Annotated in this window: 197 protein-coding genes and 1 pseudogene (2 of these 198 cut by a window edge); 94 read left to right on the top strand and 104 right to left on the bottom strand. The window is 71.0% G+C overall.

All coding sequences use genetic code 11. From position 1 onward, the window contains the following. Positions 1-785, top strand: partial view of a molybdopterin-dependent oxidoreductase gene (locus IE325_RS04565; RefSeq protein WP_190068328.1) — the 3' portion only. Its footprint begins 442 nt before the window's first position; only the last 785 of its 1227 coding nucleotides appear in the window; its start codon lies off the left edge, out of view; its stop codon occupies positions 783-785. Next, positions 785-1270, top strand: a complete 486-nt coding sequence (locus tag IE325_RS04560; protein ID WP_190068327.1) for a hypothetical protein — start codon at positions 785-787, stop codon at positions 1268-1270. Before IE325_RS04565 ends, IE325_RS04560 begins: the two co-directional genes overlap by 1 nt. A gap of 3 nt (positions 1271-1273) precedes the next feature. On the opposite strand, the gene IE325_RS04555 is transcribed toward IE325_RS04560, so the two are convergent. Then, complete coding sequence (locus IE325_RS04555; protein WP_190068326.1) at positions 1274-3709, bottom strand: FlgD immunoglobulin-like domain containing protein; 2436 nt, start codon at positions 3707-3709, stop codon at positions 1274-1276. A 304-nt stretch (positions 3710-4013) separates the two neighbouring features. Between IE325_RS04555 and IE325_RS04550 the strand changes: the two genes are divergently transcribed. Beyond that, positions 4014-4445 carry a hypothetical protein gene (locus IE325_RS04550; RefSeq protein WP_190068325.1) on the top strand — a complete coding sequence of 144 codons (432 nt, stop codon included), beginning with the start codon at positions 4014-4016 and terminating at the stop codon, positions 4443-4445. Next, positions 4442-5275: a hypothetical protein gene (locus IE325_RS04545; RefSeq protein WP_190068324.1), complete on the top strand. Its 834-nt coding sequence runs from the start codon at positions 4442-4444 to the stop codon at positions 5273-5275. Before IE325_RS04550 ends, IE325_RS04545 begins: the two co-directional genes overlap by 4 nt. Before the next feature lie 3 nt (positions 5276-5278). Here the strand turns inward: IE325_RS04545 and IE325_RS04540 are convergent, their stop codons facing one another. The 3 genes from IE325_RS04540 to IE325_RS04530 are packed head-to-tail and all read right to left on the bottom strand — an operon-like array spanning position 5279 to position 8020. Then, on the bottom strand, positions 5279-6019 hold the full coding sequence (locus IE325_RS04540; protein ID WP_190068323.1) for an FAD:protein FMN transferase: 741 nt from the start codon (positions 6017-6019) through the stop codon (positions 5279-5281). Between the two features lie 2 nt (positions 6020-6021). Further along, entirely contained in the window at positions 6022-6705 is a 684-nt protein-coding gene (locus tag IE325_RS04535) for an FMN-binding protein (RefSeq protein WP_190068322.1), read from the bottom strand. A 28-nt stretch (positions 6706-6733) separates the two neighbouring features. Next, complete coding sequence (locus IE325_RS04530; RefSeq protein ID WP_190068520.1) at positions 6734-8020, bottom strand: ferredoxin reductase family protein; 1287 nt, start codon at positions 8018-8020, stop codon at positions 6734-6736. A 206-nt stretch (positions 8021-8226) separates the two neighbouring features. On the opposite strand from IE325_RS04530, the gene IE325_RS04525 reads away from it, so the two are divergent. Genes IE325_RS04525 through IE325_RS04515 form a run of 3 tightly spaced genes read left to right on the top strand, consistent with a single transcriptional unit; the run spans position 8227 to position 11425 of the window. Further along, positions 8227-8919: a response regulator transcription factor gene (locus tag IE325_RS04525; RefSeq protein ID WP_190068321.1), complete on the top strand. Its 693-nt coding sequence runs from the start codon at positions 8227-8229 to the stop codon at positions 8917-8919. Then, positions 8916-10370 (top strand): sensor histidine kinase, encoded by a 1455-nt coding sequence (locus tag IE325_RS04520; RefSeq protein ID WP_190068320.1) that lies wholly within the window; start codon positions 8916-8918, stop codon positions 10368-10370. Before IE325_RS04525 ends, IE325_RS04520 begins: the two co-directional genes overlap by 4 nt. 53 nt (positions 10371-10423) lie before the next feature. Then, positions 10424-11425 carry an NAD-dependent epimerase/dehydratase family protein gene (locus IE325_RS04515; protein WP_190068319.1) on the top strand — a complete coding sequence of 334 codons (1002 nt, stop codon included), beginning with the start codon at positions 10424-10426 and terminating at the stop codon, positions 11423-11425. A 30-nt stretch (positions 11426-11455) separates the two neighbouring features. Here IE325_RS04515 and IE325_RS04510 read toward each other — a convergent pair whose 3' ends face one another. Both IE325_RS04510 and IE325_RS04505 read right to left on the bottom strand, forming a co-directional pair. Next, the gene (locus tag IE325_RS04510; RefSeq protein ID WP_190068318.1) at positions 11456-12568 is read right to left on the bottom strand and encodes a sensor histidine kinase; all 1113 of its coding nucleotides are present in this window, start codon (positions 12566-12568) and stop codon (positions 11456-11458) included. 2 nt (positions 12569-12570) lie between these two features. Next, positions 12571-13296: a response regulator gene (locus IE325_RS04505; protein WP_190068317.1), complete on the bottom strand. Its 726-nt coding sequence runs from the start codon at positions 13294-13296 to the stop codon at positions 12571-12573. A 112-nt stretch (positions 13297-13408) separates the two neighbouring features. Here IE325_RS04505 and IE325_RS04500 point away from each other — a divergent pair, with 112 nt between their 5' ends. From IE325_RS04500 to IE325_RS04475, 6 genes are all read left to right on the top strand, one after another. Then, positions 13409-14149 carry a glycosyltransferase family 2 protein gene (locus tag IE325_RS04500; protein ID WP_373315082.1) on the top strand — a complete coding sequence of 247 codons (741 nt, stop codon included), beginning with the start codon at positions 13409-13411 and terminating at the stop codon, positions 14147-14149. Between the two features lie 5 nt (positions 14150-14154). Further along, entirely contained in the window at positions 14155-14775 is a 621-nt protein-coding gene (locus tag IE325_RS04495; RefSeq protein WP_190068519.1) for a TIGR04282 family arsenosugar biosynthesis glycosyltransferase, read from the top strand. Next, positions 14664-15524, top strand: coding sequence for a methyltransferase domain-containing protein (locus tag IE325_RS04490; protein ID WP_190068315.1), 861 nt, complete (start codon positions 14664-14666; stop codon positions 15522-15524). Before IE325_RS04495 ends, IE325_RS04490 begins: the two co-directional genes overlap by 112 nt. Before the next feature lie 75 nt (positions 15525-15599). Beyond that, on the top strand, positions 15600-16760 hold the full coding sequence (locus tag IE325_RS04485; protein WP_190068314.1) for an ABC transporter ATP-binding protein: 1161 nt from the start codon (positions 15600-15602) through the stop codon (positions 16758-16760). Continuing rightward, positions 16757-17476 (top strand): ABC transporter permease, encoded by a 720-nt coding sequence (locus IE325_RS04480; RefSeq protein ID WP_190068313.1) that lies wholly within the window; start codon positions 16757-16759, stop codon positions 17474-17476. Before IE325_RS04485 ends, IE325_RS04480 begins: the two co-directional genes overlap by 4 nt. Beyond that, positions 17473-18141, top strand: a complete 669-nt coding sequence (locus IE325_RS04475; RefSeq protein WP_190068312.1) for an ABC transporter permease — start codon at positions 17473-17475, stop codon at positions 18139-18141. The genes IE325_RS04480 and IE325_RS04475 overlap by 4 nt, the downstream gene beginning before the upstream one ends. 134 nt (positions 18142-18275) lie before the next feature. Here the strand turns inward: IE325_RS04475 and IE325_RS04470 are convergent, their stop codons facing one another. The 4 genes from IE325_RS04470 to IE325_RS04455 are packed head-to-tail and all read right to left on the bottom strand — an operon-like array spanning position 18276 to position 22095. Beyond that, positions 18276-18803 (bottom strand): GTP-binding protein, encoded by a 528-nt coding sequence (locus IE325_RS04470; RefSeq protein ID WP_229911667.1) that lies wholly within the window; start codon positions 18801-18803, stop codon positions 18276-18278. Positions 18804-18837: 34 nt separating this feature from the next. Further along, the gene (locus tag IE325_RS04465) at positions 18838-19251 is read right to left on the bottom strand and encodes a DUF742 domain-containing protein (RefSeq protein ID WP_190068310.1); all 414 of its coding nucleotides are present in this window, start codon (positions 19249-19251) and stop codon (positions 18838-18840) included. A gap of 19 nt (positions 19252-19270) precedes the next feature. Continuing rightward, positions 19271-19747 carry a roadblock/LC7 domain-containing protein gene (locus IE325_RS04460; RefSeq protein ID WP_190068309.1) on the bottom strand — a complete coding sequence of 159 codons (477 nt, stop codon included), beginning with the start codon at positions 19745-19747 and terminating at the stop codon, positions 19271-19273. Next, a complete protein-coding gene (locus IE325_RS04455) occupies positions 19744-22095 on the bottom strand; it encodes a sensor histidine kinase (RefSeq protein ID WP_190068308.1) in 2352 nt (783 codons plus the stop codon). Before IE325_RS04455 ends, IE325_RS04460 begins: the two co-directional genes overlap by 4 nt. Positions 22096-22353: 258 nt before the next feature. Here IE325_RS04455 and IE325_RS04450 point away from each other — a divergent pair, with 258 nt between their 5' ends. Beyond that, the gene (locus IE325_RS04450; protein WP_190068307.1) at positions 22354-23310 is read left to right on the top strand and encodes an ABC transporter substrate-binding protein; all 957 of its coding nucleotides are present in this window, start codon (positions 22354-22356) and stop codon (positions 23308-23310) included. A 58-nt stretch (positions 23311-23368) separates the two neighbouring features. On the opposite strand, the gene IE325_RS04445 is transcribed toward IE325_RS04450, so the two are convergent. The 9 genes from IE325_RS04445 to IE325_RS04405 all read right to left on the bottom strand — a co-directional run bounded on the left by IE325_RS04445 (position 23369) and on the right by IE325_RS04405 (position 31898). Beyond that, positions 23369-24748: a glycoside hydrolase family 43 protein gene (locus IE325_RS04445; protein ID WP_190068306.1), complete on the bottom strand. Its 1380-nt coding sequence runs from the start codon at positions 24746-24748 to the stop codon at positions 23369-23371. Between the two features lie 122 nt (positions 24749-24870). Beyond that, a complete protein-coding gene (locus IE325_RS04440) occupies positions 24871-25458 on the bottom strand; it encodes a GTP-binding protein (RefSeq protein ID WP_190068305.1) in 588 nt (195 codons plus the stop codon). Continuing rightward, positions 25445-25825: a DUF742 domain-containing protein gene (locus IE325_RS04435; protein WP_190068304.1), complete on the bottom strand. Its 381-nt coding sequence runs from the start codon at positions 25823-25825 to the stop codon at positions 25445-25447. Before IE325_RS04435 ends, IE325_RS04440 begins: the two co-directional genes overlap by 14 nt. Further along, on the bottom strand, positions 25806-26225 hold the full coding sequence (locus IE325_RS04430) for a roadblock/LC7 domain-containing protein (protein WP_147997842.1): 420 nt from the start codon (positions 26223-26225) through the stop codon (positions 25806-25808). Before IE325_RS04430 ends, IE325_RS04435 begins: the two co-directional genes overlap by 20 nt. An 11-nt stretch (positions 26226-26236) precedes the next feature. After that, positions 26237-28549, bottom strand: a complete 2313-nt coding sequence (locus IE325_RS04425) for a sensor histidine kinase (protein ID WP_190068303.1) — start codon at positions 28547-28549, stop codon at positions 26237-26239. A 197-nt stretch (positions 28550-28746) separates the two neighbouring features. Continuing rightward, complete coding sequence (locus IE325_RS04420; RefSeq protein ID WP_190068302.1) at positions 28747-29742, bottom strand: substrate-binding domain-containing protein; 996 nt, start codon at positions 29740-29742, stop codon at positions 28747-28749. A gap of 242 nt (positions 29743-29984) precedes the next feature. Then, positions 29985-30785, bottom strand: a complete 801-nt coding sequence (locus tag IE325_RS04415) for an SAM-dependent methyltransferase (protein WP_190068301.1) — start codon at positions 30783-30785, stop codon at positions 29985-29987. Between the two features lie 34 nt (positions 30786-30819). After that, the gene (locus IE325_RS04410; protein WP_190068300.1) at positions 30820-31239 is read right to left on the bottom strand and encodes a DUF6114 domain-containing protein; all 420 of its coding nucleotides are present in this window, start codon (positions 31237-31239) and stop codon (positions 30820-30822) included. After that, a complete protein-coding gene (locus IE325_RS04405) occupies positions 31239-31898 on the bottom strand; it encodes a DUF6230 family protein (RefSeq protein WP_190068299.1) in 660 nt (219 codons plus the stop codon). The genes IE325_RS04410 and IE325_RS04405 overlap by 1 nt, the downstream gene beginning before the upstream one ends. 563 nt (positions 31899-32461) lie before the next feature. Between IE325_RS04405 and IE325_RS04400 the strand changes: the two genes are divergently transcribed. Beyond that, positions 32462-33115 (top strand): Tat pathway signal sequence domain protein, encoded by a 654-nt coding sequence (locus tag IE325_RS04400; RefSeq protein ID WP_190068298.1) that lies wholly within the window; start codon positions 32462-32464, stop codon positions 33113-33115. Positions 33116-33133: 18 nt separating this feature from the next. On the opposite strand, the gene IE325_RS04395 is transcribed toward IE325_RS04400, so the two are convergent. After that, on the bottom strand, positions 33134-34066 hold the full coding sequence (locus IE325_RS04395) for a lytic polysaccharide monooxygenase auxiliary activity family 9 protein (RefSeq protein WP_190068297.1): 933 nt from the start codon (positions 34064-34066) through the stop codon (positions 33134-33136). Positions 34067-34443: 377 nt separating this feature from the next. On the opposite strand from IE325_RS04395, the gene IE325_RS04390 reads away from it, so the two are divergent. Beyond that, positions 34444-36252, top strand: a complete 1809-nt coding sequence (locus IE325_RS04390; RefSeq protein WP_190068296.1) for a S8 family peptidase — start codon at positions 34444-34446, stop codon at positions 36250-36252. Positions 36253-36393: 141 nt separating this feature from the next. Here IE325_RS04390 and IE325_RS04385 read toward each other — a convergent pair whose 3' ends face one another. Then, positions 36394-37071 carry a ScbR family autoregulator-binding transcription factor gene (locus IE325_RS04385; RefSeq protein ID WP_190068295.1) on the bottom strand — a complete coding sequence of 226 codons (678 nt, stop codon included), beginning with the start codon at positions 37069-37071 and terminating at the stop codon, positions 36394-36396. A 194-nt stretch (positions 37072-37265) separates the two neighbouring features. Between IE325_RS04385 and IE325_RS04380 the strand changes: the two genes are divergently transcribed. The 3 genes from IE325_RS04380 to IE325_RS04370 all read left to right on the top strand — a co-directional run bounded on the left by IE325_RS04380 (position 37266) and on the right by IE325_RS04370 (position 40156). Further along, positions 37266-38216 (top strand): ScbA/BarX family gamma-butyrolactone biosynthesis protein, encoded by a 951-nt coding sequence (locus IE325_RS04380; RefSeq protein ID WP_190068294.1) that lies wholly within the window; start codon positions 37266-37268, stop codon positions 38214-38216. A gap of 73 nt (positions 38217-38289) precedes the next feature. After that, positions 38290-38937 carry a ScbR family autoregulator-binding transcription factor gene (locus IE325_RS04375; RefSeq protein WP_190068293.1) on the top strand — a complete coding sequence of 216 codons (648 nt, stop codon included), beginning with the start codon at positions 38290-38292 and terminating at the stop codon, positions 38935-38937. A gap of 31 nt (positions 38938-38968) precedes the next feature. After that, the gene (locus IE325_RS04370; protein WP_190068292.1) at positions 38969-40156 is read left to right on the top strand and encodes a damage-control phosphatase ARMT1 family protein; all 1188 of its coding nucleotides are present in this window, start codon (positions 38969-38971) and stop codon (positions 40154-40156) included. 33 nt (positions 40157-40189) lie between these two features. Here IE325_RS04370 and IE325_RS04365 read toward each other — a convergent pair whose 3' ends face one another. Further along, on the bottom strand, positions 40190-41488 hold the full coding sequence (locus IE325_RS04365; RefSeq protein WP_190068291.1) for a cytochrome P450: 1299 nt from the start codon (positions 41486-41488) through the stop codon (positions 40190-40192). A 156-nt stretch (positions 41489-41644) separates the two neighbouring features. Here IE325_RS04365 and IE325_RS04360 point away from each other — a divergent pair, with 156 nt between their 5' ends. The 4 genes from IE325_RS04360 to IE325_RS04345 all read left to right on the top strand — a co-directional run bounded on the left by IE325_RS04360 (position 41645) and on the right by IE325_RS04345 (position 44995). Beyond that, on the top strand, positions 41645-42553 hold the full coding sequence (locus tag IE325_RS04360) for an ABC transporter substrate-binding protein (protein ID WP_229911639.1): 909 nt from the start codon (positions 41645-41647) through the stop codon (positions 42551-42553). A gap of 1 nt (position 42554) precedes the next feature. Then, entirely contained in the window at positions 42555-43334 is a 780-nt protein-coding gene (locus IE325_RS04355; protein WP_190068289.1) for an ABC transporter permease, read from the top strand. Positions 43335-43428: 94 nt separating this feature from the next. Next, positions 43429-44208, top strand: coding sequence for an ABC transporter permease (locus tag IE325_RS04350; protein WP_229911666.1), 780 nt, complete (start codon positions 43429-43431; stop codon positions 44206-44208). A 37-nt stretch (positions 44209-44245) separates the two neighbouring features. Further along, the gene (locus IE325_RS04345; RefSeq protein WP_190068287.1) at positions 44246-44995 is read left to right on the top strand and encodes an ABC transporter ATP-binding protein; all 750 of its coding nucleotides are present in this window, start codon (positions 44246-44248) and stop codon (positions 44993-44995) included. A gap of 138 nt (positions 44996-45133) precedes the next feature. Here IE325_RS04345 and IE325_RS04340 read toward each other — a convergent pair whose 3' ends face one another. Continuing rightward, a complete protein-coding gene (locus IE325_RS04340) occupies positions 45134-46375 on the bottom strand; it encodes an endonuclease/exonuclease/phosphatase family protein (protein WP_190068286.1) in 1242 nt (413 codons plus the stop codon). A gap of 181 nt (positions 46376-46556) precedes the next feature. On the opposite strand from IE325_RS04340, the gene cyc2 reads away from it, so the two are divergent. Beyond that, entirely contained in the window at positions 46557-48716 is a 2160-nt protein-coding gene (gene cyc2 / locus IE325_RS04335) for a germacradienol/geosmin synthase Cyc2 (RefSeq protein WP_190068285.1), read from the top strand. A gap of 21 nt (positions 48717-48737) precedes the next feature. Here the strand turns inward: cyc2 and IE325_RS04330 are convergent, their stop codons facing one another. Further along, positions 48738-50216, bottom strand: a complete 1479-nt coding sequence (locus IE325_RS04330) for a hypothetical protein (protein ID WP_190068284.1) — start codon at positions 50214-50216, stop codon at positions 48738-48740. A gap of 164 nt (positions 50217-50380) precedes the next feature. Here IE325_RS04330 and phsA point away from each other — a divergent pair, with 164 nt between their 5' ends. From phsA to IE325_RS04305, 5 genes are all read left to right on the top strand, one after another. Then, on the top strand, positions 50381-52261 hold the full coding sequence (gene phsA, locus IE325_RS04325) for an O-aminophenol oxidase PhsA (protein WP_190068283.1): 1881 nt from the start codon (positions 50381-50383) through the stop codon (positions 52259-52261). Between the two features lie 109 nt (positions 52262-52370). After that, on the top strand, positions 52371-52949 hold the full coding sequence (locus tag IE325_RS04320; protein ID WP_190068282.1) for a PDZ domain-containing protein: 579 nt from the start codon (positions 52371-52373) through the stop codon (positions 52947-52949). Between the two features lie 107 nt (positions 52950-53056). Then, positions 53057-53677 (top strand): LysE family translocator, encoded by a 621-nt coding sequence (locus IE325_RS04315; protein WP_190068281.1) that lies wholly within the window; start codon positions 53057-53059, stop codon positions 53675-53677. Between the two features lie 107 nt (positions 53678-53784). Then, positions 53785-54912, top strand: coding sequence for an aminopeptidase P family protein (locus tag IE325_RS04310; protein WP_190068280.1), 1128 nt, complete (start codon positions 53785-53787; stop codon positions 54910-54912). Positions 54913-54973: 61 nt separating this feature from the next. Further along, positions 54974-55900 (top strand): phosphotransferase family protein, encoded by a 927-nt coding sequence (locus tag IE325_RS04305; protein WP_190068279.1) that lies wholly within the window; start codon positions 54974-54976, stop codon positions 55898-55900. A gap of 51 nt (positions 55901-55951) precedes the next feature. On the opposite strand, the gene treZ is transcribed toward IE325_RS04305, so the two are convergent. Further along, complete coding sequence (treZ, locus tag IE325_RS04300) at positions 55952-57697, bottom strand: malto-oligosyltrehalose trehalohydrolase (protein WP_190068278.1); 1746 nt, start codon at positions 57695-57697, stop codon at positions 55952-55954. A 132-nt stretch (positions 57698-57829) separates the two neighbouring features. Between treZ and IE325_RS04295 the strand changes: the two genes are divergently transcribed. The 3 genes from IE325_RS04295 to IE325_RS04285 all read left to right on the top strand — a co-directional run bounded on the left by IE325_RS04295 (position 57830) and on the right by IE325_RS04285 (position 60301). Further along, positions 57830-58381 (top strand): FHA domain-containing protein, encoded by a 552-nt coding sequence (locus tag IE325_RS04295; protein ID WP_190068277.1) that lies wholly within the window; start codon positions 57830-57832, stop codon positions 58379-58381. 139 nt (positions 58382-58520) lie between these two features. Continuing rightward, positions 58521-59891: a M14 family zinc carboxypeptidase gene (locus IE325_RS04290; protein WP_190068276.1), complete on the top strand. Its 1371-nt coding sequence runs from the start codon at positions 58521-58523 to the stop codon at positions 59889-59891. After that, entirely contained in the window at positions 59888-60301 is a 414-nt protein-coding gene (locus IE325_RS04285; RefSeq protein ID WP_190068275.1) for an SSI family serine proteinase inhibitor, read from the top strand. Before IE325_RS04290 ends, IE325_RS04285 begins: the two co-directional genes overlap by 4 nt. 219 nt (positions 60302-60520) lie before the next feature. Here the strand turns inward: IE325_RS04285 and IE325_RS04280 are convergent, their stop codons facing one another. Together IE325_RS04280 and treY are read right to left on the bottom strand one after the other, a co-directional pair. Further along, positions 60521-61771, bottom strand: coding sequence for a M14 family zinc carboxypeptidase (locus tag IE325_RS04280; protein WP_190068274.1), 1251 nt, complete (start codon positions 61769-61771; stop codon positions 60521-60523). A gap of 329 nt (positions 61772-62100) precedes the next feature. Next, positions 62101-64473: a malto-oligosyltrehalose synthase gene (treY, locus tag IE325_RS04275; protein ID WP_190068273.1), complete on the bottom strand. Its 2373-nt coding sequence runs from the start codon at positions 64471-64473 to the stop codon at positions 62101-62103. Between the two features lie 81 nt (positions 64474-64554). On the opposite strand from treY, the gene IE325_RS04270 reads away from it, so the two are divergent. Further along, positions 64555-66231 carry an MFS transporter gene (locus IE325_RS04270; RefSeq protein ID WP_190068272.1) on the top strand — a complete coding sequence of 559 codons (1677 nt, stop codon included), beginning with the start codon at positions 64555-64557 and terminating at the stop codon, positions 66229-66231. Here the strand turns inward: IE325_RS04270 and glgX are convergent. Next, positions 66228-68345 (bottom strand): glycogen debranching protein GlgX, encoded by a 2118-nt coding sequence (glgX, locus tag IE325_RS04265; protein WP_190068271.1) that lies wholly within the window; start codon positions 68343-68345, stop codon positions 66228-66230. The genes IE325_RS04270 and glgX overlap by 4 nt on opposite strands. 181 nt (positions 68346-68526) lie before the next feature. Here glgX and IE325_RS04260 point away from each other — a divergent pair, with 181 nt between their 5' ends. The 4 genes from IE325_RS04260 to IE325_RS04245 all read left to right on the top strand — a co-directional run bounded on the left by IE325_RS04260 (position 68527) and on the right by IE325_RS04245 (position 72940). Beyond that, positions 68527-69342: a Tat pathway signal sequence domain protein gene (locus IE325_RS04260; RefSeq protein WP_190068270.1), complete on the top strand. Its 816-nt coding sequence runs from the start codon at positions 68527-68529 to the stop codon at positions 69340-69342. An 85-nt stretch (positions 69343-69427) separates the two neighbouring features. Then, entirely contained in the window at positions 69428-70744 is a 1317-nt protein-coding gene (locus tag IE325_RS04255) for a copper amine oxidase (protein WP_190068269.1), read from the top strand. A gap of 102 nt (positions 70745-70846) precedes the next feature. After that, positions 70847-72088, top strand: a complete 1242-nt coding sequence (locus IE325_RS04250; RefSeq protein WP_190068518.1) for a DUF5919 domain-containing protein — start codon at positions 70847-70849, stop codon at positions 72086-72088. Between the two features lie 120 nt (positions 72089-72208). After that, complete coding sequence (locus IE325_RS04245) at positions 72209-72940, top strand: 3'-5' exonuclease (protein ID WP_190068268.1); 732 nt, start codon at positions 72209-72211, stop codon at positions 72938-72940. A 48-nt stretch (positions 72941-72988) separates the two neighbouring features. Here the strand turns inward: IE325_RS04245 and IE325_RS04240 are convergent, their stop codons facing one another. Continuing rightward, complete coding sequence (locus tag IE325_RS04240; RefSeq protein WP_190068267.1) at positions 72989-73501, bottom strand: YbaK/EbsC family protein; 513 nt, start codon at positions 73499-73501, stop codon at positions 72989-72991. Next, positions 73456-74439 (bottom strand): DMT family transporter, encoded by a 984-nt coding sequence (locus IE325_RS04235; RefSeq protein ID WP_190068266.1) that lies wholly within the window; start codon positions 74437-74439, stop codon positions 73456-73458. The genes IE325_RS04240 and IE325_RS04235 overlap by 46 nt, the downstream gene beginning before the upstream one ends. A gap of 94 nt (positions 74440-74533) precedes the next feature. Between IE325_RS04235 and IE325_RS04230 the strand changes: the two genes are divergently transcribed. Next, on the top strand, positions 74534-75448 hold the full coding sequence (locus IE325_RS04230; RefSeq protein ID WP_190068265.1) for a LysR family transcriptional regulator: 915 nt from the start codon (positions 74534-74536) through the stop codon (positions 75446-75448). A gap of 110 nt (positions 75449-75558) precedes the next feature. Continuing rightward, positions 75559-76188, top strand: coding sequence for a TIGR03086 family metal-binding protein (locus tag IE325_RS04225; RefSeq protein WP_229911638.1), 630 nt, complete (start codon positions 75559-75561; stop codon positions 76186-76188). A gap of 52 nt (positions 76189-76240) precedes the next feature. On the opposite strand, the gene IE325_RS04220 is transcribed toward IE325_RS04225, so the two are convergent. Then, positions 76241-77107: a phosphotransferase enzyme family protein gene (locus IE325_RS04220; protein WP_190068264.1), complete on the bottom strand. Its 867-nt coding sequence runs from the start codon at positions 77105-77107 to the stop codon at positions 76241-76243. 111 nt (positions 77108-77218) lie between these two features. Between IE325_RS04220 and IE325_RS04215 the strand changes: the two genes are divergently transcribed. The 5 genes and pseudogenes from IE325_RS04215 to IE325_RS04195 all read left to right on the top strand — a co-directional run bounded on the left by IE325_RS04215 (position 77219) and on the right by IE325_RS04195 (position 82536). Then, a complete protein-coding gene (locus tag IE325_RS04215) occupies positions 77219-78145 on the top strand; it encodes a carbohydrate ABC transporter permease (protein ID WP_190068516.1) in 927 nt (308 codons plus the stop codon). Further along, the gene (locus tag IE325_RS04210; protein WP_190068263.1) at positions 78142-78975 is read left to right on the top strand and encodes a carbohydrate ABC transporter permease; all 834 of its coding nucleotides are present in this window, start codon (positions 78142-78144) and stop codon (positions 78973-78975) included. The genes IE325_RS04215 and IE325_RS04210 overlap by 4 nt, the downstream gene beginning before the upstream one ends. Beyond that, positions 78975-80252, top strand: coding sequence for an ABC transporter substrate-binding protein (locus tag IE325_RS04205; protein WP_190068262.1), 1278 nt, complete (start codon positions 78975-78977; stop codon positions 80250-80252). The genes IE325_RS04210 and IE325_RS04205 overlap by 1 nt, the downstream gene beginning before the upstream one ends. Positions 80253-80518: 266 nt before the next feature. After that, positions 80519-81298, top strand: coding sequence for an ErmE/ErmH/ErmO/ErmR family 23S rRNA (adenine(2058)-N(6))-methyltransferase (gene erm, locus IE325_RS04200; RefSeq protein WP_190068261.1), 780 nt, complete (start codon positions 80519-80521; stop codon positions 81296-81298). Between the two features lie 7 nt (positions 81299-81305). Then, positions 81306-82536: pseudogene (locus IE325_RS04195) on the top strand (glycosyltransferase). Positions 82537-82593: 57 nt separating this feature from the next. Here the strand turns inward: IE325_RS04195 and IE325_RS04190 are convergent. Then, complete coding sequence (locus tag IE325_RS04190) at positions 82594-84867, bottom strand: MMPL family transporter (protein ID WP_190068259.1); 2274 nt, start codon at positions 84865-84867, stop codon at positions 82594-82596. A 327-nt stretch (positions 84868-85194) separates the two neighbouring features. Between IE325_RS04190 and IE325_RS04185 the strand changes: the two genes are divergently transcribed. The 4 genes from IE325_RS04185 to IE325_RS04170 all read left to right on the top strand — a co-directional run bounded on the left by IE325_RS04185 (position 85195) and on the right by IE325_RS04170 (position 87521). Then, a complete protein-coding gene (locus tag IE325_RS04185) occupies positions 85195-85743 on the top strand; it encodes a DUF1697 domain-containing protein (RefSeq protein WP_190068258.1) in 549 nt (182 codons plus the stop codon). Beyond that, the gene (locus IE325_RS04180) at positions 85736-86113 is read left to right on the top strand and encodes a nuclear transport factor 2 family protein (protein ID WP_190068257.1); all 378 of its coding nucleotides are present in this window, start codon (positions 85736-85738) and stop codon (positions 86111-86113) included. Before IE325_RS04185 ends, IE325_RS04180 begins: the two co-directional genes overlap by 8 nt. 2 nt (positions 86114-86115) lie before the next feature. Then, complete coding sequence (locus IE325_RS04175; protein WP_190068256.1) at positions 86116-87126, top strand: ketopantoate reductase family protein; 1011 nt, start codon at positions 86116-86118, stop codon at positions 87124-87126. A 104-nt stretch (positions 87127-87230) separates the two neighbouring features. Continuing rightward, the gene (locus tag IE325_RS04170; protein ID WP_190068255.1) at positions 87231-87521 is read left to right on the top strand and encodes a hypothetical protein; all 291 of its coding nucleotides are present in this window, start codon (positions 87231-87233) and stop codon (positions 87519-87521) included. Here IE325_RS04170 and IE325_RS04165 read toward each other — a convergent pair whose 3' ends face one another. The 15 genes from IE325_RS04165 to IE325_RS04095 form a co-directional block, all read right to left on the bottom strand. Then, complete coding sequence (locus IE325_RS04165; protein WP_190068254.1) at positions 87522-88256, bottom strand: sirohydrochlorin chelatase; 735 nt, start codon at positions 88254-88256, stop codon at positions 87522-87524. Positions 88257-88260: 4 nt separating this feature from the next. Further along, positions 88261-89151, bottom strand: a complete 891-nt coding sequence (locus tag IE325_RS04160) for an ABC transporter permease (RefSeq protein WP_190068253.1) — start codon at positions 89149-89151, stop codon at positions 88261-88263. After that, the gene (locus IE325_RS04155; protein WP_190068252.1) at positions 89138-89926 is read right to left on the bottom strand and encodes an ABC transporter ATP-binding protein; all 789 of its coding nucleotides are present in this window, start codon (positions 89924-89926) and stop codon (positions 89138-89140) included. The genes IE325_RS04160 and IE325_RS04155 overlap by 14 nt, the downstream gene beginning before the upstream one ends. Before the next feature lie 34 nt (positions 89927-89960). Next, entirely contained in the window at positions 89961-91061 is a 1101-nt protein-coding gene (locus IE325_RS04150; protein ID WP_190068251.1) for an aliphatic sulfonate ABC transporter substrate-binding protein, read from the bottom strand. 187 nt (positions 91062-91248) lie between these two features. After that, complete coding sequence (locus IE325_RS04140) at positions 91249-92577, bottom strand: sulfate adenylyltransferase subunit 1 (protein WP_190068249.1); 1329 nt, start codon at positions 92575-92577, stop codon at positions 91249-91251. A gap of 2 nt (positions 92578-92579) precedes the next feature. After that, entirely contained in the window at positions 92580-93518 is a 939-nt protein-coding gene (cysD, locus tag IE325_RS04135) for a sulfate adenylyltransferase subunit CysD (RefSeq protein ID WP_190068248.1), read from the bottom strand. Continuing rightward, positions 93515-94051, bottom strand: coding sequence for an adenylyl-sulfate kinase (gene cysC, locus IE325_RS04130; RefSeq protein WP_229911664.1), 537 nt, complete (start codon positions 94049-94051; stop codon positions 93515-93517). The genes cysD and cysC overlap by 4 nt, the downstream gene beginning before the upstream one ends. Before the next feature lie 23 nt (positions 94052-94074). After that, entirely contained in the window at positions 94075-94785 is a 711-nt protein-coding gene (locus tag IE325_RS04125; RefSeq protein ID WP_190068246.1) for a phosphoadenylyl-sulfate reductase, read from the bottom strand. Beyond that, complete coding sequence (locus tag IE325_RS04120) at positions 94782-94961, bottom strand: hypothetical protein (protein ID WP_059195517.1); 180 nt, start codon at positions 94959-94961, stop codon at positions 94782-94784. Before IE325_RS04120 ends, IE325_RS04125 begins: the two co-directional genes overlap by 4 nt. Beyond that, positions 94958-96655: a nitrite/sulfite reductase gene (locus IE325_RS04115; protein ID WP_190068245.1), complete on the bottom strand. Its 1698-nt coding sequence runs from the start codon at positions 96653-96655 to the stop codon at positions 94958-94960. Before IE325_RS04115 ends, IE325_RS04120 begins: the two co-directional genes overlap by 4 nt. Positions 96656-96784: 129 nt before the next feature. Then, the gene (locus tag IE325_RS46970) at positions 96785-96868 is read right to left on the bottom strand and encodes a putative leader peptide (protein ID WP_349817346.1); all 84 of its coding nucleotides are present in this window, start codon (positions 96866-96868) and stop codon (positions 96785-96787) included. A gap of 126 nt (positions 96869-96994) precedes the next feature. Further along, positions 96995-97567, bottom strand: a complete 573-nt coding sequence (locus IE325_RS04110; protein ID WP_190068244.1) for a GNAT family N-acetyltransferase — start codon at positions 97565-97567, stop codon at positions 96995-96997. A 44-nt stretch (positions 97568-97611) separates the two neighbouring features. After that, a complete protein-coding gene (locus IE325_RS04105; RefSeq protein WP_190068243.1) occupies positions 97612-98883 on the bottom strand; it encodes a hypothetical protein in 1272 nt (423 codons plus the stop codon). A 154-nt stretch (positions 98884-99037) separates the two neighbouring features. Beyond that, positions 99038-100327, bottom strand: a complete 1290-nt coding sequence (locus IE325_RS04100) for a GAF domain-containing protein (RefSeq protein WP_190068242.1) — start codon at positions 100325-100327, stop codon at positions 99038-99040. A gap of 245 nt (positions 100328-100572) precedes the next feature. Beyond that, on the bottom strand, positions 100573-102207 hold the full coding sequence (locus IE325_RS04095) for an acyl-CoA dehydrogenase family protein (RefSeq protein ID WP_190068241.1): 1635 nt from the start codon (positions 102205-102207) through the stop codon (positions 100573-100575). A gap of 65 nt (positions 102208-102272) precedes the next feature. Here IE325_RS04095 and IE325_RS04090 point away from each other — a divergent pair, with 65 nt between their 5' ends. Further along, complete coding sequence (locus IE325_RS04090; protein ID WP_190068240.1) at positions 102273-103415, top strand: YihY/virulence factor BrkB family protein; 1143 nt, start codon at positions 102273-102275, stop codon at positions 103413-103415. Here IE325_RS04090 and IE325_RS04085 read toward each other — a convergent pair. Then, a complete protein-coding gene (locus IE325_RS04085; RefSeq protein WP_190068239.1) occupies positions 103412-104257 on the bottom strand; it encodes an NmrA family NAD(P)-binding protein in 846 nt (281 codons plus the stop codon). The genes IE325_RS04090 and IE325_RS04085 overlap by 4 nt on opposite strands. An 80-nt stretch (positions 104258-104337) precedes the next feature. Here IE325_RS04085 and IE325_RS04080 point away from each other — a divergent pair, with 80 nt between their 5' ends. From IE325_RS04080 to IE325_RS04070, 3 genes are all read left to right on the top strand, one after another. After that, positions 104338-105282: an AraC family transcriptional regulator gene (locus IE325_RS04080; protein ID WP_190068238.1), complete on the top strand. Its 945-nt coding sequence runs from the start codon at positions 104338-104340 to the stop codon at positions 105280-105282. Positions 105283-105464: 182 nt separating this feature from the next. Beyond that, positions 105465-106205 (top strand): dienelactone hydrolase family protein, encoded by a 741-nt coding sequence (locus tag IE325_RS04075; RefSeq protein WP_190068237.1) that lies wholly within the window; start codon positions 105465-105467, stop codon positions 106203-106205. 33 nt (positions 106206-106238) lie between these two features. After that, positions 106239-106916: a helix-turn-helix domain-containing protein gene (locus tag IE325_RS04070; protein ID WP_190068236.1), complete on the top strand. Its 678-nt coding sequence runs from the start codon at positions 106239-106241 to the stop codon at positions 106914-106916. Here IE325_RS04070 and IE325_RS04065 read toward each other — a convergent pair. The 3 genes from IE325_RS04065 to IE325_RS04055 form a co-directional block, all read right to left on the bottom strand. Then, on the bottom strand, positions 106899-107300 hold the full coding sequence (locus IE325_RS04065) for a VOC family protein (RefSeq protein WP_190068235.1): 402 nt from the start codon (positions 107298-107300) through the stop codon (positions 106899-106901). The genes IE325_RS04070 and IE325_RS04065 overlap by 18 nt on opposite strands. A gap of 51 nt (positions 107301-107351) precedes the next feature. Continuing rightward, a complete protein-coding gene (locus tag IE325_RS04060; RefSeq protein WP_190068234.1) occupies positions 107352-107984 on the bottom strand; it encodes a VOC family protein in 633 nt (210 codons plus the stop codon). A gap of 66 nt (positions 107985-108050) precedes the next feature. Continuing rightward, a complete protein-coding gene (locus tag IE325_RS04055) occupies positions 108051-109073 on the bottom strand; it encodes a DUF5954 family protein (protein WP_190068233.1) in 1023 nt (340 codons plus the stop codon). A 148-nt stretch (positions 109074-109221) separates the two neighbouring features. Between IE325_RS04055 and IE325_RS04050 the strand changes: the two genes are divergently transcribed. Next, on the top strand, positions 109222-109869 hold the full coding sequence (locus tag IE325_RS04050) for a ThuA domain-containing protein (protein WP_190068232.1): 648 nt from the start codon (positions 109222-109224) through the stop codon (positions 109867-109869). On the opposite strand, the gene IE325_RS04045 is transcribed toward IE325_RS04050, so the two are convergent. The 6 genes from IE325_RS04045 to IE325_RS04020 form a co-directional block, all read right to left on the bottom strand. Then, positions 109866-110996, bottom strand: a complete 1131-nt coding sequence (locus tag IE325_RS04045; protein WP_190068231.1) for a ferritin-like domain-containing protein — start codon at positions 110994-110996, stop codon at positions 109866-109868. The two genes, IE325_RS04050 and IE325_RS04045, sit on opposite strands and share 4 nt — an antisense overlap. Before the next feature lie 173 nt (positions 110997-111169). Beyond that, a complete protein-coding gene (locus IE325_RS04040; RefSeq protein WP_190068230.1) occupies positions 111170-112213 on the bottom strand; it encodes a LacI family DNA-binding transcriptional regulator in 1044 nt (347 codons plus the stop codon). 163 nt (positions 112214-112376) lie between these two features. Further along, the gene (locus IE325_RS04035; RefSeq protein WP_190068229.1) at positions 112377-113978 is read right to left on the bottom strand and encodes a glycoside hydrolase family 43 protein; all 1602 of its coding nucleotides are present in this window, start codon (positions 113976-113978) and stop codon (positions 112377-112379) included. Further along, a complete protein-coding gene (locus tag IE325_RS04030) occupies positions 113975-114904 on the bottom strand; it encodes a carbohydrate ABC transporter permease (RefSeq protein ID WP_190068228.1) in 930 nt (309 codons plus the stop codon). Before IE325_RS04030 ends, IE325_RS04035 begins: the two co-directional genes overlap by 4 nt. Continuing rightward, on the bottom strand, positions 114904-115788 hold the full coding sequence (locus tag IE325_RS04025; protein ID WP_190068227.1) for a carbohydrate ABC transporter permease: 885 nt from the start codon (positions 115786-115788) through the stop codon (positions 114904-114906). The genes IE325_RS04030 and IE325_RS04025 overlap by 1 nt, the downstream gene beginning before the upstream one ends. A gap of 10 nt (positions 115789-115798) precedes the next feature. Continuing rightward, entirely contained in the window at positions 115799-117136 is a 1338-nt protein-coding gene (locus tag IE325_RS04020; RefSeq protein ID WP_190068226.1) for an ABC transporter substrate-binding protein, read from the bottom strand. A gap of 638 nt (positions 117137-117774) precedes the next feature. Here IE325_RS04020 and IE325_RS04015 point away from each other — a divergent pair. Then, positions 117775-118107 carry a hypothetical protein gene (locus IE325_RS04015; RefSeq protein WP_190068225.1) on the top strand — a complete coding sequence of 111 codons (333 nt, stop codon included), beginning with the start codon at positions 117775-117777 and terminating at the stop codon, positions 118105-118107. 48 nt (positions 118108-118155) lie between these two features. Here IE325_RS04015 and IE325_RS04010 read toward each other — a convergent pair whose 3' ends face one another. Continuing rightward, positions 118156-119433 (bottom strand): WD40 repeat domain-containing protein, encoded by a 1278-nt coding sequence (locus IE325_RS04010; protein ID WP_229911636.1) that lies wholly within the window; start codon positions 119431-119433, stop codon positions 118156-118158. Between the two features lie 252 nt (positions 119434-119685). On the opposite strand from IE325_RS04010, the gene IE325_RS04005 reads away from it, so the two are divergent. Beyond that, the gene (locus IE325_RS04005; protein ID WP_229911635.1) at positions 119686-120144 is read left to right on the top strand and encodes a hypothetical protein; all 459 of its coding nucleotides are present in this window, start codon (positions 119686-119688) and stop codon (positions 120142-120144) included. Positions 120145-120234: 90 nt separating this feature from the next. Here IE325_RS04005 and IE325_RS04000 read toward each other — a convergent pair whose 3' ends face one another. Continuing rightward, on the bottom strand, positions 120235-121323 hold the full coding sequence (locus tag IE325_RS04000) for a LacI family DNA-binding transcriptional regulator (RefSeq protein WP_190068224.1): 1089 nt from the start codon (positions 121321-121323) through the stop codon (positions 120235-120237). A 367-nt stretch (positions 121324-121690) separates the two neighbouring features. Continuing rightward, positions 121691-122704, bottom strand: coding sequence for a hydroxyacid dehydrogenase (locus IE325_RS03995; RefSeq protein ID WP_190068223.1), 1014 nt, complete (start codon positions 122702-122704; stop codon positions 121691-121693). A 408-nt stretch (positions 122705-123112) separates the two neighbouring features. On the opposite strand from IE325_RS03995, the gene IE325_RS03990 reads away from it, so the two are divergent. From IE325_RS03990 to IE325_RS03955, 8 genes are all read left to right on the top strand, one after another. Further along, complete coding sequence (locus IE325_RS03990; protein WP_190068222.1) at positions 123113-124462, top strand: extracellular solute-binding protein; 1350 nt, start codon at positions 123113-123115, stop codon at positions 124460-124462. Further along, entirely contained in the window at positions 124459-125466 is a 1008-nt protein-coding gene (locus tag IE325_RS03985; protein WP_190068221.1) for a carbohydrate ABC transporter permease, read from the top strand. The genes IE325_RS03990 and IE325_RS03985 overlap by 4 nt, the downstream gene beginning before the upstream one ends. Continuing rightward, the gene (locus tag IE325_RS03980; RefSeq protein ID WP_373315079.1) at positions 125463-126338 is read left to right on the top strand and encodes a carbohydrate ABC transporter permease; all 876 of its coding nucleotides are present in this window, start codon (positions 125463-125465) and stop codon (positions 126336-126338) included. The genes IE325_RS03985 and IE325_RS03980 overlap by 4 nt, the downstream gene beginning before the upstream one ends. Positions 126339-126376: 38 nt before the next feature. Next, positions 126377-127903 carry a glycosyl hydrolase family 28 protein gene (locus tag IE325_RS03975; protein ID WP_190068220.1) on the top strand — a complete coding sequence of 509 codons (1527 nt, stop codon included), beginning with the start codon at positions 126377-126379 and terminating at the stop codon, positions 127901-127903. Further along, positions 127900-131232 carry an alginate lyase family protein gene (locus IE325_RS03970; RefSeq protein WP_190068219.1) on the top strand — a complete coding sequence of 1111 codons (3333 nt, stop codon included), beginning with the start codon at positions 127900-127902 and terminating at the stop codon, positions 131230-131232. Before IE325_RS03975 ends, IE325_RS03970 begins: the two co-directional genes overlap by 4 nt. Positions 131233-131259: 27 nt before the next feature. Next, positions 131260-132507 carry an alginate lyase family protein gene (locus tag IE325_RS03965; protein WP_190068218.1) on the top strand — a complete coding sequence of 416 codons (1248 nt, stop codon included), beginning with the start codon at positions 131260-131262 and terminating at the stop codon, positions 132505-132507. Positions 132508-132617: 110 nt separating this feature from the next. After that, positions 132618-134183, top strand: coding sequence for a carboxylesterase/lipase family protein (locus tag IE325_RS03960; RefSeq protein ID WP_190068217.1), 1566 nt, complete (start codon positions 132618-132620; stop codon positions 134181-134183). A 54-nt stretch (positions 134184-134237) separates the two neighbouring features. Continuing rightward, a complete protein-coding gene (locus IE325_RS03955) occupies positions 134238-134774 on the top strand; it encodes a hypothetical protein (protein WP_190068216.1) in 537 nt (178 codons plus the stop codon). A 4-nt stretch (positions 134775-134778) separates the two neighbouring features. On the opposite strand, the gene IE325_RS03950 is transcribed toward IE325_RS03955, so the two are convergent. The 5 genes from IE325_RS03950 to IE325_RS03930 form a co-directional block, all read right to left on the bottom strand. Further along, complete coding sequence (locus IE325_RS03950; protein ID WP_190068215.1) at positions 134779-135831, bottom strand: LacI family DNA-binding transcriptional regulator; 1053 nt, start codon at positions 135829-135831, stop codon at positions 134779-134781. A 130-nt stretch (positions 135832-135961) separates the two neighbouring features. Next, entirely contained in the window at positions 135962-136885 is a 924-nt protein-coding gene (gene mmuM, locus IE325_RS03945) for a homocysteine S-methyltransferase (protein ID WP_190068214.1), read from the bottom strand. A 37-nt stretch (positions 136886-136922) separates the two neighbouring features. Further along, positions 136923-137360: a hypothetical protein gene (locus IE325_RS03940; protein ID WP_190068213.1), complete on the bottom strand. Its 438-nt coding sequence runs from the start codon at positions 137358-137360 to the stop codon at positions 136923-136925. A 109-nt stretch (positions 137361-137469) separates the two neighbouring features. Next, positions 137470-138012, bottom strand: a complete 543-nt coding sequence (locus tag IE325_RS03935) for a hypothetical protein (RefSeq protein WP_190068212.1) — start codon at positions 138010-138012, stop codon at positions 137470-137472. 191 nt (positions 138013-138203) lie between these two features. After that, positions 138204-140306 carry an autotransporter gene (locus IE325_RS03930; RefSeq protein ID WP_190068211.1) on the bottom strand — a complete coding sequence of 701 codons (2103 nt, stop codon included), beginning with the start codon at positions 140304-140306 and terminating at the stop codon, positions 138204-138206. A gap of 208 nt (positions 140307-140514) precedes the next feature. On the opposite strand from IE325_RS03930, the gene IE325_RS03925 reads away from it, so the two are divergent. Continuing rightward, a complete protein-coding gene (locus IE325_RS03925; RefSeq protein ID WP_190068210.1) occupies positions 140515-141594 on the top strand; it encodes a glycoside hydrolase family 43 protein in 1080 nt (359 codons plus the stop codon). 1 nt (position 141595) lies between these two features. Further along, a complete protein-coding gene (locus tag IE325_RS03920) occupies positions 141596-143008 on the top strand; it encodes an RICIN domain-containing protein (protein WP_190068209.1) in 1413 nt (470 codons plus the stop codon). A gap of 7 nt (positions 143009-143015) precedes the next feature. Here the strand turns inward: IE325_RS03920 and IE325_RS03915 are convergent, their stop codons facing one another. Next, complete coding sequence (locus IE325_RS03915; protein ID WP_190068208.1) at positions 143016-144680, bottom strand: rhamnogalacturonan lyase B N-terminal domain-containing protein; 1665 nt, start codon at positions 144678-144680, stop codon at positions 143016-143018. 158 nt (positions 144681-144838) lie between these two features. Between IE325_RS03915 and IE325_RS03910 the strand changes: the two genes are divergently transcribed. Beyond that, positions 144839-145858 carry a rhamnogalacturonan acetylesterase gene (locus IE325_RS03910; RefSeq protein WP_190068207.1) on the top strand — a complete coding sequence of 340 codons (1020 nt, stop codon included), beginning with the start codon at positions 144839-144841 and terminating at the stop codon, positions 145856-145858. Positions 145859-145928: 70 nt separating this feature from the next. Further along, positions 145929-147614, top strand: coding sequence for a DUF2264 domain-containing protein (locus IE325_RS03905; protein WP_190068206.1), 1686 nt, complete (start codon positions 145929-145931; stop codon positions 147612-147614). Here IE325_RS03905 and IE325_RS03900 read toward each other — a convergent pair. Both IE325_RS03900 and IE325_RS03895 read right to left on the bottom strand, forming a co-directional pair. Next, positions 147604-148257: a hypothetical protein gene (locus IE325_RS03900; RefSeq protein ID WP_190068205.1), complete on the bottom strand. Its 654-nt coding sequence runs from the start codon at positions 148255-148257 to the stop codon at positions 147604-147606. The genes IE325_RS03905 and IE325_RS03900 overlap by 11 nt on opposite strands. A gap of 63 nt (positions 148258-148320) precedes the next feature. Beyond that, positions 148321-149736 (bottom strand): hypothetical protein, encoded by a 1416-nt coding sequence (locus tag IE325_RS03895; protein ID WP_190068204.1) that lies wholly within the window; start codon positions 149734-149736, stop codon positions 148321-148323. A gap of 150 nt (positions 149737-149886) precedes the next feature. On the opposite strand from IE325_RS03895, the gene IE325_RS03890 reads away from it, so the two are divergent. Then, the gene (locus IE325_RS03890) at positions 149887-150666 is read left to right on the top strand and encodes an isocitrate lyase/PEP mutase family protein (RefSeq protein ID WP_190068203.1); all 780 of its coding nucleotides are present in this window, start codon (positions 149887-149889) and stop codon (positions 150664-150666) included. Positions 150667-150739: 73 nt separating this feature from the next. Next, a complete protein-coding gene (locus IE325_RS03885) occupies positions 150740-151165 on the top strand; it encodes an NUDIX hydrolase (RefSeq protein ID WP_373315078.1) in 426 nt (141 codons plus the stop codon). On the opposite strand, the gene IE325_RS03880 is transcribed toward IE325_RS03885, so the two are convergent. The 3 genes from IE325_RS03880 to IE325_RS03870 form a co-directional block, all read right to left on the bottom strand. Further along, positions 151152-151874 carry a cupin domain-containing protein gene (locus IE325_RS03880; RefSeq protein WP_190068512.1) on the bottom strand — a complete coding sequence of 241 codons (723 nt, stop codon included), beginning with the start codon at positions 151872-151874 and terminating at the stop codon, positions 151152-151154. The two genes, IE325_RS03885 and IE325_RS03880, sit on opposite strands and share 14 nt — an antisense overlap. A gap of 37 nt (positions 151875-151911) precedes the next feature. Then, on the bottom strand, positions 151912-153243 hold the full coding sequence (locus IE325_RS03875) for a prenyltransferase/squalene oxidase repeat-containing protein (protein ID WP_229911634.1): 1332 nt from the start codon (positions 153241-153243) through the stop codon (positions 151912-151914). Positions 153244-153391: 148 nt separating this feature from the next. Beyond that, a complete protein-coding gene (locus tag IE325_RS03870; RefSeq protein ID WP_190068201.1) occupies positions 153392-153994 on the bottom strand; it encodes a TetR-like C-terminal domain-containing protein in 603 nt (200 codons plus the stop codon). An 85-nt stretch (positions 153995-154079) separates the two neighbouring features. Between IE325_RS03870 and IE325_RS03865 the strand changes: the two genes are divergently transcribed. Next, positions 154080-155015, top strand: coding sequence for an aminoglycoside phosphotransferase family protein (locus tag IE325_RS03865; RefSeq protein WP_190068200.1), 936 nt, complete (start codon positions 154080-154082; stop codon positions 155013-155015). Here the strand turns inward: IE325_RS03865 and IE325_RS03860 are convergent. Then, the gene (locus IE325_RS03860) at positions 154997-156316 is read right to left on the bottom strand and encodes a jacalin-like lectin (protein WP_190068199.1); all 1320 of its coding nucleotides are present in this window, start codon (positions 156314-156316) and stop codon (positions 154997-154999) included. The two genes, IE325_RS03865 and IE325_RS03860, sit on opposite strands and share 19 nt — an antisense overlap. A 257-nt stretch (positions 156317-156573) precedes the next feature. On the opposite strand from IE325_RS03860, the gene IE325_RS03855 reads away from it, so the two are divergent. The 5 genes from IE325_RS03855 (at position 156574) to IE325_RS03835 (ending at position 162070) form a co-directional block, all read left to right on the top strand. Then, complete coding sequence (locus IE325_RS03855) at positions 156574-158286, top strand: PHP domain-containing protein (RefSeq protein ID WP_190068198.1); 1713 nt, start codon at positions 156574-156576, stop codon at positions 158284-158286. Next, complete coding sequence (locus tag IE325_RS03850) at positions 158283-158795, top strand: hypothetical protein (protein WP_190068197.1); 513 nt, start codon at positions 158283-158285, stop codon at positions 158793-158795. Before IE325_RS03855 ends, IE325_RS03850 begins: the two co-directional genes overlap by 4 nt. A 64-nt stretch (positions 158796-158859) precedes the next feature. Continuing rightward, entirely contained in the window at positions 158860-159465 is a 606-nt protein-coding gene (locus IE325_RS03845) for an ArsR/SmtB family transcription factor (RefSeq protein WP_190068196.1), read from the top strand. Next, the gene (locus tag IE325_RS03840; protein WP_190068195.1) at positions 159462-160763 is read left to right on the top strand and encodes an MFS transporter; all 1302 of its coding nucleotides are present in this window, start codon (positions 159462-159464) and stop codon (positions 160761-160763) included. Before IE325_RS03845 ends, IE325_RS03840 begins: the two co-directional genes overlap by 4 nt. A 32-nt stretch (positions 160764-160795) precedes the next feature. Next, positions 160796-162070 carry an MFS transporter gene (locus tag IE325_RS03835; RefSeq protein WP_190068194.1) on the top strand — a complete coding sequence of 425 codons (1275 nt, stop codon included), beginning with the start codon at positions 160796-160798 and terminating at the stop codon, positions 162068-162070. Positions 162071-162077: 7 nt separating this feature from the next. On the opposite strand, the gene IE325_RS03830 is transcribed toward IE325_RS03835, so the two are convergent. The 9 genes from IE325_RS03830 to IE325_RS03790 form a co-directional block, all read right to left on the bottom strand. Next, a complete protein-coding gene (locus tag IE325_RS03830; RefSeq protein ID WP_190068193.1) occupies positions 162078-162878 on the bottom strand; it encodes an ABC transporter permease in 801 nt (266 codons plus the stop codon). Between the two features lies 1 nt (position 162879). Then, positions 162880-163683, bottom strand: a complete 804-nt coding sequence (locus tag IE325_RS03825) for an ABC transporter permease (protein ID WP_190068192.1) — start codon at positions 163681-163683, stop codon at positions 162880-162882. Position 163684: 1 nt separating this feature from the next. Continuing rightward, positions 163685-164680: an ABC transporter ATP-binding protein gene (locus IE325_RS03820; RefSeq protein WP_190068191.1), complete on the bottom strand. Its 996-nt coding sequence runs from the start codon at positions 164678-164680 to the stop codon at positions 163685-163687. Between the two features lie 77 nt (positions 164681-164757). Next, a complete protein-coding gene (locus IE325_RS03815; protein WP_190068190.1) occupies positions 164758-167631 on the bottom strand; it encodes a glycoside hydrolase family 2 TIM barrel-domain containing protein in 2874 nt (957 codons plus the stop codon). A gap of 27 nt (positions 167632-167658) precedes the next feature. Next, entirely contained in the window at positions 167659-168555 is an 897-nt protein-coding gene (locus IE325_RS03810; protein ID WP_229911633.1) for a carbohydrate ABC transporter permease, read from the bottom strand. Further along, on the bottom strand, positions 168552-169514 hold the full coding sequence (locus tag IE325_RS03805; RefSeq protein WP_190068189.1) for a carbohydrate ABC transporter permease: 963 nt from the start codon (positions 169512-169514) through the stop codon (positions 168552-168554). The genes IE325_RS03810 and IE325_RS03805 overlap by 4 nt, the downstream gene beginning before the upstream one ends. A gap of 20 nt (positions 169515-169534) precedes the next feature. Continuing rightward, positions 169535-170791, bottom strand: a complete 1257-nt coding sequence (locus IE325_RS03800; RefSeq protein WP_190068188.1) for an ABC transporter substrate-binding protein — start codon at positions 170789-170791, stop codon at positions 169535-169537. 174 nt (positions 170792-170965) lie between these two features. Then, the gene (locus IE325_RS03795; protein ID WP_190068187.1) at positions 170966-172213 is read right to left on the bottom strand and encodes an ROK family transcriptional regulator; all 1248 of its coding nucleotides are present in this window, start codon (positions 172211-172213) and stop codon (positions 170966-170968) included. Between the two features lie 142 nt (positions 172214-172355). Further along, on the bottom strand, positions 172356-173609 hold the full coding sequence (locus IE325_RS03790; RefSeq protein ID WP_190068186.1) for an FAD-binding protein: 1254 nt from the start codon (positions 173607-173609) through the stop codon (positions 172356-172358). Positions 173610-173971: 362 nt separating this feature from the next. Here IE325_RS03790 and IE325_RS03785 point away from each other — a divergent pair, with 362 nt between their 5' ends. Both IE325_RS03785 and IE325_RS03780 read left to right on the top strand, forming a co-directional pair. Continuing rightward, positions 173972-175291 carry a radical SAM protein gene (locus IE325_RS03785; RefSeq protein WP_190068185.1) on the top strand — a complete coding sequence of 440 codons (1320 nt, stop codon included), beginning with the start codon at positions 173972-173974 and terminating at the stop codon, positions 175289-175291. A 236-nt stretch (positions 175292-175527) separates the two neighbouring features. After that, positions 175528-177012, top strand: coding sequence for a cellulose-binding domain-containing protein (locus IE325_RS03780; RefSeq protein ID WP_190068184.1), 1485 nt, complete (start codon positions 175528-175530; stop codon positions 177010-177012). Between the two features lie 12 nt (positions 177013-177024). Here IE325_RS03780 and IE325_RS03775 read toward each other — a convergent pair whose 3' ends face one another. Beyond that, positions 177025-178929, bottom strand: a complete 1905-nt coding sequence (locus IE325_RS03775) for a CHAT domain-containing protein (protein ID WP_190068183.1) — start codon at positions 178927-178929, stop codon at positions 177025-177027. Between the two features lie 92 nt (positions 178930-179021). Between IE325_RS03775 and IE325_RS03770 the strand changes: the two genes are divergently transcribed. The 4 genes from IE325_RS03770 to IE325_RS03755 all read left to right on the top strand — a co-directional run bounded on the left by IE325_RS03770 (position 179022) and on the right by IE325_RS03755 (position 183019). After that, positions 179022-179681 (top strand): hypothetical protein, encoded by a 660-nt coding sequence (locus IE325_RS03770; protein ID WP_190068182.1) that lies wholly within the window; start codon positions 179022-179024, stop codon positions 179679-179681. 266 nt (positions 179682-179947) lie between these two features. After that, positions 179948-181039 carry a ribosome small subunit-dependent GTPase A gene (gene rsgA, locus IE325_RS03765; protein WP_190068181.1) on the top strand — a complete coding sequence of 364 codons (1092 nt, stop codon included), beginning with the start codon at positions 179948-179950 and terminating at the stop codon, positions 181037-181039. 81 nt (positions 181040-181120) lie between these two features. Next, positions 181121-182518, top strand: coding sequence for a DNA-3-methyladenine glycosylase 2 family protein (locus tag IE325_RS03760; protein WP_190068509.1), 1398 nt, complete (start codon positions 181121-181123; stop codon positions 182516-182518). A 3-nt stretch (positions 182519-182521) separates the two neighbouring features. Next, positions 182522-183019: a methylated-DNA--[protein]-cysteine S-methyltransferase gene (locus IE325_RS03755; protein ID WP_190068180.1), complete on the top strand. Its 498-nt coding sequence runs from the start codon at positions 182522-182524 to the stop codon at positions 183017-183019. Here the strand turns inward: IE325_RS03755 and IE325_RS03750 are convergent. From IE325_RS03750 to IE325_RS03740, 3 genes are all read right to left on the bottom strand, one after another. Next, positions 182993-185335: a glycosyl hydrolase family 95 catalytic domain-containing protein gene (locus tag IE325_RS03750; RefSeq protein ID WP_190068179.1), complete on the bottom strand. Its 2343-nt coding sequence runs from the start codon at positions 185333-185335 to the stop codon at positions 182993-182995. The two genes, IE325_RS03755 and IE325_RS03750, sit on opposite strands and share 27 nt — an antisense overlap. 106 nt (positions 185336-185441) lie before the next feature. Continuing rightward, positions 185442-185924 carry a DUF456 domain-containing protein gene (locus IE325_RS03745; RefSeq protein WP_190068178.1) on the bottom strand — a complete coding sequence of 161 codons (483 nt, stop codon included), beginning with the start codon at positions 185922-185924 and terminating at the stop codon, positions 185442-185444. Between the two features lie 56 nt (positions 185925-185980). Then, positions 185981-186970 carry a helix-turn-helix transcriptional regulator gene (locus IE325_RS03740; RefSeq protein WP_190068177.1) on the bottom strand — a complete coding sequence of 330 codons (990 nt, stop codon included), beginning with the start codon at positions 186968-186970 and terminating at the stop codon, positions 185981-185983. 218 nt (positions 186971-187188) lie between these two features. Between IE325_RS03740 and IE325_RS03735 the strand changes: the two genes are divergently transcribed. Together IE325_RS03735 and IE325_RS03730 are read left to right on the top strand one after the other, a co-directional pair. Beyond that, a complete protein-coding gene (locus IE325_RS03735) occupies positions 187189-190875 on the top strand; it encodes a S8 family serine peptidase (protein WP_190068176.1) in 3687 nt (1228 codons plus the stop codon). Between the two features lie 221 nt (positions 190876-191096). Further along, positions 191097-192362, top strand: coding sequence for a protein phosphatase 2C domain-containing protein (locus IE325_RS03730; RefSeq protein WP_190068175.1), 1266 nt, complete (start codon positions 191097-191099; stop codon positions 192360-192362). Between the two features lie 9 nt (positions 192363-192371). On the opposite strand, the gene IE325_RS03725 is transcribed toward IE325_RS03730, so the two are convergent. Continuing rightward, complete coding sequence (locus tag IE325_RS03725) at positions 192372-193640, bottom strand: helix-turn-helix domain-containing protein (RefSeq protein WP_190068174.1); 1269 nt, start codon at positions 193638-193640, stop codon at positions 192372-192374. A 238-nt stretch (positions 193641-193878) separates the two neighbouring features. Here IE325_RS03725 and IE325_RS03720 point away from each other — a divergent pair, with 238 nt between their 5' ends. Then, positions 193879-194496: a hypothetical protein gene (locus IE325_RS03720; protein WP_190068173.1), complete on the top strand. Its 618-nt coding sequence runs from the start codon at positions 193879-193881 to the stop codon at positions 194494-194496. Positions 194497-195146: 650 nt separating this feature from the next. After that, on the top strand, positions 195147-195569 hold the full coding sequence (locus tag IE325_RS03715) for an ATP-binding protein (RefSeq protein WP_190068508.1): 423 nt from the start codon (positions 195147-195149) through the stop codon (positions 195567-195569). Positions 195570-195652: 83 nt separating this feature from the next. Here the strand turns inward: IE325_RS03715 and IE325_RS03710 are convergent, their stop codons facing one another. Together IE325_RS03710 and IE325_RS03705 are read right to left on the bottom strand one after the other, a co-directional pair. Continuing rightward, on the bottom strand, positions 195653-196702 hold the full coding sequence (locus IE325_RS03710) for a DUF2637 domain-containing protein (RefSeq protein ID WP_190068172.1): 1050 nt from the start codon (positions 196700-196702) through the stop codon (positions 195653-195655). Positions 196703-197006: 304 nt separating this feature from the next. After that, positions 197007-197864, bottom strand: a complete 858-nt coding sequence (locus tag IE325_RS03705; protein ID WP_190068171.1) for a (2Fe-2S)-binding protein — start codon at positions 197862-197864, stop codon at positions 197007-197009. Positions 197865-198018: 154 nt separating this feature from the next. On the opposite strand from IE325_RS03705, the gene IE325_RS03700 reads away from it, so the two are divergent. Further along, positions 198019-198870, top strand: a complete 852-nt coding sequence (locus IE325_RS03700; protein WP_229911632.1) for a GntR family transcriptional regulator — start codon at positions 198019-198021, stop codon at positions 198868-198870. A gap of 183 nt (positions 198871-199053) precedes the next feature. On the opposite strand, the gene IE325_RS03695 is transcribed toward IE325_RS03700, so the two are convergent. Next, positions 199054-199830: a hypothetical protein gene (locus IE325_RS03695; protein ID WP_190068170.1), complete on the bottom strand. Its 777-nt coding sequence runs from the start codon at positions 199828-199830 to the stop codon at positions 199054-199056. 153 nt (positions 199831-199983) lie between these two features. Further along, a complete protein-coding gene (locus IE325_RS03690; RefSeq protein WP_190068169.1) occupies positions 199984-201660 on the bottom strand; it encodes a PucR family transcriptional regulator in 1677 nt (558 codons plus the stop codon). A 375-nt stretch (positions 201661-202035) separates the two neighbouring features. On the opposite strand from IE325_RS03690, the gene IE325_RS03685 reads away from it, so the two are divergent. From IE325_RS03685 to IE325_RS03665, 5 genes are all read left to right on the top strand, one after another. After that, the gene (locus IE325_RS03685) at positions 202036-202926 is read left to right on the top strand and encodes an FAD binding domain-containing protein (protein WP_190068168.1); all 891 of its coding nucleotides are present in this window, start codon (positions 202036-202038) and stop codon (positions 202924-202926) included. Then, positions 202926-203510: a (2Fe-2S)-binding protein gene (locus IE325_RS03680; protein ID WP_190068167.1), complete on the top strand. Its 585-nt coding sequence runs from the start codon at positions 202926-202928 to the stop codon at positions 203508-203510. Before IE325_RS03685 ends, IE325_RS03680 begins: the two co-directional genes overlap by 1 nt. Positions 203511-203515: 5 nt before the next feature. Then, the gene (locus tag IE325_RS03675; RefSeq protein ID WP_190068166.1) at positions 203516-205900 is read left to right on the top strand and encodes a xanthine dehydrogenase family protein molybdopterin-binding subunit; all 2385 of its coding nucleotides are present in this window, start codon (positions 203516-203518) and stop codon (positions 205898-205900) included. A 243-nt stretch (positions 205901-206143) separates the two neighbouring features. Continuing rightward, complete coding sequence (locus IE325_RS03670; RefSeq protein ID WP_190068165.1) at positions 206144-207601, top strand: NCS2 family permease; 1458 nt, start codon at positions 206144-206146, stop codon at positions 207599-207601. A 51-nt stretch (positions 207602-207652) separates the two neighbouring features. Next, on the top strand, positions 207653-208810 hold the full coding sequence (locus tag IE325_RS03665; protein ID WP_190068164.1) for an XdhC family protein: 1158 nt from the start codon (positions 207653-207655) through the stop codon (positions 208808-208810). On the opposite strand, the gene IE325_RS03660 is transcribed toward IE325_RS03665, so the two are convergent. The 3 genes from IE325_RS03660 to IE325_RS03650 all read right to left on the bottom strand — a co-directional run bounded on the left by IE325_RS03660 (position 208756) and on the right by IE325_RS03650 (position 211099). Further along, positions 208756-210072 carry a lanthionine synthetase LanC family protein gene (locus IE325_RS03660; protein ID WP_434095391.1) on the bottom strand — a complete coding sequence of 439 codons (1317 nt, stop codon included), beginning with the start codon at positions 210070-210072 and terminating at the stop codon, positions 208756-208758. The two genes, IE325_RS03665 and IE325_RS03660, sit on opposite strands and share 55 nt — an antisense overlap. A gap of 28 nt (positions 210073-210100) precedes the next feature. Continuing rightward, positions 210101-210583, bottom strand: coding sequence for a hypothetical protein (locus IE325_RS03655; protein WP_190068163.1), 483 nt, complete (start codon positions 210581-210583; stop codon positions 210101-210103). A gap of 72 nt (positions 210584-210655) precedes the next feature. After that, positions 210656-211099, bottom strand: a complete 444-nt coding sequence (locus IE325_RS03650) for an SRPBCC family protein (RefSeq protein ID WP_190068162.1) — start codon at positions 211097-211099, stop codon at positions 210656-210658. Between the two features lie 207 nt (positions 211100-211306). On the opposite strand from IE325_RS03650, the gene IE325_RS03645 reads away from it, so the two are divergent. Further along, entirely contained in the window at positions 211307-212317 is a 1011-nt protein-coding gene (locus IE325_RS03645; protein ID WP_190068161.1) for a DUF2278 family protein, read from the top strand. 134 nt (positions 212318-212451) lie between these two features. Here the strand turns inward: IE325_RS03645 and IE325_RS03640 are convergent, their stop codons facing one another. From IE325_RS03640 to IE325_RS03630, 3 genes are all read right to left on the bottom strand, one after another. Further along, complete coding sequence (locus IE325_RS03640; RefSeq protein WP_229911631.1) at positions 212452-213237, bottom strand: polysaccharide deacetylase family protein; 786 nt, start codon at positions 213235-213237, stop codon at positions 212452-212454. A gap of 66 nt (positions 213238-213303) precedes the next feature. Continuing rightward, complete coding sequence (locus tag IE325_RS03635; RefSeq protein ID WP_190068505.1) at positions 213304-214725, bottom strand: family 43 glycosylhydrolase; 1422 nt, start codon at positions 214723-214725, stop codon at positions 213304-213306. 47 nt (positions 214726-214772) lie between these two features. Beyond that, on the bottom strand, positions 214773-216281 hold the full coding sequence (locus IE325_RS03630; RefSeq protein ID WP_229911630.1) for a family 43 glycosylhydrolase: 1509 nt from the start codon (positions 216279-216281) through the stop codon (positions 214773-214775). 252 nt (positions 216282-216533) lie between these two features. Here IE325_RS03630 and lgoX point away from each other — a divergent pair, with 252 nt between their 5' ends. Further along, positions 216534-218528, top strand: coding sequence for an L-glutamate oxidase LgoX (gene lgoX, locus IE325_RS03625; RefSeq protein WP_190068159.1), 1995 nt, complete (start codon positions 216534-216536; stop codon positions 218526-218528). Between the two features lie 4 nt (positions 218529-218532). On the opposite strand, the gene IE325_RS03620 is transcribed toward lgoX, so the two are convergent. From IE325_RS03620 to IE325_RS03595, 6 genes are all read right to left on the bottom strand, one after another. Next, the gene (locus tag IE325_RS03620; RefSeq protein ID WP_190068158.1) at positions 218533-219381 is read right to left on the bottom strand and encodes an ABC transporter ATP-binding protein; all 849 of its coding nucleotides are present in this window, start codon (positions 219379-219381) and stop codon (positions 218533-218535) included. After that, positions 219378-220379, bottom strand: a complete 1002-nt coding sequence (locus IE325_RS03615; protein WP_190068157.1) for an ABC transporter ATP-binding protein — start codon at positions 220377-220379, stop codon at positions 219378-219380. Before IE325_RS03615 ends, IE325_RS03620 begins: the two co-directional genes overlap by 4 nt. Before the next feature lie 6 nt (positions 220380-220385). Next, positions 220386-221231 (bottom strand): ABC transporter permease, encoded by an 846-nt coding sequence (locus IE325_RS03610; protein WP_190068156.1) that lies wholly within the window; start codon positions 221229-221231, stop codon positions 220386-220388. Next, the gene (locus IE325_RS03605) at positions 221228-222181 is read right to left on the bottom strand and encodes an ABC transporter permease (protein ID WP_190068155.1); all 954 of its coding nucleotides are present in this window, start codon (positions 222179-222181) and stop codon (positions 221228-221230) included. The genes IE325_RS03610 and IE325_RS03605 overlap by 4 nt, the downstream gene beginning before the upstream one ends. 6 nt (positions 222182-222187) lie before the next feature. Continuing rightward, the gene (locus IE325_RS03600; protein WP_190068154.1) at positions 222188-223813 is read right to left on the bottom strand and encodes an ABC transporter substrate-binding protein; all 1626 of its coding nucleotides are present in this window, start codon (positions 223811-223813) and stop codon (positions 222188-222190) included. 71 nt (positions 223814-223884) lie between these two features. Continuing rightward, positions 223885-225021 carry a C45 family autoproteolytic acyltransferase/hydrolase gene (locus tag IE325_RS03595; RefSeq protein WP_190068153.1) on the bottom strand — a complete coding sequence of 379 codons (1137 nt, stop codon included), beginning with the start codon at positions 225019-225021 and terminating at the stop codon, positions 223885-223887. Positions 225022-225133: 112 nt separating this feature from the next. On the opposite strand from IE325_RS03595, the gene IE325_RS03590 reads away from it, so the two are divergent. Beyond that, positions 225134-226048, top strand: coding sequence for a MurR/RpiR family transcriptional regulator (locus IE325_RS03590; protein WP_190068152.1), 915 nt, complete (start codon positions 225134-225136; stop codon positions 226046-226048). Positions 226049-226125: 77 nt separating this feature from the next. Here the strand turns inward: IE325_RS03590 and IE325_RS03585 are convergent, their stop codons facing one another. Together IE325_RS03585 and IE325_RS03580 are read right to left on the bottom strand one after the other, a co-directional pair. Next, positions 226126-228810, bottom strand: coding sequence for a SpoIIE family protein phosphatase (locus tag IE325_RS03585; protein WP_190068151.1), 2685 nt, complete (start codon positions 228808-228810; stop codon positions 226126-226128). Between the two features lie 60 nt (positions 228811-228870). Next, positions 228871-229011, bottom strand: the 3' portion of a protein-coding gene (locus tag IE325_RS03580; protein ID WP_190068150.1) for a helix-turn-helix domain-containing protein. 603 nt of this gene lie beyond the right edge of the window; the window shows 141 of its 744 coding nt (coding positions 604-744); its start codon lies off the right edge, out of view — the gene reads right to left on this strand; it ends in the stop codon at positions 228871-228873.

Here is a 229011-nt window from a genome sequence, read left to right as displayed (position 1 = left end):
TCTTCCCCGGCTCCTTCTACACCCTGCACTTCTACGGGGCGTGGGTGTTCATCGCCGCGTTCATCGCGCACGCGGTGCTGAAGATGCCGATGGCCTGGCGCAATCTGCGTCAACTGCGGGAAGAGAAGAACGACTTGGTCCCGCCGGACCCCGCCGAGCCGACCGTCTCCCGACGCGGCGCCCTGTGGTTCGTGGGCGGCGGCTCGCTCCTGCTGTTCGCCACGACCGTCGGGCAGAACTTCGACGGCCCCCTGCGCCGCACCGCCCTCCTCGCCCCGCACGGCGGCGCCGAACCGGGCAGCGGGCCCGGCGGCTTCCAGATCAACAAGACGGCCGCGTACGCCGGGATCCGCGCGGCCGAGACGGACGAGGAGGCGTGGCGACTGGTGGTCGAGGGCCGGAACGGCCGTACGGTCCGCCTCAGCCGCACCGACCTGCTCGCCATGCCGCTGCACAGCGCCGCGCTGCCCATCGCCTGCGTGGAGGGCTGGTCGACGTCCGACCAGTGGTGGCGAGGGGTACGGCTGCGGGACCTGGCCGCGCTGGTCGGCTATGACGGGGACCCGCCCGACGTCCTCGTGGAGTCCCTCCAACGACGCGGCGCCTTCCGCCGTGCCGCCCTGCGCGCCAACCAGGTCGCCGACTCCCACTCCCTGCTCGCCCTGTTCGTCAACGGCGAGGACCTCACCCCCGACCACGGCTACCCGGCGCGGATCATCGTGCCCGCCGCGCCCGGTGTGCTGAACACCAAGTGGGTGGCGCGGATGACGTTCGGAGACCTGTGATGCGACGACGACCCTGGTTGATCCCCGTAGGCAGTCCGCTCCAGATCCTGCTCCTCCTCTGCTCGTTCGCGCTCGCCGGGTATGCGGGTGTGCGGCTGCTGGAGGGGGACTGGTTCCAGATCGCGCTGTGGTTCGTGGGCGCGGCGATCGTGCACGACCTCGTCCTGGTGCCGGTGTACGGGGCGGCGGATCGGGCGCTCGTACGAGGCTGCCGTCCGCATGTCTCGTACGTCCGCGTCCCCGCCGCCCTGTCCCTGCTCCTCCTGCTGGTCTGGTACCCCCTGATCACCGGCCGCGTCGCGGACCGCTACTCCAGTGGCACCGGCCTGTCCACGGACGGCTTCCTGGCCCGCTGGCTGCTGATCACGGCCGTGCTCTTCGGGGGCTCGGCCGTGGTGTTCCTGGTCGGCCGACGGCGATCCGGGGGTGGGTCGCCGGGCACTCCGGCGCCGCGTACGCGCTCAGTCGATGGGCGAGACCTGTGACGTTCAGTGAACATGGCTGCCGCTGAACGCCACCGTTCCCGTGACCGTGAGATCGGCCCCGCTGCCGTCCGCCGGTGTGCCGGTGAGCTCCCAGGTGTAGGTGCCGTCGTTGACGTACCGGCCGTCGTCGGTGCGGCCGTCCCAGGTGAGCGAGACGGCGGCGGCGTACTCCTCGGCCGAGCCCTCGAACACCGTGCGCCCGGTCTTGTTGCGGACCGTCATCTGGGCGTCGACGACGGGTTTGGACAGCTGCCAGTGCGCGTCCCACACGGCGTCGGTGGCGGAGCCGAGGTCCACTGACCCATCGACCCGCGACTCGATCCCGGCCACCGGGGAGGTGGCGACGCCCGAGTCGACGACGGTGATCTGGGCGCTCTTCTCCTTGGCGTAGGCGACCGCGCCGCCGAAGCGGTCGGCCTCGACGATCGGGTACGCGTACTGGGAGGTGAAGGCCTCGATGGTGCGTGGAGCGTCGCCGATCGGGGTCAGGTCGAGCCTGCCGCGGTCCCCGTCGTACGCCACCACATAGCCGTCGCCGAGGGTGCCGCGCGGCGCCCAGGACGACTGCCGGGTCTGGGTGTTGTAGACGCCGTGTCCGGAGCTGACCGACCCCGAGGGGTAGCAGTCCCAGTACACCCAGGGCCCGGAGGTCTGGAGCTGCTGCGGCAGACAGCCGTTGTCGGTGATCGGGTCCGTGGCCGTCGTCGCACCGGTCTTGAGGTCGACGGCCTGGAGCGTGCCGTCGTCCGAGTCGCTGGGCATCCAGAGCGTGGTGCCCCACACCGCGAGCCCGCCCTGGCCCTGGCGGACCCGGACCACCTTCGGCCCGCCGGACGCGTCGAGGTCGACGACGTACTGACGGTCCTCCAGGCCGCGTCCGCTGTCGCCGAACACCACGTAGCGGCCGGAGGCCGAGCGCACGGCCGAGACGTGGTCGGAGCCGGTCGGCATCTTCTCCCCGCTCTGCGGGTCCACGGCGGGTACGACGGTCCTCGTGCCGTCCACCGCCAGCACCACGAGCACCTGGGCGCCGTCCGCGTCGGTCGTGGCGACGACGGTACGGCCGTCACCGGTGCCGACCGGCTGCCGGGAGTCGTACACGCGCTGTGCCGCCTCGCCGGTGGTCCGCGCGTCCGGCCGTGCGAGCAGCGACCGGTCGCCGACTGACGGGGTGGCACCGAGGGTGATCCGCCGGTGGAACAGCGCGGGCAGGTACGTGGTGTCGGACTCGGCCGTCACCAGGTGCCCGGCCGTGAGCGACAGCCGCGTGAGCCTGCCCTCCTTGGGGGCCACCTCGCGCACCGTACGCAGCACCGGCGCCCCGTCATCGCCTACGGAGACCCGGCGCACCGCCCAGTCCCCGGATGAGGCGCCGCCGGTGACGGCCACGCCGCCGCCCGGGACCTGCGCCATCCGCCGACCGGCGTGCTCCAGCAGCGTCCTGGGCTCGCCCCCGGCGATCGGCAGGGCGGTGAGCGGGGCGCCCTCGCGGACCAGGAAGTCACCTGCCCCCGGCGTCAATTGACGCGTCGTCAGCAGCCAGTCGCCGACGAGTCCGAGCTGCGGGGTGCCCGCGTCGTCCGGGCCGAGTTCGAGCCTGGTCTCCGCCGCCTCCGGGGTGGCGCGAGGCAGTACGCGGGCCGTGGTGTTGCCGCCGTCGGGCGAGTACCAGGCGACGTACGCGTCGGAGAACTCGACCTGGGCGTTTGCGCCGGTGGCGCCCTGGAACACCGGGGTGACCTCGGCCGTCGCCAGGTCCAGCAGGCCGACACCGCGGGTGCCGTCCGGGTGCGCGTACCAGATCGCCACCGAACGGTCGTCGCCGCCGAGCGTCATGCCGTCCTCCGCGACCCAGCCGTTCAGCCCGGTGACGAGGGTGTCGGTGAGCTGCCCGTCCGCCATGCGCAGCACATGCAGGACATTCTTGTCGCCGTTCGCGTCCCGGGTGGCGGTGAGTACGGCCGAGCCGAAGACACCGCGGTAGAAGTGGCCGTCGGGCAGCGTGTACTGGGTGGTCGTGCCGGACTTCATGTCCATGAGCCGCACCCGGTTCGGGAAGTCGTAGATCGCCACGACGTCCCCGCTGGTGACGGAGACATGGCTGCCGCCCCCTCCGTCGATCGAGTTGATGTCGTCGGACGGGGACGAGGCGGGCAGGTCGACCGGGGCACCGCCGTCCGGTGTCCAGCGGTAGTAGCCCAGCGCGCTCTGGTCCTTGACCTCCGCGCGCTCCACGACGCCGCCGGGCCCCGCGCCGTACACGGGGTTCGCGACCGGCTGGAAGCGGTCCGGGGCGGGGACGGTCAGCGAGGGGGTCTCGGCATGCGCATCGGACAGGAGAAAGGGCAGGGTTCCGCCGGCGGCCGCGAGGGCCAGCCCTGCGGCAAGGCCGCCGCGTACGAGTGGTCGTCTTCGGTTCGGCTTGTGGCGTGCGGCCACGGAGCACCTCCAACAGGCATGGCGAGGAAGGCCGTTCGACGCGGACGCGCGGGGGTCGACGCGGAACGGCCCGGCAAAAGGCGCCGCAAGCTAGCACGGCGGACGGACGGGAATCGACCTGCCGTGCGAATGGCTCGGGAGGGGGCAAAACGGACGCGTGTCCGTCGACGTCCGAAGATCCAAAAGGTTGTACGCCCGAGGCGACTTGTCCGTGTGTGAATCGACACGCCTCACACCCGTGATGTTCCTGACGCGGCATCCGCTTGATCGTTCGTAGGGGACGGAAACGAAGGGGTGGGGTCCCATGAGCCGTACGGACGAGCGTGTCCCGTGTGCCAGTGAGATGCGGTCGTGCGCCGCGCAATTCGTCGCGCGCGTCACCGCCCGCAACCGACTGCCGCTGGACTACTCCGTGGCCAGCCTGCGGGTCGTGGACTTCTTGATCGACGGACTGCGCAAGGGCGGGGCGGAGGGCGAGCGGGTGCGGGATCCGCTGTTCGGGCTCGGCGCCTACGTCGGTGAGGTGCTCGTGCGGCGCGCGGGCGCGATATGGGTGGACTTCGACTCCGCCCAGCGCGAGTACTTCGGCCAGCCGGTCGGCGTACGGATGCCGGACGGCCGGGTCTGGAACCCGCTCGGCAAGGTCCGCAACCGCTTCGAACTCGGCGGCCCCGGGGAATCCCTCCAGACCTTCTATCTGACCCTGCACGGTCGGGCGAGGAGAGCCGTCGCGTGAGAAGGACCCATGCCGTGCAGGTGCTGCTCCTCGCCGCCGCGTTGACCGGCTGTGCGGACTCCACGGACCAGGGGAAGCCCGCCGGGTCCGCACAGCCCACCACCGCTTCCCCCGTGCCCCGCACCGCCGCCGACTTCCTCGCCCGCGCCGAGGAGGCGATGGCCGGGCGGAAGGGCTGGACGTTCACCGTGCGGGGCCGCGAGGGCCTGGTCCTCCAAGGCCAGGAGAACGCCGCGACCTACACGGCCACCGTCCGCCGCACCACCGGCGAGGCATGGGCCCTGCACTCCACCGGCGCCACCGTCAGCAAGGGCGTGCGCAAGCCCGAGGAGATCTACGTCGCCGAGGGCACGGCCTACGTTAAGAAGGGCACGGCCGGCTGGGAGCACGGGCCCCTCAGCGACCCCGAGTTCGCGAACAAGGTGGAAGACCCCCTCGCCGCGCTGGACGCCTTCCGGGCATACGGCAACGAGGTCACCGTCAGCACGGCGGAAGGCCACGTCGAACTCCGTCTCCGCATCCCCTCCGCCCGACTGTCCGACAGCCGGCACGAACCCGCCCTCGCGAAGGCGGCCCGCGAATTCCGGCCGACCTTGGACCAGCTGCGCGACGCGGGAATCGGCGCGAGCGAGCGCGACATCATGCTGAACCGGCTGGAGGAGGTCCTGGTCCTGGACGCCACCACCTTCCGCGTCACCTCCCACCGCTTCACCTTCGGCTTCCTCATCCCCTACCAGGGGCAACGCATCACCTACAGCCAGGAGGTCAGCGAGGAGAACCGAGGCGTGTTCGAGGGGACCATCGCTCCGCCGGCCGGTGTCACGGGCTGACGGTCACGCCGCCCGCGCCTCCGCCGAAGCCACCGGAAAGCCCTCCGTACGGAACACCCGTCGCCCGGTGTCCACCGCGAACACCTCGCAGCCCTCCCGTGCCGCCGCCCAGTCCACGCCCTCCGCGCCCATCGCGAACGCGGCGGTCGCCACCGTGTCCGCGACGGTCAGGGAGGACGCCACGACGCTCAACGAGAGCAGGCCCGTCGCCGGGCGCCCCGTGCGGCCGTCGATGATGTGGTCGCCGCGCTCGTAGCGGGCGGACGTCGCGATCGCGCCGTCCGTCAGCTCCGCCACGGTGCACAGCTTGTCGGCATGCTCGGGATGCCGTACCCCCACCCGCCAGGGCCCGCCGCCCGCGACCACGTCACCACCGGCGTTGAGGACGAAGCGCACCGCGCCCGCCGCCCGCAGCAGCTCCGCCGCGCGCTGCACGGACCAGCCCTTCACCACCGCGCAGGGATCCAGCCCGCGCCCGGGCAGCCGTACGTCGAAGGCGCCGCCGGTGGCGACCCGGTACTCCTCGCACAGGTCGAGCACTTCGGCGAGGTCCGCGCTGACCGCGTGCCGCGCGATCTCACCCCGGTCCAGCCGGCAGACCTCGCTGTCCGCCTTGAACGGGCTGAACCGGGCGTCGACCTCACGCAGCCACGCGAACACGGCGTCCGCCACGTCCGCGCCCACGTGCTCGTCGTCGACCCGGAGCGAGACCGGGAACCCCATGACATGCTCGACCCGGTGCATGATCAGCCCTTCGCGTCGATGGCGGCCTGCAACGATTCCCGGTAGCCGTCGCTGGTGATCGTCGCGCCCGACACCGTGTCGATGTCCGCGCTCTGGGCCTCCAGGGTCTCGGCGATCAGCTGCGGGACCGCCGCCGTGGTCTGGGGGTGGTTCGGCTGCTGGAGCATCTTCACGGCCGAGATCTTGTCGCTCTCGAAGGTCACCTGGACCTGCACGGGGCCCTTGTCGGTGTTCACCGTCGGGCCGTCGACCGTCTGGGAGGCGGCCCCCGAGGGGGAAGCAGCGGCTGACTTCGCGTTCTCGTCGATCGCCGCCTGCAACGATTCCCGGTAGCCGTCGCTCGTGATCGTGGCGCCGGACACCGTGTCGATGTCCGCGCTCTGGGCCTCCAGGGTTTCCGAGATCAGCTTCGGTACGGCCGCCGTGGTCTGGGGGTGGTTCGGCTGCTGCAGCATCCGTACCGATGCGATCTTGGTGCCCTGGAAGGTCACCTCGACCTGCACGGGGCCCTTCTCCGTCTGCAGGGTCGAGCCCTTCACGACCGTCCCGCTCGAACCGGATGACGCCGAGGGCGTCGAAGCCGGTGCCGCCGTCTCCGCGGCCGCGGTGCCGAGGGACGGCTCGTAGAGCCAGACCGGGACCAGGCCCGCCACGCTCAGGACCAGGACGGGTATTGCACGCTTCACGATGTCTTCCTTGTCGTTGGCAGCCGGCTCAGCCGGCCAGGCTGAAGCGCTCGAAGTGGACCTGCTCCTTGGGCACGCCCAGCTCACGCAGGTTGCCGATCACCGCGTTCATCATCGGCGGCGGGCCGCAGAGGAAGACATCGCGGTCGGTGATGTCCGGCACCAGCCGGGACAGCTCCGCCGGGGCCAGCTTGTCCGGGACGACCGGGCCGGACACCAGGTGCAGCTCGGCGCCCTTCATCTGCGCGAGCTCGGCCAGTTCGCCGTACAGGACCGCGTCCTGGTCCGAGGCGACCCGGTAGATCACGACCGCGTGGCCGTGCAGTTCTTCCAGCAGGGCGCGGATCGGGGTGACGCCGACGCCACCCGCGATGAGCACCGCCTCGGGCCGTGTGCGGTGCATCGCGGTGAACGCGCCGTAGGGGCCCTCGGCGAAGACGCGCGTGCCGACCTTCATATGGCGGAGGGCCGCCGAGCCTTCGCCGGCCGCCTTGGCCGTCAGCCGCAGCTGGGTGCCGTCGGGCGCCGCCGACAGGGAGAACGGGTTGGCCTGCCACCAGCGGTCCTTCGTCAGGAACCGCCACAGGAAGAACTGGCCGGCGCGTGCGGGCAGCTTGTCCAGGTCACGGCCGGTGATGTAGATCGAGACGACGTTGTGGGACTCGGGGACCACCGCCGAGACCCGGAACTGGTGGCGCCAGTTCCGCCAGAGGGGGAGGACCAGCCGGCCGACGAACACCGAGCCGAGCGCGACGCCCCATACGCCGTACCAGTACGCCGTGGCCGCCGACGACGACGTGAAGGACGTACCCACCGCGACCTGGTGCGTGAACGCCAGGACCACCGCGACGTAGGTGTACAGGTGGATGAAGTGCCAGGTCTCGTACGCCAGCCTGCGCCGGGCGAAGCGGGCCGACACCACGCCGATCACGATGATGATGCCGAATGCCACCACCGCGCGCAGCACGCCCTCGACCGTCTCGGCGAGGTCGATGATCTGGTTCACCGGGTCGAGCGACGACGACTGGGCGTAGCCGAAGGTGATGAAGACGGCGTGGGCGAGCAGGGCCCACAGGACGCTGAAGCCGGTCCAGCGGTGCCAGGACGTCAGCCGGTCCATGCCGATCCGGCGGTCCAGCCAGGGCAGCCGGGCCACCAGCACCAGCTGGAAGGCCATCAGCAGGGCGCCGGTCAGGCCGGTGAGGCGGCCGAGCACGATGAGCGCGTTCGAGGCGAAGCCGGCGGCGGAGAAGAAGTAGAGCACCGCGGCCACGTTCGCGGCCAGCACGGCGTACAGACCCGTGCGGGCGACCACCCTGGGGCGTATCGCCGTGGGGGGCGCTGGGGGCGATTGGACGGTCGTCGTCACGTGCGACAGCTCCTTGATCTCGTCTGTGGATATCGAGCTTGACCGGCCGGAGCTGTCGGAAAGCTGTCGTAGATCTATCAGCTGGTTATCGAAGTGGCCGCGGGGCCTCACCCGGCCCCGAGGTTCCGCACCCCGTGCCGCACTATGAACGGGTGGAGAAAGTACGCCTGCTGGTCGTGGACGACGACCCGCCCATCGCCGACCTCGTCGCGACGGTCGCCCGCTACGAGGGCTGGGAGGCGGCCACCGCGAACTCCGGCGAGGAGGCGCTGCGGCTGGCCGCCGAGTTCCACCCGGACATCGTGGTGCTGGATCTGATGCTGCCCGATGTGGACGGCTTCGGCGTCCTGGACCGGCTGCGCGCCGCCGGGACGATGGTGCCCGTGGTGTTCCTCACCGCCCGGGACGGCGTCGCCGACCGGGTGGCCGGGCTGACCCGCGGCGGCGACGACTACCTGGTCAAACCGTTCGCCGTGGAGGAGCTGATGGCCCGGCTGCGCACCGTGCTGCGGCGCAGCGCGGGACCAGGCTTCCAGCGTTCCGTCCTTCGGGTGGCCGACCTGATGATGGACGAGGACACCCGCGAGGTCCGCCGCGGCGAGAAACTGCTCACGCTCACGCCGACCGAGTACGAGGTGCTGCGCTATCTGATGCGCAAGTCACCGACCGTGCTCACCAAGGCGCAGATCCTCGACCATGTGTGGGAGTACGGCTTCGGGGGCCGCTCGAACGTCGTCGAGCTGGTCGTCAGCAGGCTGCGCCGCAAGCTCGACGACACCGGCTCTCCGCTGATCCACACCGTGCGCGGTTTCGGGTACGTCATCCGGCAGGCGGCCGCCGAGTGATCCGGCGGCTGCGGCGGGCGTACCGCGGGATGCGGCTCGGGACCCGGCTGGCGCTGGGCCTCGGGGTGCTGTCGCTGGTGGTGTTCGCGGTCGTCGGCACGGCCCTGACGACGTATATGCGCGACTATCTGTCGGCCCAGCTGGACACCACGCTGGCGCAGGGCCAGGTCGCCCAGTCCAAGTCCATAGCGGACTACGGCACCCTCTCCGGCAAGAAGTACTACAGCTGGTACTACGCCGTGTACGACGTGGCGGACGGCAAGCCGACGCTGCGCAGGCCGGAGGACCCCGGCGACCTCCCCGAGGACGTCGACGACTTCACCTCCCTGGCCCTGGCGCAGACCACCGCGCACACGGAACTGCTGCGCACCGAGCAGCTGCGGGGCCAGGGCGAGTACCGGCTGCGTGCCTGCGAGGTCGAGCCGGGTGTGGTGCTGGTCAGCGCCGCGCCCATGGCGGACATCGAGGACACCGTCGGCCAGCTGATCACCATCCAGGCCGTCACCTTCGGGCTCGCGCTGCTGGCCCTCGTGGTGCTCGGGCGGGGCATGCTGCGACGGGGCCTCAAGCCGCTCAGCGACATGGCGCACACCGCTCGCGACATCACCTCGCACGATCTGACGGACTCGGACCGGCTGCCGGTGCGGCACGACGCGCGCGGCGGCGGGCCCGAGGTGGAGGAGCTGCGCACCGCGTTCAACACGATGCTGGAGCACATCGACGACTCCCTCGCGGTGCGCGCGGAGGCGGAACAGCGCCTGCGCCGCTTCGTGGCGGACGCCTCGCACGAGCTGCGGACGCCGCTGATGTCGGTGCGCGGCTATGCCGATCTGTTCCAGTACGCCGCCGCCAACGCCCCGGAGGAGCGGGACCGGCACCTGGCCCGCCTCCGTGCCGAGGCCGCCCGGATGGGCTTCCTCCTCGACGACCTGCTGCTGCTCGCCCGTCTCGACGCCGCCGAGGTCGAGACACCGCTGCGGCTGGCGGAGGCCGACCTGGTGGAACTGGTCGAGCAGGCCGCGGACGCCTTCCGGGTCACCCACGGCGACCACCCCCTGACGGTGGCCCCCGGGCCCAGCGCCCTCAGCCTCCGCCTGGATCCCCAGCGCGTACGCCAGGTCCTGGACAACCTCCTCACCAACGCGGCGATGCACACACCGCCCGGCACCCCGGTCTCCGTGGCGGTGTCGCTGGCGAACGACACGGCCCAGGTCCGGATCGCCGACGCCGGCCCCGGCATCCCGCCCGCCGACCGGGAGCGCGTCTTCGACCGCTTCTACCGCGTCGACAAGGCCCGCAGCCGCGACCGCGGCGGCAGCGGCCTCGGCCTGGCGGTCGCCCAGTCCCTGATCCGGGCCCACGGCGGCCGGATCGACCTGACCAGCGAGCCGGGCGCGACCGTCTTCACCGTGACGGTCCCGCTGGCCGTCGGAGCCCTTACGAACCCATGACGTGCCGGGCCGTGAGCAGCCGGAACACCCCCTCGCGGCCCTAGCGTGAGCGCATGCGCGTACTGGTCACCGGCGGTGCCGGTTTCATCGGATCCCACGTCGTCGAGGCGCTCACCGCCCACGGGCACGAACCCGTGGTGTACGACATCCGTACCGACCCCGGCTCGGACGTACGGGACCCCGAAGCCGTCCGCCGTGCCCTGACCGGCGTCGACGCCGTGTGCCACCAGGCCGCGATGGTCGGGCTCGGCACCGGATTCACCGACGCCGCGGAGTACGTCTCCCGCAACGACCTCGGTACGGCCGTGCTGCTCACCGCCATGGCCGACGCGGGCGTACGGCGGCTGGTGCTGGCCGGGTCGATGGTGGTCTACGGCGAGGGCCGCTACGAGTGCGAGCGGCACGGCGTCGTACGGCCCGGCCCGCGCGCCGTCGCCGATCTGGAGGCGGGCCGGTTCGAGCCGCCCTGCCCGGTGTGCGGCGCCGATCTCGCGCCGGGACTGGTCACGGAGGACGCCCCGGCCGACCCGCGCAATGTGTACGCGACGACCAAGCTCGCCCAGGAACACCTCGCGGCGGCGTGGGCGCGGGCGACGGGCGGCACCGCGGTGTCGCTGCGCTACCACAACGTGTACGGCCCCGGCATGCCCCGCGACACCCCCTACGCCGGGGTCGCCTCCTTCTTCCGCTCCGCCCTCGCCCGCGGTGAGGCGCCGCGGGTCTTCGAGGACGGGCGCCAGCGGCGGGACTTCGTCCACGTACGGGATGTCGCCGCCGCCAATGTGGCGGCGCTGGAGGCGAGTCCGGCGGCCGGCGCGCTCACCGCGTACAACACCGGCAGCGGCGACCCGCACACCGTCGGCGAGATGGCCCACGCGCTCGCGGCGGCGTACGGCGGGCCCGAACCGGTCGTGACGGGGCAGTACCGACTCGGCGACGTACGGCACATCACGGCGGACTCGGCGCGGCTGCGCACGGAGCTGGGCTGGAAGGCGGAGGTGGGCTTCGAGGCGGGAATGCGGGAGTTCGCCGAAGCCGGGATGCGTACGGCGTAGCCTTCCCGGACCGGTGGTGCTGCCCGTCAATCAGGAAGCGGCGGCGGGCAGCACCACCTCGAAGCGACAGCCGCCGGGGACGTTGCGCACCGTGGCCCGTCCCTCGTGCGCCTCCACGATGCCCCGCACGATGGCCAGCCCCAGCCCGGCGCCCGCCGGGGGCGTACGGGCATGCGTACCGCGCCACCCCGTGTCGAAGACACGCGGCAGATCCTCCTCCGGGATGCCGCCGCAGCCGTCCGTCACGGACAGCACCACGCCCTCCGGCGAACGCTCGGCGGCGATGGCGACCGTGCCGTCGGCAGGCGTACGCCGGATGGCGTTGACCAGCAGATTGCCCAGCACGCGGCTCATCTCCTTGCCGTCCACCTCCACCGGCACGCCCTCGACCCGCGCCCCGACCAGCCGGACGCCGTGCTCACGGGCCAGCGCGTCCGCGCCCGACAGGGCGTCGCCGACGAGGTCGTACAGGGACATCCGGGCGAGCGAGAGCCGGAGGGTGCCGGCGTGTATGCGGGAGAGCTCGAACAGGTCGCCGACCATGCCGTTGAGGCGCTCGACCTCCATCCGGATCTGCCTGAGATAGCGGTCGGGTTCGGCGGCCACTCCGTCCTCCAGGGCCTCCGCCATCGCGCGCAGCCCGGCCAGCGGGGTGCGCAGATCGTGCGAGATCCAGGCGACGAGCTCGCGCCGGGAGGTCTCCAGGGCGCGTTCCCGCTCACGGGACTCGGCGAGTTTCGCGCTCGTCGCCTCCAACTCGCGGCTCAGCGCGGCGAGTTCCGCGATGGCCGGACCATCGGGCGAGGTGAAGCCGCCGTCGTCGCCGAAGGTGCGGGCGGCCAGCGCGAGGGCGCGGCTGCGGGCGACGACCCAGCGGCCCAGCAGCAGGGCGGTGGCCAGGGAGACCACGGCGGCCATCGCGACGACGGTCGTGACGACGCTCAGATCGTGCCCGGACAGGAACATCGCCTCGGCGACCGCGAGGGTGCCCGCGAGCATCGCGGTGACACCGACGCCCGCGACCACGGCGAGGTGGGTGATCAGCGAGCGGCGCCGGATCAGCAGGAGCACGCACGCGCCGAGCGCACCGGCCGCGGCGGCGCCGAGGAAGGCGAACAGGGCGATGAGGAGGGTGTCTCGCACGGTCACACCTCCGCGGTCGCGGCGCCGGCCGCGTCGAAGCGGTAGCCGACGCCCCACACGGTCTGGATCAGCCGCGGCCTGGCCGGATCGTCCTCCACCTTGCCGCGCAGCCGCCGCACATGGACGGTCACGGTCGACAGATCACCGAAGTCCCAGCCCCACACCTCGCGCATCAGGTCCTCACGGCTGAAGACCCGGCCCGGGTGGCGCAGGAGGAAGGTGAGGAGGTCGAACTCCCGGATGGTGAGGGCGAGTTCGGTGTCCCCCTTGAGGGCGCGGCGGGCCGCCGGATCGACCGAGAGCCCGGCCGCGCGGAGGGCGCCCGACGGCTGGCCGGGGCGGGAGCGGCGCAGCACCGACTGGACGCGCAGCACGAGTTCGCGCGGACTGAAGGGCTTGGTGACGTAGTCGTCGGCGCCGACCTCCAGGCCGAGGATGCGGTCGTCCTCGTCGCCGCGCGCGGTGAGCATGATGACCGGCACGGGCGCGTCACCGCGGATCCGGCGGCACACCTCCAGGCCGTCCATGCCGGGCAGCATCAGGTCGAGCACGACGAGGTCGGGCCGGTGCGCGGCGGCCCGCGCGAGGGCCTCGGGGCCGTCCCCGGCACGATCGACGACGTACCCGGCGCGGTCCAGATAGCCGGAGACGACCTCGGCGACCGTGGGGTCGTCGTCGACGACGAGAACCCGGGCGCCGGCCTGCGGATACGACTGTTGCTGCTCCATGACGCCAGCCTCGCACCTCGCGCGCGCGGGTGCGGCCGCCGGGCGACGACGTCCTTGTTTCGTAAGGAGCGGCGGTCCGATATGTCTGTTTCTCGCTCGTAGGGTGAGAACCGTGACGACCCCATCCACAGGTACGAACGCACCGCTCACGGCGTCCGTCGACGTCGTGCTCCCCTGTCTCGACGAGGCCGAGGCACTGCCCTGGGTGCTTGAGCGCGTCCCGCCCGGCTGGCGGGCACTCGTGGTCGACAACGGCTCCACGGACGGCTCGGCCGATGTCGCCCGGGCGCTGGGGGCGACCGTCGTCCATGAGGAGCGGCGCGGCTTCGGCGCCGCCTGCCATACGGGGCTGACCGCCGCGACGGCCGACATCGTCTGCTTCTGCGACTGCGACGCCACGCTCGACCCGGGTGACCTGGTGCCCTTCGTGCGGCGTATCGCCGCGGGCGAGGCCGACCTGGTCCTCGGCCGACGCCGGCCCGGCACCCGCGCCGCATGGCCGCTGCACGCCCGCGCCGGCAACCTCGCCGTCACCCGCCTCCTCCGCCACCGCACCGGCCTGCGCCTGCACGACCTGGGCCCGCTGCGCGCCGCCCGCCGCGCACCCCTGCTGGCCCTCGGCCTGACGGACCGACGCAGCGGCTACCCGCTCCAGATGGTCGTCCGCGCCGCCGACGCGGGCTGGCGGATCGCCGAGCACGATGTGCCGTACCTCCCGCGCACCGGCGCGTCGAAGGTGACGGGCACCTGGCGGGGGACCTGGCAGGCGGTACGGGACATGAGCCGGGTGCTGGCGGCGGACGGCGCCGACACCGAGCCCGCAGTCGCCGGGCGGAAGGAGCCCCGCCCGTGACCTCGATGACCTCACCGACCACGCTCCTCGTCATCGCCAAGGAGCCCCGACCGGGCCGGGTGAAGACCAGACTGACCCCGCCCTTCACTCCCGAGGAGGCCGCCGCGCTCGCCGAGGCGTCCCTCGCGGACACGCTGGACGCCGTCGCGCGGACCCCGGCGCGGCGCCGTGTACTTGCGCTGGAGGGGACCCCCGGCCCTTGGCTCCCGGCCGGCTTCGACGTCGTACCGCAGTGCGCGGGCGGCCTCGACGAACGGCTCGCCGACGCGTTCGCGCACTGCGACGGCCCGACCCTGCTCATCGGGATGGACACCCCGCAGGTCACACCGGAGCTGCTCACGGTGGACTGGGCCGGGTGCGACGCGTACTTCGGCCCGGCCGAGGACGGAGGCTTCTGGGCACTCGGCCTGACCGAACCCGACCCGGCGCGACTGCGGGGCGTCCCCATGTCGACCCCGCACACGGGCACCGCCCAGCGCGCCCGCCTCACCGACCTCCGCGTCCGGGACCTGCCATGCCTGCGGGACGTCGACACGGCCCACGACGCCGACGTGGTCGCGGCTTTGGCCCCGGACGGGCGCTTCGCGAAGGTGCTGGCGCGTTTCGCCGGGACGGCTCAGCGGTGAGCGGGCTGCGGGAGGGGACGGTGGCGCGGATCGGGCGTCAGGCGGGGCCGGCCGAGGGCGATCGCACCTGGTCCGCCGACCCCTACTCCCACGCCCTCCGCACCGGCCAGGGCCCTCTGTTCCTGCGGCGGGCCGATGGCTGGCTGTTGCCGTTGGACGTGGAGCGGTGGTGTGCGGAGGCCGACGGGGTGGATCTGGAGGTGCTGCGGCGGTGCGAGGGGGCGGTGCTCGATGTCGGCTGTGGGCCGGGGCGGCTGGTGGCGGCGCTGGGGCGGCAGGGGCGGCGGGTGCTCGGCGTCGATGTGAGCGCGGTGGCCGTGGACCGTACGCGGCGGCTCGGGGGACCGGCGCTGCGGCGCTCCGTGTTCGAACGGCTGCCCGGCGAGGGCCGTTGGGGCACCGTGCTGCTGATCGACGGCAATGTCGGCATCGGTGGTGATGTGGCCGCCCTGCTCGACCGGATGGCTCAACTCCTCGCTCCCGGTGGCCTGTTGGTCGTCGAGACCGTGCCGGAGCTGGACCTCGACGAACGGGTCCGGGTTCATGTCACCGATGCCCGCGGCGCCACCGGCGTCACCTTCCCGTGGGCCCGCCTCGGCACCCCCGCCCTGCTCCGGTACGCCGAACGCGCCGGCTGGTGTGCCGTCGAGCAGTGGACGGCCGGCGGACGTTCCTTCACCGCGCTGCGCCTCCAGTCGCCGTCGGACGCGTCACACACCGGAAGGAGCCCCGCAACACAGTCCGTCTAGACTCGGGCGTCAACGGCCCGGAGCCCGTGGTCGAAAGCGGGCGAATTCTGCCAGACCCGAAGGGTATTCGGCGTTTTGATACGGATAGATTCAGTCACCAAGCGCTACCCGGACGGCACGGTGGCGGTCGACCGGCTCTCGTTGGAGATACCCGACCGTTCGATCACCGTTCTGGTGGGGCCGTCGGGCTGTGGGAAGACGACCACGCTGCGGATGATCAACCGGATGGTCGAACCCAGCGAGGGAACGATCCTCCTCGACGGTGTGGACATCCAGCAGCAGCCGGTCAACACCCTGCGCCGGTCCATGGGATACGTCATCCAGAACGCCGGTCTCTTCCAGCACCGCACGATCCTCGACAACATCGCCACCGTGCCCCGCATGCTGGGCTGGGGCAAGGAGAAGTCGCGGGCCCGGGCGAGGGAGCTGATGGAGCGGGTCGGCCTCGACGGGGCCCTCGCCAAGCGGTACCCGTACCAGCTCTCCGGCGGCCAGCAGCAGCGCGTCGGCGTGGCGCGGGCGCTCGCGGCGGATCCGCCGGTGCTGCTGATGGACGAGCCGTTCTCGGCCGTCGACCCCGTGGTACGCAAGGGGCTGCAGGACGAACTCCTGCGCATCCAGGAGGAGTTGGGCAAGACCATCGTCTTCGTCACCCATGACATCGACGAGGCCGTCAAGCTCGGCACGATGGTCGCGGTGATGCGCACCGGCGGCCACCTCGCCCAGTTCGCCCCGCCCGCCGAACTGCTCTCCCACCCCGCCGACGCGTTCGTGGAGGACTTCCTCGGCGCCGACCGCGGCATCCGGCGGCTGTCGTTCTTCCCCGCGGCCGGACTGGAGCTGCTGACCGCGCCGGTCGTGCCGATCGACGCCACCGCCGAGCAGATCGCCGCCCACGACACGACCGACGCCCCCTACCTCCTCGTCACGGATCCCGACGGAAAGCCCCTCGGCTGGAGCGAGCCGCAGGACCTGACCGCCGGGGACATCAAGGCGGAGGAACTCCTGCCGTGCGGGCGGCCCTTCGTCCCCGGCACCGACTCACTGCGCGCCGCGCTGGACTGCGCCGTGCTCTCGCCGACCGGCTGGGCCGTGGCGGTGGACGCGGACGGCGGCCGGGTCACCGGGGTCGTCTCCCAGCAGACCATCGCCGAGGCCATCCGCGGCGCACACGCCGAGGGCCGTGAGGACGACGGGCGACCTGAAGGCCCCGCGGACATGAAGGTCGCCGGATGAACTGGGACCGCTTCTTCGACATCCCCAGCGACCTCCAGCACAGCTGGTTCGGACTGATCGGGCTGCATCTGCGCGAGGCCCTGCTGCCGGTGCTGGCCGGACTGGTGATCTCGCTGCCGCTGGCCCAGCTGTGTGTGCGGTTCCGCTGGCTGTACCCGCCGGTGCTGTGGGTGACGACCGTGCTGTACGCCGTCCCCTCGCTGGCCTTCTTCGTCCTGCTCATCGACTACACCGGCCAGACCGAGCTCACGGTGATGATCCCGCTCACCGTGTACAGCCTCGTCGTCCTGGTCCCGGCGATCGTCGACGGGGTGCGCACGGTGCCGCAGGAGACCCTCGCCGCCGCCAAGGCCATGGGCTTCGGACCGGTACGCCGCTACGTCCAGGTGCAGTTGCCGATCGCCGTGCCCGCGATCATCGCCGGACTGCGGGTGGCGACCGTCTCCAGCATCAGCCTCGTCAGCGTCGGCGCCCTCATCGGCAACCAGGGCGCCCTCGGCAACATGATCAACGACGCGAACATCTACAACCGGCCCGAGCTCGCCCTGAACGCCGTGCTCACCATGGCCGTCCTGGCGATCCTCGCCGACGGCGCCCTCGTCGCCGTACGCCTACTGCTGACGCCCTGGATGCCACGCCGGACGAGCCGTCGCACGACGCGGAAGGCCGACCGGCCGGATCCGGCCGCCGCAGCCCTGGAGGACGCAGTCCGGTGAACCTCTTCCACTTCATCAGCGACTTCTTCAGCAACGGCGCCCACTGGCAGGGCTACGACGGCATCCCCACGCGCGTGGGCGAGCACATCCAGTACACCGTCCAGGCACTCGGCATCGCCGCCCTGATCGCGCTGCCGGTCGGCCTGGTCACCGGCCACTACGGGCGCGGCGGCAACGCCCTCGCCTTCATCGCCGTCGCCGGCCGGGCCCTGCCGACCTTCGGCCTGCTGGTGCTGATGACCCTGCTGGTGGGCTTCGGCATGGTCAACGTCATGACGCCCCTGGTGATCCTGGCCGTCCCGCCGATCCTCGTCACCACCTACGAGGCGATGCAGTCCGTCGACCCCTCACCGGTGGACGCCGCCCGTGGCATGGGCATGGGCGAGTTCGGAGTCCTCTTCCAGGTGGAGGTCCCGGCGGCGCTCCCCCTGATCCTCAGCGGCCTGCGCTCCGCGGCCATCCAGATCGTCTCGACGGCCACCATCGCCGCGTACGTCGCCCTGGGCGGGCTGGGTCGGTACATCGTGGATGGGCTCTACCAGCGCAACTACGAGAAGGTGGTGGGCGGCGCGACGCTGGTCGCCGGGCTGGCCCTGGTGACCCTGGCGATCTTCTGGGCGGCGGGACGGTTCGCGGTGTCGCCGGGGGTGCGAAGGCGGGCCTGAGCGGGCCAGAGGGATCCAGCTGCGGCCGGGCAACGCCCCCAGGGGCGCGGGACTGTGTCTATATGCGGCTCCGCCGCGTGGGCGCGACCAGCCACGACGGCGCCGCGGCCGAGGACTCGCCCCCTGCACCGCCGTCAGGCGCTCGTGCGGGCCAGCGCCAGTTCCAGTACGACCAGCAGCGCGTCCCGTACCGAGCCGCGCTCGCGGGCGTCGAAGACCACGACCGGGACGCCCTCGGTGACATCGAGTGCCCAGCGGATCTCCTCCAGGGTGTGCTCGACGTGGCCGTCGAAGGCGTTGGCGGCCACCGCGAAGGGGATGCCCTTGTGCTCGAAGTAGTCGACGGCGGCGTAGCAGTCGTCCAGGCGGCGGGTGTCGACGATGACCAGCCCGCCGACCGCGCCCTCGACTATGTCGTCCCACATGAACCCGAACCGCTCCTGGCCGGGCGTGCCGAACAGATACAGCTTCAGCGTCGGGTCGATGGTGAGGCAGCCGAAGTCCATGGCCACGGTCGTCGTGGTCTTGCGCGGGGTGTGCGTGAGGTCGTCCACGCCCGCCGCGACCTCCGTGATGGCGGCCTCGGTGGTCAGCGGCTCGATCTCGGATATCGAGCCGACGGCGGTGGTCTTGCCCACGCCGAAGCCGCCCGAGATCACCATCTTGACCGGCAACGGCGGTCGTACGGTGGCCGGTTCAGTCGCTGTCACTCGGTACCCCTCGTGCGTCGGGGATGGCGCGCAGGCCGTCGATGACCCTGCGCAGGACGGATGCGTCTTGGACGACGCCGGAGTCGGGCACATGCACCGTCAGCTGCCCCGCCGCGCGCAGGTCCTCGGCGAGGACCCGCACCACGTTCAGATGCAGCCGCAGCCGGGCCGCGATCTCCGCGAGGGACTGCGGCAGCCGGCACACGGCGACGATGTCGTGCTGCTCGAAGGTCAGCCGGTCCAGCGCGTCGAGTCCCTCGGGCGTGGCCACCACCTGGGTCTCCACCGGCAGCCAATGGCCGTCGGCGCCGTCGTCCGCCACCCGGCCGGCCGTGAGCAGGAACGGCCGCACGGCGGAGGCGAAGCCGGCCGGGTCCGGTGCTGGGGTGCCGTCCGCCATGGCGTCGTCCGTTCCCGGGTCAGCGACCCGACGCCGCGCCGACGCTGTTCTTCAGCTCCAGCACGAGCTGCGGGCTGAGAGCGGCACCGGCGCGATTGGCGAACACGGTCATCTCGTAGGCGATGTTGCCCAGCTTGGCCTCCTTGTCGGTGACCACGCCGAGCACGGCGCCGCTGCCGATCGCGGAGACCAGGACATGGCCGCCCTCCAAGTCGATGATGACCTTGTTCAGTCCGCCGAGGCCGTAGTTGCCGGAGGCCCCGGCGGCGAGGCTCGTGATGCCGGAGACGATCGCGGCGAGCCGCTCGGAGTCGGCCGGCTCACGCAGCTCGGACACGGCGATGAGCAGACCGTCGGACGAGACGGCGATGGCGTCCACGACGCCGGCCGTCTCCTTCGCGAAGCGGTTCAGCAGCCAGGTGAAGTCGGCTGCGGCGGCCTTCAGTTCGGCCGGCGTCGCGCTGTCCGCCGGGGTGTCACCTGTCGACGTACTCACTGCTGCGCTCCTTCCGAGTGGGGGGTTGGGGACGGTACGGCGGACCGGTCCTGGTCGTCGCCGCTTCGGGTGTCTTGGTGTGCTTGCTCCACGGCCGCCTCGAACTCGTCCAGCGCGGCCCGCACCGCCTCCGCGTCCTGAGTCCGCGGGCTCCGCCGCGAGGAATCCTGCCGCTCGGAAGCATCCGTACGCAGGGTCGCACCGCGGACGCGACGCCGCAGGGGGCGGCCGCTGGGGGCCGACGGCTCCCCGTCCGGCACGGACGCGGACGCGTGTTGCGAGACCCGCCGGGGAAGCTGCCGTACGGCATCCCCCTCCACGGCGCGCGACGGCACCGGGCCGGTCACCGCACCCCGCTCCGCCACCGCCGCCAGGGCCGCCGTTGCCATGGACCCCGTCGTGCTCCCCGTCAGCAGCAGCGCCGACGGCACCGTCACCTCCGCCGTCACCCCACCACCCGGCGTCCGCGACAGCGCCACCGTGATCTCCCAGCGGCGCGCCAGCGTGCCGACCACGAACAGGCCCAGCACCTTCGTCGGTACGACGTCGAGTCGTTCGCGGCGGATGAGGCGGGCGTTCTCCTCGTCGAGGCGTTCGGGGCTCATGCCCAGGCCGTGGTCGGAGACGACGATCACCGCGTCGTCGTCCGAGGCGGACACCGCGACCTCCACCGGGGTGCCGTCCGGCGAGAACGACACCGCGTTCTCGAGGAGTTCGGCCACCATCAGGGTCAGGTCGGCGATGACCTCCGGCTCCACCATCGCCTCGGTCCGCGCGCGCAGCTCCACACGCCGGTAGCCCTCGATCTGGCCGAGCGCGGCGCGTACGACGTTGGTGAGGGAGGTGGGCCCGGCGTCGAGGTTGGTCTCGTGGATGCCGGCGAGCAGCATCAGGCTGTCGGCGTTGCGGCGCAGCCGGACCGCGATGTGGTCGATGGAGTAGAGGCGTTCCAGGAGGGCGGGGTCGGTCTCGCCGCGCTCCACCGCGTCGATCAGGCTCAGCTGGCGCGTCGTCAGGTTGCTGACCCTTCGGCCCACGTTGCCGAACATCTCCGCCACGTTGCGCCGGCTCAGCACCTGCCGTTCCAGCAGGGCCGCCGCGGTCGTCTGCACCTGGTTGAACGCCTCGGCGAGTTCGCCGATCTCGTCGCGCGCCGTCACCGGCATCTCACGCAGCCGCGGCGGACCGTCGTCCTCGGCGTCGTCGTCGGCGACCCGTGCCAGCTCCCGCTCGGCGACATCGGCGACCTGTCGCGCGGCACCAGTGAGGGCCTGCACGGGACGTACCACCGAGCGGTGCACCAGCATGGCGAGGACCAGCCAGACGGCGAAGCCGAGCAGCGCGAGCCCCAGCAGGAGGGCCGCGCGCCATGCCGCCGTGTCGGAGGCGCTGTCCGCCTGGTCGGCGATCTGGTGGATGAGCGAAGTGGTGATCGCCAGCCGGGTCCTGGCCTGGTCGCGGTAGGCGCCGTAGGAGTCGAGGGCCGTCGCGAGCGAGGTGCGGATCTCGGCCGGCGAGTCGGCCTGGACCGAGCCGGGGTCGATCTGGAGGTCGGCGTACTGGCGGCTGATGACACTCTGCGCCGCGGTGTACTTGATGCCGGAGAGCTGGGCGGCCTGCGCCTCGGTCGCGAACCGGGCGAAGCGTTCGGACTGGTGCGTGTACTCCTCGTAGGAGCCGATCGCGCCGATGAACTCGATGAGCGCGTTGGAGTCACCGGTCGACGCGGAGAAGACGCCGGTCTCGAAGGAGCTGTGGGCGGCGCCCGCGCGCAGCAGCGAGTCGAGGAGGCTGCCGGTGAAGGTGGTCGCCAGGTCGGGGTTGCGGTCCAGGGCCAGGCCGTCGATCAGGCCCTGCGCGGCGTGGGTGTAGGCGGGGTCGATGTTGCTGGCCGGCAGATAGCCCTGCTCGACGGTGTCCCGCAGGCTGCTCAGGCCCTCGATGCCCTTGAGGGCCTGCGCCTCGGTCTCCGGCAGCCGGTCCTCGAAGGCGTCCCGCACCCGCTGGACCTGGACGTTCACCATGGACTGTGCGGTGCGGTAGGCGGCCGACGAGGGCTCGCCGCCCACGGTGGCCTCGTGCCGTACGGACAGCAGGATCGCCTGCTGGTGCTCGGCGGCCAGCCGGTCGACGAGGGTGGCGACCTCGGCGCTCTCCCGGACCAACTGCGCGGCGTCGGCCGCGTTGCGCGACTGCGTGGTCTGGTCGGCGATGAGATAGGCGAGCAGGACCGCGACCACGGCCAGCGGCACCCGGACCAGGAGGTTGAGCTTGCGCCGGAAGGGCCAGCGGTCGGCGAAGCCGCGCAGGCGACGCGGGCGGGGCGCGCCCCCCTTGTTCGTGGACACCGAGTCGCCTCCACGTGACCGCTGTTGTCCGAATACGGATGTGTTCTGTCCGGGGGACAGTACCGCCCGTTGAACGCCGTGACCGGAACTGTACGTCAAGAATGCGTTACGGCACGTCTGCACCCCAACCGTCCATTTTTTGAGGCCAATCGGTGACCTGAGTGGTCTTGACTGACCGAGAACGGGCTGGATTGGATCAGTGAAAGGGCTCTCCCAGCTCTCCAGCTCTCCCAAACCCCTGAATCCGGAACGGGAACCGTGACTTCCACCGCTTCACGCAGCAGGTCCCTCAGGAACCATCCCGGCGCGGCCGCTGTCGCGCTCGCCGCCACGGCGGCGCTGCTGGCGGGATGTTCCTCCTCCGACGACAAGTCCGACCCGCTGGCCGGGGACGGGGCGAGCGGCGACACCGTGGTCGTCGGCTCCAACAACTTCGCCGAGTCCATCCTGCTCGCCGACATCTACGGCGAGGCCCTCAAGGCCAAGGGCGTCAAGGTCACCTACAAGCCGAACATCGGCAGCCGTGAGACGACCTACGGTCTGCTCAAGAACGGCTCCATCACCGTGCTGCCGGAGTACAACGGCTCGCTGCTCGCCTACCTCGACTCCAAGGCGGAGCAGAAGTCGGCCGACGCCGTGAACGAGGCCGTGAAGGGCAAGCTGGACGCCAAGCTGACCCTGCTGGAGTCCTCGCCGGCCGAGAACAAGGACTCCGTGAGCATCAACGCGGAGACGGCGAAGAAGTACAAGCTCACCGCCGACTCCGGCCTCGACGACATCAAGGACGCAGCCCCCGACCTGGTGATCGGCGGCTCGCCCGAGTTCCAGACCCGGCACCAGGGCCTGAAGGGCCTGGAGTCCGAGTACGGCCTGGAGTTCAAGTCGTTCAAGGCGCTGGACGCGGGCGGTCCGCTGACCCAGGCGGCGCTGACGAAGAACACCGTGCAGGCCGCGGACATCTTCACCACCGACCCGACCATCACCAAGGAGGGCTTCGTCGTCCTGAAGGACCCGAAGAACCTCTTCGGCTTCGCCAATGTGACCCCTCTGGTCTACAAGAGCGGCCTGGACCAGAAGGGCGTCGACGCGCTCAACGCGGTCTCGGCCAAGCTGGACACCAAGACGCTCCTCGACCTGGACTCCCAGGTCCAGCTGGAGAACAAGGACCCGCTCGACGTGGCCAAGGCCTGGCTGAAGTCGGCCGGCCTGGACTGACGGCACGCACCTCGCGCGGGGTTGTGACGGGACGCCCGTCACAACCCCGCCGTGCTGCTCAGTAACCGACCTGGAAGGTGGCGTCCTGGCGCTCGGTGGCCGTCGAGACGGGGTCGATGCGCAGGGCGTAGTCGGAGTGCCGTATGTAGCGCGTCGGGTTGTTGTACGAGCGGAACGACGCCCAGGAGGCGTCCGCGAGCCCGGCCGTACGGTAGAAGGTGGCGTCCCCGGCGAACGTCGACGTGCCGTCGTTCTCGTCCAGGCGCAGGGCGTAGTTGTAGTGGCGCAGATAGCGGGTCGGGTAGTTGACCGACTGCAGCGAGACGCCGGAGGAGTCGGCGAGCCCCGGCACCAGCTTCCACTGCGAGTCGGGGAACGGGTCGAATGGGTACTCGTCGATCCGACCGGCGAACCCGCTGTGCCGCACGTAGCGGGCCGGGTAGTTGTACGACTTGAGCCGGTTCCAGGCGGGGGCGCCCCACTTGGCGATCAGGTTGTTGTACTCGGCCGAGGTGATCGGGTGGATGCCGCAGTGCTTGGAGTTGAGCGGCTGGGTGTAGAGCTTCTGGTCCAGGGCCGTCCAGGTGCCGGAGGCCAGGTCGGTCGTCTGCCAGACGTAGAAGACGCCGTTGGGGGTGTAGGTGTCGCCCCAGAGGTAATAGTTGTTGCCGGTCAGGGACTTGACCACCGTCGGCGCCTCGGTGCCGCCGTGGTTCACGGCCGTGCTGAACGGGGTGAAGCTGCCCGGGTTCAGGCTGGTCGAGCGGGCGCCGACCAGGGTGCCGTTCCGCTTGAAGTAGAGGTAGTTGACGCCGTTCACGCCTACGGTGAGGTTGCCGTCGATGACGTCGTAGCCGGGGTCGAAGAAGACCTGGGGGCTGGTCGTCGTACGGAAGTCGGTGGTGTAGCTGACCATGATGACGTTGTGGCCGCTGCTGTTCACCGACGAGTAGAGGATGCCGTACTGACGGCGTGAGGCGTCCCAGAAGGCCTCCGGCGCCCAGCTGTGCGTGCCCGTCATGTCGTGCAGCTTCAGCAGCCGGTAGCCGGTGAAGGTGCGCAGGTCCGTGGAGTCCCAGACGTGGATGTTGACGCTGGTGCGGGTCCAGTCCGTGCCGCTCAGGTCGGTCGCGAGGACGACGAACGTGCCGTCCTGCTTGCGCAGCAGGAACGGGTCGCGCAGGCCGCGGGCGCCGAGGGTGGGGGTGGCGACGGGGGCGTTCTGGTTGAGGGGCGTCCAGCGCAGGCCGTCGGTGCTGACGGCGAGGTGGAGGTTGTAGTTCGCCTCCAGCATGGTGTTGGACTCGGTGAAGTAGACCATCGCGTAGGCCGAGTCGGCGGCGTGCGCGGTGCCCGCGCCGAGGGCGAGGGCACCGGTCGTGGCGAGCGGGACGGTGGCGGCCATGCCGAGGAAGGATCTGCGGGAGGGGTTGGTCATGCGGCTCTCCTGAGGGAGGGGGGTGGTCGATATCTCGAACGTAGTTCGATTAATCGACCAGAAAGTAGGAGAGTGCGGGTGGCGCGTCAATCACATGGTCACGCTTGGCGGATTCCCGCCACTCAACCCGCCTTACGGGCCTGCGCGATCAGCTGGTCGATCAGGGCGATCAGCACGTCCTTGCACGACTCGCGCTCCCGCGCGTCGCACAACAGCACCTGTACGCCCTCGGGCAGGGCGAGCGAGTCCCGTATCTCCTCGGCGGGGTAGGGGTGTTCGCCGAAGAAGCCGTTGACGCCGACGACGAACGGGATCTCCCGGCGCTCGAAGAAGTCGATCGCCGCGAAACTGGACTCCGGGCGGCGGACGTCCACCAGGACGACGGCACCGAGCGCGCCGATCGCCAGGTCGTTCCACATGAACCAGAACCGCTGTTGTCCGGGCGTACCGAACAGATACAGCACCAGCTCCCGGCTGATGGTGATCCGGCCGAAGTCCAACGCCACGGTCGTGGCGCGCTTCTGCTCGATGCCGTCGAGGTCGTCGATGCCCAGACCCGCGGCGGTCAGGGGCTCCTCGGTGCGCAGCGGGGCGATCTCGCTGACCGATCCGACCATGGTGGTCTTGCCGACGCCGAAGCCGCCGGCTATGAGGATCTTGACCGTGTCGGGCGGCGCGACCGCCTCCACGGTGATGTCAGAGCCGGCCAAGGCCGTCCCTCACTTTCTGCAACAGGTCCAGGTCCGGGGTGCGGGGGGTGACGGGGTGCGGCGGGTGGACGGTGATCAGGCCCGCCTCCAGCAGATCGCAGAGCATGATGGCGACGACGCTGACCGGCAGATCGAGATGGGCCGCCAGCTCCGCCACCGCGATCGGCCGGGCGCAGCGCCGCAGGATCCGTGTCTGCTCGGGCTGCGGACGGGGCGCCCGCTCCGGCGGCGGATCCACCGCCGTCACCGTCGTGATCAGCGTGAAGTCGGTACGGCTGGGCTTGGTCCGGCCGCCGGTCAGAGTGAAGGGACGTACCAGCCTGCCCGCCGTATCGTCTCCGCCCACCTCACGCGCCAGGGCCGACATGGGCCCGCGGTGCCGCCGACAGGTGCTCGCCGATCTTCTTCACCAGCATGTTCATCTGGTACGCCACCACGCCGACGTCCGCGCCCTGATTGGTGAGGACGACCAGGTGGGCGCCGGGCCCGGCGGAGGTGAGGATCAGATAGCTGTTGGCCATCTCGATCAGCGCCTGGCGCACCGGCCCGCCTCTGAAGTCCATGCTGACGCCCTTGCTGAGACTCATCAGACCCGAGGCGGTCGCCGCCAGCCGCTCGGCGTCGTCGCGCAGGAACCCGGTGGACTTGCTCACCACCAGACCGTCCTCGGAGAGCACGACGGCATGGTTGACGTCGGCGACCCGCTCCACGAGTCCCGTGAGCAACTGGTCGAGCTGGGTGTCCGTGGCTGGGGTGGGGCGTGTCATGGCGGTGTCCTTCATGAGCGGTCGGCGGGCGGGGTGGAGGACGTGGGGACGGCGGGAGCGGTGGCGGGAGTGGGGTCCGGGTCGGGCTCGTCGTCGGCGCTCTCGTCGCGGGCCTGGAGCGTGCCGCGCTGGAAGCAGGCGAGGGAGGAGGCGGCCTGCTCGGCGGTGAAGTCGGTGAAGTCCTCGGCGTGGCCGTTCTCCTCGGCGGGAGCGCTCTCCTCGCGCAGCTCGGCGGCCAGGCTGGTCTGCGGCACCCGGCGCGGCAGCGGCGAGAGACCGTCCCGGCGTGCGGCGGGCACGGGGGCGGTCGCGGTACGGGCCGCAGTGACGGGACGGGACTCCCGTACCGGCTCCTCCGGTTCGGCGGCACCCGCGTGCTCCACCTCGTCAGGGTCCCGTACGGGCACGTCCCGCACCACCACGTCGTGCGGGATCAGCACGATCGCCGTCGTGCCGCCGTACGGCGAGGAGCGCAGCGTGACCGTGATGCCGTGCCGGGCGGCGAGCTGGGCGATCACGAACATGCCGAGCCTGAGGTCGTCCGCGAGCGCCACCACATCGAACTGCGGGGGCTCGGCCAACTGGGCGTTGAACGAGGCGTAGTCCTCCTCGGACATCCCGAGACCGCGGTCCTCGACCTCCACGGCGAGGCCCTTGGCCACCAGCGCGGCCCGCACCCCGACCGGCGCCGGGGCGGGCGAGTACAACGTGGCGTTCTCGATCAGCTCGGCCAGCAGATGGATGACGTCGGCCACCGCGGGCGGCGCGAGATGCACCTCCTCGTCGGTGTGCACCTCCACTCGCCGGTATTCGGCGACCTCGCCGACCGCGCTGCGCAGGATGTCGATCAGCGCGACCGGCTCGCTCCAGGTACGGCCGGGGCGCTCGCCGCTGATGATGACGAGGTTCTCCTCGTAGCGGCGCAACTGGCTGGCGGTGGAGTCCAGTTCGTACAGGCCCTTGAGGACCTCGGGGTCCTGGTGCGCGCGCTCCAGCGCGTCCAGCTTGGTGAGCTGGAGGTTGACCAGGTTCTGGCTCTGCCGGGCGATGCCCAGGATGATCTTCTGGAAGCCGCGCCGGGTGTCGGCGAGTTCGACGGCGGTGTGCACGGCGGTGCGCTGCGCGGTGTTGAACGCCTGGGCCACCTGCCCGAGTTCATCGCGGCCGTAGTCCAATGGCGGCGTCGCCAGCTCCACGTCGACCGTCTCGCCCCGCTCCAGCCGGGCCACCACATCGGGCAGCCGCTCCTGGGCGAGGCCGAGGGTGGCCTCCCGCAGACCGTGCAGCCGCCGGGACAGCGAGCGGGTGATCCGCCACGACATCCCGACGCACAGCAGCAGCGCGAGCAGCCCGCCCGCGCTCAGCGACGCGGCCTTGATCAGCAGATCACGCGCCTCGTCACCACTGCGCTGCAGCAGCCCGGTCGTCTGCTGCCGGATCAGCCCCTCGTATTCGTCGGAGACCTTGACCAGCGCGGTCCGCCACTCCTTCTGTGCGTCCGGTACGGCGATGTCCCCCTCGGCACGCGCCGCGAGCACCCGGTCCTCGACCCTCTCCAGGGTCAGCCACTCGGGGCTGAGCAGGATCCGCTCGGTCTCCGCCTTGGCGCTCCCGGTGAGCGAGGGGAGGATCTGGTCCTCGACGAGCCAGCGGCGGGTGTTCACCAGCTCCGCGAACTCGGTCCACGACTTCGCGTCCATCTTCCGCGACGGCGAGGCCAGCGTCAGCAGCGCGTCCTCCCGCGACACCAGCTCCGCCGCGTGCTCCAGCGAGACGAGCGGACCGGCCTGCGAGGTGAGATCGCCGTCGTCGACCTGGGAGAGCTCCTGGAAGGCGTGGATCTGGTCGTCGATGATCGACGTGTACTGCCCGAGCGCCTGTGCGGCGGGGATGTCGGTGGGGTTGTCCACCTGGCCCCGGTAGTACTCCAGGCTGCCCACGGACGCGACGACCGAGTACAGCCGGTCCTTGATCCGGGCCGGTGCCTGCTGGATCTCGTCCGACTGCGCGAGCAGTTTGCCGACCGCCTTGTCGGTGGTGCCGCGCTGCGCGTCCAGCGCGCCGCGTGCGGCGTCCGCACGCGTGGCGAGCCATACGGCGGAGAGGCTGCGCTCCCGCTGGAGCGCGAGCGTGGCCTCGGTGCCCATGGCGCCGGTCGACTTGCTCAGTCCGGTCTGCGACCGCAGCCCCAGGCCCTCCGAGAACATCTGGATCGTCGTCACGCTCCAGACGGCGGCGAGCGTGACGCTGGGCACCAGCGCCAGCAGGATCAGGGAGAGACGGATGGAGCCGAGGCGGCGCCGGGGACCTGTCCGTGGAGACATTGTCGTCCTAGGGCGATCAGCGGAGGGCGGGCGGGGGCAGCACGGAGGCGGTGGGGGAGGGGGACGGGGGGACGAGCGCCAGGGGTGACAGCGTGTCCGGCACGTCACAGGGGGTGCGCAGGATGTTATCCGTACAAGTGAGCGTACGCGTCATGCGTGACCGATTCTTTGGCGACACCGTCGGGGGAACTGTCCGGTCAGCGGGTTCCGTTGGCGGCGAACTTCGCGACCGAGGCGACGTTCGCCTTCGTGACGAAGGCCGGCCCGGTGAGCACCGGTGCCTCGCCGCCGCCGAGGGTGTTGCCGTTGGTGCGGTGGAGCCAGAGCGAGTCCACCGCGAGATAGCCCTGGAGATAGGGCTGTTGATCCACCGCGAACTGCACGTCCCCGTCCTGGACCGCCTTGACCAGATCCTTATTGAGGTCGAACGTCGCGATGTGGGCCTTGGAGCGGGACTGGTCGACCGACTTCACCGCGGCAAGCCCGAACTGGGCACCGTTGGTGACGACTTCGTCGATGTCCGGGTTCTGCGACAGCCGGGCCTCGATGGTCGCCGTCACCGCGTCCATGTCGGTGCCGTCCACGTAGAGGTTCTCCGTCTCACCGCCGAACGCCTTCTTCACGCCCGCGCAGCGCGCCTCCAGGGCGACATTGCCGCGCTCGTGGATCACGCACAGCGCGTGTCCGGCCCCGAGGTCGTCCAGCTTGTCGCCGACGGCACGGCCGGCGACGCTCTCGTCCTGGCCGAAGTACTCGATGAGCCCCGCGGGCTTCCAGTCGTCTATACCTGAGTTGAGACCGACCACGGGTATACCGGCCGCGCGGGCCTCGGCGACGGGCCCCGCCATCGCCGTCGGCTTGGCCAGGGTCACCGCGATGCCGTCGACCTTCTGCCGGATCGCGTCCCGCATCAGCCCGGCCTGGCCCGCCGGGTCGTCGTCGGCGGCATAGGTGAGGTCGATGTCGTCCTTGGCGGCCGCCACCTGGGCGCCCTTCTGCACCAGCTCCCAGAAGGCGTCGCCCTCGCCGCCGTGGGTGATCAGGGCGACCTTCAGCCGTGCGCCGCCCGCCGTGGCCGCGCCGGACGCGTCGTCCGTCCCGCCGACGGCGGAGCAGCCGGCCAGCAGCAGACAGACGGCGGCGGTGAGGGCCGCGACGCTCGTGTGGGCGGGGGAGGGGGGTGGAGTCTTCATGAGGGTGCGGCACCTCGCTGTGCGGCCGAGCCGGAGGAACGTACGAGCGTACGGCCGGCTCCTCACTGGGAGTTCGCCGACCTGGTGAACTCTCGCTGTGGCGGAGCCAATCGCGTGTGACCTTCGGTAGTCAAGTGTGCAACCACACCGCGTGAGTCGATGCTGCCACATCGTGATGAACCGCTGGCGGGAGGGCGAACCGGAATGCGGCCCGCCCATATTGCTTGCGTCCGCAAACCGGGTCAACTCGACTTGCGCGCGACCGCCCCGTACATCGCGATGTCCTCGTCCCGGACCACCTCGGTGCCCGTGCCGTCCGGACGCCACTTGTGCACCTGGACGATGCCCGGCTCGACAAGGTCCAGACCGGTGAAGAATTCCGCCGCCTCGGCGTGTGTACGGAGCCGCATCGGCATCCCCCGCGCCGCGTACTCCCGGGCCACCCGCCCGACCTCGTCCGGCGCGAACTCGGCGGTGCCGATGGACATGGCGAGGTAACTGCCCTCCGGCAGCGGTTCCAGCAGCCGCCGCACGATCCCCACCGCGTCGTCCTCGTCCAGCATGAAGTGCACGATCGCGATCACGGCGAGCGCGACGGGCCGGTCCGGATCGAGGGTCTCGCGGAAGGCCGGGGCGTCGAGAATGCCGGCCGGTTCGCGCATGTCGGCCTCGATGTACGCGGTCCTCCCCTCGGGGGTGCCGGACATCAACCCCCGTGACAGATCCAGCACAAGGGGATCGTTGTCGACGTACACGACCCGGGACTCGGGTGCGACGGCCTGGGCGATCTCATGGATGTTCGGCGAGGTGGGTATCCCCGACCCGACGTCCAGGAACTGCCGTATCCCCGCCTCCTGGGCGAGATACCGCACGGCCCGGTTCATGAAGTCCCGGTTGGCCCGCATGTGGACGGGCAGCGCGGGCCATTCCCGCACCATGGCGTCACCGGCTTCACGATCGGCCGGGTAGTGGTCCTTGCCGCCGATGATGTAGTCGTAGATGCGGGCGGAGTGGGCGTGTTCGGTGTCGATGCCTTCGGACAAGGGGGCCTCCTGGGGCTGGGGCGAGGCGTCCAACCTAGGGGAGTGGCGGCGCCAGCGCGGCTTCCTTCCTCCGCTGCCGCCGACTGCGCCGAGGCTCCTGATCCGGCAGCCATCCGAACGCCAGACAGCTCCCGACCACACCCAGCAGCAAGCCCAGGAAGAACCCACCGAGGTTGGACGTGACCCAGGTCCCCAGGGTCACCAGCACCCCGGTGATCGAGTAGAAGAGCCGTTGAGCCGGGTTGAAGAGGGTCAGCAACCCCAGCAACACCATCAGCCCGGGCAGCAGATACCCCGCCACCCCCTGCATACCGACATGCAGAACGACCTTCAGCGACGCCTTCATCGTGAGCAGGATCCACCCGCCGCCCAGGGCGAGCAGCAGCCCGCCCCAGAACGGCCGGTCGGCCCTCCAACGACGGAAGGCCGACCGGAAACCCGAGGGCCCGCTCATCAGCAGCCCTTGCTGCTGAAGCTGAGCTTCAGACCGGGAAGTTTGAACACCGCGGCGGTCGTCGCGTAGTTGGTCTGCCGCAGGTCCTTGATGAACACATGGTCCGCCTGCTGGCTGAAGACCCCGATCGGCCCCTTCACTCCGGCCTTGGTCAGGGTGCTCGCGTCGTTGCCGATCTCGATGTTCTTGAACGCCGCGTCACCCGACAGCTCGGTCGAGTCGGTGGTCAGATCGGTCGCGGTGACCTTGTCCTTTCCTTCGCCGGCTTTGATGAGCAGATTCGTGCCGCCGAGGTCGACGCTCTGGCACAGCTTCGTGAGCTTGGCCTTCTTGATCGCGGAGGTGACGACCAGGACCTGGCCGCCGGTGTCCCCCGCGTTGGGGCTGCCCGGCGCCATCTCGTCGAGGCCGCCGAACTGCTCGAAGCCCTCGCCGTCGAGCTCGGTCGCGGTGACGGTGAAGGGCATGCCGGAGATGGCGAACTGAACGCCCAGCGCGCCTTCGGCGGTGAGGACGGCGAGAGTGGCGGCGACCAGGGTGGCCGGCACCGCCATCACGGCGGCACGGCGGGCCCGGACCCGCCCACGTCTCACGGAATCGCTTTCCGGGTTCTCAGGGGTGTTGTCTGCGGACGAGTTGACGTCCGAGGACGAGGCCATAACTGCTCCCAGGTGCATGAAAAGTGCGGGTAGGGCATCAGTGGCACGTTGTCCTGGCGCGGACAGCGCCCGCTTCGCACGTCTCCTCGCAACTCCCGGCGGATGCAAGGGCTTTCTCGTACTCCGCAGTAGCCAAGCCGGGAAGTTACCGGTGGTTACACTCCAGGGTCAAGGGAGTTGTGTGAAAAGGGTGTTGGTTGTGCCTCACCTGTGGGTCGGGCTCCTCCGAGGCCCTCGAAAGAAACCTCTCGACAACATCAACTCCCTTTCTACTCCTTGACGTTGACTGACCCACAGGTCTACAACTCTCCCTGGCTCCCCCCTTGGATCCGTGGCGCCGGATCCGCCGCCGCGTGGCCTCTGCCCGCGTTCCCGGACCTGATGTCCTTCACATTTCCTTTTCCTGGGATCTCCTCCCTGGGGTCCCTCCACCCGCCGTCACGGTCGCTTCCCCCCTCGGTCCGTGTCGGCCGCCCCTGTCGTTGCCGGTCCGTGCCGTACGGAGAAGGCGGCACGGACCGGCAACGGCGCACTCCCCGCAACGAAAGACGAGGTACACCCCCATGCGCACCCGCACCCTCCTCACCCTCGCCGGCACCGTCGCCGCCCTCACCCTCCCGCTGGCCGGCCCCGCATCGGCGGCCGACGGCGCCGTCCTGACCACCGGCTCCGTCGGCGGTACGGCGGTCGCGGCCGGCGAGGTGCTCACCGCACCGCTGGCGAGCGGCACCGCTGCCACGTTCTACTCCAGCGCCACCGGCACGAGCGGCATCTCCTGCACGTCGTCCCAGTTCACGGCCTCCGTGACGGACAACCCCGGTGCGCCCGGCACCGCGACGGAGTCGGTCTCCGCGCACACCTTCGACGCCGCCAGCTGCACCACCAACGTGGTCGGCGTGCTCGGCGTCACCAGCATCACGGTCAACAACCTGCCGTACAGCGCCGCCGTGGCCTCGGACGGCACCGTGACCGTCACCCCGGCCGCGGGCTCCACCATCCAGACCACGGTCGTCCTGCGCACCCTGCTCGGCAGCATCAACTGCGTCTACCAGGCCCCCAGCCTGACCGGCACGGCGAGCAACGACGACAACACGATCAACTTCAACAGGGCGGCGTTCGCCAAGGTCTCCGGCTCCTCCCTCTGCTTCGCCAACGGCTACTTCACCGCCAAGTACGCCCCGGTGACCGCGAGCGGCGCGGCGGTCTACGTCAACTGACCCCCACCGCGCCGGAGTTCACCTCCTGCGCAAGCGCAGCGCCAGGGCGGCGCCCCCGGTGAGCACCAGCACCGCGGCGGCGCCGCCCGCCAGCAACGGCGTCGACGGCCCCGAGTCGGCGGCCCCGGTGGAAGCCACCGGCGTGCTGTCGCCCTGGGTGCGCGCGGTCTCGGCGGGGGCGGAAGCGGTGGGCGTGGGGTCGGCCGTACGCGGCTCGCTCGTGCGCGGCTCCTTCGCGGGCGAAGAGGCCGCGGCCGTACGGCCGTTGTCGCGGTCCGCGTCCCCGTCGGCCTCCTTCCCGGCGCTCTCGCGGTCCGGGAACACCACGTCGGAGCACGAGTAGTAGGTGTCCGGCGTGCTGCTGTTCTGCCAGATCGTGAACAGCACATGCCTGCCCGAGCGGTCGGACGGGAGCTTCGCCGTCAGCCGGTACGCCCCGTCCGTCAGCGCCGGGTCCTTCACCTCCGCGAACGGCCGGTCCGGGAGGTCGGACCAGGTGAGCGGCTTCGCCGGGTCGTAGCCGGGCTTGGTGAGATAGAGCCGGAACGTGCCGGTGTGCGGGATCGTCGAGACATAGCGCATGGTCAGGGACGCACCCGGGGCCAGCCGGGTCGACGGCCAGTCGGCGCGGGCGAGGTCGAGGCCGCGGTAGGCGGGCAGTCCGCCGCTGCACAGCTTGCCGTCCGGGACGACCTGCCGGTCCCGGCCGTTCACGTTCGCGATCCGCAGATTGTCCCAGGCCGTGAAGGGGGTGCCGTTGGCCGCGACGGCCGCCCGGCACGCCGTCGAGTCCGACGCGCTGCCGCCCTCCGGCGAGCAGGCGTACACCCGGCTCACCGGATCCGTCGGGGCGCCATGCGCACGGGCCGGGACCGCCGCCCACACCGTGAGCAGCAACGGCGTGACGGCGGCGGCCGCCAGGGCGGAGCGATGCGATCTCATCCAGGGCATCCGGGGCATCCGGAACGTCTCCTCGGCCGGCGTGGGAAGGGTCCTCGTCCAGTACGGGGGACGGGCCCGGCGCGTTCACCGCCCGACGAACCGGGCAGAGCCCGTCGATACCGGTCGAACGGCCGACGTAGAGGGTGGGTTTCCGGCCGGATCTAGGGTTTCCCCTGTATCCCGGTGACCTTTTCTTTGCCTATCGTTCGACCACAGCCGACCCACAGGTAACCCCGAACGGGTCGCTGCTCGTGCCAGGCCGGTCGCAACGCCCCCCACTCCGCACCCCGCACTTTCGAAACACCCCCCGCCGCTTCGAGGACGAAGCGAAAACGTCCGCCGCTCCGCGCTGCCCGGAGTTCGGCCGGCCACGAAAGGCACTCCCCTTGCGAACCTCAACCTCCCTCAGACGGAAGCTGATATCCGTCGCCGCGGTCTCCGCCGCGCTCTTCACGGCCGCCACCACCACGGCCGCCGTCGCCCAGGATTCCCCTGCCCCGGAAGCGGCCGTCCCCGTGGCCCAGGCCGAGGCCGCGCCCGGCACCCCGGCCGAGCGCCTCATCGTCGGCTACAAGTCCGGCGCCGCCGAGGCCAAGTCGAACAAGGCCGCCGAGGCCGACGCCGCCGCCAAGGGCGGGGAGGCCGGCGAGAACCTCGACTTCCAGCGCCGCCTCGGCTCCGGCGCCGCCCTCGTCGACCTGGGCGCGAACCTCACCAGGGCGGACGTCGCCGACGTCGTCGCCGAGTACCAGGCCGACCCGCAGGTCGCCTATGTCGTACCGGACCGGCTGAACAAGCCGCTGGCCACGCCCAACGACACCGAGTACAGCAAGCAGTGGGACCTGTTCGAGAGCACCGCGGGCATGAACGTGCCGGGCGCCTGGGACGTCGCCACCGGCAGCGGGGTGACCGTCGCCGTCATCGACACCGGCTATGTCACCCACTCCGACCTCGGCGCCAACATCGTCGCGGGCTATGACTTCATCTCCGACGCGACGGTCGGCAACGACGGCAACGGCCGTGACAGCAACCCGGCCGACCCGGGCGACTGGACCGCCGCGAACGAGTGCCAGGCCGGCGCCCCCGCCACCACTTCCTCCTGGCACGGCACGCACGTCGCCGGCACCATCGCCGCCGTCACCAACAACGGCAAGGGCGTCGCGGGCATCGCGCACGGTGCGAAGGTCTCCCCGGTGCGGGTGCTCGGCAAGTGCGGTGGCTACGACTCCGACATCATCGACGCCATCACCTGGGCGTCCGGCGGCACCGTCTCCGGTGTCCCGGCGAACGCCAATGTCGCCAAGGTCATCAACATGAGCCTGGGCGGCGGCGGTGCCTGCTCCACCGCGACCCAGAGCGCCATCAACGCCGCAGTGAACCGCGGCACCACGGTCGTCGTCGCGGCGGGCAACAGCAACGACAACGCGGCGAACTACTCGCCGGCCAGCTGCGGCAACGTCGTCAGCGTGGCGGCCGCCGACCGCCAGGGGAACCGCTCCTACTACTCCAACTACGGCTCGATCGTCGACATCGCCGCTCCCGGCGGTGAGACCAACTCGGTCACGTCCAACGGCATCCTGTCCACGCTGAACTCCGGCGGCCAGGGCCCCTCGTCCGAGAGCTACCAGTACTACCAGGGCACCAGCATGGCCGCCCCGCACATCGCGGGCCTGGCCGCGCTGATGAAGTCGGCGAACACCTCGCTGACCCCGGCCCAGATCGAGTCCGCGATCAAGACCAACTCGCGTACTCTTCCCGGCACTTGCTCGGGCGGCTGCGGTGCGGGACTCGCGGACGCGGCCAAGACGGTGCAGGCGGTGAGCGGCGGCTCCGGCGGCTCCACGGGGGGCACCACCTTCACCAGCACCTCCGCGGTCTCCATCCCGGACAACGGCTCCGCCATCGAGTCCCCGATCACCGTCAGCGGCCGCAGCGGCAACGCCCCCTCGGCCCTCCAGGTAGGCGTGGACATCACCCACACCTACCGCGGTGACCTGGTCGTCGACCTGGTCGCGCCGGATGGAACGACCTACCGGCTGAAGTCCGCCAGCTCCTCGGACTCCGCGGACAACATCAGCACCACCTACACGGTCAACGCCTCCGGCGAGATCGCCAACGGCACCTGGAAGCTGCGCGTCCAGGACACCGCGGCCCAGGACACGGGCCGGCTCAACAGCTGGAAGCTGACCTTCTGAACGCGCGCCCCCAGCGGGCGCGTACCACAAACGGGCGGGCCGGCCGATGCGGATGGGGCATCGGCCGGCCCGTCGTGTGTATGCCGCGAAGGGCTGGAAACAGGCCTTGGAAACCGCCACTCCGGTCTGTGCGCGAAACGCTCAGCGACAGAACAGGTCCAGGTCCGCCTGCTCGTCGTCGCTCTCACCGATCGCCGCCAGCACCCGCAGCCCCCGGTCGGGATCGCGGTCGATGCCGGTCAGCACCCCCGGTACCGCGATGCTCGGCAGCAGATGCCCCCACAGGACCGAGATCCGCTCCGCCAGATCGGCCCGGTCGGTCAGCGCCCGCGACATCAGCTGAACGCCGGCGAAGGCGCCGACCAGCAGCTCGACCGTCTGCCGCGGCTCCACCGTGGGCAGCAACTCGCCCTGGTCCCGGGCCTGTTCGAGGACGACCACCAGATGGTCGGCCCACTGTCGGAACGGACCGGAGTGGTCGACACCGGGCGGCGCGCACTGGTCCACCGCCAGCCGCACACTGCCCTTCAGGAGCGAGTTGTGCAGCAGCCGTCGGCCGAACACGAAGGTGACGTCGACGAGTTCCTGGAGCTTGCACGGCTGTGGCGGCACCGCGCCCAGCGGGATCTGCACGTCCAGCACGGCCTGGGCGAGGGATTCCTTCGAGGGGAAATGGAAATACAGGGCGCCCTTGGTCACCTCGGCCCGCTCCAGCACCATCGAGATGGTCGTCGCGGTGTAACCGTGCTCGTCGAAGACCGCGCCCGCGGCCTCCAGGATCACCCTCCGCGTTCTGATGGCGCGCTCCTGCCTCGCCATGACAGCCCTCCGTATGTTTCCGGCCGCGCCGAGTCGAGACCTGCGCGCTCGGCGTACGCCGGAGCAGTTCGGGCAGGGCCGGGCGACCCCAGGCCGCATTGAAAACAAACCGGTCGGCTCGTACTCTAACGCTCGCGGCACGGGCACCTCGCCGTATGTCAAGCGCGCACATACGGGGGACCCATGGAGGGGACATGTCTCATCCGCGCCACCTCAGCACGGCCCCGCTCGCCGCGACCCCCGAGGCGCCGCACGGCCTGACGGCCACCGTACCGCGCCAACTCGTGCACCGCGCCTCGCTGGCGGAAACGTTTCTCACCGGGGTGACCAGCATCGACACCGACCGGTTCACGGTCTTCGCGGAGTGGCCGCGTGCCCACCAGTTACACGTGTCGCCCGACCGGTCGGCGTATGAACCCCTGCTGGTCGCGGAAACCGCCCGCCAGGCCGGCGCATTGCTCGCGCACACCGCCTACGACGTCCCGCTGGGCCACCAGTTCGTCCTCCGGGAACTGCGGATCGCCACGCGTCCCGAGCGGTTGGCCCTGGGCCCCGCCCCCGCTGCACCGGTTCTCCGGATCACCGTCACCGATGTCGAGCACCGCGGCGGCCGCCCCGCCGGATTCCGCTACGACACCGACGTACTCCTCGACGACGAACGCGTCGCGACCGCGCAGGTGGCCGTTGCCTGGACAAGTGCGGCCGTCTACCGCCGACTTCGCGGTGGCCGCAACGCCACGACCGTGTCCGCGCTGCCGGTCCCGCGCGGGCTGGCCCCCGCCGTCGTGGACCGCGCCCTGCCCGGGGACGTCGTCCTCGCCCCGACCGGCCGAACCGACCGCTGGCAGTTGCGAGTCGATACCGCCCATGCTGTTTTCTTCGACCACCCACTCGACCATGTGCCCGGAATGCTCCTGCTGGAGGCCGCCCGCCAGGCGGTGCGGGCCCGCCCGGGGAGCGGCCGGCGCACACCCGCCTCGTTCCGTGCCGTCTTCCACCGGTACGCCGAACTCGACCTGCCCGCATGGATAGAGACCGCCGGCAAGGAAGAGGCGAACGGCGGCGACGGATCCGACGTACAAGTCCTGGGGCGGCAGGGGAAGTCGACGGTCTTCGAGTGCGAGGTGGGCACCGTGGACGGGTGAGCTATCGTGTACGGGGAGTAAGAAACAAACGGCATGACCCGTTCTTTTCCCGTAGCCCAGGAGAGTCCAGCCGATGGCGAGGCAGTTACGCGCGGAACAGACCCGCACCACGATCCTCACGGCCGCAGCCGAGCTGTTCGACCGTCACGGCTATGAATCGACGAGCCTGAGCGACATCGTCGAACACGCCCAGGTCACCAAGGGCGCGCTGTACTTCCACTTCGCGGCCAAGGAGGATCTGGCGCAGGCGATCATGGAGCTCCAGTCCAGGGCGTCCCGGCAGGTGGCCGGTGAGATGGAGGCCCGCGGCCACACCTCGCTGGAGGCGCTGATACGCACGACGTTCGGCATCACCCGCCTCGCCGTCGAGGGCCCGATCACCCGGGCCGGCCTGCGCCTGGCGACCGGGGGAGTGGTGATACGGCCGCCGCTGCGGCACCCCTTCAACGAACTGCTTGACATCGCCACCCGCAGACTCCACGGCGCCGCCAGGGAAGCCGACATCCACCCGGACGTCGACACCGAGGCCGCGGCCCACGCCCTGGTCTGCTTCTTCGTCGGCACCCGGGTCGTCGGCCGCTCCCTCGAACCCGTCGCACGCCAGCCCCGCAGAGTGGCCGAGATGTGGCACCTCATGATCCGCGGCCTGGTCCCGGTGCCCCGCCGGGCCCGCTATCTCGCGCTGGCGACACAGCTGGAGCGGGAGATCAAGACCGTATGAGCCCCATGACACGGGCGGTACCGTGAGCCGCATGCCCGAGAGGTCCGACACCCCGCCCGCGTCCGTGCTCCTCGGGAACGAACCCGGCTCGTTCCCGCACAGCGTGCTCGCCGAACGGCATCCCGCGATCATCAGCCAGGTGCGGGACTCCTTCCCGTACGACCCCGAGCGGCACCGCGCCCTGGACGCGCTCCTCGCGAGCTGCACCAAAGGCGTGATCGAACCGCTCCCCGCCGACGCGCACGACCGGGACCGCTGGGCCGCGTGGGGCGCCGAGGCGTACACCGGCCGCTCCTGGTTCGACGTACCGTGGCTGTGGTCGGAGAGCTTCTTCTACCGCCAACTCCTCGAAGCCGTCGGCTACTTCACCCCCGGCCCCTGGCTGGGCATCGACCCCTTCCGCCCCTCCAAACTGGCCGAACTGAACGCCCCGGAGACGGACGAGGAACTGGCCGCCCTCGACCCCCTCGCCGAGCGGCCCACCGACGAACAGGACCGGGCCCTGCTGCACGGTTCGCTGTGGGGCAATCGCGCGGACCTCGGCTTCCGGCTGTCCGCCGCGCAGGCCGCCACCGCCTCGGACACCCCGCCCCTGGTGTCCGATGACAGCGAGACCCTCTGGTCCCTGCTCCCGCCCTCCGGCACCGCCACCCTCTGCCTGATCGCCGACAACGCGGGCCGCGAACTCATCCCCGACCTGCTCCTCATCGCCCATCTCCTCACCCAGGGGCGGATCGGCCGGGCCGTCCTGCACATCAAGCCGTACCCCTACTACGTCTCCGACGCCACGCACGCCGATGTGCTCGACGCCCTGCGCCGGCTGACGTCCGCACCCGGCGCCGCCGCGGACTACGGCCGTACCCTCTGGTCGGCGATCACGGACGGCCGCCTCGCCGTCCGCGCGCACCCCTTCTCCAGCGCCCCGCTGCCGTACGCCGAGATGCCCGCCGACCTGCGCGGGGAACTCGCCACCGCCACCCTCACCGTCCTCAAGGGCGACCTCAACTACCGCCGTCTGGTCGGCGACCGGCTCTGGCCGCCCACCACGCCCTTCCTCGACGTCACCGCCTACTTCCCCGGCTCGGTCGCCGCCCTGCGTACCCTCAAGTCCGACGTGATCACCGGCCTGGACGCCCGTACGGAGGCGGCGCTGGTGGCGGCGGAGGGCCAGAAGTGGCGCACCGGCGGGACGCATGCGCTGATTCAGGTACGGGGGTGACCGCTCGGGCGGCGGGCCCGGTCGTCGCTCGGCTCAAGTGACGTGCATCGGCAAGGACTTGATGCCGTTGATGAAGTTCGACACCAGCCGCTTCGGCTCGCCCGCCTTCCGCAGTACGGGCGCCGCCCGGACGGTCTCCCGATAGAGCACGCGCAGCTGAAGCCGTGCGAAGTGCGCGCCCAGGCAGACGTGCGGGCCGTCGCCGAAGGACACATGCGGATTGGGGCTGCGGGACAGGTCCAGCCGGTCCGGGTCGGCGAAGACGCGCTCGTCGCGGTTGGCGGAGGCGTGGAAGACGACCACCTTGTCACCGGCGCGGATGCGTTGCCCCGCGAGTTCCGCGTCTCGCGTGGCGGTGCGTCGGAAGGTGAGGACCGGGGGGTGCCAGCGCAGCAACTCATCGACGGCGGCGGGTAGTTCGACGTCACGGGTCCTCAGTCGCTCGTACGACTTCGGGTGCTCGGCGAGTGCCAGCAGCCCGCCCGGCGCCGCGCTGCGGACGGTGTCGTTGCCGGCGACGGTGAGCAGGAAGAAGAACATCTCCAGTTCGGGTCCGTCGAGTTCGGGATCGTTGGCGAGAGTGGTCATCACGTCGTCGGCCGGGAACCGCCGTTTGTGTGCGGCCAGTTGGCGGGCGTAGGCGAACATGTCCCGCAGCATCGCGGGCGACCGCGGATTGACCGGCCTGCCCTCCCCGTCCAGCACCTGGGGACCGGCCTCGTCAGGATCCTGGTAGCCGATGACCCGCTGCGTCCAGTGCAGGAGCAGCCCGCGGTCGGCCTCCGGCACGCCCAGCAGGTCGGCGAGATTGAGCAGTGCGTAGTCGTCGGTCACGGCGGTGACCAGGTCCACGGTGCCGTCCGTGGCGCGGGCCGTGTCGAGGGCCTGCGCCAGGAGTGAGCGCGCCCGCTCCTCCGCGACCCCGACGAAACGGTCCACGCGTCCGGGAGTGAAGGCCCGGCTGACCAGCCGCCTCAATCGTCCGTGCCCCGGCGGATCCTGGTTGAGCATCATGCGCCGGATGAACGGCAGGTCCTCCGGATCGGGATCGCGGATCTGTGTCGCGCCGAGACGCGAGGAGTACGTCGCCGAGTCCTTGAGCACCCGCACCACGTCCGCGTGCCGCGTCACCGCCCAGAACCCGGGCCCGGCGGGCCAGCCCAGCACCTCGTACTCGTCCTGCCGGGCGACGGGGTGGTGGTCGCGCAGGATGCGGTAGGCGGGGTAGGGCACGCCGGTGGCGTATTGGCGGGGGTCGAAGACATCGGGGGCGGGGGTATCGAGAGCTGGCGAGTCGGGGGCAGGGGTATCGGGGACGGGGGAGGAAGCCATGTGACCAAGGTGGCGTAAGTCGGTGGAGATCGACAGGTCGACACATCTCCGTATCGCCGTATGTGGTGATCATGACAAATTCTTGCTAGTCATGACGTCATGCCCTTACGTCAATTGCGCTCGGGAACGAGGGCCGCCGCGGCCACCCTCATATTGGTGGCGGTCACGGCCTGCGGCGGCGACGGGGACTCCTCGTCCGGGGCCGGCGGGCGGGAGACCGTCAGGGTGGCGGCCCTGCCTTTGATCGACTGCGCCGCCCTCTATATCGCGCAGGAGCGGGGCCTGTTCGAGAAGGAGGGGCTCGACGTCCGTATCCAGCAGATCCAGCAGAGCCTCCAGGCGCTGCCCGCACTGGCCAAGGGCCAGATCGACATGGTCGCCAGCGCGAACTACGTGACCTATCTCCAGGCCCATGAGAAGGGCACCCTCGACATCCGGATCGTCGCCGAGGCGATCAGGGCGGCGCCGCGCATGATGGAGGTGCTGGTGCCCGAGGACTCGGACATCAAGAGCGTCGCCGATCTCGCGGGGAAGAAGCTCGCGGTCAACGTCCTGAACAACGTCCAGTCGCTGACCTTCGACGAGATCGTGGAGAAACAGGGCGTGGGCAAGCCGGTCTACCGGGCGATTCCCTTCCCGCAGATGGGCGCCGCCCTCGACAAGGGGCAGGTCGACGCCGTGCACGCGGTCGAGCCCTACGACAGCGCCATCCAGGACGAGCTGAACGCCAGGGTCCTCGTCGACGGCTCGTCGGCCCCCGTGGAAGCCATTCCGCTGAGCGGCTACATCAGCACGGGTGCCTACGCCGACGGACACGGCAGGACGCTGGCCGCGTTCCAGCGGGCCATCAAGGCGGCCGTGGAGATCGCCGAGAAGGATCCGTCCGTCGTGCGGGACACCCTGCCGACGTACACCAAGGTGACCGAGGAGCAGGCCAGGTCCATCGACCTGCCCGTCTTCCCGCCCGCCATGGACGCCGCGCAGCTCACCCGGCTCACCGACCTCATGAAGAAGCAGGGGATGCTGAAGAAGCCGATCGATCCGGCGACGTTGCTGGTCAAGTGACGTGAAGGCCCGTCAGGAACAATTCCTTCTGGGTGGTCTGGGGGTACTGCTGGCCGTCGGGGCCTGCGAAGCCGTCTCCCGCTCCGGGCTCGTACGGCGCAGCTATCTCCCGCCGGCCTCGGAAGTCCTCGCGCGGGCCGTGGAACTGGCGGGCGACTCCGTCTTCCTGGACGGCATCGCCGCCACGTTGCGGGCCTGGGCGCTCGGCCTCGCCCTCGCCATCGGGATCGCCGTCCCGGTCGGCCTGGTCCTCGGGAGCGTGCCGGTCGTCGACGCCGCCGTACGCGCGATCGTGGAGTTCCTGCGGCCGCTGCCGTCCGTCGCGCTGATCCCCCTGGTCTCGCTGCTGCTCGGCTCGGGCACGGAGACCAAGGTCGCGCTGGTGACGTACGCGTCGGTCTGGCCGATTCTCTTCAACACCATCTACGGCCTCGCCGAGACGGACCCCCTGGCCAAGGACACCCTCCGTGCCTTCGGCTTCGGCCGCGTCGGTGTCCTGCTCCGGGTCGAACTCCCGGGCACGGCCCCCTTCATCGCCGCCGGCATCCGCATCTCGGCCGCGGTCGCCCTCATCCTCGCCGTCGCCACGGAGATCCTCTCCGGCTTCGGCGAGGGCCTCGGCATCTTCATCGCCCAGGCGGGCCTGGCCACGGACGGCACACGCGATGTGCTGGCGGGGGTGGTGTGGGCGGGGGGTCTGGGGCTGGTCATCAACGGGGTGTTGGTGTGGGGCGAGCGGAGGCTGTTTCCGTGGACGCCGGGGCGGCGGGGGGTTGGGTGAGGGTGGGGTGAGGGGGGTCGGTCTTGGGGCGCGTATGGGTGGTGCGGGTCGTGTAGGTCGTGCGGCTGGTGCCGGTGGTGCGGGCCGGTTGGCCGTGCGCCACGCCCTGCTCCGCTGGACGGTGCTTGTGCTCGCCGTGGTGGTCTGGCAGTTGGTCGCCGGGGCTCATGGCAGCGTGTACTTCCCGCCGCCCGTCGAGATCGCGGGGCACGCGCTCGATCTCTGGTTCTCGGGGCCCGCGCGGCATGTGTTCCTCACGGAGGCGGCGGTCGGAGACATATTGCCGAGCCTCGGCCGGATGGCCGCCGGGTTCGGGATCGCCGCCGTCGCCGGGATCGCGCTCGGCGTCGCGATCGGCCGCTCGCGACGCGTGTACGCCTTGTGCGACCCGGTTCTGCAGTTCGCTCGCGCCGTCCCGCCGCCCGCTCTGGTCCCCGTGTTCGTCGTGATCCTGGACTTCGGTACGCCGATGCAGATCGCGTCGATCGTCTTCAGTGCGATCTGGCCGGTGCTGATCAACACGGCCGAGGGCGCCCGTGACACGGACCCCTTGCGCATCGAGGTCGCCGCCGTGCTGCGCCTCACCCCCGTCGAACGGCTCCGCTTCCTGATCCTGCCCTCCGCGCTGCCCCGCATCTTCGCGGGCCTGCGGCTGAGCCTCTCCCTCTCCCTCATCCTCATGGTGTTCTCGGAACTCCTCCCCGGCACCGCCAACGGCATCGGCTTCACCCTCACCGACGCCCAGTCCCGCTCCGACCTGCTGACCGTCTGGTCGGCACTGGTCCTGCTCGGCGCACTCGGCTACCTCCTCAACACCGGCCTGCTGGCGGTCGAGAAGCGACTGATCGGCAAGGGGAGGACGACGACCGTATGACCCGTACGCCCCCTATCACCTCCGCCCAGGGACAGCCATGCTCCGCCTAGACGAGGTCGGCCAGCACTACGGCGACCACCAGGTCCTGCACGACATCACCCTCACCGTGCCGGACGGCCAACTCCTGTGTGTCGTGGGCCCGTCCGGCTGCGGCAAGTCCACACTGCTGCGCACCGTCGCGGGCCTGCTGCCGACGTACGACGGGACGATCACCCTGGACGGCACTCCTGTGCGCGGCGTCCCCGACAACCTGGCCGTGGTCTTCCAGGACTACGCCCGCTCCCTCTACCCCTGGCTCACGGTCCGCGAGAACGTGGCCCTCCCACTGCGCCGCAGAGGCCTGCCGAGAAACGAACGCCGGGCCGAGGCCGACCGCATCCTGGCCCGAGTAGGCCTCACCGACACGGCCCGCCGCCACCCCTGGCAGCTGTCGGGCGGCATGCAGCAGCGCGTGGCCATCGCCCGCGCCCTGGTCTGCCGCCCCTCCCTCCTCCTCATGGACGAACCCTTCGGCTCCCTCGACGCCCAGACCCGAGAGGACTTGGAGGACCTCCTGCTGGAGGTCCACCGCACCGACGGCGCGACCATCGTCTTCGTCACCCACGACATCGACGAGAGCGTCTACCTGGGCGACCGAGTCGTAGTCCTCTCCCCGGGCCCCGCCGCCAAGATCGTCCTCGACCTCCCGGTCGAACTCCCCGACACCCGGGACCAGATCACGACCCGCGGCCTGACGGAGTTCGTGACCTTGAGGTCGGAGGTGGGCAGGGCGGTCCGCAAGAGATAGGGCCGGCAGCGGGGGTCTGGGGGCGCAGCCCCCAGAGAGGGCCTGGGGTCGAAGGGGCGGAGCCTCTCGAGGATGGGACGGGTAGGGGCGGCGGGGGCGAAACACGCCCCGCCCACCGGCCGCCGCCCCCTCCCCGACTCACCCCACCCGCACGTCCTGCCAAACCATCCGATGGTCAGAAGTCGGCACACTCACCCCATCCCCCACCAGCCGATACAACGGATCGTCGGACGTCGGCCAGAAGACCCCGTTGCCCCCCGGCACCAGCCCCTTGGACGGCAGCACATAGTCGACCCGCAGATTCCCCGGCGCGGTGTCCCCGAAGTCGGAGGTGTCATACGCCGGATCACCGCGATGCGCCGCATTGGCGCCCCCTTGGACCCGCGCGGCCTCCACACCCCCCGCACTGGCCGGCGGCACAGCGGGAAGGTTCATCGCAGGGTGGTCCAGCAACTGCAGAATCGCGTGGTCGTAGCTGTCCCCGTCGTACGGATCGGCATTGTTGTCACCCGCGATCACGAACCGCGCCCCCACCCGCAGCCCACCCCGCCGCCCCTTGTCGTCGTACAGATAGGAACCGCGCCGACGCCCACCGACATAGTCGGCCCACAGCCGGATCTCATCGTGGTTGCGCCGCCCGTTCCGGTCCTCGGTGCCGTCGAAGGTGGGCGGCGTCGGGTGCGAGACGAGGAAGTGCACGGTGTCGTGCCCGATGCACACCGGCACGTCCCAGTGGCTCTTGGAGGACAGGCGCAGGATCGCGCGGGCCTCGTCGCTGTAGTAGCCGGGCGGCATGATGTTGCCCGGCATGTCCTTCCACAGGAAGCGCTGGAAGGTGCGCACCGCGCGCGTGTCGATCGGGAACTTCGACAGCACGACCATGCCGTACTGCCCCGGGAACCAGCCGTACCCGTATGCGTCCTGGCCGTACGCGTCCGACCCGGGCGTGGTGACCGCGCCGTTCTTCCCGTCGAGGTCGACACCGGTGGCGACGCCCGTGTTCACGGGACCGGTGTAGTGGTACGGGAAACGGACCGGCGCGGCACCGCGCTGCCCCACGGCCAGGTAGTTGCGCAGGAACAGCCGGACCGCGCTGCCCTGCTCGTCGTAGTCGAACTCGTTGATCAGCAGGACGTCCGGGTCGACCCGCTGGATGGTCTCGGCGACATTGCGCGCCTGGACGTTGTCCGGCGTGGACAGGTCGGTGATCAGCGCGCCCTGGGTGCCGCGGTTCAGGGAGGCGTTGAAGGTGGCGAACCGGACGGACCGGCGGCCATGCCGCTCGGAAGCCGAGGCAGGGAGCGCCGCGGTCGTGGCCAGCGCCGCCCCGGCGAGGGAGGCCAGTGCCGTACGGCGGGAGAGGGATCCGGTGGGGGTCATCGCGACTCCGGTGCGGGAGGGGACAAAGGGGGATTCACTTGAGGCTCGAAAAGTCTGCGCGCGTAGAGATGAACGCCACAAGGCCCGCCGAGAACTCCCGACTTCACCCGCGATTCACGCGATGGTGTGATCATGTCCCGCGCCGCGGATGCCTCCCGGAGCCCAGGGGTAGGGCCCGGCCATGACGCAGCAGCCCTTCGAACTCCCGCACTTCTACATGCCGTATCCCGCGCGGCTGAACCCACATGTCGACGAGGCCCGCGCCCATTCGACCGAGTGGGCGCGCGAGATGGGCATGCTGGAGGGGTCCGGGATCTGGGAGCAGGCCGACCTGGAAGCGCATGACTACGGCCTGCTCTGCGCCTACACCCATCCCGAGTGCGACGGCCCCGCCCTCTCCCTCATCACCGACTGGTACGTGTGGGTCTTCTTCTTCGACGACCACTTCCTGGAGACCTTCAAGCGCACCCAGGACCGCGCCGGCGGCAAGGCCTACCTCGACCGGCTGCCCCTGTTCATGCCGATGGACCTCTCGGCCCCGATGCCGGAGCCGCAGAATCCGGTCGAGGCGGGCCTCGCCGACCTGTGGACGCGCACGGTGCCCACGATGTCCGCCGACTGGCACCGCCGCTTCTCCGTGGCGACCGAGCACCTCCTCAACGAGTCCCTGTGGGAGCTGTCCAACATCAACGAGGGGCGTATCGCCAACCCCGTCGAGTACATCGAGATGCGCCGCAAGGTCGGCGGCGCCCCCTGGTCCTCGGGCCTCGTGGAGTACGCGACCGCCGAAGTCCCCGCGTCCGTCGCCGAGTCCAGGCCGCTCAGGGTGCTGATGGAGACGTTCTCCGACGCCGTGCACCTGCGCAACGACCTGTTCTCCTACCAGCGCGAGGTCGAGGACGAGGGCGAACTCAGCAACGGCGTCCTGGTGCTGGAGACCTTCTTCGACTGCACCACCCAGCAGGCCGCCGACCTGGTCAACGACGTCCTCACCTCCCGCCTCCACCAGTTCGAGCACACCGCCCTCACCGAAGTCCCGGCCGTGGCACTGGAGCACGGACTCACCCCCGCGGAGGTCGCCGCCGTCGCCTCGTACGCCCAGGGGCTCCAGGACTGGCAGTCCGGCGGCCACGAATGGCACATGCGCTCCAGCCGCTATATGAACGCACGCGCCGAGCCGACCACACCCTGGCGCGGCCTGACCGGACCCGGCACCTCCGCCGCCGACGTGGGCGCACTCCTCGCCTCGGCCGGCGCCGAACGCCTGCGGGCGTACACCCATGTGCCGTTCCAGAAGGTCGGCCCCTCCCTGCTGCCCGACTTCCACATGCCGTACCAGTGCGAGCTCAGCCCGCACCTCGCCGCCACGCGGGTGCGCCTGACCGACTGGATGCACCGCATGGGCATGCTCCAGGAGGGCGTCTGGGACGAGGACAAACTCGCCGCCTACGACCTCGCGCTGTGCTCGGCGGGCCTCGACCCCGACGGCACCCCCGAGGCCCTCGACCTCAGCGCCCGGTGGCTCGCCTGGGGCACCTACGGCGACGACTACTACCCTCTCGTCTTCGGCCACCGCCGCGACCTGGCCGCCGCCCGGCTCACCACCCAGCGCCTCTCGGACTGCATGCCCCTCGACGGCGAGCCGCCGATCGTCCCGGCCAACGGCATGGAACGCGGCCTGATCGACCTGTGGGCGCACACCACCGCCGGCATGACCGCCGACGAACGGCGCGCCGTGAAGGACTCGGTGGACGTCATGACCGAGAGCTGGGTGTGGGAGCTGTCCAACCAGCTCCAGAACCGCATCCCCGACCCGGTCGACTACCTGGAGATGCGCCGCGCCACCTTCGGCGCCGACCTCACCCTCAGCCTGTGCCGAATGGGCCACGGCCCCGCCGTACCGTCGGAGGTGTACCGCAGCGGCCCCGTCCGCTCACTGGAGAACGCCGCCGTCGACTACGCCTGCCTCCTCAACGACGTCTTCTCCTACCAGAAGGAGATCGAGTACGAGGGCGAGATCCACAACTCGATCCTCGTCGTGCAGAACTTCTTCGGCGTCGACTACCCGACCGCGCTCCATGTCGTCCACGATCTGATGACACAGCGCATGCAGCAGTTCGAGCATGTGGCCGCGCATGAACTGCCCATCGTGTACGAGGACTTCGGCCTCTCGGAAGAGGCCCGGGAGATCATGGAGAACTATGTCGTCGACCTCCAGAACTGGATGGCGGGCATCCTGAACTGGCACCGGACCGTCCCCCGCTACAAGGCCGAGTACCTGGCCCGCCGCGCCCACGGCTTCCTGCCCGACCGCGCTCCCGCGGTCCCGGTCCTCGGCTGACCCCCCGGCGCCCGCCCGTCCTCAGCCGACCTCGCGCACCCGTGCCGCGGTCTCCTCGGCGAGCTCCCGTATGCCGTTCGCGGCGTTCTCCGAGAGCTCGCCGAGTATCGCGTCGGCCGCCGCGAGGAGCGCGCGGGCGTCCTCCGGCCGGTTCGCGTCGGCCAGGGCGCGGGTGAGCCGGTAGTGCTCCTCGGTGAGGAAGCGGCCGAGGTTCACGCTCTGCCAGTGGCGCAGCGAGTCGTCTCCAGGGGTGGCCAGGGCGTCCCGAACGGCGGCCAAGGTCCCTGTCGCCTCTGACAGTTGGCCCGACTCCCGTTCCAGAAGGGCCTGGGTGTGCAGCGCCGAGGCCCGGTCCCATGCCGTCTCCTGAAGGGCGGCGTACAGCCTCTGGGCGCGCAGCGCCTGGGGCAGATCGCCGAGTTCCTCGAAGTCACGGGCGAGCGCGCGCAGCGGGGCGGTGGCCAACGCGCGTGGGGCGTCGGGGCGGCGGAGTCTGCTCTGGTCCATGAAGATCTCGTCGAGTTCCCGGATCAGCGTCACCCGGGCCAGCTCGGTCATGCCCTGGTCCCGGGCGAGGTCGGTCCAGGTACTCACCGGCTCGTCCGAGGGGTCCGTGCCGAACAGCGACTCGTCGAGCTCGACCGCCCAGTCCCGCAACTCCTCCGAGCTCGCCCCGGGTTCCGGCATCCCGCCGAGGCCGCACGCGGTGTCGAAGTCCGTCTCCCGCACCTCGTGCAGCAGCGACAGGTCCGCCGGGTCACCGTGCAGCCCCACCAGTACGGCGGCCAGCCGCAGTTCCTCCGTCATCGACGACCGCGCCTCCTGCCGCAGCAGATGCCGCAGCAGCTCCAGATCGCCCTCGGCACGGTCGAACTGCGCGGCCCGCAGGGCGAGTCGGCGTCGTAGGGCATCCTCGGCCACCTCCTCCCACGCCGTGCGCCCGCCCGAACGCAGCATCGCCAGATCGGCGCGACCGGTCGCGAGAACCGGCTCCCACAGAGGCGGGCGGGGGTAGGTGTCGAGCAGTTGATAGGCGTTGTGCTCCAGGTCGTTCAGCAGGACGAAGTCGGGTTCGGTGCGCAGGAGCGCGGCCCGGAGCATGGCTTCGAGCTCCGCGACGGAGCGCTGCGGAAAGCCGAACGCGGCACGCAGCTCCGCCCGCGCCTGCTCGAGTTCATCCCGCCCATCGGATCCCTCCTCGTCGTCCTCGTCCTCGACCTCCGCCAGACCGATCATGATCTCCAGGGCCTCGGCGACGCTGGAGCCGATGATCCCGGCCGAGCCCTCCGAGTCGGCGTGGAGCACCGACCCGTCCGCGCACACGAAATACGTACCGCCGGTGTCGTCCCCGGCCACCACCTCCAGCGGCCCACCCGAGGCGAGGCGGACCTCCTCGACATGGCCGTGGGCCGCGCGGGCCAGGTCGAAGTTGAAGGGGAACGCGGCCAGTTCGGCCAGATGTTGGTGCTGCCGGAGCAGCCGCAGCGCGCGATCGGTCATGTCACAGAACGTAACAGCGGCCACTGACAACGGACTTCCCGCCTCCGGATGCCGTTTCCGAAACTTTTCGTGCGGAATGGGATATTCAGGGAACTTCCCCGGTGCGTCGCGAGTCTTCTGAGGTGAGGGGAACAGACAACGAGAACACACGGGGGTGTTCGACCTTGACCGACATCATCGAGAGGTTCACGGACAGCGACGCGAAGGCCGAGACGGAGCAGCCGCTCCACACCGGCGAGCTCACGCCGTACGTGGCCCCGCTGCCCGTCCCCACCGTCTTACGCCCGGCGTCCGGCGACGTCCTGCGCGAGACCGAGATCGCCCTGCGCCCGACCTGGGTGCGCCTGCACCCGCAGCTGCCGCCGACCCTGATGTGGGGATACGACGGCCGGGTGCCGGGCCCGACCATCGAAGTGCGGCGCGGACAGCGCGTGCGCATCGCCTGGACCAACCGCATCCCGAAGGACAGCGAGTACCCGGTCACCTCGGTGGAGGTGCCACTGCGCACCGACGGCCGCCCGCAGTCCACCACCGAGCCCGGCCGCGAGGGCGTCGAGCCGAACAAGGACGTCGCCGCCCTGCCCGCCTGGTCGGTCACCCATCTGCACGGCGCCCAGACGGGCGGTGGCAACGACGGCTGGGCCGACAACGCGGTGGGCTTCGGCGACGCCCAGCTGTCCGAGTATCCGAACGACCACCAGGCGGTGCAGTGGTGGTACCACGACCACGCGATGAACATCACGCGGTGGAACGTGATGACGGGCCTGTACGGCACCTACCTCGTCCGTGACGACGAGGAGGACGCCCTGCATCTGCCCCGCGGGGAGCGGGAGATCCCGCTGCTGCTCGCCGACCGCAATCTCGACACCGACGAGGACGGCAGGCTCAACGGCAGGCTGCTGCACAAGACGGTGATCGTCCAGGACAAGAACCCGGAGACGGGCAAGCCGGTCTCCATCCCGTTCACCGGGCCGTACACCACGGTCAACGGCCGCATCTGGCCGTACGCCGACGTGGACGCCGCCTGGCACCGCTTCCGGCTGGTCAACGCGTCCAACGCGCGCACCTACGACCTCGTCCTGATCGACGAGGACGACAACCCGGTCCCGGGCGTCGTCCACCAGATCGGCAGCGACGGCGGACTGCTGCCGCGCCCGGTCCCGGTCGACTTCGACGGCGCGCTGCCCACCCTGACCGCCGCGCCGGCCGAGCGTTTCGATCTGCTCGTCGACTTCCGCGGCCTCGCGGGCCGGACGCTCCGCCTGGTGAACAAGGGCGCCAACCAGCCGCCCGGCGTGCCCGACCCGGCCGGTGACGTGCGCTATCCGGCGGTCATGGAGTTCCGGGTCCGGGAGACGTGCGAGGCGGACACCTTCGAGCTGCCCGAGGTGCTCTCCGGCTCCTTCCGCCGGCTGACCCATGACATCGAGCACGGCCACCGGCTGATCGTCCTCACCCCGCCCGCCACCAAGGGAGGCGGCGGCCACCCGGAGATCTGGGAGATGACGGAGATCGAAGGCGCCGACATCCAGGTCCCCACCGAGGGCGTCATCCAGGTCACCGGACCGGACGGGAAGACCAAGACCTACCGGCGCACGGCCCGCACCTTCAACGACGGCCTGGGCTTCACGATCGCCGAGGGCAGCCATGAACAGTGGAGCTTCCTCAACCTCGCGCCGATCGTCCACCCCATGCACATCCACCTGGCCGACTTCCAGCTGCTCGGCCGGGACGCCTATGACGTCTCCGGCTTCGACCCCGCGATCGGCGGCACCCGCGGCCCGATCCGCCACGACGCGGGCACCACGATCCCGCTGGCGCCCAACGAGCGGGGCTACAAGGACGTCTTCCGGGTGCCGGGGAACCAGATGCTGCGCGTGATGGGCAGGTTCGACGGCGCGTACGGCCGGTTCATGTACCACTGCCACCTCCTCGAGCACGAGGACATGGGCATGATGCGGCCGTTCGTCGTCATGCCGCCGGAGGCCCTGAAGTTCGACCACGGCGGCGGCCACGGCGGCCACGGGGGCGGCCACACAGGCTGACGCGCGTGTGACGGCTATGGCTTCCCGCCCCTGACCACGGGTCAGTCTCACTCGTTCGTGGATCGTTGTGCGCCGGTGCGCAGGGTAGTCACCAGCCGGAGGCGATCCGATGGAACAGACTGCGTTGCGACCCAAGCCCATGCCTGGTCAGGGGCCCGGCGAAGGTGCCACGTCCGACCCCGGCGCACGACGGCCGCACGCCGCGCCCCGGCGCCGTGGCCGACGGCTCACGACCCTGTGGTGCGCCCTGCTGGCAGGACTGGTCCTGCTTCTGTCCGGGGTCGGACTCGGCACCGTGGGTGCCACGGTGATCGGCATGAGCCGACTCGCCGAGCTGCAGCGGCAGGCCGGGCACCGGGCACCCGGAAACCCGGCAACACCTTCGCACTCCCCGGCTCCGGTCTCCTCGCCGTCCCCGGCCGTCGTCGCCACCCTCGGTGTGGAGGCCGTGGACGACGACGGGCCGGGGGCCCTGATCGTCGGCGTCCATGTGCCAGGACCGGGGTACACCGCCGGTCTGGTCCGCGGCGACCTGCTCCTCGCCTTCGGCCGGACCCGTATCGACTCGGCCGCCGACCTCGCACGAGCCGTCGCCAGGTCCCGCCCGGGCGACGGCATCAACCTGACCGTGCGCCACCGCAGCGGCGGCTATCAGCAGCTGACGGTGGTCCCGGGCGTCGTCACCTGAGCCCGGCCGCCGGACGAGGCCGCCGGCGGAGACCGTCGGCCGGGCCCGTTGGACGAGTCCGTGAAAACCACTGGTCACGTTCCGCCGACAGGGCCACGATGACCCCCATGCCGACCACCCTCATCGCCTTCCTCGGAGCCTGCACCCTCGTCGCCGCCTCACCCGGCCCGAGCACCGTGCTGATCATCAAGCAGTCGCTGCAGAGCAGGCGCTCGGGCTTCCTGACCGTGCTGGGCAACGAGACGGGTGTCTTCATCTGGGGCCTGGTCGCCGCGTTCGGCCTGACCGCGCTGCTGACGGCCTCCGAGATGGCGTACGACGTGATCCGCGTCGTCGGCGCGGTCGTCCTCGTCGGCTTCGGCGTCCAGGCCCTGCGCCAGGCCCGCCGCGCCAACGGCGCCGGGGAGACCACCTGGGAGAGCACACCGAAGAGCGGCTGGGCCTCCTACCGGGGCGGACTGCTGCTCAACCTCGCCAACCCCAAGGCGGCCGTGTTCGCCATGTCCTTCCTGCCGCAGTTCGTCCCGCAGGGCGCCCCGCACCTGCCGACGATGATCGGCCTCGCCGCGCTGTGGGCGGTCTACGAGGTCGGCTACTACGGCCTGTACGTGTGGTTCGTCGGCCGGCTGAGGTCGGTGCTGTCCCGCGCGGGCGTGCGCAGACGCCTGGAACAGGTCTCCGGGGGCGTACTGCTCCTCCTCGGCGTCCGTATGGCACTGGAGGGCTGAGCCGTGCCCCAGCGGCCGCCCGCCAGACCCGCCGATCGGCTCGCGCCGCCCCCTCAGGGCGGGCAGGATGCTGCCCGTAGTCCCTTCACGCGCCCAGGGAGGCCCGGATGACCGGCACCGCACCCGCGCCCTTCACCGCCGACGACTACCGGGCCCGTATGGAGCGTGCCGCGCGGGCGGCCGCCGACGCGGGGCTGGCCGGGCTCCTGGTGGCACCCGGCCCCGACCTGGTGTGGCTCACCGGCTACGCGCCCACCGCCGAGACCGAGCGGCTCACCCTGCTGGTCCTCGTCCCCGGCCGGGATCCCATCCTGATCGTCCCCGCCCTGGAGGCCCCGGACGCCGCGAAGGCCTCCGGCGCGCCCGGTCTGAACCTGCGCGACTGGACCGACGGCAAGGACCCTTACGCCGCCACCGCCGCCCTCCTCGACCCGAGCGGCCGGTTCGGCATCAGCGACAACGCCTGGGCGATGCATCTGCTGGCCCTGCAGCGGGCGCTGCCCGGCACCTCGTACGCCTCCCTCACCGACGCCCTGCCGATGCTGCGCGCCGTCAAGGACGCCGCCGAGCTGGAGCTGTTGGCGGCCGCGGGAGCGGCCGCTGACGCAACGTTCGAGGAGATCCGGAAGGTTCCCTTCGGCGGTCGCCGTGAGTCCGAGGTCGCCGCCGACCTCGCCCATCTGCTGCGCCGCTTCGGTCACTCCCAGGTCGACTTCACCATCGTCGCCTCCGGGCCCAACGGCGCCAACCCGCACCATGAGGTGGGCGACCGCGCGATCGAACGCGGCGACATGGTGGTCCTCGACTTCGGCGGTCTGAAGGACGGCTACGGCTCCGACACCTCCCGCACCGTCCACGTCGGCGAACCCACCGACGAGGAGCGCCGGGTCCACGACCTGGTGCGCGAGGCCCAGGAGGCGGGCTTCCGAGCGGTCCGGCCCGGCGTCGCCTGCCAGGAGGTCGACCGGGCCGCCCGCGCGGTCATCGCGGACGCCGGCTACGGGGAGTACTTCATCCACCGCACCGGGCACGGCATCGGCGTCACCACCCACGAGCCGCCCTACATGATCGAGGGCGAGGAGCAGCCCCTGGTGCCCGGCATGTGCTTCTCCGTGGAGCCCGGCGTCTATCTGCCCGGCCGCTTCGGAGTGCGCATCGAGGACATCGTCACCGTCACCGAGGACGGCGGCCGGCGCCTCAACGACACGACCCGCGAGCTGGTCATAGTCGACTGAGCGGCCGACCGATCCCGGCGCAAGGAGCCCCCGTAGACCCCCGAGCGACAGCGGCGCGACCATGACCCAGGCACCGACACCCACCGCGGACACCGTCCGCCGACTGGTCCGTTCCCTGCTCAAGGACGGCGTGGACGACTCGGCGGGCCCCGAGGTCCGCCCCGCGGCCCCCGGCGCCCAGCCCGCCACCTGGTGGGTCGGCACCCGGCATGTGCTGCGCCTCGCCCCCGACCGCGAGGCCACCGCCCGCCAGCGCCGCGAGCTGCGCCTGCGCGACCTGGTCCGCCCGCACGTCCCCGTCGCGCTGCCGACGAGCGTGGCGTACGGCGAGTGGGCGCCCGGGCTGACCTACACCCTCGACAGCAAGGTGCCCGGCGGTTCGGGCACCCGGTACGACGTCTCGGCGGTCGGCGAGGCCGATCTGGCCGGGCTGCTCACGGGGCTGCGCGAGGTCCCCGTACGGCAGGCCGAGGCGCTCGGTGTGCCGCGCACCGCGCCACGCTCCCTGGAGGCCCTGCGCCGCGCCGCCGAACGCCCGGCCGCGCGCCTCGCCGACGCCGACGAGTTCGACGCGACCCGGCTGCGCCAGCTGACCCAGCCGGGTGCCGTCCAGCTCGCCGCCCAGCCCGGCACCGCCGTCCTCGTCCACCACGCCCTCACCGCCGACCACCTCGTCGTCAGCGCCGACGGCCGGGTGCGCGGCATCCTCGGCTGGGCCGACACCGTCCTCGGCGACCCGGCGGAGGACATCGCCGGTCTCGCGCTCGCCGTGGGCTCCCCGGCCGCCGTCCGCGCCGCCACCCTCGCCGGCTACGGCGCCCGCCCCTGCCTGCGCGGCCTGTGGCTGGCCCGCTGCGACGCGGTGCTCGACCTCGCGGCCCGGCTCGACGGCACGGGGGAGACGCCGCTGCCGCTGCTGAGGCAACGCCTTGGGCATGCGTGGGAGGCGATCCTGTTGGAGCGGGTCACGGAGCTGAGGGAGGACTAGGACGGGGAGGGGATCTGAGAGCCCATCGCCCTGTGAGGTCGCTTGCTCTCGTCACCCCTGCAACAACACCACCCCCGACTCCCCGGGCACCTCCAGCACCCCGTCCGCCCCCGGCGCCTCCACCGGCTCCCACGCCGCCAGTACGGCCGCCTTGCGCGGACCCAGCGGGATCGCCGCCGGTTCCTTGGCGAGGTTGACGGCCACGCGTACGTCCCCGCGGCGGAAGGCGAGCCAGCGCTGCTGCTCGTCGTAGGCCACCTTGGTGTCGGCGAGGTCGGGATCGGTCAGGTCGGGCTGTTCGTGGCGCAGGGCGATCAGCCGGCGGTACCAGGCGAGCACGCGCGCGTGGGGCTCGCCGTCGAGCTCGGACCAGTCCAGACAGGAGCGCTCCCGGGTCGCCGGGTCCTGCGGGTCGGGCACGTCCTCCTCGGCCCAGCCGTGCGCCGCGAACTCCCGCCGTCTGCCACGCCGTACCGCGTCGGCCAGCTCCGGATCGGTGTGGTCGGTGAAGAACTGCCAGGGCGTGCCCGCGGCCCACTCCTCGCCCATGAACAGCATCGGCGTGAACGGCGCGGTCAGCGTCAGCGTGGCCGCGCAGGCCAGCAGCCCGGGGGAGAGGGTGGCCGCGAGCCGGTCGCCCTGGGCCCGGTTGCCGACCTGGTCGTGGGTCTGGCCGTAGCCGAGGAGGCGGTGCGCCGCGACCCGCGTGCGGTCCAGGGGGCGTCCATGGCGCCGGCCCCGGAACGTCGAGTACGTGCCGTCGTGGAAGTAGCCGCCGGTGAGGGTCTTGGCGAGGCCTGCCAGGGGCGCTCGCCCGAAGTCCGCGTAGTAGCCCTGGGACTCGCCGGTCAGCGCGGTGTGCAGGGTGTGGTGGAAGTCGTCGTTCCACTGGGCGTGCAGTCCGAGGCCGCCCTCCTCGCGCGCGGTGATGAGCCGAGGGTCGTTCAGGTCCGACTCGGCGATCAACGACAGCGGGCGGCCCAGGTCGGCGGAGAGCGCGTCGACGGCTGTCGACAGCTCCTCCAGGAAGTGGCACGCGCGTGTGTCCTTCAGCGCGTGCACCGCGTCGAGGCGCAGCCCGTCGATCCGGTAGTCCCGCAGCCAGGCCAGCGCGCTCTGGACGAGATACGCGCGCACCTCGTCCGAGCCGGGCGCGTCCAGGTTGACGGCGGCACCCCAGGGCGTCTGATGGGTGTCCGTGAGGTAGGGGCCGAAGAGCGGTAGATAGTTCCCGGACGGGCCGAAGTGGTTGTGGACGACATCGAGGACCACGCCCAGGCCGAGTTCGTGCGCCCGGTCGACGAAGCGTTTCAGCGCCTCGGGCCCGCCGTACGGCTCGTGCACGGCCCACAGCGAGACGCCCTCGTAGCCCCAGCCGTGGCGGCCGGGGAAGGGGCTCAGCGGCATCAACTCGACGTGGGTGACCCCCAGTTCGGCGAGATGCTCCAGCCGCCCGGCCGCCGCGTCCAGCGTGCCTTCACACGTGTACGTGCCCACATGCAGCTCGTACAGCACCGCTCCGGGCAGCGGCCGGCCCGCCCACTCGGTACGCCACTCGTGGCTCTCGTGGTCGACGACCGCGCTCAGCCCGTCCGGGCCGTCCGGTTGCCGGCGCGAGCGTGGATCGGGCAGGACGGGGCCGTCGTCGAGCGCGAAGCCGTACCGTGTCCCGTCCCGCGCGTCCGCCTCCCCCCACCACCATCCCGCGCGATCGGTATCGCGCTCCAACGCACGCGTGGCGCCCTCGCAATGGAGCGTCACACGGTCGGCCTGCGGTGCCCACACCTCGAACTGCACGGACGGTTCCCCTTCGTCGGCTCACCGTGATGTAGCCCGTCCATGGTGCTTCAAACAGGCCGGGCACGCGCACGTGGCGGCCGTTTCCCCGTTTTCTGGACACCCGAGGTTCACTGACCGACAATCAGCACCGTGACGTCGTCTTTCGAGTTCAACACGTACCCCGCGCGGCTGTCCGACGCGGAGCGCGACAAGGCGCTGAAGGTGCTGCGTGACGGCGTCGCCATGGGCAGGCTGTCGCACGACACGTTCGTACGCCGCATGGAGCTGGCCCTCGCGGCCCGCCGCTCGGACGAGCTCGCCGTGCTCACCGCCGACCTGCCCTCCGAGAGCAAGCTGTCGCGTCTGGTGTTCGGCACCGTGGAGGCGGTCTCCGGCTTCACCGTACGGCTGCGCAGGGCCTGGCAGGCCGAGCGGCTGCCCAAGCTGCTGCTGCCCCACCCCGCGACCGGACATCCGCTGCGCATAGGGCGCGACCCCGCCAACGGGCTGCGACTCACCCACGAGACGGTGTCCCGGGTGCACGCCGAACTCAGTCACCAGGGCGGCCTGTGGGTCCTGCGCGACCTCGGCTCCACCAACGGCACCACCGTGAACGGCCGGCGCGTCATCGGCGCCGTGGTGGTCCGCGAGGGCGACCAGGTGGGCTTCGGCCGGATGTCGTTCCGGCTCGCCGCCACCTGAGCCAATCCCGGCCCTGGCCTCGGCCGTACGTGGACGGATCGAGGCAAGTCCCTTTGCCTTCTACGGTGTTGACGTAGTCGTCAAGTCGTGACTGACTGTGCGTACACCATGCACATCAGGTGAACCGACGGCACCACATTTGTGGAGGTGTGCCCTGCCGCCACTCCTCCGCTACCCGACCGTCGACGAGCTGGGTGCCCGGGCGGCCGCGCTAGTCGCCCGCCGCCCCCGAGACACCCGGCTGCGCCGGGTCGGGACCTCCCGCGCGGGCACCCCCCTGTGGCTGCTGTCCGTGGGCCACGGCAGCCGCCAGGCCCTCGTCGTGGCAGGACCGCACGCCAACGAGCCCGTGGGCGGCGGCACCGTACTGCGGCTGGCCGAACGGGTGCTCGCCGACCCCCGGCTGCACGAGGGCGCCGACGCCACCTGGAACCTGCTGCTCTGCCTGGACCCCGACGGACTGCGCCGCAACGAGGCCTGGCTGCGCGGTCCGTACGCCCTCGGCGCCTACTTCCGGAAGTTCTTCCGCCCCGGCTTCCTGGAACAGCCCGAATGGCTGCCCGACGGCGCGGACGCCGCCACCCTGCCCGAGACCCGCGCCCTGCTCGACCTCCAGGACGAACTGCGGCCCTTTCTGCAGTGCTCCCTGCACGGCGTGGACGTCGGCGGCGGCTTCGTCGAACTGACCCACGACCTGCCCGGCCTCGCCCAGCGGGTCGCGCACTCCGCCGCCCGTCTCGGCATCCCGCGCGAACTCGGCCCCTACGACACCCTGTACTGGCCGGAACTGGGGCCCGCCGTGTACCGGATCCCCCGGCCCCGGCGCGGCGATCTGGCCGCCGCCATCACCGAGGCCGCCGTCGAGTCGACCTGGTTCCATCCGCACCGGCACGGCACCGTCACGGCGGTCGTCGAGGCCCCCATGTGGGGCGTGGCCGCGGTGGAGGACGGTGCGCGGCACCCAGATGAGGAAACGGTCCTGCGCAGGGTGAGCCACACCCTGCGCCATGACACCCGCCTCCTGGAACGGCTGCTGGAGCGCCTGCGGCCGTACCTTCCGGCCGGGCCGGAGACGGCCCGGCTGCTCGCCCCGGTCGACGACTATTTACTGGTCTGCCCAGGGCTCGCCGACACCTGGGACCCCGACTTCGAGGACCCCGTCGGCGCCCACCCCCTCCCCGCGCTCAGCACCGCCCACCTCGCCGCCCTGCGCATAGCCGGACGGCGCCTCGCCCTGCGCACCGCCGGGCTGCTGCACCAGCTCGTGACGGGCGCCGGGCGCGATCCGGCCGGTGTGCTGCCGGAGCTGGACCGGCTCATCGACGAGTGGTGCGAGGACTACCGCGACGGCTGCGGGGCGCGCTGGATACCCGTCGCCCGCCAGGTCGAGTACCAGTCACGGGTGGTGCTCGCCGCGTTCGAACTCGCCGGGCGGTACGCGCCCGCGTGCTCCCGTTCGGGTGAGTCGGGGTGGAATGCCGGGGCGGCCGTGCCGATACACCGGGAATGACGCGACGCATCCCAGCGGTACGAGGCGGTCTGCTCACGGCGGCCGCCGCCCTCGCCCTCGGCGTGGTCACGCCCCCGGCGGCGGCCCAGGACTCCGACACCGGCAACTGGCTCTTCGTCACGGTCACCCGCGGCGACGGCCGCCACGGCGAGACGCCCGGCACCCTGCTGCTGTGCGACCCGCCGCGCGGCCACGCCAAGGCGGAGGAGGCCTGCGCCGACCTCGACCGGGTGGGCGGCGACATCAGCCGGCTCCGGCAGAAGGACGCCTTCTGCCCGATGATCTACGCGCCGGTGACCGCCCACGCGCGGGGGGAGTGGAACGGCCACCCGGTCGAGTACCACGAGACGTTCTCGAACGGCTGCGGAATGGCGGCGCGGACAGGGGCCGTGTTCGCGGTGGACCACTGACGTCGGTCCACCGCGGAGTCCGCGAATTTTTTCGGTGGCCCGCGCGGCCTGTTGTGGCCGGCGCCGGCGCGAACGTTCCGGACTTGCTCGGCCACCATGATCCGCTCAGGCCTCGCGCCGTGCGCGAGCTCGCCTGCGACCCCGCACCCGCGCGCTGCACCCGGAATCAGGACGCGGCCACCGCGGATGTCCACAAGGGGGCGGACGGGGCCGCCGGGCTCAGGCCGCCCCCTCGCGCGCGTGCAGCGCCACCGCGACCACCGTGCGGGACTGGTGCTCGACCTGATGCTCCAGGGGCACCCAGCGGGCGCGGAAGCGCTCGGCGAAGGCGTCGCTCCAGGTCGCCACGAGGTGTTCGAGCCGCTGGGCCCCGCGGTCGTCGGCCGCCTGCAGGACACGCAGCAGCATCGCCGCCGCCCGCAGGGGCAGCCGCCGCCCGAAGGCGTCCACGCTCCCGACGTACGCCATGGTGTCGTCGGCGGGCGGCGTGTGCATCCAGTCGGCCGCCAGCCCCGGCACCACCTCCAGCGCCCATGTGGCGGCCCGCAACAGGGGCCCGTCGGCGCCGTCCAGCCGGGGCAGCGCCTCGGCCAGCACCGCCTCCACCTCCAGCGCGTCCCGCAGCAGCCGGCTCCCCAGCCGCCGTATCGCATGCGTCGGGTTCGGATGCAGCGCCGGGTCGTCGACCAGGTCGCTCGCCCACATCGGCACCTCGACGACCGCGGTCAGGCCGCCGTACCGGTGCACGTGGTACCAGGTGCTGCTGCGCGCGTCGTCCGGCATGCTCGGGTACGCCGCCCCCGCGCCCGGCGCCGGCATCACATGCACCCCGGGTCCGGCCGCGGGCCAGCCCGCCGCGTCGGAGGCGCCGGTCTCCACCGGGATGTGCAGCTCCGCCGCGGACTTCGCGAACGGCTCGGCGAACCCGGGGACGTCCTTTGTCAACTGCACCCAGCTGCCGCCCAGATCGGTGCCGTGCAGGGTCACCTGGAGGTAGGGCCGCAGTTCGTCGATGATTCCGGTCAGCGCGCGCGTCTCAGGCGGCAGTCGCCCCGGGGGCAGTGCGGCCGGTGCCCACTCCGGCTGCTCCGGGGCCGCCGGCCGGAAGAAGCCGAGGTGGTAGTCGAGCAGGCTCCGGGGCGCCGGAGTGTCGTGCAGGCTCGCCCCGTCGGGGTCCGCGCACAGCAGGAAGTGCCAGGAGACGTCGGCCCGCAACCGCCGCTCCAGCAGCACCCGTTCGGCGACGGCCAGCAGAGTGGGTCCGCCCGTGGGCTCGTTGGAGTGCGCGCCCGCGACCACCAGGACGGCGCGTCGGGCGTGGCCGATGGACAGCAGGTGAAGGGGTCTGCCCGCTCGCGAGGCCCCCACCTGTCTCAGCGTGCACAGACCCGGTCGATGGGCGGCCAGTGCGCGGGCGGACAGCACCAGTTCGGCAAGGGTGGGGTAGCGCAGCTCCGGCAGGAGACTCACCCCCGTCACATCCGCCCGGCTTCGCAATCCGCAGTACCGCACCTTCTCGTTTACGTGTCAAGGACTTCACGGGGGAGGCTCCTGGGGGCGCCCGGTTGCATTCACCGCCTGGCGGCAGGGGCGGTCGGCGGCGACGGTAGGACCGGGTCCGTCCGATAGGGATGCCTCCCGCAGCCCGCCTGCGGCGATCGGCCGCCGGGCGCTCGGACGCGGGCGGCGCGCTGTCGCTCGTCACCACACGCCCGCCGCCGTACACGGCTCCCCGGAGCATGCGCGGGTCCGAGCCGGGCGCGGGCATGGTCCTACGGCGCGTGACGACGCCATACGCGCTACCAGGACGCCGCACTCCCCTCCCCACCCACCCGCTCCAGCAGCGCCACCGGCAGCCTGTCGAAGAGCTCCTCCACGCGCGCGTGCCCGGTGAACTCCCGCTCCGGAGCGAGCACATCGGCCCACCGTCCCGGCGGCAGTGGCAGCAGCGTCCCGCGCCAGCCGCCCGCGCGCGCCAGCCGCAGCGACAGCCTTGTCACCGCCGTGACCACCTCACCGGAGCGCGTGAAGGCCGCACAGTGGGCGGACGCCGGGCCCTCGGCGGTGAGAGGGGCGTACGACGCCGAGTCACCGAACACCTCGGGACGCCGCCTGCGCAGCCGTAGCGCCGCGGCCGTCACGGTGCCCTTCTCGCCGGGATCCGCGTGCGGGAAGTCGACGGCCCGGCGGTTGTCCGGGTCGACCAGCGCCCGGTACTCGCCCTCCGTGCCCTGATAGACGTCCGGCACGCCCGGCATCGTCAGCTGGGTGAGGGCCATGCCCAGCACGTTGGCCCGGATGTGCGGCTCCAGACCGCTTCGGAAGGCCGCCACACGCTCGCCAGGCGTCCCGCACGGCCCCGCCGCGACGAAGGCGGCCACCGCCTCCTCGTACGGCGGCTCCTGCTCGGTCCAGCTGGTGAACAGCCCTGCCTCGCGCACATGCTTCAGCAGCGCCCCCTGAACACGCTCGACGTCCGCCTCGCCCAGCCCGAACACCGTCTGCCAGGCGGCCCACGCGAGCTGTGCGTCCGGGACGCCCTCGCCGTCGCGGGTGACCTCGGTCAGGACGTCGGCCCAGCGCTCCGGGCACTCGGTGAGCACCGCCAGGGCGGCCCGTACGTCGGCGCTGCGCTTGGTGTCGTGCGTCGAGGTGACCGTGCCGGTCGCGGGCCAGTCGCGCTGCACGCGCGCGCAGTACGCGTGGAACTCGTCCGGCGCGACGGCGGGGCTCCCCGGGTTCCCGCCCACCTCGGTCGCCGACAGCAGCGGCACATGGCGGTAGAACGCCGTGTCCTCCACGGACTTGGCCCGCAGCGCCGAAGCCGTCTGCGCGAACCGCGTCCGGAACTCCTCGACGCCCGGCCCGTCACCGGTCCGCCCCAGCAGGAGCCCGCGCACCACGTCGACCGCGCCGGCTTCCTCGGGCACGACGAAGGCGAGCCGGGCCTCGGCCGCGGCCTCCTCGGTGACCACACTGGAGGCGTCACCGGAGGTGTAGGGCCGATACACCTCAAGGCGGACGAGGAGTTCCTGGAGCGCGGTGCGCAGCGCCCAGGGCGCCCGGTCGCGCAGCGCGGGCTCCGGGGAGGTGGCGCACACGCGGGCCGCCACGCGCGTGAGGCGGTCCATCTCCGTGGCCAGCTCGTGCGTGAGCACCTTGTACGCCGCCCGCCGCACCGTCGCCTCCCAGTCGCCGCCCCGGTCGGTCTGCGGGGCCGCGAACCGCCGGTACTGGCCGAGGAGTTCCCCGAACCCCGCCGGGTCGGTGAAGAGGCCGTCGATGTGCCGCAGCGCGTCGTAGCCGGTGGTGCCGGCGACGGGCCAGGAGGCAGGCAGGTGCTCGCCGTCCGACAGGATCTTCTCGACGACCGTCCAGCGTCCGCCGGTCGCCTCGTTCAGCCGCCGGAGGTAGCCGTCGGGGTCGGCGAGGCCGTCGGGATGATCGACGCGCAGGCCGTCGATCACACCCTCGTGGAGCAGCTGGAGGATCTTGGCGTGCGTGGCGTCGAACACCTCCGGGTCCTCGACGCGCACCCCGATCAGCTCCGAGATGCTGAAGAAACGCCGGTAGTTGAGCTCGGTACGGGCAAGGCGCCACCACACCGGGCGGTACCACTGGGCGTCGAGGAGCTGTGGCAGCGGCAGTTCGCCGGTGCCCTCGCGCAGCGGGAACTCATGGTCGTAGTAGCGCAGGACGTCCCCGTCCACTGCGAACCGGTCGAGTTCCTCGCCCAGCGGATGCCCCAGGACCGGAAGCAGCACCTGGCCGTCCTGCGCCTCCCAGTCGATGTCGAACCAGCGCGCGTACGGCGACTTGGGGCCCTCGCGCAGCACTTCCCACAGGGCGCGGTTGTGGCGCGGGGCCATGGCCATGTGGTTCGGCACGATGTCCACCACCAGGCCCAGACCGTGCTCCCGCGCGGTGCGCGCCAACGCCCGCAGCCCCTCCTCACCGCCCAGTTCCTCGCGCACGCGCGCGTGGTCCACGACGTCGTAGCCGTGCCCCGAGCCAGGAACCGACTCCAGGACGGGGGACAGATGCAGATGCGAGACGCCGAGCGAGGCCAGATACGGCACGGCCGCCGCCGCGGCCCCGAACGGGAACGCGGGCTGGAGCTGCAACCGGTACGTGGCGGTCGGCACCATCGGGTCAGGTCGCTCAGGTGTCATGGAAACCTACGTACCCGCCATGGCGTCCTTCGTGTCATCGTCCCCTCCACGTGGGCCCACGCGCGTGCCTAGCTTCGAGCGATGACTACGACGGAGCGGTGCGGCGCGTCGGCGGCCTACCGCGAGGTGCTCGCCCTGACCGGGCCGCTGCTGCCGGTCATGTCCTTCCTGGCGCGGCTGCCGACCGCCACGATCCAGTTCGGCAGCGTGCTGCTGGTCGCGCGGACCAGCGGCTCCCTGACGGCGGCCGGGCTGACCGGCGGTGCGCTCGCCTTCGGGCAGGTCGCCTGCGGCCCCCTGGCGGGCCGCCTCGCCGACCGGCACGGTCAGCGGGCGGTCGTGCTCGTCTTCTCCCTCGCCAACGCCCTCGCGATCGCCGGGCTGGTCGCCGGGGCACTCGCGGGGCTGCCCACGGGGGCACTGGCGGCGCTCGGGACTCTCGCCGGGGCGACCGTCCCGCAGATCGGGCCCATGGCCCGCGCCCGCCTCGTCGCCCTCGCCCGCCGGGCCGGGGCCCGCGACACCACGGTGGGCGCCGCGCTGTCCTTCGAGAGCACCCTCGACGAGATCTCCTTCGTCCTGGGCCCGGCCCTGGTAGGCCTCGCAGCTGTGACGGCACATCCGGCGTACGCCGTGGGCGGCGCGGCAGCGCTGGTCGCCACCTGCGGAACCGGCTTCGCCCTGCACCGGACGGCGGTTGCGACAGGGCCCCGACCTGGTGGACCCGCGTCGGTGAAACGCCCGTGCGACGTCGCTGAGACGCCGCGCCGGGCGGCACCGGCTGGCATCCCTCAGGAGTCGTCGTTGCCTGCTAGGGCCGGCAGCCCCGAGGCGACAGCTCCTGCTCCGGTCCGCGTCTCCGGGGCGGCGTCGAGGGTTTCTGGCCCGGCTGGCATGGCCGGGGCGGCGTCACCGGCGTCTGCCCCGGTCAGCAGCCCCGAGGCGGCAGCTCCCGCTCCCGCCCGCATCCCCGAGGCGGCGCCATCGCCTCCCGCCCCGGCCAGGATCGCCGACGTGGCGTCACCGGCTCCTGCCGCCGCCGGAATCGCCGGGGCGGCGAATTCCGCTCCTGCCGCGGCCGGCAACCCCCGGGCCGCCGTTCCACCGGCTCCCGCCCCGGCCCGCACCCCCGAAGCGACATCGGCGGCCCCCACCCCACCCCGAATCCCCCGCGCCGTCCACCCCCTCCGTGCCGCTCTCGCTCTCCAGGGGGCCATGTTCGGGGCCTGTCAGGCCGGGATCACCGCTCTCACCGAGCGGCTCGGGCAGTCGGAGCAGGCGGGGCTCGTGTATGCCGCCATGGGGGTGATGAGCGCGGTCGCGGGGCTCTCCATGGCCGCGGTGCCTGCTCGCTTCGGGCTGGCCGTGCGCTGGCGGGCGGCCACCGCGGCGGCCTGTGTGCTGTCGCTGCCCCTGCTGTGGACCGGCACCCTGCCCGCCCTCTATGTCACCGTCACCGTCCTCGGCGTCGCCTACGCCCCGCACCTCATCACGGTGTTCGGGCTGACCGAGCGCGTGGTGCCGCCCGCGCGGCTCGCCGAGTCGATGGCGCTGGCGACGAGCGCGCTGGTCGGCGGGCAGGCGCTGGCCGTCGCCGTGACCGGCCGCCTCGCCGAGTCGTACGGTCCAGAGGCGGCCTTCGGGACGGCGAGCCTCACCGCGGCCGCCGCCTGCCTGATCGCGCTGACGGCTCGCCCGGAGCCGTACACCGACCTCCACGCGCGCGTGGAGGACGAACCGCCGAACGACCCCACCTAGACCGGCCGCTGCAACACCGTCAGACTCCGGTCCACCAGCGTCAACCGCTCGCCCGCCGTCACCTTCGGGCCCTCCCCGGGCGGCACCCCGTCCGTGCGGGCGGTGTCCACCACGACCTGCCACCGCCGTCCGTGATTGACTGGCACGACGAAGTCCAGCGTGCGCGGCGAGGCGTTGAACATCAGCAGGAACGAGTCATCGGTGATCCGCTCCCCGCGTGTGCCGGGCTCGGAGATCGCATTGCCGTTGAGGAACACGGTCAGCGCGGAGGCCCGCGCCGAGTCCCAGTCCTGCTGGGTCATCTCCCGGCCCTCCGGGATGAACCAGGCGATGTCCGAGAGATCGTCGTGGGTGCCCTCCACGGGCCGGCCGTGGAAGAAGCGCCGCCTGCGGAAGACGGGATGGTCCTTGCGCAGCCACACCATCGCGCGCGTGAAGGCCGCCAGATCGTTGTCGTCCTCCTCTGCGGCGGACCAGTTCACCCAGGCGAGCTCGTTGTCCTGGCAGTACGCGTTGTTGTTGCCGCGCTGTGTGCGGGCGAACTCGTCGCCATGGCTGATCATCGGCACGCCCTGGGAGAGCATCAGCGTGGCGATGAAGTTCCGCATCTGGCGGGCGCGCAGTTCGAGGACGGCGGGGTCGTCGCTCTCGCCCTCGACGCCGCAGTTCCAGGACCGGTTGTGGCTCTCGCCGTCGCGGTTGTCCTCGCCGTTGGCATGGTTGTGCTTGTCGTTGTACGAGACGAGGTCGTGCAGGGTGAACCCGTCGTGGCAGGTCACGAAGTTGATGGAGGCCAGCGGGCGCCGCCCGTCGTCCTGGTAGAGGTCGGAGGAGCCCGTCAGCCGGCCCGCGAACTCCGCCAGCGCCCGCGGCTCACCGCGCCACAGGTCCCGTACGGTGTCGCGGTACTTGCCGTTCCACTCGGTCCACAGCGGCGGGAAGTTGCCCACCTGATAGCCGCCCTCGCCCACGTCCCACGGCTCGGCGATCAGCTTCACCTGGGAGACCACCGGGTCCTGCTGCACCAGGTCGAAGAACGACGACAGCCGGTCCACCTCGTGGAACTGCCTGGCCAGGGTCGCCGCGAGGTCGAAGCGGAAGCCGTCGACATGCATCTCGGTGACCCAGTAGCGCAGCGAGTCCATGATCAGCTGGAGGACGTGCGGAGAGCGCATGAGCAGGGAGTTTCCCGTGCCCGTGGTGTCCATGTAGTAGCGCCGGTCGTCCGTCAGCCGGTAGTACCGCGCATTGTCCAGGCCCCGGAAGGACAGGGTGGGGCCCAGGTGGTTGCCCTCGGCGGTGTGGTTGTAGACCACGTCGAGGATGACCTCGATACCGGCCTCGTGCAGCGCCCGCACCGCCGACTTGAACTCCAGGACCTGCTGCCCGCGGTCGCCCCAGGAGGCGTATGCGTTGTGCGGGGCGAAGAAGCCGATCGTGTTGTAGCCCCAGTAGTTGTTCAGGCCCATGTCGACCAGGCGGTGGTCGTTCACGGACTGGTGGACCGGCATCAGCTCCAGCGCGGTCACGCCCAGCTCGGTGAGGTGCTCGATGATCACCGGGTGGGCGAGGGCGGCGTAGGTGCCGCGCAGCTCGTCCGGCAGCCCCGGGTGGCGCATCGTCAGGCCCTTCACATGGGCCTCGTAGATCACCGTGTGGTGGTACTCGGTGCGCGGGCGGCGGTCGTCGCCCCAGTCGAAGTAGGGGTTGATGACGACGGAAGACATCGTGTGCGGCGCCGAATCGAGGTCGTTGCGCCGCTCGGGTGCGTCGAAGTGATAGCCGTACACCTCCTCGCCCCAGCGGATCGAGCCGCTGATCGCCTTCGCGTACGGGTCGAGGAGCAGCTTCGCGGAGTTGCAGCGCTGTCCGCGCTCGGGGGCGTACGGGCCGTGCACCCTGAAGCCGTACCGCTGCCCCGGCATGACGCCCGGCAGATACGCGTGCCGTACGAACGCGTCGCTCTCCCGCAGTTCCACCGCCGTCTCCGAGCCGTCGTCGTGCAGCAGACACAGCTCTACTCGGTCCGCGGCCTCGGTGAAGACCGCGAAATTCGTGCCGGCGCCGTCGTAGGTGGCACCGAGTGGATACGCCTCTCCAGGCCAGACCTGCATGGACACGACTCTTTCAGCTGGAGCGCGCCACGGGGGGCGCCTTGGCCCTGAGTCTCCCCGAAAGTGATGGAACCACCTATGACTTACGTCCCTCTTACCGGTCGACCAGTGCATACGCGGTATGCCGAACCAGTGGGGCCAACACGTACTCCCGGGACTCGACGGGGAGTAGGGGGAAGATGTGCGCAAGATAGTGCACCGCCATCTGGGCAAGGTGGTGGCAGGTGCGGCCATCGCGGTGGCCGGAACGGCCGTCATGGTCGGAATCACGCTGCCGGGGACAGCGGGAGCCGACGAATCGGGAGGGAGCGGCAACGGTCAGTCCGCCCAGCAGGCGGCCCAGGGGCAGGGGGCCCAGGCGGCGCCGCCGGGCGTCGTCGAACAGGCTCCGGCCGAGGGCGACAAGGGCACGGGCGACGACCCGCTGACCGACGACGAGATGGACAGGGCCGCGAAGCTCGCGGCGAGCCCACAGCTGCGCAACGCCGGCGAGGACGTCGACGGCGACCGCGGCCCGCAGCGCATCGGCGTCGACCTCGCCGAGCCGGACGCCGACGACCAGGACAGGGCGGGCGCGGCACGCCGGGCCGAGGTGACGTTCTACGACTACAAGGCCGACGCGCTCGTCACCCGGACCGTCAACCTCGACACCGGGAAGGTCGAGCAGAGCACCACCGAGCACGGCGTCCAGCCGCCGCTGGGCCGTGCCGAGTACGCGGAGGCGGCCAAGATCCTGATCGCCGACCCGCTGGGCGCGGACATGAAGGCGGACTTCAAGGACGCCACCGACAAGGAACTCACCTCCCCGGACCAGCTGCTGCTCAACGGCGCCGTGTACCGGGCAGTTCCGGGCGCCCAGCCGGCCGTGCTCGACAAGTGCGGCGAACACCGCTGCGTGCGGCTGTTCCCGAAGGTCAAGAACGGGCCCTGGATCGACGCCCGCTCCTTCGTGATCGATCTGAGCGCCCGCAAGGTCGCCAAGCTCGACCTGCGCTGAGCCGCACTCGGTTCACTTTTCCAACTCGCACTCCACATACCTGTACCTCACGTACTTGCACCTCCTGTAAGGGAGTCATTTCTTCATGCGCGTGAACAGATTGAGCCGTGCCCGCAAGGGCGCCGCCGTGGGCCTCTCCGTGGCCGCGCTGGCCGCCGGCGCGACGACCGGCGCCGGGCCCGCCTCCGCCCAGCCGAAGAACGCCCCCGCCCCGGCCGCCGACTGCAGCGCCGCCTACCGCATCGAGCAGAAGCTCACCGGCGGCACCACCTGGCGGATGTGCTGGCGCTACGACGGCAAGGCCGGGCTCGTCCTGGAGAACATCTCCTACCAGCCCAAGGGCGAGACCAAGCCGATCAAGGTCCTCAACAGCGCCCGGCTCGGCCAGATCCACGTCCCGTACGACGACGGAAGCGTCGAGTACGACGACCTGACGGGCTTCGGCTTCGCCCAGGGTCTGATGACCCTCGACCCCTCGGAGTGTCCGGGCGGCACCATCAAGAGCGTCAAGGTCCCGGAGGCCTGGGACCCGCAGAACCAGAACGTCAAGGGCCTGTGCACCACGACCCGCGCGCGGGGACACGCCTACCGCATGCAGGGCGACACCGCGAACAAGGTCTACCAGGCCCAGAGCAAGGACCTGCTCGTCTACTCGGTCAACCAGGTCGGCTGGTACGAGTACATGACCGAGTGGCGCTTCCAGGACGACGGCACGGTCACCATGAACGTCGGCGCGACCGGCAGCCTGTCGTTCGAGGACTACGACGCGGGCGACGGCCGCGGCTGGCCCATCGGCAAGGGCGACCGGGCCAAGGCCACCAGCCACAGCCACAACGTCTTCTGGCGCCTCGACTTCGGCCTGGACGGCTCCACCAAGAACCGCGTCGAGCAGTACGACTCGACGGTGACCGCGCCCGCCGCCGGTGACCGCGCCCCGAAGACCAAGACCAGCGTCACCAAGGTCGGCAAGGAGCTCGCGGGCGACGCCAAGGCCTACCGCTGGTGGCGCATGGTCAGCGCGACCGGCAAGAACAAGGACGGCCACGCGCGCTCGTACGAGATAGTCCCCGGCGTCACCACCAAGTACCCGGGCCGCAGCTTCACCAAGCACGACGTGTACTTCACCGAGTACGACAAGTGCGAGAAGTTCGCCACCAACAACCCCGGTTGCGGCAACGGCCACCCCAAGTCCGTCGACAAGTGGGTCGGCGGCCAGGCCCTCAAGCACCCGATCACCTGGGTGAACGTGGGCTTCCACCACATCGCCCGGGACGAGGACCAGCAGCCCATGCCGGTCCACTGGCAGGGATTCTCCATCGTCCCGCGTGATGTGACGGCTATGAATCCGCTCACTCCGAGCGAGCTCGCCTGGCAGAACGGGCACTGGCGGCCCCGTAGTTGAGAAAGACCCTGTCCATCCGGCTGCACCGCCCGCCGCTCCCGGAGTACCCTTCCTTGATCGTTGGGACGGGGAGTGCTCGGGGGAGCGGAAGGCGGTGCGCGGGTGGGCTCGGGAGGGCTGGAGTTGCCCCCTGGTGACGAGGGTCACGAGGGGAACTCCACAGAGGTCCCACCCTGCACGGTGTCCCTGGCCCGGCCGATGGAGACCAGTTCCATCGGCCCGGAGCTGGACTGGGACACCGACGCCTGGCGCGAGGTGCGTACGCGCGCCCAGCGAGCGGGCCGGGCCTACATCTGGCTGAACCTCGTCGAACAGCGGCTGCGCGCGGTCGTGGCCGCGGTGCTGCGCCCCATCTACGAACCCGTCCACGGCCACGACGACTGGGTCGTCGCGGCGGCCGGACCCGCCGGGCAGGAATGGGTGCAGCGCGCGGTCGCCGTACGCGAGGTCAGCCGCCGCAAGGGCTATCTGCTGGACCCCGCCGACGACAACGTCCTCAGCTTTCTCACGCTGCCGCAGCTGCGTGAGCTGATGGTGCAGCACTGGCCGTGCTTCGAGCCGTACGTCGACGACCGCAGGGACGTCGAACTCGCCCTGGACGAACTCGAAGTGACCCGCAACGTCGTCTCGCGCAACCGGGCCCTGTCCGAGGCCGTCCTCAACCAGGCCGAGCGCGCCTCGGCGCGGCTCCTGGAGGTCCTCGGCGGCAGCGGTGACGTGCCGTCGGCCCGCCGGCTGCCCATCGACGCGGTCGAGGACCTGGTCGGCGACCGCTACGCCGACGTCGTCGCCGTGCACCCCGACCGGGTACGGCTGCTGCGCCAGTTCCCGGCCGAGGACATCTTCGGCGGGGCGCGCAGGCTCGACGCCATCGGCATCGGCCTCAACCTTCTCGTGCAGAACTTCTCCGGGCGCCGTCTGGTGCGCCTCGCCGAGTCCGGCTGCCGGGTGCGGCTGCTGTTCCTGAACCCGGCCTCCAGCTCCGTCAAGCGGCGCGAGCGCGAACTCGGCATCAAGCGGGGCGAGCTGAGCCGCGCGGTCGAGATGAACATCCTGCACATGCGCCGGGTACGGTCCCGGCTGCGCGACCCCGGCGCCTTCGAGATCCAGGTCTTCGACGAGACGCCCCGCTTCACGGCCTACCTCGTGGACGGCGACGGCACCGACGGAGTGGCGGTCGTGCAGACCTATCTGCGGCGGACGCGGGGGCTGGAGGCGCCGGTCCTGGTGCTGCGCAACGGGAACAGAGTGGTCAAGTCGGACGAGATCGACGAAGGCGGGCTCTTCCCGACGTACCGCGAGGAGTTCGAGCTCATGTGGGCGGATTCGCGGCCGGTGTCCTGAACTGTCCCACCCCGGCGGCGCTGTCCCGCCGGTAAGCGGAATGCGGTCCTCTGATTGTCAGTGGCACATGGGAAGGTGGAGACCACTGGGGGAACGCACCACCAAGAAGGGGGACCGCCCATGGGCTGGCACCGTGAGCTGCTGATCGGCTTCGACCTGGAAACGACCGGTACGGATCCGCGCGAGGCGCGCATCGTCACCGGCGCCGTCATCGAGGTCAGGGACGGGCAGCCCATAGGGCACAAGGAGTGGCTGGCGGATCCGGGCGTCGAGATCCCGGCCGACGCGGTCGCGGTCCACGGCATCAGCAATGAGCGCGCGGCCGCCGAGGGCCGCCCGGCCGACCAGGTGGCGGACGCCATCGCCGACGTCCTGGTGACGTACTGGAAGACGGGCGTACCGGTCGTCGCCTACAACGCCACCTTCGACCTGAGCCTGCTCTCGGCCGAACTGCGGCGCCACGAACTGCCGTCGCTGCGCGACCGCCTGGGCGGCATCGACCCCGCCCCGGTCATCGACCCGTACACCATCGACCGCTGGGCCGACCGCTACCGCCGCGGCAAGCGCAACCTCGAAGCGGTCTGCCGGGAGTACGGCATCTCCCTCGACTCCGCGCACGACGCCTCCGCCGACGCCCTCGCCGCGGCCCGCCTGGCCGGCGCGATAGCCGTCCGCCACCCCAAGATCGCGGCCCTCGGCCCGGCAGAGCTGCACCGCCGCCAGATCGAGTGGTACGCCGAGTGGGCGACGGACTTCCAGGACTTCCTACGGCGCAAGGGCGATACGGCGGCGGTGGTCGACGGGACCTGGCCCCTGCGGGAGGCGGCGGTGGGGGAGACGACGGGGCGGTAGTCGGCCTTGGGGGCGGTGTCGTGCCGTGCCCCGGCAGGCAGGGGGGCGTTACACCGCCGCCGGTGCCGCGACGCGCTCGATGCGGGGTTTCGCCAACCGTTCGTAGTCCGCTCCCGAGATGCACAGTGAGCGGTCGAGTCGGGCCGCGTTGAAGTAGAGCGCTGGCTGGGCGACGACGTCCGGGTCGGCGACGACCTCGAGGTCGGGGTCGAAGCTGAACGGCAGCACGGTGCCGGGGACCGCGTGGGCCAGTCGCTCGGCGGTCTCCGGGTCGCTGAAGCCGACGTAGCGGGCGTCGTACAGCGTCCGGACGGCATCCAGGTCCACGCGCCGGTCGCCGGGGACGACCGCGAGGACGTGACGTGTCGTGCGGCGGTCCACCTTGACCCGCAGCACGATGCACTTGGCGGCCTCCGAGGCGGGGTGTCCGCGCAGTGCGCAGACGGTCTCAGTGCTGCCCTCGGGTGCGTGGTCGAGGAGGCGGTAGTCGACGTGGGAGGAGTCGAGCAGGGAGATCAGGTGGTCGTAAGTGGCGTGGTGGGCGGTGGTGTGCTCGGGCATGCGGAGTCCTTGTCGAGAGGGTGAGAGGCGGAGGGCGGCCGGGGGTTCGGTGGGCGGCGGTGCGCCCGTTCCACCGCCTGACCCCAGTACGTGCCGGCGACCATCAGGGCCGCGCCGAGGCCGGTGAGCGGGGTGAGGTGGTCGCCGCCCAGGGCCACGCCCACCGCGACGGCCCAGACCGGTTCGGTGCCCAGCAGCAGACTGGCCCGGCTCGCGGAGGTGCGCTGCACGGCCCAGGTCTGGGCGAGGAAGGCGAACACGCTGCAGAACAGGGCGAGATAGACCAGCTGGGCCCAGGTGGCCGGGGTGGAGTGCAGCAAGGTCGGCAGGTCGGGGGCCGCGACCGGCAGGAACAGGACCGTGCCTACGAGGGTCTGCACGGTCGTCAGCTGCAACGGGCGTATCGCCCGCCCGGCGGTCAGTCGGCCGACGAGCGCCACATGCACGGCACGGATCAGCGCGGCGCCGAGCATCAGCAGGTCGCCGAGGCGGGGCTCGGCGAAGCCGTTGCCGGACATCAGCAGGCCGACGGCCAGGACGCAGACGCCGGTCGCGGCGAAGAAGGAGGCGGGCAGTGGGCCGCGGTGGCCGCCGCGGTCGAGGAGCGGGGTGAGGACGATGGTCAGGCTGATGATGAGGCCGGCGTTGGCGGCGCTGGTGTGGGCGACGCCGTACGTCTCCACGACGAGCACCGCCGCCTGGGTCAGCCCCAGAGGCAGCCCGATCCGCAACTCGTCCCGCGTCCACCGGCGTGCTCCGCGCCGCCGCCAGGAGGCGACCAGGCCGAGACAGGCGAGCGCGGACAGGGCGTAGCGGGCGAACAGTACGAGCAGGACGGGGAGGGCCGCGGTGGCGGTCTGGGCGGAGAGATAGCTGGAACCCCAGACGATCGCGACAAGGAGGAGTACCGCGTCGGTATGGCGGCGGGCGTCGGACACCCGTCCACGGTGCACCGGGGGTGTCCTTGAAGCCCAGTACCAGTTTCTAAAACGATCATTTAGCAGCACTACATCGTGGTCCTACACTGAGGTGATGGACGAACGGCAGCTGCGGATCCTGCGGGAGCTCGGCGAACTGGGGAGTGTCACGGCGGTCGCCGAGGCGCTGCTGGTGACGCCGTCGGCGATCTCCCAGCAGCTACGGCTGCTCCAGCGGTCGATCCCGGTGCCGCTCACCGAGCGGCAGGGGCGCCGGCTCGTGCTCACCGACGCCGGGCAGGCGCTGGCGGGGGCGGCCATCGAGGTGGAGACGGCGCTCGCGCGTGCGCGGCACAGTGTCGAGGCGTTCATGGAGCGGCCGGAGGGAGAGGTGTCGGTGGCGGCGTTCCACAGCGCGGCCGGCGTGTTCTTCCCGCCGCTGGTCGGCGCGCTGGCCGGTCCCGGCAAACCGGTGCCGAGGCTCGTCGACGAGGACGTACCGCAGGAGGACTTCCCCCGGCTCACCCGGGAGTACGACATCGTCGTCGCCCACCGTCTGGAGCACGCCCCGCCGTGGCCGGACACGGTGGCCGCGACGACGTTGCTGCGTGAGCCGCTGGACGTGGCCATGCCGGTGGACCATCCCCTGGCGGCCAAGCGCCGCGTCACCCCGCGTGACGTGGCCGACGAGCCCTGGATCACCGTGCACGACGGATTCCCGGTCCTCGCGGTCATCGAGGCCATCGCCGCCGCGGCCGGACGGCGTCTCCAACTGGCCCATCGCATCAACGAGTTCACGGTGGTGGCCGAGGTCGTGGCGGCCGGGGGAGGCATCGCCCTGATGCCGCGCTGGACGATGCGGCCCCATCCCGCACTCGTCCTCAGACCACTCAGCGGGGTCCAGGCCAGCCGCCACATCGACGCCCTCTACCGCCCCGAACGCACGGCCAGATCAGCCGTCCGTACGGTGCTGGCCGAGCTGCGGCGCGCCGCGAGAACCATCCAGGACCCTTCGCGTAGTGCGCGGTGAGCATCTTGACTGTGGTGCCCCTGCACGACAAGGTTCCGGGCCTGGCACCGGCAGTCCTACCGTCGCGGAGGGCACTGGTTCCGCTGTCGTCACGGGCCGAGAGTGGACGCATGACAACAACCACGAAGAAGGGCTCTCCTATGAGCGATGGCGTGGTCTCCAGCGGCTGGGACGTCCTGGACGCCTCCCACGAAGCACTGCGCACGGCGGTCCGCGCCGTCCCCGCCGACGGCTGGCACCGGGCGACACCCTGCACGGACTGGACCGTCGCCCAGGTCTTCCAGCACGCCGTCGGCGACCAGATCGGCTACGCCGCCGCGCTGACCGGCGAGCCGGGCCCCGACTTCAACCCGTTCGCCCCGTCGGGCGAGATGGAGGGGGTGGACCCGGTGGCGTTCCTGGAGGACGCCCTGGCACGCGCGGCGAAGGCGTGGGCGGGGGTCGACCGGGATGCCGCCGAGGTGCCCGTGCCGGTGCCGCCGCACAAGTTGTCCCCGTGGTCCGGCTCGGCGGCGTGCGGGCTGGACGCGGCGGTCCACGCCTGGGACATCGCCGTGGCGACGGGCCGGCCGTCCCCACTCACGCCCGAGCTGGCCCGCCCCCTCCTCAAGATCGCCAGGGAGATCGTCGAGCCGCTGCGCCCCCGCGCGTACGCCGCCGCCCTGGCCCCCGAGCAGGGCGACGACGACGTGGCGGTCCTCCTGCGTCACCTCGGCCGCGACCCCCGTTGGAGCGCCTAGCAGGAGCTGTCCGCAGGCGCCGCCTCGCCCGCATCAGATCCTGACCCCCAACTCAGAACGGATACCACCGCACCCCCTCGTCCCCGTCCCGCAACGACGCCACCCGCCGCTCGAACTCCGCCAACGCCTTCGGGTTGCTCTGCGCGTGCTGTGCCACCCACGCACAACTCGCCGTCTCCCGCGCCCCGCGCAGCACCGAGCACCCCTCCCACTCCCGCACATCCCAGCCGTATGTCTCGACGAACGACCGGTAATCCGCCGCAGGCAACCCGTACCGGTCCCGAGACAGCGCCATGACCACCAGATCGTGCTCCCGCAGATCGAAGGAGAAGGTCTCCAGATCGACCAGCACCGGCCGCCCATCGGCCCCCACATGCACATTGCGCGGCAGCGCGTCCCCATGGATCGGCCCGGGTGTCAGACGGGGCGTCAACCCCGCCGCAGCCGCCGCGAACCCGTCCCGCCGCTCCCGCAGAAACGCCGCGTCCGCCGGATCGATCGCATCCCCCGCCAGCCGCAGCCAACGCTCGACGCCGCCCAGCAACTCACGCGGAGGCAGCGTGAAGGAGGGGGCGGGCAGGGCGTGCACCAGCCGTAGCAGTTCGGCCAGATCCCGTGGCTCGGCGGGTCGTATCGGATCCGGCAGCCGGTGCCACACCGTCACCGGGTGTCCCTCCACCAGCAGTGCCTTGGGCTCGGCGGCCCGCACCGCCGGCACGCCCGCCGTCTCCAGCCATACGGCGATGTCCAGTTCGCGCTCGGCCCGGTCGAGGAGCTCCGCGTCCCGGCCCACCTTGACGGCCAGGTCACCGGCGGCGAACACCGCGTTCTCGCCCAGGGCGAGCAGTCGCGCGTCCCGCGCCGGTCCGGGCAGGACCGCCGCCGCGGCCAGTACGTCCCGCGCCCATGCCTCGTCCATCGTCCGTCCGCCTCCGCGTCCCACCCGGCCTGTTCCTTGCCGTCAGTGTCGCATTCCCACAGGTCGGACCGCGTGCGGACGGCCTCGACGGGGTACGGCCTTTGCATGGCCATGACGAGGACCGCCCGCTCGGTGAGACGCCCGCCGGACGACAAGGGGCGGCGGCGCGCCACGGACCACGGCGCCTGGTTCCTCGTGCTCCCCGCCCTGATCCCCATCCTGATCCTCAGCGTCGGACCGCTGCTCTACGGCATCCTGCTCTCCTTCACCGACGCCCAGTCCGGACGGACCCGGCCCACCCAGTGGATCGGCGCGCTCAATTTCACGGATCTGCTGCACGACACCCTGTTCTGGGAGTCGTTCCGGATCGGCCTGCTCTGGGCGGTCGGCGTCACCGTGCCGCAGTTCCTGCTGGCGCTCGGCCTCGCCCTCCTCCTCAACGAGGACCTGCGGCTGCGCTGGCTGGCGCGAACCCTCGCGATCGTGCCGTGGGCCATGCCCGAGGTCGTCGTCGGCGTCATGTGGCGGCTGGTCTACAACCCCGACGCGGGCATCCTCAACGAGACACTCCGCGACCTCGGCCTCGGCGACGGCCGCGACTGGCTCAGCGGGCTCGGCACCGCGCTCCCGGCCGTCATCGTCGTCGGCATCTGGGCCGGGCTGCCCACCACGACCGTCGCCCTCCTCGCCGGCCTCCAGAACACCGCGCGCGAACTGCACGAGGCGGCCGCGGTGGACGGCGCCGGCGCCTGGCGCCGCTTCCGCACCGTCACCTGGCCCGCCCTCAGACCCGTCGCCCTCTCCATCACGGCACTCAATCTGATCTGGAACTTCAACTCCTTCGCCCTGGTCTACGTGCTCACCAGCGGCGGCCCCGGCGGTCGCACCCGGCTGCCCATGCTCTTCGCCTATGAAGAGGCCTTCCGCTACGGGCAGTTCGGGTACGCGGCGGCGATGGGATGTGTGATGGTCGCGGTGATCTCGATACTTCTCGCCGTCATCCTCGTCGGACGGCTGAAGGGAGGTGACGAGTCATGAGAACCAGCCGCACGGCCCGCATCGGCCAGTACGCCGCCCTGTTCGGCTACCTCCTCTTCCTCGTCTTCCCCTTCCTCTGGCTGCTCTCCACCGCCTTCAAGCCCGCGCGCGAACTGGGCAGCCTGCACCCCACCTGGATCCCCGAGGACCCCACCCTCGCCAACTTCCGCCAGGCCTTCGACGAACAGCCCCTGCTGCACGCCGCCTTCAACTCCCTGATCGCCGCGCTCGGCGCCGCCCTGATCGCCGTACTCCTCGCGACCCCCATGGCTTACGTCATGGCCCGCCACCGCACCCGCCTCGCCCGCGCGGCGACCGGCTGGGTGGTGGTCAGCCAGGCGTTCCCGCTGGTCCTGGTGATCATCCCGCTGTTCCTGGTGCTGAAGAACCTCCGGCTGATCAACTCGATGCCGGGGCTGATCATGGTGTACGTGGTGTGGGCGCTGCCGTTCGCGCTGTGGATGCTCGTGGGGTATGTGCGGGCGGTTCCACCGGAGTTGGAGGAGGCCGCGGCCATGGACGGCGCCGGGCGACTGCGCACGCTCGTCTCGGTGACCGCGCCGCTCCTCGCCCCCGGCATCGTGGCGACGGCGCTGTTCGCGTTCGTCACGGCGTGGAACGAGTTCTTCTTCGCGCTGGTGCTGCTGAAGACCCCGGAGAAACAGACCCTGCCGGTCGTCCTCACCCACTTCATCGGCGCGGAGGGAGTCGCGGACCTCGGCCCGCTGGCCGCCGCCGCGTTCCTCGCGACACTGCCCTCGCTGGTGGTGTTCGCGGTCATCCAGCGACGGATCACGGGCGGCATGCTCGCCGGGGCGGTGAAGAACTGATGCGTACGAGAGCTGTGTTTGCCGTGGTACTCGCCTTGCTGGTCGCCGGATGCAGCGGCGGTGGTGAGAGCAGGACCGGCCCCGTCACCCTCCGCTTCCAGTCCCTCGCCTGGCAGGAGGAGTCCGTCGCGATCAACAAGGAGCTGGTGAAGGAGTGGAACGCGACCCATCCGGACGTCAAGGTCGAGTATGTGCAGGGCAGTTGGGACAGCGTCCACGATCAGCTGCTCACCTCCTTCGAGGGCGGTGGGGCGCCGGACATCATCCACGACGCCTCGGACGACCTCGCGGACTTCGCATACGGCGGCTATCTCGCCGATCTGACCGACCTGCTGCCCCAGAGGCTCAAGTCCAACATCCCACAGCGCAGTTGGGAGACGGCCACCTTCGGCGACGGGATCTACGGCGTCCCGTTCCTGCAGGAGCCGCGGGTGCTCATCGCCAACGCGAAGTGGCTGAAGGAGTCCGGCGTACGCATCCCGACCCCCGAACGCCCTTGGAGCTGGCCGGAGTTCAGGAGGATCACCGACGACCTCAGCGGGGACGGCAAGTACGGCGTCGCCTGGCCGCTCAAGGAACCTGTCTCCGCCACCCTCAACCTCTCCCTGTCGTCCGGCGGGCAGCTCTTCCACCGGGGCGCCGACGGCAAGGTCACGGTCCGCTTCGGGGCCGCCGACGAGGTCATGCCGCGCACCGTCCACGACCAGGTCAACGTCGACCGCAGCGCCTCGTCCACGACGCTGGGCAGCGGCGGCTCCGACACCCTGCCCGGCTTCTTCGGCGGCAGATACGCGATGGTCCCGCTGGGCTTCTCCTACCGTCAGCAGATCGTGCAGCAGGCACCGAAGGGCTTCGACTGGCAGGTGCTGCCCGCCCCTGCGGGCGCCGACGGGCTCACCCAGGGCGTCAGCCCGCAGACCCTGTCCATCGCCGAGGACAGCCCGCATCAGCGGGAGGCCGCCGAGTTCATCGACTTCCTGCTGCGGCCCGGCAACATGGTGCGGCTGGCGCTGGGCGACTGGATGCTGCCCACCGGCACCGAGGCCCTGAAGGACCCGGCCCTGCGCACCGCCGAGAACGACTGGGCCACCGGCACCGCCCTCGCCGGGCGGCTGCGCTCGGCGCCCGCCCAGTCGGTGCGCGGCTACCCGGAGTGGAAGGACAAGGTCGCCACACCCGCCTTCCAGGAGTACTACAGCGGCGCCATCGGCCTCGGCGAGCTGCGCCGGCGTCTGGAGGAGGACGGGAACCTGGTGCTGGCGCGGTACCAGCGCTGACGTAATTCGGTTGTCCGCGGCACCGGGCCCCGCCTAACGTGCCGTCCGTGGCAGCGAACAACGCGATCACCGACACCGGTCTCGGCCGGGGCAGTGCGCACTCCGTACGGAGGCGCCGCGGCCCCGGAGCCCTGACCGGCCCGGGGAGCCACACCACCCGCTGATTCCACGCGGACCCGCTGCTCCTCCCTTTTCTCTCTCCTGTCTTCCGGTCAGGGCCTTCGTCTGCCCTTCCCCCTCTCCACGGAAGACAAGGACCGCAGGCCATGGCCCGCCCCACCCGCGTATCCCGCGCGCTCTCCCAGAACTTCCTCACCGACCGAGCCGCCGCGGAACGCTTCGCCCGGCTCGCCGTACCCGACCGCGAACACCGCCCCCTGCTCCTCGAAGTCGGCGCGGGCAAAGGCGCGTTGACACAGACCCTCGCCCCGCGCTGCCGCGAGCTGATCGCGTACGAGATCGATCCCCGACTCGTCCCCGGTCTGCGCGCCCGCTGCTCCGGCCTGCCCCAGGTCCGGGTGATCGCCGGTGACTTCCTCGCCGTACGGCCTCCGAACACACCGTTCTCCGTTGCCGGGAACCTGCCCTTCTCCCGCACCGCAGCCATCGTCGACTGGTGCCTGCGGGCCTCCGCCCTCACCGACGCCACGCTCCTCACCCAGCTGGAGTACGCCCGTAAGCGCACGGGTGACTACGGCAGTTGGACCCGGCTGACGATTCTGACCTGGCCGTGCCATGAATGGCGGCTGGTGGGCCGGGTTGGGCGGTACGGCTTCCGGCCGGTGCCGCGCGTGGACGCCGGGATCGTACGGATCGAGCGGCGCCGCAAGCCCCTTCTCGACTCCCGTGCGCGGGACAGCTGGCGGCGCCTGGTCGCGCTCGGCTTCTCGGGCGTCGGCGGCTCACTGCACGCGTCGCTGTGCCGGGCGCATCCGGGACGGCGGGTCGACGCGGCGTTCCGGGCGGCGCGGCTCGACACGAGGGCCCTGGTCGGCGAGGTGCCGCCGGAGGCGTGGCTGAGGCTGCACGAGGCGCTCGCGCCATGAAAGAGAGTTGCACGAGACGTATCGTCTCGATTAGCGTCGGGGTCATGACCAGTCCCGCTCACATCGCCATGTTCTCCATCGCCGCCCACGGCCACGTGAACCCCAGCCTCGAAGTGATCCGCGAGCTCGTGGCACGCGGGCACCGGGTCACCTACGCGATCCCGCCGGCCTTCGCCGAGAAGGTCGCCGCCACCGGCGCCGAGCCCAAGCTGTGGAACTCCACGCTGCCCGGACCCGACGCCGACCCGGAGGCTTGGGGGAGCACCCTGCTGGACAACGTCGAGCCGTTCCTGGCCGACGCCATCCAGGCCCTTCCGCAGCTGCTCGAGGCGTACGAGGGGGACGAGCCGACCCTCGTCCTGCACGACATCGCCTCGTACCCGGCCCGCGTCCTCGCCCACCGCTGGGGCGTCCCCGCGATCTCGCTCTCCCCGTGCATGGTCGCGTGGGAGGGGTACGAACAGGAGGTCGCCGAGCCGATGTGGGAGGAACCGAGGAAGACCGAGCGCGGCCGGGCCTACTACGAGCGCTTCCAGGCATGGCTGGAGGAGAACGGCATCACCCAGCACCCCGACCCGTTCGCCGGCCGTCCCGACCGCTCCCTCGTCCTGATCCCGAAGGCGCTCCAGCCGAACGCCGACCGGGTCGACGAAACCGCCTACACCTTCGTCGGCGCCTGCCAGGCCGACCGTACGGCCGAAGGCGACTGGCAGCGCCCGGCGGACGCCGAGAAGGTCGTGCTCGTCTCCCTCGGGTCGGCGTTCACCAAGCAGCCGGCCTTCTACCGCGAGTGCGTGCGTGCCTTCGGTGAGCTGCGGGGCTGGCACCTGGTGCTCCAGATCGGCAGGCACGTCGACCAGGACGAGCTCGGTGACATCCCGCCCAACGTCGAAGTACGCGACTGGGTCCCGCAGTTGGCGATCCTGAAGCAGGCCGACCTGTTCGTCACCCACGCCGGCGCCGGCGGCAGCCAGGAGGGGCTTGCCACGGCCACCCCGATGATCGCCGTACCGCAGGCCGCCGACCAGTTCGGCAACGCCGATGTGCTCCAGTCGCTCGGTGTCGCCCGCCACATCCCCACCGAGAAGGCCACCGCCGAGACCCTGCGCGAGACCGCCCTCGCCCTCGTGGACGACCCCGAGGTCGCCGCGCGACTGAAGGGCATCCAGGCGGAGATGGCACAGGAGGGCGGCACCCGACGCGCCGCCGACCTCATCGAGGCCGAGCTCAGGGCATAGGCGAGGGCCCGTTGGTTCCCCCGGAACCAACGGGCCCTCCATGTCGGGCGGGCGGGGTCAGACCGGCACCCGCTCACCCTCGTCGTCCCGGACCGTGCCCGTGCCCCGGGTCACCGCCTCCGACGACTCGTCGTGCGTCAGGTCGGGCAGCCGGTGCAGCCACTTCGGCAGATACCAGTTGCGCTCGCCCAGCAGGGCCATGACCGCCGGGAGCAGCACACCCCGGATGATCGTCGCGTCGATCAGCACTGCCGCCGCGAGGCCGACGCCCATCTGCTTCATGGACTGCATGGACAGCGTCCCGAAGATCGCGAACACGGCGACCATGATGACCGCGGCACTGGTGACGACACCGGCCGTGGTGACCACACCGTGCTGGATCGCGTCCCTCGTCGTACGGCCCCGCAGCCGGGCCTCGCGGATCCGCGAGACCACGAACACGTGGTAGTCCATCGACAGGCCGAACAGGATCACGAACAGGAACAGCGGCAGCCAGGCGACGATCGCCCCGACACCCTCCGCGCCCACCATGGACGCGCCCCAGCCGTGCTGGAAGACGGCGACGAGGATGCCGTACGCCGCACCCACCGACAGCAGGTTCAGCACGATCGACGTGATGGCGATCGTCAGCGAGCGGAACGACAGCAGCATCAGCCCGAAGGCGAAGATCACGACGAAGGCGAAGACCGGTACGACCGCCCCGCCCAGCTGGTCGTTGAAGTCCTTCGACCCCGCGACCTGCCCGGTGATCGGCGCCTCGACGCCGTCCAACTCGCCCAGCGTGGCCGGGCGCACCTCGTCGCGGAGCTTGTCCAGGCTCGCGCCCGCCTTGTCGAGGTCGGAGCCGCCGATCAGCGGGACGTACACGAAGGCGATGTTCTGCTCGTCGTGCAGCTTGATGTCGACAGGGCCGCGCGAGGCACCCGAACTGACCGCCCGCTCACGGAACTCGGCGAGTGCGGACTTCACCTCGGGAGCGTTGATGTCGTTCGCCTTGACGACCACCTCGGCCGGTTCGGTACCGCCCGGGAAGGCCTCGTTGACCCGGTTGTACGTCTGCACGATGGGCAGCGAGTCGCCGAACTCCTGGTCCAGCGTGAGTTCCTGGGTCTTCATGCCGAGCGCGGGAGCCGCGACGGCGAGCAGGGCGCCGGCCGCGACGGCGACCGAGACGACCGGCCGCGCCAGCACCGCCTTGAGCACGGCCGTCCAGAACCGGCTCTCGCGGTTCGCGCCGCCCCGCTTGCGGCGCAGCTTGCTGTCCGGGTGCAGGAAGGGGATCTTGCCCTTCTCGACCCGCTCGCCCAGCAGCGACAGCAGGGCGGGAAGCACGGTCACCGACCCGACCATGGCGACCGCCACGACCATCAGCGAGGCCAGTCCCATCGCCTCGAACTCGGAGATACCGGTGAACAGCATGCCCGCCATCGCCACGCACACCGTGACACCGGAGACGATGATCGCGCGGCCACTGGTGGCGGCGGCGACCCTCAGCGCGGTCTGCGGATCCCGGCCCGCCTGGCGCTCCTCGCGCTCACGGCGCAGATAGAACAGGCAGTAGTCGACGCCGACGGCCAGTCCGACCAGCAGCATCACGGAGTTCGCGGTGTCGCTCATCGGCATGACATGGCTGACGATGCCCATCAGACCCATCGTCGCCATGATCGCGGTGACCGCGAGGAGCACCGGCAGCAGGGCCGCCACCAGCGCGCCGAAGGCGATCAGCAGAATGCCGAGGGCCACCGGAACCGCGGAGTACTCGGCCTTCTGGAAGTCGTCCCCGAACGCGTCGTCGAACGTCTTCATCATGCTCGCGCCGCCGATCTCCTCGATCCGCAGCGACTCATGGCTCTTCTGGACGTCCTCGACGGCCTTCAGCACCGGCTCGACGCGCTCACCCGCGGTGTCGGAGTCACCGCGCATGTCGAACTGCACCAGTGCGCTGCGGCCGTCCTTCGAGATCGTCTGCGTGTCGTACGGCGATGTCACGTCCGTGACCTTGCCGGTGCCCTCGACCGCCTTGACGACCGCACTGACGGCGGACCGGAACTCGCTGTCGGTGGCCTTGACCGAGCCGTCCTTGGCCTGGATCAGGACGGTCTCACTGGCCGGCTCCTCGATCCCGGCGTCCTCGATGATCTTGGCGGCGGTGTGTGTCTCGCCCTTGAGCTGATCACTGTCCTTGACGTCGACCCGGCCCGCGGCCGAACCGAGCCCCATCGCCAGGACGACGAACAGCACCCAGATCCCGACGGCAGCCCATCGGTGCCGGGCGCTCCAGCCGCCGGCCCGGGCGGCGAGTCCCCGGACCCGCGAATCTCCGTTCCCCATGATGGGCTTGCCCCCTTGGATTGCGGTGGCGACCCCCTGCCGCCACGTTTCATTTCGAAGGTATGAGCTGGATAAAGGCATCTCGTCGTGCTCCCCGGTGAAGTGGGACGGCCGGAAATCATCCGCTCGGTCACCGGGCTCTCCCCACTGGGGAGGATGGAGGTCCCTTACATCTATCCGTCTGTCCTGGGGGCGTCGATCAGGGAAGGCGTGCTGCGACGGATCGGCCGGAAAGGCTTGTGCATCATGCTGACCGGTAAGTAACTTACGGGTTCCGGCCGTCGTGCCCACCCCCACGGGGCACGACGGCCGCCATAAGCTGACGGGATGACGACGACGTACGCCGCGCTGCTCCGCGGCATCAACGTGGGCGGCAGCAGAAAGCTCCCGATGGCCGAATTGCGCACCCTGCTGACCGGCCTCGGCCATGACGGCGTACGCACCTACCTCCAGAGCGGCCAGGCCGTCTTCACCGCCGACCACGGCGACGAGGAGTCCCTGGCCACGGAGCTCGCGACGGCGATCGAGAAGCACTTCGGCTTCACCGTGGACGTGATCGTCCGCGACCACGCCTACCTCAAGGCCGTCGCCGACAACTGCCCCTTCCCGGCAGCCGAGTTGGAGCCCAAACAGCTCCATGTCACCTACTACTCCGCCCCCGTCGACCCCGACCGCTTCGGGAAGATCGACCGGGCCGCCCACCTCCCCGAGGAGTTCCGCCTCGGCGACCGCGAGCTGTACCTGTACGCCCCGAACGGCCTCGGCCGCTCCAAGCTCGGCGAAATCCTCTCGCGCCCACGCCTCAACAAGGGTTTGATCGCCACGAGCCGCAACTGGAACACCGTGCTGAAACTTGTGGAGATGACAGGTGACTGACGACCGGACCCCCGCCGTGGAAGCCGCCATCGAGGGCGAACTGAGGCTGCTGAAGCCGGAGGTCCGCTCCTCCCCGGAACTACTCGCCGAGCTGCTGCACCCGCAGTTCCGCGAGTTCGGTGCGTCGGGGCGGTACTGGGACCGGACGTCGATCATCGAGTCCCTGGTCGCGGGCGAGGACCCGGGGCCCCGGCCGGTCGTCGTGTCACGCATGGACGGTGTCCAGCTCGCCCCCGATGTCGTCCACCTCACCTTCGACACCGACAACAACGGCCGTAGGGCACACCGCAGTTCGCTGTGGCGCCTGACGAACGACGGATGGCAGATGTACTTCCACCAGGGAACGCCGTTCACCGTCGAGGGAGAGTGACCTTGCGCTACATCATCATCGGGGCCGGAGCCGTCGGCGGTGTCATAGGCGGGCGGCTCGCGGGCGCGGGACATGAGGTCGTCCTGGTGGCCAGAGGCACCCACCTGGAGGCCCTACGGGACCGAGGGCTGCGGCTCAGGGTCCCGGAGGGCGAGCTGACCCACCGGCTGCCCGTCGTCGACGGTCCGGCGGAGCTCGGGGAACTGCGCCCCGACGACGTCCTCGTGCTCGCCGTGAAGACCCAGGACAGCCTGGCCGCGCTGCACACCTGGGGCCCGGCGCCGGTCACCGGTGGCGGTACGGCGGCCGAGCGGCTGCCCCTGTTCTGCGCGCAGAACGGCGTCGAGGGGCAGCGTCTCGCCCTCAGACTGTTCCGCCGGGTCCACGGCGTCTGCGTGTGGCTGCCGTCGGCGTACGTCGAACCCGGCGTCGTCTCCGCGGCAGGCAGCCCCCTCACCGGCATCCTGCACATCGGCCGGTATCCCCACGGCACCGACGAGACGGCCCGCCTCGTCGCCGCCGACCTGGAGAAGGCGCACTTCGAGGCGCCGGTCGTGGCGGACGTGGCGCGCTGGCAGTACGCGAAGCTGCTGACCAACCTCGGCAACGCCCTGGAGGCGGTGACCGGGCCCGTCGTCAGCGAGGAGGCCGTCCAACTGGTCCGGCGGGTGCGGGCCGAGGGCACGGCCGTGCTGGACGCCGCCGGGATCCCGTACGCGAGCGCGGAGGAGCAGCGGGCCGTGCGGGGCGACAAGGTCACCCTCGTGCCGCTCGACGGCGCCCCGCGCGGTGGCGGCTCCTCCTGGCAGTCCCTCAGCCGTGGCACCGGCACCATCGAGGCCGACTATCTCAACGGCGAGATCGCGTTGCTGGGCCGGCTGCACGGTGTACCGACCCCGCTCAACGAGCTTCTCCAGCACCACGCCAACGCCTTCGCGCGCGAACGGCGGGCCGCCGGATCGATGCCGGTGGCGGAGCTGGTGCGACGGGCCGACGAGGCGGTTGTCAACTAGGAGTGATCATATGAAGGACGCTGGTCCGAACCCCGGGACAAAAGGCGGTCGTTGTCCCTAGGGTGATCGGCGCCAGGTTGGTGGTGTCACAGGAGGCGGGGACAGTGAGCTCCTACAACAGCCGCAACATCGACGGTCAGCCCGACGACGGCGCCGACTCCCTGGCGCTGCTGCGCATCGCGGAGCGCTTGGTCGAGCAGCTGAGCTTCGAGAGTCCGGCGCTCGTCCCACAGGGGGAGATCATCCGGACCGAGCTGGGACATTCCGTGCAGGACGGGCTGCCCGCCAATCGCGGTCGTATCCGATTCGCCCTGGAGGCCATCGCCACCCGCGTGGCGGCGGGCAGCGGCAGCCTCGTGCTGGTGCAGGAGATCGCCCGCGCCCTGGAGGTGTGATCAGGCCCCGACCGCCGCCAGCACCGGCACCCGCGCCGCGTCGTACCGCTCCAGCAGCACCCGCGCCACCTCCGGCGCCGGCCCGAGCACGTCCGCCAGCACATCCGCCTCGGCCGCGCCGCGCGCGATACGGTCCGGGAGGAAACCGGGGGCCAGGACGTACGGCGCGACGGCCACCCGCTCGCAGCCGAGGGCGCGCAGCTCGCTGACCGCGTCCTCCGTTCGGGGGAGAGATGCGGAGGCGAACGCAGGCCGCACGGCGCACCAACCGGTGTGCCGCCACTCCCGCGCGATTTCTGCGATCACTGCGATCGCCTCCGGGTCGGTGGACCCCGCCGAGGCCAGCACGACCCCGGTCGAGGACTTGTCGGCGGGCGTCAGACCCGCCTCGTACAGCCGCCGCTCCAGCGCCGAAAGCAGCAGCGGGGACGGGCCGAGGACCTCCGCCTGCCGGATGCGCAGCTGCGGCGGCGCGTCCCGCAGGACCGCCGGGATGTCGGCCTTCGCGTGGAAGGCGCGGGTCAGGAGGAGCGGGAGTGCCACGACGTCCCGTACGCCCTCCGCCGCCAGCGACTCCAGCACCCCCTGCACGGACGGGATGTTGAAGTCCAGGAAGCCGGTCTCCACCCGCAGGTCCGGGCGCAGCGACCGCACCCGGCGTACGAGGGCATGCACCGTCGCGGCGTGCCGCGGGTCGCGGCTGCCGTGGGCGATGAGGAGGAGGACCGGGTTCATCGGCTCAGCTCCTTGCCAGCAGACCGCGGCTGCGCAGCACCCAGCGCTCCAGCGGGCTGAAGATCAGCAGGTCGATGGCGATGCCGACGACCAGGATGAGCAGGATGGCGAAGAACACCATGGACATGGAACTGGTGTTGCGGCCGTTCTCCAGCAACTGGCCGAGGCCCACGCCCAGGTCGGGGGAGGAGGCGATGATCTCGGCGGCCATCAGCGACCGCCAGGAGAACGCCCAGCCCTGCTTCAGACCCGCGAGATAGCCCGGCAGCGCGGCCGGCATCACGATGTGCCAGGTGCCCTTGAGGCCCGTCGCGCCCAGCGTGCGGCCCGCCCGCAGGAACAGCGGCGGCACCTGGTCGACGCCGGACACCAGGCCGTTGGCGATCGAGGGGACCGCGCCCAGCAGGATCACCGCGAACATCATGCGGTCGTTGAGGCCCAGCCAGATCACGGCCGGCGGCACCCAGGCCACCGACGGCAGCGACTGGAGGCCGGAGAGGATCGGGCCGATCGCGGCCCGCACGAACCGCACCCGCGACACCAGCAGCCCCAGCGGCGTACCGATCGCCAGCGCCAGCAGGAAGCCGAGCAGACCGCGCGAGACGGACGTCCAGATGTACTCGTGGAGCGTGCCCTGCAGCCAGGACTCACGCAGCTCGCCCCACACATCGGCCGGTGCGGGCAGCTTCGTCGGGTCGTCTGCGACGCCGGTCGACACCAGCAGCTGCCAGATGCCCAGGACCAGGAGGACGGCGACGATCGGCGGCAGGACCTTCCGGGTCAGGGTCCGATGGAACGGCGTACGACTCGTCTGGACCGTCTCCAGGGCGTCCAGGCCCGCTTCGAGTCCGTCGAGATCGCCGCTGTCCTTGGCGGTCGTCTCAGTGCTGGCCATGTCGGCGGATCTCCCCACGCAGTTCTTCGGTGATCTCCCGGGACAGCTCCGCCACCTCGGCGTCCTCGATCCGGCGCGGCTGCGGGATGCCGACCGTCCACTCCCGGGCCACTCGGCCGGGACGCGACGAGAGCAGCACTACGCGCTGGGCCAGGCGGACCGCCTCGCGCACGTTGTGCGTGACGAACAGGACGGACACCTGCGTCTCGCGCCAGATCCGGGTCAGCTCGTCGTGCAGCACGTCCCGGGTGATCGCGTCGAGCGCGGCGAACGGCTCGTCCATCAGCAGCAGCTTGCTGTCCTGGGCGAGGGCCCGCGCCATGGCGACGCGCTGGCGCATACCGCCGGACAGCTCGTGCACCCGCTTGCCGTACGCGCCCTTCAGCCGGACCAGTTCGAGGAGCTCCTCGGCCCGCTCGCGCCGCTCGGCCTTGGGTACGCCCCTGAGCTTGAGGGCGAGTTCGATGTTCTTGCCCGCGGTCAGCCACGGGAACAGCGCGTGCTCCTGGAACATCAGCGCCGGGCGGCCGTCGGTCGTGATGCCGCCCGCGCTGGGCCTGTCGAGCCCGGCCACCAGGTTCAGCAGCGTCGACTTGCCGCAGCCGGACGCCCCGAGGAGGGTGACGAACTCGCCGGGCGCGACATCGAGGCTGATGTCGTCCAGGACGAGCTGCTGCCCGGCCGGTCCTGCGAAGGACTTCGATACGTGGTCGATGCGCGCGGCGTGCTCCACCGACACATCCGTGTCGGCGGCCTTGGCGAGGGCGGTAGCCATGGTCGTCACCTCCTGGGAACTCTGCGGATGGGGCTTACTCGGCGCCGAGACCGGCGTCGTCGACGGCTTCCTTGCCCTCGGCCTTGAGGACCTTGTTCAGCTCGGTCAGGTCGTAGATGCCGGTCAGGTCCGGCTGCTGCAGCAGGCCCGCCTCGACCGCGTGCTCGGCCTGGGTCTTCAGCGTGGCCGCCAGCGGATCGTCGGTGACCTGGATGGACTGCCACGCCGGGTCGAGCACGTCGGCCGGGAGCGGCTTGCCGGTGTCGGTCTTCAACTGCGCATTCGCCGCGGCCTTCGCCTTGTCCGGGTTGGCGTCGATCCACGCGTTGGTCTTCACCGAGCCCCGCAGCACGGCCTCGACGACGTCCGGGTGCTCCTTGAGGAAGTCCTGCCGTACGACGACGTTCGTGATCACGAACTTCTTGTCGGGCCACAGGTCGGACTCGTCGAGCAGCACCTTTGCACCCTCGGCGACCAGCTTCGACGCCGTCGGCTCGGGCACCCACGCACCGTCGATCGAGCCCGACTTGTACGCGTCCGGCGCGATCTTGTTGTCGGTGCGGACGACGGAGACATCACCCTTGCCGCTCTCCGCGTCGACCTTCCAGCCCTGCTCGGAGATCCAGTTGAGGAACGCCACGTCCTGGGTGTTGCCGAGCTGAGGCGTGGCGATCTTCTTGCCCTTGACGTCCTTCAGGGACTTGATCTTCTCCGGGTTGACCACGAGCTTCACGCCACCCGAGGCCGAACCGCTGATGATCCGCAGGTTCTTGCCACCGGACTTGATGTAGCCGTTGATGGCGGGCGACGGCCCGATCCACCCGATGTCGATGGACCCGGAGTTCAGCGCCTCGATCTCCGACGGACCGGCGTTGAACGTCGAGTACCGCGCCAGCGTGCCGCCCAGCTCCTTCTGGAACAGCCGCTCGTGCCGGCCGACCAGCGCGGTGGCGTGGGTGAGGTTCCCGAAGTAGCCGATCTTCACCGAGTCCAGGCCGTCGACCTTGGCCGCCCCGGCGATGGCCTGCTCGGTGTTCTCCTTGGCCTGCGAGCCGTAGCCGCACGCCGCGAGGGCGAGCAGCGGCAGCGCGGCCAGGACGGCGAGCGTCCGTCGCAGGGCGGGGGCGGCAGGCACGGGAGGGGTTCCTCTCGGAGGCCCGGCACTCACGCCCTGTTCAGGCGCGGCCGGGGGATCGGCGGATGGACGAGGGGCGGGTCAGCGCACACATCGCGCCACTCCGCCCTGTCCGCTGCCGAGGTGGCCGCTGCCGACGCGGCCGCCTTCCTTGGCGAACGTGGAGTAGACGTCGTAGGCCTTCATCTCAGAAGTCCCACCCGTCGTCCTCGGCCTCGTCCTTGACGGGCTCCGGAGAGGCGAACGACTCGCCGACCATGCCCGCGGTGAGCGTGGTGCCGTCGCTGGGGTCGATCAGGATGAACGAACCGGTGCGGCGCGAGTCGGCGTAGGAGTCGACGGGCAGCGGCTCTGCGGTACGGATCTTCACCCGGCCGATGTCATTGGCGACGAGGTGCCCGGGGTGCGGGTGCAGCGACAGGTCGTCCAGCGTCAGCCGGGACGGGATGTCCTTGACGATCGCCTTGACCGTGCGGGTGCCGTGCTTGAGCAGCACCCGGTGGCCGACCGTCAGCGGCGCGTCGGCGACATGGCAGACCGTGGCCTCGATGTCCTGCGTGGTCGCGGGCGCGTCCTTGGTCGGCACGAGCAGATCGCCGCGCGAGATGTCGATGTCGTCCTCCAGGAGAACGGTCACCGACTGCGTCGTCCACGCGACGTTGACCGGCTCGCCCAGCAGGTCGATGCCGGAGATCTTCGACGTACGGCCCGACGGCAGCACCGTCACCGACTCGCCGACGCGGAACGAACCCGCGGCGATCTGACCGGCGTAGCCCCGGTAGTCCGGGTGCTCGGCGGTCTGCGGGCGGATCACGTACTGCACGGGGAGACGGGCGTGGCAGTGGCTCAGGTCGTGGGTGACCGGGACCGTCTCCAGGTGCTCCAGGAAGGTCGGGCCGCCGTACCAGTCCATGTTCGCGGACGGGTCCACCACGTTGTCGCCGGCCAGCGCCGAGATCGGGATGGCGGTGATCTCCGGGACGCCCAGCTCCAGCGCGTACGCCGTGAACTCCTCGGCGATCGCGGCGAACACCGACTCCTGGTAGTCGACCAGGTCCATCTTGTTCACGGCGAGCACCACGTGCGGGACGCGCAGGAGGGCCGCGATCGCCGCGTGCCGGCGGGTCTGCTCGACCACGCCGTTGCGGGCGTCGACCAGGATCACCGTCAGCTCGGCCGTCGAGGCGCCGGTGACCATGTTGCGGGTGTACTGCACATGGCCCGGGGTGTCGGCGAGGATGAACCGGCGCCGGGGCGTGGCGAAGTAACGGTACGCCACGTCGATCGTGATGCCCTGCTCGCGCTCGGCCCGCAGACCGTCGGTGAGCAGTGCGAGGTCGGGGGCGTCCTGGCCACGCGAGGCGGAGGCGCGCTCGACGGCCTCCAGCTGGTCGACCAGCACCGACTTGGAGTCGTGCAGCAGCCGGCCCACGAGCGTGGACTTGCCGTCGTCGACCGAACCGGCGGTCGCGAACCGCAGAAGCGTGGTCTCGGAGAGTTCCGTGGTCGTGCTCATGCTTAGAAGTACCCCTCGCGCTTGCGGTCTTCCATCGCGGCCTCGGACATCTTGTCGTCGGCGCGGGTGGCGCCGCGCTCGGTGAGCCGGGATGCGGCGATCTCCGTGATGACCTGCTCCAGCGTCACGGCGTCCGAGTCGACGGCGCCCGTGCAGGACATGTCACCGACGGTCCGGTAGCGGACCAGCCGCTTCTCGACGGTCTCGCCGTCCTTGGGCCCGCCCCACTCGCCCGCGGTCAGCCACATCCCGCTGCGGGCGAACACCTCACGCTCGTGCGCGAAGTAGATTTCCGGCAGCTCGATGCCCTCACGGGCGATGTACTGCCAGACGTCGAGCTCGGTCCAGTTGGACAGCGGGAACACGCGGACGTGCTCGCCGGGGGCGTGCCGCCCGTTGTACAGATTCCACAGCTCGGGCCGCTGCCGCCGCGGGTCCCACTGCGAGAACTCGTCCCGCAGGGAGAACACCCGCTCCTTGGCGCGGGCCTTCTCCTCGTCGCGGCGTCCACCGCCGAAGACGGCGTCGAACTTCTCGCTCTGGATCTTCTCGGTGAGCGGCAGCGTCTGCAGGGGGTTGCGGGTGCCGTCGGGGCGTTCGCGCAGCACACCGCGGTCGATGTAGTCCTGTACGGAGGCCACATGGAGGCGGAGCCCATGTGCGGCCACCACACGGTCGCGGTAGTCGAGGACCTCGGGGAAGTTGTGTCCGGTGTCCACGTGCAGCAGCGTGAAGGGGATGGCCGCCGGGGCGAACGCCTTCAGCGCCAGGTGCAGCATGACGATGGAGTCCTTGCCGCCGGAGAACAGGATCACCGGCCGCTCGAACTCACCCGCCACCTCACGGAAGATGTGGACGGCCTCGGACTCCAACGCGTCCAGATGGGAGAGGGCGTACGGGGCGTCCGTGCCCTCCTCGACCGTGGCAACGGTCGTCGTCATGCCAGTCCCCTCTCGGTGAGCAGCGCGTACACGGACGCCGCGGACTCCTGCACGGTCTGGTTCTGGGACTCGATCCGCAGATCGGGCGACTCGGGCGCCTCGTACGGGTCGTCCACGCCGGTCAGCCCGGTCAGCTCACCCGCGGCCTGCTTGGCGTACAGACCCTTCACATCGCGTACGGAGCACACGTCGACCGGCGTGGCCACGTGCACCTCCAGATACGCCGACCCGTTCTCCTGGTGGCGCTTGCGCACCGCCTCACGGCTGTCGGCGTAGGGCGCGATCACCGGGACGAGCGCCTTGACGCCGTTACGGGCGAGCAGTTCGGCCAGGAAGCCGATGCGCTGCACATTGGTGTGCCGGTCCTCGCGGCTGAAGCCGAGGCCCGCCGAGATGAACTCGCGGATCTCGTCGCCGTCGAGCACCTCGACGCGGTGGCCCTCCTCGCGGAGCCGGCCGGCCAGCTCGTAGGCGATGGTGGTCTTGCCGGCGCTCGGCAGACCCGTGAGCCAGACGGTGGCTCCGCTCGTCACCTGCAACTCCTCAGTGTTCGTGGTCATCCGTGCAGCCCGCACTCGGTCTTGCCGCGGCCCGCCCAGCGGCCGGCGCGCGCGTCCTCGCCCTCAAGGACCCGGCGGGTGCAGGGGGCGCAGCCGACGGAGGCGTAGCCGTCCATCAGGAGCGGGTTCGTCAGGACACCGTGCTCGGCGACGTAGGCGTCCACGTCGTCCTGTGTCCAGCGGGCGATGGGGGAGATCTTCACCTTCTGCCGCTTCTCGTCCCAGCCGACGACCGGGGTGTTCGCCCGGGTCGGGGACTCGTCGCGGCGCAGCCCGGTCGCCCAGGCGACGTAGCCCTTGAGCCCGCGCTCCAGCGGCTCGACCTTGCGCAGCTTGCAGCACAGGTCGGGGTCGCGGTCGTGCAGCTTGGGCCCGTACTCGGCGTCCTGCTCGGCGACCGTCTGGCGCGGGGTGAGGGTGATGACGTTGACGTCCATCACGGCCTCGACCGCGTCGCGGGTGCCGATGGTCTCCTCGAAGTGGTAGCCGGTGTCGAGGAACACGACGTCCACGCCGGGCATGGCGCGGGAGGCGAGGTGGGCGACCACCGCGTCCTCCATCGACGAGGTCACGCAGAAGCGCTTGCCGAAGGTGTCGACCGCCCACTGGAGGATCTCCAACGCGGAGGCGTCCTCCAGGTCACGGCCCGCCTGCTCGGCGAGCGCCTTGAGATCGTCGGTCGTTCGCTCTTCCTGAACCGCGGTCATATCTCGTCTCCCCCTGCGTCGTTGGGCTGAAGGCCCCGGGCCAGCAGCCCAAGGAACTTCAACTGGAATGCGCGGTTGCACGCCGCGCATTCCCATGCGCCGTGGCCCTGCTCGCTCGGACGGAGGTCCTCGTCGCCGCAGTAGGGGCAGTAGAAGGGGGCGGCCCGCTCGCTCATGAGAGGGCCTCCTCGGAGGCGCGCGCGGCCCACGTGGCGAACCGCTCGCCGTCCTCGCGCTCCTCCTGGTACCGCTTCAGGACGCGCTCCACGTAGTCCGGCAGCTCGTCGGAGGTGACCTTCAGGCCACGCACCTTGCGCCCGAACCCGGCCTCCAGACCGAGGGCGCCGCCCAGGTGCACCTGGTAGCCCTCGACCTGCTCGCCCTGGTCGTTGAGGACCAGCTGCCCCTTGAGACCGATGTCCGCCACCTGGATACGGGCACAGGCGTTCGGGCAGCCGTTGAGGTTGATGGTGAGCGGCTCGTCGAAGTCCGGGATGCGGCGCTCCAGCTCGTCGATCAGCTGGGAGCCGCGCGCCTTGGTCTCGACGATGGCGAGCTTGCAGAACTCGATGCCGGTGCACGCCATGGTGCCGCGCCGGAACGGGGAGGGCTTGGCGGTCAGGTCCAGCGCGTCCAGGGCCTCGACCAGCTGCTCGACCTGCGCCTCCTCGACATCGAGGATGATCATCTTCTGCTCGACGGTGGTACGCACCCGGCCCGAGCCATGGGCCTCGGCGACCTCGGCGATCTTCGTGAGCGTGGTGCCGTCGACGCGGCCGACGCGCGGGGCGAAGCCGACGTAGTAGCGGCCGTCCTGCTGCCGGTGCACACCGACGTGGTCGCGCCAGCGGCCCGCGGGCTCGGCGGGCGCGGGACCGTCGACCAGCTTGCGCTGCAGGTAGTCGTCCTCCAGGACCTGGCGGAACTTCTCCGGGCCCCAGTCGGCGACCAGGAACTTCAGACGGGCGCGCGTACGAAGGCGCCGGTAGCCCCAGTCGCGGAAGATGCCGACCACACCGGCCCACACGTCGGGCACCTCGGCCAGCGGCACCCAGGCGCCGAGCCGGACGCCGAGCTTGGGGTTGGTGGACAGCCCGCCGCCGACCCACAGGTCGAAGCCGGGGCCATGCTCGGGGTGCTCGACACCGACGAACGCGATGTCGTTGATCTCGTGCACCACGTCCAGGAGCGGGGAGCCTGAGATCGCCGTCTTGAACTTGCGCGGCAGGTTGGAGAACTCCTTGCTGCCGATGTACCGCTCGTGGATCTCGTCGATCGCCCAGGTGCCGTCGATGATCTCGTCCTCGGCGATACCGGCGACCGGCGAGCCGATGACGACACGCGGGCAGTCACCGCACGCCTCGGTCGTGGACAGTCCCACGGCCTCCAGCCGGTTCCAGATCTCCGGGACGTCCTCGATGCGGATCCAGTGCAGCTGGATGTTCTGCCGGTCGGTGACGTCGGCGGTGCCGCGCGCGAACTCCTGGGAGATCTCGCCGATGACCCGCAGCTGCTGCGTGGTCAGCCGGCCGCCGTCGATGCGGACCCGCAGCATGAAGTACTTGTCGTCCAGCTCCTCCGGCTCCAGGATCGCGGTCTTGCCGCCGTCGATCCCGGGCTTGCGCTGGGTGTACAGCCCCCACCAGCGCATACGTCCACGCAGATCGTTGGGGTCGATGGAGTCGAAGCCCCGCTTCGAGTAGATCGTCTCAATGCGTGTCCGCACATTGAGACCGTCATCGTCCTTCTTGAACTGCTCGTTGCCGTTCAGCGGGGTGTGGTGCCCCGCGGCCCACTGACCCTCACCGCGGTGACGGCTCACCTTGCGGCGGGGAGTCGCGGCGGCAGGCTTCTGCGGGGTGGCGGCCATGGTTGATACGTCCTTCGGGACAGGCGGGAAAGCGGCTCTGACCTGCGCATACGGGCGCATGGGTGGAGGTGCGCGTCATTGCGCGGGAATGAAGCGAGAAGAGAGAGATGTCGGGCGCTGTGCGGCTGTTCAGCGCACCGGACAGATGGCGCTGGACATGCGGCCGAGGTCGACGTGCCGCCGACTCACCAAGGCAATTCCAGTTCCAGACATGACGGAAGCGTGGCATGGAGATCTGGACACAGTCCAGCTTTGTCCGTCATGCGGACACCCTTGTCTCGCTCTGCAAGACAAGGGTGTCGTCGGTCACATGGCCGTATTGGGCCGTTTCTTCCCAGGTCAGGCTGGGTAGGCCCCCGGCCACGGTCCGGGCGTGGTGACCACGGCCTCCTCCTCGACCTTGGTGTCGAAGAGCTTGAAGCCCCGGCGCTGGTAGTTGGCCATGGCGTGCTCGCCGTCCTTGCTGCATGTGTGCAGCCATACCCGCTTCGTCGGCACCAGCCCCGGCCAGCGGTCCGCCAGGTCCCAGGCGCGGGCGGTGCCGTACGCCAGCAGATGTCCGCCGATCCGCTTGCCGCGGAAGGCTGGGATCAGGCCGAAGTGCTCGATCTCCACGACGCCGTCGTCCTGCGGGGTCAGCTCCACGTAGCCGGCGGGCGTGCCGTGGTCGTAGGCCACCCATGTCTCCACACCGGGGCGTGTGAGGTGCGCCTGCCATTGCGCGTACGTCCAGCCGAGCAGGTCGGTCCAGAGGATGTCGCCGCCGACAGAGGTGTAGAGAAAACGGCTGAACTCGGGGGAGGGGACCTCGGAGCGGATGATCTTCACGTCGCCCTGTGGGGCTTCGGCCGGGAGGAGGTCGGTTTCCGAGGTCTGTTCCAGGGACCACGTGGTCACGGGGATGTTGGGCATGTCGGTCAGAGAATCATCTGAGTGGGGGATTTGTCGATCGCCGCTCAGGCCAGCGCCTCATCGATCGAACCCATCGGCACGGCGAACAACATCCCGCCCGCCTGCGACCAGACCTCCCCCGTCGCCTCCCAGTACGACAGCGGCCCGACCTCGATGCCCCAGCACCTCGGCCCGTTCTCCTCGCCGCACCTCGTCGCCTGTGCGTCCTCCCTGTCCTGGCGCCACAGGGTGCCGTGGCGGTCCGTGTTGCTGGGGGCGCGGGTCACGTACCACTCGTTGCCCCGGGACAGGACGCCCGCGATGCCGGAGGCCTCCGTCTCGAAGGCCTCGACCGGGGACGCGGAGCCGGTGGTGTCGGTGGAGAGGAGGCCGGGGCGGGACGGGTTCTTGTCGAAGTCGTAGCGCCACAGGCGGGCCGGGTGGTCGCTGTCGGCCACCGTTCGTTCGCCGACGACCAGGCTGTCGGGGGCCGTGGCGCGGTCGAGGGAGATCGTGCCGATGCGGGGAGCCTCGCGCCCGCCCGTCAGGCGGTACGAGGCGATCGCGGGGAGGACGAAGCGGTAGCCGTTGGCCGACCAGCCCCGCTCGACGCGGCCCACGGCGCCGCTGTCGACGGTGGTGCGCTGGACGCGGTTCATGTCGTACACATAGAGGCCGTCGGCGGCGGTGACCAGCAGCTTGTCCTGGTACCAGACCATGCCGGAGAGGCGGGACGACAGGGCGCGGTAGTTCCGTCCGCCGTCCTGCGGGACGACGAGGAGGGCGGAGGCGTACCTGAGGTGGGTCAGGTCGCCCGCGTCGACGAAGGCGACCCGGGCCAGGCCCCGGTCGGCGGTGCCCTGGCTCCAGCCGGAGAGGATCACGCGGTTGTCGTTCCACCAGCCGTCGTCGTCGGCGTCACCGGAGGTGGTGACGGCGCCCGCCCGCCAGGCCCGGGTGTCGGCGGCGTCCCAGCAGTACGCGCGGGTGGCGGCCGGCGCGACCGGCAGCGCCGTGCGCTCGGTGTCCGTGCAGCTGTCCGCCCCGCGCAGGCTCCGGTCGGCGGTCTCCAGGACGGCGCTGACCCCGACCGGCTTGCCCATCCCGGCGGAGAGTTGATCGAGGGTGGCCTGCGGGACCGGCCGCTCCTGGAGCCGGAGCGCGGCGGTCTGGGCGGACCTGGTGAGAGGCGTCAGCGCCCCGGGGTTGTCGCCGACGGTGGCCTGTGAGGCGCTGATCATCGTGGCGGCCGCAGTGAGCGCGAGGGCGGTTCCGGCGAGGAACGCGCGAACGGCACGCCCCTGCCTGCGTCGACGGTGTCTGCCGCGGTGCTTCATCAAACCTCCCGAGGCGAGCCAACTGCGGCCAATGGTCCGTGCGTTGACCAAAGAAGCAGGTGGGGTGGCCCGTAGAGCGATGCTACGGCAGTGGGGCCCGGTTGCGGACTAAGACCCTGCAAATATGCGGAAGATGCACCCCGCGGGGTGCGATTCAGGGCAGGTCGGCCGAGATCCGCCCCCGCGTCACCGCCGGTGCCGTCGAGTGCGGCAGCAGCTCGCGCGGGTCGTCGGGCAGCAGCACCTCGACCTCCGCGTCCTCGCGGAAGCGGTACGGCCGATGCTCCAGGAACGCCCCGAGATAGCGCCGTACCCGCGACATCTCGGCCCGCACCGTCACCGTTCGGCTCGCATCACCGAACATGTCCCCGGCCAGGCCCGCCGCGCTGCGGCCGGTGCGGTGCAGGGCCAGGAGGTAGAGCAACTCGGCGTGGCGGGGGCTCAGTTCATGGCTCCAGGCGCCCGCGCTGCCGGACACCGTCACCGACCAGCGGCGCGGCTGCGTCAGGTCGAGGGCGATCCGCGTGGCCCCCTGCGGCGCCGGCTCGTCCCCGGCCCGCAGCAGCCAGCCGCCCGCCAGCGGCTCCACCGCGCACAGCCCCAGCGGCGGCAGCCACCGCCGGCCCGCCGCCAGTCCCTTGGGCAGCGTGATCCGGTGCGTGTACGGCATCCCGGTCACCGCCGCGGTCCAGCCGTCCGGGTCCACCACCAGGGCCTGCCCGGTGAGCCGCGCCAGGACCGGCGCCGCCACCGCGCGCAGCCGTTCGAGGGAGGTCAGATGCAGCTCCCGCAGCCGGGCCTCGGCGAGCTTGGCCACCGAGTCGACCCAGGCGAGTGTGGCCGGGTGCATGGTCTCCAGCGGCCCGCTGACATCGACCACACCGATCAGCCGGCCGTCCCGCGGGTCCGTGATGGGGGCGCCGGTGCAGGTCCAGGAGGTCTGTGAGCGCTGGAAGTGCTCGGAGGCGAAGACCTGCACGGGCCGGCGCACCACGGCCGGGGTGCCCACGCCATTGGTGCCGACGACGCTTTCCCGCCAGTCGGCGCCGAGTTCGAAGCCGAGGCCGTCGGCCCTGCGCAGCACCGAGGAGTTGCCCTCCCGCCACAGCACCCGGCCGTCGTCGTCGGCGACCACCATGATGTGGTGGGCGACATCGGCGACCGACAACAGCCCCTCGCGCAGCACCGGCAGCACATGCCTGAGCGTGGTGCCCTCCCGGCGGCGCTGCACCTCCTCCAGGGACAGCAGCCCGGAGCGGACGTCGTGGTCCGGATCGACCCCGCCGCGCAGCATGCGCTCCCAGGACTGCTCGATCACCGGGCGCGGCGCGACGGGGGCGCGCTGTCCGGCGAGCTTGGCGGCGCGGACCTCGCTGAGTACTCGCGCCGCCCGCGCCGAGTCCACGGCGGCCAGCCGCGTCACGTCCGTCGGCGAGAGCGCCAAGGGTCCTCCCACAGAGAGCGGTTTCCCATCCTGACTGTGTGTCTCATAGTGCCGCCCTCCCGCTCGCGGAGGGACACACTCCGCACACAGTCGCCAACAAGTTGCAACCCCTTGCAACCCTGGTGGCCCGCCCTGACCTGATTGAAACTTGAGCGACGCCGTCCCGAGCGGCGTTCGCGGCCTCGAACGGGCCGGTAGCGGGGGTGGTGCCGTGTCGGCGCAGCACCACCCCCGCACCCGTTGGATCAGGCATCTGGCCTGGCCCTTTCCACCATCGCCGCCAGGTTCGAGGTCGACGGCAGCGTCCCGAAGACCGCGCCCCCGTCACCGCCCAGCCGCGAGGCGCAGAACGCGTCGGCGACTTCAGGCGGCGCGAACCGGACCAGCAGCGACCCCTGCAGCACCAGCGCGAGCCGCTCCGTCAGGCGCCGGGCACGTGCCTCGATGCCCTCCAGATCGGCCAGTTCCGTCAACAGCCCCTTGATCGCCCCGTCCAGCCGGTGATCGGCACCCCGTGCCAGGCCGACCTCCCGCAGATACGCGTCCAGGGCGGCCGGTTCCCGCCGCAACACCCGCAGCACATCCAGCGCCTGCACATTGCCCGCGCCCTCCCAGACCGAGTTCAACGGCGACTCGCGCACCAGCCGCGGCATCCCCGACTCCTCGACATACCCGTTGCCGCCCAGGCACTCCGCCGCCTCGACCGTGACCGGCGTGCACCGCTTGGTCACCCAGTACTTGGCGGCCGGCACCGCGATCCGCAGCAGCGCGCGCTCCTGCTCGCCGCCGTCGTCGTAGGCCGCCGCGAGCCGCAGCGCGAGGGTGGTCGCCGCCTCGGACTCGACGGCCAGGTCGGCCAGGACGTTGCGCATCAAGGGCTTGTCGACGAGCTTTCCGCCGAAGGCCTCGCGATGGTCGCAGTGGTGGACGGCCTGGGCGACCGCCTGCCGCATCAGACCCGCCGAGCCGAGCACACAGTCCAGGCGGGTCGCCGCCACCATGCCGATGATGGTGCGCACGCCGCGCCCCTCGTCACCGACCCGGCGCGCCCATGTCCCGTCGAACTCGACCTCGGCGGAGGCGTTCGACCGATTGCCCAGCTTGTCCTTCAGCCGCTGGATCAGAAACGGATTGCGCCCGCCGTCCGCCAGTACACGCGGCACGAGGAAGCAGGTCAGACCGTCCGGGGCCTGGGCCAGGACCAGGAAGCCGTCCGACATGGGGGCCGAGCAGAACCACTTGTGCCCGGTCAGCGTGTAGGTCCCGGCCTCGGCGAGCGGGGTGGCGGCCGTCGAGTTGGCCCGTACGTCGCTGCCGCCCTGCTTCTCCGTCATGCCCATCCCGAACAGGGCACCGGCCTTCCGCTCGGCGGGCCGCAGCTCACGGTCGTAGACCATGGACGTCAGCCGCGGCTCCCACTCGGCGGCGAGGCCGGGGTCGGTCCGCAGCGCCGGTACGGCCGCGTGGGTCATGGACAGCGGGCAGCCGTTGCCGGCCTCGACCTGCGTCCACATCAGGAAGGCCGCCGCCCGGCGGACATGCCCGCCCGGCCGTACCCAGGCCGCGGTCAGGCCCGCGGCGACGCCCTTGCCGAGCAGCCGGTGCCAGGACGGATGGAAGTCGACCTCGTCCACGCGTCGGCCGTAGCGGTCGTGCGTCCGCAGCCGTGGCGGGTGCTCGTTCGCCAGTACCCCCCACTCCTGCACCTGCGCCGAGCCACAGGTCCGTCCGAAGGCGGCCAGTTCCTCACGGGCCTCCTCCAGTGTCTCCGGCGCGAGATGCCGTTCGACGGCCTCGGTCAGGGCCCGGTCGGCGCTGTAGACGTCGTAGCCGACCAGGGGCGGGGGCTGGTTCGTCACGGTGTGGGTGCTGCCTGCCATGACTGTGAACCTATCCCCGCGGCGCCCCGATGAGTGCCGTGCCGCACGGCGGATACCTTTAGGTCGTGCAGCCAGCAAGTGAACCGTCCCCTCAGCAGTCCTCCGGTCGTCTCCACCGGGCACGTGTCCTCTACAGGAACGTCTCCAAGCGCAGGACCGCCTGGCTGTTGATCAAGGACACCGTGAACTCGTGCATCGAGTACCGCATCCTCGGCCTCGCCGCCGAAGCCGCGTTCTTCACGCTGCTGTCGGTGCCGCCGCTGCTGCTCAGCCTGATCGGTCTGCTCGGCTACGTCGACGACTGGACCGGCACCGACACCATCAGCAGCCTGGAGACCAACCTCATCGAGGCCTCGCGCACGGTCCTGTCGGACAAAGGGGTGCGGCAGATCGCCCAGCCGATCCTGGACGACGTGATGCACGGCGGCCGCCCCGACGTGATCTCCGTCGGCTTCCTGTTCGCGCTGTGGTCGGGGTCGCGCGCGGTGAACGTCTTCATAGACACGATCACCGTGATGTACGGCCTGGACGGCGTCCGCGGCATCGTCAAGACCCGGCTGGTGGCGTTCCTGCTGTTCATCGCGGCCCTGCTGATCGGCTCGGTGGCGCTGCCGCTGATGGTGGCGGGGCCGGACGCGGTGGTGCGGATCGTGCCCTGGTCGGAGACCCTGGTGCAGGTCCTGTACTGGCCCGTCGTGATCGTCCTGTCGATCGCCTTCCTGACCACGCTCTACCACGTGTCCGTGCCGGTCCGCTCCCCCTGGATCGAGGACGTGCCCGGCGCGTTGGTCGCCCTCGGCATGTGGGTGCTGGGCAGCTTCCTGCTGCGCATCTACCTGACGAACACGATCGAAGGCGCGTCGATCTACGGCTCCCTCGCCGCCGCCGTCGCCGTGATGCTGTGGATCGGTGTGTCCGCGTTCGCCGTCCTGGTCGGGGCCGCGGTCAACGCCGCGATCGACCGGGTCTGGCCGGCCGCCGCGACGGCCGCGGCCCGCGCCGCGAACGAGCGGCTGCGCGAGGCCCAGGTCGCCGAGTACGTGGCCCGTACGTCCGCGGCGCACGAGCACGATCCCGACGACCCGGACATGCCCTCGGAGTTCCCCGAGCGGTGGACGCGCTTCCTGCCGCCCGAGGACCTCACATCGAGGCTGCGGACCCACGTCAAGAGCACGCACCACCACCCGCACAAGCCGGAGGACTCCTAGCCGGCCTTCCAGGCCCCCGCCGCCGCGGCCTCCCGCGCGAAGTCGGTGAAGTCGCGCGGCGCGCGCCCGAGGACCTGGCGGACATCGTCCGTGACATGTGCGTTACGGCCGTCCATCAGGGTCTCGAAGACCTCAACCAGCAGTTCGACCTCCTCCGGCGGCACCCCGAAGCCCGCCAGGGCCTCGCCGTACGCACGCGTGGGAACCGGTGTGTAGGTGAACTCGGCGCCGGTCGCCGCGGAGATCTCCGCGACCGCCTCCCGCCAGGACAACAGCCGTGGCCCGGTCAGCTCCAGCGTCCGCCCCACATACCGGTCGCCGGACGTCAGCACCGCCGCCACCACGTCCGCGATGTCCCGTACATCGACGAACGGCTCCCGCACCTCGCCCGCCGGGAACACCAGCTCCCCCTGGACCAGCCCCTCCACCAGAAGCCCCTCACTGAAGTTCTGCGAGAACCACGTGGCCCGCACGATCGTCCAGTCCGCGCCGGACGACTTCAGCGCCTCCTCGGTCGGCAGCGCCTGGTCCTCGCCCCGGGCCGACAGCAGCACCAGCCGCCGCACCCCGAGCCCGACCGCCTCCCGCGCCAGCGCGCCGACGCCCTCCGCCGCCGCCGGGGAGCCGACGTCCGACGGGTACATCAGATACGCCGCGTCCGCGCCGCGCAGGGCCTCCGCCCAGGTCGTCGGGTTCTCCCAGTCGAAGCCCTGCGCCCGGGAGGCCGCCCGCACCGTCAGCCCCGCCGCGCGCGCCGCCTGAGCCACCCGGCTGCCCGTACGACCCGAGGCACCGGTCACCACTACCGTCATCCGCTCACTGTTCGCTGCGTTCTCCGTCATGCCTCAAGTCAACGGCCGCGCGCCCCAACAGCCCATCGCTGAACGGCTCATTCCCATGCGCGGGCGTCTACGCTGGCGACATGGACGCCCTTGCAGGCCTTCTGGAGGGCCCACGCGCACGTGGCGCCTTCATGATCCGCGCATGCTTCGAGCCACCCTGGTCCGTCCGCATCGAGGACCGTGCCCCGCTGACCGTCATGGTCATGGTCCGCGGCGAGGCCTGGGTGATCCCGGACCGGGGCAGGCACCTCAAGCTGCGCCCCGGCGACCTCGCCATCGCCCGCGGCCCGGACCCCTACACCTGCGCCGACGACCCCCGCACCGCACCCCAGGCCCTGATCCTGCCGGGCGCCGAGTGCCACTACCCCGACGGGCGCGCCCTGAACGGCTCGATGGACCTGGGCGTACGGACCTGGGGCGACCGGCTCGACGGCCCGACCGTGATGCTGATCGGCACCTATCTGTGGGAGGGCGAGATCAGCGGGCGGCTGCTGAAGGCGCTGCCGCAGCTGCTGTCCCTCACCGCCGACGTGTGGAACTGCCCGCTCACCCCGTACCTGATGGACGAGATCGTCCGCGACGAACCCGGCCAGGAAGTCGTCCTGGACCGGCTACTCGACCTGCTGGTCATCGCCGCGCTCAGGGCCTGGTTCTCCCGCCCGGAGGCGGAGGCACCCGCCTGGTACGCGGCGCTCGCCGACCCCGTGGTCGGCCGCGTCCTGCGCCTCGTCCAGGACGATCCGGCGCATCCCTGGACGGTGGCCTCCCTGGCGGCGAAGGCAGGGGTGTCACGGGCGGCGCTGGCCCGGAGGTTCACCGAGCTGGTGGGGGAGCCGCCGATGTCGTACCTCACGGGATGGCGGATGGCGCTGGCGGCGGACGCGCTGCGGGACACCGACGACACACTCGACTCCATCGCGCGGAGGGTGGGGTACGGCAGCGCGTTCGCCCTGTCCAGCGCGTTCAAGAGGGTCTACGGGGTGAGTCCCCAGGAACGCCGGGCGGTGGGGCGGGTTTCGCCGTAGGGGGCGTCGAAAACCCGTTGGCTCGGCTCGGCGGTCACTGCTACCTTTCCGGAGGCCGTGACAGAGACCGAGGAGGTGGTACCCGTGAACACAGAAACGACATGGGTGCTCCCCTCAGGGGTTGCGGTCGGGCGATAGGTCGTCCGGGAGCGCCGTTCTGTGCACTCCTGAAAGGCACGACCATGTATTTCACCTCAGAGCAGCGCCTCGACGATGGCGTCCTCGAACGCGAATTCACCCTCGGCGAGATCCCGGGCATCCTGTGGACGCCCGCATCCGCGTCCGCGTCCGCACCGGCGGCGCCGATCCTGCTCAGCCCCCCTCCTGTCGGGCTGCGCAAGGCGTACCCCCGGCTGGTGGGACGGGCCCGGCACGCCGCGGCGGACGGCTTCGCCGCGGCCACCATCGAACTCCCCGGAAACGGTGACCGGCCCCGCCTGCCCGGCACCGAGCAGGCCGTCGCCGAAATGCGCCGGGCGATGAAGGCGGGCGAGGCGGTCGGCGACGAGATCATCGACGCCCTCGTCCTCCCTCTGGTCGACAAGGCGGTCCCCGAATGGCAGGCCACCCTGGACGCCCTTCTGGCACTGCCCGAGATCGACGGCCCGGTCGGCTACTCGGGGGGAGTGATCTCCATCGGCACCCGGTTGGCGGTGGTCGAGCCGCGTCTCTCGGCCGCCGTGCTGTTCGCCGGAAGTTTCATCCCCCGCGTCATCTTCGAGGAGGCTCGCCAGGTCACCATTCCGCTGCACGTCCTGCTGCAATGGGACGACGAGGGCAATGACCGCCAGGCGGCCCTGGACCTGTTCGACGCCTTCGGCTCCAAGGAGAAGGCGCTGAACGCCAACATGGGCGGACACACCGGCGTCCCGCCGTACGCGGGGGAGGCCGCGGCGAGCTTCTTCACCCGGCATCTGAAGTAACGCCGGGCCGGGGAGCCGCGTAGCCTCGTCCGTATGTACACGGAATGGGCCGCGCGGCTGCCCGGGGCCGTGTTGTGGCGCAACGTCCCCGATGGTCCCGGCCCGGGGCGGGTCCTGCCTGACGGGTGCATGGATCTGCTCTGGAACGACGGGCGGCTGCTCGTCGCCGGACCCGACACCCGGGCGTATCTCACCGGGGACGGCCCGAGTGCCTGGGTGGGCCTGCGCTTCCACCCGGGCACAGCGCCCGCGTTCCTCGGGGTTCCGGCGTACGAACTGCGGGACCGGCGGGTGGAGTTGGCCGAGCTGTGGCCCGCTGCGGAGGTGCGCCGGCTGCAAGGGCGGGTCGCGGCGGCCGCAGATCAGGCGGCGGCGCTGGAAGAGGTCGCGCTGGAGCGTGCGGTCCCGTCGGACCCGCTGCTGGACAGGCTCGTCGGGGCCCTTCACGCCGGTCGTCCGGTGGGCGTGGCCGCCGATGAACTCGGCCTCGGTGCACGCCAGTTGCACCGCAGATCGGTCGCCGCCTTCGGCTACGGTCCCAAGACGCTGGCCCGGATCCTTCGGCTGCAACGGGCCCTCGCGCTGGCCCGGGAGGGCGTGGGCTTCGCCGAGACGGCCGTCCGCACGGGGTTCGCCGACCAGGCGCATCTGTCCCGGGACGTCAAGGAGCTGGCCGGGCTGCCGCTCGGTGAGCTACTCGGCGGGTCCTAGGGGCGCGAACAGGTCGACGCCGTTGCCGTCCGGGTCGTGGACCGACGCGTACCGCTGGCCCCAGAAGGCGTCCCACGGCTTGAGCCCGCCCTCGTAGCCGGCGGTCAGCAGCTCCTCGTACACCGCGTCGACCTCCGACGGGTTGTCGCACCGCATCGCCAGCGAGTGCCGGCCGCCACCGCTCGGCGGCTCCCAATCCGCGACGAAGGACCGCACATTCTCCTCGGTGTCCAGCAACAGGCGCAGTCCGCCCGGCAGTTCGGCCTCGGCGTGCGGGGCGTTCTCGGCGCCCTCGGGGAAGGGGAGGCCGAGCCGGCGGTAGAAGGCGACGGAGGCGGCCATGTCGGAGACGACGAGGCCGATGGCATCGAATCGTGGAGTCATACGGCCAACGTAGGCAGCCGGACGCCGGGCGGTCTTGAAGGAATCGGACGCCTAGCGGAACGTGACCGGGCCCTTCGGGGTGTCCACCGTGAACGAGATCCCCACCGGTCCTGTCGTCAGGTCGAGGTCCGTGTCGAGGGCCGCCAGCAGGGGGCGGATCTCCTCCGGGTCGGGGGCGCTCGCGGACAGGGACAGCAGGGGTGTCGTGGGCAGGTCGGAGGCGGTGGGGTGGGTCGTGGCGCTCCAGTCGATGAGGAACGGGACCAGCCCGGAGGGGTGGGCGTCGTCGCCGTCGGTGAGGCGCCACTGGAGCAGGGTGCCGTCGGGTCTGCGCCGGCTCATCGGCTGGGCGGAGCCGGGGTCGTAGCCCTGGGCGCGGGCGGCGGCGATGGCCGCGTCCAGGTCGGGCGGGCTGATCGCCCAGGTGACCGTGCGGGGTCCGGTGAGCCCGTCGACGTCGAAGGGGCGGGGGCGGCCCGGCTCGGACTGCTCGGGGTCGGGGCCGATGATCTCCAGATAGCTGGCGCCGCCCAGGGACACCAGATGGTTACGGGTGCCGAGCCCGACATGCACACCGCCCGGGGCGGGACTCACCCCGGTGCGCCGGGTGAAGTCGGCGACCGTGGCGGCCAGGTCGGGGGTGGCGAGGACGAGGTGATCCAGAAGCGCGGGAATGGGGTTCATCGCAGCCGAGGCTACGCAGCGCGGCCCGCGTTGTGGAACACCTGTGCGCCGGGACGGGAGGGGCGGTCACTCGTCGAAGACGACCGTGCCGTCGAGGAGCAGCGTGGGATGGATCTTCATCGGGCCGTACTCGTCGATGTCCGAGGGGCGCGGCGGCTCCGGGCCGTCGGGGCCCATGCGGAGCACCCGCTCCACCCGGCACACCCGGAACACCCGGCCCGCCACCCGGGCCTCGTCGGCGCGCTCCAGCTTCCGGAACTCCTCGGCGGCCTCGGCGTACAGGGCCTTCTTCGCGTCGTCGAACTTGTACAGCATGGGCCACATCTCGATCAGCGCGTCGTGCAGTGTGCGCCGGGCGTCGTGCGGGGTGGTCTGGATGGCGAGGGACGGCTCCCAGCCGGTGTGCTCCCGCTCGACCACACCGAAACAGGTGGGCAGCAGCACCACGTCCGGATGCGAGAGCACCGCCCGCTGCGAATCGCCGCGCACCTCGGAGGGGAACCGCATGCCCCGGTACGCGAATCCGCGCAGCCACGCCCGCAGGGCGCCCGCCATCGGGCCGCCGTCCGTGCCGTCGGCTTCGAGGACGAGATCCTCGTCGGGGGACGGGGTGTGATCGGCGCGCAGGTCCCAGGTCCGTTCGGTGGGCTCCGGGTCGGTGGGCCGGGGCGGCTCCAGGCCATGGTCGTCGCAGCGGGCGAACTCGTCCCCGCGCACGATCCGGTAGCGCACCCCGCACGCCTCGACCTCGTCGACCGGCTCCCGGCTCAACTCGTCCACCGCGGCGAGGAGTTCGCGGCGTACACCGGGGTCGTCGGTGTCGTCCTTCGCGCGGAACCACAGATAGGTGTTGAGGGAGTCCCGGCACATCTGCGGCATCCCGTTCACGACCGGCTTCAGCACCCGCCACTCGGGCCCCACCGCGGGATCCAGCGCGGCGACCCCGAACACCGGCCCGCGCAGGGCGATCCCGGGATACCGCAGCGAGGCGTCCACCGCGTCGGCCTCCCGCACCCAGGCGGCGGGGTCGTCACGGCGGACCAACTCCTCATGGAGCGCGTGGATCTGTTGCTGCCAGTCATGGTTCATACACGCATTGTCGCGAGCGGGCGCTCGGGCGCGGGAGCGAACGGACTCAACAACCGGGGTTGTTGGACCGCGTCAGGAGGGCGGGCCGAAATTTTCGGATCACCGGGAGGAGTGCGCCGTACGGGCGGGCCCGCCTAGCCTTATTCGTATGCCCGTACGACTCCTTGTCCACACCCGCACCACCGGCTACCGGCACGACTCCATCCCGGCCGGCGTCGAAGCCGTCCGCACCATCGGCGACTTCGAGGTGGACCACACCGAGGATCCACGGGCCTTCGAGCGGCCCCTCGACGGATACGCGGCCGTCGTCTTCCTCTCCACCAGCGGCGACGTCCTCACCCCCGCCGGACGCGAGCGGCTCGCCGCGTACGTCGATGCGGGCGGGGGCTTCGTCGGGGTGCACGCGGCGGCCTGCACCGAGTACGACTGGCCGTACTACGGCGAACTGCTGGGCGCCCGCTTCGACCGGCACCCCGAGTACCAGCCGGGCAAGGCGCTCGTCGAGGACCGCGAGCATCCCGCCACCCGGCACCTGCCCGCCGTATGGGACTTCACCGACGAGTGGTACGACTTCCGCACCAACCCCCGCGCCACGGTACGGGTGCTGGCCTCCGCCGACGAGTCGTCGTACGACGGAGGCCGCATGGGCACGGACCACCCGCTGGTGTGGTGCCGGGAACAGGGCGCGGGCCGGGTCTTCTACACGGCGCTAGGCCACGCCTCGGAGGCGTACGCGGACCCGGACTTCCGCGCCCATCTCCTCGGCGGGATCACCTGGGCGGCGGGGGTGGGCTAGGACCCGGGCCTGCGCATGGCGTGGAACTGGGGGCCGTAGGTGCTGCGGGTGTGGGGGATCGGGGTCTCCATCAGTTCCACGGCGGGGTGCTCCAGGCCGCGCATGGTGTGGATGCCCGCGCGCAGGGCGCGGGAGCCGCCGCCCGCCCAGGCCGCGTCGAGGGAGTCCAGCACCGTGCTGTACATGGCGTCGAAGCGGAAGAGGAGCTGAGCGACATGGGTCGGCGGGTTGCGCCAGCCGCCGACCGGGACCGGGGCCATGGGGCGTGCCTCGGGGAAGGGCACGGGCGCGCCGATCCACCGCCAGCCGTCCTCGGTGTGGCGCAGCGCCCGGCCGTGGTAGATCTCGCCGAAGGCGTAGTAGTGCGCCGGGCGGTCGTCCGAGAAGCTGTCGAGCGGGGAGCCGGAGGTGCCCTCGCCCTGCTCCATGATGATCCCGATGGCCGTCTCGACATCGTCGAGGGTCCGCACCGGATGCAGTTCGTCGGTGTCGATGTGCTGGGTCACCTGCGCCCGCATCGACAGCTCGGGCCGCACCGCCCGGAACGCGTTCAGCGTCGCCTCGTAGAACTCCCCGACGGTGGGGGAGGCCACGCTGCGGGCGAGCGACACCTCGGGGGCCTCGATCGCCATCATCACATCGCGTACGAACGGTTTGGTCAGGCCCGACAGATAGACGGTCACCCCGGCCCGCACCCCGCCCGGCAGCGGGCCGGGGAACGCCGGCGCAGCGGCCTTGATCCGCGGCCTGCCGCCCACGGCCGTGAGCAGGTTGCAGACGATGCCCAGATGGAACATCTCGTCGCCGACGATGCGCCGCAGCATCCGGGCGACCTCGTGACGGTGGTCCTTGACGGACCACCAGCCGCACAAGTACGGCGGGATGGTGGAGAGTTCGAGCGCGATGGCCACCTGGAGCGCGGACCTGAGCCACTCGACCCCGCGGCTGTCCGCGGGTACGGCCATCAGCCGCGCCACCGACCCGAGACCGGCCGCGGCGGCCGCCGGGGTGGCGGCCTGCGCGGTACCGGCGACGGCGGTCGGTGCCCCGGCCGCCACCGCGGCCGACGCCAGGAAGCTTCTGCGTCTGAACGGACCCGTCGCCGCCTCGTCCGGCTCTTCGCTCATACCCGTCAACCTCGCCTCAGCTCATGGGGACGGGGCCCCGCACGGCGCGGTACGCCGCGACCCGGGACCCCTTCGACAGAGCGCGAAGCTAGCAGCGATCACCGCCGCCACCAGGGCACACGTGCCGAGCGGCGCGGCGACCACCCTGTCGGTCCAACGGTGACCCCGAGGGCTCAGCGAAGCGCCCCCGCCGTGCTCGACCGCTCCACCAGCCGCGTCGACAGCTCCGTGCGCGTGCTGTCCGGCCGGTCCCCGTCCATCATCCGCACCAGCAGCCGCAGCGCCGTGGCCGCCATCTCAGACAGGGGCTGGCGGACCGTGGTGAGGGCCGGGGAGATCCAGCGGGCCTCCGGCAGATCGTCGAAGCCGACCACGCTCATGTCGTGCGGCACCCGCAAGTCACGTTCTGCCAAGGCCTCGTAGACCCCGAGGGCCATGCGGTCCGAGCAGACGAAGACGGCCGTCGGCGGTTCGGGCAGATCGAGGAGTTCCAGCATCCTGCGGTGGGCGAGACCCTCGTCGAAGCCCGCGTGCCGGACGTACTCGGGGCGGTGCCGCACCCCGGCCGAGGCGAGCGCCGAGCGATAGCCCGCCACCCGGGCGGCGCTGCACATCTTGCGCTGATGACCGGCGATCACGGCGATCCGCTCATGGCCGAGGGCCAGCAGATGCTCGGTCGCCATCACACCGCCGTGCCAGTTCGCCGCGCCCACCGACACCACGCCCGGCGGCGGTTCGAGGACCGGGTCGATCATCACGAACGGGATGCGGTGCTGCTCCAGCCACGAGTACTGCGACGCCGTCAGCTCGGCCAGGTTGAACAGCACCCCGGAGGAGCCGCGTGCGATGAGCTTGTCCAGCCAGCCCCGTTCCGGGCGGCTGCCCCGCGTCCGGGTCAGCCCGGCGGACACCACGACCTCCAGGCCGGCGTCGTGGGCCGCCGCCTCCACGCCGTGCAGCACCGCGCCCGACCACGAGGTGTCCAGCGAGTGCACGACGAGATCGACCAGGCCCGGTGTCTTCGCCGCCTCGAAGCGCGGTCTGCGCACATAACCGAGCCGGTCCAGCGCCTCGGTGACCCGGCGGCGGGTCTCGGGGGCCACGTCCTCCCGGCCGTTGACCACCTTGGAGGCGGTGGGGACCGACACCCCGGCCTCGCGTGCCACGACCGCGAGGGTCGGCCCGGCAGCCACGCTCGCACCGCCCGTACGGACCATCGGGAACCACCTCTCCGGCCCGCCCGAGGGCCATGAAAAGTTTCGACCAGCACGGAAACAGTAAGCGCTTCCTACCCTAGGTTCGCCGCGCCGAGTCCGGAAGAGCCCGGAGTTCTCAGGACCACTCGGGAGACGACTTTCGAAACTTCGAACACACCCCGGGCTACCAGCAGATCAGGCGGAATCCCGTGAAGTCGGCCGTGAACGACGCGTCGACGAGATCCACGGCGTGGACACCGGCCATCACCCCGGTGAAACGCAGCCTGGAGCCGTGGTCGTCGGACAGCTGCGTGAAGTCCAACGGCGGCCCGACCGGCGTCCGGACGCCCTCGTGGACGTACCAGAACCGGGCCCGCCCCTCGTCGACCGTCACCCCCAAGGTCAACGGCGCCTCCGCGGCCACCTCCACCTCGGTCACCCGCCGGGTGCCCGACTCCTCCCGCTCCGTGAGAGCGAGCACCGTACGGCCCTCACCCCGCCACTGCTGCCCGCACTGCTCCTCGCACACGGGCTCCGCCCAGGTGAGGTCGAGGCTGAGATACGACTCCGAGTCGTACCGCAGGACCAGCCCCGCGGCCTGCGTGAAGGACCGGGGCCGCGCCTGAACCGTCACCTCGGCCTCCGCGCGGTGCTCGGTGATCCGCCGCGCCAGCAGACTGTGCGCCCACCGCGACTCGGGACCGTGCCGACCGCGCAACCGGATCCAGCCGGGCCGGGTGGTGGCATCGGCCCAGCTCGGGTCGGCGGGGCCGCGCAGGGTGCTCCAGGGCCAGCCCAACGGGTCTTCGGGAACCGTGAGTTGAGATATCGACTCCTCCTCCGTCTCGACAGGCGGCGTCGCCACGTCCACCTCGACCGCCGGATGCGAACCCCCGTGCCGCAACCTCGGCCAGCCCTCCGCGTCCCAGACGACCGCCTGGATCGCCGTCTCCCGCCCCAGCGTGCAGCGCGGACCGTCCGGCGTGTTCAAGGGGCGGGCCGCCAGATGGCTCAACACCCATTCCCCGTCCGCCATTTGCACCAGCTCGCCATGACCGGCCTTCTGCAACGGCAGCGACGGATCGTCCCGGGACGTCAGCAGCGGGCGGTCGTCGAGTTCGTACGGCCCGGTGACCGCCCGACCGCGCGCCATCAGCACCCCGTGCTCGAACCCGGTGCCGCCCTCCGCCAGGACCAGGTGGTACCAGTCGCCCCGGCGCACCAACTTCGGCCCCTCGACGAGCCGTTCATGCTGGAGCAGCAGCTGAGTCTCCCCGAGCGGGCCGAGCGTCTCCCGGTCCAGCTCGGTCAGCACGATCCCCGCGAAGCGCCGCCCGCCCGGCCGATGGTCGTTCTGGAGGTTGAGCAGCCACAGCCGGCCCTCCTCATGGAAGAGCGCCGGATCGAACCCATGGCTCGGCAGCCGGCGCGGCTCCGACCACTTGCCGCCGGCCTCCAGGGCCGTACTGACATACGTGTCCACATCGAAGTACGGCGTGCCGACCGACCGCACCACCGAGTAGACCACCCAGAAGCGCTCACCGTCCCAGCTCAGCGAGGGCGCCCAGATGCCGCCCGAGTCGGGCACACCGGCCAGCGAGTCGCCGGGGGCCGCGCCCCGGACATGGCCCGCGTATTCCCAGTGGGCCAGGTCCCGGGAGCGGTGGATCGGGATCGTCGGGAACCACTCGAAGGAACTGGTCGCCACGTAGTACCAGTCGCCGACCCGGACCATGGAGGGGTCGGGGGCGAAGCCTCGGATGACCGGATTGCGCAGGACGGTCACTTCAGGGCCCCCAGGGTGACGCCGGTGCGCCAGTAGCGGCGCATCGCGACCATCATGATCGCCATCGGGATGATGGACAGCAGGGCGCCGGTCAGGACGAGACTGGTGACGTCGACGCCGGACTCCAGGCGTTTGCCGGACCAGTTGTACAGGCCCAGGTTGAGGGTCCAGTTCTCCTCGCCGCGCAGCACGGTGAGCGGGAGGAAGAAGGCGTTCCAGGTGTTGACGAAGGCGAGCAGGAAGACGGTCGCCCCGCCCGTCGTCATCATCCGCAGCACGATGCTGAAGAAGATCCGCAGCTCACCGGCGCCGTCGATGCGGGCCGCCTCCAGCAGCTCGAACGGAATGGTCGCCTCGGTGTAGACCTTGGCCAGATAGACACTGAACGGGTTGATCAGACAGGGGATCAGCATCGCCCAGGGCGTGTCGACCAGCCCGATCGCCGAGAACAGCAGATACAGCGGCAGCGTCAGCAGCGCGATCGGGATCAGGAACGACCCCACCACACAGGCGAACACGGCACCCCGCCCGGGAAAGTCGAAGCGGGCCAGACCGTACCCCGTGGCCAGCGCGATCAGTGTGCCGCCGGCGGAGCCGACACCGGCGTACAGGAACGAGTTGGCGGTCCAGCGCAGGAAGATGCCGTCGTCGTAGGTGAACACCTGCTGGACGTTGTCCCACAGATGCCAGCCGGAGAGCCAGAGCCCGTTGCTCTGGTACAGGCCCACCCGGTCCTTGGTCGCGGCGACCGTCAGCCAGTACACCGGGAAGAGGCTGTACACGCTGGCCAGGATCAGCCCGAGCAGCAGGAAACGCTGACCGCCCCGGGAGCGCGCGGCCGGATCAGGGCGGGTGAGCCGCCGGACGGGGCGGGTCGGCGGCCGGTCCGCGCCGTGCTTCCGCCCGGTCTTCTCGGTGAGCGCCATCAGTCCGCCTCCTTCGAGGTCAGCCGGTAGAAGAGGAAGGAGGCGATGCCGAGGATCAGGGCGAGCAGCACCGAAAGGGCCGCGGCGTAGTGGTAGTTGCCGGCGTTGAACGCCTGGTTGTAGATGATCATGATCGGGGTGAAGCTGTCGCTGACGGTCTGCGGGGTCACGTTCCGGAACAGCGCCGGCTCATTGAAGATCTGCAGCATCTGGATGATCGACAGCAGCGCGGTCAGCACCAGCGCGCCGCGCACGAACGGGATCTTGATGCTCAGCGCGATCCGCAGCTCCGAGGCGCCGTCGAGACGCGCGGCCTCGAACAGCTCACGGGGCACGCCCTGGAGCGCCGCGTAGATGATCACCATGTTGTAGCCGATGCCGTGCCAGGTCAGCAGATTGCCGATGGCCGGCCACACCATCGACGGCGCGAAGAAGTTCCAGTCGAACCCGAAGACCTCGCCGAGCGGGCTCAGCGGCCCCACTTCCGGGCTGTACAGATTGATCCACACGATGGCGGCGACCACACCCGGGATCATGTACGGCACCAGCAGCAGGATCCGGAACCGCCCGGCCGCCTTCGTGGTGACCGCGTCCAGGAAGAGCGCCAGCAGCAGGCTGATCAGCAGCATGAACGGGATCTGCACACAGGCGAACAGCACCACCCGCAGGATGGAGGACAGGAACGCCGAATCGGTCAGCCCGTGCCGGTAGTTCTCCAGGCCCACGAACTCGGTGGTCGCACCGCCCAGTCCCAGCCCCGACTGCTTCTGCAGAAACAGCGACTGGTAGATGGCGTAGCCGATCGGGAGCAGATAGAGGAAAGCGAAACCGAGCTGGAAGGGCACCGTGAACGCGGCGCCCTTCCAGCGCTGGGAGCGAATCATCGAGTGTGCCTCAGCCCTTGACGCTGATACCGCGCTGCTTCAGGTCGGCGACCGTCCACTCCTGCATATGCGCCAGGAGGTCGGTGACCTTCTGCTCCTTGCTGACGACCTTCGCCCACTGGTCCTGCATCTCGGTGAACATCGCAGTCCAGTTCGGCCCGAAGGTCCAGTCGGTGGTGACCGTCCCCAGGCTGTCCGTCACGACCTTCTCTCCCGGCTCGTAGTTCTTGCCGAGCAGCTTCTCGGAGATCGCCTCGGAGACATACGAGTCGCTGTCCGCCAGCGCCGGCATCACACCACTGCCGGTCTCCGGACTGGCCATGGTCTTCACGGCGCCGGTGTCGGTGGACATCCACAGCGCCGCCTTCGCGGCCTGCTCCTTGTTCTCGCAGTCCTCGGTCACCAGCGTCAGATTGCCGCTCTGATTGGTTCCGGCCGGCGTCTTGGCCGCCTCGCCCTTGAAGGTCGGCCAGGGCGAAAGCGCCCACTTGCCGAAGGACTTGGTGAAGTTCTGCACCATGCCGGACATCTGCCAGGTGGAGATCTGCCGGGTCGCGGTGCCGCCGTTGTCGTAATTGCGCTGCACGGCGGCGTAATCGGCGAAGGACAGCTTGGAGTTCAGATCGTTGTCGACGATCTCCTGGATCACCTTCGCGGCCTTGAGCGTGCCCTCGTCCTGGAAGTCCACCGCCCAGGAGCCGCCGTCGATGCGGTACCAGTGCGCCCCGGCCTGCATCGCCAGCACCTCCAGGGTGCTCGGGTCCTCACCGGCATAGTTGGTGATCTTGATGCCGTGCTTCTTCAGCTCCTTGCCCGCGGCGATGAAGTCGTCCCAGGTCGTGGGTGCCTTGAGCCCGTACTTCTCGAAGATGTCGGTCCGGTAGATGGTGAAGGCGGGCGCCGAGGCGGTCGGCACGCCGTACACCTTGCCCTGGACCTGCCCGGTCGCCCACGACCCGGCGTTGAACTTGTCCTTGTCGCCCTCGACATACTCGGTGATGTCGGCGAGGGCGCCCTGCGACACCCAACTGGTCACATATTCACCGGTGTTCTGCAGCAGACAGGGCGCGTTGCCCGCCTTCACGGCGTTGGTCAGCTGCTTCTGCATCGTCAGCTGGTCGGTGACCTTCGTGTACTTGAGCTGGACGTCCTTGTGGCTGGCGTTGAACGCCTTGACCACGGCCTCCTGGCCGTTGGCCCACCCCCAGAAGTCGAGGGTGACCGGGCCGGACCCCTTGGACCCGGAGTCCTGGGAGTCGTTCCCGCCGCAGGCGGCGAGCAGACCTGTCAGAGCGATTCCCGCGACTGCGGCGGAGGCGAACCTTCTCCGGGGGCTGGTGACGTTCATCTGACGTGATCCTTCGGAATCGGAGAGCCTTCGGGGATGGCGACCCGACCAGGCGGAAGCTGTAGTAAGCGGTTGCAGGGACCGTAGGCTGACGTATCGAGTCATAGCAAGGGGTGTGCGGCAGTTTGTTGCCGTGGGTGGGGAGGAGGGGCGGGGCGGGTGTGTTGGTTGGACGGTGCGGTCGGTGGGGTGAATTGGCAGGTCAGATGGGATCGGCTGGGCGTGCCGGAGTGTCTGGGCGGCGCTCTTCCGGGCTCGGATCGTCTGCGAAAATGATCGGAAACCGATTACGTAACGGAGAGCTGAAGGGAGGGCGGCGACATGGCTCGGAGGGTGTTGTCAGTGCGCGGCCCTGGAGTTCACGCCCATGACGTGGGACCTGGAAAACGGCGCGGTCCGTGCCTTCGCCGATGACTACGACTTCGACGTGGACACGGTCGGCACGCTGGAACTTCCCGGACGGTCACTGTTCCTCGTCTCCCCCGAGGCGGAGGCCGTTGCGCTGTGGGACATCGCCGGCGGCGACGCCGCGGCATGTACCGCGGAACTCAACGCCAGGTGCGATCGCACCGCGGCGACCGGGATGCTCGGGCAACGTCCGGTGCTGCACCGATGTGGAGTTGGCGGAGGGCGGGGAGATGCTGTCGGCTGTCGGCCTGACGAACGTGGGCGGTCGCCCTCGCGTGGTCGGCGCCGGGGGATGCGGCAGCGTCGTCCTGGGGGACATCGACAGCGGAGAGTGGGGCGAGCCGATCGCCGTCACCTGCACCTACGCCCCCTACCCCGACCGGGACTTCACCAGCGTGCTGCGCGCGTGGGACCTGGAGGGAGGCCACGCCCTCGGAGGGCCGGTCGACACGCATGAGGGCGGGGCGCTGGGCGTTCAGCTCGCCGAGTTGGAGGGGCGGACCGTGGCGGTCACGGTGGGGTGCGGTGATGCGGCCGTACGGGTTTGGGCGGTCGGCCGCTGACCAGGGCTGGGCGTTCTTCAACACTGCGTAGGGCGGACTGTCTACGCCCTACGCCCGATCGCGGTCGGCGTTGTTGATGGCGGCCTGGAGTCGCAGCCAGGTCGGATCTGTCGAGGTCGCGGTCGTCACGGATTCCAGGTCATCCGATTCCCAGGTGCGGGTCCCGTCGGTCACGACGAGGTGCGTCTCCAGGTCGCCGTCGTCAGGGATCTCGGAGGTGGCGTCCAGGAACGCGGTGACTGCCGCCGTCGCCTTCTCGCCGCCGCCCGTGCCAGGGGTCTTCTCGGACCCGGAGCGCACGGACACGAGCATCAGATCGCCTCCACCGCCGGCGATGACGAGCTCGCCGGTCGCCGTGGTGCTCAGCCCGGAGACCGGGGAGCCGCCCGGCACGTCGAACTCGACCGCCTGCCGGGTCCCGACGTCGACTTCGACGACCGTCCCGGTGGGCGTTCCGACCCAGAGCACACCAGGCCGGGAAGAACCGAACGCGATGTTGTGACGCGACCACGCGCGCATCTGCTCGAGCCACTCCGGCGGGTAGGGATAGCCCGGGCTGGGCTCGCCGAGAGTCGTCGCCAGAACACGCCGGAGCGAAGGGAACTCGAACACCTCCAGCGAATTGTCGTAGGCGTTGCCGCGAACCGCGAGATGGCGTCCGTCCGGGCTGAAGACCGGCGTCTCGTAGCCGTCGGCGTCCAATATCAACGCCCGCCGCAGCACCCGCATCGTCGCGGGCACGGTCCCCTGGTCGACCCGCGCGAAGAGCACGAGCGTCGCGCCTTGATCACTGGCGAGCGTGGCCACCAACCCGCCGGCGGGATGCTCCGCAACTCCGGTGTCCCAACGCGGGCCGGTGCCGATGGTTCGGGTATCGAGGTCGAGTACGTCGGAGCTGTCCCATGCACCGTCTTCAGCGCCGGACGACGGCGATGCCCACAACGTCCCACCGCCCGGCCCGAATGCCAGGGCGCGGTAGCCGGCACCGGGGGGAAGCCCCTCCACGCCGGAGACCCCGCGAGGAGTCCACCGGACCACGCCCCCCTCACCCGACACGATGAGGAGCGGCAGATCCGGATGCCAAGCCACAGCGGGCGTCCGCTCCATCCGCTCCCAGCCGACGGCATCGCCGTAGGGACTCGACTCGGCGCCGACAGAGCCGAGTTCTCGCAGCCGGCCGGCCTCGCAGCCCCAGATGTGGACGGCGGGACGTGCAGAGTCGAGACCGGCGATCAGGGGAAGCCGTGGATGGCAGGCCAACCGCTCGACCGGGTGCCCGCCACCGACCCGCACACATGCCACGACCTCGACGTCAACAGGATTCACTCCGACACGGTAGTTCCCGCGCGTCACGGTGCCGGGGCCGGGCCCGAAACTGGGTGACAGAGAGATCGCCGTCCGCGGGAGGGCCTGGACGCATTCACGGCGGCCACCGTGAGCGTCCGGGAGGAGATCACCGCTGACGATCCGGAGCCGTGGAGGACCGGGATGCCGACCGCCGCAAAGCCATGGAACGAGTACCGGCGCATGGTCTGACTGGCAGTCTGGTCTTCGCCACTCCCCGACCTAGAGGAACCCATGAAACTGAAACGACTCGCCGCCACGGCAGGAGCAGCCCTGCTGACCGCGCTGGCACTGCCGGCAGACGCCCAGGCCGCCGCCGTTGCCTGCGGAGGCGCGGTCTCGACCCAGAACATCGGCGCACAGGGCTGTATCTCCGCCGAACGGTGGAAGGACGGTCGCGTCTTCATGCGGAACATCACCGCCCACGCCGTCATCACCAACTCCCGCGCCCACGCCTCCTACGTCGACTACGAAGCGTATTTCCGGATCCGCGAAGGAGGCCACTGGGTCAAGCTCGGCAACGGCCGCACGGTCGTCCAGCGTAGGTCCACGATCGGCCCGATCGAGATCGGCAACTCCGACCGTGTCTGCGGCCCCGTCAACGCCACCGCCGAAATCCGGGTCCATGTGAGGCCGGCCGGCGGGGCCTGGAGCAACTGGACCGGAGCCGCGACGAAGCAGTGCCAGACGTGAGCTAGGTACGACGACGCCCCCGCCTCCCGGAGTCGGAGGACGGGGGCGTCACACAGGGCGGTGAAGCCCCTGCCGGCCGGCCCAGCGGCGTCAGTCCTGTCGGAGAGGCGGCCGCACCGAGTTGCGTACGACGACATGGGTGCCCAGCACCAGATGGTCGCCGTCGCCGCCCTTGCGGCGTCCCCCGGTGCCCTCGCGGCGGTCGGCGACGGCGCGGAGGGCGACGCGGCCCATCTCCTCGTACGGCACGTGGACGGTGGTGAGTTGGGGGGTGAGCTGGGAGGCGAGCGGGATGTCGTCGTAGCCGACGATCGACACGTCCTCCGGCACTCGCCGGCCCGCCGTGCGCAGGGCCTGCATCGCGCCGGCGGCGACCACGTCCGTCCCCGCGAGCACGGCCGTGAAGTCCGGGGTTTCCTCCAGGGCCGTCTCCACGGCCTCGTAGCCGTGCTCGTAGTCGTACGGCCCGTGTCGCACCATGCCCGGGTCGAAGGGCACGCCGTATGCCTCGAAGGCCCGCCGTGCGCCCTTCAACCTGCCCTGTGCGGTGGTGAGTTCGGCATGACCAGGCAGCACGAGGACCTTGCGGTGCCCGGCCGACAGCAGGTGGCTGGCCATGGCGTAGGCGCCGCCCTCGTTGTCGTAGTCGACGGTCGTGGCCGGTACGTCGCCCTCCAGCGGTGGCCTGCCGACGAGGACCAGATGGGACCCGGCCGCGTCCAGCGAGCGGGCGAACCTGGCCATGCGCAGCTGGTACTCGTCGTAGTCGTAGGCGCCGCCCAGCAGCACCACGGCCGCGACACCCTGCTGGCGCATGAGGTTGACGAGCGCGAGCTCCCGCTCCGGGTCGTCCCCGGTCGTCCCCACGAGCGAGAGCCAGCCGCGCAGGGTGGCGGCGCCCTCCACGCCCTTCGCCACATGGGCGAAGGCGGCGCCGGTGATGTTGTTGATGAGGATCGCCACGGTGGGTGTGCCGCCGCCGGCCAGCGAGCGGGCGTGGGCGTTGGTGACGTAGTCCAGGTCCCGGACGACCTTCATCACCCGTCGGCGCAGATCCTCCGACACCGGGTAGTTGCCGGACAGCACCCGCGACACGCTGGCAACCGAGACCCCGGCGCGCTCCGCCACGTCCCGGATGGTGGCCCGGCCGACGTCACCGGCCGCCTTGCGCTGACTCACCCTGCGGCTCCTTCACCCTCGCCCACCTCACGGAAACCGTATCCCATCGTTTACCGAGGACCAGGACAGCCGTTGCCCCGCCCCACTCAGGCCCCCAGCACCCATCCGACGCCGAGCAACGGCCCACCAACTCCCACTGAGCCCACGCGCCGGCCGGGAGGGAGCCGCAGGGGGCGCGTCGGTGTCGAGAGGCCGAACGCGCGGAGGCGCGAAGCGCCGAGCACGATCGGCCTCTCGACACCGACATGTGGCGCCCCCGAAGGCGACCGACCCAGACATTCGGCACGCCAGCTGCAAGGCCCGGCAAGTCAGGCCACCCCAACCGACCCCACCCCAACCCGCCCCGACCCAACCAACCCCACCCCCCTCAAGCCACCCGAGCCAAATCCCCCCTCCGCACCTCATGCTCCAGCGCTCTCCCACCCGCCACCCGCTCCAGCTCCTCCACCACGATCCGCCCCAGCCGCTCCAGCTCGTTCCCGAGCGACCCGGCGATATGCGGTGTGAGGAAGACGTTGGGCAGGTGGTACAGCGGCGACCCCGCGGGCAGCGGCTCCGGCTCGGTCACATCCAGCACCGCGTGCACCCGCCCGGAAACAAGCTCATCCGTCAGCGCCTCGGGATCGATCAGCGCCCCCCGCGAGGTATTGATCAAGACCCCACCGTCCCGGATGAGAGCCAGCCGCCCCCCGTCCAGCATCCGGTACGTCTCCGGGATGTCCGGCGCGTGCAGGCTCACGATGTCGCTGTGCCGCAGCAGGTCCTCCAGGGACAGCAACTCCGCGCCCAGCTCGGCCGCTTCGCCCGCGCTGACGTATGGATCGTGCAGCAGCACCGTGAAGTCGAACGGTCGCAGCAGCTCCAGCAGGCGTCTGCCGACCCGGGACGCTCCGATGACGCCGACGCGACGGCCGACGTTGCCGGTGCCGGCGGTCTCGGCCTGCGTCGGATAGGTGTGCGTGGTGCGGAAGCGCTCCCGGTGGCGGAAGGTGTCCTTCCCGGCGAGCAGGATCATCGCGAGCGTGTACTCGGCGACCGGCAGCGCGTTTCCGGTCACGGCGCTGGACACGGAGACGCCGGCCTTCCACAGCGCGTCGCCGACCAGCGAGCGGACCGAGCCGGCGGCGTGCAGCACGACATGCAGCGCGGGCATGGCGGTGAGGACGTCGGCGTCGAGGTGCGGGCATCCCCAGCCGGTGACGAGCACCTCGGTCCGGGCGAGGGCCTCGGCCGCGGCGGGGTCGGTGAAGTCCCGTACGACGAGCTCCGGGTCGATCTCGGCCGCCTTCCTCAGCCGGGCCATGAGCGGCGGCGGGAAGAGCAGGGGGAGGTGCACCGGATCCATCGCGAACACGGCCCTCGGCAGGTGGGGGCTGGGCATAGCTCTCCTGAGGCACTGGTTGAGACGTGACTGACGCTGTGGAGTGGAAACATTTTCTGAAAGCGCCTTCTACCGTAGATCTGCCGGGGGAGTCGGTCAATCGCCGTGGTGGGGGGCTTGTTGCGGAGCGGGGTCTCCTGTGTTGCCCCTGGTGCCTCGGACCTGCGCAGAGGGCGGGTTGAAAGCGGTTTCCGGGAGCTGGTCATGCACCCTCACGAGCCCCTGGCATCGTCCCCGATGTCGGCAACCGGTTTCCTTCTACGGCCCCTCGGAGTCTTTTCGAAAGTTCGCCAAGGCTCTTGACGCCGTTTCCCGTCCGGCAGAAGCTCTGCCCCAATGCACAGCAACCGGTTGCCAAGGATTCACCGGCAACGGGTTCAAACGAACCAAGCAGGAGGTGGTGCGCTCATGCGCCCACAGGCCGGTGCCTCCGTGAGCCGCCGCCGATTTCTGAGTCTCTCCGCAGGTGGCGCCGCGGCCGGCGCTGCAGCGCTGAGCGGCTGCGCGATGCAGGTGTCGAGCGGCGTCAGCGGCTCCGGCGAGACCGTGACCGTGATGGTCAACTCCGGGGACATCCTCCCGGAGCAGGTCCAGCAGGCGAAGAAGGAACTCGGCATCAAGATCGCCCTGGTGAAGTACGACATCACCAAGCTGATCGCGATGCTCACCAGCGGCAACCCGCCCGACCTGGTGCGCGGCGTCGGTGCCGTGGACCTGCCGTACTTCGCGGCGCGTGACGTGGCACAGGACCTGGACCCCTACTTCGCCCGGAGCGACGTCCTCAAGCTCGACGACCTCGACCCCGTGAACGACCTGTGGCGGTTCGACGGCCGTACCCAGGGCAAGGGCCCGCGCTACGGCATGGCCAAGGACTTCTCCCAGGACTCCATGTTCTGGTACAACACCTCGGCGTTCGACAAGGGGGGCGTCGACTACCCGTCGGAGCTCGAGCCGATCACGTACGAGGAGTGGCTGGAGAACGCCAAGCGGCTCGTGCAGCGCAAGAGCGGCCAGACCACCGTGTTCGGCGGCAGTTTCAACGGCCTGACCCGGTCCACGCTCCTGACGACCATGACGGCGTCCGCCGGCGGCAGCCTCTTCAGCGATGACTTCTCCCGGGTCGACTTCACCACGCCCGAGGCCCGCAAGGCGCTGACCTGGTACATCGACTACTGCAAGACCAAGGTCGGCCCGAGCCAGATCCAGCCCGACCCCAACGGCTGGGACGGGCCCACCTATCAGGCCGGGCGGCTCGGCATGTCGAACTCCGGCTATTGGCTGGGCGGCATGATCTACCCCGAGAAGAAGCTGGCGGAGGTGTCCCGGCTGGCGCCGGCCCCGGTGTTCGCGGGCGGTGAGCGGATCAGTGCCTGTCAGGGCGGCACCGGGCTGTGGATGCCGCGCGGGGCGAAGAACAAGGACGCCGCGTGGCGCGTATTCGAGTGGTTCTTCGGCGAGGCACCGGCCAAGGCGCGTGCCTCCGGCGGCTGGGGCATTCCGTCGCTGAAGTCGCTGCGGCCGCTGATGCCGGCGCAGGAGGAGTACCAGAAGCGGGTCCTGAAGGTGCAGGAGAACGAGCTGAAGCATTTCTCGGTCGTCTCCTTCACCCCGTACACCAGGGCGGACGCGATCGACGCCCTCTTCAACCAGATCGCCCCCGCCGCGATGAAGGGCCAGATCTCCGTCGACACCCTCGCAGGGAGCCTGAACTCGGCGATCAACGAGCAGCTGAAGCGCGGTAAGGAGCAGGTGGGATGACGGTCGATCAGATGTCCCCGGTCGCGGACCGGCCCAGCGGCCGCGCCGCGGCGAGCGCTGCCGGACGCGCACCGGCCACGGGCAGGCGGCGGCTCTCGATGACCGCGCGCAGGCACCGGGCGTTCTACCTGTTCACCTCGCCCTGGATCATCGGGTTCCTGCTGCTGACGATCGCGCCGATGGCGTACGCGCTGTGGCTGAGCTTCACCACGTTCGACGGCATCTCGCCCAACTGGAAGTACGTCGGACTCGGCAACTACCGCGAGCTGTTCAATGACCCGGTCACGTGGGACGCCCTGGGGCGCGCGGGCCTGTTCGCGGTGACCTCAGTACCGCTGTCGATCGCAGCAGGACTCGCCCTCGCCGTCCTGGTCAACCGGCCGATCAAGGCGCGCGGTGTCTTCCGCACCCTGCTGTATCTGCCCGCCGTGGTGCCGCCGGTCGGCGCGGGCCTCGCCTTCAAGCTGCTCTTCGACCCGAACTCCGGCGCCACCAACGGCGTCATGACCTTCTTCGGCTTCGAGGCCATCGGCTGGCTCGCCGACCCCTACGTCCGCTACGTACTGCTGATGACGGTGCTCTGGAGCGCCGGAAACGTCATGATCATCTCGCTGGCCGGGCTCCAGGACGTACCCCGGGAACTCCACGAGGCCGCCCGTATCGACGGGGCGAGCGCGTGGCGCACCTTCCGCAGTATCACCGTGCCTCTGCTGTCGCCCGTCCTGCTCTTCCAGACGGTGACCGGGATGATCGCCTCGGTGCAGACGATCATGCCGATGCTGCTGGCCCCGCTCCAGGACACCAGCGGCATCACCACGATCCCGCAGTCCAACTACCTCTACATGATGCACGTCTTCGCGCAGTACTTCGCGCTCGGCCGCTACGGCTACGCCTCCGCGCTGCTGTGGGTGCTCTTCGTCCTGATCCTCATCGCCACCGGACTCATCTTCAAGTTCACGTCCGGCGTGGTGTTCTACAACGTCGACCCGGAGGCGAAGAAGTGACCGCCACGACCGCCACGACGGCCACCACCGCCGGCATACCCGTGCGGGTGAGGGTGCGTACCAGGCGCCTCGCCCTCTACACCGTCCTCGTCTCCGTCACGGGACTCTTCCTCGGCCCCTTCGGCTGGCTGGTCCTCTCCGGCCTGAAGACCCAGGGCGAACTGGCCGCGTCCCCCGTGCACTGGCTGCCCGACACCTTCCAGTGGCACAACTTCACCGACGCCTTCACCCAGATCGACTTCCTCGGCTATGCCCGCAACTCCCTGATCATCGCCCTCCTCTATGCCGCGCTCGTCACCCTCAGCTCCGCTTTCGTCGGCTTCGGCTTCGCCCGGCTCGACGCGCCCGGCAAGAAGGTGCTGTTCGGGGTGCTGCTCGGCTCGATGATGCTGCCGCAGATGGTCACCCTGCTGCCGACGTACCTGATCTTCGCCAAGCTCGGCATGGTCGACACGTACTGGCCGTGGGTGCTGTGGGGGCTGGCCTCCGCGCCGTATCTGGTCTTCCTCTTCCGGCAATTCTTCGCGGGTCTGCCGCGTGAGCTGGAGGAGGCGGCGATCGTGGACGGCTGCGGCCATACGTCGATCTTCTGGCGGATCTTCCTGCCGCAGTCCTGGCCGGTGCTGTCCGCGAGCTTCATCATCGCCTTCACCTGGACCTGGGGCGACTACATCGCCCCGCAGCTGCTGCTGTCCACCGACCGCACCACGCTCGCCGTCGCCGTGATGACCGCGTACGTCAACGAGGGCGGCACGCCGGTGCCCGAACTCCAGGCCGCCGCCTCCGTGATGTACGTCGTCCCGATCCTGCTGATCTTCCTCGTCGCCCAGCGCGGCTTCGTCGCCGGAATGTCCACGTCCGGGCTCAAGTAGCCCACCTCTTTACCGACTTGTTGACTCAGGAGTCCCGCATGAACACACCTCTGTCCCGTCGCACCGCCCTTCAAGCCGCAGGCGCCACCGTCCTCGCCGCCGGCCTCACCAACCTCACCGCCACCGCGGCCCGCGCAGAAGACGCCGACACCACGAACCGCCTGGTGACCTATCCCGTCCCGGCCGGCGCCCCCGTCAACACCGGCAGCTTTACCGTCAAGGTCCGTACGCCCGGCGACAGTTGGGAGACGCTCGGCGTCCTGCGCCCCACGCTCGCCGAGATCAACCCCACCACCGGCAGCAAGAAGCAGTACAACTCCTCCCTCGCCCACTTCGACTTCTCCGGGCAGGTCGAGGTCGAGGTGACGTACATCAAGGGCGGGGTGCGGAAGGTGCGGGTGCGGCCCGACTCGTACGGCATCGAGCCCGAAGTCATGGCCGACACCCTGCGGTTCACCCTGGACAGACCCCGCAACATCGTCGTCCAGATCAACGACGACCTCTTCGACTGTCTCCAGCTGTTCGCCCGCGCGATCGAGAAGAAGCGGCCCGCGCCGGACGACCCGAACGTCCTCTACTACGGCCCGGGCGTCCACACCACCGCCGACGGCTACCTCAACGTCCCCTCCGGCAAGACCGTCTACCTCGACGGCGGCGCCCTCCTCAAGGCGACCGTCGTCTTCCGGAACGTCGAGCACGCGGGGCTGACCGGCCGGGGCATGCTGGCGGGCACGGCGGCGGGCGGGGCGCTGGTCGAGAACTCTCGGAACATCGCCATCGGCGCCGTCACCATGCTCAACCCGAACGGTTACGCCGTCCAGATCGGCGAATCGACCGGCGTCACGATCAAGGGCATGTGCTCCTTCAGCTCCAAGGGCTGGGGCGACGGCATCGACGTGTTCTCCAGCAGCAACGTCCTCATCGACGGCGTCTTCATGCGCAACTCGGACGACTGCATCGCCATTTACACCCATCGCTGGGAGTACTACGGCGACACCACCGACATCACCGTCCGCAACTCCACCCTCTGGGCCGACGTCGCCCACCCCATCAACGTCGGCACGCACGGCAACACCGACAACCCCGAGGTACTGAAGAACCTCACCTTCAAGAACCTCGACATCTGCGACCACCGCGAGCCCCAGCTCAACTACCAGGGCTGCATCGCCCTCAACCCCGGCGACAGCAATCTGATCAAGAACGTGAGGATCGACGACGTACGCGTCGAGGATTTCCGGTGGGGTCAGCTCGTCCATATGCGGATCGCGTACAACACGAAGTACAACACGTCGGTCGGGCGCGGCATCCAGAACGTCTACATCAAGGACCTCTCCTACACCGGCAAGCCGCTGGCCACCTGCATGATGCTCGGCTACGACGCCAAGCACGCCATCAAGGACGTCACCTTCGAGAACCTCGTCGTCAACGGCACGGTCATCGCCGACTCGATGAAGAAGCCGAGCTGGTACTACACGACCGACAACATCCCGATGCACGCCAACGAGCATGTGCTGAACCTGAAGTTCCTCACCACCGCCGAGGCCGAGGCGGCCGCCGCGTCATGAGCAGCCCGATCCCCGTCACGAGCCGCCGGGGCTTCCTCGGCGGCACGGCCGCCCTGCTGCTGGTCGCGGGTACGAGCGGACTGCTCGCGCCCGGCACCGCGAGGGCGGCCGGCACCGGCACACGCTTCACCCACCCCGGCCTCCTCCACACCGCCGACGACCTCGCCCGCATGAAGGCCGCCGTCGCCGCGAAGGAAGCCCCGATCCACGACGGCTACCTCGCGTTCGCGGCGCACGCCCGCTCCAAGTCGACGTACACCGTCCAGAACACCGGTCAGATCACGTCCTGGGGCCGGGGCCCCACCAACTTCCAGAACCAGGCCGTCGCCGACTCGGCCGCCGCCTACCAGAACGCCCTCATGTGGTGCGTCACCGGCGAGCGCGCCCACGCCGACAAGGCACGGGACATCCTCAACGCCTGGTCCGCATCGCTGACCATGGTCACCGGCGCCGACGGCCCGCTGGGGGCAGGGCTCCAGGCCTTCAAGTTCGTCAACGCGGCCGAGCTGCTGCGGCACAGCGGCTACGACGGTTGGGCGGCTGCGGACATCGCCCGCTGTGAGCGGTCCTTCCTGGACGTCTGGTATCCCGCCGTCTCCGGCTACATGCTCTACGCCAACGGCAACTGGGATCTGACGGCCATTCAGACGATCCTCGCCATCGGCGTGTTCTGCGAGGAACCCGCCCTCTTCGAGGACGCGTTGCGATTCGCCGCCGCCGGTGCGGGCAACGGCAGCGTGGCCAACCGTGTCGTCACCGACTCGGGCCAGGGCCAGGAGTCCGGCCGCGACCAGGGCCACGAGCAGCTCGCCGTCGGACTTATGGGCGACGCCGCGCAGGTCGCCTGGAACCAGGGCGTCGACCTGTGGGCCTTCGACGACCACCGCATCCTCGCGAACGCCGAGTACGCCGCCCGCTACAACCTCGGCGGCGACGTCCCCTTCACCCCCGACCTCGACCGCACCGGCAAGTACATCAAGACGACCGTCTCCGACAAGGCGCGCGGCAGTCTGCCGCCGATCTACGAGATGTACTACGCCCATTACGCCGGTGTCCGCGGCCTCGACACCCCGTACACCAAGGCCGCGGTCCTGCGCGGAAGCGGCGGCACCCGTGTCATCGAGGGCTCCAACGACGACCTCCCCGGCTTCGGCACCTTCACGTACGCCGGCACGAAGCCCCCGTCGCCCACCGCACCGGTCGCACCGTCCGGCGTCACCGCCCTCGGCGACCCCGACGCCGTCACCGTGTCCTGGCTGCCCTCCGCCTGGGCCACGACGTACACCGTCCGGCGGGCGAGCCGTCCGCAGGGGCCGTACGAGGAGATCGCCTCCGGGATCGACAAGCCGCAGTACCGGGACCGTGACGTGCACGCCGGACGGACGTACCACTACACCGTCACCGCCACCAACTCCCTTGGCCACAGCGGCGATTCGAGCCCGATCGCCGCCTGCGCCGGACTGCCCCGCCCCTGGGCCACCCAGGACATCGGCCGGATGAGGATCCCCGGCTCCGCCGCCTTCGACGGTGAGCGGTTCGTGCTGGAGGCGTCCGGCACCGCCGACACCTTCCGCTCCGTCCATCTCCGGCTGCCCGGCGACGGCACGGTCACCGCGCGGATCGTGTTCCCGCTCAGCTCGCAGTACGCCAGGATCGGCGTCACCCTGCGCGACTCCCTCGACGGGGACGCCGCGCACGCCTCGATGCTGATCCAGGGGCTGCCGCTGGCGACCTGGAGCGGCGTGTGGAGCGTACGGACCGGGCGCGGTGCCGCCGTCTCCGGCACCGGATCCATCCCGGTCCCGCCCTCCCAGCGGGGGGCGATCACGGTCGACGCCGCCTTCCCGATCTCCGACCTCGGCGAGCTACCCGAGTCGGCGACCCCGATCGAGGCCCCGTACGTCGAGGGCGCGGGCGACGGCTACCGGCTGCGGGCGCCGTACTGGGTACGGGTGACCCGCAGGGGCCGCCGCTGCACCGGCGCCATCTCACCGGACGGCGTCCGCTGGACCCAAGTCGGGGCGAGCGAGGTCGAGTTGGGGCGTACCGCGTACGCCGGTCTGGTCCTCACCTCCTGTCTCGGTGTCGACGCCGAGTACGCCGAGACCGGCACCGGCGCCTTCGACAACGTCACCGTCACCTCGGACGCCTCCGGCGAGGTCTGGTCGGTACCCCGCCCCACCCGCCCCGCGACCGGCCTGAAGGCGGTCACCGGTGCCGACGCGGTGGAGCTGGCCTGGACCGACCCCGACCTGTCCGCCCGCTACAAGGTGCTGCGGTCCCGGTCGGCCCACGGCCCCTACGAGACGGTCGCGACCGGCGTCGGCCCGGTCGGCTTCGGCACCCGCATCCGGTACGCCGATGCCACGGGGGCGCCCGGGACGACGTACCACTACGCCGTCGCGAAGACGAACTGCGCCGGCCGCGGGCCCCTCTCCGAGCCGTCCTCCGCCGGGATGCCGACCCCGGCCCCACCCCAACTGACCAGCGCCACCGAGGTGTTCGCCAACCGGGGCGTGCCTTTCCGACACCAGCTGCGCGGCTCACACGAGCCGGTGCGGTTCGGTGCGCGCGGGCTGCCGGACGGCCTCCGCCTCGACCGGCGCACCGGTTTTGTGACCGGAACCCCCACCGAGAGCGGCGAGTTCGAGGTCGCCACCACCGTCGGCAATGCCGCGGGCGAAACCATGGGCATCCTCACCCTCACCGTCGGCACACCCCCGCCCGCCCCCTGGACATACGGCGACCTGGGTGACCCGGTGCTCGACGAGCGCGCCTTCGGGACGCTGGGCGTGGTCGCGATCCGGACGCCGGGGAGTACCTCGTACGACCGCGGCACCTTCACCGTGCGCGGTGCCGGGGTCGATCTGTCCGTCAACAACCAAGGAATGACAGGGCAGTTCGTACGGCGGACCGTGCGCGGTGACTGCGAGATCACCGCCCGGCTCGGCTCCCGCACGGGCGCGGGAGCCGACCGGGTGGGGCTGCTGATGGCCAAGTCGCTGTCGCCGTTCGACCAGGCCGCCGGGGTGATCGTCACCGGCGGGACCCTCGCGCAGCTCATGCTGCGCACGACCGTCGCCGGAAAGTCCGCCTTCACGGGGGACGCGGCGGCCACCCTCCCCGGACTGCTGCGGCTGAAGCGCGTCGGGACCGCCTTCACCGCAGCTCTGTCCACCGATGACGGCGCCACCTGGACCACCCTCGCCACCGGCGAGGTCCCCGGGTTCGGTGACGCCCCCTACTACGTGGGTCTGGTGGTCTGCTCCCGCGACCAACTGGCCCGCTGCACCACCGAGTTCGACGAGGTGAGCATCACCACCGACTGATCCCCCCACGGATTGGAGTGCACAACCATGAGCCGCACTTCCCCCCACCAGCACCGCCCCACCGGTGAGTTGAGTCGCCGCGGTCTGCTCAAGGCCGCCGGTGGCGTCACCGCGGCCGTCGCCCTGGGTACCGCGTCCCTCGCCGGGACGGCGGACGCGGCCCCCGCGACCTTCACCCACCCCGGCATGCTGCACAACGCCGGTGACATCAACCGGGCCAAGGTCAGGGTCGCCGCGGGCAACGACCCCTGGCTGTCCGGCTGGAACCGGCTGACCGCCAACTCCCACTCCCAGTCGACCTGGGCGGCCCGGCCCACCGCCACGATCATCCGCGGCGGCGACGGCCAGAACTACCCCCAGCTCTACAACGACATCCACGCCGCCTACCAGAACGCGCTGCGCTGGCACATCGCCGGCACCGCGGCGAACGGCGACTGCGCCGTACGCATCCTCAACGCCTGGTCGGCCACGCTGACCAGCGTCACCGGAAACGCCGACCGCTTCCTGGCCGCCGGCCTCTACGGCTGGCAGTTCGCGCAGGCCGCCGAACTCATGCGCGGGTACGCCGGGTTCGACCTCAACCGGTTCAAGACGATGATGCTCAACGTCTTCTACCCGCTCAACAACCAGTTCCTGACCGGCCACAACGACGCCTGCATCACCAACTACTGGGCCAACTGGGACCTGTGCAACATGGCCTCGATCATGGCCATCGGGATCCTGTGCGACGACGGCGCGAAGTACGACCAGGCCGTCAACTACTTCAAGAACGGCGCCGGCAACGGCTCCATCAAGCGGGCCGTGCCGTTCCTCTACGGCAACGTCGAGGGCTATGACCTCGGCCAGTGGCAGGAGTCCGGCCGCGACCAGGGCCACACCGTGATGGGCATGGGCCAGATGGGCGCCCTGTGCGAGATGGCCTGGAACCAGGGCGACGACCTGTACTCCTACGACGGCCGCCGCTTCATGAAGGGCGCCCAGTACGTCGCCAAGTACAACCTGGGCAGCTCCGTCCCCTACACCACCTACACCTGGGGCACCGGCCAGAACTGCGCCCAGCAGTCACAGACCGTGATCTCCGCCGCCTCCCGGGGCCAGGTCCGCCCCGTGTGGGCCATGCTCCACTACCACTACAACCGGCGGGTGAACCTCGACGACAAGTACATCAGCCAGATGTGCTTCTCCGTCGCCCCCGAGGGCGGCGGCGGTGACTACGGCACCACCAGCGGAGGCTTCGACCAGCTCGGTTTCGGCACGCTGATGTACGCGAAGTAGCCAAGTACGCCGAACGGCCCTCACAGCCGCTCGTGCGCCGGAATATCGGGCCACAATGAGTTGCTCTGATCTTCACGGTGCACGAGCGCGGTGAGGAGGCTGGTGGACGTATGACGGCAGTCCAGGCAGACCCCGTGGTGAGCACGCCCTACGGTGCGGTACGGGGCCGGTACGAGAGTGGCGGCGTCGCGGTGTTCCGGGGCATCCCGTACGCGGCGCCCCCCTTCGGCCCGCTCCGGTTCCGGCCGCCCGAGCCGCCCGAACCCTGGGACGGCGTGCGCGACGCCACGGCGTTCGGGCCGACCCCGCCGAAACCGCCGTACTCCGAGGCCTTCGCCCAGTACCTGTCCGACCCGGTCGTGTCCGGCGACGACTGCCTCAACCTCAACATCTGGACGCCCGAGCCGGGACCGGGCGCCCGACTGCCCGTGATGGTCTGGCTGCACGGGGGAGCCCTGACCCGGGGTTCTTCCGGCGTCCCCGTGTACGACGGGCGGCCCTTCGCCCGCGACGGTGTCGTCCTCGTCTCCGTCAACTACCGCCTGGGAGTCGAGGGCTACGGCTACTTCCCCGACGCGCCCGCCAATCCCGGACTGCGCGACCAGCTCGCCGCCCTGAAGTGGGTCCACGAGTCCATCGCGGCCTTCGGCGGCGACCCCGACCGCATCACCCTGTTCGGCCAGTCCGCCGGTGCCATCAGCATCGGCGCGCTCCTCGCCGCCCCGCAGGCCCAGGGCCTCATCCGACGGGCGATCCTGCAGAGCGGCCCGCCCGAGGCCGCCGAGCGGGACAAGGTGCGGCGCATGGTGCGCCGTATGGCCACGCGGCTGAAGATCCCCGCCACCGCCGCGGCCTTCGCCGAGGTCGACCGCGAGCTGCTGCTGCGCACCCAGGCCGAGGTGGGCCGGCTCAGCAGCCCCGTCCTGGGCGGGCCCGCCTTCGGGATCGTGATCGACGGCGACATGGTGCTGCGGGATCCCCTGCTGGCCCTGACGGAGGGGGAGGCGGCGCCCGGCGTCGAGCTGATGCTGGGCTGGACCCGTGACGAGTACCGGCTGTGGCTGGTGCCCGGCGGGCTCCTGGAGCGCGTCGACCGGCTCGGCGCGGTCGCCCTTGCCGGTGCCATGGCCCGCTGCCACGTCGGCGCCGAGATACCCCGCGGCTACCGCGCCCTGCGTCCCGAGGCCGGCACCGCCGAGATCGTCGGCCAGATGGTCACCGACCACCTGCTGCGCGTCCCCCTGCACCGCCTGGCCGACGCACGCCCCGGCTCGTCGTACGTCTATGAGTTCGCCTGGCCCTCCGCCCTCCCCGACCTCGGCGCCTGCCACGCCCTGGAGCTCGGCTTCGTCTTCGACACCGGAGACGTCCCCGAGTCCCGCAAGCTGGCCGGCGAGGGGGCTCCGCAAGAGCTGGCGGAGGAGATGCACGGGTCGTGGGTGCGGTTCGCGCGGGAGGGGACCCCGGGGTGGGAGACGTGGGACGTCACGCATCCGGTGCGGATCTTCGGCGACGGCGACACCCACACCGCGCACGGCCCGTGGGACGCGGAGCTGGACCTGTGGGCGGCCGCCGTTCCGGCCCGGGAGTCCACCGACGACGTGCCTCCCCGAGGCACGGAGCTGCGGTCGGTGGTACGGCGGCTGCGGCTGCCCGGCGCGGTCCGCAGGCACTGACTCCCGCGGAGGCGGGTGGCCGGCCGGGCCCGCCCGTTTGGCAAGATCCTCGACATGTACGAATACGAGGATCCCTCGCGCTGGACGCCCGAACCGGTGCGGTCCCGAGGGAAGTTGACCCTGCTCTTCATCGCGACCGTCGTCCTCTTCCCGGTGCTGGTCGTGGTGTGGCTGGCGGTGTTCGCCGTCGTGCTCGGCGTGGCCCTGCTGACCGAGGCGATCGCGATGATCAGCAGCCGCTACGAGCGCGGGTTCTCGAAGGTGATGGACCGGGTCATGGACAGGGTCTCGAGCTTGGCCGGGTGGTGCGTGACCTGGCCGGAGCTGCGGCACGAGGGCGACACGGAGTACTACCGGGCCCGCGTCGACAAGAAGGTCGCCCAATGGACGGCCCTCGCCTCCGCCCCGGCCCGCCCCAACAAGGTGAAGCCGCCCGTGGAGTGCGCCATAGCCCTGCGCGACTACCGAGGAGTGGGCGGCGGCTACGTCGCCCACGCGGCCCGCGCCCAGGGCTGGGAGCTGCGGCCCACGGACGTACGCAAGGAGGTACGGCTGTGGTGGTCGGCCGCCTCGCGTCCCGAGCCGCGCTGACGTCCTACGCCTTCGGCGCCACCGAGTTCCGCACCACCACATGCGTGCCCAGCAGCAGATGCTCGTCCGGGTGCTCCGGGGTCCGGCCGAGCGCAGTGCGCACGGCGAGGCGGCCCAGCTCCTCATAGGGGACGTGGACCGTCGTCAGGGCCGGGTACAGGTCACGGGCGAACGGGATGTCGTCGTAACCGGCCAGCGAGATGTCGCCGGGCACGGTCAGGCCCGCCTCGTGCAGGGCGGTCAGCGCACCGGCCGCGACCATGTCGGTGGCGGCGACCACGGCCGTGAACTCCAGCCCCTGCTTCATCGCCCCGCGCATCAGGCGGTGGCCGGAGTCGCGGGTGAAGTCGCCGTGCAGGACCAGCGCCGGGTCGGGGTCCAGGCCACGGGCGCGATGGGCGGCGAGATAGCCGCGCTCACGGCCCTGCGCGGTGGTGTGGTCCGCCCCGCCGCCGAGGAACAGGACGCGCTGGTGGCCCTGGGCGAGGACATGGGCGACCAGGGCGTAGGCGCCGCCCTCGTTGTCGTACTCGATGACTGTGACCGGCGCCCCGGGCCCCAGCGGCGGCCGCCCGCACAGCACCAGTCTCGACCCTGCCGACGCCAGCGAGTCGGCCATACGGCGGGTCCGCTCGCGGTACTCGGGGGTGTCGGCCGAGCCGCCGACCAGGATCACGGCGGCGGCGCGCTGGGCGCGCATCATCTCGACGAACTCCACCTCGTGCTGGACGTCGCCCTCCGTGGTGCACACCAGGCACAGATGCCCGAGCCGCCGGGCCTCCCGCTCCACTCCGTACGCCATGTGCGCGAACGACGGGCCGGTGATGTCCTCAAGGACGAACGCCAGCGTGGGCGTGCCGACCCCCGCGACCGCCTTGGCACGCGCGTCGGCGACATAGTCCAGGTCACGGACCGCCCGCAGCACCCGCGACCGGGTCGACGCGCTCACCGGATACACCCCGCCGAGCACCCGCGACACGGTCGACGCGGACACCCCCGCACGCGCCGCCACATCGCGGATGGTGCTGCGCCCCGCGTCCTCGCTCTTCCTGGTCATCCCTGCCTCGCCCCTCTCCCCACGGGGAACACGGCAACACGATGGCAACCGGTTGCCGAAATGGAGGCTAGCAGCGAGGGAGGGGGTGGGAGGAGTCCTGTGCGGGGTGCGTCGGGCGATGCCGTTGCCGCTATGCGGCCGTTCCCAGTGCCCGTGCGATCGCGCCGATCGCCTCCGGGCCCACCCGGCAGCAGCCCCCGATCAGCCGCGCCCCGGACGCCCGCCACCCCTGGACCTCCCCCGGTGTGAAGGTGGACCGCCCCTCCCAGGCCCGTGTCCCGGCGTTCCAGGCCTCGCCGCTGTTGGGGTAGACGACGACCGGCTTGCCCGTGACCCGGGCGGCGATCTCGACGGCGCCCTCGACGTCCTCGGGCGCGCAGCAGTTCACGCCGACCGCGAGCACCTCGTCGGCGTCGGCGGCCAGGGCGAACGCCTCCTCAAGGGGCTGCCCGGCGCGTGTGCGCTCCCCGGCGACCGAGTACGACAGCCAGGCCGGGACGCCGAGCCCGCGCACCGCCCGCAGCAGTGCCTCCGCCTCGTCGGCGTCCGGGACCGTCTCCAGCGCCAGTACATCGGGACGGGCCCCGGCGAGCACCTCCAGGCGGGGCCGGTGGAAGCGCTCCAGCTCCGCCACGCTCAGCCCGTACCGCCCCCGGTACTCGGAGCCGTCCGCCAGCATCGCGCCGTACGGCCCGGCCGACGCGGCCACCCACAAGGGCCGTGTGACCCCCTCGGCCCGCGCTCGCCGCACGGCGTCCTGCGCCAGCTCCACGCTCAGCGCCATCAGTTCGGCCGCCCGCTCCCGCCCGATCCCGCGCTTGCCGAAGCCTTCGAAGGTGGCCTGGTAGCTGGCGGTGATCGCCACGTCCGCCCCCGCCGCGAAGTACGCCAGATGTGCCTCCGCGATGGCCTCCGGCCGCTCCGCGAGCAGCCGTGCCGACCACAGCTCGTCACTGAGGTCGTGCCCGGCGGATTCGAGCTGGTTGGACATACCGCCGTCGAGCACGACCGTCCCGGTGGCGAGGGCTTCGGTGAGGGTGATGGTGCTGGTCATGGGGACGACGGTAGTCGAGCGGGCGCGAGCCCGGCGATCAGGGTTCGGAACAATGCGCGACCATCCCGTCGTACGGCGAACCGTCCGGAGTCAGGGCCACGAAGTTCGCCGTGTTGAGCAGGGCTACGTCCTTTGTCTGCCCCCGCTGCTGCAGGCGCAGCACTCTCACCCCCAGCCGAAGGGTGAGATTTTCGCCGCCGGATATATGCACGGTCACCCGGCAGGAAATGGTGGATCGCCGTTTCCCGAGGAACGGGAACATGCGATCCAGTAATGTCTTGTCGGGATTGCTCCGGTAAATTTCGACGAACTCTTCGAGTGAAGCGTCGGACGGTGCGTCGAAGAGGGCGAAAATCATTCGCCAGTCATGGGAATCTATGGTTTTTTCGAGATCCACGTCCAAATCGATGTCCATGCCGCCGGTGTCGACGACTTCCCGCAGCGGCAGAAATCCCTGCATCAGCCTGACGCTCATGCGTCTCCCCGTGGCGCGTGGTCGGCGTGCCGGGTCCGGTGTCGCGCTGGTCGTCCAGCGACGGGCCGGACCCGGCACCTTCGTGCCGGTGTTCGCTGCCGGCGCCGGATCAGATGGGCTCGAAGTCGACGGGGATCTCGTTGCCGTCCTCGTCGCGGGCGCCGCCGGAGGCGGGGTTGACGACCGTGAAGTTCTTCTCGACACCCTCAAGGCGCAGCTTGATGGTCTCGAAGCCGACTCGCAGGAAGGTCACTCCGCCCAGGTCATTCGCCTTGGCCCGGAACTTCATGTTGACGGCGAGGTCCTCCAGATCCTCCTCGTGGAAGGTCTGCTTGAGCACACTCTGAGATTTGTCCGCCTTGAACTTGAGGGCCCACAGGCTCCAGCTGCTGGAGGAGGGCAGGTTGTACACCTGGTACAGGGCGGTCCAGTTGTAGCTGCGCACCCGACCGCTGATGGTGCCCTCGACATCGAAGCCCTTGGACTCGATCTTGAGGCCCCTGAACGTGCTGAACCCGTGGAACGCGGTGACCTTCGAGTCCGGGTCGACGGCCAGGAAGTCGAAATTCTTGACGTACGCGGCGACATCCGCGTCGGGTGCGATGAGAGCGTACGGCTCTTCGACGTCCAGGCGTTTCTGCGGCATGTTCATGTGGTCCCTCCCTGGGGCTGACGGTTTCTTCGATTCCGGTGGGAAAGATTCGGAAGAGGTAACCGCGGCACTCTCGTTGATAGCAGTGCCCAGATTGGGTGTAAACAGCCGGACCGGAGTTGGATGGTGGCATTCCGGACCGTAGATCCATGTCGAGAAATAGAACAGAATTAAAGTGAATCCCGCGCTTTTTAATGCGCCGCGTGCCGCCCGCCACGCCGCTGCCCGCGCCCCAGCCCACGCCGCGTCGCCGGCACCGCGAGGCCCACCAGCAGCCCGGCGGCCAGGACGTACGGCCACCAGCCGAGGCCGCCGCCCGCGGCGCTCGCGGTACGAGGGCCGGGGGAGGCGGCCGTGTCGGCCGCCGTGCGCGGGGTGCCGGGGGAGGGGCTCGCGGTGACTGCAGTGAGGACCACGTCGTTGCCGTCGCCGCCCCGGTAGGAGATGCGGTACGTGGTGTCGTCGAGCTGGAGCTTCCTGCCCTCGGCGAGACCGGCGAAGGTGCCGGTCGTACGGGCCCGGCCCCGGTGGTCGACGACCGTGATCCTCCGCGCGGGCTCCTTCGCCGCGGCGAAGGACGCCAAGTCCAGGGACCCGGCCAGGCGCACCGCGCCCGTCACCTTCAACGGGCGGTCGCGCAGGACCAGTTCGCCCTTCGCCGACTGCGTGTAGTCACCGGAGACGGTCAGGCCGCCCGCGACCACCCCGTCGTTGGTCACCGCGCCCTTCACGGTGCCCTTGCCGGTCAGCGTCGTCGCCACCCGCAGTCCCGAAGCGCCCGCGTCCAGACGGGAGTTCGGCGAGCTGAGCGTGATCGCCCTGCTGTGGGCGAGGGTCGCGCCGCCGCGCAACGCCAGCGTGCCCCGCTTGACGGTCGTCCGGCCGGTGTACGTCACCGCGGTGCCGGTCAGCGTCGCCGTCGCGGAGCCCGCCTGGATGAGCGACCCGCTGCCGCCGACCTTGGACAGGGTCAGCGGCTTCCCGACGTTGTTCAGCACCAGCGCCCCGTCGTTGACGACCTTGTAGAGGCCGCCCCGCGTGTACAGCCCACTGTCGCCGCCAGGCTTCCCGCTGCCCAGCCGCAGCACCGCGCCGTTCTCGACGGTCGTCGAGCCGTCGTAGTACTGCACGGCCGCGAAGGTGACGTCGTTGCCCTTCGTGCCCTTGATGACGATGTCACCGGCGCCGGGCGCGGACAGGGTGTCGTGGAACCGGCCGCCGCCGATCGGGGCACCCAGCGTCACGGGCCCGTTGTAGTCGAAGGTCAGGAGCGAACGGGACCTCGCCGCCAGCAGGTTGATGTAGACCGTCTCGGCGGTCCCGGGCATGAAGATCTTGTTCGTGGTCCCGTCGCCCCACTGGACGTTCGCACCCTTGATGTTGGTGCCCCGCTTGTTGACGTTCTTCCGCGCGGGCGTCCAGTTCAGGGCGGGGTCGCTGAGGGACGGGTCGGTGTCGCCGCCCCGGTCGGACCAGCTGTACTGGCCGGTGAGCACCACCTTGCTGCCCGGCCGGGACTGGACGTTGATGTCGCTGCCGTATTCACGCTGGTAGAAGTCCATGCCCATGGTGACCGTCCGGCCGAGCGGCGTGTCCACGGTGTAGGTGCCCTGGTTGAGGATCTTGCGCATGTTGGGCAGCGAGGTCGCGAACTCCGGCCGTCCGGCGTTCGTCTGGGTGCCGTTGTCGATCACCCCGGAGAAGGGGCCGGACGTGAGATCCCAGGTGCCCCACAGGAACCGTGGCTGGGTGATCAGCCCGGAGCCGCTGATCGTGCCCAGGTTGTAGGCGCTCTTCAGTGACAGCCGCAGCGTGCCGTCGACGCGGATGTTGTCCTGGTTGAGCCGGAACGCCGGGGTGTTGTACGGGAAGTGCCCGATCAGTCCGGTCGTGCCGCCGTCGCCGTACTGCAGGGTCGCCCCGCGCTCGACCGTGATCGCGGGTGGGTCGGGGCGGGTCGTGGTGACGTACGGGTGGTTGCCGCCGAGGACGCTCACCCGCTGCCGCTGCCGGGACTTCGGCAGGGTGAAGTCGCTGTCCCTGGTCAGGATCAGTGTCCCGGTGCCGCGCACGGTGAGGGTGCCCTCGCCGCGGAAGACGCCGTCGTACTTCGTCGTCCCGGGCGGCACGGTCACCACCGTGTCACCGGTGAGCGTCACGTCCCGCCCCCCGAGAATGTCGGCGGACACGTCCCGGGGGCCGGCGGCCACCGCGGGGGGAGCGGTGACGGCGAGGGCGGCGACCGCCGCGAGGGCGCCGGCGGCCGCTGCTGTTTTGTGGGTGAGGCTGCGCACGTCATAGGAGACGGGGTGGGAGGGGGATGGATAACAGAAAATCGGCAAGGGAAAAAGAAAGCGCTCTCCCCGGCCGCTGCCTGCTTCCACCTTCGTCCCGTCGAACCCGTTGACCTCCACGGTGCACACCCTTACCTTTTCGGCGTTCGTAATGACAGATCATGTCCGTCATTTCGAACACCCATGAGCACCCCGAGAGGCAGTCCGCATGAGCCGCGAACACGACCTGCCCCAACCCCCCAGCCGCAGACTGCTGTTGAAGAGCGCCGCAGCCGCCGGCGCCCTGACCGCCGCGTCAGCCGTCCCCGGCGTCGCCCACGCCCAACCCCGGCGGGCCGCCCCGTACGAGAACCCCCTCGTCCGGCAGCGCGCCGACCCCCACATCCACCGTCACACCGACGGGCACTACTACTTCACGGCCACCGCCCCCGAGTACGACCGGATCATCCTGCGCCGCTCCCGCACTCTGGGCGGGCTGTCCACGGCCGCCGAGTCGGTCATCTGGCGGGCCCACCCCACCGGGGACATGGGCGCCCACATCTGGGCCCCGGAGCTGCACCGCATCGGCGGCAAGTGGTACATCTACTTCGCCTCCGCGCCCGCCGAGGACATCTGGAAGATCCGCATCTGGGTCCTGGAGAACGCGCACCCCGACCCGTTCAAGGGCACCTGGGTCGAGAAGGGCCAGGTCAAGACGGCGTGGGAGACCTTCTCCCTCGACGCCACGACCTTCACCCACCGGGGCACCCGCTACCTCTGCTGGGCCCAGCACGAGCCCGGCCTCGACAACAACACCGGGCTCTTCCTCTCCGAGATGGCGAACCCCTGGACTCTGACGGGACCTCAGATCAGGCTGTCCACACCGGAGTTCGACTGGGAGTGCGTCGGCTTCAAGGTCAACGAGGGCCCCTACGCCCTCAAGCGCAACGGCCGGATCTTCCTCACCTACTCGGCCTCCGCCACCGACTACCACTACTGCGTCGGCATGCTGACCGTGGACGCCGACGCCAACCTCATGGACCCGGCGAGCTGGTCGAAGTCGCCGACCCCGGTCTTCACCAGCAACGACACCACCAAGCAGTACGGCCCCGGCCACAACTGCTTCACCGTCGCCGAGGACGGCCGCAGCGACGTCCTCGTGTACCACGCCCGCCAGTACAAGGAGATCGTCGGCGACCCCCTGAACGACCCCAACCGCCACACCCGCGTCCAGAAGCTGAACTGGAACGCGGACGGCACCCCCAACTTCGGCATACCCGTGGCCGACGTGGTGAAGGAAGGTACGTGACATGAGACGTGCGTACGCGGTTCTGCTCGCCCTCTGTCTGGCCCTGGCCGGTGCCCTGGCCACCGCGGGGCCCGCCCAGGCCGCACCTCAGACCGTCACCAACGGCACCCAGTTCACCGACACTTCGGGCAGCCCCGTGCACGCCCACGGCGGCGGTGTCCTCAAGGTCGGCTCGTACTACTACTGGTTCGGCGAGCACCGCAACGCCGACAACACCTTCCGTTATGTGGACGCCTACCGCTCCACCGACCTGAAGAACTGGGAGTTCAGGAACCACGTCCTGACCCAGTCCAGCGCCTCCGAGCTGGCCACCGCCAACATCGAGCGCCCGAAGGTCATGTACAACGCGGCCACCGGCAAGTTCGTCATGTGGATGCACAAGGAGAACGGCACCGACTACAGCGAGGCCCGTGCCGCCGTCGCCGTATCGGACACCGTCGACGGCAACTACACCTGGCAGGGCAGCTTCCGCCCGCTCGGCCAGCACATGTCCCGCGACATCACGGTCTTCGTCGACACCGACGGCACCGGCTATATGGCCTCCGCCGCCCGTGAGAACTACGACCTCCAGATCTACCGTCTGACCAGCGACTACACCGGCATCGCCGCCCTGGTCGCCGACCCCTGGCACGGCGGCCACCGCGAGGCCCCCGCGCTGTTCAAGCGGAACGGCGTGTACTTCATGCTGACCTCGGGCGCCACCGGCTGGAACCCCAACCAGCAGCAGTACGCCACCGCCACCAGCATCGCCGGCCCCTGGACCGCGATGACGAACATCGGCGACTCCACGGCCTACGGCTCGCAGACCGCGTACGTCCTTCCCGTGCAGGGCACGTCGACCACCTCGTACCTCTACCTGGGCGACCGCTGGGGCAACTCCTTCGGCGGCACCGTCAACGACTCCCGCTATGTCTGGCTGCCGCTGACCTTCCCCTCCTCGACGTCGATGTCGATGTCCTGGTCCCCGGAGGTCACCGTCGACACGGCGACCGGGTCGATCAGCGGGACGAGCGCCACGTACAACACCCTGATCGCGCGGCACAGCAACAGGTGCGCCGACGTCACCAGCCAGTCCCTGTCCCAGGGCGCCCAGCTCAAGCAGTACGACTGCAACGGCGGCAACAACCAGAAGTACTGGTTCAAGTCCGTCGGCAGCGGCTACTACCAGCTGATGACCCGGCACAGCTCCCTGTGCGTCCAGGAGAACGCGAACACGGTCACGCAGGAGAACTGCAACGCCTCGGCGACCGCTCAGCAGTGGTCGGTCACCACCACCGGCTCCTACGTGAACATCAAGTCCCGCGCCACCGGCGAATGCCTGGACGTGAACGGCGCGTCCACCGCCAAATCCGCCGCGATCATCACATACACGTGCAACGGCGGCACCAACCAGCAGTGGACGCGCGGGACATGAGATGCCGTCAGGCGAGCAGGTCGATCGCGTCGATCGCCGTGCCCGCGCTGAGATAGCCGGTCAGCCCCGAACCGCTCACCACGTCGATCTTCAGCACGTTGTACTGGCCGGTGTCCGTCAGCCAGGCGGACGCCGGCACGCTGTAAGTGAACGTGTGGTTGTTGCCCCGGTAGGACCCGTTGGTCAGCGACCGGGTGTCCGGCTGGGTGGGCGGGGTGGGGATGGCGGACGTCCAGGCGCCGTTGACCGACACCTGGGGGCGGCCGTTGGCGTACGCCGTCGTGGCCCCGATCCGCAGGGTGTGCGCGGCCGCCGCCTGGGCCGCCGTCAGCCGGAAGTAGACCAGGATCCCGCTGTTGACGTCCTTCCAGAGATAGCAGGGGAAGGACGACGTCTCGTTGTTGCCGATGACGACATTGCCGGTCCAGGCGGCGGCCCGGACGTCGGACGGATGGGCGTACGTCATCAGATCGGCGTTCTTGAAGCCGCTCGGCGTGCCGTTCCAGTCACCGATCCGCCAGATGGCGCTCGCGTTGCTCGGGTCGTTGGAGGACGGGAGGGCGATCGTGTTGAGGGTGGTCGTGCCACCGGCCGTGACCGACACCGAGGTCGTGTGGACGGCGAGTTCGCCCTTGAAGACCGTGAGGGTGTACGTCCCCGGCAGCACACCCCCGATCGAGAAGTAGCCGTCCGACGAACGTGCCGAACTCCAGTACTGCGCCGTCGGGTTGGCGATGCCGACCGTGTACGGGTACGCCGTGTTCCGCCCGGAGATCCCGACCCCGGCGACCTTGCCGCGCCCGCTCGCGCCTACGTACCCGGACATGCCGAGCGAGTCCGCCCACGAGGTGGTGAGGGTGCCCGGGAACAGGGACGAGGAGGGCGCGCCGCCGTCGGTGAGGGCGATGACGTACGGGCCCTGGAGGCCGAAGCGCTGGGCCTCGGTCTGGTTCTGGCCGTAGTAGAGGATCTCGTACAGGCCGCCGCCGTCGGCGCTCTGGTGGCGGAGGAGGGAGCGGTAGAAGGGCCCGCCGGACGCCTTCTCGTGGTTGCTGCGCACGATCCACAGGCCGACGCCGCCGCCCGACCAGCCGATGTAGTCGTAGTCCATCACGCGGCGCTTCGAGTAGTGCTTCGAGCGGGTCTGACCGTCGGACTTCTTGAAGACGTCCGAGGCCTCGATCGTGGTGGGCGCGTAAGTGTAGGAGTCGGGCTCGTCGTTGAGGAACAGGCCCTTCTTCACGCGCAGGATGTAGCGGGTCGCGGAGACCGACGTGTCGGCCTTGTTGGTCCACAGGTAGATGTTGTTCTCGCCGCTGCGGGCCGCGTAGTAGTGCCGCAGGGTGCCGTACGCGACCGAGATCAGGATCGTCGAACCGGACTGCCTGATGGACACGGTGGAGCTGCCGAGGCCGGACTCGATGTGCGAGTTCATGCCGCCGTAGCCCTGGTACTCCGTGCCGCGGTAGACCAGCGAGGTCAGATCGCCGTTGGACTTGCTGACCTTGAAGACGAGGTTGGCGCCGGTGTCGACGACGAAGTTCGAGCCGTCGTCGCTCCAGCCGAAGGCCGCGGCGCGCGCCGTGCCGGCGAGGGCCGCCGTTCCCGCGGCGGCCGTGGCGCCGAGGACGAAGGTGCGGCGGCGAACGGATCTTCCATGGGATCCGGACATGGGGGGTGCCTCCTTCGAGCGTGGGGGTCGGGTGTTGTGCAGCGTGACAGTTGAATCGATTTCGCGAAAGGGCTTGCGCAAAGCTTGGGCTGGGCAGTTCCCTGAACTGGCATCCTCGTGAAGAAAGCGCTTGTCGAATCGAGTGAGGGGAGTCGCGTATGAGACGTTTCAGCGTCGCCGTACTGGTGGCGGCAGCCTTGGGCACCGTGCTGACCGCCGCACCGGCCGAAGCGCAGGCCGACTGCACGGCCACCGCCTGCCACTTCGACGTCCCGCCCGGCAGTTACGACGTCAAGGTCCTCCTGGGCGGCGATTCCGCGTCGAGCACGAGCATCAGCGGCGAGACGCGCCGCGCCCTGCTCCCCGAGACGACCGCCCCGGCCGGTGAGCGCGTCGCCCGCAGCTTCACGGTGGACGTCCGTACGCCCGAGGGCGAGCCGACCGGCGCCGAGGGCACACCGGGCCTGGACCTGGTGCTGGGCGGCACCGCACCCGCGCTCGCCGACATCAAGGTCACCCCGGCCCGGCACGCCCGCCAGATCTTCCTCGTCGGCGACTCCACGGTCTGCGACCAGCCGGGCGACCCGTACTCCGGCTGGGGCCAGCAGCTCCCGCAGTTCCTGCGCAAGGGCCTGTCCGTCGCCAACTACGCCGACTCCGGCGAGAGTACGGTCTCCTACCTCGCCGACGCCCGCCTCTGGGCCACCGTCCAGCCGCGGATCCGCCCCGGCGACCTGGTGCTGATCCAGCTCGCCCACAACGACAAGACGACCGACGAGGCGACGTACCGCGCGAACTTGGAGACACTGGTGGCCGGCGTCCGCACCAAGGGCGGCGAGCCCGTCCTCGTCACCCCCATCGTGCGCCGCTGGTTCAACTCCGACGGCACGCTCGACAACAACACGGCCCTGCTGGTGAACGGCCTGGGCGTGGACCACCCCGCGGTCGTACGCTCGGTGGCCGCCGCGCGGGACGTCCCCCTGATCGACCTGACGGCGAGGACCAAGGCGCTGGTGGAGTCCCTGGGTGTCGAGGCATCCAAGGCGCTCTACCTGTACAACGAGAAGCGGGACAACACCCACACCTCGGTGCACGGCGCCACGGTCTACGCGGGCCTGGTCCGCGACGAACTCGTCGCCCGCCATCTGGTGCCCCGGGGCCAGGTGAGGGTGGGATGAACTCCTGGGGCGCCTCGACCGGAACCGGGGCGCCCCAGGTCCGACCGTTTCCCGAGCCGGAATGAGAACGATGCAGCTGCCGTCCGACGACCGCACCCTCAGCCCCCGCACCGGCTACACCCGCGCCCACTGGGAGGCGGCCGCCGACGCCCTGCTCGCCGCGGTGGAGCCGTACGCCACCGAGGACCGCGCCCTCTACCACTTCCCCGGCGACCACGAGAGCTGGTCGGGCCGCCTCTCCGACGGTCTGGAGGGCTACGCCCGCACCCTGCTCCTCGCGGCCTTCCGCCGGGACGAGACGGCGCTGGAGCGCTACGCCGACGGTCTCGCGGCCGGCGTCTCGGGTGTCTGGCCGCGTATCGAGGACCGGGGCCAGCCCCTGGTCGAAGCGGCGTCGATCGCCCTCGCGCTGCGGCTGACCCGGCCCCTGCTGTGGGACCGGCTGGACGACGCGGTGCGGCAGCGGGCGGCGGCCTGGCTCGGGGACGCGCTGACCGCCGAGGCCTGGCCCTGCAACTGGGAGCTGTTCCCGGTGACCGTGGGCGGCTTCCTCCAGGAGATCGGCCACGCGGCCGAGGAGTCCCGCAAGGCCATCGACCGGGGCCTGGAGCGCATCGAGGACTGGTACGTCGGCGACGGCTGGTACACGGACGGCGACGGCCGCAAGTACGACTACTACAACGGCTGGGCGATGCACCTCTACCCGGTGCTGCACGCCTGGCTCGCGCGGGACGAACGGCTCCTCGACCTGTACGGCGACCGGCTCTCCCGCCACCTGGAGGACTACGCCCGCCTGTTCGGCGGCGACGGCGCCCCCATGCACCAGGGCCGCTCCCTGACGTACCGCTTCGCGACGACGGCCCCCCTGTGGCTGGGCGCCCTGACGGGCCGTACGCCGCTGGCGCCGGGGGAGACCCGGCGGCTGGCCTCGGGCGCGCTGAAGTACTTCCTGGAGCGCGACGCGGTCGACGCGAACGGCCTGCTCACCCTCGGCTGGCACGGGCCGGACACGGCCGTCCTCCAGGGCTATTCGGGCCCCGCGTCCCCGTACTGGGCGAGCAAGGGATTCCTGGGCCTGCTCCTCCCCGCCGACCACGAGGTGTGGACGGCGGAGGAGGAAGCGGCCCCCGCCGAGCGCGTCGACGCCGTGACCGCCGTCGCCGCCCCCAACTGGCTGCTGCAGTCCACGAGTTCGGACGGTGTCGTCCGCCTCCACAACCACGGCAGCGAGGACGTCCGCTACGACCCGTACTACACGCGCCTCGCCTACTCGACCGTGACGGCGCCCTCACCGTCGTACGACAACAGCGTGATCGTCGGCGACGACCCGAGCCGTACGGACCTGGTGCCGCTGGGCGTGGGGGACGGCTGGGCGGCCTCGCGGCACTCGGTCGGCGACGGGGTGCGGGTGACGAGCGTGGTGCTCGCGCGGGGGGCCGTGGAGGTGCGGGCCCATCTGGTGACGGGTGCCGAGCCGGGGACGCCGGTGCGGGTGACGGGCTGGGCCGCGGGGGACGGGGTCAGCGCCGAACTCCGGCCCGCCGCCCGGCTGGACGAGGACCTCACCGGCGTGACCGATGCCGGACCCACCCTCTTCGTCGCCCTCGCCCGGCTCACGGCCGAGCCGGAACCCGCGCCGCTGGACGAGTTGGTGACCGTGAGCGTGGACGACAGTGGCATCCATGTCCGGTGGAGCGACGGTCGTGAGGTCCGGGCCCGGCTGGCGGATGGTGTCGACGTGAGGGTCAGCGACTGACCTCTTGGGATGTGGTGATGCCCGTGCGGTCGAGTGCCCTGGCGACGGCGGGCGGTTCCACCGGCTCACCGTCGGCGTGGGTGCGCAGCCGCTCCAGCAGCAGCTCCGCGTCGAGTGCGTATGCCTCGGCGGCGGCCAGGAGGGGGGCGGCGCTCGTGTCGTCGATGTAGAGCGCCAGCTCCCTCAGCAGACCGGCGCGGTCGACGAGGTCGTTCATGCCGCAGTCCAGGCCGTCGTCCTTGAGGCTGTCCGGGTAGGGCGCCCGGCTCCAGGCGCCGTTCTCGTACCAGTAGACGCAGCCGAGCTCATTGCCTTCCAGCCGGTACCTCAGCTCCTCGTAGGGCAGCCAGTCGGGGCCGCCGGCCAGCATGTCGACCGGCGGCTCGTGCCACTTCACGTCGCTCGACTCGTCCTCGCCGTACAGCACGAACCGGCCCTCGCCCATCCGGGACAGGATCCACCAGGTGCAGCCGCAGTCGTCCCAGTGCAGCCCCTCCTCGTCGATCCAGTGGCCGCTTCGGTGCACGCTCGGGCACTCCTCCTGCTCCGTCGTCGCCTTGACGGCGGCGAGCAGCGCCCAACGCGCCCACAACTCCTCGCCCGGCGGCAGGTCCTCCGGCAGCCCCGGTCGGTGAATGGTCATGTGCGCCCCCGTGGGTTCTCGTCGCGATGATGATCGTCGCAACAGTACGGGGGCCTCATGACATCAGGGCTTGAGGCGGGCCATCTGCAGGGTCGTCGTGGTCGGCGACGCCCCGGTGAGCGGCGTCGCGTACGACGGCTTGACCGGCACGGACGCCCAGGTCAGGGTGCCGTCCTTCTGGACCGCGATATCGCCCGTGATACGGCTGTTGACGACCTTCGTGGCGCTCTGGAACCTGCCGTTCCAATCGATGAGACGGAGGTTCGTGCCCGTGAAGGTGCCGGTGCAGGTGCCGGACTTGCACTTGGCGTTCTTCAACGACTCCCAGGACAGGAGGAGTCGGTCCTTGCCGTACGGCGCGAGGCGGACGTTGACGTGCTCCGTGCCTTTGTTGTCGGAGAGGCGGATCGCCTTGCCGGGACCGGAGTTGCGGTTCTTCAGGAAGGCGACGGCCACCTGGTGGGTGCTGGTCCTCGGGGTGACCGACCAGCCGCGGCCGGAGGAGTCCGCGGGGTTCTTCTTGGCCGACGCGGCGCCGCGTGAGGCGAAGGCGGTGGCGTAGCGCCCGCCCGCGGACTTCACGAGATCACCGGTACGCCCCGCGAACGTGCCGCCGCAGTAGCCCGCCCAGCACTGCTCGCGCTGCACGACCGGGGCCACGTCGGGTGCGCCGATCCCCGTCGACACGAACAGGCCCGAGCGCCAGTCGTCGAAGCAGAGGGAGGTGAAGGCGCCGGTCTTCTCGGCGTGCAGGGCGATGCCCTCGTTGTGGCTGCATCCCCAGCCCCAACCGCCGCTCAGCTTGGCGCCCTTGGCGCCGATGTACGACAGCTTGTCGCCGAAGTGCCCGTCGGCGAAGCCGCCCGCGCCGTGCACCACGAAGTAGGCGCCGTACTTGGTGCCGTTCCAGGTGAGCTGGCCGTCGAGGGTCGGGGACGTGTCGTGGGAGGCCGTGCCGGTGAGCTTGGTGCGGAAGGTCTGCCTGCCGTTCGTGTAGCGGACGATCGCGGCCGCCGTCTCCTTCCACTTGTTGGTGTCGGCGACCCGGGTCAGCAGCGCGAAGCCGTCGTTGTGCGCGACCAGGCCACCGACCTCCTTGGCACCCTTGACGACAGTGTCCGCGCCCGAGCGCTTGCCGGCGGAGGTCAGCGGGGTGACATGGATGCCGTTCGCCGCGGGCCAGGCCACGCGCAGGGTGCCGTTGGGGGCAGCGGCGGTCGCGGTGCGCGTCCACTCACGGGAGTTGTTGTAGCCGGCCGACAGGTAGGGGAACTTGGCGGGCAGGGCCACCGAGGTGCTGGTGGGCGTGAGGCCGGGCGCGGCCGACGGGGCGGCGCCCGCGGTGGCGTACCAGGCGCCGACCAGGGCGGCGGTGGCGGCGAGGCCCGCGATGACGGGCCTGCGGGCGGCGTGGACTCGACGGTGGGCGGCGCCGGGGGCGGCGGGCGTGGGCCCTGCCGTCTGTCTTGCGGAAGTCATGCCTCCGGGTCGCCGCAGCTCAGCGGGAGGGTTGCCGAGGGATGGGGGGTGTGGGCCGGATCACTTCGGTGCGGGCCGAAGTGATGGGTGGCTAGCGTTTCGAGGGAGGACCGGCACGCCCGGAGAGACCGACGCCGTAGGGAGACTGTTGTGACCAGTTTCGCCGAGCTCCACCACAGCGAGGAACCCCTGCTCCTGCCCAACGCCTGGGACCACGCCTCGGCGCGAGCCCTCGCCGACCAGGGCTTCCGCGCGATCGGCACCACCAGCCTCGGGGTCGCGGCCGCCCTCGGTCTGCCCGACGGGGCGTCGGCCACCCGCGACGAGACCCTCCGCCTCGCCCTGGCCCTCGGCTCGGGGCCGTACCTCCTCTCCGTCGACGCGGAGGACGGCTACAGCGACGACCCGGACGAGGTGGCGGAGTTCGCCCGGGAGCTGGCGGCCGTCGGAGCCGTCGGCATCAACTTGGAGGACCGGCTCGGACCACCCGCCCTGCACGCCGCGAAGATCGCCGCCGTCAAGTCCGCCGCCCCAGGCCTCTTCGTCAACGCCCGCGCCGACACGTACTGGCTGGGAGACGGGGAGGAGGACACCAGGAGCCGCCTCGACGTCTATCAACAGGCGGGCGCGGACGGGGTGTTCGTGCCGGGCCTCGCCGAACCCCGGGAGATCGCCGCGCTGGTGGCGTACCTCGACGTCCCCCTCAACGTCCTCTACACCCCGTCCGGCCCCACCGTCGGCGACCTCGCCGCCCTCGGGGTCCGTCGCGTCAGCCTGGGCTCGCTGCTCTACCGGCGGGCGCTGGGCGCGGCGCTGGAGGCCATGGCGGAGATCCGGGAGGGGCGGACGCCCGGCGGGAGTCTCCCTTCGCACCACGATGTGAACGCGCTCAGCTGCCGAAGAGACTCGGTTCACAGCGCCGGGCTGTAGTCCCCTGTTAGCCTTGAAGCTTTCCCGGGTATCAGACCCTTTGGACTCATCACCGGCGAGGGACCGAGGAACCATGACGATGGACATCCCCGGCGACAGGCGACTGGCGGCCGCCGTCGTGATGGACGGCGAGCAGCGGGTGCTGCTGGTGCGCCGCAGCGAGAAGGAGCGGTTCCTGCCCCGGGTCTGGGGTGTTCCCTGCGGGAAGCTGGAGCCCGGTGAGAGCCCCGGGGACGGCGCCCTGCGCGAGCTGAAGGAGGAGACCGGACTCCTCGGCGAGATCGTCCGCAAGGTCGGCGAGTCGTCCTTCCTCAGCGACTACCGGGGGCACGAGATCAAGAACTGGCAGGAGAACTTCCTGGTCAGGCCCCTGACCTCGGACATCACCCTGCCGGAGCGCGACCAGGACTCCATCTGGCTCGCCCGTGCCGAGCTGACGAGGGTCGACATCGACGCGTACAACCTCGACATCGTCCGGCAGGCCTTCACGGAGTTCTGAGCCGCTCCGCCAGTTCCCCGAGCGCCGCCAGATACTCCGCCGTCGACAGCGGCACCTTCGCCACCGCGCCCGGATGCGGGCCCGCGGCCGTGAACACATCGGTGTGGGCACGCCGTTCGGCGCCCGTCTCCAGGAACAGCGTCACCGTCGGCTCGTCCGTGTCGCACCAGGCCCGGTGCAGGGTGTGCGCGGGCAGCGCGTAGGAACTGCCCGCCGCGTACTGCCCCACATGCGTCAGCCGCAGCCGCGCCGGACCGGCCGGTTCCAGCACCCAGTCCGCCGACCGCTCCGCCAGCGACTCCGCGTAACGGGCCGCCGAGATGCCGTCGTCCCCCACCTCGTACAGCTCCATGGCCAGCCGGCCCCGGACGACATGGGACGCCAGCGGTGAACGGTGGTTGTGGATGTCCTCCTTGCCGATCGCCCCGGCACCGGGATGCCACACATGGGCGCGCAGCATCTGGCGCGGTCCGCCGTCGATCAGCAGCAGCTTGTCGAAGCCCAGGACATGACGGTACGACAGTCGGGCGCAGGCCTCCGGATCCCCCTCGCCCGAGGCGAGTTCGGTGATCAGCTCCAACAGCAGGTCGGGAGCGCCCAGTTCGGCGACGACGGAGCGCGCGGCGGCGACCAGCTCATGCTCGGGCGGTGCACCGTCCAGCGCCCCGGTCAGCAGCCGTCGTGCCGCCAGGACCTGCCGACCACCCATGCACTCATCCTCCGACGCCCGCTCGTCACCCACGACTTCAGCCATGTGGCTGGTACATCCATACGGCATGCGCGCGCAGCGCCGAAAGACCCTGATAGGTCATCCACATGGGCCGCCGCTGCTCGGTGCTGTCGTCCCGCCCCCACAGCCAGATGCCGTCCGTCTGCCCGGCCCACACCGCGGCCAGGGCCCCGTCGAGGCGTACCCGCAGCTCGTCCTCCAGGCCCTCGGCGCGGGCGATGTCCAGGGCACCGGGCGACAGCAGGGCGCGGGCCAGCCAGGAGGCGGTGAAGTGCCGTACGTTCAGCACCTCGTGGCGGGTGGGGTCGTCGGTGCGGGGGCGGCGCACCTCCTCGTGGAGGTTCGCCAGGTCGGGGCAGATGTCGTGCGGCGCGTCCGGGCAGGACAGCAGCCAGCGGATGCCGTCCTCACGCGCGGCGCGGGCACGGGCGGCGCGCGCGTTGCCCTCCTCGCCCATGACCCGGGCGGCCCGGTCGAGGGCGACGACGGCCTGCGCGGTGTGCAGCGGCGACGGGTTGCCGTACGGCGGCTGGAGGCGGTAGCCCCAGCAGCGCAGATGGTCGCGGCGCGGGTCGCTGATCGCGCCGTCCGCGAGGGCCTCGCGCAGCACCGGCAGGACCTCGGAGCGGGGCGCGGCACGCAGCAGGCCGCGCAGCACCGTCGTCACGACATGGGTCGACTCGTGCCCCGTGCGGTCGAGTTGCCGGGTGAAGCCGTCCGTGCAGCGGTCCACCTCCGCCGCGAGCCGCTCGGCGGACGCGCCCGCCCGGGCCAGCGCCCCCAGCACCAGCGCGGTCACCTCGGGACGCGCCTCCGACCCCTGGGACCGCGCCGACCAGCCGCCCCCCGGCAGCCGCAGCCGCCACAAGGTGTCCACCAGTTCGCCGGTGCTCAGCCGTCCCTCCGGCACGCCGAGGTCGAGCATGATGTGCAGTCCGTACGCGGTGCCGACCGGGGTGGGCCGGGACGGGGTGTCCTCGCCCAGGGAGTGCGGCCAGCCGGTGAGCCGCCCGTGCTCGGGGTCCTCCACGACCGACACCTGCTCGACGAGCGAGTCGTAGGCGGCGGCGAAGACCCGGGGGAGCGGGCCGGGCGCGCCCGGGGCCAGCGCGGCGGGCCCCACGGCGGGTGCGGAGGCCGCGGTCCGCGCCCGCAGCAGACCCGCCGCCAGCCAGGCCGCGACGAAGGTGCCGAGCCCGCTGACGCCGGAGATCAGATACCGCGCGGTCGCGCCGTCGATGGAGCCGGGCAGCACACTGAACAGGAACTGGAACACGCCGTACCCGGCGGCCGCGGCACCGAGGCCGCCGAGCCAGCCGACGAAACGCGCCGGGGGTGAGGTGGGCACGGTGTCCTCGTCGGGAGCGGGGGACGGGGGACCGGTGCCCGTCTGACGGGGCCTCAACGGGCCGCGTCCTAGCTGCTGTTGGGACATGACGCGTTCCCTCCCCCGTGGTGGCGGCGTGTGGCCTCCGCGAAGTTTCCAGTCTAAGTGGTCAGGGTGACAACTGGGGCGGCCGCCGATCGGCCCCCGCCCGAGGCCAGTTCGCGAGCGCCACGTGCAGCGCGTCGACGGCACGCTCCCACGACTCGCGGACATCACGGGGCGCGCCGAAGGCACCGGTGGACTCCAGCGAGCAGTACCCGTGGAAGGTGCTGCGCAGCAGCCGGACGGCGTCGGTGAGGTCGGGTTCGTCGAGGCCGTAGGCGCGCAGCATGCCGTACGTGATCTCGGCGGTGCGGCGCATCGAGGGAGAGTCGGCGGCGAGGCTCTGGTCGACGCGGATCTGGGTGGCCGCGTACCGGCCCGGGTGCTCCAGGGCGTACGCGCGATACGCGTCCGCGAACGCCGCGAGCGCGTCCTTGCCGGCCCGGCCCGCGACGGCGGCGGCGATCCGGTCGATCATCTCGCCACCGGCCAGCAGGGCGACCCGGGTCCGCAGCTCCTGGAGGTTCCTGACGTGCGAGTACAGGCTGGCGTCCTTCACCCCGAACCGCCGGGCCAGCGCCGACAGGCTGACCTTGTCGAACCCGACCTCGTCGGCCAGTTCGGCGGCCGCCTCGGCGAGACGGTCGGCGGTGAGTCCTGCGCGGGCCATGGGGCTGTGTCCTCCGACCGGAAACCTAGGGTGTTCAGGCAGGATGCTAATGCGGCTCGGAAGCGTATGACTACTCTTGCCCCGCATGACCCACACCGAGATTGACATCACCGCCGAGCTGGTCCGGGACCTCCTGCACGACCAGCATCCCGACCTGGCCGACCGCCCCGTGGAGCTCGGTGCGCGTGGCTGGGACAACCAGTTGTGGCGGCTCGGCGACGACCTCGCCGTACGGCTCCCCTGGGCGACGCAGACGGCCGACGCGCTGCTGCGCAAGGAGCACGCGTGGCTGCCCGGGCTCGCCCCGGGGCTCCCCCTGCCGGTCCCGGTGCCGCAGCGCATCGGCGAGCCCTCCGAGCGTTTCCCGCGGCCCTGGATCGTCACCACCTGGGTACCGGGCACACCTGCCGACCTCGCCCCCGTCACCCGCGCCGACGAGGCGGCCGACGCCCTGGCCGCCTTCCTGACGGCGCTGCACCGCCCCGCCCCGGTCGACGCGCCCATGGGCCGTGACCGGGGCGGGCTCCTGGCCGACAGCCTGGACGGGTTCACCGGGATGCTCGCCCGGGCGACCGAAATGGGCCTGGTCCCCGACCCGGACGCCGTCCGCGCGGTCTGGGACGACGCCGCCGCGGCGCCCGAGTGGGAGGGGCCGGCCGTCTGGCTCCACGGTGACCTGCATCCGGCCAATGTGCTCACCGCGGACGGCACGTTCTGCGGGGTGATCGACTTCGGGGATCTCTGCGCGGGGGACCCCGCCTGCGATCTCTCCGCCGCGTGGATCCTGCTGCCGGAGGACGCGATGGACCGGTTTCACGGGGCGTACCGGCCGACCCCCGACGCCGCGACGCTGCGGCGGGCCCGGGGGTGGGCGGTGGGGCGTGCCCTCAGCGGGATCCTCATCGGCGAGGCGGGGGTGCGAGGCCGCCCCGGCGGTAAGGCGAGCTGGGGGCCGCCGGCGTACGCGTCACTGGCCCGTCTCACGCGACAGGCCGACGGTCGTCACCCGACCGGCGCGTAAACCACCCCCAGCTTGTCGATCTCATCCCCGGCCCGCCCCGTGAACCCCACGATCTGCCACCCCGACGGTGCCGTGAAGGTCCTGGTGTCCGACGTCGCCGTACCGGACGACAGCGTGCGGCCCTTGTCCGTGGTGAAGGAGGCCGAGAAGATCCGCGTACGGCCGTCCTTCTGACCCTGCGTCAGCTTTACGGCCGTGAGGTGCTCGCCCGACCCCAGCGTCAGGGACGTCGCCGTGCCGCCCGTGCCGCCGTGGGTGAGGGTCGTGCCGTCGGCGTGGGTGAGGGAGAGGGCGTCCAGGCGGGAGGCGCCGCGCAGGGTGAGGGTGCGGGGTGCGGGCGTGGCCGGCAGGTCGTCGGCGTCGTTGAAGGCCGTGCCGTGCGGGCCGCCGAAGAAGTCGCTCGCCTTGAGGGACGAGTTGAGGGTGTAGGAGAAGTCGACCGTGTGCGGGAAGTGGTCGGAGAGGTGCTTGCCGTCCGCGCGGAGGAACTTCGCCCAGTCGTTGTTGTAGCGCGTCGCGTTCAGGGTCAGCAGGTCGCTGCCCCGGTAGAGGACCTTGTCCACCACCTCGCAGTCGTTGGTCGGCGCCGCCGAGTCGCACACCAGCGCGTCACTGCCCGCCGCCGGGGGCGTGCCGCCCTTGACCAGCTTCACCCACGCGTCGGTCAGGCCGTTCTCGCTCACCAGCGTGCGGATGTTGTCGCCGCTGCGGGTGTAGCGGGTGTTGGTGTCGCCCATGACGATCACCGCGTTGCCGGCGGAGTTGGCCTGGATGAAGTCCGACAGCTGCTCGACGTTGGCCCGGCGGGCGGCCAGCGCGGCGGCGTCGTCGTCGGCGTTGGTGTGGACGTTGTACAGGTCCACGAACACGCCCTCGGCCAGCCGCACCCGGGCCAGCGAGAAGCCCTTCGGGGTGAGGCAGTTGGTGCCGGTGCAGTCGTTCCACTTGACCCGCTCGAAGTCCTCGAACGAGAAGTCCGACAGCGTATTGAGGCCGTCACCGAAGGCCGCTCCGCCGCTGGTCGCCGTGCGGTACGGGTGGGCGTCGTTGGCGTACAGCGAGGCGTGGAAGTTGAAGTCCTCCTGGACATTGACGATGTCGTACGGGGCGAGGCGCTGTCCGATGAGCGGGGTGTTCGTCTCAGGGTCGCTGTCGCCGAGGCCGAGCGGGAGGCCCGCGATGTTGTACGTCAGGACGTTGAAGGAGCCCGAGGTGGCGGCCGTCGCGGGCGTGGCCGTGGTGGCGGTGAGGCCGGTGACGGCGAGCGCGGCCGCCGCGAGCGTGCCTATCAGTCTTCTCATGGTGGGGGAGTCTCCGGGGGAGAGGGGAAGAGGGTGAACGTTGAACATGAGCGGTGTTCAGGTTCGGTGTCAACCAGGGTGACGTACAAGGGTCGTTGAGGAAACTGTGAGAGACGGGGAGTTCCGCCGTATCGGCGGCACCCGGCGGCCATGCGCCGCTCGTTCAACGTTCATGTTTCGCCTTGATCCTCCACAGGCGGCGCAACAGCGCCGTAGAAGGCAGCCGCCGGCAGACAGCGGCACCCCAGGAGGCGTTCATGGGACACGGGCACCCGCACGGGCATCACCACCACGACCACGATCACTCGCATGACGGGGCGGCGTCCGGCGCGATGCCCGCCGCCTTCGACCCGTCCGTGCCCGACGAGGCGCTCACCCCCGAGCAGCACTCGCGCCGCACCCTGCTGCGCCGTGCGGGCCTGCTGGGGGCCGGTCTGGCCGCCGCGAGCGTCGTCGCCCCGGCCGCCGCCGCGGCTCCCGCCGCCTCCGCCGCCCCGGCCTCCGGCGGCCGCCGCACCAACGGCTTCCTGTGGCTGTCCGGTGACCACCACATCCACACCCAGTACAGCAGCGACGGCAAGTACCGCGTCGTCGACCAGGTCCGCCAGGGCGCCAGGCACGGCATGGACTGGCTGGTCATCACCGACCACGGCAGCGTCGCCCACGCCAAGATCGGCGTCGACAAGGTCAACCCGGACATCAAGGCGGCCCGCGCCGCCTACGAGGACACCCTCGTCTTCCAGGGCCTGGAGTGGAACATCCCGGGCGCCGAGCACGGCACCGTCTTCGTGCACCCCGGCAACAACGAGGTCTCCGTACTCAAGCAGTTCGAGACCGACTACGACGGCAGCGTCAAGGGCGCCTCCGACTCCACGCCTGCCAACGAGGCCCTCGCCATCGCGGGCCTGAACTTCCTCGCCGAGCAGGTGCAGCGCCGCAAGGTCAAGGACGCGCTGATGCTCGCCAACCACCCGGCGCGGCGCGGTGTCGACTCCCCGCACGAGATACGCGGCTGGCGTGACGCGGGCCGTGGCCGCCAGATCGCCATCGGCTTCGAGGGCGCCCCCGGCCACCAGGCGGCCGGCCTCCCCGCCCCCCTCGGCATGGGGCGCGCCCGCGGCATCTACGACAACAACCCCAGCGCCAACTCCTTCGCCGGCTACCCGCTGGAGAGCTACCGCACCTGGGGCGGCTTCGACTGGATGACGGCGACCGTCGGCGGCCTGTGGGACAGCCTCCTCGCCGAGGGCAAGCCGTGGTGGATCACCGCCAACTCCGACTCCCATCAGGTCTACGCCGACACCGCAGCGCGTGGCGGCGGCAACTTCGACGCCAACGGCCGCTACGACGACCCGGTCTACGCCGGCCAGATCGACATCACGCAGGGCGACTACTGGCCCGGCCAGTACAGCCGTACGCACGTCGGCGCCGACGGCTTCTCCTACGCCGCCGTCATGGAGGGCATCCGCGCGGGCCGCATCTGGGTCGACCACGGCCAGCTCCTCGGCGCCCTCGACGTCCGCGTGACCGGCGGCCACCGCTGGGCCACCCTCGGCGGCGCCCTGCACGTCCGCAAGGGCACCAACGTCACGCTGGCCGTCGACGTGGCGATGGCGGGCGGCCCCAACTGGGCGGGATTCGTACCGAAGTTGGCCCGCGTCGACGTCATCCAGGGCGATGTCACCGGCCCGGTCGCCGACAAGGACACCTTCACCGCGCCGACCGCCAAGGTGGTCAAGTCGTACGAGGTGAACAAGTCGTCCGGCACGGTCCGCCTCACCTACGACCTCGGCAAGGTCGACCGCCCCGTCTACGTCCGTCTGCGCGGCACCGACGGCAACCGCGGCGCCGTGGGCGCGATGGGTGCCGCCGTGGACCCGGCCGGGCCGGCCATCGACGTCGTGGGCGACGCCGACCCGTGGCGCGACCTGTGGTTCTACTCCAACCCGGTGTGGGTCCTGCCCTCGTGACCCCGTACGTCCTGACCGTGGACGCGGGTGTCCGGGACCTCCGTGCGGCCGACCACCTGCTCCACACGCTGGCGGCCGAACTCGCCCTTCCCGAGGGCGTGTTCGGCTGCACCCACCTGGTGCGGGGAGAACGGCCGCGGGTGGCCCTCTCCCTCGCCCTGCCCACCGAGTCGCTCCTGCGTACCGCCCAGGAGCGGCTGGTGGCCGGGGGACACGAGGTGGCGCCCGGGGTGCCGGACGCGATGGGCCGCGCCGTGCTCTACCCGGGCGTCGCGTCCCTCACCGGCACCCTGACGATCGCCGACGTCCTGTCCCACTCGGCGATCGACCGAGTAGCGGTCCTCGGCACCTCGGACCAACCACCCCCGGACACCCGCCTCCTGACGGGTGATCATGTACGCCCGCAGTGGCAGGACGGCGAACTTGTCCTGACCGCCATGCCCGCGGTGGGCGGGACGCTTGTGCCATTCGAGGTGGCCGATCCGACGCCGTGCTGCGCGGACCACTGAACTCAGCCTTCCCGCATGGTCTGAGAGTTGACTCTCACGCTTTCTGAGAGAACACTCTCAGGTCATGGATTCCGGGAATCGCCTCGGCGACATCGAGATCACCGATCCGAAGGCCATGCGGGCGCTGGCGCACCCCGTGCGACTCGCCATCCTCGAACGCCTCCAACGCGAGGGCCCCGCCACGGCCACCCAGCTCTCCCCGCACGTCGGCGCCACACCGTCCGTCACCAGCTGGCATCTGCGGCATCTCGCGGGCTTCGGGCTGGTCAGGGATGCCGCCGACGGCGGGACCGACCGGCGTGAGCGGCGCTGGGAGGCGGCGGCGCGGGGCTTCCGGCTGCGGGTTCCGGAGGACGCGGAGGGCACCTCCGCGGCGCGGGCCCTGTCCTGGGAGATGTTCGCCCGTGCCGCCGACCTGCCCGAGCGCTGGGCGACGGAGACCGAGCCCGCCCTCGAACCGGCCTGGCGCCGACTCGGCGGCCTGGCCAACACGCGGATCGTGGTCTCCGTCGAGGAACTCGCCGGGATCGAGGACGCGATCGAGGCCGTACTCGCACCGTATGTGATGCGCGACCGCGAGACCCGACCGCCCGGAACCCGAGGCGTACGGCTGCTGCGCTACGCGCTGCCGGAGGCCGCGCCGGGAGCCGGCGAGGGCGCGGACGCATGAGGCGCGGGCTCCTCGCCCCGACGTCCCTGTGGCGGGACCGCCGGTTCGCGCGGTGCTGGGCGGGCAGCGCGGTCTCGCAGTTCGGCGACCGGATCTCCGAACTGGCGCTGCCCCTGATCGCCGTCGGCGTGCTCGACGCCTCGGCCGGTCAGGTGGCCTGGCTGACGGCACTGGTCTGGACGCCGAACCTGCTCGCGCTGGTGCTGGGGGCGTGGGTCGAACACAGGCCGGGCAAACGGCGGTTGCTGATCGGCACCGATCTCGTAAGGGCGGGCGTGCTGCTGACGGTGCCGGTCGCCTACGCGTGGGGCGCCCTGACGCTGGGGCAGTTGTACGCGGTGGCTCTGCTGACCGGCCTCGCGAGCGTGGTGGCCGCCTGCGCCTGGGCGCCCTTCTTCGCGCTGCTGGTGCCGCGCGCGGCGTACGTCGAGGCGAACAGCAAGTTAAGCGCGGCCCGTTCGGCTTCCTTCGTCGCCGGGCCCGCGGTCGGCGGCGGGCTGGTGCAGGCGCTGACCGCGCCGGTCGCCCTGGTCGCCGACGCGCTGTCCTTCGTGGCGTCCGCGTTGCTCCTGCGCCGGGTCACGGTCGACGAGCCGCCGCCCACCACGGCCGACCGCACGGCACTGATGCGCGACGCGCGCGAGGGCGTGGCCCACATCTTCCGGGATCCGGTACTGCGCCCCGGCCTGGCCTGCACCACGACCCTCAACTTCTTCACCTTCGTCTCCGGCACCGGCCTGATCGTGCTCTTCGCCGACCGCGACCTCGAACTCTCCCCGGCCGCCATCGGGCTGGCCATGGGCATCGGCGCCAGCGGCTCCCTGCTCGGTGCGCTGGCGGCACCCTGGCTGGCCCGGCGGATCGGCGTGGGACGCGGGATCGCCGTCGGCGCCGTTCTGTTCCCGGCGCCCATCGCCCTCATCGCCACCGCGGACGGCCCCGCCTGGGCCCGCGCCGGGATCCTGGGCGCGGCCTACTTCCTGGTCGGCCTCGGCGTCATGCTGTTCGACGTCAACCTCAACTCCCTGCAGACCGCGGTGATCCCCGACGCCCTGCGCAGCCGCGTGGCCGGGGCCTACAGCACCGTCAACTACGGCGTACGCCCGCTCGGCGCCGTCGTAGGAGGCGTCCTCGCCACCGGCATCGGCCTGCGCGCGACCCTCGTCACCGCGGCGATCGGCGGTGCGCTGTCCCTGCTGTGGCTGCTGCCCTCACCGATACCCGGCATCCGCTCCCTGGAGGGCATCGAGCCCTCCGAGCCGACCCGCAGCCCTCCTCGGGTCGGTCAACACCCGTAGGATTACCGGGGTTTCGAGCCGACGGGGAGCGGATGACACACGAGGAGGCGCGGCGCGAGAAGGCGCCCGGCGGACGCAGGCCTCCCGCACCGCCCGGCGACCCGGCCCGCCCCCTGTGGCGGCAGCGGGACTTCGGGATCTTCTGGGTCGCGCAGACCCTCTCCGTGCTCGGTGACTCCTTCGCGCTGATCGCCCTGCCCCTGCTGGTGCTCCAGGCCACGGGCTCACTCGCCCGCATGGGCCTGCTCACGGCGGTCGGCGGGGCGGCGGCGGTGCTCGCGGCGGTGTTCGCCGGGACCGTCGTGGACCGCGTCGACCGGCGCAGGCTGCTCATCATCTGCGATCTCGTGCGCCTGGTGCTGTACGGACTCGTCCCGCTGGTCTGGCTGTTCGGCCCGCGGATCTGGCTGCTCTATGTCGTCCTGCCGCTGTGCGAGGCCCTCGGCATGCTGTTCGCCGTCGGCTATGTCACCGTCGTGCGCGGACTGGTCGGCACCGACCGCCTCACCGAGGCGAACGGCCGGCTCAACGCCACCGCCGCCGCGGCCGGCGTGCTCGGGCCACTGTGCGCCGGGCTCGTCGCCGCCTGGTCCGGCCCGGCCACGGCCGTCGGCGTGGACGCCGCCAGCTTCGGTGTCTCCGCCGCCTGTCTGGCCTTCGTACGACTGCGGGAACGGACCGGTGAGCCCACCGAGCGGTCGGGGCTGTGGCGGGACCTGCGCACCGGCATGTCCTTCCTCTACGGCCACCCTGTGCTGCGTTCCCTGACGGCCCTGCTGTTCGTGTTCAGCTTCCTCACCCTCGGCCTGAACGACCTGGTCATCTACCACCTCAAGCACGACCTCGGCCATGACGACGGCACGGTCGGCGTCGTCATGGCCGTCGGCGCGCTCGGCACCATCACCGGTGCCCTGCTGGTGGCCCGGGTCCGCCGTGGGCTCGGCTTCGGGCCGACCTGGACCGGAGCGGTCGCGGTGTGCGGGCTCGCCTTCGCCGGGCTCGGCTGGGCCGGAGATGTGCCCGTCGTCGCGGCCCTGACCGCCGCCTTCCTCGCCTGCGTCGGCATCGCGGGCACCTGCTCCATGTCACTGCGCCAGGAGGTCACCCCGGAACCCCTCCTCGGCCGTGTCACCTCCGCCTACTGGACGCTCCAGTACTCGGCGGCCCCGATCGGCGCGGCCGTCCTCACCTGGGCCGCCGAACACCACGGCACGGCGCCCGTCGCCCTGCTCGCGGGCGCGGGCTGTGTGCTGATCGCGGTCGCCGCGCTCTTCACGCCGATATGGAGCTCGGGGCGCCGTACCTGACCATCGGTCACCCGTTCACCCCCGTATAGTGCCCCAACGCCCACCGCCACATCCCCCGCGCCCCCAGATACGCCACCAGCCCCAGTAGGGGCGATGCCGCCGCCAGCCAGTACGGAACCGCGGTGTCGTGGCCGGTGAGGACCGCGGCCGGGAAGTACGCGACGAAGGCGAGCGGGAGGGCGAAGGTGAGGAAGCCGCCGACCGCCTTCGGGAGGACGTTCAGCGGGTAGCTGCCGAAGGTGCCGAGGAGCTCCTCCAGCCAGCGGCCCCAGTAGTCGGCGGCCGGATAGCGCAGACACGCGGCGGCCACGCCCGTGAACAGGGCCGCTTCCAGCAGCATGCCGCCGATGACCGCGGCGATCAGATAGGAGACGCGGCCCGCCGACCAGTCCAGGGTGCTGCGGCCGAGCGCGCCCGCCATCAGGCCCGCCGCGACCGTCAGGTCGCCGATCGCGTTGGTCGGGAAGTACGCGAGCTGCACCTGGCGGTGCACCGGCATCGGGCGCAGGAGATAGATGTCGATCCGGCCCTCCTGGACCTGGTGGCCGATGAAGTGCACACGGCCCAGGAGCAGGACGAACAGCCCGTGAGCGAGCATCCGGATCGCCGGGATCAGCAGGACGTCCGAGCTGTCCCAGCCGCCCATCCCGGTGAACCGGGCCAGCAGCACCGTGGCGAACACGATCACCGACATCTGCCAGATCGCGCCGATCGCGATGTTCAGCAGGAACTCGGTGCGGTACTCCATCGAGGCGCGGATATTGAGCAGCGAGACACGCCAGACGATGCGCAGAGCCTTCAGCGACATCTCAGCCTCCCTGCGAGATCACGCGTCGAGCTGCCCGCCGCCACACCTGGCGGGTGACCAGGGCCAGCGCCAGCACCCAGGCCGCCTGGACCGCCAACTGGGCGCCCGCGTCGGACAGTTGGATCCGGCCGACGTAGATCGACAGCGGTACGTTCAGCGTCGCCTGGAAGGGCAGGACGCCGCTCAGCGTGATGAACCAGTCCGGGAAGAACCACAGCGGCGCGTACACCCCGGACATCAGGTTCTGCGCGAAGATCAGGATCAGCATCGCGGAGTTGTTGCGGAGGGTGAAGAAGCACATCTGGTCCAGCAGGAGCATGACGTAGTACAGGACCCACTGCCCCAGCAGCATGCTCAGCAGGAACACCCCCGCCGTGGCCGCCGACTCCGGCGGTGCCACCACCCCCGCGGCCAGGCACACCGCGTATCCGAACAGGGCCCACGCCAGCCCGTACAGCTGCTCGCCCAGCGCGCGCAGGGCGTAGTACCGGCGGGGCGGCAGCGGGCGCAGATACCAGTAGACGATCGTGCCGAAGTGCATGTGCTGCAGTACCGTGTCCCGGCCCGCGTACTGGTCCAACTCCCGCAGCCGGGAGGCCAGTACGGCCAGGACTGCGTACGTCACCGCCTGGTCGCGGGTCAGTCCGGCGGTCGTGCCGGTGTGGGCGTACAGGCCGCGCCACAGGGACGCCACCAGGACCACCTGGACGGTCAGCCGGAGCAGGACGGCGGTCATCCGGGGTGGCGTGTGCAGCTCCCCGAGCGGGGTGACGCGGGCGGCCCGCCAGCCGTGCAGTACGGCCATGTCAGACCCCCTCGGCATGGACGTACGCGGCCCGCATCACGTCCTCCAGGTCCGCCTCGTCCAGCGCCAGGTCCGTCACCTCGTACCGTTCGATGACCCGCTTCAGCGCCTGGTGCACGGTCGGCGCGTCGGGACCGTCCGGCCCGAAGACCGCCTGCGGACCCTCGCGGCGCAGCAGCGCGATGCCCGGCAGCGGGCCGATCTCGGTGTGCGGATCGGCCAGCGTCACCCGCACCTGCCAGGTCGAGCCGAACTCGCGGCGGATCTCGTCGAGCGTGCCGTCCAGCACCAGCCGCCCGTTGTTGATCAGCACCACCCGCTCGGCGAGCCGCTCCACCTCCGTCATGTCATGCGTGGTCAGCAGGACCGTACGGCCGCGCTCCTCCACCTGGTGCCGCAGGAACTCCCGCACCTGCTCCTTCACCACCACGTCCATGCCGATGGTCGGCTCGTCCAGGAAGACGACCGGCGGGTCGTGCAGCAGCGCGGCGGCCAGGTCGGAGCGCACGCGCTGGCCGAGGGAGAGATGGCGGACCCGGGTGTCCCAGAAGGAGGACAGGTCCAGGAGGTCGTCGAACTCCTGGAGGCGGGCGGTGTGTTCGGGCTTCGGGACCTCGTAGATGTCGCGCAGGATCGCGAACGACTCACGGACCGGCAGATCCCACCACAGCTGGGTGCGCTGCCCGAACACGGCGCCTATGTTGCGGGCGTTGCGCTCGCGCTCCTCGTACGGCACCACACCCGCGACCCGCGCCTCGCCCGCGGTCGGTGTGAGGATGCCGGTGAGCATCTTGATGGTGGTGGACTTGCCCGCGCCGTTCGGGCCGAGCAGGGCGAGGAGTTCACCGGCGGCGACGGAGAACGTCACGTCGGTGACGGCCTCTTTGGTGACCTTCTCCGGGTTGACCAGGGAACGCAACGCGCCCCCGAAGCCGGGGCGGCGGACGGTGGTGTGGAAGGTCCGGGACAGTCCGCGAACCTCGATACTGCCATTCAAGTGGCATCAACTCCCTTCGGGCACACATGAGTTGCGGCCGGTCGGCATGATCGCCGACCGGCCGCTGATGATTCTGCCTACTCGGTGGCCGAGAACACGAACGAGAATTCCGTCGGCTCCGCCTTCAGGAAGTACTGCGGCAGCGGGCCCGGACCGCAGGACTGCGAACCGATGCCCTGCTGGCCGTGGTCGAGATTGACCCAGACGGTGTCGCCGGGCACCAGATCGGTCAGATGCCGGGCGGCGTCCAGCTGTTCACTGGTCCAGGGCCGAGCGCTGAACCAGAACTCCGGCTCGCCCTCGATCCTGAGCCCGCCGAGTTCCACCCAGCGCACGTCGGACCGGGCGCCGTTCTCCTGCGGGCGGACGTACGGCGTCTGGAGTTCCTCGATGCTCGCGTCCCACAGCAGCAGCTTCGCCGCGGCCCTGGTGTCCGGGTACGCCTCGCCGCCACTGCCGAACCAGGCCGCGGACCCCGTGGTCGCCGCCGGCAGTCCGAGACGGAGGCCGAGGCGGGGCAGCGGCACCTTCCAGTCGCCCTCGGGAGTCACCGACACCGTCAGCCGCAGCAGGGTGCCGTCGGACGTCCAGCGGTACTCGGTGCGCAGGCCCACGTCACGGGCCGCGGGTGCCACCCGGGTCCGTACGGTCAGCGCGTCGTCACCGGACTCCACGCCCTCCAGCCGGTGCCGCATCCGGTGCAGGCCCAGCTGACGCCACAGCACGCCCCAGCGGGTGTCGTCCTGCCAGGAGGCGCCCTCGTCGTTGTCGGTGGGCGCCCGCCACACATCCAGGCGCGGGCCGTTGACGTCGACCCCGCCGAGGGACAGCAGGGCACCGGTGCGGGCGTCGAAGGCGGCCGGGCCGAGCGAGATCCGGTCACCGTCGACCGCGGGCCGGGCACCCTTCGCGGCCGGGAGGGGCTCACGGGGCACGACGGTCCGCTGACCCCACGCCACCTCATGGCCCCGGCCCGCCCAGGGGGTGTCCTCGGCGAGCAGCGCCCGCACCGTCCACCCCACCTCCTCGCCCTTGCCGTCGGGCGCGGCCGCCGGCAGCTTGACCTCCGCCGACTCACCGGGCGCGAGCGGCGGCACGGCCAGCTTGTGCGCGCCCGTCGGGAACCCGTCCACCTGGTACGAGAACTCGAACTCCAGGTGCGACAGATCGGCGAAGTCGTACGCGTTCGTCACCCGTACGGCACCACCGGCGGCGTCGCCCTCGATACGGACCGGCTCGATCACCTTCTTGTACTCGACAAGGCCCGGGGACGGCGTCCGGTCCGGGAAGATCAGCCCGTCGCAGACGAAGTTGCCGTCGTGCAGCTCCTCGCCGAAGTCACCGCCGTAGGCGTAGCCCAGCTCGGGGTGCTTGACGCCGTGGTCGATCCACTCCCAGATGAAGCCGCCCTGGATCCGGTCGTGGGCCTCGAAGATCCACTGGTAGTCGGCGATGCCACCCGGTCCGTTGCCCATCGCGTGCCCGTACTCGCACTGGATGAAGGGCAGTCCGCGCCGCTTGTGCGTCCCGCCGTCCAGGCCCTGTCCGATGCGCTCGACCTCGGCGTGGGAGGCGTACATCCGCGAGTACACATCGGTGTCGCGGCAGTCCCAGTCACCCTCGTAGTGCACGAGGCGCTCGGGATCCCGGCCGTGGATCCACTCGGCCATCGCGGTCAGGCCGCGCCCGGTGCCGGCCTCGTTGCCCAGCGACCAGAACACGATCGACGGGTGGTTCTTGTCCCGCTCGACCATACGGGCCGCGCGGTCAAGGAGGGCCGGGGTCCAGCGGTCGTCGTCGACGGGGTTGTCGCGCCAGGCCTGCTCGGTGAAGCCGTGGGTCTCCAGGTCGCACTCGTCGATGACCCACAGGCCGTACTCGTCGCACAGGTCCAGGAAGGCCGGGTGCGGCGGGTAGTGCGAGGTGCGGACGGCATTGAGGTTGTGCCGCTTCATCAGCAGCACGTCCTCGCGCATGGTCGTGAGGTCCAGGGCGCGGCCGCGTTCGGGGTGCCACTCGTGCCGGTTGACGCCCTTGAAGAGGATCGCCCTGCCGTTGACCTTGATCAGGCCGTCTTCGAGGACGACCGTACGGAAACCGATCCGCAGCGGCACCCGCTCGCCGGACGTGACCAGCTCACCGTCGTACAGCTTCGGCGTCTCGGCGGACCACGGCTCGACCGCGACGGTCACCGACTCGCCGGTCGCGACATCGATGTCGAGGCCGGGCACCGACACCCGCCCGTCGACGTCGGAGTCGACGCGCAGGGTGCCCTCGCCCGTGGTGTGGTCGTAGGAGGCGTGCACGAAGAAGTCGCCCGCCGCGTCCGTCGGGCGGTGCAGCAGGGTGACGTCACGGAAGATGCCCGGCAGCCACCACTGGTCCTGGTCCTCCAGGTACGAGCCCGCCGACCACTGGTGCACCCGCACGGCCAGCACGTTCCCGGCCGGCTTCAGCAGCTCCCCGACCGCGAACTCGTGCGGCAGCCGCGAGCCCTTGAACTCGCCGAGCTCCGTGCCGTTGAGCCAGACGCGGGCGCAGGATTCCACGCCGTCGAAGCGGAGGACTGCGGTGCCGTCGGCCGGCCAGGTGTCAGGCAGGTCGAAGACCCGCAGATGGTCACCGGTGGGGTTCTCCGTGGGGACGTGCGGCGGGTCCACCGGGAACGGGTAGAGGTGGTTGGTGTAGATAGGCGAACCGAACGCGCCGTCGCCCTGGAGGACCCAGTGGCCGGGGACCGTGACCTCGGCCCAGTCCCCGGCGTCGTACCCCTGCGCGGCGAACGAGTCGTCCTCCGCGTCGGCGGTCGCCGACAGCCGGAAGCGCCAGCTGCCGTTCAGGGACAGGGACTCCGCGTCCGAGGTGGCGTACCAGGCGCGGGGCGGCAGGGCCCCGCTGCCCGGGGAGACGTCCTCTACGTAGGTGACGGTCGGGGTGGTGCGGAAAGACATCGGTCTCCAGGTCTTGAGAAGAAGGCGTCAGCCCTTGATGCCGGTCTGTGCGATCCCCTGGACCAGCCAGCGCTGGAGGAAGAGGAACACGAACACCAGGGGCAGGATGGAAATGGCCGTGGCCATGAAGATCATGTGGAAGACGACGGTCTGGTTGGTCATATAGCTGGAGAGCGCGACCTGGACGGTCCACGAACTCGGGTCCTGGCCGATGACCAGCGGCCACAGGAAGGAGTTCCAGCCGTTGATGAAGGTGATGGTCGCCATCGCCGCGAAGAAGTTCAGCGAGTTCGGCACGACGACACGCCAGTACGCGCCCCAGTAGCCCAGGCCGTCCATGCGTGCCGCCTCCTCCAGCTCCTTGGGGAACCCAAGGAAGTACTGCCGGAACAGGAAGCAGGTGAAACCACTGAACAGGCCCGGAATGATGAGACCACGGTAGGTGTCCACCCAGCCCAGCGAGGAGACCAGCACGAAGCTCGGTACGAAGGTGACCGCGGTCGGCACCATCAGGGTGCCGAGGACGGCGTAGAAGACCTTGTTGGCGTGCTTGTACGGAATGCGGGCCAGACCGTAGCCCGCGAGGGAGCAGACCAACAGGACGCCGACCGTGTGCAGGGTGGCCACGACGGCCGAGTTCCACAGGGACCGGGCGAAGGGGACCGTCTCGTCCGAGAAGAGCTCGCCGATGTTGCCCCACTGGATGTCCGTGGGGAAGATCTGCCAGTTCTCCCCGGTGATCGCGGCATCGGTGGAGAGGGCGTTGCGCAGCAGGACGTAGAACGGGATCAGGAAGAGGACGGCGGCGACGCCGGTGGCGATGTAGAGGCCGGTGGAGCTCATCACGCCGCCACCGCTTCTGACGCGACGGGGCTTGCCCGGCTTCGGCGCGGACTTGCGCACCTGAGGCGTGGTCGTGGTCACTTGGACTCGTCCCCCCTTCCAAAGCCCATGATCTTGCCCTGGAGCAGGGTCACGGCACAGATCAGCACGGTCAGGATGAGCGCTCCCGCGCTGCCGGCGCCGTAGTCCTGACTCTCGCCGAGGGCCTTGTAGTACAGCTCGACCAGGGGCGGGCGGCCCCAGGTGGTCTTGGACAGCAGGTTGAAGAACTCGTCGAAGGCCTGGTAGGCGGCGATGAGCAGCAGCAGGATCACCGCGGTGGACGTGGCGCGCAGCTGGGGCAGGGTGATGTGACGGAAGGTCTGCCAGCCCGGCTTGGCGCCGTCGAGGGCGGCGGCCTCGTACAGCTCGTCCGGGATGTTCTGCAGGGCCGCGATGAACAGGATCATGTAGAAGCCGGACTGGAGCCACAGTCGGGCGGTCACGATGACCAGCCAGTACCAGGGCGGGTTGGGGTCGATCAGCCAGGCGATGTTGTCGATGCCGAACCAGCCGAGGACCGTGTTCATCAGGCCGAACCGGACACCGCTGAAGATGGACATCTTCCAGATCAGCGCGGCGGCGACATAGCTGCACGCGGTTGGCAGGAAGAAGACCGAGCGGAAGAACGCCCGCATGAACCGCATCCGGTTCACCAGCAGCGCCAGACCCAGCGACAGCGCCCAGGTGGTGGGCACGATGAAGGCGGCGAAGACGGTGAAGGTGCCGAGGGAGCCGACGAAGTCGTCGTTCGTCAGCATGTAGGTGTAGTTGTCGAACCCGACGAACTTGTCGGGCGTGACGGTGAAGCGGGCCTCGAAGAAGCTGAGCCAGAGGCTCCAGAGGATCGGCGCGTAGACGAAGATCGCCAGACCGATCAGGAACGGCCCGGTGAAGAGCCAGAAGTTGAGCGTGGGGCTGCCCCGCAGACCCCGCCGCGGCTTGGCCGATGAGGCCTTCGCCGGGGCGGGGCGCGCGAGGTCGCGCGTCGTCGTCGACATGTCGTGATCCGTCCCGCGGCCTATCCGAACAGCTTCTTCAGCTCGCGCTCGACGGCCGTGTCGCACTTGTCGAGGGCGGCCTCCGGGTCCATGTTCTTGCGCACGCAGTTGGCGAAGACGTCCTCGAACGAGGTGCGCATGGCCTGGGTCCAGCCGATGTTGTCGAAGTGACCGAACTCGTTGAAGAGCTTGACGCCCTCAGCGGCGTTGCCCGACTTGAGCTTGGTGGCGGACTCGGCGAGCGAGGCGCGCGGCGGGATGTGGAAGCCGTAGGACGTCGCCCAGTCCTCCTGGTACTTCTTCTGGTCGATCCACAGCCACTTCACATACTCCTTGGCCGCGTCCACGTTCTTGCCCTTGGCGTTGACGAACATCGACCAGCCGCCGTTGTAGACCGACGGCTTGCCGGAGTCCGTGACCTTCGGGAAGGGGAAGACACCCCAGTCGTCGCCGAGCGCGTCCTGGATCGCCGGCATCGCCCACATACCGCAGAACTGGATGGCACACAGGCCCTGGATGAACGAGGAGGGGTCCCAGGACTCGGTCGGGGCGCCGAGGAGGAGGTCGCCGCTGGTGAACAGCTTGCGCATCTTCTTCAGGCCCTCGACCACGCCGTCCGTGTGGTAGGCGATCTTGTTGTCCGCGGTGAGGTGCTCGGCGCCTGACGACCAGATCAGCGTGTCGTTGACGCTGTGCAGGTCGTTGCCCATGTACAGGCCCTTGACCTTGCCGGTGGTGAGCTTGGCGGCGGCCTCCATCAGCTCGTCGAACGTGGTCGGCACCTCGACCTTGGCCTTCTCCAGCATCGACTTGCGGTAGAAGAAGAACTGCGGGTCGTCGATCATGCGGACGCCGTATATCTTCCCGTCGACCGTGTGCGACTTGATGTCCGCCGGGTTGAAGTCGTCCTTGACCGGGTCGATGAGGTCGGTCAGATCCGCCACCTGGCCGCTCTTGACCATCTGGATCTGCGGGTGGAACTCGAAGAGGTCCGGCGCGTTGTCGGTGAGCAGGGACGAGAAGAGCTTGCTCTCGTAGTCCGCGCTGGTGATCCACTGCGTGGTCACGTTGGCGTCCTTGTAGGCCTTCGCATACCGCTTGATGGCCTGCTCGGTGCCCGCCTCGCCGTACGCGTGGAACATCTGCACGAGGCTGTCGCCGGAGCTGCTCCGGCCGGTGTTGCCGCCGCACGCGGCGAGTCCGCCCGCGGCGGCCAGGCCCATCGCGGCCCGCAGAACGGTTCGGCGGTCCCAGTTGGTGTTGCTCGATGCCGACATGCTGACGTCCTTGTCTCGAGTACGGCTGTGGCTCAGCGCCGATTGGCTCAAAGGGGGTTGCGGTGCCGGACGTTAACCTTCGGCTAAGGCTTCGGCAAGGGGTTGGACGAAGTCTGCATGAAGCGTTGCGCGGCGTTCGGAATACCGGACGAATGGGGGGAGCCACCGCCGCCGTCACGCGGACGGCGCGGTACGGCTCCTCGCCGCGGTGGTGCGTTTCGCCGCGGCCCGCTGGCCCACGGACTGCAGCGCGCCCTCCAGGGCGAACGTCGCCGCGCCCAGGCATGCCGGGTCGGTGGGGATGGGGGAGAGCACGATCTCGGTGGCGGCCATCGGCCGTGGCAGCGCGTGCCGTCCGACGGCCTCGCGCACCTCGTGCAGCAGCGGTTCGCCGAGACTGCGGGCGACCCAGCTGCTGAGCACGACCACTTCGGGGTTGAGGACATTGACCAGGTTGGCGATGCCCGCGCCGACGTAACGGGCCGTCTCCCGTACGACCTTGACGGCCACGGGATCGCCCTCGGCCAGGCCGCGGGCCAGCGCGTCGATGGTGGCGGTCTGGTCCTCGGGGTGCAGCAGCGGGCTGCGCGGACTGAGCTCCCGCAGGTTCAGCATGATTCCGGGCGCGCCGACATAGGCCTCGACGCAGCCGTGGTTGCCGCAGCGGCACAGCCGCCCGTCCAGGACGAGCGTCGTATGCCCCCACTCGCCTGCGCTGTTGCTCACGCCCCGGTACAGCCCGCCGCCGAGCGCGAGCCCGGCGCCGACGCCCGTGCCGAGGTTGACCACGACCGTGTCCCCGCGCCCGCGCGCCGCCCCGAACCACATCTCGGCGACCGCGCCGGCCCGCAGCGGGTTGTCCAGGTACAGGGGGTAGGCGATGACCTCGGAGAGCAGGTCGAGCAGCGGCACATCGTGCCAGTCCCAGTTGGGCGCGTACTCCGAGATGCCGGTGTCCCGGTCCACCTGCCCCGGCACGCTCACCCCGACGCCCAGCACCCGCGCGCCCTCGATCCCGGCCTGTGCGACCACGGAGCCGACGGCTGCGGCCACATGGCCGACCACCTGCTCGGGCCGGCTCTCGCCGGGGCGCATGTCCTCGTCGGCGCGGGCGAGCACGTTCAGCGCGAGGTCGAACAGCTCGACATGGACGTACGTCTCCGCGATGTCCACGCCGATCAGCGCGCCTCCGGAGGCGTTGACGGCCACGAGCCCGCGGGGGCGGCCGCCCGCCGAGTCCTCGAACCCGACCTCCGTGATCATCCGGAGGTCGAGCAGCTCGCCCACGAGGGTGGCGACCGTGGCGAGACTGAGCCCGGTGGCGGCCGCCAGCTCCTGCCGTGAGGTGGGCGACGCGGCGATGATCTGGCGCAGTACCTCGTAACGGTTCGCGGTGCGGATGTCGCGTGATGTGCGCTTCACTGGGCCATGCCCCCGTCCCTTCGTCCACGTCGGGCCGGGTCGTCGTCGGTACCGGCGCGGCGCAAGGCTATGACGTGCGCCGACTTTCGACAAGGGGTTAGGAAAGGGGGTTTACGAAGTCTCCCGAGGCCGTGTCCGAGAGTCACTCACCCAGTATGTCCTGCACGAAGGCGTTGGTGAACTTCCGACCCGGGTCAAGTTCCCGCGCCAGCGCCCGGAAGCCCTCCAGCCGCGGATACCGCGCCCGCACGACATCCGCCGGCATCGCGAACACCTTCCCCCAGTGCGGCCGCGGATCGAACGCGTCCAGCGCCTCCTCCAGCCGCCGCACCACCGGCAGCACGGCCGCCGTGTCCTCGATCCAGGTGAAGTGCAGGGCGACGGTGTCCCGTCCGTAGGAGGGGCTGAGCCACTGTTCATCGGCGGCGACCGTACGCACCTCGCAGGTCTGCAGCACGGGGGCGACCGTGCCCCGGATCGCGTCGATCGCGTGCAGCGCGTCCAGGGCGTGCTCGCGCGCCAGCAGATACTCCGACTGCAGCTCCGCCCCGCTGCTCGGCGTGAACTCCGCCCGGAAGTGCGGCAGCCGCTCGTGCCACGGCCCCGGCACCCCGAACTGCTCCGTGCAGTTGACCGCGGGCATCCCCGGCACCGGGTGCAGCTTCTCGGTGGCCGGCGCGGCCCACGGGAAGTCCGGCAGCGGCTGGTCGGTGCGCCGCTTGAGCCACACCTGCCGGAAACCGGGCGCCCGCCAGTCGGTGAACAGACTGACGCTGTACGCCGACGCCATCACCGCCCCGAACATGCCGGGCTCCAGCCCCTCCAGCGGCAGTTCGGTGAACAGGTGCTGCTCGACGTCGAAGGACGGCTCCAGGTCAAGGGTGAGCGCGGTGACGACGCCGAGGGCGCCCAGGGAGGTGACGGCGCCCCCGAACCGGGGGTCGTCGCGGCCGACGCTCACCACCGACCCGTCCGCCGTGACCAGCTCCACCTCCCGCACGGACGTGGCCAGCGAGCCATTGCCGACCCCCGACCCATGGGTGCCGGTGGTCACCGAGCCGGCCACCGAGATGTGCGGCAGTGACGCCATGTTGGGCAGCGCGAAGCCGTGCGCGTACACGGCACGGGCCAGCTCGGCGTACCGGACGCCGCCCGAGACCCGTACCGTACGGGCCGCCCGGTCGATGTCGATCACCGGCGGCAGATCGGCGATGGACAGCAGGACGCCCTCGGGACCCGGCTCGGCGATCCCGTTGAAGGAGTGCCCGCTGCCCAGCACCCGCACCTTCGCGCTCCCCGCCACCAGGGCCCCGATCGCACCGACCGAGTAAGGCCGCTGCAGCTCCTTGGCGGTGAAGGTGATGTTGCCCGCCCAGTTGGTGATCGTCTCCGTCATCCCCTGCCGTCCCTCCGGGTGAGTGCGTGCATGCTGACCTTCTCATTCGCGGCCACCCGGTGCGGAGAGCGTTTTCCCAACGGTTTCCGCAGACCTGTGGCGCCGGACACATCCGCCCGGAGGGGGCCCGATGCGGCGATCGCTCGGCCAGGGGCATACCGTGAGGAGTCGTACGCAGAGAGCCTGTGTCATGTTCCCGGCCGGGGGCGCGACGCCTGGCACGCACGCTCGCCGCGTTGCCGAACCGCCCACGTGGCTCCGCCACGCGAGCGCTCCGGCGCCTTGCGATCGCACGCACCAGACGCCGCGCGCTGATCCGGCCGGGAACATGACACAGGCTCTGAGCCGGGAGGAGATTACGGATGGGCAGCCGCACCGCACTGGTCGAGGATCTGATGGAGCGATTCCCGCACGTTCCGCGGGAAGCCGTCTTCAAGGAGGATCTGCTCCGGGGCGGAGTGGCCTTCGACCCGTCCGCCCTCAGCGACAACGAGGGAGGCGAGGTCAAGCCGAAGTCGTACTTCATCTTCTCCTTCGACCACGGCACCCTCCCCGAGCTGGGCGAGGCCGCGCTCAGGCGCCCGCCGGAGGAGATCATCCTCACCGGCGGGCCGTACGACCTGCGCCGCACCGTCGTCTCCGTGCGCGTGAACCCGACCTCGCCCTACCGCGTCGCCGCCGACGACCAGGGCGTGCTCGGGCTCTACCTCGACGGCAAGCGGATCTCCGACGTCGGGGTGCCGCCGATGCCGGAGTACTACCGGCACAAGCTCTCCAACGGAAAGTCCGTGATGGAGGTCGCCCCGACCATCCAGTGGGGCTACCTCATCTACCTCACCGTCTTCCGGGTGTGCCAGTACTTCGGCGCCAAGGAGGAGTGCCAGTACTGCGACATCAACCACAACTGGCGCCAGCACAAGGCGGCCGGGCGCCCGTACACGGGCGTCAAGGATGTCGACGAGGTCCTCGAGGCGCTCGACATCATCAACCGGTACGACACCGCCAAGGCCTCCACCGCCTACACCCTCACCGGCGGCGCGATCACCTCGAAGCTCCAGGGCCGTGACGAGGCCGACTTCTACGGCATGTACGCCAAGGCCATCGAGGAGCACTTCCCGGGCCGCTGGATCGGCAAGGTCGTCGCCCAGGCGCTGCCGAAGGACGACGTGCAGCGGTTCAAGGACTACGGCGTGCAGATCTACCACCCCAACTACGAGGTGTGGGACGAGTACCTGTTCAAGATGTACTGCCCGGGCAAGGAGCGGTACGTCGGCCGCGACGAGTGGCACAAGCGCATCCTGGACTCGGCGGAGATCTTCGGCGCGCGCAACGTCATCCCCAACTTCGTGGCGGGCGTGGAGATGGCCGAGCCCTTCGGTTTCAAGACCGTCGACGAGGCGATCGCCTCCACCACCGAGGGCCTGCGCTTCTTCATGTCCCAGGGCATCACGCCCCGCTTCACCACCTGGTGCCCCGAGCCCACGACCCCGCTCGGCAAGGCGAACCCGCAGGGTGCGCCGCTGGAGTACCACATCCGGCTGCTGCAGGCCTATCGCCAGACGATGGAGGACTACGGCCTCTCCTCGCCCCCCGGCTACGGCGAACCCGGCCCCGGCCGCGCGGTGTTCTCGGTGAGTTCCTTCATGGACAGTCTTCCGGCGGAGGCCTCCGCGGCGGTATAGGTGGCGTAAGCGGTGAGACGGACGGGGCTCGCGTCCGTACAAGAGGCTGGAGTCGCGGGGCGACCACGCCCTGGGGTGGAGCCGGTCTCTGTCCGGACAACGGTCTGTCAGGACATCTGAACACAGCGCTTGTCAGTTGTGTTGAGAACGTGAAAGGCTCCGTTCCTGCCGCGAGGTTCCCCCCAACTCCATTGCCAATATGGCGAGTTGACCTCGCATGTGGATGCAGGAGACTCATGCCCGACCTGCCGACTCCCCAGGACGCCACCGAGGCAGCGCTGTTCTCCGAGTGCTGGGACGCCGTGCTGTCGTACGCCGACCTGTGCACGGCCGGCTCCGCCGCGGCCAACCAGCTGGCCGCGGAGGCGTTTTCCGCCGGCATACGTGAGGCCCGCGAGGCCGAGACCATAACCTTCCGCAGCGCGGGCCGCCGCCCGGCCCGCCTGCCCCGGATACCCCTCCTCCTGACCGCCGTACGCACCACCGCGGCGGCATGGGAGCAGAACGGCCAGGGCCACGACCTCGACCCCGATCTACGGCTGTGGCTCAACTCCGAGAAGGCCGCCCGCTACAGCGGCCCCCCGCTCCAGCGCCCGCTCGCGCTGCGCGGACTGCGCGACATGCAGGAACCCGACGCGACGCTGCTCTGGCTGGCCGAGGTCGAGGCGCTGCCGCAGACCGTCGCGGCCCGCCGGCTCGGCCTCGACCCGGCCACCGTCGCCGATGAACTCGCCCAGGTCCGGGGCCTGTTCCGGGACCGGTGCCAGCGCAACCAGCTCGACACGCCGATGGACGCGCAGTGCCGCAGCTACGCCCGCCTCCTCGACGCCGTCACCCGCTCCACCGCCGCCGACACCCCGGGCGACCTCTCCCGCCACCTCGCCACCTGCGTCCAGTGCGCCGAAGCCGCCGCCTGCCTCCGGCTGAACGGCGCCGGACTGCCCGCGGCCCTCGCGGGCGGGGTGCTCGGCTGGGGCGGCCTCGCCTACCTGGAACGCCGCCGCCGGGCCGCCGAGGTACGCGGCGCCGGGCGCCCCGACCCGGCGGACGGGGAGGCGGGACCGCCCAACCCCGGCGCCCACAAGGCACGCGTCGTGCGCAGCGGCCTCCTCGTCGCCGCCGTCCTGGTCTCCGCGCTCGCCCTCGCCGTGTCGATGATGCCGGGCGGCTCCACCGGCGACGGCGCCACGGCGGGCGGCGACCCGTCCGACCGCCAGCCGGTCGCCGACCCGGGCTTCACCCTGCCGGTCACGTCGTCCGCGAGCCGGTCCCCGTCGGAGACCGCGACGGACGACGACGCGCCCGAGCCCCATCCCTCGCGGAAGAACCCCGACCCGTCACCCCAGGGCACCAAGTCCTCCACCGCCCACGAGGACGACCCGGAACCGTCCGAGAGCGCCGAGCCGGACTGCACGGTCGACTACGACCTCGTCAACGAATGGCCCGACGGCTTCCAGGTCACCATCACGGTCACCACCGAACGCGCCCTCACCGACTGGCGCGTCGCCTGGTCCTTCCGCGACGGCCAGAAGGTCGGCCAGATGTGGGACGCCAGCTTCGCCCAGAACGGCTCCCGCGTCACCGCCACCGCCGCCGACTACAACAAGACGGTCACCCCGGGCGGCCGACTGGCGTTCGGGTTCCTGGCGTCGTGGGAGGGCGAGAACTCGGCGGGGTACGACTTCGCGTTGAACGGGCGGGACTGCGCGACGACCGGCTGACCGTTACCGGCGTCACGGGCCGACGTGCAGATGGGCCGCCCACCGCAGCGGGTCCGTCGGGTCATGCGCGCGCTGCCCGGCCACCGCGGTGTGCAGCGCACGCGCCGCCCCCATGGCATCCGGCCGGCCCGTGCGGGTCAGCTCGGCGTAGAAGCGGGCGGCCAGGTCCGGTGCCGAGCCGTCGTGGATGCCCCACATCGTGGCGATCACATGCCGGTACCCGGTGAGTTGCATGGCCGAGGCCAGATGCATGACCTCGTCGGGCAGCCGGACCGTGCCGGCCGCCGTCTCGCACGCCGACAGACAGGCCAGTTCCGCGTGCGGCAGATCCAGCTCCAGCAGATCGGCGACGGTGAGCCGGGCGTCGTACAGGGCGAGCGCGCTCCGGGCGGGATCCATGAGGTCCTGCTCCGCATGACAGGCGAAGTGCACCCAGGGCCTGTCATGCAGAGCCCGCCGAACGGCCTCCCGGGTCGCCTCCGGCCCGAAGAGCGCGTCCACCGGCGCCCCCGGCGGGAAGGCGGCCCGCAGCTCCTCGTACTCCCGCCGCACTCCCGGCAGCGCCGGACTGCCGGGAGTCTCCGGCATCGCGACCGCCGGCAGTCCGCCGAACCCCGTCGCGTCCGCGTCGCGCTCGCGGGCCCGGAGCAGCGCCGTGAGCGTCGACGTGTACGACGGCACGACCCGCCCCGGCACACAGCCGGACCCGGCCGCCGGACGCTCCGACGGTGACGCGGTGCGATGGCGCGGGTAGCGGCCCGCGGCGTGCAGGGGCAGCAGCGTGAGCAGACCGCTGGGGCACCACCACAGCCGCGGCAGCGGTCCGCCGGCGTGGCCATCGAAGCCGAGGCGGTCGAGGACCGGTTCGGCGATCCGCTGCCACAGCCACTCCAGCACGTCGTGCACGGCGTGCCGGTCGGCCTCCCGGCGCAGAAAGGGGCGGTCCGGCTCCCGGCGTGCGAGCAGCACGGACACCAACGCCTGCGCCTGCCGTGCGACTTCGGCATGGGACACGTCCGGCAGCTCGACGACCTCCACCGGCGCGTCGGCATCCCGGATCACCAGGGCGTGACAGGCCAGTTCACTCACGTTGACCACGACGACCGGACCCTGCGCGGCGGCGGCTCTCAAGTCGTCGTAGGGCACGGGCGCCAGGAAGTACGCGAAACCGTCTAGCCGGCGCACCTCGGCCACCAGGTCGTCCCATTCACGGCAGAGGGCGGCCCGCTGCCGCGCCAGCCGCTCCCGGCCGAGCGGCGACAGGAGGCTCTCTCCGGGCATTTCCTCGGAGTCGGCGCCGGTGGCGAACCCCTGTGCGTCCAGCTGCTCGCGCACCCGTGACAGCGCGGCCGCCAGCGCCGGCTCCCGGTCCGCCAGTTCGGACAGATCGCCGCGCAGATGCAGCGACTGGTTCTGGATGATCGTGCGGCCCTGCTCCAGGATCTCCACCGCGCGCTCCGGAGCACCGGCCCGGATATGACAGGTCGCGGCCAGCGGCGCCAGCCCGGGCCACTCGGCCAGGTGGTTCGCACAGGCCGCCGTCGGTAGTCCGTGCCAGGCCAACTGGGGCAGTTGCAGGACCGCCCGGCCGAAGCCCTCGGCGGCCAGGGCGTGATCGCCGAGCGATACGGCCGCCGCACCCCAGGAAGCACAGGACAGCATCCGCTCCTGCGGAGTGGCGACCGGCAGGTCCGCAGCGCGCCGAAAGCACCGGAGGGCCTCGCGCAGGTCGTCCGGGTCGCGCCGGTGGCCGTAGCGGCGGTTGAGCACCGCACCCAGCCGCCGCCAGGTCCGGGGCCGCAGGACATCGGCGTCATACACGGCCGACAGGGCGTCCCGGGCCAGGTCCACGACGCGACCGCGCTCGCCCCCGCGGTGGTGACCGTGGACGTGACGTGCGGCTGCGGCCACACCCATGCCGGCGCGCCGGAAGGGACCACCGGCTGCGGGGTCAGCTTCCGGGTGGAGCTGGAGGCCGAGAGCGCTCCGTCCAATCCGTTGGGGACGCCGTGACCGGGTACCGGCCGCGCCGGCCCACCAGCGGCCCCTCGGCCTTCGACCTCGCCGAACGGGACGCCTTCGCCGCCCTCTCGGCGGCCTCCCTGGACACCGTCCGCACCAACGCCGAGACCTGGCGCAACGGACTCTCCGCCTTCATCGCGCTGGTCACGACGGGAGTGGTGATCAAGGGACGCGACACCACCAGCGCCCTGCCGCCGGAGTGGCGGGCCGTGGTCACCGTGCTCATCGGCGGCGGCCTGCTCGCCGCGATCATCGGACTGTGGCAGGCGCTGGCGGCCCAGGCCGGGACTCGTCCCCGGGCCACCACACTGAGCGCCGTGCACAGTCGCTACGGATCGGTCGCGGCCTACCGGGTCGCTCTGGCCGCCGTGGCCGGTGCCCGGGTCCGGCGTGCGGCGCAGCAACTGGTCGCGGTCGCGCTGGCCCTCTTGCTCGCGGGCATCGTCGTCACCTGGTGGGCACCCGCCGAGGAGCCGAATGAGAAGCCCGTGTACATCAAGGTCAGCCACACCGGCGGTTCCGCCTGCGGCACGCTGAACTCCGCCGACGGCGGCCGGATCCGGCTGAAGAGCCCCGGGCGCCATGAGCCCGTAGTGGTCCCGCTGACGGCGGTCACCAACCTCAAGGTCGTCAAGTCCTGCGGATAGCCGCCCGGGAGCCGGCTCCGGAACCATCCCGAAGAAATCGGCCCGAATAAATTAGGTGGCGTCTCCTCGTGGGCCGACCTAGAGTGTGCGTCGTTCCCACGCGGCCGACCGCCGCGGGTGCCGATCGAGTGTGAACAGGGAGGTGTCGACCGATGGCTGTCTTTGCGATGAGCGCTGCTCGTACCCAGTTCATCAAGTCCACCTCCGTGGCCGTCGGCTGACCTCAACTTCTTCCTGCCGGGGCCACCCTTGTGAAGGGTCACCCGTTGACTTCCACTTCTGTTTTTTCCGCGTTGGCTCCCTATGGCTGGGACTCGGTCTGGGCCGACGCGTTCACCCCGTACGACGCCGAGGGGCTGCTGCCCGGGCGGGTCGTGCGGGTCGACCGTGGGCAGTGTGATGTCGTCACCGCCGACGGTGTCGTACGGGCCGACACGGCGTTCGTCACCCCGCACGATCCGATGCGGGTCGTGTGCACGGGCGACTGGGTCGCCATCGAGCCTTCGGGCAATCCGCAGTATGTACGCGCGTATCTGCCGCGCCGTACCGCCTTCGTGCGCTCCACCTCGTCCAAGCGGTCCGAGGGGCAGATCCTCGCCGCCAACGTCGACCACGCGATCGTCGCGGTGTCGCTGGCCGTCGAACTCGACCTCGGCCGTATCGAGCGCTTCCTCGCCCTGGCCTGGGAGTCGGGGGCGCAGCCGGTCGTGGTTCTCACCAAGGCCGACCTCGTGCCGGACGCGGTGACGCTGTCGCATCTCGTCGAGGACGTGGAGACCACGGCGCCTGGTGTGCCGGTGCTGACGGTCAGCGCGGCGCGGGGGGAGGGGCTCGACGTCCTCACCGCGGTCGTCGGGGGCGGTACGTCCGTGCTGCTCGGGCAGTCCGGCGCGGGCAAGTCGACCCTCGCGAACGTGCTGCTCGGCGAGGACGTGATGGAGGTCCAGGCCGCGCGTGACGTCGACGGCAAGGGGCGTCACACCACGACCACGCGGAATCTGCTCGCCCTGCCGGGCGGGGGTGTCCTCATCGACACTCCTGGGCTGCGGGGCGTCGGGCTCTGGGACGCCGAGACGGGCGTCGGCCAGGTCTTCTCGGAGATCGAGGAGCTGGCCTCGCGGTGCCGCTTCCACGACTGTGCCCATGAGAGCGAGCCGGGGTGTGCGGTGCTGGCCTCGATCGAGGACGGCGTGCTGCCGGTGAGGCGGCTGGAGAGCTATCGCAAGCTGATCCGCGAGAACCAGCGGATCGTGGCCAAGACCGATGCGAGGGTCAGGGCCGAGATCAGGCGGGACTGGAAGCGGAAGGGAGCCGAAGGGCGCGCGGCCATGGAGGCCAAGCGGGGGCGCCTGCGATGAGGCCAACGGTCTCGGCTGGTGAGCTTGGTGTCCGATTTCCGCTAGCCCCGTCCTCCGTCACGGCGGAGACTGGACACCGTGATGGACGAAGACACCAGGTACGAGGCGGTTCGCAGCCGTGATGCGCGTTTCGACGGCGAGTTCTTCTTCGCCGTCGAGACGACCGGCATCTACTGCCGTCCCAGCTGCCCGGCGGTCACCCCCAAGCGGTCCAATGTGCGGTTCTTCCCGACGGCCGCCGCCGCGCAGGGCTCGGGTTTCCGGGCCTGCCGGCGGTGCCGTCCGGACGCCGTGCCGGGATCGGCCGCGTGGAACGTGCGGGCCGACACCGTCGGCCGTGCCGTGCGGCTGATCGGTGACGGCATCGTCGACCGGGAGGGTGTCGCCGGGCTCGCCGCGCGGCTCGGCTACAGCGCCCGGCAGGTGCAGCGGCAGCTCACCGCCGAGCTCGGCGCGGGGCCGGTCGCACTGGCCCGGGCGCAGCGGGCGCACACCGCGCGTGTGCTGCTCCAGACCACCGATCTGCCGATCACGGAGATCGCGTTCGCGGCGGGGTGGGCCAGTGTGCGGCAGTTCAACGACACGATCCGGGCGGTGTACGCCTCTACGCCGAGCGAGCTGCGTGCGGCCGCGCCCCGTGGCGGCCACTCCGCCCGGCGTACGGCCACCCCCTCGGCCGGGATCCCCCTGCGGCTCGCGTACCGGGGCCCGTATCAGGCCGGTGCCGTCTTCGATCTGCTGGCGCGGGAGGCCGTACCGGGGATCGAGACGGTCGGCGGCCCGACCGGCCACCGCACCTACCGCCGCACGCTCCGTCTGGCGCACGGCAGCGCCATCGTCGCGGTGGAGGAGCGGCAGGGAGATGCCGTGACCGGCTCCGCCCACCATCCCGGCGGCTGGCTCGACGCGCGGCTCCACCTCACCGATCTGCGTGATCTGACCACCGCCGTGCAGCGGCTGCGGCGGCTGTTCGACCTCGACGCCGACCCGTACGCCGTCGACGAGCGGCTCGGCGCCGATGACCGGCTCGCACCCCTCGTCGCCGCCCGGCCGGGCCTGCGCTCGCCCGGCACCGCCGACGCCGACGAGCTGGCCGTACGGGCCCTCGTGGGGCCTGTGGAGGCCGAGCGACTGGTGCGCCGGTACGGCAAGGCGCTCGACGCGCCTTGTGACGGGCTCACGCATCTCTTCCCCGAGGCGGCGGTCCTGGCGGAGGCCGAGCCGCACGGTCCCCTCGGTGACCTCACCGCCGCCCTCGCCGACGGTGCCGTACGGCTGGACCCGGGCGCCGACCGGGACGAGGCGCGGGGCGCGCTGCTGGCCCTGCCCGGCCTCGACGCCCGTGCCGTCGCCGTCATCCGCACCCGTGCCCTCGGCGACCCGGACGTCGCCCCACCCGGTGTCGACACCCCCGACAGCTGGCGCCCCTGGCGCTCCTACGCCTGGCAACACCTGCGTACAGCAGGGGAGTTGGAGTAGAACATGACCACCCCGACCGACATCCACTGGACCGAGCTCGACAGCCCCGTCGGCTCCCTGCTCCTCACCGCCGACCCCGCCACCGGCGCCCTCACCTCCCTCTCCGTGCCCGGTCAGAAGGGCGGCCGCACCGTCCAGGACGGCTGGCGGCACGACCCCGCGCTCTTCCGCGCGGCCGACGAACAGCTCGCCGCCTACTTCGCCGGTGAACTCAAGGAGTTCCGGCTGGAGTTGAGCACGGACGGGAGTGAGTTCCGGGAGCGGGTCTGGGGCGCCCTCGACGATGTCCCGTACGGTGCCACGACCACGTACGGCGAGATCGCCGCGCGTATCGGCGCCTCCCGTGCTGCCGTACGGGCCGTCGGTGGTGCCATCGGTGCCAACCCGCTGCTGATCGTCCGGCCTTGTCATCGTGTCATCGGTGCCGATGGGTCACTGACCGGCTATGCGGGCGGCCTCGACCGGAAGGTGCGGCTACTCACGCTGGAGGGCTCGCTCTAGGCCCCATCGGGGTGCTTCCGCGTTCGCCCGGACCGGCCTGATCGTCAGGTCCGGGCGGTCGCCCCGGGCCGTGATCAGCGCAGAAGTCCCCTTCCTCAGGGCGATACGGATCGCCCCCTCACCGGCGTCCGAGTACCGCAGCGGACGCCCCCGTCCGTCCCGCACCTCCACCCGCCCCGCGATGCCATGCCGTACGACACAGGGCGCGCCCGCCTCACTGGTCAGCCGCACCCAGCGCGTGACCCCGCCCTCACGGACCGCCGACAGCAGAAAGGCGCCCTGTGTGCGGAAGTCATGCACTGTCACATCGGCCCAGGCGGCCGGCAGGGCGGGGAAGACGCGGATCGTGCCGCCCCAGGACTGGCAGACCATGTCGTGCAGGGACTGGGCCGCCGACAGGGGGGTCTCGATGACCGGGCCCGACTCCTTGTACATGGTGTTGGGCTGGATGTAGCGGGACATCAGCTCGCCCAGGTACTTGAGCGCGTCCTCGCCTTTGCCCAGTAGCGCGGACATCGATGCCGCGCCGGTGAAGGTGTAGCCCTGCAGCGCGCCCTCGAAGCCCACCCAGTGGGCCAATGAGCGTTCTATCAGGGCCCGTTCGTCGGGAGTGCGACCCGTCAGCTCGTACAGCGGGTATACCGCGAGCAAGTGGGAGTAGTGGCGGTGGGACTTCGCGAAGGGGAGGTCCGCGCCGATCATGAAGCCGTTCGCGTCGGTCGGATAGGCCGTCCTTCGCGCCAGCACCTCGCGCCAGCGCGGCGCCGACTCATCCTCCACTCCCAGGAGTTCGGCCGCGTCGAGGAGCGTGCGGCAGCCCCACGTCAGGAGCATCAGGTCGTAGTTGCAGTCCCGTGAGTTGCCGCCGTATTCCGGGGAGAACGTCGCCGGCAGGTGCAGTTTCCCGTCCGCGCCGGGTTCGAGGAAGTGCAGGTAGTAGGCGATCGCCTTGCGCAGCAAGGGGTACAGGACGTCCCTGAGGATCGACTCGTCCATCGTGTGGCGGTAGCTGAGCCAGACGTTGTGCAGCGCCCAGACGAGATTGCCGACCTCGGGGGTGGGCGGGTCCTGGCCGGGGATGCCGACGCCGTAGCCCATGAGGGCGCTGGAGGCGCCGTTGACGAGCTGGGGGTCCGTGGTGCGTGGGATGCCGAGGGAGTCGGCGCGGTACGGGGCCGGTGTCTCGTCCGTCAGGTGGTGCCGGAACTCGCTCAACGACCGTGTGATCGCGTCGAGTTCGAGGTGGTTGGAGCCATGGATCAGCCAGTACTCCAGCTGGGCGTTGAGGTTCCACCAGGTGTTGGGCCACGGCGTGGGCTCGAGCCAGGGGCCGCTCGTCGCCATCACGGGGGCGTCGCGGCGGGCGGCGGAGGCGGTCTTGTAGAGCTGGATCCAGTAGAAGCGCTGGATGCGGGGGTCGGGGAGGGAGAGGAAGCTCTTGCGGTAGTAGGCGTGCCACCAGGTCCGGTGCGACAGTGCGAGGGCGGAGTAAGGGAGCGGGGCCGCGTGGCGTACGGCCTTCAGGGCTCGGGACAGGGCCGTCGTACCCGGGAACGAGTGCGCCACATGGACGTACAGAGTCCGTGTCCTGCCTCTGCTCCGCTCCCGCCATGCCGTCACATGCTGTCCGCCCGCCAGCAGGGGCTGTACGGCGGCGGACACTCCGTCGTCGTGCTCGGTGACCTGGGCGGGAGGGTTGCCTCGGTAGCCGTCGGGGAGCGGTTTGAAGGCCGCTCGGGGGCTGATCGCCTCCGCCGGATGGAAGACCCAGCGGAAGCCGCGCTCGCCCTCGCTCGGGGTGACCTCGACGGCGAGGACCGAGCGGGTGGTGTGCACCAGGGCGCGCAGTGTGAGCGTGCCCCGGTCGGTGGTGAGGGTGCCCGTCAGCTCGGCGTCGCGCAGGCCGAGGCGCCAGTCGAGGCCGGTGATCGTGCCCACCGGCTCCAGCGTGAAATGGCCGATCGGGAGGCGGGCCAGGCCGAAGAGGGAGCCGTACTCGGGGCGGTGGTCCTGGACCTCGGAGTGCTGGATGTTGAAGCGTACGGCGGTGGTGGGGGCGCCCGGCTCGGCGTAGATGCCGGAGCCGAGGAAGCCGTTGCCGAGGAAGGGGCCCTCGTACCAGGTCGTGGGCATGCGGTGCCAGACGAGGTCGGCGTCTTCGAGGACGGTGCGCCAGGGGTCGGAAGGAGTGGCCTCGGAGGGCGTGGCCTCGGAAGGAGTGGCCCCGCTCGCCCGGGCCGGGAGTCCGCCGGTGAGGAGGGTCCCGCCGAGCGCGGATCCGGTGGCGAGCACGGTACGTCTGGACGGGCTGGGCATGGCGCCTCCCGGCAGCTCGGGCAGAGACTATTCATCGGAGCTATCCCGGCATGCAACGTAGAGACGTGACACGTGGTCGTCAATACGGCGGGAGAGACCCGATGTATCAGCCCCAGATCACGGCACCCAGCCATGCCCCCGCGATCAGCTGGCAGGTGAACAGCTCCGCCAGCACGCTCCACCCGCCCGACCGCAGCGCCGACCGCATGGCGGCCCTCGCCTCGCCGCGGCGGCCCAGACGGAGCCGTTCCTCCAGGTAGATGCCGGCCATGAAGCCGGGGATCGAGCCGAGCACGGGGATCAGGAAGAAGCCCAGAAAGGACCCGGCCCCGGCGTACACCGTCATCCGGCGGCTCGCCCAGTTCGGGCGCAGTCTGCGCGGCGGGAGGGCCCAGCGCACCACCTGGGAGAGGAACAGCGCGACGGTGGCCCCCACGAGCACCCACCAGGCGACCGGCTGGGGGTCCTTCACCGCCCACCACATGACCGCGGCCCACACCAGCCACGACCCCGGCACCCCGGGTACCAGCACTCCGCACAGGCCGAGCAGGAGGACCAGACCGACCAGCAGGAGGTCCCAGACTCCCATCTGACCAGAGTGCCGGAGGCCGGGAGAACGCGCAGATCAGCGAGCGCCCGCCGCCGTCATCCCTGGCGTTCGCGCGCCACCCACCCCCGCTCGTACGCGTGCCACCCCAGCTGCAGCCGGGTCGTCACCCCGGTCAGCTCCATCAGCCGCTTCACCCGGCGCTGCACGGTCCGCAGCCCCAGGTCCAGCTGCTTGGCCACGCTCGCGTCGGTCAGCCCGGCCAGCAGCAGGGACAGCACCTCCAGGTCGGTCTCGTCGGGGCCGTCCGGCTGCTGCTCGGTGACGCCGGACGTGCCGAGGCTCACCGGCAGCGCGTCCCGCCACACCGACTCGAACAGCCCGGAGAGCAGCTCCAGCAGCCCGCTGGCGTGGACGACCAGCGCGGCGGGCTCCGCGGTGTGCGAGGTCAGCGGCACCAGGGCGAGCGTGCGGTCGGCGATCACCAGCTTGGTCGGGACCTGTTCCACGACCCGGATCTGCTCCTCACGGCCGAGGGCGGCGGACAGCTCGGTGATGCCGTGCGGCTGGTCGAGGACCGTGCGCTCCAGGACCACGCGGTAGCGCACCCCTCGGTCGGCGGCCTGCTCCTCGGCGTCGTTCTCCGTGCCGGTGACGGCGACCGGGCTGCCGGTGACCAGCGCGCACACCTCGTCGCTCGCGCCGAGCTGGAGCTGGAGGAAGCGCTGCGACACCGCCGCCGCGCCGATCACCACCTCGACCAGATCGTGCACACCGGGCTCGGTGGCCCCGGCCCGGTACTCCTCGGCGAGCATCGCCGCCGCCAGCTCCGCCTTCTCCAGCTCGTGCCGCTGCTGGGTGAGCAGCGCGCCGAGGGCCACCCCGGGCGGGGCGGCGACCCAGCGGCCGGGGCGGGCCGAGGACTGGGCGGCCAGTCCGTGCCGCTCCAGACGGCGCAGGGCGCGCTCGGTGTCGTGCTCGCCGAGGGTCAGCCGTCGCGCGAGGTCCGGCACATCGGCGGCGCCCACGGACACCAGGGCCCGGTACGCCGACTCGTGCGTCTCGTCGAGACCAATCGCTCCCAGCATGTTGGCTGCGCCTTTCCCCAAGCGAACACCCGCGTCCGGTCCGTGGCGGGAATCGGCCACGGCGCAATCCCGCCTCCGCACATCATCGCGGTACCACCCGTCACTCTGCCAAGGTGTCGCCACCGCAGCATCAACCACCGCCCGCTTTGCCTGACTTGGGCCTTCTTGGCCTGCGCTTTCGCGTCCACGGGCAGGCGGCAGACGGGAAGAAGGCGATCTTGGGGAGAGCGATATCGCGTACGGCCCTGGGCGCGGCCACCGCCGCCATCCTGGCCGTGACGTCGGCCGCACCCGCACCCGCGGCCGACACCTTGCCGAAACCGCCGACACGGCCGACCGGCTCCGTCGTCACCCTCGTCACCGGCGACCGCATCCTCGTCACCCGGGACGGGGCCGTCGCCCTGCCCGGCCCGGACGGCACGGCCCCCTTCACCCAGACCCGCCGCTCCGGCGACGACCTGTACGTCTACCCCGAGGCCGCGACCGAGGCGCTCGCCGCCGGCCGGGTCGACGAGGAACTCTTCAACGTCACCGGCCTCATCCGGCAGGGCTACGACGACGCCCACCGCACGACGCTCCCGCTGATCGCCACCTACGACCACCCCGTCGCCCGCTCCGCCCCGCCCACCCCGCGCGGCGCCGAACGCGGCCCCGTCCTCGACCCGATCGACGGGATCGCCCTGGAGGCCGACAAGAAGAAGGCCGCCGACTTCTGGGTGGACCTCACCGACCCCCGCTCCCGCGCGGCCGGCGACCTCACCAAGCTGTGGCTCGACGCCAAGGTCAAGGCCACCCTCGACCGCTCCACCCGCCAGGTGCACGCCCCCGAGGCCTGGGCCGCCGGCTACGACGGCAAGGGCACCAAAGTCGCCGTCCTGGACACCGGCGTCGACGCCGGACACCCCGACCTCGAGGGCCGTATCACCGCCGCGAAGAACTTCACCGACTCCCCGGACGCCGCCGACCACGACGGCCACGGCACCCACACCACCTCCACCGTCGGCGGCACGGGCGCCGCGAGCGCCGGCAGGAAGCGCGGAGTCGCCCCCGGCGCCGGGCTCCTCAACGGCAAGGTCCTGAACGACTCCGGCTACGGCGAGACCTCATGGATCATCGCCGGCATGCAGTGGGCCGTCGAGCAGGGCGCCGACGTCGTCTCGATGAGCCTCGGCAACCCGGCCCGCACGGACTGCACCGACCCCATGGCCCAGGCCACCGAGGAACTCGCCCGGACCAGCGAGAACACCCTGTTCGTCATCGCGGCGGGCAACACCGGACCCGGCGACAACACGGTCTCCTCCCCGGGTTGCGCCCCGAGCGTCCTCACCGTCGGCGCCGTCGACCGCGGCGACTCCACGGCCGCCTTCTCCAGCCGGGGTCCGGCGTACGGCTCGCACACCCTCAAGCCGGAGATCACCGCACCGGGCGTCGGCATCTCCGCCGCGGCGGCGGGCGGACGCGGCGTCTACGCGTACCGGTCCATGAGCGGTACGTCGATGGCGACCCCGCATGTCGCGGGTGCGGCGGCCGTCGTCAAGCAGCGGCACCCCGACTGGAGCGCCCGGCAGCTCAAGGCCGCCCTCGTCTCCGCCGCCGATGCCGACATCCCCGGCGATGTCCGGGAGACCGGCGCCGGGCGCCTCGATGTCCGCGCCGCGCTCGACCAGAAAGTGCTCGGCGCACCCGCGCTGCAGGCCGGCACCTTCAACTGGCCGCAGGACGCCGGCGACCGTACGACGATCGCCGTGCCCTACACCAACACCACAGACAGGGCGGTGGAGTTGAAGCTGACGGTGCCCGCCGTCACCGGCAACGACGGCTCCACCGTCCGCTCGACCCCCGCCCGGCTCGACGCCCGCAAGGTCACCGTCCCGGCGGGGAGGACCGTCGAGGTCCCGCTGCGGATCGACCCGATGGCCAGGCTCACCCGGGCCCAGTACGGCGACCTCACCGGCCGCGTCCTCGCCACCGCCGACGGCGTCACCGTCTCCACCCCGTTCGCGCTGTACGTCCAGCCGGAGACCGTCACCCTTCGCGTCAAGCTGATCGACCGGAACGGCAAGCCCGCCGACGGTGCCTCCTCCGTCGACCTGATCGGCACCGACGACGCGACCGGCGAGCGGCGCTTCAACGAGGGCGCGACCGACCAGACGTACGCGATCCGTCCTGGCGCCTACTTCCTCTCCAGCTTCATCACGACCGCCGGGACCGAGAACTCCCTCACCTACCTGGGCCGCCCGCAGCTGGAGATCCGCGACGACATGACCGTCGTCCTCGACGCCCGCAAGGCCCACCGCCTGACCATCAGGACGGACCGGCCGACCGAACTCCGTGCGGCCACCCTCGGGTTCGCCCGCAGCTGGGACGACACCTGGCTCCATGCGGGCACCGCCGCCGGCGGACGCGAACTGCGCGGCTACTACGCCTCCGTCACCGGCCGGGCCAGCGACGGCGACTTCGAGTTCGACAGCTTCTGGCGCGCGGCGGCACCGCAGATCACCGAACTGGCCGTCGTGGGCGGCAGGTTGCTGCACCCGACCACCGCGTCCTACAGCTCGGCCAACCTCGACGGCACGGGCCGCGCGCCCCTCTTCGACGCCAAGTCCGGTACGGCGGAGGAGCTTTCGGGTGCGGCCGGGAAGATCGCGCTCGTCGGGATCCCGGACGGCGGGAGCGCGTACGAGATCGCGACCCGCGCGAAGGAGGCGGGAGCCGTGGCGGTCCTCGTCCACCGGGACGCGCCGGGTCGCTGGTATCCGTCGGCCGGCTTCACGGGCGGTCCGCTGCCGGTCCTCGCCGTCCCGGCCGACGAGGCGAAGGCCCTGCTCGCCGCCGGGGACGTGACCCTGCGCTGGACGGCCACCGCCAAGAGCCCGTACGTCTACAACCTCGCCTTCCCGGAGCAGGGCCAGATCGGCGGCGACCGCACGTACCGCGTCCGGGACCGGGAACTGGCGGCGACCACGGCCACATACCGCTCGATGGCGTCCGCCGCCACCGACCACATCGACCTGACGAGCATGACCCGCCCCAACGGCCTGACCGGCTACTTCAGCGGCCTGGAGACGGTCCCCGCACCCTTCCGGCGCACCGAGTACCACTCGCCGGGCACGACCGGCTGGGAGCACGAGGTGTCCAGCAGCTTCCCCTGGGGCGAGTTCATGATCGACCCCATGCGGACCTACGCGAAGGGGGAGCGGCGCACCGAGGAGTGGTACGGCGGTGTCCTCGCCCCGGCCACACCGCTCGACGAGGCCGGGCGGCCCGCGCTCGCCGCCGAACGACAGGCCGACCTGATCGGCGTGGCACCCGGCTTCTGGGGCGATGGCCAACACCATGGCGTGCAGGGGAGCTTCGGTGACATCGGCTCCATGACGCTACGGCGGGACGGCGAGACGATCGGCGAAAGTCCGTATCCCTTCGGCGTGTTCACCGTTCCGGCGGAAGCCTCGACGTACGAACTCATCCTGAACACCGAGAAGATCGGCCCTCCGGCCCGTGCGTGGAACCGGTCCACCGGTACCACCACGACCTGGACCTTCCGCTCCGTACGCGACGAGGACACGTATTCGCAGGGCATACCACTGCTGTTCCCGAGGTACACGCTGCCGGAGGACGGCCTGAAGACCCTCCCCGCCGAGGACGGACAGAGCATCACGCTCACGGCGACGGGCCACGCAGGTTATGAACCCGGTGAGTTGACGGGGGCCGAACTCGCGTACTCGTACGACGAGGGTGAAAGTTGGACGGGGGCGCGGACGATGCGGCAGGACGACGGGACCTGGCAGGCGGAGGTGGACCACAGTGGAGCGGCGGGAAGACAGGTCACACTCAAGGTCGTCCTGACCGACGCCGACGGCGCCTCGGTCACCCAGATCGTGACCCGGGCCTACGACGTGCGCTGAAGCGCGCGAAGGGGATCCGGGCCCGGGTCACCCGGCTGTCGCCGGGCGGTTCTCCCGTGGGGGGTGGGGCCGCCCGGCGACGTGTCTTCGCCCGGTGTTCCTCCGGTGTTTCGCAAGGCTGTTCAAGGCCTCACCCGACGTGCCGTCCGGGTAGGCCCCGTGAGGCCGGATTTTCCGGATGCCCCGTTTTCATCCGGGCCGTGCGGTGGACAATTGGGGGCATGAACCAGCAGGGGGGTAGGCCCACCGGCCGCGAGGACGACTGGTGGGGGCAGCTGTACGGTGAGCGCGCCGATGACACGGGCCCGACGAAGGCCGCCGACTCACTGGACGACCGCTTCGCCTCGGCCGCGGGTGCCGTCAGCCAGCGGTCCGGAGCGGGCGTGCAGGTTCCGTCGCCACGGGCGGACGCGGATGCCGTGGAGCCCGCGTCGACGTTCCCGGCGGGACTTCCGAAACCGCCGGGATTCACCGTCGAGTCACCTCCGGACGACACCGGACCGCCCCCGCTCCCGCCACCACGCCCCCTCGACTACGTGGGCGACGGCCCTCCCACCTACGCCGCCGAACCCACCGCCCTCCCGCCCGCCGACCCGGACGACCTCGACGACCTGGTGGCCGACACCGTCCTCGACGGCGCCCACTACGGCGCCTGCACCCTGCGCGCCGTCTCCCTGCGCGGGGACTCCGGCCGCTACCGGGGCGAGCCCCGCCGTGACTGCCTCCTCACCGCCCGCTTCGGCACCGGCGACCACGCCCTGGTCCTCGTCGCCATGGCCACCGGCGCCCGGGCCACGCCGGGCGCGCACCGTGCCGCCGCCGAGGCCTGCCACTGGATCGGCCGGGCCGTCGGCCGCAGTCACGCGCGGCTCTCCGAGGACATAAGGGCCGCACGACGCGGCGACCTGAAGTCGGGCCTGCACCGCCTGACCGACCGCAGCCTCGGCAAACTCCGCGCCAGCGCCGCCGAACAGGGCATCGACCCCGACGAGTACGCGGCGACCCTGCGCTGCCTCCTGCTCCCCGCCGACCCCGAGTGCCGTACGCGCGTCTTCTTCGGCGTCGGCCCCGGCGGGCTGTTCCGGCTGCGCAACGGCGAATGGCAGGACATCGAACCCCTCGTCACCGACGCCACCGGCGAACCCGTCGTCGGCTTCGGCTCGCTCCCCGCCGAGACCCCCGAGGGCGACCGCCTCACCATGGACCTCGGCATCACCACCCCGCCCAGCCCTTACGACCCGGCGCCCGAGCCGCCCCGCGAACCCTTCCGCTTCCGCGCCTCCGTCGCCCGCACCGGCGACACCCTCCTGATGTGCACCAGCGGCCTCGCCGACCCCCTGCGCGGCGAACCCGAGCTCGCCGCCCATCTGACCGGCCGGTGGTCCACCCTCGAACCGCCCGGTCTCGCGGAGTTCCTCGCCGACACCCAGATCCGGGTGAAGGGCTACGCCGACGACCGTACGGCGGCCGCGGTGTGGGAGGCGTGACCGGCTCCCTCAGCTGTAGGGCACCCACTTGCGCGCCGAGGTGTCGTACGAGTAGCGCGGCAGTCCGTCGATGCCCGTCGTGCGGAAGGGACGGCCGTGGTCGTCGATGCGGACCGTGCCGGTGCGGCCCTGGGACGACCAGTCCAGCTCCAGGTACCAGTTGCAGTCACAGGCCGCCGTCCTCGCGTCGATCAGCAGCACCTCCGGGTCCTCGGCGGACACCCGGTACGGCAGCCGCATCGCCGGGATCGGGCCCTCCGCGTCGCCGCCGTCGACCGGGCGGGCGATGGGCCGGTCCTTGTCCAGATCGACGTCGAAGTAGCGGGGCGTCAGCGCGCCGCCGCAGCCGTTGTCCATCGCGTAGGAGGAGCCCTTCATCGGCGCCGAACGGCCGACGACACGCACCCGCAGGGCCTCCAGGACGACGGCCGTGGACGTCCGCCCCTGCACCGTGACCTCCACCATCGTCTGCCGCCCGTGCACGGCGTTCAGAGACTCAGCCCAACTCGCGGCGTCCTGCGCGGCCGGCGGCGGCGGGACCTGCTGCGGCGGCTTGCTGAGGACGTAGTCGTGACCGCAGCCGGCCTGCCAGACATGGGAGTTGGCGCTCCAGGTGAGGGGAAGACCGGCCGGCGGCTGCTGACCGTCGGCCTTCTTCGAGGGGCCACCGGACGTCTCGATGGGCTCCGGCTCGGACTTCTTCGAGGCGTCGGGCGAGGGCTTGGCGGTCGTGGTGGAGGAGGGTCTCGGGGACTTGCTCGACTTCGGGCGCGGGGTGCCCGGTTCCGTCGTACGGGGCGGATCGGCGGCCTCGACCGAGTCGCTCGGGCCGCGGCGGTCGTCGTCGGGCAGGGCGGCGATGCTGCCGAGCGTGGCGAGGAGCGCGGTGGCCACGGCGGCGGAGACGAGGAGGCGTCGGCGGCGATACCAGGGGTGGTGCGGGGCCGGTGCTTCGGCGGGCTCCGGGGCCTCGTCCGCCCGGTCCGGCTCCGGCGCGGCGGCCACCGCCGTACGCGAGCGCTGCCGTGCCGCCACCGCCAGGATCCACCGGCGGTGCAGCTCCATGCGCTCCTCCGGCGTCGCCCCGCACAGCGCGGCGAACCGCTCCACGGGGGCGAAGTCGAGGGGGACCGCGTCACCGGCGCAGTAGCGGTGCAGCGTGGAGGTGTTCATGTTCAGGCGGCGGGCCAGCTGACCGTAGCTGCGGTCGGTGCGTTCCTTCAGGCGCCGGAGCGAAGCCGCGAACTCCTGGACGTCGTCGTCCTGTGCTTCAGACACTGTTCTCCCGTGTCCTCCCCGTCCCGGGACGGTATCCCAGGCACTCCATATACCTGCACGTCAGATGGGCTGGGATGGTTCCACCGTCGCGGATCGGGCGTCGGCGCTTGCCGCCGCCCGCTGTGACGGCTGATGCTCTTGGTGTCGCACCGACCAGGCCCGGGGGGACCAACCGGCGTCGGTGACGACCCACTTCCGCATGTTCAAGCATTTTCCTGTCATCCACGGGGGGACATCCATGTTCAAGCGCACACGGGCCGGGACGCTCGCCGCACTCGCCGTCGTCGGCCTCACCGCGGGCGCCGCACTCTCCGCGGCGCCGGCCGGAGCCGCGACCAAGGCATCCGCGCCGAAGTTCCTCGCGGCGTCCGAACTGCCGCCGCACCCCTCCTCCAGCTGGACCGCCGCCAGGGTCACCGGCGGCGTCCCGGAGGAGATGCAGTACTGCTTCGGCGACTCCCTGCTCGCCTACGACTCCCGCTACCGCACCTTCCGCACCGACCTCGACACCGGCGCCCAGCAGCTCAACATCACCGTCCGGGACAGTGCCAAGGCCAAGGCGCTCGCCGCCCGCCTCGACAAGGACGTCAAGCGCTGCGTCGCCCGCATGGACGCCGACCCGGACATCAAGGCCGCCTACAAGAGCTACGGCAGCCTGCCGGTCGAGGAGGGCGCCCGCGTCCACGGCTTCGCGACCCGTGCCTCGTGGGGCGCCATGGACATCCACCTCGTGTCGGTCGGCCGGGACGGCGGCACCGTCACCGTCGTGCAGTGGGGGCAGATGGGCGGCTTCGCCGACGCGCCGGTGAAGGCCTTCAAGAAGACGACCACCACCGCGGTGAACAAGCTCCACTGACCACCGCACCGGCGGGGCCGCCCTCCCGTACGGGGGTCGGGCGGGTGGCCCCGCGCCCATCGCACCCATGAGATCCGGCCAGTTTCCCGCCTTCCGGGAAGTCGGCCGGACGCGCGCCGTTGCCCCGCCGCGGGACGTGTGCGCGTCCACCGCGCGTGCCACCACGGCGGCCACGGCACTTCGCCGTATACGGCCGGATCGGCAGAGCGCAATCGGCAGTCGGTCCCATCCCGTGTGGTCGCGACGTCGGTGCTGACGTCGGCCCGATGCCGTGCGGGACTGCACCGGTCGGCCGTCGACCACCCGTATCGGATGCACCGCCCCGCCTCCCCTCGCCACGCGCGCGCCCGCCGCCCGGAAGCCGGGCCGTGGCCGGTGACCGACCCGGCGCCGTCGTCGCCCGAGGCGGCCCACGGGCGGCCGACGAGTGACGTTTCGGGTTTCATCCAACCCGTGCGACCCGCCCAACCATGGCCGAACACCTGGTCGTTGACGATTCGACATGACTGCCGAGGCTTCGACCGGGAAATGGTTCCCGTGAACGTGTTCGAGCCAGGAGGGGAACCGACATCGGCACGCGGGCGGGGGTCATGAAGAGGCACGTGCGAGGAGGCGGTCCCATGGCGATCGGGGCCTCCTCGGTCGAGACAATGGAGGACAGGGCCGACAGCGCCGGGGAACACGCGCAGACGCCTCAGCTCAGGCGCAGACTGGGGCGGGCGGACCTACGGGCCGTACCGGAGGCACGCAGGGCGCTGCGCGAGCTGCTACGGCACTGGGGGAGGCCGGGACGATCCGACATAGCCGAACTGCTCACCAGCGAGCTCGTCACCAACGCGCTCGTCCACACCGACCGGGACGCCGTGCTGACGGCGACCGTCGGACCGGGCGGGCTCAGGGTGGAGGTGCGGGACTTCGTGGCCCGGCTGCCCAGACCGCGCGTACCGAACGCCGACCACGGTACGAACGGCAGGGGCCTGGTCCTAGTCCAGTCCCTCGCGGACGCCTGGGGCGTGCGTACGCACGGGGTGGGGAAGGCGGTGTGGTTCGAACTCAACGCGGATGCGGCGTGACGAGGCGCGCGGTGCGCACGACGACGGGAAGGGGCGCGCCCCGAGTCCCGGGTCGCGCCCCTTCCCGTCGAAGAGAGGCCTGCTCAGCCGAACTGCTGCTCCAGATCCTTGAGCTTGCGCTCCAGGGAGTCGAGGCGGGGCAGCGCCATGGTGTCGTCCTCCGCGGTGAGGTCGACCTTGACCGCGTCAGAACCGGTGGTGCGTACGGGCTGCAGTGAGGGACGCGTACGTACGGGCAGCTGTTCCGCGGTGGATATGGCAGGCTCCGCGGACACTTGCGCCGAGGCACGCTCCAGGGCCGCCTGCGGCTCGGCCTGCCGTCCGTTGCCGCGGCCGATGAAGCCGCGGTGACCCCGGCTGATGGCCTTCAGCTGGGCGCGCTCCATGCGCTGCTGGTCGCGCCTGCGCAGCCGGCTCTCGTCCTTCTGCCGCTTGTCCTCGCGGACCTCGTCAACGGCCTCGTCCAGGCTGCGTACGCCCTCCAGGAGCATCAGCGACCAGGCCTTGTAGGTCTCGCGGGGCGCCCGCAGCCAGCGGACGATCCGGATCTGCGGAAGGGGCCTGGGCACCAGGCCCTGCTCGCGCAGGGCGGCCCGGCGGGTCTGCTTCAGGGCCCGGTCGAACAGCACGGCCGCGGAGAGGGACATGCCGGCGAAGAAGTGCGGGGCGCCGTCATGACCGAGACCCCGGGGCGCGTGCACCCAGTTGAACCATGCGGCAGCGGCCGCGAACGTCCACACGAGTATCCGGGAGCCGAGGGCCGCGTCACCGTGGCTGGCCTCGCGCACCGCGAGGACGGAGCAGAACATCGCGGCACCGTCCAGACCGAACGGGACGAGGTACTGCCAGCCGTTGTGGAGGCCGAGGTTCTGTTCGCCGAAGCCGACCAGACCGTGGAAGGAGAGCGCGGCGGCCACGGCCGCACAGCAGAACAGCAGCACATAGGAGGCGGTTCCATATATGGCCTCCTTGCGCCTACGGCGCTCCTCGCTGCGCTCCCACGAGTCGTCGGCGCCCGCGTCCTTCCCTGTGGTGGCCTTCCCGCGCCGGAGCACCGCTATCGCCACCAGCAGGCCCAGGAGCAGGACGGCGCCCGGAAGCAGCCAGTTCAGCGATATGTCGGTCAATCTCATCTGGGGTCCCTTGCATTGGGATAGGGCGTAACGCCCGCCATAGTGGCCCAATCCCACTGGCCCTCAGGGGTTTTCGGGGCAAGAGGCCGCCAAGGAAGTGCAAGGGGATGCCCAAGGCGGCGTTCTGCTCGAACTGCCGCTTGAGGGGCGGGAGTTGAGTTCGAGCAACACTACCCGTGCGGGTGGTTCCACGGAAAGTTCCTGCGCGAAGTGAGGAATTTGTGAAACGCCTGTAACCGTAACGGGTGTCGCGCTCACGAGTGATCTTACGGCACGGCGGATTACGGCCATACCTGAGGGTGCGTCAACCGGCGGCGGCGAGCAGCTTGTTGACGCGGTCCGCGTCGCAGGTGCGCGGGCAGGTGGCGCAGGTGTCCGCGGGGCGCACCGTGTAGAACATGCAGCAGCTCGCCCGGTCCCGGGTGGGCAGCGACTCACCGGCGGGGCCGGTCAGCTCACGAAAGGCGGCCGAGCCGACATACGGCTGTGTGGCGCCCGGCAGGAGCAGCTCCAGTTCCCGGCGTGCGCGGTCCTGCTCGCCGTCGCCCTCTCCGAGCAGGTGGGCGACGTACCAGAGCCCCTCGACGAGCTCGTCGGTCGCCATGCCCCACAGCGCACGGCCCCGTCGCCGCATACGCGGCCCGAAGCCGGCGAGTACGGGTTCGAGGTGCTCGGCGACGGCGGTGCGCACCTCGGCGCGCAGGGCCTCCTCGTCGGGGACGACGCGGGCGCCGGGCAGGATGGCCGCCGGGTCGTCCGGGAGGCAGGCGAAGGTCGTCGGGCGCACCGCCAGGCGGCCTATCGCGAGTCCGGGGGCCATGCGGTCGTACGAGACATGCGTCACGGGAAAGCGGGGGACGCGGCGGAGCAGGAACCACGGCACGGTGATCAGCAGACAGGCGGGCCAGGCGTAGCGGTGCAGGCCGAAGCTGGCGACGACGTCGGGGCGGGCGGGCTGTCCGTAGTCGCGCCGCACCTGTGCGTCGTCCCAGGCCAGGAAGGTGTCGAGGCGGGTGCCGCCGGCCGCGAGATCCTCGGCGGAGATCCAGTCGCCGTGCCTCGGCAGCTGCTCGTGGGTAGGTGGCTGGATGATGTCGAGCCCCGGGAAGGCCTTGATGAGACGGGTGTAGGCGTCTGCGAGGGCCGAAGGGGGCACGGGCATGGTGACCGCCGATCCGGGAGGCTTCAAAGGTAAGCCTTACCTTACCCAAGATCGCTGCGGTTTGAACTGTCGCGTTCTGCGCCTATGGTGCTTGACGGGTGAGTAACAACCCGCCGTAATGGCCCCAAGTACCGACACGTCCGGAGGAGGACCCGTGGAGCAAGGAGCGCAGGGCTCCGCGATGACGGGGAATCCGGAGGACGGCTCGGAGGGCGGCTGGGAAGCCTCGTCGCGTCCTGAGATTCGTCCGGATGCCCCTCGGGTGCCGGCGCAGGGGCGTACCGGAGGCGTGGGGCTCACTCGGGAGGAAGCCGCGCCTACGGCGCGTGGTGAGCATACGCACAATGAGGCACCCATCCCTCGGCCGCGTGCGCTGGTGCAGCGGGCCTCGGTGCGGGGGCAGATCCTCGACGCCCTGCGGACGGCGCTGGTGACCGGTGAGCTGACGCCCGGGGCCGTGTACTCCGCGCCTGTTCTGGGGGATCGGTTCGGCGTTTCCGCCACGCCTGTGCGTGAGGCCATGCAGCAGCTCGCGCTGGAGGGTGCCGTCGAGGTGGTGCCCAATCGTGGGTTCCGGGTCGTCGAGCGGGGGGCTCGGGAGCTGGGGGAGCTGGCCGAGGTCCGGGCGCTGATCGAGGTGCCGGTGATGCTACGGCTCGCGCGTACGGTTTCCGGTGAACGGTGGGCGGAACTGCGGCCGTTGGCCGAGGCGACGGTGCGGGCGGCGTCGACGGGGTGCCGGGCGACGTACGCGGAGTCGGACCGTACGTTCCATCGGGCTGTGCTGTCGCTGTGTGGGAACGAGCAGTTGGTCCAGATCGCCGACGATCTTCATCGGCGGGCGCAGTGGCCGTTGGTGAGTCCGGTGCGGGGGGCTTCGGGGCGGGGGCATGCGGATCTGATCGCGGACGCGGCGGAGCACAATGCGCTGCTGGATGCGTTGATCGCCAGGGATTTGGATGTGGTGGGGGCGTTGGTGGGGGAGCATTTCGCGGGCGCGCGGTGAGTTCGGCGGGGAGGGTTTTTCGCCCCCGCCGCCCCTACCCGTCCCGTCCCCGGGGGCTGCCGCCCCCGGACCCCCGCTTCGGCCCTGAACGGGCCTCGTCCTCAAACGCCGGACGGGCTGGGTAGTTCAGCCCCTCCGGCGTTTGAGGAGCGGGGTCTGCGGGGGCGAAAAAGGCTCTTCGGGTCAGGCCGCTGCCGGCGGAGGCGGAGTCAGCTGGTGGGAGAGCCACGTGGGCACGCCGCCCAGGAGGCGGAACAGGCGGCGGGCCTCCTCGCGGAGGCGGGCCGCCTCCGGTTCCGTCTCCGCGTCGGCCAGGGACGCCAGGGCGGGGGCAGTGCCCACCAGATAGCCCAGCTCCTCCCGGATGCGGAGCGACTCCGCGAACCCGTGCCGCGCCTCCGCCAACTCGCCGTCCCGCAGGGCCAGCCCGGCGAGGTGACGCCAGGTGAAGGACAGGAGCAGCGGGTCGGCATGGGCCGTCGCACCCGCATGGGCCCGGCGATAGGCCGCTCGTGCAGCCTGGGGGGAGCGGGCCAGGTTCTCCGCGAGCAACCCCCGGCGGAAGTCCAGGAGCGCCCGCCCCGCCGCCCCCGGCGCGATCAGCGCCGCCGCCCGCCCCAGCGCGGCCCGCGCCTCGTCCGCCCGGTCGCGCACTCCGTGCAGCGTCGCCGCGTACGCAAGTTGCCCGCGTTCACAAGCGGCAGCGCCCCGTTCGTCGTCACTGTGCGCGAGCGCCTCGGCGGTGCGGAGCGCGTCCTCCGCCTCCTCCCAGCCCTGCTCGGTGTAGAGACAGCGCTCCACCAGCAGCGACGCCCGCTGGAGCGAGGCCGACGCGGTCACCGGCTGCAGCAGGGCCGCCGCGTCCGCCCAGCAGGCGCGTGAACGCAGCCGCCATACCGCGGTCTGGAGTGGATCGTCACCGGCGGTCGTTCCGTTACCAGACATGGCGGTATACGCCACCTCGCCCTCCCCGAGCACACCATCGAGCTGTTGAGTGGTGGCGGCATCTCAGCACGAATCTCCGCGCTCGGCCAAGAGGGTGGGTGAAGGATTTCACAAAGTCGTGGGACAGTGACGGCACTTGGTGCCATCACCACGAGCCCTCACCACATCTCAACTCATCCGCAATGCCAAGAAGAAATCCAGCTTGTCCTCCAGCCGGGAGAGGTCCCGACTCGTCAACTGCTCGATCCTGCCCACGCGGTAGCGCAGTGTGTTGACGTGCAGGTGGAGACGGGTCGCGCAGCGGGTCCAGGAGCCGTCGCAGTCGAGGAAGGCTTCGAGGGTCGGGATCAGTTCCGCGCGGTGGCGGCGGTCGTAGTCACGGAGCGGGTCCAGCAATCGCGCGGTGAATGCGCGGCGCACGTCGTCCGGGACGAACGGAAGCAGGAGGACGTGCGAGGCCAGTTCCTGGTGGCCCGCCGCGCAGACCCGCCCCGGCCGTGCCGCCGCCACCCGGCGGGCGTGCCGCGCCTCCTCCAGGGCGCCGCGCAGGCCCTCCGCCGAGTGCACCGCCGCGCTGACGCCCAGCGTGACCCGGCCGTCGCCGTCCAGGCCCGCGGAGAGCGGGGCGCGGACCGACTCCAGGAGCGCGTCGGCGAGGATGCCGGTCTCCGAGCCGTCGTGCTCCGAGGAGACCGCGGGGAGGGGGACGAGAGCGATGGCCTCGTCGCCCGTGTGGGCCACCGCGATGCGGTCGGACGGCTCCGGGCCCGTGGCCAGCGGGTCCACCAGGATCTCCTCCAGGAGGGACTGGGCGATCGGACCCGCCTCGATGTCCGTGTCCTCCCACTCGGCCCGCGCGACCACCACCTGCCAGTGCGGTGCCGCCCCGAGGCCGGGCAGCAGCACCGGCGCGGCCACCCGGAGGCGCGCCGCGATCTCGGCGGGGGCCGCGCCCGTCTGGACCAGCTCCAGGACCTCCTGGGCGAGACGGCGGCGGACCGTGCGCGCCGCGTCCCGGCGGTCCCGTTCGACCGCGATCAGCTGGGTGACGCCCTGGAGGAGGTCCAGCCGCTCCTCGGGCCAGTCACCGGCGTCCGCCTCCACGGCCAGCAGCCAGTCCGACAGCAGCGTCTCGCGCACGTCCCGCGCGCCCTGCGCGGTGCGGCCGCTGCTGCTGCGGATGGGGAAGAGCGAGTAGGTGGCGGCGCCGAGGGTGATGCGGTGCGGGCCCCGGCGGCCCGTGCGGGCGGCCGTCAGATGCTCCGCCGCCAGCCTCGCGCACAGCTCGGCCGGCAGGACGGGGCCCCCGACCTCGGAGCCCGCGATGAGCCGGCCCGCCGGTGACAGCACCCATGCCCGCAGGTCCAGGTCCGAGCCGAGGAGGTCCAGGACCACGTCCGGGCCGCCGCCCGCCGGGCCCGAGGTCATCATCCTGCGGTGCCGGTCCACGACGGCCGCCAGATCCCCGGCGCGCTCGCCGCTGACCTGCCGTACGACATGCTCGGTGACCGTCGCGAAGGCCACCGACTCGTGCACGGCGAAGAGGGGGAGACGGTGCCGGGCGCAGGCCACGACCAGGTCGTCGGGGATGTCGCCCAGCTCGGCCTCACCGGCCGCCAGGGCCACGACGCCGGACTGCACCAGGAGGCGCACGAAAGGGTCCGAGTCCGCGGCGTTCCGACGCCAGGCCAGTCCTGTCAGCACCAGCTCGCCGCCCGAGAGGTAGCGGCTGGGGTCGCGCAGGTCGGTGGTCATCACACCGCGCACGGTGCGGTCCAGCTCGTCCTCGCCGCCGAGCAGCTTGAGGCCCAGCGCGTCGGTTTCCAGCAGTGCGCGCAGCCGCATTCTCGTCGCCGCCGTTCTTTGTCTCGAAATCTACGATGAATCTTGAAGGGTGTGCCGGGCGCGGCCCGCGCCGCGGGCGATGAGCGACGCCGGGTGCGGTGCTCGTCGTCTTTCGGACGGTGTCCCAGGTCACAGGGTTGTGCCCGGTGTTTCCGGAGAATGAGGTGGAGGTTACTGGTGACCTCCGTTCATACGAATCTACAAGATGCCCACCCTGGCCAGCCAACTCCTTCATGGTTTCCGTGACTGACCCCGGTGGAGCACAGGGCGGTGTACTGACGTCAATGCGCGTTAACAGCACATGAACGAGCCGGGCTCGCCGCACCTGATCTGGCTCAAACCGTACGACCCACGAGACGAAGAAGAGAGCCGGTCATGGACTTCCTTCGCCCCGCCAGCTGGGAGGAGGCGCTCGCCGCGAAGGCCGAGCACCCCACCGCTGTGCCGATTGCGGGTGGCACCGATGTGATGGTCGAGATCAACTTCGACCACCGTCGGCCCGAGTACCTGCTCGACCTGAACCGCATCGGCGACCTCTACGAGTGGGAGGTCGGCGAGGAGAGCGTGCGGCTCGGCGCCTCGGTGCCGTACAGCGAGATCATGGAGAGCCTGCGCGCCGAGCTGCCGGGCCTCGCCCTGGCCTCGCACACGGTCGCCTCCCCGCAGATCCGCAACCGCGGCGGCGTCGGCGGCAACCTCGGCACCGCCTCCCCGGCCGGTGACGCCCACCCCGCGCTCCTCGCGGCCGGCGCCGAGGTCGAGGTCGAGTCGGTGCGCGGCAGCCGCCGTATCCCGATCGACGAGTTCTACACCGGCGTGAAGCGCAACGCGCTGGCCGCCGATGAGCTGATCCGGGCCGTCCACATCAAGAAGGCCGACGGGCCGCAGCAGTACTCCAAGGTGGGGACCAGGAACGCCATGGTCATCGCCGTGTGCGCCTTCGGGCTCGCGCTGCACCCGGAGACGCGGACCGTGCGGACCGGGATCGGTTCCGCCGCTCCTACGCCCGTGCGGGCCAAGGCCGCCGAGGAGTTCCTGAACGCGGCGCTCGAAGAGGGCGGCTTCTGGGACAACGGCAAGATCATCACCCCGTCGGTCGCCAAGCAGTTCGCCGAGCTGTGCTCGGGCGCCTGCAACCCGATCGACGACGTCCGGGGCACGGCGAGCTACCGCCGGCACGCGGTCGGCGTCATGGCGCGCCGCACGCTGACCTGGACCTGGGAGTCGTACCGCGGCGACCGCCGCCTCACGGAGGGAGCCGCGTAATGCGTGTCAACTTCACTGTCAACGGACGTCCGCAGGAAGCCGACGACGTGTGGGAGGGCGAGTCCCTGCTGTACGTGCTCAGGGAGCGGATGGGGCTTCCCGGCTCGAAAAACGCCTGTGAGCAGGGCGAGTGCGGGTCCTGCACCGTCCGGCTCGACGGGGTGCCGGTGTGTTCGTGTCTCGTCGCTGCCGGGCAGGTCGAGGGCCGTGAGGTCGTCACCGTCGAGGGGCTCGCGGACTTCGCCAAGCAGCGTGCCGAGCACGGTGGTTGTGCGAGCGGTGCTTGCGGTACGTCGCTTCAGGATGCTCAGCAGTGGGCGGCCAAGGGGCAGGACTCGCAGACCGGTGAGGGCACCGAGCTCTCCCCCGTCCAGCAGGCGTTCATAGACGCCGGCGCCGTTCAGTGCGGATTCTGCACGCCCGGTCTGCTGGTCGCCGCCGACGAGATGCTGGAGCGCAACCCGAACCCGAGCGACGCGGACATCCGCGAGGCACTGTCGGGCAATCTGTGCCGCTGCACCGGCTACGAGAAGATCATGGACGCGGTCCGCCTCGCGGCCGCCCGGCAGTCAGAGGCGGTCTGAGCAGCATGCCCACCAACGGCGCTCCCACGAAGATCACCCAGGGGTCCCAGACCAAGGGCGGCATCGGCGAGTCCACGCTCCGCCCGGACGGCACCCTCAAGGTCACCGGCGAGTTCGCGTACTCGTCCGACATGTGGCACGAGGACATGCTCTGGGGGCAGATCCTCCGGTCCACCGTCGCGCACGCCGAGATCGTGTCCATCGACACCAGCGAGGCGCTCGCCATGGCGGGTGTCTACGCCGTCATGACGTACGACGACCTGCCGACCGATGTGAAGAACTACGGCCTGGAGATCCAGGACACCCCCGTCCTGGCGCACGGCAAGGTCCGCCACCACGGTGAGCCGGTCGCCATCGTCGCCGCCGACCACCCGGAGACGGCCCGTCGTGCCGCGGCGAAGATCAAGGTCGACTACCGCGAGCTGCCCGTCATCACCGACGAGGCCTCCGCGACCGCCCCGGACGCGATCCTCGTCCACGAGGGCCGCGACGACCACCACTCCGGTCATGTCCCGCACCCGAACATCGTCCACCGCCAGCCGATCCTCCGCGGCGACGCCGCCGAGGCCGCCGAGCGGGCCGACGTGATCGTCAAGGGCGAGTACACCTTCGGCATGCAGGACCAGGCCTTCCTCGGCCCGGAGTCCGGCCTCGCCGTGCCGGACGAGGACGGCGGCGTCCACCTGTACATCGCCACCCAGTGGCTGCACAGCGACCTCAAGCAGATCGCCCCGGTCCTCGGCCTGCCCGAGAGCAAGGTCCGGATGACGCTGGCCGGCGTCGGCGGTGCCTTCGGTGGCCGCGAGGACCTGTCGATGCAGATCCACGCCTGTCTGCTGGCGATGCGGACCGGTAAGCCGGTCAAGATCGTCTACAACCGGTTCGAGTCCTTCTTCGGGCACGTCCACCGCCACCCGGCCAAGCTCTACTACGAGCACGGCGCCACGAGCGACGGCAAGCTGACCCACGTCAAGTGCCGGATCGTGCTCGACGGCGGCGCGTACGCCTCCGCCTCCCCGGCGGTCGTCGGCAACGCCTCCTCGCTCAGCATCGGCCCGTACGTGGTCGAGGACGTCGACATCGAGGCCATCGCCCTCTACACCAACAACCCGCCCTGCGGCGCCATGCGCGGCTTCGGCGCGGTCCAGGCGTGCTTCGCCTACGAGGCGCAGATGGACAAGCTGGCGGAGAAGCTGGGCATGGACCCGGTGGAGCTGCGGCAGCTCAACGCCATGGAGCAGGGCACCATCATGCCGACCGGGCAGCCGGTCGACTCCCCGGCGCCGGTCGCCGAACTCCTGCGCCGCGTCAAGGCGATGCCGCTGCCGCCCGAGCGCCAGTGGGAGTCCAGCGAGGGCGCGGACGTACGGCAGCTGCCGGGCGGTCTGTCCAACACCACGCACGGTGAAGGCGTCGTACGCGGCATCGGCTACGCGGTCGGCATCAAGAACGTCGGCTTCTCCGAGGGCTTCGACGACTACTCCACCGCCAAGGTGCGCATGGAGGTCATCGGCGGCGAGCCCGTCGCCACCGTGCACACCGCGATGGCGGAGGTCGGCCAGGGCGGCGTCACCGTCCACGCGCAGATCGCCCGCACCGAGCTGGGCGTCACCCAGGTGACGATCCACCCGGCGGACACGCAGGTGGGTTCGGCGGGTTCGACCTCGGCCTCCCGGCAGACGTACGTCACCGGCGGCGCCGTCAAGAACTCCTGCGAGCTGGTCCGGGAGAAGGTGCTGGAGATCGGGCGCCGCAAGTTCGGCTCCTACCACCCCGCCTGGGCCACCGCCGAACTGCTCCTGGAGGGCGGCAAGGTCGTCACCGACGGCGGCGAGGTCCTCGGTGACCTGGTCGACGTACTGGAGGGCGAGGTCGTCGAGATCGAGGCCGAGTGGCGGCACCGTCCGACCGAGGCCTTCGACCTGCGCACCGGGCAGGGCAACGGACACGTCCAGTACTCCTTCGCCGCGCACCGCGCCGTCGTCGAGGTCGACACCGAACTCGGACTGGTCAAGGTCATCGAACTGGCCTGCGCCCAGGACGTCGGCAAGGCGCTCAACCCGCTGTCCGTCCTCGGCCAGATCCAGGGCGGCACCCTCCAGGGCATGGGCATCGCGGTGATGGAGGAGATCATCGTCGACCCCAAGACCGCGAAGGTCAGGAACCCCTCCTTCACGGACTATCTGCTCCCCACGATTCTCGACACGCCGATCATCCCGGTCGACGTGCTCGAACTCGCCGACGACCACGCGCCGTACGGGCTCCGTGGCATCGGCGAGGCACCCACCCTGTCCTCGACCCCGGCCGTCCTCGCGGCGATCCGGAGCGCGACCGGGCTGGAGCTCAACCGCACGCCGGTACGGCCGGAACACCTCACCGGCATGGCGTAGCGGCACCCCGAAAGGCCCTCCGGGCGGTGTGTGGGAACGTCACACACTCCGTCGCACCGCCCGGAGTACTCGACATGCCGCACCGCTCGCGGCGGGTCGGGGACACGCAAGTACCCGCACCACAGATCCTGTTCGTTCGTCTCGGGCCGTCCCCCGGGTCGTGCGGCCGAAGCACCTTCCCAAATCCCGTAGCCGTCAGGGCGGCTTGGCGGGTGCCCCTTTGAACCTTGGGAGTAGGCCCACATGACCCAGCAGTCACTGGAGCCGGCGACCACAGCCGAAGACGCGGGAGAAGGCACCCGCGTCCCGGCCGGCAGGTCCTGGCTCGACCGGTACTTTCACATAACCAAGAGAGAATCCACGGTCGCGCGCGAGGTGCGCGGCGGCGTCACCACCTTCATGGCGATGGCGTACATCCTCCTGCTCAACCCGCTCATCCTGTCCGGCAAGGACGCGGCGGGCGACACCCTCGCCCAGAAGGCGCTGATCACCGCGACCGCGTTCGCGGCGGCCTTCACCACACTCCTGATGGGCTTCTTCGGCAAGGTGCCGCTCGCCCTCGCCGCCGGCCTCTCCGTCTCCGGCGTCCTCGCCTCGCAGGTCGCCCCGCAGATGACCTGGCCGCAGGCCATGGGTATGTGCGTGATGTACGGCGTGGTCATCATGCTGCTGGTCGTCACCGGCCTGCGCGAGATGATCATGAACGCGATCCCGCTGGCGCTGAAGCACGCCATCACCATGGGCATCGGCCTGTTCGTCGCGCTGATCGGCCTGGTGAAGGCCGGCTTCGTGCACCAGGGCAAGGCGACCCCCGTCACCCTCGGCCCCGCGGGCGAGCTGGCCGGCTGGCCGGTGCTGCTCTTCGCCATCACCCTGCTCGCGATCTTCATGCTCCAGGCGCGCGGCATCCCCGGCGCGATCCTGATCGGCATCGTCGGCGGCACCGTGATCGCCGTCACCCTCAACGCACTCGACGTCATCGACCCCAAGCAGTGGGCCAGCGGCGCTCCCGAACTGCACGGCAGCGCGGTGTCCATGCCCGACTTCTCGATCTTCGGGGATGTCGAGTTCGGCGGCTGGGGCGAGGTCGGCGCGATGACGGTCGGCATGATCGTGTTCACGCTGGTGCTCGCCGGGTTCTTCGACGCGATGGCCACCATCATCGGCGTCGGCACCGAGGCCAAGCTCGCCGACGACAAGGGCCGGATGCCGGGCCTGTCCAAGGCGCTGTTCATCGACGGTGCGGGCGGTGCGATCGGCGGCGTGGCCGGCGCTTCGGGCCAGACGGTGTTCGTCGAGTCGGCGACCGGCGTCGGCGAGGGCGCCCGTACGGGCCTGTCCTCCGTCGTCACCGGACTGTTCTTCGCGGCCTGTCTCTTCTTCACCCCGCTGACGGCGATCGTGCCGGGCGAGGTCGCCGCGGCGGCCCTGGTGGTCATCGGCGCCATGATGATGATGAACGCCCGCCATGTGGACTGGGCCGACCGGGCCACCGCGATCCCGGTGTTCCTCACGGTCGTCATCATGCCGTTCACCTACTCGATCACGGCCGGTGTCGCCGCCGGCGTCATCTCGTACGTGGCCATCAAGATCGCTCAGGGCAAGGCGAGGGAGATCGGGGCGTTCATGTGGGCCCTGACAGGCATCTTCATCGTCTATTTCGCCCTCAATCCCATTGAGAGCTGGATGGGCGTGCACTAGCAGGTGTGCTGGTACCCGCCCTCCACACAACCGCTTTAAGGAGACCGACAGATGCTGGACATCGCCGAAGAGCTGCACCGGTGGGTCGAGCAGGGACGCGACTTCGCCGTGGCCACCGTGGTGGCCGTCGGCGGCAGCGCACCCCGCCAGCCCGGCGCCGCGCTCGCGGTGGACGCCGACGGCACGGCGATCGGCTCGGTCTCCGGCGGCTGTGTGGAGGGCGCGGTCTACGAACTGTGCCAACAGGCGCTTCAGGACGGCGAGACGGTCCTGGAGCGCTTCGGCTACAGCGACGAGGACGCCTTCGCCGTCGGCCTGACGTGCGGCGGCATCATCGACATCCTGGTCACCCCGGTACGGGCGCAGGACCCGGCCCGGCCGGTGGTGACGGCAGCGCTGGCCGCGGCGGCGGCCGGCGAGGCGTCGGCGGTGGCCCGGATCGTGTCCGGCCCCGCCGACCTGATGGGCCGCGCCCTGCTGGTCCGCCCCGACGGCACCTACGACGGCGGCTACGGCGGCCACCCCGAACTGGACCGCACGGTCGCCGCGGAGGCGGGCGCCTTCCTGGACGCGGGCCGCACCGGCACCCTGGAGATCGGCGAACAGGGATCGCGCTGCGGAGCCCCGCTGACCGTGCTGGTCGAGTCCTCGGTCCCGCCGCCCCGGATGATCGTCTTCGGCGCGATCGACTTCGCGTCGGCGCTGGTGCGGACCGGCAAGTTCCTGAACTACCACGTGACCGTGTGCGACGCCCGCCCCGTCTTCGCGACGAGGACCCGCTTCCCGGACGCCGACGAGATCGTCGTCGAGTGGCCGCACACATACCTGGAGCGCACGGAGGTGGACGCGCGGACGGTCCTGTGCGTGCTCACCCACGACGCCAAGTTCGACGTCCCCCTGCTGAAACTGGCGCTGCGGCTGCCGGTGGCCTACGTCGGCGCGATGGGCTCCCGCCGCACCCACCTGGAGCGCAACGAGCGGCTCCGGCAGGTCGGCGTCACCGAGCTGGAGCTGGCCCGGCTGCGCTCCCCGATCGGCCTGGACCTCGGCGCCCGTACGCCCGAGGAGACGGCCCTGTCGATCGCCGCGGAGATCGTCGCGGCCCGGCGGGGCGGCAGCGGGCTGTCACTGACCGGCGCGCACACGCCGATCCATCACGACGTCACGTCCACCTCCTCGCCGGCCGGGCGGATCGGGTCGGTGGCCTGAGACCGCGGTACCGGCTGGTCGGGCCAGGCGAAGGCGTAGGCGGGATCGCCGCCGCGGCTGATCCGCACGTGGCGCAGGAGTTCGCGCACGATTCCCGCGTTGCCCATGGCCCACCCGGTCTGCGGTTCCAGAGTGCTCGGGTCGTCGCGGTGCTCGACGTTGGACCAGCGGACGCCCGCGCCGTCGCGGACGGCGTGGGCGGCGATGTCGGCGACGAGGACCCCGGCGAACTCGGGGGAGTCGCCCTGCTCGGCGATCCGGTCGCAGGCCAGGGCAAGGACGCCCGCCGTGCCGCAGCAGCGGCCGTTGTTGTCCCAGAAGCCCGGGCGCAGCCGGTTCGGCAGGCCGGAGCGCGTGACGCTGTGCCAGCAGCGGTCGGCGAGGGCCGGCCAGGCGGGGTCGGCCGTCAGGTCCCGCAGCAGACGGAAGACCTGGGCGTCACCGGTGGGGCCGTGGCACCAGCCGTAGTTGTACCGTTCCGTCCTCCCCGAGTGGTACGGCGGGTCGGAGTGGGGGACGAGGAAGCCCTCGGGCCCCGCCTCGTCGCGGGACAGGACGTCCGCGGCACCGGCCAGCGCGAGGTCGACGAGGTCGGTGCGACCGGTCGCGTGGCCGACCGCGGCCAGCCCGTACACGATGCCGAGCGTGCCGTGCGAGATGTGGTGCATACGCGCTTCCACACCGGGCCGGTGCTGCCACAGCACGCCCGCCGCGGTCGGCTCGGCCGTGCGGACGTAGGGCTCCACCGCCCGTACGGCGAGTTCGTCGTCCCCTGCCAGGAGCGCGCCGAGACCGATGCCGGCGTTGCCGCCCATCAGCTCGAACAGCTCGCCCCACCGGGTCCCGTCGCCGCATCCATCAGCGGCTTCGCCGCGGGCAGCCCGTACCAGCTCAAGGGCCCGGTCCGCGGCGGCCCCCGCGGCGGTGTCGCCCAGGTCGTCGTGGACGGCACGCAGCGCGAGGGCCATTCCGGTGCGGCCGAAGTACAGGGAGTCGTCGTCCCAGCTCTCGACCGACGCCGCCAGGCCGCGGGCCGCGCGCACGGCGATGTCCGCGTAGGAGTCGTCGCCGAAGTGCCGCCAGGCCTCCAGGAGGACCGGGACCACTCCGGCCGTGCCGTTGTAGAGCATGGGGTCCAACTCGTCGTCGGAGGGCCTGACGGGCCAGCCGAGACCGCCGTCCCCGGCGTCCCGTGCGACGGCCGACAGCCACCGCAGCCCGTCCTCCGCCAGCGCCTCGACCTCATCGGGTGTCACGTCCACTGCCCCCGCTTCCCTCGCCGTCGTCCGGTCAGTCGCCCGAGTACCCGAAGATCCCCAAGTGGCTCGGATCCTCACCGGTGTACAGGACGACGAACACACCGGTCCACCGCATCAGGCACTCGTCGAGGAGCGTGTGCCCCCGCTCGTGCGGTGGGCGCGTGCGCAGTGCCGTGTACGACGCGTCGAGCAGTTCCTGGAATCCTTCGAGCGTGGGCCGGTCGCTGCCGAAGTGGTGCGCGATCCGATGGTCCGGCAGGGGCCGCAGCGTCCCGTGGTCCTCGGCGACGTACTCCGACGGGGCGGCCGTCGTGTGAACGACCCGCTGGATGTCCAGGATCGAATGGGTGCCCTCCTCCTCCATGAACTCCTCGTCCGCCCACAGTTCCTCGATCGACGCGTACTCCTCGTCGTTGCCGTAGAGCTCCGCGAACACCTCCTCGTGCAGTGCGGCCAAGGACTCCTCGACATCGCCCTTGTACGCGGTGACGTACTGCCAGCCACTGGCGCCCATGGCTTCGCCCTCCCCATGCGAGATCCGTCAGATCGCCGCCACCCTACGAAAGAGCACTGACATCGCCTCGCGTCAGGCCATGCGCAGCAGCCGGTTCACCGCCCGCCCGAACACATACCGGCCCACCCGTCCCACCGCCCTGTCCAAGACCCCCGGCACGAACCGCACCTGCAACTCCTCCCGCCACACCACCCGCGCCCGCCCGCCCGGCCCGGGAAGCACCTCGATCTCGGCCCAGCCCCGGATCGCCCGGCCCCGCTTCTCCAACCGGCACAGGCCAGGCGTGTCGTCGTCCCCCGGCGGCTGCCACACCGTCACCTCCATCGGGTCGTCGAAGGCGAGCGGGCCGACGCCGGAGCGGGCGACGAAACGGGTGCCCACGTGGGTCGGTTCCGGGGTGGTGACGCGGACGTGGGTCAGGGGGACGACATCGGCATGGCGGGGCCACTCCGTCAGGCGGCGCCACGCCTCGGGGAGGGGGAGCGGGACCGTGCGCTGGAGGAGGAAGTTCGCCACGGGAGCGATCTTACGGAACGGTTCCGCGGAAACAGTGCTGGTCATCGGCGGGAGCGGGCGGCGTATACGGGATGGGCAAAGTGGGCCGACCGGCTGTCGGCGGGCAGACGTACGTGAGGTGAACTCGCCTCCGGACGGCGCCCCCACCGCCCTACCCTTCCTCCCAAGAGCGGGCAATCCGACCGCCTCCAGGGGGAGTTGATCGTCATGCCACTGAAGACCTACGGCGTGCTCATCGGACGGGCCGTCGACACCCGGCGCGAGGGCGGCGGCGACTCGCCGCACTACCAGATCCATGTCACCGACGATCAGGGCACGGCCTACCGAGCCGCCGTCAACGTCCTCTCCCAGCAGCAGCCGTCCGAGCTGCTGTACTTCGTCAGCGAGGACTTCCGGCACCCGATCACGGCCCGCCTCGCGGGACTGGCGAGCGGCTGGAACACCCTGCCGCCCGGCCCCGGCGGCCCGAACCTCGACTTCGTGCGCGGCAACCTCTTCGACCCGGCCCTGATGCGGAAGCTGCCCCCGGACCTCGAAGGCCCCGACAACGACCTCGCCGACCTCCTCGACCACTCCGTGCGCCGCGCGGTCGCCGACCAGGACGCCCGGCTGTATCTGTTCGGCGAGCGCTGGGGGCCCGAGGCCAGGACGAAGGACAAGATCTTCGGCTTCCTGCCGGGCAACGGCGTCCACGACATCCATATGAACCAGGGCAACAGCGGCCGCTTCCGCGACTCCGACGGCGTCTGGCAGGACGGCGGACTGCTGATCCACTTCCCGGCGCAGGATCGCTGGGTCGCCGTCTTCCTCGCCTTCCAGAGCCAGTCCTGGAAGACGGACGACGTCACCGGCCACACCATCGAGGACGTCGACGGCTCCCGCCCGGTGCCCGGCACCCGGCCCGTCCGTATCGTCGCCGCCCTCGTCAACCCGCGCGGCCCGGCCCCCGAGGCCGAGAGCGTCACCCTGCTCAACGCCTCACCCGACCCCGTCGACCTGACCGGCTGGCAGATCCAGGACCGCCTCGGCCAGGCCTCCGCCGTCCCCACAGGCCCGCTCGCCGCCGGAGCCACCCTCACCGTGCCCCTCGCCACCGGCGCCCAACTCGGCAACCACGGCGGCGAGATCAGCCTCCTCGACGCCGGCAAGCTCAAGGTGGACGGCGTCTCGTACACGGCGGAGCAGGCGGGGCGGGAGGGGTGGTCGGTCGTCTTCTGACCGGGGTCGTCCACCGTGCCCCGCCGCGTGTACGGCACGATGAGCGCGACCCGGACCGCGCCCCGGACGAGATGCGCCCGACGATGATCCACCGCTCTCCGTACCGCCTTCACCTCACCCGGTGAGACGGATCCTCACCGGTACACCTTCCCAGGCTCGGCCTTCCCCGGCGCGAGCAACTGCGGCACCGTCACGAACACGAACCCCCGCTCCTTGAGCTCGTCGATGATCCCGGGCACCGCCGGCACGGTCCCGTCGTAGAGGTCGTGCAGCAGGATGATCCCGTCCCGCTCGGTCTGGTCGAGGACGCGCTGGCGGATGAGGTCGGAGTCATCGGTCGTGTAGTCCTTGGCGGTCACGCTCCACAGGACCTCCGACATCCCCAGCTCGCGGCAGATGTCGTGCACCGTGTCGTTCGTACGGCCCTGCGGCGGACGCATCAGCGTGGGGCGCCGTCCGATGAGGCGCTCTATCTCGTCGTTGGGCCGGTCTATCTCCTCCCGTATCTCGTCGGCGTCCAGTTCCGTGAGTCTCTTGTGGTCCCAGGTGTGGTTGGCCACCTCATGGCCCTCGGCGGCCATCCGCTCGACCAGTTCCGGGTACTTCTCGATGTGCCGCTTGCCGAGCAGGAAGAAGGTCGCCGGGACCTTCTCCTCCTTGAGGATGTCGAGCAGCCGCGCGGAGTGCTCGCTGGGCCCGGCGTCGAAGGTCAGCGCGACGCACTTGGCCGTGTCGCAGTCGACGCCGCCGGAGCGGGCGGCCTTGGTGATGGACGTGGCCTGTGCCCGGGCTTCGCTGGGCGACGTGGTGTCCAGGCGCACGTACTGAGTGAAGGCCACCAAGGAAGCGGCCGCCACCAGAACGGCAGCGGCACACAACCAGGCCCAACGTTTCTTCATCTTGTTGATCGGAAAAGGCATGCCGCGACTATACATGGCGAGTATACACGCCATGTATAGTGACTCTATGCTGCCTGACCTGCTGGTTTACTGCGCGTAGAACGTGGCGTCCGCCCGATCCGTAGCCGTGCTCGGCGTCTGGACGACCAACAGGTAGTCGTAGTGCCGGACGTACCGCCCCGCGTAGTTGTACGACTCGTACGACACCCCGGCCGAGTCGGCGAGCCCGGCCCGCTTGTAGAAGCTGGCGTCCGACGCGAACGTCGCCGAGCCGTCGTTCTTCTCCAGCCACACCTCGAAGTTCTTGTGCCGCAGGTAGTAGCCGGGGAAGTTGGTGGACTCGAGCGAGACCGTGCCGCTGCCCGCGAGGCCCGTGACCGTACGGAACTGCGAGTCCGCGAGCGGCGAGACATTGGCCTCGATACGCGCCCGGTACTCCCAGTGCCGGATGAAACGGTCCGCGAAGTTGTACGACGACAACCGCTGCGGCGTGACCCCGTCGGCCACCGGGATGCCGAAGTCGGGGGTGCCGTCGGCCTTCCAGTACAGCTTCTGCACGCGGGTGCGGCGGTTGGGGTCGTTGAGCGGGTCGCCGGTGATGTCCTTGTAGCTGCGGTCGTGGTAGACGAGGATGTCGCTCTTGCCGTCCTCGGAGACGGTGAACGAGTTGTGGCCCGGCCCGTACTGGCTCGTGCTCGCGTTGCTGGTGAACACCGGCGTGGAACTCTTGCTCCAGTTCGCGGTGTTGAGCAGATCGGCGCTCGCGGAGGCGGTCAGCATGCCGAGGCAGTAGTTGCTGTCGGTGGCGCTGGCGGAGTACGTCAGGAAGACCTTGCCGCCGTGCTGGATCACCGCCGGGCCTTCATTGACCTTGTAGCCGACCGTCTCCCAGGAGTAGGTGGGCCGCGACAGCATCACCGGAGTGCCGGTGATGGTCCAGGGGTTGGCCATCTTCGCGAGGTAGACGTCCGTGTTGTTGTTCACGGACGGGTCGCGCTGCGCCCAGGACAGATAGCGCACGCCGTTGACGACGAAGGTGGTGGCGTCCAGCGAGAAGCTCTCCCACTGGGTCTTGATCTGCCCCTTCTCCGTCCAGCTCGCGGTCAGCGGGTTGGCGCCGGTGCCCTCCAGGACGTACATCCGGATCGCCCAGATGTCGTTGGTGGCGCCGGCGGCGAAGTAGACGTACCACTTGCCGTCGATGAAGTGGATCTCCGGCGCCCAGATGTGCGCGCCCATCACACCGCTGGCGTGCTTGGTCCAGATGGTGGTCTCGGGGGCCGTGGACAGGCCCTGGATGGTGGTCGCGCGGCGCAGCACGATGCGGTCGTACTCGGGGACGGTCGCGGTGAAGTAGTAGTAGCCGTCGGTGTGTTTGAAGATGTGCGGGTCGGCCCGCTTCTCCGCGATCGGGTTGGTGTAGGTGACGCCGGGGGAGGCGGGGACTGCGGCCTGGGCGGCGGGGGCGGGCCCGGCGAGGCAGGCCGCGAGGCCGACGAGGACGGCCATCAGCAGCCGTACGGCTATGCGTCTCAAGGGAGTTCTCCAGTTACCGGTCATGTGGTGGGGACGAGGCGCCACTGCTGGCAGTTGTTGTTGAGCCAGGTCCACTGGCGTACGTCGGCGCCGTTCGCGGTGCCGCAGTCGGCGACGTCGGCGACCTTGCCGGTGGACTCGTTGACGATCCGGACGTGGTCGCCGGACGCGGTGAGGACGAGGCGGTAGCGCTGGCACTTGTTGTTGAGCCAGGACCACTGCCGGATGTCGGCGCCGTCGGAGGCGGAGCACTCGGCGGTGTCCATCACCTTGCCGGTGGCCACGTTGACCAGCCGGTTGGTGTCGTCGCCGAGGTCCTCCAGCTTCCACTTCTGGTTGGTCCCGCCGTTGCAGGTCCACTGGAAGATGTTGGTGCCGTCGGCCGTGCTGCCGCCGTTCACGTCGAGGCACTTGCCGCTGTTGCGGTTGACCAGGGTGTACGACGTCGGCGTCGCGGCCGTCTCGCCGGACGGGCCGGGCAGGGTGGTGCCGAGGGCGACAGGGGTGCCGAAGTTCGGGGTGCCGTCGGCGTTCCAGGTGAACTTCTGGGCGCGGGTGGTGCGGCCGTTGCCGCAGCCTCCGTTGGAGGCGGAGTTGGCGTGGTAGACGATCCAGTTCTCGGTGCCGTCGGGCGAGGTGAAGAAGCCGTTGTGACCGGGGCCGTAGACGCCGTTCGCGTCACTGCGCTGGAAGACCGGGGTCTGCTTCTTGGTCCAGGAGGCCGGGTTGAGCGGTTCGGAGCCGGTCAGTTCGAGTTGGCCGAGCTTGTAGTCGGGGGTCCCGCAGAAGCTCGCGGAGTAGGTCAGGAAGGTGCGGCCGTTGTGATAGAGCGGCTCCGGGCCCTCGTTGACCGCGCCGCCGGAGGTCTCCCAGCTCAGGGTCGGGCTGGAGATGATCGTGAAGTTGCTGCTCGCGAGGGTGTAGGGGTTGCTCATCGGGGCGATGACCAGGCTCTGCGTACTGCCGTTGATGAACCCGCTGCCCACCAGATACAGCTTGTTGTTGGCCTGGAGCACGCTCGCGTCGATCAGCCAGCCGCCCGGCGTGAGATTCGACCCGGTCAGCGAACCCTTGTAGGTGTACGGCCCCATCGGATCGGTGCCGGCGCTCTCCAGGACATGGGTGCGCTGGGAGTCGCAGCAGGCGACACCGCCCTGGCCGGCCGAGTAGTACACGTACCAGTGGCCGTTGATCAGGTGCATCTCCGGCGCCCAGATGTTGGTGTTGCGGGTCGCCGTGGTGTCCGAATACACCTGCACATTGGGCGCGGTGGCGAGGCCCGCGAGCGTCGGTGACTTGCGGATGCCGAGGATGCCGGTGAACGTCGTGGTGATCAGGTAGTAGTTGCCGTCGTGGTACTGGAGCCAGGGGTCGGCGCCCTTGAACGACTTCAGCGGATTGGTGTACGGGCGGCCTTCCGCCGCGGACGCCGGTTGCGTCGTCGCCACCAGGGCGAGCAGGGCCGCGAGGACGCAGAGGATCAGTGATCTACGGCGTTTCCTGAGCGGCGGGTGAGACATCCGGGGCATATGAGACCGTCCCTGTCCGTAAAAGTTCCTGCTGGCGTCCGGTATTTCGAACGGAGTTCGTGATTCCGATCGTGATGGGGACACGAAGATAAAAGTGGGCCTTGTTCCCGTCAACGGTTTCGTCATATGCGCTTTACAAACCGGCGTGCGGAGGCGCCCCGGGCGCGGGAAGACGATCATGCGCTTGCCCGTTCAGGTGATGAACGGACGGATGCGCCACGAGCTGCCCAACTTCACCCGTATGCAAGGCACATGGACAATCACCGAGTGCCGGCCCGCCCAACCGCCCTGTCCCGGCGGCGGTTCACGACCGCATCGGCCGCGACGGCCGCCGTCGCCGCCCTGGCGCCCACCGCCGCGACCGCCGCACCCCAACTCGCCCCGCAGCGACCGAAGTCCACCGCGGACTGGGACACCTGCCTGGCCGTCGCCCGCGCCCTGCTGCTGGTCGACGACCACGACCGGCCCCTTGCCCCCAAGTACCGGAAGATCCTCGACTCCGGGCTGCCCCGCACCGGCACCAAAACCGGGAGAAAGATCCTGGTCGTCGGCGCCGGACCCGCCGGTCTGGTCGCCGCCTGGCTGCTGAAGCGGGCCGGGCACCAGGTCACCCTCGTCGAGGCCAACGGCAACCGCGTCGGCGGCCGGATCAAGACCTTCCGCACCGGAGGGCACGAGCAGGCGGCCCAGGCCTTCGCCGACCCGGCCCAGTACGCGGAGGCCGGCGCCATGCGCATCCCCGGCAGCCATCCCCTGGTGATGAGCCTGATCGAACAACTCGGCGTCAAGCGCCGCCCGTTCCGCCTCGTCGACGTCGACGGCGCGGGCAAGCCCGTCAACAACGCCTGGCTGCACGTCAACGGCATCCGCGTGCGCCGCTCCGAGTACGCGAAGGCACCCCGCTCGATCAACCGCTCCTTCGGTGTCCCGCGCGAGCACTGGGACACCCCCTCCTCGACCATCCTGCGCCGCGCCCTGGACCCCGTACGCGACGAGTTCAGCACCGTCGGCCCGGACGGCAAGCGTGTCGACAAGCCGATGCCCGAGCGCGTCAAGGGCTGGGCGCGGGTCGTGCAGAGGTACGGCGACTGGTCGATGTACCGCTTCCTGACCGAGGAGGCGGGCTTCGACGAGCGCACCATCGATCTGATCGGCACCCTGGAGAACCTCACCTCACGGCTGCCGCTCTCCTTCATCCACAGCTTCATCAGCCAGTCCCTGATCAGCCCCGACACCGCGTTCTGGGAGCTGGTCGGCGGCACGGCCACCCTGCCGGACGCGCTGCTCAAGCAGGTCGCCGACGTCCTGCGCCTCGACCGGCGCGCGACCCACATCGAGTACTGGGCCCCCGGCCGGCCCGGCGCCGACGACACCTCCCATGTCGACGCCAAGGGCCCGCACGTCTGGATCGACACCGTCTCCGAGGGGCGCGACGGCAAGGTCGTGCGCGAGCAGTTCACCGGTGACGCGGCGATCGTGACGGTGCCCTTCTCCGGGCTGCGGCAGGTGCAGGTCAGCCCGCTGATGTCGTACAAGAAGCGGCGTGCGGTCGCCGAGCTGCACTACGACAGCGCGACCAAGGTGCTGCTCGAATTCGGCCTGCGCTGGTGGGAGTTCACCGAGGACGACTGGAAGCGGGAGCTGGATGCCGTACGGCCCGGCCTCTACGACGACTACCGCAAGGGGAAGGCGCCGGGTGATGGGAGTCTTCTCGGCGTCCATCCCTCCGTTCCGGACGGGCACATCAGCGAAGCCCAGCGGGCGCACTACGCCGCGAACCGGTGGGGCACCCGCGACCAGCCCGAGGCGGCGCACATCATTGGCGGCGGCTCGGTCTCCGACAACTCCAACCGCTTCATGATCAACCCCTCCCACCCGGTCGAGGGCAGCAAGGGCGGCGTCGTCCTGGCCTCCTACAGCTGGGCCGACGACGCCTCCCGCTGGGACTCCCTCGACGAGGACGCCCGCTACCCGCACGCGCTACGCGGCCTGCAACAGGTCTACGGCCAGCGCGTCGAGGTCTTCTACACCGGGGCCGGACGCACCCAGAGCTGGCTGCGGGATCCGTACGCGTACGGGGAGGCGTCCGTGCTGCTGCCCGGCCAGCACACGGAGCTGCTCGAGGCGATCCGCACACCCGAGGGGCCGCTGTACTTCGCCGGGGACCACACCTCGGTGAAGCCGTCCTGGATCGAGGGCGCCCTCGAATCGGGCGTGCGGGCGGCGCTGGAGGCGCACGGCGCATAGGCGCCTAGGCGGCATCCGCCTCCGCCCTGGCCCGTTCCGCGTCGGCCGGATCCCAGCCCCGGCGCGGCACGGAGGCCAGCAGGAGGCGGGTGTACGGGTCCTCGGGCGCACCGAGGACCCGGCTCGTCGGGCCCTGCTCGACGACCGTGCCCCGGCGCATCACCACCGTCTCCTCGGTGATGTGCCGGACCACGGCCAGGTCATGGCTGACGAAGACCAGGGCGACCTCCGTGTCCCGCCGGATCTCGTCCAGCAGCCGCAGGATCTGCGCCTGGATCGACACGTCCAGCGCGGCGACCGCCTCGTCCAGCACGAGGACGCGCGGATCGACGGCGAGGGCACGGGCGATGGCCAGCCGCTGGCACTGCCCGCCGGACAGTTCGTGCGGACGCGCCCCCGCCTCCCGGGCGCCCAGTCCCACCTGGTCCAGAAGGGCGGCGATCCGACCGTCGCCGGCGTCGCGGCCGTGCAGACGCAGGGAAGTGCGCAGACAGTGGCGGGCCGTCAGGCGGGGGTCGAGGGAGATGTACGGGTCCTGGAACACCATCTGTATCTCGCGGGCCCGCGCCAGCCGGTGCGCCGCCCTGCCGAAGGACGGCGGTCTCGTCGCCCGGTCCCGGCCGTCCACCGCGACCGTCCCGGCGTCCGGCCGCACCAGGCCGACCAGCATCCGGGCCACGGTGCTCTTGCCCGACCCGGACTCGCCGACGACGCCGAGCGAACCGCCGCGCGGCACGGTGAAGGAGACCCGGTCGGCGGCGGTGAGACGCTCGCCGCCCGGCAGCCGGTACGTCTTGGTCAGACCGTCGGCCACCAGCAGGGGAGCCTCCGGCCGGGTTTCGATCGCGCTCATGCGGGGCTCCTCTTGGCCAGGACGGGCTGCTCCACGGGTCCTTCGGGCAGGTCGGCGAGTCTGCGGCACGCGGCCGTACCGCCGCCCGGCAACGGCACCGGCTCCGGGATCCAGGTCCCGCACTCCGGCTCGGCGTGCGGGCAGCGCGTCGCGAACGGGCAGCCGGTGAACGTGTCGGACAGGGAGGGCGGCCGCCCGGGGATCGGCTCCAACGCCCGGTCGATGTCCTCGAGTTCGGGGGAACAGGCGAGCAGTCCGCGCGTGTACGGGTGCCGGGCGTGGGTGAAGAGACGGTCCGCTTCCTGCTGTTCGACCACGCGGCCCGCGTACATGACGTACACGCGGTCGCAGAACGCCGCCGCCAGATGAAGGTCGTGGGTGATGAACAGCATCCCGAGGTCCCGCTGTTCGCGCAGGGACCGCAGCAGGGCGAGGATCTCCGCCTGTGTGGTGACGTCCAGGGCGCTGGTGGATTCGTCGGCCAGGAGCAGCCGTGGCTCGGCGGCGAGCGCGCCGGCGATGACCACGCGCTGGAGCATGCCGCCGGACAGTTCGTGCGGGCGCTGCCCGAAGCGCCGCTCGGGCTCGGACAGGCCCACGGCGCCGAGGAGTTCGACGGCCTTGGCGCGGGCCGTGCGCCGGTCGGTGGTGCCGGTGCTGGTCAGGCGTTCGACGAGGAAGTCACCGACGCGGCGCACCGGGTTGAGGGCGGAGCGCGGGTCCTGGTGGACCATCGCGACCGTACCGGCCCGGTGGGCGCGCAGCCCGGCCCCGTCCAGCGCGAGCACGTCCGTGCCGTCGACCAGGACACGGCCGGTGACCGACGCCGCCTCGGGCAGCAGCCGTAGCACCGTCTTCGCGGTGGTGGACTTGCCCGAGCCGGACTCGCCGACGAGACCGACGGTCTCCCCGGCGCCGACCCTGAGGCTCACCTCGGCGAGCAGGGGCCGGGCCGCGCCGGGCAGGCCCAGGGTGAGGTTCTGGATGTCGAGCAGCATGGGGCGTTACCTCCTGGCGCCGAGCCGGTCGGCGGCCCAGACCCCGACCACGTTGAAGGCCACCACGACGGCGGCGATGGCGGTGCCCGGCACCAGCGCGGGCAGCAGGGCACCCTGGACGATGGCCGCCTGGCCCTCCTGCACCATCAACCCCCAGTCGGAGCTCGGCGGTTGGGAGCCGAACCCCAGATAGCTGAGGGTGGCCAGGCTCATCAGCGCCTCGCCGAACAGCACCACGAGGTACCCGACGATCGACCGGGCGAGGTTGGGCACGAGGTGTCGTACGCAGATCCGCACGCCGCCCATGCCCTGCACGCGATAGGCGTCGACGTAGGGCTTGGCCCGCTCGGTGAGCGCCACGCTGCGGGTGTACTTGGCGATCGTCGGGGCGAAGGCCAGCCCGAGGCCCAGGACGGACGTGGTGATGCCCGCCCCGAACACCGCGATGATCAGCACGACGAACAGCAGGCCGGGGAAGGCGTACATCACGTCGGTGACCCGGGACACCAGCGTGTCGACCCAGCCGCCGCGCCAGGCGGCGACCGTGCCCAGGGTGACTCCGAGCAGCGCGGCGATGGCCAGCAGCGCGAGCGGGGCGATCAGGCTGGTGCGGGCGCCGTACAGGACGCGCGAGAGCAGGTCCTGCCCGGAGGCGTCGGTGCCGAGCGGATGGTCGCCGCCCGTGCCGACCAGGGAGGCCGACAGGTCCACGGCGTCGGGGGCGTACGGCGCGAGGAGGGGCGCGAAGGCGGCGGCCAGGACCACGAGGGCGAGAAAGGCGGCCCCGGCGATCACCAGCACGGGGCGGCGGCGGACCGGCAGCCGGGCATCGACGGTTATGGCGGCGGTCATGCGGAGCTCCTCATGGCCTTCAGGCGTGGGTCGAGCAGCGGGTGCACGAGGTCCACGAGGGTGGTGACGAGGATGTAGCCGGCGACCATCAGCAGCAGCACCGCCTGGGCGACCGGGAAGTCATGGCTGTTGACCGCGCCGACCAGGAGCGAGCCGATGCCGCTGAGCCCGAAGACGGTCTCGATGGCGACCGTGCCGGCCAGCATTCCGGCGGTGACCAGGCCGCACATCGTGACGACCGGGCCGAGTGCGTTGCGCAGGACGTGCCGGCGGATGATCTGATGCTCCGGCAGCCCGGCGGCGCGGGCCACCTCCACATGGTCGGCGGCGCCCGCCTCGACCATCGCCTGCCGGGTGACCCGGGCGATGACGGCGACCGCGCCGAGCGCCATGGCCAGCGCGGGCAGGGTGAGGTGGTGCAGTGTCCCGGCGAAGCCCTCGCCGCTGCCCGTCACCGGGAACCAGCCCAGCCGCACCCCGAAGAAGGCGACCAGCGCGATGCCTCCGACGAAGGACGGCACGGACGCGGTGAGGGTGGTGGTCCCTACGACGGCCGAGTCCACCCAACTGCCGCGCCGGACCGCGGCCAGCACTCCGGCGCCCACTCCCAGTACGACGAACAGGACGGTGGCGTAGCCGACCAGTGCGAGCGTCGTCGGGAAGCGGGACGACAGCAGGTCGGAGACCTGGTCGCCGTACTGGAAGGAGCGGCCGAGGTCGAGGTGGAGGCAGTCCCACAGCCAGCGGCCGTACTGCACGACCAGCGGCTCGTCGAGGTGGTACTGCTCCCGGACCGCGGCCAGTCGCTCGGGGGTGAGCTTGTCGCGCCCGCCCGCGAGGAACACGGCGGGGTCGCCGGGAGCCGCGTACACGGCGGCGAAGATGACGAAGGACGCGGCCAGCAGGGTGGCGAGAAGTCCCGCCAGCCGTCGTCCGATCGAGGCGAACATCGGTGCTCAGCCCTTCTTCGCGCCGAGCTGCGCGGCCCAGGGGTAGTAGAGGTACGCCATCGAGGCGGGTGGCCCCGTCAGCTTGTCGTCCAGGACGAGAGCGGTCGGCATCTGGGCGACCGGGATCCACACGGCCGCGTCCGCGAACCGCCGCTGCACGTCGATGGCGAGTTCGGCGCGCTTGGCGTCGTCCAGGGTGCGCAGGCCCTCGGCTACCTTCGCGTCGTACTCCGGGCTCTTGAAGCCGACCCAGTTGTTGGCACTGTCCGACAGGCCGTTGTCGTAGAAGCCGAACGGGTCGCTCTTGGAGATGTACCAGTCGGCCACCAGGACGTCGATGTCGGCGCGGGCCTCCTTGTCGCCGTAGAACTCGCCGTACTGGGCGGCCGGGACGGTCTTGATCTGTCCCTTCAGGCCGATCTGCGTGAGCGCGGCGCGCACGGCGTTGGCGATGACCATGCGGCCCTGGCTGCTGTCGGTGCCGATGACGATGGGCTCGGCGGGGGCTTTCTTGGCGTTCTTCACCAGTTCCTTCGCCTTGGCGAGGTCTTGGGCGTCGGGCTTGGCCGGGGCGTCGGTGAGCTGCTTCTGGGCGGCGGCGAAGGCGTCCTTGGCGTAGCCCCAGGCGCCGGAGCCGACCGGGGTGGCCCAGGGCTCGACCAGGCCGCCGTAGCCGGACTTGGCGATGCCCGAGCGGTCCAGGGCGAGGGAGAGCGCCTTGCGGATGTCGGGGTCGGCGAGGCCGCCGCGCTCGGTCGGGATGAGGGCGAGGGTGGAGGTGCTGGGGCCGAAGTGCTCGTCGAGGCCCTTCTTTCCGCGCAGGGCGGCGGCGGTGCCTATGTTGTCGGCGTAGGTGCCGTCGGCGGCTCCGGTGGCGAGGGCGTTGACCATGGCGCTGTCGTCGGCCCAGCGGAAGACGACCTTGCCGGTGAGGGGCTGCTCGCCCCAGTAGTCGTCGGCGCGGGTCAGGGTGATCGAGTCGCCGGACTTCCAGCCGGACAGCTCGTACGGCCCGGAACAGGCGTCGCTCTGACCGGGGGTGCCGAAGTCCTCGCCGGCCTTCTCCACCTGCTCGCGGTTGTAGACGAGTCCGGCGTCACCGGCGAGGGCCTTGGTGAACAGGGCGTCGGGCTGCTTGAAGGTGATCGTGATCTCGTGGTCGCCGGTCTTGCGCATCGCGGAGACATTGCCGAACTCGTCCGACTGCTCCATTTCCGGCTCCGCGTGCCGCTTCAGGCTGAAGAGCACGTCGTCCGCGGTCATCCGCGATCCGTCGTGGAAGGTGACGTCGTCGCGCAGGGTGAGGACCAGGTGGGTCGCGTCGGGGCGGGCCGCCTGCCGGACCAGGGAGGGGCGTACGGACATGTCGGGCTGGAGCTGGTAGAGGCGTTCGCAGACGTTGCCGAGCACGGTGCGGCCGGCGCTGCCGCCCTGGGTGTCGAGGTCCAGTGAGTCTGGCTCGTCCTCAAGGAGCCAGTTGACGGCGGCGACGGATCCGGTGGCCCGCGCGGTGGTGGGTATGAGGGTGAGGTCGGCGGCCTCGGTGCCGCTGGTGGAGGCGCCGGTGGTGGCTCCGCTGCACGCGGTGGCCAGGGCCAGCGCACCGGCGGCCGTGATGTTTCTGAGCTTCATTGCGAGGGCTCCTGAGCGGGGAGGGTGAACACGGGAGCGGGGGGCTTGGGAGAAGGGCCGGTGACATGCCGTCAGTTCGGGGCGTGGGGGCCGTCGTAGAGGTTGAAGGGCAGATGCTGGTACTCGTGGTCGCAAGGGGTGCCGGGCGTGACGTGGTAGTCGCCGGCGGTGAGGTCGACGCAGGAGGAGACGAGGGTCGTCCAGTGCCTGACCTCGGGCTTGCGCGGGTCGGCGTGGGTGCACAGAGACTCGGGGTGGCCGAGGTGGTCCGACATCGCGTCCTTGATGAGCTTGCGCGACTCGTCGGCGCCGGTGGACTCGCGCAGCCGCCGCAGACCCGCCTCGGCGCGGGGTACGCGCACCAGGGAGTCGGCGGAGATCGGGCGGTAGCCGTCGGCCAGGGCGGCGGGGATGCCCGCCTGGTAGTGGTTGCCGTGCACCAGGAGCCCGTCGTCGGGATAGAGCCAGCCGTGGCCGGCCGGGGTGGTCTCCAGGTCGATGGCGAAGCCCTCGCGGCAGGTGAGGAGGGCGTTGCTGGCGATGTGCGCGCGGGTGCGGCACAGCACGTCGAGGGCGTCGGTGATGGACACCTGGTCCAGGACGCTGCGGCGCAGCACGGTCTGCGGCAGCCCGACCGCCTCGCCGAACCGTCCGCCCAGACCGTTGGCGTTGAGCGCGATCCCGGCCGAACTGGCGCCCTGGCGGCCGATCTGGCCCGCCTCCACCTGCATGATCAGCGTGGGCGCCGGGGGCTGGACGATCCGCAGCATGACGACGGTGTCGGCGACGCCGGCCCGCCAGTCCCAGTTCTGTCCGGCCCAGACATGGCCGTCGCCGCTGGCCGGCCCGTACGCGGCGAAGGAGGTGCAGCCCTCGGCGGGCTCCTCCTCGCGCATCCGGGCGAAGGAGTCGTCGTAGATGACCTCACCGCGGGCGTTCAGCGCGAGGACGTCGAGCAGGTCCAGGCCGGAGCCGTCCGCGATGCCCCGCATCTCCTCCAGCAGGTGCGGGGCGTACTCACGGACGGGTTTCAGCCACCGGGCGGCCCGCGCGATCACCTGCTTCCAGGTCAGTCCGGAGGACACGCCGAAGGCCTCCGTGTAGTAGCCGAGCGCGATCGCGAGCTGGGGGGCCACGGCCTCGCCGTACTGTCGTCCCCGTTCCAGGGGGGTCCCCGAGATCTCGATGACCGGCAGGCTCTGCTTCATTACGGGACTCCTCCAGGACACACCGGTGCTGTAACATCCGTTCCGAAAATTCATCTTCTTGGAACGAGATGCTCAGAGCGTAATGGCCGAAACGCGAGAGTCAATACCTGTAATGAAGAATCCAATGCCTGGTAACGCCGGACCCGGCGGACTCACACGGTTGCGCGCAGCCGTCCGTGACATGTGGGACGAACTGTCCGCGTCGGAGCGGACCGTGGCCCAGTACCTCGCCAGCGCCCCCGCGGAGCAGCTGATGTTCGCCAGCGCCCAGGAACTGGGCGCCGCCAGCGGCACCAGCAACGCCACCGTCGTCCGCGCCCTGCAACGCCTCGGATACGCCGGGCTGCCCGCCCTCAAGCGGGAACTCGCCGCCGACTTCACCTCCGCGCACGCCCCCGAGGTGCGGCTCCAGCAACGCATCGCGCATGTCGGGCAGGACCTGGAGGGCATCTGGAACGACGTCTTCGACGAGACGCAGGAGCGCATCGACCAGTGCCGGCGGCTCAACGGCACCGACTCGCTTGAGCGGGCGTTGGAGGTGCTGGCGCAGGCGCGTGAGGTCTTCTGCTACGGCGTCGCCGCCTGCGAACTCGCCGCCCGGCACCTCGCGCTGGCCCTCGGCCGCATCGGGCGCCGGGCGCGCTTCGTCGGCGAGACCGGCTTCGCCCTCGCCGATCCGCTGCTCGCGCTGGGGCAGGGCGACGCGGTCGTCGTCTTCCAGCCGGGGCGGCAGCTCGCCGAGCTGAACGTCGTCGTCGAGCGGGCACGGGCGGTCGGCGCCAGGGTCGTCTTCGTCACGGACGAGCTGGGGGAGGTCTACGAGGACCGGGTCGACGCCGTCCTCACGGCACCCCACACACCGACCGGCAACACCAACGAGGCCCTCACCGGCCTGGTCCTCGCCGACGCGCTCGTCCTCGCCCTGACCACCCTGGACGAGACCCGCGCGGTGGAGCACTCGCATCAGCTGACGGCCCTGCGGGAACAACTGCTGGCGCAGAAGGAGCCGCGCACACGCCGGAACTGACAGGGCTCCCTGGGATCGCCCTCGTATCGTCCGTTACGAGCCCCCGTACCGGCTGTTACGAGAGCCCGTATCGGCCGTTACGAGCCCTGTATCGGCTGTTCCGTCCAGATCACCTTGCCGTCCGCCGTGTACCGCGTCCCCCACCGCTCGGCGAACTGCGCCACCAGGAACAGCCCCCGGCCGCCCTCGTCGGTCGTGGCCGCGCTGCGCAGATGCGGGGCGGTGCTGCTGCCGTCGGAGACCTCGCAGATCAGGGCGCGGTCGCGGATCAGGCGGACATGGATCGGGCCGGTGGCGTGGCGCAGGGCGTTGGTGACCAGCTCGCTGAGGATCAGCTCGGTCGTGAACGCCTCCTCCGTCAGCCCCCACTCGTCGAGCGTCCGCGTGGCCACCGCACGGACCCGGGCCACGGCGGACGGGTCGTCGGGGACGTCCCATGTCGCCGTACGGTCGCCGGGGAGCAGCCGTGTGCGGGCCACGACGAGGGCGACGTCGTCGCGCGGACGCTCGGGCAGCAGCGCCTCCAGCACCGACTTGCAGGTCTCCTCCGGTGTCCGGCCGTGCGTCGGGGGCGCTGCGGCGAGCGCCCCGCGCAGCCGCTCAAGACCCTCGTCGATGTCCCGCCCCTGGTCCTCGACCAGCCCGTCCGTGTACAGCACCAGTCCGCTGCCCTCGGGCAGCCGCAGCTCGGTCGCCTCGAAGGGCAGGCTGCCGCCGAGGCCCAGCGGCGCCCCGCCGGGCACGGTCAGGAACTCGACCCGGCCGTCGGGATGCACCACGGCCGGTTCGAGGTGACCGGCCCGGGAGAGGGCGCACTGCCCGGAGGACGGGTCGTACACGGCGTACAGGCAGGTCGCGCCGGTGATGGGCGCGATCTCGCCGTCGTCCTGGCCGTCGCCCTCGTCCTGGTCGATGCGGGCCACCAACTCGTCCAGGTGGCCGAGGAGTTCGTCGGGCGGGAGGTCGAGGGTGGAGAAGTTGTTGACCGCCGTGCGCAGCCGTCCCATGGTGGCGGCCGCGTGCAGTCCGTGTCCCACGACGTCCCCGACGACGAGTGCCACCCGTGCGCCCGGCAGTGGGATGACGTCGAACCAGTCCCCGCCGACCCCGCCCTGCGCCGCCTGCGCGGGCAGATAGCGGTAGGCGACGTCGAGGGCGCTCTGCTCGGGCAGGGCCCGGGGCAGCAGGCTGCGCTGAAGGGTGACCGACAGGGTGTGCTCACGGGTGTAGCGGCGGGCGTTGTCGATGCTGACGGCGGCGCGGGCGACCAGTTCCTCGGCGAGGGAGATGTCGTCGGGCTCGAACGGCTCGGGCCGCTCGGCGCGCCAGAACGTGGCCATGCCCATGATGACGCCGCGGGCGCGCAGCGGGACCGTGAGCATGGTGTGGATGCCGAACCCCACGATTCTGCGGGCGTTCTCGGGATCCTGCTCCTGCCAGCCGGAGAACGCGGGCATGTCCGCCTCCAGCACCGACTCGCCCGTGCCGAAGCCGAAGGCCTGCGGGCTGCCCGGCACGAAGTGGATCAGCTTGCCGACCGGGTAGAGCGGGCTGCCCTCCCTCACGCCCTGGAAGGCGACCCGGCGCATGTCGGCGCGGCCCTCCTTCGGCTCCCCGCCGCGCAGCACCGGATCGGCCAGATCGACGGAGACGAAGTCCGCGAACCGCGGCACGGCGAACTCGGCCAGCTCCTGGGAGGTGCGGGTGACATCGAGGGTGGTGCCGATCTCCAGGCCCGCGTCGTACAGCAGCTTCAGCCGCTCCTGCGCGATGTCCGCCCGGCCGGTCATCGTCCGCAGCTCGGTGGTGTCGCGCAGGGTGGCCACACTGCCGGGCGGGCCGCCGTCCCGGTCGGTGGAGCGCTGGCTGACGGCCAGCAGCCGGCCCTGCGCCAGATGCACCTCGTCGGTGGCGTCCCGCCCGGAGGCGAACAGCCGGGCGAGGTCGCTGCCGATGCCCAGGGCGAGGCACGGCCGCCCCTCCGCGTCCGCCGACAGCCCCAGCAGCCGGCGCGCCTCGTCGTTGGCCAGCGCCAGCCGGCGCCGCTCGTCCATGATCAGCACGCCTTCCCGTACGGAGTGCAGGACGGCGTCGTGGTGCTCGTACATCCGTGTCATCTCGGCGGGTCCGAGCCCGTGCGTCTGCCGCAGCAGACGCCTGCTGACCAGCGCGGTCCCGGCGGTGGCGAGGGCGAGCGCGGCCGCCGCCGAGCCGAGCAGCACCGGCAGCTGGTGGTCGACGACCCCGCCCACGCTGGCCAGCGTCACACCGGCGGCCACCAGCCCGACGACCTTGCCGTCGGCGTCGGTCACCGGGACCACGGCCCGCACGGAGCGGCCGAGGGTTCCGGTGTACGTCTCCCGTACGACACCGCCGGCCGCGGCCGGGGCGATGGTGCCGACGAAGTGCTGCCCGATCCGCTCGGGGTTGGGGTGGGTGTAGCGGATCCCGTCCTTGGTCATCACGACGATGAAGTCCACGTCGGTGGCCTCACGTGCCGCCTCGGCGCGTGGCTGGAGCTCCGCGCTCGGATCCGGGGCCGCCAGCGCGTCGACGATTCCGGGCGAGTTCGCGAAGGCGTCGGCGACGGCGAGGGAGCGGTTGCCGGCCTCACGTCGGGTGTCGTTGCGCACCTGGAGCACCAGGGCCACCACCGCCGCGACGACGAGGAGCACGACGATCGCCGCCTGCAGCACGAACACCTGCCGGGCGACGGTACGCGCGCTCAACAGGGAGCGCAGGCGGCCGAGGATTCCGGCCATGCCTCATTTCTAGCACGGGGTGCTCCGGCGGGAGACCCGCAGGAAACCGCCGCGACGGCGTCAGCGCTCCGGGTCCGGAGCGGGCTGCGTGTGTTCGGGCTTCGTGAAGAGGATGTCGCGGGCCTGCTCCGCGGCGCGCAACATGCTCTCGCCGACGAAGTCCACGAAGCGGGCGATGTTCTCCAGGCGGACCGCGGCCGG

It is taken from the genome of Streptomyces lanatus, from assembly GCF_014655715.1.
Classification (GTDB): Bacteria; Actinomycetota; Actinomycetes; order Streptomycetales; family Streptomycetaceae; genus Streptomyces; species Streptomyces lanatus.
Note: the sequence above shows the minus strand (reverse complement) of the source record. Positions and strands in the feature narration are given on the sequence as shown.

What these genes read in the sequence shown, in the direction of transcription:
- IE325_RS04560 (WP_190068327.1), top strand. Translation starts at nt 785, where the DNA reads ATGCGACGACGACCCTGGTTGATCCCCGTAGGCAGTCCGCTCCAGATC.
- IE325_RS04550 (WP_190068325.1), top strand. Translation starts at nt 4,014, where the DNA reads ATGAGCCGTACGGACGAGCGTGTCCCGTGTGCCAGTGAGATGCGGTCG.
- IE325_RS04540 (WP_190068323.1), bottom strand. Translation starts at nt 6,019, where the DNA reads ATGCACCGGGTCGAGCATGTCATGGGGTTCCCGGTCTCGCTCCGGGTC.
- IE325_RS04515 (WP_190068319.1), top strand. Translation starts at nt 10,424, where the DNA reads ATGCGCGTACTGGTCACCGGCGGTGCCGGTTTCATCGGATCCCACGTC.
- IE325_RS04505 (WP_190068317.1), bottom strand. Translation starts at nt 13,296, where the DNA reads ATGGAGCAGCAACAGTCGTATCCGCAGGCCGGCGCCCGGGTTCTCGTC.
- IE325_RS04495 (WP_190068519.1), top strand. Translation starts at nt 14,155, where the DNA reads ATGACCTCACCGACCACGCTCCTCGTCATCGCCAAGGAGCCCCGACCG.
- IE325_RS04490 (WP_190068315.1), top strand. Translation starts at nt 14,664, where the DNA reads ATGCCTGCGGGACGTCGACACGGCCCACGACGCCGACGTGGTCGCGGC.
- IE325_RS04480 (WP_190068313.1), top strand. Translation starts at nt 16,757, where the DNA reads ATGAACTGGGACCGCTTCTTCGACATCCCCAGCGACCTCCAGCACAGC.
- IE325_RS04470 (WP_229911667.1), bottom strand. Translation starts at nt 18,803, where the DNA reads ATGGTGATCTCGGGCGGCTTCGGCGTGGGCAAGACCACCGCCGTCGGC.
- IE325_RS04465 (WP_190068310.1), bottom strand. Translation starts at nt 19,251, where the DNA reads ATGGCGGACGGCACCCCAGCACCGGACCCGGCCGGCTTCGCCTCCGCC.
- IE325_RS04445 (WP_190068306.1), bottom strand. Translation starts at nt 24,748, where the DNA reads ATGACCAACCCCTCCCGCAGATCCTTCCTCGGCATGGCCGCCACCGTC.
- IE325_RS04435 (WP_190068304.1), bottom strand. Translation starts at nt 25,825, where the DNA reads ATGTCGGCCCTGGCGCGTGAGGTGGGCGGAGACGATACGGCGGGCAGG.
- IE325_RS04430 (WP_147997842.1), bottom strand. Translation starts at nt 26,225, where the DNA reads ATGACACGCCCCACCCCAGCCACGGACACCCAGCTCGACCAGTTGCTC.
- IE325_RS04425 (WP_190068303.1), bottom strand. Translation starts at nt 28,549, where the DNA reads ATGTCTCCACGGACAGGTCCCCGGCGCCGCCTCGGCTCCATCCGTCTC.
- IE325_RS04420 (WP_190068302.1), bottom strand. Translation starts at nt 29,742, where the DNA reads ATGAAGACTCCACCCCCCTCCCCCGCCCACACGAGCGTCGCGGCCCTC.
- IE325_RS04410 (WP_190068300.1), bottom strand. Translation starts at nt 31,239, where the DNA reads ATGAGCGGGCCCTCGGGTTTCCGGTCGGCCTTCCGTCGTTGGAGGGCC.
- IE325_RS04405 (WP_190068299.1), bottom strand. Translation starts at nt 31,898, where the DNA reads ATGGCCTCGTCCTCGGACGTCAACTCGTCCGCAGACAACACCCCTGAG.
- IE325_RS04400 (WP_190068298.1), top strand. Translation starts at nt 32,462, where the DNA reads ATGCGCACCCGCACCCTCCTCACCCTCGCCGGCACCGTCGCCGCCCTC.
- IE325_RS04395 (WP_190068297.1), bottom strand. Translation starts at nt 34,066, where the DNA reads ATGCCCTGGATGAGATCGCATCGCTCCGCCCTGGCGGCCGCCGCCGTC.
- IE325_RS04385 (WP_190068295.1), bottom strand. Translation starts at nt 37,071, where the DNA reads ATGGCGAGGCAGGAGCGCGCCATCAGAACGCGGAGGGTGATCCTGGAG.
- IE325_RS04380 (WP_190068294.1), top strand. Translation starts at nt 37,266, where the DNA reads ATGTCTCATCCGCGCCACCTCAGCACGGCCCCGCTCGCCGCGACCCCC.
- IE325_RS04375 (WP_190068293.1), top strand. Translation starts at nt 38,290, where the DNA reads ATGGCGAGGCAGTTACGCGCGGAACAGACCCGCACCACGATCCTCACG.
- IE325_RS04370 (WP_190068292.1), top strand. Translation starts at nt 38,969, where the DNA reads ATGCCCGAGAGGTCCGACACCCCGCCCGCGTCCGTGCTCCTCGGGAAC.
- IE325_RS04365 (WP_190068291.1), bottom strand. Translation starts at nt 41,488, where the DNA reads ATGGCTTCCTCCCCCGTCCCCGATACCCCTGCCCCCGACTCGCCAGCT.
- IE325_RS04345 (WP_190068287.1), top strand. Translation starts at nt 44,246, where the DNA reads ATGCTCCGCCTAGACGAGGTCGGCCAGCACTACGGCGACCACCAGGTC.
- IE325_RS04340 (WP_190068286.1), bottom strand. Translation starts at nt 46,375, where the DNA reads ATGACCCCCACCGGATCCCTCTCCCGCCGTACGGCACTGGCCTCCCTC.
- cyc2 (WP_190068285.1), top strand. Translation starts at nt 46,557, where the DNA reads ATGACGCAGCAGCCCTTCGAACTCCCGCACTTCTACATGCCGTATCCC.
- IE325_RS04330 (WP_190068284.1), bottom strand. Translation starts at nt 50,216, where the DNA reads ATGACCGATCGCGCGCTGCGGCTGCTCCGGCAGCACCAACATCTGGCC.
- IE325_RS04320 (WP_190068282.1), top strand. Translation starts at nt 52,371, where the DNA reads ATGGAACAGACTGCGTTGCGACCCAAGCCCATGCCTGGTCAGGGGCCC.
- IE325_RS04315 (WP_190068281.1), top strand. Translation starts at nt 53,057, where the DNA reads ATGCCGACCACCCTCATCGCCTTCCTCGGAGCCTGCACCCTCGTCGCC.
- IE325_RS04310 (WP_190068280.1), top strand. Translation starts at nt 53,785, where the DNA reads ATGACCGGCACCGCACCCGCGCCCTTCACCGCCGACGACTACCGGGCC.
- IE325_RS04305 (WP_190068279.1), top strand. Translation starts at nt 54,974, where the DNA reads ATGACCCAGGCACCGACACCCACCGCGGACACCGTCCGCCGACTGGTC.
- IE325_RS04285 (WP_190068275.1), top strand. Translation starts at nt 59,888, where the DNA reads ATGACGCGACGCATCCCAGCGGTACGAGGCGGTCTGCTCACGGCGGCC.
- treY (WP_190068273.1), bottom strand. Translation starts at nt 64,473, where the DNA reads ATGACACCTGAGCGACCTGACCCGATGGTGCCGACCGCCACGTACCGG.
- IE325_RS04270 (WP_190068272.1), top strand. Translation starts at nt 64,555, where the DNA reads ATGACTACGACGGAGCGGTGCGGCGCGTCGGCGGCCTACCGCGAGGTG.
- glgX (WP_190068271.1), bottom strand. Translation starts at nt 68,345, where the DNA reads ATGCAGGTCTGGCCTGGAGAGGCGTATCCACTCGGTGCCACCTACGAC.
- IE325_RS04255 (WP_190068269.1), top strand. Translation starts at nt 69,428, where the DNA reads ATGCGCGTGAACAGATTGAGCCGTGCCCGCAAGGGCGCCGCCGTGGGC.
- IE325_RS04245 (WP_190068268.1), top strand. Translation starts at nt 72,209, where the DNA reads ATGGGCTGGCACCGTGAGCTGCTGATCGGCTTCGACCTGGAAACGACC.
- IE325_RS04240 (WP_190068267.1), bottom strand. Translation starts at nt 73,501, where the DNA reads ATGCCCGAGCACACCACCGCCCACCACGCCACTTACGACCACCTGATC.
- IE325_RS04230 (WP_190068265.1), top strand. Translation starts at nt 74,534, where the DNA reads ATGGACGAACGGCAGCTGCGGATCCTGCGGGAGCTCGGCGAACTGGGG.
- IE325_RS04225 (WP_229911638.1), top strand. Translation starts at nt 75,559, where the DNA reads ATGACAACAACCACGAAGAAGGGCTCTCCTATGAGCGATGGCGTGGTC.
- IE325_RS04220 (WP_190068264.1), bottom strand. Translation starts at nt 77,107, where the DNA reads ATGGACGAGGCATGGGCGCGGGACGTACTGGCCGCGGCGGCGGTCCTG.
- IE325_RS04215 (WP_190068516.1), top strand. Translation starts at nt 77,219, where the DNA reads ATGACGAGGACCGCCCGCTCGGTGAGACGCCCGCCGGACGACAAGGGG.
- IE325_RS04210 (WP_190068263.1), top strand. Translation starts at nt 78,142, where the DNA reads ATGAGAACCAGCCGCACGGCCCGCATCGGCCAGTACGCCGCCCTGTTC.
- IE325_RS04205 (WP_190068262.1), top strand. Translation starts at nt 78,975, where the DNA reads ATGCGTACGAGAGCTGTGTTTGCCGTGGTACTCGCCTTGCTGGTCGCC.
- erm (WP_190068261.1), top strand. Translation starts at nt 80,519, where the DNA reads ATGGCCCGCCCCACCCGCGTATCCCGCGCGCTCTCCCAGAACTTCCTC.
- IE325_RS04190 (WP_190068259.1), bottom strand. Translation starts at nt 84,867, where the DNA reads ATGGGGAACGGAGATTCGCGGGTCCGGGGACTCGCCGCCCGGGCCGGC.
- IE325_RS04185 (WP_190068258.1), top strand. Translation starts at nt 85,195, where the DNA reads ATGACGACGACGTACGCCGCGCTGCTCCGCGGCATCAACGTGGGCGGC.
- IE325_RS04165 (WP_190068254.1), bottom strand. Translation starts at nt 88,256, where the DNA reads ATGAACCCGGTCCTCCTCCTCATCGCCCACGGCAGCCGCGACCCGCGG.
- IE325_RS04160 (WP_190068253.1), bottom strand. Translation starts at nt 89,151, where the DNA reads ATGGCCAGCACTGAGACGACCGCCAAGGACAGCGGCGATCTCGACGGA.
- IE325_RS04155 (WP_190068252.1), bottom strand. Translation starts at nt 89,926, where the DNA reads ATGGCTACCGCCCTCGCCAAGGCCGCCGACACGGATGTGTCGGTGGAG.
- IE325_RS04140 (WP_190068249.1), bottom strand. Translation starts at nt 92,577, where the DNA reads ATGAGCACGACCACGGAACTCTCCGAGACCACGCTTCTGCGGTTCGCG.
- cysD (WP_190068248.1), bottom strand. Translation starts at nt 93,518, where the DNA reads ATGACGACGACCGTTGCCACGGTCGAGGAGGGCACGGACGCCCCGTAC.
- IE325_RS04125 (WP_190068246.1), bottom strand. Translation starts at nt 94,785, where the DNA reads ATGACCGCGGTTCAGGAAGAGCGAACGACCGACGATCTCAAGGCGCTC.
- IE325_RS04120 (WP_059195517.1), bottom strand. Translation starts at nt 94,961, where the DNA reads ATGAGCGAGCGGGCCGCCCCCTTCTACTGCCCCTACTGCGGCGACGAG.
- IE325_RS04115 (WP_190068245.1), bottom strand. Translation starts at nt 96,655, where the DNA reads ATGGCCGCCACCCCGCAGAAGCCTGCCGCCGCGACTCCCCGCCGCAAG.
- IE325_RS46970 (WP_349817346.1), bottom strand. Translation starts at nt 96,868, where the DNA reads ATGTCTGGAACTGGAATTGCCTTGGTGAGTCGGCGGCACGTCGACCTC.
- IE325_RS04110 (WP_190068244.1), bottom strand. Translation starts at nt 97,567, where the DNA reads ATGCCCAACATCCCCGTGACCACGTGGTCCCTGGAACAGACCTCGGAA.
- IE325_RS04105 (WP_190068243.1), bottom strand. Translation starts at nt 98,883, where the DNA reads ATGAAGCACCGCGGCAGACACCGTCGACGCAGGCAGGGGCGTGCCGTT.
- IE325_RS04095 (WP_190068241.1), bottom strand. Translation starts at nt 102,207, where the DNA reads ATGGCAGGCAGCACCCACACCGTGACGAACCAGCCCCCGCCCCTGGTC.
- IE325_RS04085 (WP_190068239.1), bottom strand. Translation starts at nt 104,257, where the DNA reads ATGACGGAGAACGCAGCGAACAGTGAGCGGATGACGGTAGTGGTGACC.
- IE325_RS04080 (WP_190068238.1), top strand. Translation starts at nt 104,338, where the DNA reads ATGGACGCCCTTGCAGGCCTTCTGGAGGGCCCACGCGCACGTGGCGCC.
- IE325_RS04075 (WP_190068237.1), top strand. Translation starts at nt 105,465, where the DNA reads ATGTATTTCACCTCAGAGCAGCGCCTCGACGATGGCGTCCTCGAACGC.
- IE325_RS04070 (WP_190068236.1), top strand. Translation starts at nt 106,239, where the DNA reads ATGTACACGGAATGGGCCGCGCGGCTGCCCGGGGCCGTGTTGTGGCGC.
- IE325_RS04065 (WP_190068235.1), bottom strand. Translation starts at nt 107,300, where the DNA reads ATGACTCCACGATTCGATGCCATCGGCCTCGTCGTCTCCGACATGGCC.
- IE325_RS04060 (WP_190068234.1), bottom strand. Translation starts at nt 107,984, where the DNA reads ATGAACCCCATTCCCGCGCTTCTGGATCACCTCGTCCTCGCCACCCCC.
- IE325_RS04055 (WP_190068233.1), bottom strand. Translation starts at nt 109,073, where the DNA reads ATGAACCATGACTGGCAGCAACAGATCCACGCGCTCCATGAGGAGTTG.
- IE325_RS04050 (WP_190068232.1), top strand. Translation starts at nt 109,222, where the DNA reads ATGCCCGTACGACTCCTTGTCCACACCCGCACCACCGGCTACCGGCAC.
- IE325_RS04045 (WP_190068231.1), bottom strand. Translation starts at nt 110,996, where the DNA reads ATGAGCGAAGAGCCGGACGAGGCGGCGACGGGTCCGTTCAGACGCAGA.
- IE325_RS04040 (WP_190068230.1), bottom strand. Translation starts at nt 112,213, where the DNA reads ATGGTCCGTACGGGCGGTGCGAGCGTGGCTGCCGGGCCGACCCTCGCG.
- IE325_RS04030 (WP_190068228.1), bottom strand. Translation starts at nt 114,904, where the DNA reads ATGGCGCTCACCGAGAAGACCGGGCGGAAGCACGGCGCGGACCGGCCG.
- IE325_RS04025 (WP_190068227.1), bottom strand. Translation starts at nt 115,788, where the DNA reads ATGATTCGCTCCCAGCGCTGGAAGGGCGCCGCGTTCACGGTGCCCTTC.
- IE325_RS04020 (WP_190068226.1), bottom strand. Translation starts at nt 117,136, where the DNA reads ATGAACGTCACCAGCCCCCGGAGAAGGTTCGCCTCCGCCGCAGTCGCG.
- IE325_RS04015 (WP_190068225.1), top strand. Translation starts at nt 117,775, where the DNA reads ATGCTGTCGGCTGTCGGCCTGACGAACGTGGGCGGTCGCCCTCGCGTG.
- IE325_RS04005 (WP_229911635.1), top strand. Translation starts at nt 119,686, where the DNA reads ATGAAACTGAAACGACTCGCCGCCACGGCAGGAGCAGCCCTGCTGACC.
- IE325_RS03995 (WP_190068223.1), bottom strand. Translation starts at nt 122,704, where the DNA reads ATGCCCAGCCCCCACCTGCCGAGGGCCGTGTTCGCGATGGATCCGGTG.
- IE325_RS03990 (WP_190068222.1), top strand. Translation starts at nt 123,113, where the DNA reads ATGCGCCCACAGGCCGGTGCCTCCGTGAGCCGCCGCCGATTTCTGAGT.
- IE325_RS03985 (WP_190068221.1), top strand. Translation starts at nt 124,459, where the DNA reads ATGACGGTCGATCAGATGTCCCCGGTCGCGGACCGGCCCAGCGGCCGC.
- IE325_RS03975 (WP_190068220.1), top strand. Translation starts at nt 126,377, where the DNA reads ATGAACACACCTCTGTCCCGTCGCACCGCCCTTCAAGCCGCAGGCGCC.
- IE325_RS03970 (WP_190068219.1), top strand. Translation starts at nt 127,900, where the DNA reads ATGAGCAGCCCGATCCCCGTCACGAGCCGCCGGGGCTTCCTCGGCGGC.
- IE325_RS03965 (WP_190068218.1), top strand. Translation starts at nt 131,260, where the DNA reads ATGAGCCGCACTTCCCCCCACCAGCACCGCCCCACCGGTGAGTTGAGT.
- IE325_RS03960 (WP_190068217.1), top strand. Translation starts at nt 132,618, where the DNA reads ATGACGGCAGTCCAGGCAGACCCCGTGGTGAGCACGCCCTACGGTGCG.
- IE325_RS03955 (WP_190068216.1), top strand. Translation starts at nt 134,238, where the DNA reads ATGTACGAATACGAGGATCCCTCGCGCTGGACGCCCGAACCGGTGCGG.
- IE325_RS03950 (WP_190068215.1), bottom strand. Translation starts at nt 135,831, where the DNA reads ATGACCAGGAAGAGCGAGGACGCGGGGCGCAGCACCATCCGCGATGTG.
- mmuM (WP_190068214.1), bottom strand. Translation starts at nt 136,885, where the DNA reads ATGACCAGCACCATCACCCTCACCGAAGCCCTCGCCACCGGGACGGTC.
- IE325_RS03940 (WP_190068213.1), bottom strand. Translation starts at nt 137,360, where the DNA reads ATGAGCGTCAGGCTGATGCAGGGATTTCTGCCGCTGCGGGAAGTCGTC.
- IE325_RS03935 (WP_190068212.1), bottom strand. Translation starts at nt 138,012, where the DNA reads ATGAACATGCCGCAGAAACGCCTGGACGTCGAAGAGCCGTACGCTCTC.
- IE325_RS03925 (WP_190068210.1), top strand. Translation starts at nt 140,515, where the DNA reads ATGAGCCGCGAACACGACCTGCCCCAACCCCCCAGCCGCAGACTGCTG.
- IE325_RS03920 (WP_190068209.1), top strand. Translation starts at nt 141,596, where the DNA reads ATGAGACGTGCGTACGCGGTTCTGCTCGCCCTCTGTCTGGCCCTGGCC.
- IE325_RS03915 (WP_190068208.1), bottom strand. Translation starts at nt 144,680, where the DNA reads ATGTCCGGATCCCATGGAAGATCCGTTCGCCGCCGCACCTTCGTCCTC.
- IE325_RS03910 (WP_190068207.1), top strand. Translation starts at nt 144,839, where the DNA reads ATGAGACGTTTCAGCGTCGCCGTACTGGTGGCGGCAGCCTTGGGCACC.
- IE325_RS03905 (WP_190068206.1), top strand. Translation starts at nt 145,929, where the DNA reads ATGCAGCTGCCGTCCGACGACCGCACCCTCAGCCCCCGCACCGGCTAC.
- IE325_RS03900 (WP_190068205.1), bottom strand. Translation starts at nt 148,257, where the DNA reads ATGACCATTCACCGACCGGGGCTGCCGGAGGACCTGCCGCCGGGCGAG.
- IE325_RS03895 (WP_190068204.1), bottom strand. Translation starts at nt 149,736, where the DNA reads ATGACTTCCGCAAGACAGACGGCAGGGCCCACGCCCGCCGCCCCCGGC.
- IE325_RS03885 (WP_373315078.1), top strand. Translation starts at nt 150,740, where the DNA reads ATGACGATGGACATCCCCGGCGACAGGCGACTGGCGGCCGCCGTCGTG.
- IE325_RS03880 (WP_190068512.1), bottom strand. Translation starts at nt 151,874, where the DNA reads ATGGGTGGTCGGCAGGTCCTGGCGGCACGACGGCTGCTGACCGGGGCG.
- IE325_RS03870 (WP_190068201.1), bottom strand. Translation starts at nt 153,994, where the DNA reads ATGGCCCGCGCAGGACTCACCGCCGACCGTCTCGCCGAGGCGGCCGCC.
- IE325_RS03865 (WP_190068200.1), top strand. Translation starts at nt 154,080, where the DNA reads ATGACCCACACCGAGATTGACATCACCGCCGAGCTGGTCCGGGACCTC.
- IE325_RS03860 (WP_190068199.1), bottom strand. Translation starts at nt 156,316, where the DNA reads ATGAGAAGACTGATAGGCACGCTCGCGGCGGCCGCGCTCGCCGTCACC.
- IE325_RS03855 (WP_190068198.1), top strand. Translation starts at nt 156,574, where the DNA reads ATGGGACACGGGCACCCGCACGGGCATCACCACCACGACCACGATCAC.
- IE325_RS03845 (WP_190068196.1), top strand. Translation starts at nt 158,860, where the DNA reads ATGGATTCCGGGAATCGCCTCGGCGACATCGAGATCACCGATCCGAAG.
- IE325_RS03840 (WP_190068195.1), top strand. Translation starts at nt 159,462, where the DNA reads ATGAGGCGCGGGCTCCTCGCCCCGACGTCCCTGTGGCGGGACCGCCGG.
- IE325_RS03835 (WP_190068194.1), top strand. Translation starts at nt 160,796, where the DNA reads ATGACACACGAGGAGGCGCGGCGCGAGAAGGCGCCCGGCGGACGCAGG.
- IE325_RS03830 (WP_190068193.1), bottom strand. Translation starts at nt 162,878, where the DNA reads ATGTCGCTGAAGGCTCTGCGCATCGTCTGGCGTGTCTCGCTGCTCAAT.
- IE325_RS03825 (WP_190068192.1), bottom strand. Translation starts at nt 163,683, where the DNA reads ATGGCCGTACTGCACGGCTGGCGGGCCGCCCGCGTCACCCCGCTCGGG.
- IE325_RS03815 (WP_190068190.1), bottom strand. Translation starts at nt 167,631, where the DNA reads ATGTCTTTCCGCACCACCCCGACCGTCACCTACGTAGAGGACGTCTCC.
- IE325_RS03805 (WP_190068189.1), bottom strand. Translation starts at nt 169,514, where the DNA reads ATGTCGACGACGACGCGCGACCTCGCGCGCCCCGCCCCGGCGAAGGCC.
- IE325_RS03800 (WP_190068188.1), bottom strand. Translation starts at nt 170,791, where the DNA reads ATGTCGGCATCGAGCAACACCAACTGGGACCGCCGAACCGTTCTGCGG.
- IE325_RS03790 (WP_190068186.1), bottom strand. Translation starts at nt 173,609, where the DNA reads ATGACGGAGACGATCACCAACTGGGCGGGCAACATCACCTTCACCGCC.
- IE325_RS03785 (WP_190068185.1), top strand. Translation starts at nt 173,972, where the DNA reads ATGGGCAGCCGCACCGCACTGGTCGAGGATCTGATGGAGCGATTCCCG.
- IE325_RS03780 (WP_190068184.1), top strand. Translation starts at nt 175,528, where the DNA reads ATGCCCGACCTGCCGACTCCCCAGGACGCCACCGAGGCAGCGCTGTTC.
- IE325_RS03775 (WP_190068183.1), bottom strand. Translation starts at nt 178,929, where the DNA reads ATGGGTGTGGCCGCAGCCGCACGTCACGTCCACGGTCACCACCGCGGG.
- IE325_RS03760 (WP_190068509.1), top strand. Translation starts at nt 181,121, where the DNA reads ATGGACGAAGACACCAGGTACGAGGCGGTTCGCAGCCGTGATGCGCGT.
- IE325_RS03755 (WP_190068180.1), top strand. Translation starts at nt 182,522, where the DNA reads ATGACCACCCCGACCGACATCCACTGGACCGAGCTCGACAGCCCCGTC.
- IE325_RS03750 (WP_190068179.1), bottom strand. Translation starts at nt 185,335, where the DNA reads ATGCCCAGCCCGTCCAGACGTACCGTGCTCGCCACCGGATCCGCGCTC.
- IE325_RS03745 (WP_190068178.1), bottom strand. Translation starts at nt 185,924, where the DNA reads ATGGGAGTCTGGGACCTCCTGCTGGTCGGTCTGGTCCTCCTGCTCGGC.
- IE325_RS03740 (WP_190068177.1), bottom strand. Translation starts at nt 186,970, where the DNA reads ATGCTGGGAGCGATTGGTCTCGACGAGACGCACGAGTCGGCGTACCGG.
- IE325_RS03730 (WP_190068175.1), top strand. Translation starts at nt 191,097, where the DNA reads ATGAACCAGCAGGGGGGTAGGCCCACCGGCCGCGAGGACGACTGGTGG.
- IE325_RS03720 (WP_190068173.1), top strand. Translation starts at nt 193,879, where the DNA reads ATGTTCAAGCGCACACGGGCCGGGACGCTCGCCGCACTCGCCGTCGTC.
- IE325_RS03715 (WP_190068508.1), top strand. Translation starts at nt 195,147, where the DNA reads ATGGAGGACAGGGCCGACAGCGCCGGGGAACACGCGCAGACGCCTCAG.
- IE325_RS03710 (WP_190068172.1), bottom strand. Translation starts at nt 196,702, where the DNA reads ATGAGATTGACCGACATATCGCTGAACTGGCTGCTTCCGGGCGCCGTC.
- IE325_RS03705 (WP_190068171.1), bottom strand. Translation starts at nt 197,864, where the DNA reads ATGCCCGTGCCCCCTTCGGCCCTCGCAGACGCCTACACCCGTCTCATC.
- IE325_RS03690 (WP_190068169.1), bottom strand. Translation starts at nt 201,660, where the DNA reads ATGCGGCTGCGCGCACTGCTGGAAACCGACGCGCTGGGCCTCAAGCTG.
- IE325_RS03685 (WP_190068168.1), top strand. Translation starts at nt 202,036, where the DNA reads ATGGACTTCCTTCGCCCCGCCAGCTGGGAGGAGGCGCTCGCCGCGAAG.
- IE325_RS03680 (WP_190068167.1), top strand. Translation starts at nt 202,926, where the DNA reads ATGCGTGTCAACTTCACTGTCAACGGACGTCCGCAGGAAGCCGACGAC.
- IE325_RS03675 (WP_190068166.1), top strand. Translation starts at nt 203,516, where the DNA reads ATGCCCACCAACGGCGCTCCCACGAAGATCACCCAGGGGTCCCAGACC.
- IE325_RS03670 (WP_190068165.1), top strand. Translation starts at nt 206,144, where the DNA reads ATGACCCAGCAGTCACTGGAGCCGGCGACCACAGCCGAAGACGCGGGA.
- IE325_RS03665 (WP_190068164.1), top strand. Translation starts at nt 207,653, where the DNA reads ATGCTGGACATCGCCGAAGAGCTGCACCGGTGGGTCGAGCAGGGACGC.
- IE325_RS03655 (WP_190068163.1), bottom strand. Translation starts at nt 210,583, where the DNA reads ATGGGCGCCAGTGGCTGGCAGTACGTCACCGCGTACAAGGGCGATGTC.
- IE325_RS03645 (WP_190068161.1), top strand. Translation starts at nt 211,307, where the DNA reads ATGCCACTGAAGACCTACGGCGTGCTCATCGGACGGGCCGTCGACACC.
- IE325_RS03640 (WP_229911631.1), bottom strand. Translation starts at nt 213,237, where the DNA reads ATGCCTTTTCCGATCAACAAGATGAAGAAACGTTGGGCCTGGTTGTGT.
- IE325_RS03635 (WP_190068505.1), bottom strand. Translation starts at nt 214,725, where the DNA reads ATGGCCGTCCTCGTCGGCCTCGCGGCCTGCCTCGCCGGGCCCGCCCCC.
- IE325_RS03630 (WP_229911630.1), bottom strand. Translation starts at nt 216,281, where the DNA reads ATGCCCCGGATGTCTCACCCGCCGCTCAGGAAACGCCGTAGATCACTG.
- lgoX (WP_190068159.1), top strand. Translation starts at nt 216,534, where the DNA reads ATGGACAATCACCGAGTGCCGGCCCGCCCAACCGCCCTGTCCCGGCGG.
- IE325_RS03620 (WP_190068158.1), bottom strand. Translation starts at nt 219,381, where the DNA reads ATGAGCGCGATCGAAACCCGGCCGGAGGCTCCCCTGCTGGTGGCCGAC.
- IE325_RS03615 (WP_190068157.1), bottom strand. Translation starts at nt 220,379, where the DNA reads ATGCTGCTCGACATCCAGAACCTCACCCTGGGCCTGCCCGGCGCGGCC.
- IE325_RS03610 (WP_190068156.1), bottom strand. Translation starts at nt 221,231, where the DNA reads ATGACCGCCGCCATAACCGTCGATGCCCGGCTGCCGGTCCGCCGCCGC.
- IE325_RS03605 (WP_190068155.1), bottom strand. Translation starts at nt 222,181, where the DNA reads ATGTTCGCCTCGATCGGACGACGGCTGGCGGGACTTCTCGCCACCCTG.
- IE325_RS03600 (WP_190068154.1), bottom strand. Translation starts at nt 223,813, where the DNA reads ATGAAGCTCAGAAACATCACGGCCGCCGGTGCGCTGGCCCTGGCCACC.
- IE325_RS03595 (WP_190068153.1), bottom strand. Translation starts at nt 225,021, where the DNA reads ATGAAGCAGAGCCTGCCGGTCATCGAGATCTCGGGGACCCCCCTGGAA.
- IE325_RS03590 (WP_190068152.1), top strand. Translation starts at nt 225,134, where the DNA reads ATGAAGAATCCAATGCCTGGTAACGCCGGACCCGGCGGACTCACACGG.
- IE325_RS03585 (WP_190068151.1), bottom strand. Translation starts at nt 228,810, where the DNA reads ATGGCCGGAATCCTCGGCCGCCTGCGCTCCCTGTTGAGCGCGCGTACC.